Annotated in this window: 226 protein-coding genes, 2 tRNA genes and 3 pseudogenes (2 of these 231 only partly in view); 87 read left to right on the top strand and 144 right to left on the bottom strand. The window is 68.6% G+C overall.

Going from position 1 to position 219,178, the window contains the following annotated elements:
• From ABD927_RS01670 to ABD927_RS01650, 5 genes are all read right to left on the bottom strand, one after another.
• On the bottom strand, positions 1–110 hold the 5' portion of the coding sequence (locus ABD927_RS01670) for a thiolase family protein (protein WP_345245655.1). It extends 1,036 nt beyond the left edge of the window; 110 of the gene's 1,146 nt are visible here — the first part of the coding sequence; it begins with the start codon at positions 108–110; its stop codon lies off the left edge, out of view.
• Complete coding sequence (locus tag ABD927_RS01665; RefSeq protein WP_345245653.1) at positions 107–2,041, bottom strand: CoA-binding protein; 1,935 nt, start codon at positions 2,039–2,041, stop codon at positions 107–109. Before ABD927_RS01665 ends, ABD927_RS01670 begins: the two co-directional genes overlap by 4 nt.
• Positions 2,038–3,063 carry an LLM class flavin-dependent oxidoreductase gene (locus tag ABD927_RS01660; RefSeq protein ID WP_345245651.1) on the bottom strand — a complete coding sequence of 342 codons (1,026 nt, stop codon included), beginning with the start codon at positions 3,061–3,063 and terminating at the stop codon, positions 2,038–2,040. The genes ABD927_RS01665 and ABD927_RS01660 overlap by 4 nt, the downstream gene beginning before the upstream one ends.
• 8 nt (positions 3,064–3,071) lie before the next feature.
• Positions 3,072–4,202: an acyl-CoA dehydrogenase family protein gene (locus ABD927_RS01655; protein ID WP_345245649.1), complete on the bottom strand. Its 1,131-nt coding sequence runs from the start codon at positions 4,200–4,202 to the stop codon at positions 3,072–3,074.
• 85 nt (positions 4,203–4,287) lie between these two features.
• On the bottom strand, positions 4,288–5,283 hold the full coding sequence (locus ABD927_RS01650) for a Bug family tripartite tricarboxylate transporter substrate binding protein (RefSeq protein WP_345245647.1): 996 nt from the start codon (positions 5,281–5,283) through the stop codon (positions 4,288–4,290).
• A 197-nt stretch (positions 5,284–5,480) separates the two neighbouring features.
• Between ABD927_RS01650 and ABD927_RS01645 the strand changes: the two genes are divergently transcribed.
• Entirely contained in the window at positions 5,481–6,422 is a 942-nt protein-coding gene (locus tag ABD927_RS01645) for a LysR family transcriptional regulator (protein ID WP_345245645.1), read from the top strand.
• A gap of 13 nt (positions 6,423–6,435) precedes the next feature.
• On the opposite strand, the gene ABD927_RS01640 is transcribed toward ABD927_RS01645, so the two are convergent.
• The 4 genes from ABD927_RS01640 to ABD927_RS01625 all read right to left on the bottom strand — a co-directional run bounded on the left by ABD927_RS01640 (position 6,436) and on the right by ABD927_RS01625 (position 11,624).
• Entirely contained in the window at positions 6,436–7,890 is a 1,455-nt protein-coding gene (locus ABD927_RS01640) for an extracellular solute-binding protein (RefSeq protein ID WP_345245643.1), read from the bottom strand.
• Positions 7,891–7,927: 37 nt separating this feature from the next.
• Positions 7,928–9,178, bottom strand: a complete 1,251-nt coding sequence (locus tag ABD927_RS01635) for a D-amino acid dehydrogenase (protein ID WP_345245641.1) — start codon at positions 9,176–9,178, stop codon at positions 7,928–7,930.
• A gap of 132 nt (positions 9,179–9,310) precedes the next feature.
• Complete coding sequence (locus ABD927_RS01630; RefSeq protein WP_345245639.1) at positions 9,311–10,498, bottom strand: acetylornithine transaminase; 1,188 nt, start codon at positions 10,496–10,498, stop codon at positions 9,311–9,313.
• Between the two features lie 76 nt (positions 10,499–10,574).
• Positions 10,575–11,624, bottom strand: coding sequence for a CDP-6-deoxy-delta-3,4-glucoseen reductase (locus ABD927_RS01625; RefSeq protein WP_345245637.1), 1,050 nt, complete (start codon positions 11,622–11,624; stop codon positions 10,575–10,577).
• Positions 11,625–11,657: 33 nt separating this feature from the next.
• Between ABD927_RS01625 and ABD927_RS01620 the strand changes: the two genes are divergently transcribed.
• Entirely contained in the window at positions 11,658–12,701 is a 1,044-nt protein-coding gene (locus ABD927_RS01620; RefSeq protein ID WP_345245635.1) for a Rossmann-fold NAD(P)-binding domain-containing protein, read from the top strand.
• Here ABD927_RS01620 and ABD927_RS01615 read toward each other — a convergent pair.
• From ABD927_RS01615 to metC, 7 genes are read right to left on the bottom strand one after another with little or no spacing between them, the layout of a single operon-like run.
• Entirely contained in the window at positions 12,698–14,086 is a 1,389-nt protein-coding gene (locus ABD927_RS01615) for an MmgE/PrpD family protein (protein ID WP_345245633.1), read from the bottom strand. The two genes, ABD927_RS01620 and ABD927_RS01615, sit on opposite strands and share 4 nt — an antisense overlap.
• A gap of 8 nt (positions 14,087–14,094) precedes the next feature.
• A complete protein-coding gene (locus ABD927_RS01610; protein WP_345245631.1) occupies positions 14,095–14,826 on the bottom strand; it encodes a maleate cis-trans isomerase family protein in 732 nt (243 codons plus the stop codon).
• Between the two features lie 30 nt (positions 14,827–14,856).
• Positions 14,857–15,804 (bottom strand): Bug family tripartite tricarboxylate transporter substrate binding protein, encoded by a 948-nt coding sequence (locus tag ABD927_RS01605; protein ID WP_345245629.1) that lies wholly within the window; start codon positions 15,802–15,804, stop codon positions 14,857–14,859.
• A 3-nt stretch (positions 15,805–15,807) separates the two neighbouring features.
• Complete coding sequence (locus tag ABD927_RS01600) at positions 15,808–17,487, bottom strand: hydantoinase B/oxoprolinase family protein (RefSeq protein ID WP_345245627.1); 1,680 nt, start codon at positions 17,485–17,487, stop codon at positions 15,808–15,810.
• Between the two features lies 1 nt (position 17,488).
• Complete coding sequence (locus tag ABD927_RS01595; protein WP_345245625.1) at positions 17,489–19,576, bottom strand: hydantoinase/oxoprolinase family protein; 2,088 nt, start codon at positions 19,574–19,576, stop codon at positions 17,489–17,491.
• Positions 19,577–19,590: 14 nt separating this feature from the next.
• Positions 19,591–19,770 carry a hypothetical protein gene (locus ABD927_RS01590; RefSeq protein WP_345245623.1) on the bottom strand — a complete coding sequence of 60 codons (180 nt, stop codon included), beginning with the start codon at positions 19,768–19,770 and terminating at the stop codon, positions 19,591–19,593.
• A 14-nt stretch (positions 19,771–19,784) separates the two neighbouring features.
• Complete coding sequence (metC, locus tag ABD927_RS01585; RefSeq protein ID WP_345245621.1) at positions 19,785–20,981, bottom strand: cystathionine beta-lyase; 1,197 nt, start codon at positions 20,979–20,981, stop codon at positions 19,785–19,787.
• Between the two features lie 113 nt (positions 20,982–21,094).
• On the opposite strand from metC, the gene ABD927_RS01580 reads away from it, so the two are divergent.
• Positions 21,095–22,024, top strand: a complete 930-nt coding sequence (locus tag ABD927_RS01580) for a LysR substrate-binding domain-containing protein (RefSeq protein ID WP_345245619.1) — start codon at positions 21,095–21,097, stop codon at positions 22,022–22,024.
• Positions 22,025–22,036: 12 nt separating this feature from the next.
• On the opposite strand, the gene ABD927_RS01575 is transcribed toward ABD927_RS01580, so the two are convergent.
• From ABD927_RS01575 to ABD927_RS01540, 8 genes and pseudogenes are all read right to left on the bottom strand, one after another.
• A complete protein-coding gene (locus tag ABD927_RS01575; protein ID WP_345245617.1) occupies positions 22,037–22,657 on the bottom strand; it encodes a LysE family translocator in 621 nt (206 codons plus the stop codon).
• 12 nt (positions 22,658–22,669) lie between these two features.
• A complete protein-coding gene (panD, locus tag ABD927_RS01570; RefSeq protein ID WP_345245615.1) occupies positions 22,670–23,035 on the bottom strand; it encodes an aspartate 1-decarboxylase in 366 nt (121 codons plus the stop codon).
• Positions 23,036–23,158: 123 nt separating this feature from the next.
• Positions 23,159–24,097 (bottom strand): ectoine hydroxylase, encoded by a 939-nt coding sequence (gene thpD / locus ABD927_RS01565; protein WP_345245613.1) that lies wholly within the window; start codon positions 24,095–24,097, stop codon positions 23,159–23,161.
• Positions 24,098–24,227: 130 nt separating this feature from the next.
• Positions 24,228–24,611 carry an ectoine synthase gene (locus tag ABD927_RS01560; protein ID WP_345245611.1) on the bottom strand — a complete coding sequence of 128 codons (384 nt, stop codon included), beginning with the start codon at positions 24,609–24,611 and terminating at the stop codon, positions 24,228–24,230.
• A complete protein-coding gene (gene ectB / locus ABD927_RS01555) occupies positions 24,608–25,927 on the bottom strand; it encodes a diaminobutyrate--2-oxoglutarate transaminase (protein WP_345245609.1) in 1,320 nt (439 codons plus the stop codon). The genes ABD927_RS01560 and ectB overlap by 4 nt, the downstream gene beginning before the upstream one ends.
• A gap of 79 nt (positions 25,928–26,006) precedes the next feature.
• Complete coding sequence (gene ectA / locus ABD927_RS01550) at positions 26,007–26,501, bottom strand: diaminobutyrate acetyltransferase (protein ID WP_345245607.1); 495 nt, start codon at positions 26,499–26,501, stop codon at positions 26,007–26,009.
• A 139-nt stretch (positions 26,502–26,640) separates the two neighbouring features.
• Positions 26,641–27,189, bottom strand: coding sequence for a MarR family winged helix-turn-helix transcriptional regulator (locus tag ABD927_RS01545; RefSeq protein ID WP_345245605.1), 549 nt, complete (start codon positions 27,187–27,189; stop codon positions 26,641–26,643).
• A gap of 586 nt (positions 27,190–27,775) precedes the next feature.
• Positions 27,776–28,819, bottom strand: a pseudogene (locus tag ABD927_RS01540) (AI-2E family transporter); the annotation flags it as partial.
• A gap of 164 nt (positions 28,820–28,983) precedes the next feature.
• On the opposite strand from ABD927_RS01540, the gene ABD927_RS01535 reads away from it, so the two are divergent.
• Both ABD927_RS01535 and ABD927_RS01530 read left to right on the top strand, forming a co-directional pair.
• The gene (locus tag ABD927_RS01535; protein WP_345245603.1) at positions 28,984–29,712 is read left to right on the top strand and encodes a transporter substrate-binding domain-containing protein; all 729 of its coding nucleotides are present in this window, start codon (positions 28,984–28,986) and stop codon (positions 29,710–29,712) included.
• A 232-nt stretch (positions 29,713–29,944) separates the two neighbouring features.
• Complete coding sequence (locus ABD927_RS01530) at positions 29,945–30,127, top strand: lipoprotein (RefSeq protein WP_345245601.1); 183 nt, start codon at positions 29,945–29,947, stop codon at positions 30,125–30,127.
• 57 nt (positions 30,128–30,184) lie between these two features.
• Here the strand turns inward: ABD927_RS01530 and ABD927_RS01525 are convergent, their stop codons facing one another.
• Positions 30,185–31,234 carry a GGDEF domain-containing protein gene (locus ABD927_RS01525; protein ID WP_345245599.1) on the bottom strand — a complete coding sequence of 350 codons (1,050 nt, stop codon included), beginning with the start codon at positions 31,232–31,234 and terminating at the stop codon, positions 30,185–30,187.
• A gap of 230 nt (positions 31,235–31,464) precedes the next feature.
• Between ABD927_RS01525 and ABD927_RS01520 the strand changes: the two genes are divergently transcribed.
• Entirely contained in the window at positions 31,465–32,415 is a 951-nt protein-coding gene (locus tag ABD927_RS01520; RefSeq protein ID WP_345245595.1) for an SDR family oxidoreductase, read from the top strand.
• A 55-nt stretch (positions 32,416–32,470) separates the two neighbouring features.
• Complete coding sequence (locus tag ABD927_RS01515; protein WP_345245593.1) at positions 32,471–32,716, top strand: hypothetical protein; 246 nt, start codon at positions 32,471–32,473, stop codon at positions 32,714–32,716.
• A 125-nt stretch (positions 32,717–32,841) separates the two neighbouring features.
• Here the strand turns inward: ABD927_RS01515 and ABD927_RS01510 are convergent, their stop codons facing one another.
• A complete protein-coding gene (locus tag ABD927_RS01510) occupies positions 32,842–33,447 on the bottom strand; it encodes a flavodoxin family protein (RefSeq protein WP_345245592.1) in 606 nt (201 codons plus the stop codon).
• 153 nt (positions 33,448–33,600) lie between these two features.
• On the opposite strand from ABD927_RS01510, the gene ABD927_RS01505 reads away from it, so the two are divergent.
• Positions 33,601–33,954: a hypothetical protein gene (locus tag ABD927_RS01505; RefSeq protein ID WP_345245590.1), complete on the top strand. Its 354-nt coding sequence runs from the start codon at positions 33,601–33,603 to the stop codon at positions 33,952–33,954.
• Between the two features lies 1 nt (position 33,955).
• Here ABD927_RS01505 and acnA read toward each other — a convergent pair whose 3' ends face one another.
• The 8 genes from acnA to ABD927_RS01465 form a co-directional block, all read right to left on the bottom strand.
• Positions 33,956–36,625: an aconitate hydratase AcnA gene (gene acnA / locus ABD927_RS01500; RefSeq protein ID WP_345245589.1), complete on the bottom strand. Its 2,670-nt coding sequence runs from the start codon at positions 36,623–36,625 to the stop codon at positions 33,956–33,958.
• 105 nt (positions 36,626–36,730) lie between these two features.
• Positions 36,731–37,876, bottom strand: coding sequence for a zinc-binding metallopeptidase family protein (locus ABD927_RS01495; protein ID WP_345245587.1), 1,146 nt, complete (start codon positions 37,874–37,876; stop codon positions 36,731–36,733).
• A 149-nt stretch (positions 37,877–38,025) separates the two neighbouring features.
• The gene (locus ABD927_RS01490; RefSeq protein WP_345245585.1) at positions 38,026–38,958 is read right to left on the bottom strand and encodes a transglutaminase family protein; all 933 of its coding nucleotides are present in this window, start codon (positions 38,956–38,958) and stop codon (positions 38,026–38,028) included.
• Positions 38,958–41,534 carry a circularly permuted type 2 ATP-grasp protein gene (locus tag ABD927_RS01485; protein WP_345245584.1) on the bottom strand — a complete coding sequence of 859 codons (2,577 nt, stop codon included), beginning with the start codon at positions 41,532–41,534 and terminating at the stop codon, positions 38,958–38,960. Before ABD927_RS01485 ends, ABD927_RS01490 begins: the two co-directional genes overlap by 1 nt.
• Positions 41,535–41,559: 25 nt before the next feature.
• Positions 41,560–44,925: a transglutaminase family protein gene (locus ABD927_RS01480; RefSeq protein ID WP_345245582.1), complete on the bottom strand. Its 3,366-nt coding sequence runs from the start codon at positions 44,923–44,925 to the stop codon at positions 41,560–41,562.
• A 254-nt stretch (positions 44,926–45,179) separates the two neighbouring features.
• Positions 45,180–45,455 (bottom strand): hypothetical protein, encoded by a 276-nt coding sequence (locus ABD927_RS01475; protein ID WP_345245580.1) that lies wholly within the window; start codon positions 45,453–45,455, stop codon positions 45,180–45,182.
• Complete coding sequence (locus tag ABD927_RS01470; protein WP_345245578.1) at positions 45,452–45,829, bottom strand: hypothetical protein; 378 nt, start codon at positions 45,827–45,829, stop codon at positions 45,452–45,454. Before ABD927_RS01470 ends, ABD927_RS01475 begins: the two co-directional genes overlap by 4 nt.
• Positions 45,830–45,970: 141 nt before the next feature.
• Positions 45,971–47,020, bottom strand: a complete 1,050-nt coding sequence (locus ABD927_RS01465; protein ID WP_345245576.1) for an aldo/keto reductase — start codon at positions 47,018–47,020, stop codon at positions 45,971–45,973.
• Positions 47,021–47,274: 254 nt separating this feature from the next.
• On the opposite strand from ABD927_RS01465, the gene ABD927_RS01460 reads away from it, so the two are divergent.
• Positions 47,275–48,123: an oxidoreductase gene (locus ABD927_RS01460; protein WP_345245575.1), complete on the top strand. Its 849-nt coding sequence runs from the start codon at positions 47,275–47,277 to the stop codon at positions 48,121–48,123.
• An 18-nt stretch (positions 48,124–48,141) separates the two neighbouring features.
• Here the strand turns inward: ABD927_RS01460 and ABD927_RS01455 are convergent, their stop codons facing one another.
• Positions 48,142–49,008, bottom strand: a complete 867-nt coding sequence (locus ABD927_RS01455; protein WP_345245573.1) for a Bug family tripartite tricarboxylate transporter substrate binding protein — start codon at positions 49,006–49,008, stop codon at positions 48,142–48,144.
• A gap of 320 nt (positions 49,009–49,328) precedes the next feature.
• Here ABD927_RS01455 and ABD927_RS01450 point away from each other — a divergent pair, with 320 nt between their 5' ends.
• Genes ABD927_RS01450 through ABD927_RS01435 form a run of 4 tightly spaced genes read left to right on the top strand, consistent with a single transcriptional unit; the run spans position 49,329 to position 54,908 of the window.
• Positions 49,329–51,398: a hydantoinase/oxoprolinase family protein gene (locus tag ABD927_RS01450; protein WP_345245571.1), complete on the top strand. Its 2,070-nt coding sequence runs from the start codon at positions 49,329–49,331 to the stop codon at positions 51,396–51,398.
• Complete coding sequence (locus ABD927_RS01445; RefSeq protein WP_345245569.1) at positions 51,395–53,080, top strand: hydantoinase B/oxoprolinase family protein; 1,686 nt, start codon at positions 51,395–51,397, stop codon at positions 53,078–53,080. The genes ABD927_RS01450 and ABD927_RS01445 overlap by 4 nt, the downstream gene beginning before the upstream one ends.
• A complete protein-coding gene (locus tag ABD927_RS01440; protein WP_345245567.1) occupies positions 53,077–54,198 on the top strand; it encodes an alanine racemase in 1,122 nt (373 codons plus the stop codon). The genes ABD927_RS01445 and ABD927_RS01440 overlap by 4 nt, the downstream gene beginning before the upstream one ends.
• Positions 54,195–54,908, top strand: a complete 714-nt coding sequence (locus ABD927_RS01435; RefSeq protein WP_345245565.1) for a GntR family transcriptional regulator — start codon at positions 54,195–54,197, stop codon at positions 54,906–54,908. Before ABD927_RS01440 ends, ABD927_RS01435 begins: the two co-directional genes overlap by 4 nt.
• A 13-nt stretch (positions 54,909–54,921) precedes the next feature.
• Here ABD927_RS01435 and ABD927_RS01430 read toward each other — a convergent pair whose 3' ends face one another.
• The 4 genes from ABD927_RS01430 to ABD927_RS01415 all read right to left on the bottom strand — a co-directional run bounded on the left by ABD927_RS01430 (position 54,922) and on the right by ABD927_RS01415 (position 59,093).
• Entirely contained in the window at positions 54,922–55,908 is a 987-nt protein-coding gene (locus ABD927_RS01430) for an NADPH:quinone oxidoreductase family protein (protein ID WP_345245563.1), read from the bottom strand.
• A 4-nt stretch (positions 55,909–55,912) separates the two neighbouring features.
• On the bottom strand, positions 55,913–56,695 hold the full coding sequence (locus ABD927_RS01425; RefSeq protein WP_345245561.1) for an enoyl-CoA hydratase/isomerase family protein: 783 nt from the start codon (positions 56,693–56,695) through the stop codon (positions 55,913–55,915).
• The gene (locus tag ABD927_RS01420; protein WP_345245560.1) at positions 56,692–57,783 is read right to left on the bottom strand and encodes an acyl-CoA dehydrogenase family protein; all 1,092 of its coding nucleotides are present in this window, start codon (positions 57,781–57,783) and stop codon (positions 56,692–56,694) included. The genes ABD927_RS01425 and ABD927_RS01420 overlap by 4 nt, the downstream gene beginning before the upstream one ends.
• 146 nt (positions 57,784–57,929) lie before the next feature.
• Complete coding sequence (locus ABD927_RS01415; RefSeq protein ID WP_345245559.1) at positions 57,930–59,093, bottom strand: acyl-CoA dehydrogenase family protein; 1,164 nt, start codon at positions 59,091–59,093, stop codon at positions 57,930–57,932.
• A 324-nt stretch (positions 59,094–59,417) separates the two neighbouring features.
• Here ABD927_RS01415 and ABD927_RS01410 point away from each other — a divergent pair, with 324 nt between their 5' ends.
• Positions 59,418–60,641, top strand: coding sequence for a CaiB/BaiF CoA transferase family protein (locus ABD927_RS01410; RefSeq protein WP_345245558.1), 1,224 nt, complete (start codon positions 59,418–59,420; stop codon positions 60,639–60,641).
• A gap of 9 nt (positions 60,642–60,650) precedes the next feature.
• Here the strand turns inward: ABD927_RS01410 and ABD927_RS01405 are convergent, their stop codons facing one another.
• Entirely contained in the window at positions 60,651–61,424 is a 774-nt protein-coding gene (locus ABD927_RS01405) for an enoyl-CoA hydratase-related protein (protein ID WP_345245557.1), read from the bottom strand.
• 39 nt (positions 61,425–61,463) lie between these two features.
• Positions 61,464–62,231: an SDR family oxidoreductase gene (locus ABD927_RS01400; protein WP_345245556.1), complete on the bottom strand. Its 768-nt coding sequence runs from the start codon at positions 62,229–62,231 to the stop codon at positions 61,464–61,466.
• A gap of 213 nt (positions 62,232–62,444) precedes the next feature.
• Between ABD927_RS01400 and ABD927_RS01395 the strand changes: the two genes are divergently transcribed.
• The gene (locus ABD927_RS01395; RefSeq protein WP_345245555.1) at positions 62,445–63,230 is read left to right on the top strand and encodes an IclR family transcriptional regulator; all 786 of its coding nucleotides are present in this window, start codon (positions 62,445–62,447) and stop codon (positions 63,228–63,230) included.
• Between the two features lie 100 nt (positions 63,231–63,330).
• Here the strand turns inward: ABD927_RS01395 and ABD927_RS01390 are convergent, their stop codons facing one another.
• The 15 genes and pseudogenes from ABD927_RS01390 to ABD927_RS01320 all read right to left on the bottom strand — a co-directional run bounded on the left by ABD927_RS01390 (position 63,331) and on the right by ABD927_RS01320 (position 80,829).
• Positions 63,331–64,494 (bottom strand): CaiB/BaiF CoA transferase family protein, encoded by a 1,164-nt coding sequence (locus tag ABD927_RS01390; RefSeq protein WP_345245554.1) that lies wholly within the window; start codon positions 64,492–64,494, stop codon positions 63,331–63,333.
• Positions 64,487–64,975, bottom strand: a complete 489-nt coding sequence (locus ABD927_RS01385; RefSeq protein WP_345245552.1) for a MaoC family dehydratase — start codon at positions 64,973–64,975, stop codon at positions 64,487–64,489. Before ABD927_RS01385 ends, ABD927_RS01390 begins: the two co-directional genes overlap by 8 nt.
• Positions 64,976–65,020: 45 nt before the next feature.
• Positions 65,021–66,178: an acyl-CoA dehydrogenase family protein gene (locus ABD927_RS01380; protein ID WP_345245550.1), complete on the bottom strand. Its 1,158-nt coding sequence runs from the start codon at positions 66,176–66,178 to the stop codon at positions 65,021–65,023.
• A gap of 130 nt (positions 66,179–66,308) precedes the next feature.
• Positions 66,309–68,333 (bottom strand): oxidoreductase, encoded by a 2,025-nt coding sequence (locus ABD927_RS01375; protein WP_345245548.1) that lies wholly within the window; start codon positions 68,331–68,333, stop codon positions 66,309–66,311.
• Positions 68,330–69,487, bottom strand: coding sequence for an NADH:flavin oxidoreductase/NADH oxidase (locus ABD927_RS01370; RefSeq protein ID WP_345245546.1), 1,158 nt, complete (start codon positions 69,485–69,487; stop codon positions 68,330–68,332). Before ABD927_RS01370 ends, ABD927_RS01375 begins: the two co-directional genes overlap by 4 nt.
• Positions 69,488–69,507: 20 nt before the next feature.
• On the bottom strand, positions 69,508–70,497 hold the full coding sequence (locus ABD927_RS01365; RefSeq protein ID WP_345245544.1) for a Bug family tripartite tricarboxylate transporter substrate binding protein: 990 nt from the start codon (positions 70,495–70,497) through the stop codon (positions 69,508–69,510).
• Between the two features lie 275 nt (positions 70,498–70,772).
• Positions 70,773–72,470 (bottom strand): ABC transporter permease, encoded by a 1,698-nt coding sequence (locus ABD927_RS01360; RefSeq protein ID WP_345245542.1) that lies wholly within the window; start codon positions 72,468–72,470, stop codon positions 70,773–70,775.
• Between the two features lie 17 nt (positions 72,471–72,487).
• A complete protein-coding gene (locus ABD927_RS01355; RefSeq protein WP_345245540.1) occupies positions 72,488–73,639 on the bottom strand; it encodes an ABC transporter ATP-binding protein in 1,152 nt (383 codons plus the stop codon).
• A 28-nt stretch (positions 73,640–73,667) separates the two neighbouring features.
• Entirely contained in the window at positions 73,668–74,903 is a 1,236-nt protein-coding gene (locus tag ABD927_RS01350) for a CaiB/BaiF CoA transferase family protein (protein WP_345245538.1), read from the bottom strand.
• Positions 74,904–74,926: 23 nt separating this feature from the next.
• Entirely contained in the window at positions 74,927–75,697 is a 771-nt protein-coding gene (locus ABD927_RS01345; RefSeq protein ID WP_345245536.1) for an enoyl-CoA hydratase/isomerase family protein, read from the bottom strand.
• Positions 75,698–75,813: 116 nt separating this feature from the next.
• On the bottom strand, positions 75,814–76,620 hold the full coding sequence (locus ABD927_RS01340) for an enoyl-CoA hydratase/isomerase family protein (RefSeq protein ID WP_345245534.1): 807 nt from the start codon (positions 76,618–76,620) through the stop codon (positions 75,814–75,816).
• A complete protein-coding gene (locus ABD927_RS01335; protein ID WP_345245532.1) occupies positions 76,617–77,633 on the bottom strand; it encodes a helix-turn-helix transcriptional regulator in 1,017 nt (338 codons plus the stop codon). The genes ABD927_RS01340 and ABD927_RS01335 overlap by 4 nt, the downstream gene beginning before the upstream one ends.
• Positions 77,599–78,511, bottom strand: a pseudogene (locus ABD927_RS01330) (LysR substrate-binding domain-containing protein). The gene ABD927_RS01335 and the pseudogene ABD927_RS01330 overlap by 35 nt, the downstream one beginning before the upstream one ends.
• Before the next feature lie 49 nt (positions 78,512–78,560).
• The gene (locus ABD927_RS01325) at positions 78,561–79,745 is read right to left on the bottom strand and encodes a mandelate racemase/muconate lactonizing enzyme family protein (RefSeq protein ID WP_345245530.1); all 1,185 of its coding nucleotides are present in this window, start codon (positions 79,743–79,745) and stop codon (positions 78,561–78,563) included.
• A gap of 25 nt (positions 79,746–79,770) precedes the next feature.
• Positions 79,771–80,829 carry an ABC transporter substrate-binding protein gene (locus tag ABD927_RS01320; RefSeq protein WP_345245528.1) on the bottom strand — a complete coding sequence of 353 codons (1,059 nt, stop codon included), beginning with the start codon at positions 80,827–80,829 and terminating at the stop codon, positions 79,771–79,773.
• Between the two features lie 475 nt (positions 80,830–81,304).
• Between ABD927_RS01320 and ABD927_RS01315 the strand changes: the two genes are divergently transcribed.
• On the top strand, positions 81,305–82,117 hold the full coding sequence (locus ABD927_RS01315) for a Na+/H+ antiporter NhaA (protein ID WP_345245526.1): 813 nt from the start codon (positions 81,305–81,307) through the stop codon (positions 82,115–82,117).
• A gap of 72 nt (positions 82,118–82,189) precedes the next feature.
• Complete coding sequence (ligD, locus tag ABD927_RS01310) at positions 82,190–83,293, top strand: non-homologous end-joining DNA ligase (protein ID WP_345245524.1); 1,104 nt, start codon at positions 82,190–82,192, stop codon at positions 83,291–83,293.
• Here ligD and ABD927_RS01305 read toward each other — a convergent pair.
• The 13 genes and pseudogenes from ABD927_RS01305 to ABD927_RS01245 form a co-directional block, all read right to left on the bottom strand.
• On the bottom strand, positions 83,265–84,242 hold the full coding sequence (locus tag ABD927_RS01305; protein ID WP_345245522.1) for a tripartite tricarboxylate transporter substrate-binding protein: 978 nt from the start codon (positions 84,240–84,242) through the stop codon (positions 83,265–83,267). The two genes, ligD and ABD927_RS01305, sit on opposite strands and share 29 nt — an antisense overlap.
• A gap of 24 nt (positions 84,243–84,266) precedes the next feature.
• A complete protein-coding gene (locus ABD927_RS01300) occupies positions 84,267–85,109 on the bottom strand; it encodes a TauD/TfdA dioxygenase family protein (protein ID WP_345245520.1) in 843 nt (280 codons plus the stop codon).
• A 138-nt stretch (positions 85,110–85,247) separates the two neighbouring features.
• The gene (locus ABD927_RS01295; protein WP_345245518.1) at positions 85,248–86,210 is read right to left on the bottom strand and encodes a LysR family transcriptional regulator; all 963 of its coding nucleotides are present in this window, start codon (positions 86,208–86,210) and stop codon (positions 85,248–85,250) included.
• Complete coding sequence (locus tag ABD927_RS01290) at positions 86,207–86,485, bottom strand: hypothetical protein (RefSeq protein WP_345245517.1); 279 nt, start codon at positions 86,483–86,485, stop codon at positions 86,207–86,209. Before ABD927_RS01290 ends, ABD927_RS01295 begins: the two co-directional genes overlap by 4 nt.
• An 89-nt stretch (positions 86,486–86,574) precedes the next feature.
• Complete coding sequence (locus ABD927_RS01285; protein WP_345245515.1) at positions 86,575–86,748, bottom strand: hypothetical protein; 174 nt, start codon at positions 86,746–86,748, stop codon at positions 86,575–86,577.
• A gap of 32 nt (positions 86,749–86,780) precedes the next feature.
• A complete protein-coding gene (locus tag ABD927_RS01280) occupies positions 86,781–87,752 on the bottom strand; it encodes a tripartite tricarboxylate transporter substrate binding protein (RefSeq protein WP_345245513.1) in 972 nt (323 codons plus the stop codon).
• A 70-nt stretch (positions 87,753–87,822) separates the two neighbouring features.
• Positions 87,823–88,338: a cupin domain-containing protein gene (locus ABD927_RS01275; RefSeq protein ID WP_345245511.1), complete on the bottom strand. Its 516-nt coding sequence runs from the start codon at positions 88,336–88,338 to the stop codon at positions 87,823–87,825.
• Positions 88,335–89,282, bottom strand: coding sequence for an amidohydrolase family protein (locus ABD927_RS01270; RefSeq protein ID WP_345245509.1), 948 nt, complete (start codon positions 89,280–89,282; stop codon positions 88,335–88,337). Before ABD927_RS01270 ends, ABD927_RS01275 begins: the two co-directional genes overlap by 4 nt.
• A gap of 151 nt (positions 89,283–89,433) precedes the next feature.
• Positions 89,434–89,625: a hypothetical protein gene (locus ABD927_RS01265; RefSeq protein WP_345245507.1), complete on the bottom strand. Its 192-nt coding sequence runs from the start codon at positions 89,623–89,625 to the stop codon at positions 89,434–89,436.
• Positions 89,626–89,703: 78 nt separating this feature from the next.
• Positions 89,704–90,126: an ABC transporter permease gene (locus ABD927_RS01260; protein ID WP_345245505.1), complete on the bottom strand. Its 423-nt coding sequence runs from the start codon at positions 90,124–90,126 to the stop codon at positions 89,704–89,706.
• Between the two features lie 82 nt (positions 90,127–90,208).
• Positions 90,209–90,577, bottom strand: a pseudogene (locus ABD927_RS24510) (LysR substrate-binding domain-containing protein); the annotation flags it as partial.
• A gap of 283 nt (positions 90,578–90,860) precedes the next feature.
• A complete protein-coding gene (gene tcuA, locus ABD927_RS01250) occupies positions 90,861–92,348 on the bottom strand; it encodes an FAD-dependent tricarballylate dehydrogenase TcuA (RefSeq protein WP_345245501.1) in 1,488 nt (495 codons plus the stop codon).
• A 31-nt stretch (positions 92,349–92,379) separates the two neighbouring features.
• Positions 92,380–93,627, bottom strand: a complete 1,248-nt coding sequence (locus tag ABD927_RS01245; protein ID WP_345245499.1) for an amidohydrolase family protein — start codon at positions 93,625–93,627, stop codon at positions 92,380–92,382.
• A gap of 222 nt (positions 93,628–93,849) precedes the next feature.
• On the opposite strand from ABD927_RS01245, the gene ABD927_RS01240 reads away from it, so the two are divergent.
• Both ABD927_RS01240 and ABD927_RS01235 read left to right on the top strand, forming a co-directional pair.
• Positions 93,850–95,031: an amidohydrolase family protein gene (locus ABD927_RS01240; protein WP_345245497.1), complete on the top strand. Its 1,182-nt coding sequence runs from the start codon at positions 93,850–93,852 to the stop codon at positions 95,029–95,031.
• A 5-nt stretch (positions 95,032–95,036) separates the two neighbouring features.
• Positions 95,037–96,398 (top strand): MmgE/PrpD family protein, encoded by a 1,362-nt coding sequence (locus ABD927_RS01235; RefSeq protein ID WP_345245495.1) that lies wholly within the window; start codon positions 95,037–95,039, stop codon positions 96,396–96,398.
• Here ABD927_RS01235 and ABD927_RS01230 read toward each other — a convergent pair.
• The 10 genes from ABD927_RS01230 to ABD927_RS01185 form a co-directional block, all read right to left on the bottom strand.
• Positions 96,390–97,154 (bottom strand): IclR family transcriptional regulator, encoded by a 765-nt coding sequence (locus ABD927_RS01230; protein WP_345245493.1) that lies wholly within the window; start codon positions 97,152–97,154, stop codon positions 96,390–96,392. The two genes, ABD927_RS01235 and ABD927_RS01230, sit on opposite strands and share 9 nt — an antisense overlap.
• Positions 97,155–97,224: 70 nt before the next feature.
• Positions 97,225–98,592: an MmgE/PrpD family protein gene (locus ABD927_RS01225; protein WP_345245491.1), complete on the bottom strand. Its 1,368-nt coding sequence runs from the start codon at positions 98,590–98,592 to the stop codon at positions 97,225–97,227.
• Positions 98,589–99,224, bottom strand: coding sequence for a 3-isopropylmalate dehydratase small subunit (gene leuD / locus ABD927_RS01220; RefSeq protein ID WP_345245489.1), 636 nt, complete (start codon positions 99,222–99,224; stop codon positions 98,589–98,591). The genes ABD927_RS01225 and leuD overlap by 4 nt, the downstream gene beginning before the upstream one ends.
• A 16-nt stretch (positions 99,225–99,240) precedes the next feature.
• Positions 99,241–100,668 (bottom strand): 3-isopropylmalate dehydratase large subunit, encoded by a 1,428-nt coding sequence (leuC, locus tag ABD927_RS01215; protein WP_345245487.1) that lies wholly within the window; start codon positions 100,666–100,668, stop codon positions 99,241–99,243.
• Between the two features lie 33 nt (positions 100,669–100,701).
• On the bottom strand, positions 100,702–101,682 hold the full coding sequence (locus ABD927_RS01210; RefSeq protein WP_345245485.1) for a Bug family tripartite tricarboxylate transporter substrate binding protein: 981 nt from the start codon (positions 101,680–101,682) through the stop codon (positions 100,702–100,704).
• Between the two features lie 43 nt (positions 101,683–101,725).
• A complete protein-coding gene (locus tag ABD927_RS01205) occupies positions 101,726–102,535 on the bottom strand; it encodes an SDR family NAD(P)-dependent oxidoreductase (protein ID WP_345245483.1) in 810 nt (269 codons plus the stop codon).
• Positions 102,532–103,518 carry a Bug family tripartite tricarboxylate transporter substrate binding protein gene (locus ABD927_RS01200; protein WP_345245481.1) on the bottom strand — a complete coding sequence of 329 codons (987 nt, stop codon included), beginning with the start codon at positions 103,516–103,518 and terminating at the stop codon, positions 102,532–102,534. The genes ABD927_RS01205 and ABD927_RS01200 overlap by 4 nt, the downstream gene beginning before the upstream one ends.
• On the bottom strand, positions 103,515–104,882 hold the full coding sequence (locus tag ABD927_RS01195) for an MmgE/PrpD family protein (protein WP_345245479.1): 1,368 nt from the start codon (positions 104,880–104,882) through the stop codon (positions 103,515–103,517). Before ABD927_RS01195 ends, ABD927_RS01200 begins: the two co-directional genes overlap by 4 nt.
• Positions 104,883–104,961: 79 nt before the next feature.
• Positions 104,962–106,341 (bottom strand): MmgE/PrpD family protein, encoded by a 1,380-nt coding sequence (locus tag ABD927_RS01190; RefSeq protein WP_345245477.1) that lies wholly within the window; start codon positions 106,339–106,341, stop codon positions 104,962–104,964.
• On the bottom strand, positions 106,338–107,963 hold the full coding sequence (locus ABD927_RS01185; protein WP_345245475.1) for a rhodanese-like domain-containing protein: 1,626 nt from the start codon (positions 107,961–107,963) through the stop codon (positions 106,338–106,340). The genes ABD927_RS01190 and ABD927_RS01185 overlap by 4 nt, the downstream gene beginning before the upstream one ends.
• A 282-nt stretch (positions 107,964–108,245) precedes the next feature.
• Between ABD927_RS01185 and ABD927_RS01180 the strand changes: the two genes are divergently transcribed.
• Entirely contained in the window at positions 108,246–109,217 is a 972-nt protein-coding gene (locus ABD927_RS01180; protein WP_345245473.1) for a tripartite tricarboxylate transporter substrate binding protein, read from the top strand.
• Between the two features lie 21 nt (positions 109,218–109,238).
• Here ABD927_RS01180 and ABD927_RS01175 read toward each other — a convergent pair whose 3' ends face one another.
• From ABD927_RS01175 to ABD927_RS01165, 3 genes are all read right to left on the bottom strand, one after another.
• Complete coding sequence (locus ABD927_RS01175) at positions 109,239–110,039, bottom strand: HpcH/HpaI aldolase family protein (protein ID WP_345245471.1); 801 nt, start codon at positions 110,037–110,039, stop codon at positions 109,239–109,241.
• A 40-nt stretch (positions 110,040–110,079) separates the two neighbouring features.
• Positions 110,080–111,057, bottom strand: coding sequence for a Bug family tripartite tricarboxylate transporter substrate binding protein (locus ABD927_RS01170; RefSeq protein WP_345245469.1), 978 nt, complete (start codon positions 111,055–111,057; stop codon positions 110,080–110,082).
• Between the two features lie 78 nt (positions 111,058–111,135).
• A complete protein-coding gene (locus ABD927_RS01165; RefSeq protein ID WP_345245467.1) occupies positions 111,136–112,332 on the bottom strand; it encodes a Rieske 2Fe-2S domain-containing protein in 1,197 nt (398 codons plus the stop codon).
• A gap of 188 nt (positions 112,333–112,520) precedes the next feature.
• On the opposite strand from ABD927_RS01165, the gene ABD927_RS01160 reads away from it, so the two are divergent.
• Positions 112,521–113,519, top strand: coding sequence for a LysR family transcriptional regulator (locus ABD927_RS01160; protein WP_345245465.1), 999 nt, complete (start codon positions 112,521–112,523; stop codon positions 113,517–113,519).
• On the opposite strand, the gene ABD927_RS01155 is transcribed toward ABD927_RS01160, so the two are convergent.
• The 10 genes from ABD927_RS01155 to ABD927_RS01110 form a co-directional block, all read right to left on the bottom strand.
• The gene (locus tag ABD927_RS01155; RefSeq protein ID WP_345245463.1) at positions 113,434–114,438 is read right to left on the bottom strand and encodes a LysR substrate-binding domain-containing protein; all 1,005 of its coding nucleotides are present in this window, start codon (positions 114,436–114,438) and stop codon (positions 113,434–113,436) included. The genes ABD927_RS01160 and ABD927_RS01155 overlap by 86 nt on opposite strands.
• 106 nt (positions 114,439–114,544) lie before the next feature.
• Entirely contained in the window at positions 114,545–114,994 is a 450-nt protein-coding gene (locus ABD927_RS01150; protein ID WP_345245461.1) for an SRPBCC family protein, read from the bottom strand.
• On the bottom strand, positions 114,991–115,500 hold the full coding sequence (locus tag ABD927_RS01145; RefSeq protein ID WP_345245459.1) for a (2Fe-2S)-binding protein: 510 nt from the start codon (positions 115,498–115,500) through the stop codon (positions 114,991–114,993). The genes ABD927_RS01150 and ABD927_RS01145 overlap by 4 nt, the downstream gene beginning before the upstream one ends.
• Positions 115,497–116,363, bottom strand: a complete 867-nt coding sequence (locus ABD927_RS01140; protein WP_345245457.1) for an FAD binding domain-containing protein — start codon at positions 116,361–116,363, stop codon at positions 115,497–115,499. The genes ABD927_RS01145 and ABD927_RS01140 overlap by 4 nt, the downstream gene beginning before the upstream one ends.
• Positions 116,360–118,759, bottom strand: coding sequence for a xanthine dehydrogenase family protein molybdopterin-binding subunit (locus ABD927_RS01135; protein ID WP_345245455.1), 2,400 nt, complete (start codon positions 118,757–118,759; stop codon positions 116,360–116,362). The genes ABD927_RS01140 and ABD927_RS01135 overlap by 4 nt, the downstream gene beginning before the upstream one ends.
• Before the next feature lie 85 nt (positions 118,760–118,844).
• Complete coding sequence (locus ABD927_RS01130; RefSeq protein ID WP_345245453.1) at positions 118,845–119,900, bottom strand: Bug family tripartite tricarboxylate transporter substrate binding protein; 1,056 nt, start codon at positions 119,898–119,900, stop codon at positions 118,845–118,847.
• A gap of 73 nt (positions 119,901–119,973) precedes the next feature.
• Positions 119,974–120,984 carry a Bug family tripartite tricarboxylate transporter substrate binding protein gene (locus ABD927_RS01125; RefSeq protein ID WP_345245451.1) on the bottom strand — a complete coding sequence of 337 codons (1,011 nt, stop codon included), beginning with the start codon at positions 120,982–120,984 and terminating at the stop codon, positions 119,974–119,976.
• Between the two features lie 118 nt (positions 120,985–121,102).
• Positions 121,103–121,453: a RidA family protein gene (locus ABD927_RS01120; RefSeq protein WP_345245449.1), complete on the bottom strand. Its 351-nt coding sequence runs from the start codon at positions 121,451–121,453 to the stop codon at positions 121,103–121,105.
• Entirely contained in the window at positions 121,450–123,036 is a 1,587-nt protein-coding gene (locus tag ABD927_RS01115) for a hydantoinase B/oxoprolinase family protein (protein ID WP_345245447.1), read from the bottom strand. Before ABD927_RS01115 ends, ABD927_RS01120 begins: the two co-directional genes overlap by 4 nt.
• Positions 123,037–125,151 carry a hydantoinase/oxoprolinase family protein gene (locus ABD927_RS01110; protein WP_345245445.1) on the bottom strand — a complete coding sequence of 705 codons (2,115 nt, stop codon included), beginning with the start codon at positions 125,149–125,151 and terminating at the stop codon, positions 123,037–123,039.
• Between the two features lie 330 nt (positions 125,152–125,481).
• Between ABD927_RS01110 and ABD927_RS01105 the strand changes: the two genes are divergently transcribed.
• The 3 genes from ABD927_RS01105 to ABD927_RS01095 are packed head-to-tail and all read left to right on the top strand — an operon-like array spanning position 125,482 to position 128,412.
• Positions 125,482–126,465, top strand: a complete 984-nt coding sequence (locus ABD927_RS01105; RefSeq protein WP_345245923.1) for a quinone oxidoreductase family protein — start codon at positions 125,482–125,484, stop codon at positions 126,463–126,465.
• Positions 126,462–127,991: a class I adenylate-forming enzyme family protein gene (locus ABD927_RS01100; protein WP_345245443.1), complete on the top strand. Its 1,530-nt coding sequence runs from the start codon at positions 126,462–126,464 to the stop codon at positions 127,989–127,991. The genes ABD927_RS01105 and ABD927_RS01100 overlap by 4 nt, the downstream gene beginning before the upstream one ends.
• 13 nt (positions 127,992–128,004) lie before the next feature.
• The gene (locus tag ABD927_RS01095) at positions 128,005–128,412 is read left to right on the top strand and encodes a PaaI family thioesterase (RefSeq protein WP_345245441.1); all 408 of its coding nucleotides are present in this window, start codon (positions 128,005–128,007) and stop codon (positions 128,410–128,412) included.
• Here ABD927_RS01095 and ABD927_RS01090 read toward each other — a convergent pair.
• Entirely contained in the window at positions 128,382–129,386 is a 1,005-nt protein-coding gene (locus ABD927_RS01090; protein WP_345245439.1) for a LysR family transcriptional regulator, read from the bottom strand. The two genes, ABD927_RS01095 and ABD927_RS01090, sit on opposite strands and share 31 nt — an antisense overlap.
• A 115-nt stretch (positions 129,387–129,501) precedes the next feature.
• On the opposite strand from ABD927_RS01090, the gene ABD927_RS01085 reads away from it, so the two are divergent.
• The 3 genes from ABD927_RS01085 to ABD927_RS01075 all read left to right on the top strand — a co-directional run bounded on the left by ABD927_RS01085 (position 129,502) and on the right by ABD927_RS01075 (position 132,358).
• Entirely contained in the window at positions 129,502–130,398 is an 897-nt protein-coding gene (locus tag ABD927_RS01085; protein WP_345245437.1) for an isocitrate lyase/PEP mutase family protein, read from the top strand.
• A gap of 10 nt (positions 130,399–130,408) precedes the next feature.
• Complete coding sequence (locus ABD927_RS01080) at positions 130,409–131,281, top strand: amidohydrolase family protein (protein WP_345245435.1); 873 nt, start codon at positions 130,409–130,411, stop codon at positions 131,279–131,281.
• A gap of 105 nt (positions 131,282–131,386) precedes the next feature.
• A complete protein-coding gene (locus ABD927_RS01075; protein WP_345245433.1) occupies positions 131,387–132,358 on the top strand; it encodes a Bug family tripartite tricarboxylate transporter substrate binding protein in 972 nt (323 codons plus the stop codon).
• An 8-nt stretch (positions 132,359–132,366) separates the two neighbouring features.
• On the opposite strand, the gene ABD927_RS01070 is transcribed toward ABD927_RS01075, so the two are convergent.
• Positions 132,367–133,119: an IclR family transcriptional regulator gene (locus ABD927_RS01070; RefSeq protein ID WP_345245431.1), complete on the bottom strand. Its 753-nt coding sequence runs from the start codon at positions 133,117–133,119 to the stop codon at positions 132,367–132,369.
• A 176-nt stretch (positions 133,120–133,295) separates the two neighbouring features.
• Between ABD927_RS01070 and ABD927_RS01065 the strand changes: the two genes are divergently transcribed.
• The 4 genes from ABD927_RS01065 to ABD927_RS01050 all read left to right on the top strand — a co-directional run bounded on the left by ABD927_RS01065 (position 133,296) and on the right by ABD927_RS01050 (position 137,979).
• Positions 133,296–134,951 (top strand): FAD-dependent monooxygenase, encoded by a 1,656-nt coding sequence (locus tag ABD927_RS01065; RefSeq protein WP_345245429.1) that lies wholly within the window; start codon positions 133,296–133,298, stop codon positions 134,949–134,951.
• Positions 134,952–134,978: 27 nt separating this feature from the next.
• The gene (locus ABD927_RS01060) at positions 134,979–135,863 is read left to right on the top strand and encodes a fumarylacetoacetate hydrolase family protein (protein WP_345245427.1); all 885 of its coding nucleotides are present in this window, start codon (positions 134,979–134,981) and stop codon (positions 135,861–135,863) included.
• A 92-nt stretch (positions 135,864–135,955) separates the two neighbouring features.
• Positions 135,956–136,918 carry a cupin domain-containing protein gene (locus tag ABD927_RS01055; protein ID WP_345245425.1) on the top strand — a complete coding sequence of 321 codons (963 nt, stop codon included), beginning with the start codon at positions 135,956–135,958 and terminating at the stop codon, positions 136,916–136,918.
• A 50-nt stretch (positions 136,919–136,968) separates the two neighbouring features.
• Positions 136,969–137,979, top strand: coding sequence for a tripartite tricarboxylate transporter substrate binding protein (locus ABD927_RS01050; protein ID WP_345245423.1), 1,011 nt, complete (start codon positions 136,969–136,971; stop codon positions 137,977–137,979).
• A gap of 89 nt (positions 137,980–138,068) precedes the next feature.
• Here the strand turns inward: ABD927_RS01050 and ABD927_RS01045 are convergent, their stop codons facing one another.
• Positions 138,069–138,512 (bottom strand): GNAT family N-acetyltransferase, encoded by a 444-nt coding sequence (locus tag ABD927_RS01045; protein WP_345245421.1) that lies wholly within the window; start codon positions 138,510–138,512, stop codon positions 138,069–138,071.
• Between the two features lie 129 nt (positions 138,513–138,641).
• On the opposite strand from ABD927_RS01045, the gene ABD927_RS01040 reads away from it, so the two are divergent.
• A complete protein-coding gene (locus tag ABD927_RS01040) occupies positions 138,642–139,034 on the top strand; it encodes a DoxX family protein (RefSeq protein WP_345245419.1) in 393 nt (130 codons plus the stop codon).
• A 12-nt stretch (positions 139,035–139,046) separates the two neighbouring features.
• On the opposite strand, the gene ABD927_RS01035 is transcribed toward ABD927_RS01040, so the two are convergent.
• The 13 genes from ABD927_RS01035 to ABD927_RS00975 all read right to left on the bottom strand — a co-directional run bounded on the left by ABD927_RS01035 (position 139,047) and on the right by ABD927_RS00975 (position 152,169).
• Positions 139,047–139,964 carry an SMP-30/gluconolactonase/LRE family protein gene (locus tag ABD927_RS01035; protein ID WP_345245417.1) on the bottom strand — a complete coding sequence of 306 codons (918 nt, stop codon included), beginning with the start codon at positions 139,962–139,964 and terminating at the stop codon, positions 139,047–139,049.
• Positions 139,965–140,057: 93 nt separating this feature from the next.
• Positions 140,058–141,032, bottom strand: a complete 975-nt coding sequence (locus ABD927_RS01030; protein WP_345245415.1) for a PDZ domain-containing protein — start codon at positions 141,030–141,032, stop codon at positions 140,058–140,060.
• A 4-nt stretch (positions 141,033–141,036) separates the two neighbouring features.
• Positions 141,037–141,696, bottom strand: coding sequence for a filamentous haemagglutinin family protein (locus tag ABD927_RS01025; protein ID WP_345245413.1), 660 nt, complete (start codon positions 141,694–141,696; stop codon positions 141,037–141,039).
• Between the two features lie 489 nt (positions 141,697–142,185).
• Positions 142,186–142,800 (bottom strand): DUF937 domain-containing protein, encoded by a 615-nt coding sequence (locus ABD927_RS01020; protein ID WP_345245411.1) that lies wholly within the window; start codon positions 142,798–142,800, stop codon positions 142,186–142,188.
• A gap of 196 nt (positions 142,801–142,996) precedes the next feature.
• Positions 142,997–143,290, bottom strand: coding sequence for a hypothetical protein (locus tag ABD927_RS01015; protein ID WP_345245409.1), 294 nt, complete (start codon positions 143,288–143,290; stop codon positions 142,997–142,999).
• Between the two features lie 77 nt (positions 143,291–143,367).
• On the bottom strand, positions 143,368–143,871 hold the full coding sequence (locus tag ABD927_RS01010) for a YbjN domain-containing protein (protein WP_345245407.1): 504 nt from the start codon (positions 143,869–143,871) through the stop codon (positions 143,368–143,370).
• 21 nt (positions 143,872–143,892) lie between these two features.
• On the bottom strand, positions 143,893–144,831 hold the full coding sequence (locus ABD927_RS01005; RefSeq protein ID WP_345245405.1) for a peptidylprolyl isomerase: 939 nt from the start codon (positions 144,829–144,831) through the stop codon (positions 143,893–143,895).
• A gap of 29 nt (positions 144,832–144,860) precedes the next feature.
• Positions 144,861–145,664 (bottom strand): hypothetical protein, encoded by an 804-nt coding sequence (locus ABD927_RS01000; RefSeq protein ID WP_345245403.1) that lies wholly within the window; start codon positions 145,662–145,664, stop codon positions 144,861–144,863.
• A 10-nt stretch (positions 145,665–145,674) separates the two neighbouring features.
• Complete coding sequence (locus tag ABD927_RS00995) at positions 145,675–147,531, bottom strand: putative porin (protein ID WP_345245401.1); 1,857 nt, start codon at positions 147,529–147,531, stop codon at positions 145,675–145,677.
• Between the two features lie 47 nt (positions 147,532–147,578).
• The gene (locus tag ABD927_RS00990; RefSeq protein ID WP_345245399.1) at positions 147,579–148,211 is read right to left on the bottom strand and encodes an energy transducer TonB family protein; all 633 of its coding nucleotides are present in this window, start codon (positions 148,209–148,211) and stop codon (positions 147,579–147,581) included.
• 79 nt (positions 148,212–148,290) lie between these two features.
• Complete coding sequence (locus ABD927_RS00985) at positions 148,291–148,701, bottom strand: ExbD/TolR family protein (protein WP_345245397.1); 411 nt, start codon at positions 148,699–148,701, stop codon at positions 148,291–148,293.
• 11 nt (positions 148,702–148,712) lie between these two features.
• Entirely contained in the window at positions 148,713–150,482 is a 1,770-nt protein-coding gene (locus ABD927_RS00980) for a DUF2341 domain-containing protein (protein ID WP_345245395.1), read from the bottom strand.
• A gap of 58 nt (positions 150,483–150,540) precedes the next feature.
• Complete coding sequence (locus tag ABD927_RS00975; RefSeq protein ID WP_345245393.1) at positions 150,541–152,169, bottom strand: ShlB/FhaC/HecB family hemolysin secretion/activation protein; 1,629 nt, start codon at positions 152,167–152,169, stop codon at positions 150,541–150,543.
• A 331-nt stretch (positions 152,170–152,500) separates the two neighbouring features.
• Here ABD927_RS00975 and ABD927_RS00970 point away from each other — a divergent pair, with 331 nt between their 5' ends.
• On the top strand, positions 152,501–152,869 hold the full coding sequence (locus tag ABD927_RS00970) for a hypothetical protein (RefSeq protein WP_345245390.1): 369 nt from the start codon (positions 152,501–152,503) through the stop codon (positions 152,867–152,869).
• Positions 152,870–152,925: 56 nt separating this feature from the next.
• On the opposite strand, the gene ABD927_RS00965 is transcribed toward ABD927_RS00970, so the two are convergent.
• Positions 152,926–153,723, bottom strand: coding sequence for a hypothetical protein (locus ABD927_RS00965; RefSeq protein WP_345245389.1), 798 nt, complete (start codon positions 153,721–153,723; stop codon positions 152,926–152,928).
• A gap of 440 nt (positions 153,724–154,163) precedes the next feature.
• On the opposite strand from ABD927_RS00965, the gene ABD927_RS00960 reads away from it, so the two are divergent.
• The gene (locus ABD927_RS00960; RefSeq protein ID WP_345245387.1) at positions 154,164–156,389 is read left to right on the top strand and encodes a phosphocholine-specific phospholipase C; all 2,226 of its coding nucleotides are present in this window, start codon (positions 154,164–154,166) and stop codon (positions 156,387–156,389) included.
• Positions 156,390–156,457: 68 nt separating this feature from the next.
• Here ABD927_RS00960 and ABD927_RS00955 read toward each other — a convergent pair whose 3' ends face one another.
• The gene (locus ABD927_RS00955) at positions 156,458–157,426 is read right to left on the bottom strand and encodes a Bug family tripartite tricarboxylate transporter substrate binding protein (protein ID WP_345245385.1); all 969 of its coding nucleotides are present in this window, start codon (positions 157,424–157,426) and stop codon (positions 156,458–156,460) included.
• A 275-nt stretch (positions 157,427–157,701) separates the two neighbouring features.
• On the opposite strand from ABD927_RS00955, the gene ABD927_RS00950 reads away from it, so the two are divergent.
• Complete coding sequence (locus tag ABD927_RS00950; protein ID WP_345245383.1) at positions 157,702–159,114, top strand: UbiD family decarboxylase; 1,413 nt, start codon at positions 157,702–157,704, stop codon at positions 159,112–159,114.
• Positions 159,115–159,166: 52 nt separating this feature from the next.
• A complete protein-coding gene (locus ABD927_RS00945) occupies positions 159,167–160,156 on the top strand; it encodes a Bug family tripartite tricarboxylate transporter substrate binding protein (RefSeq protein ID WP_345245381.1) in 990 nt (329 codons plus the stop codon).
• Positions 160,157–160,196: 40 nt separating this feature from the next.
• Here the strand turns inward: ABD927_RS00945 and ABD927_RS00940 are convergent, their stop codons facing one another.
• Positions 160,197–161,168: a LysR family transcriptional regulator gene (locus tag ABD927_RS00940; protein ID WP_345245379.1), complete on the bottom strand. Its 972-nt coding sequence runs from the start codon at positions 161,166–161,168 to the stop codon at positions 160,197–160,199.
• Positions 161,169–161,345: 177 nt separating this feature from the next.
• Between ABD927_RS00940 and ABD927_RS00935 the strand changes: the two genes are divergently transcribed.
• Genes ABD927_RS00935 through ABD927_RS00920 form a run of 4 tightly spaced genes read left to right on the top strand, consistent with a single transcriptional unit; the run spans position 161,346 to position 165,063 of the window.
• Entirely contained in the window at positions 161,346–162,311 is a 966-nt protein-coding gene (locus tag ABD927_RS00935) for a Bug family tripartite tricarboxylate transporter substrate binding protein (RefSeq protein ID WP_345245377.1), read from the top strand.
• 28 nt (positions 162,312–162,339) lie between these two features.
• Positions 162,340–163,458 carry a TauD/TfdA family dioxygenase gene (locus ABD927_RS00930; protein ID WP_345245375.1) on the top strand — a complete coding sequence of 373 codons (1,119 nt, stop codon included), beginning with the start codon at positions 162,340–162,342 and terminating at the stop codon, positions 163,456–163,458.
• The gene (locus ABD927_RS00925) at positions 163,455–164,270 is read left to right on the top strand and encodes an aspartate/glutamate racemase family protein (protein ID WP_345245373.1); all 816 of its coding nucleotides are present in this window, start codon (positions 163,455–163,457) and stop codon (positions 164,268–164,270) included. Before ABD927_RS00930 ends, ABD927_RS00925 begins: the two co-directional genes overlap by 4 nt.
• 43 nt (positions 164,271–164,313) lie before the next feature.
• Entirely contained in the window at positions 164,314–165,063 is a 750-nt protein-coding gene (locus ABD927_RS00920) for an SDR family NAD(P)-dependent oxidoreductase (RefSeq protein WP_345245371.1), read from the top strand.
• A gap of 56 nt (positions 165,064–165,119) precedes the next feature.
• Here the strand turns inward: ABD927_RS00920 and ABD927_RS00915 are convergent, their stop codons facing one another.
• The 3 genes from ABD927_RS00915 to ABD927_RS00905 form a co-directional block, all read right to left on the bottom strand.
• On the bottom strand, positions 165,120–166,220 hold the full coding sequence (locus ABD927_RS00915; RefSeq protein ID WP_345245369.1) for an AbrB family transcriptional regulator: 1,101 nt from the start codon (positions 166,218–166,220) through the stop codon (positions 165,120–165,122).
• A gap of 420 nt (positions 166,221–166,640) precedes the next feature.
• Positions 166,641–167,540, bottom strand: coding sequence for a TauD/TfdA dioxygenase family protein (locus ABD927_RS00910; protein ID WP_345245367.1), 900 nt, complete (start codon positions 167,538–167,540; stop codon positions 166,641–166,643).
• A 26-nt stretch (positions 167,541–167,566) separates the two neighbouring features.
• A complete protein-coding gene (locus tag ABD927_RS00905; RefSeq protein ID WP_345245365.1) occupies positions 167,567–168,562 on the bottom strand; it encodes a Bug family tripartite tricarboxylate transporter substrate binding protein in 996 nt (331 codons plus the stop codon).
• Positions 168,563–168,805: 243 nt separating this feature from the next.
• Here ABD927_RS00905 and ABD927_RS00900 point away from each other — a divergent pair, with 243 nt between their 5' ends.
• The 5 genes from ABD927_RS00900 (at position 168,806) to ABD927_RS00880 (ending at position 173,356) form a co-directional block, all read left to right on the top strand.
• Complete coding sequence (locus tag ABD927_RS00900) at positions 168,806–169,783, top strand: LysR substrate-binding domain-containing protein (RefSeq protein ID WP_345245363.1); 978 nt, start codon at positions 168,806–168,808, stop codon at positions 169,781–169,783.
• Positions 169,784–169,845: 62 nt separating this feature from the next.
• Positions 169,846–170,586, top strand: coding sequence for a GntR family transcriptional regulator (locus tag ABD927_RS00895; RefSeq protein WP_345245361.1), 741 nt, complete (start codon positions 169,846–169,848; stop codon positions 170,584–170,586).
• Positions 170,587–170,590: 4 nt separating this feature from the next.
• Positions 170,591–171,481: an amidohydrolase family protein gene (locus ABD927_RS00890; protein WP_345245359.1), complete on the top strand. Its 891-nt coding sequence runs from the start codon at positions 170,591–170,593 to the stop codon at positions 171,479–171,481.
• A gap of 70 nt (positions 171,482–171,551) precedes the next feature.
• A complete protein-coding gene (locus ABD927_RS00885; RefSeq protein WP_345245357.1) occupies positions 171,552–172,529 on the top strand; it encodes a tripartite tricarboxylate transporter substrate binding protein in 978 nt (325 codons plus the stop codon).
• A complete protein-coding gene (locus ABD927_RS00880) occupies positions 172,487–173,356 on the top strand; it encodes an alpha/beta fold hydrolase (protein WP_345245355.1) in 870 nt (289 codons plus the stop codon). Before ABD927_RS00885 ends, ABD927_RS00880 begins: the two co-directional genes overlap by 43 nt.
• A gap of 150 nt (positions 173,357–173,506) precedes the next feature.
• Here ABD927_RS00880 and ABD927_RS00875 read toward each other — a convergent pair whose 3' ends face one another.
• The 22 genes from ABD927_RS00875 to ABD927_RS00770 all read right to left on the bottom strand — a co-directional run bounded on the left by ABD927_RS00875 (position 173,507) and on the right by ABD927_RS00770 (position 183,771).
• Entirely contained in the window at positions 173,507–173,743 is a 237-nt protein-coding gene (locus ABD927_RS00875; protein ID WP_345245353.1) for a helix-turn-helix transcriptional regulator, read from the bottom strand.
• Positions 173,743–173,970 carry a hypothetical protein gene (locus ABD927_RS00870; RefSeq protein WP_345245351.1) on the bottom strand — a complete coding sequence of 76 codons (228 nt, stop codon included), beginning with the start codon at positions 173,968–173,970 and terminating at the stop codon, positions 173,743–173,745. The genes ABD927_RS00875 and ABD927_RS00870 overlap by 1 nt, the downstream gene beginning before the upstream one ends.
• Positions 173,970–174,110: a hypothetical protein gene (locus ABD927_RS00865; RefSeq protein WP_345245349.1), complete on the bottom strand. Its 141-nt coding sequence runs from the start codon at positions 174,108–174,110 to the stop codon at positions 173,970–173,972. The genes ABD927_RS00870 and ABD927_RS00865 overlap by 1 nt, the downstream gene beginning before the upstream one ends.
• A complete protein-coding gene (locus ABD927_RS00860; RefSeq protein WP_345245347.1) occupies positions 174,100–174,774 on the bottom strand; it encodes a hypothetical protein in 675 nt (224 codons plus the stop codon). Before ABD927_RS00860 ends, ABD927_RS00865 begins: the two co-directional genes overlap by 11 nt.
• A 156-nt stretch (positions 174,775–174,930) precedes the next feature.
• Positions 174,931–175,140 carry a hypothetical protein gene (locus ABD927_RS00855; RefSeq protein ID WP_345245345.1) on the bottom strand — a complete coding sequence of 70 codons (210 nt, stop codon included), beginning with the start codon at positions 175,138–175,140 and terminating at the stop codon, positions 174,931–174,933.
• Complete coding sequence (locus ABD927_RS00850) at positions 175,137–175,475, bottom strand: phiTE_015 family protein (RefSeq protein WP_345245343.1); 339 nt, start codon at positions 175,473–175,475, stop codon at positions 175,137–175,139. The genes ABD927_RS00855 and ABD927_RS00850 overlap by 4 nt, the downstream gene beginning before the upstream one ends.
• Positions 175,465–176,055, bottom strand: coding sequence for a hypothetical protein (locus ABD927_RS00845; protein WP_345245341.1), 591 nt, complete (start codon positions 176,053–176,055; stop codon positions 175,465–175,467). Before ABD927_RS00845 ends, ABD927_RS00850 begins: the two co-directional genes overlap by 11 nt.
• Positions 176,045–176,206, bottom strand: coding sequence for a hypothetical protein (locus ABD927_RS00840; protein ID WP_345245339.1), 162 nt, complete (start codon positions 176,204–176,206; stop codon positions 176,045–176,047). The genes ABD927_RS00845 and ABD927_RS00840 overlap by 11 nt, the downstream gene beginning before the upstream one ends.
• Entirely contained in the window at positions 176,199–176,558 is a 360-nt protein-coding gene (locus tag ABD927_RS00835; RefSeq protein ID WP_345245337.1) for a hypothetical protein, read from the bottom strand. Before ABD927_RS00835 ends, ABD927_RS00840 begins: the two co-directional genes overlap by 8 nt.
• Before the next feature lie 59 nt (positions 176,559–176,617).
• Complete coding sequence (locus tag ABD927_RS00830; RefSeq protein ID WP_345245335.1) at positions 176,618–177,325, bottom strand: hypothetical protein; 708 nt, start codon at positions 177,323–177,325, stop codon at positions 176,618–176,620.
• Positions 177,326–177,634: 309 nt separating this feature from the next.
• The gene (locus ABD927_RS00825) at positions 177,635–177,970 is read right to left on the bottom strand and encodes a hypothetical protein (RefSeq protein WP_345245333.1); all 336 of its coding nucleotides are present in this window, start codon (positions 177,968–177,970) and stop codon (positions 177,635–177,637) included.
• Between the two features lie 25 nt (positions 177,971–177,995).
• A complete protein-coding gene (locus tag ABD927_RS00820; RefSeq protein ID WP_345245331.1) occupies positions 177,996–178,499 on the bottom strand; it encodes a siphovirus Gp157 family protein in 504 nt (167 codons plus the stop codon).
• Positions 178,496–178,918 carry a recombination protein NinB gene (locus ABD927_RS00815; RefSeq protein WP_345245329.1) on the bottom strand — a complete coding sequence of 141 codons (423 nt, stop codon included), beginning with the start codon at positions 178,916–178,918 and terminating at the stop codon, positions 178,496–178,498. Before ABD927_RS00815 ends, ABD927_RS00820 begins: the two co-directional genes overlap by 4 nt.
• A gap of 2 nt (positions 178,919–178,920) precedes the next feature.
• Positions 178,921–179,535, bottom strand: a complete 615-nt coding sequence (locus tag ABD927_RS00810) for a hypothetical protein (RefSeq protein WP_345245327.1) — start codon at positions 179,533–179,535, stop codon at positions 178,921–178,923.
• 10 nt (positions 179,536–179,545) lie between these two features.
• A complete protein-coding gene (locus ABD927_RS00805; protein WP_345245325.1) occupies positions 179,546–180,196 on the bottom strand; it encodes a DEAD/DEAH box helicase family protein in 651 nt (216 codons plus the stop codon).
• Between the two features lie 99 nt (positions 180,197–180,295).
• Entirely contained in the window at positions 180,296–180,553 is a 258-nt protein-coding gene (locus tag ABD927_RS00800; RefSeq protein WP_345245323.1) for a hypothetical protein, read from the bottom strand.
• Entirely contained in the window at positions 180,544–180,747 is a 204-nt protein-coding gene (locus ABD927_RS00795; RefSeq protein ID WP_345245321.1) for a hypothetical protein, read from the bottom strand. The genes ABD927_RS00800 and ABD927_RS00795 overlap by 10 nt, the downstream gene beginning before the upstream one ends.
• Positions 180,744–181,184 carry a hypothetical protein gene (locus ABD927_RS00790; RefSeq protein WP_345245319.1) on the bottom strand — a complete coding sequence of 147 codons (441 nt, stop codon included), beginning with the start codon at positions 181,182–181,184 and terminating at the stop codon, positions 180,744–180,746. Before ABD927_RS00790 ends, ABD927_RS00795 begins: the two co-directional genes overlap by 4 nt.
• Positions 181,181–181,423, bottom strand: a complete 243-nt coding sequence (locus ABD927_RS00785; protein WP_345245317.1) for a hypothetical protein — start codon at positions 181,421–181,423, stop codon at positions 181,181–181,183. Before ABD927_RS00785 ends, ABD927_RS00790 begins: the two co-directional genes overlap by 4 nt.
• Before the next feature lie 186 nt (positions 181,424–181,609).
• Positions 181,610–182,047, bottom strand: a complete 438-nt coding sequence (locus ABD927_RS00780; protein ID WP_345245315.1) for a hypothetical protein — start codon at positions 182,045–182,047, stop codon at positions 181,610–181,612.
• Positions 182,048–182,635: 588 nt separating this feature from the next.
• On the bottom strand, positions 182,636–183,295 hold the full coding sequence (locus ABD927_RS00775) for a hypothetical protein (protein ID WP_345245313.1): 660 nt from the start codon (positions 183,293–183,295) through the stop codon (positions 182,636–182,638).
• An 86-nt stretch (positions 183,296–183,381) separates the two neighbouring features.
• Positions 183,382–183,771, bottom strand: a complete 390-nt coding sequence (locus tag ABD927_RS00770) for a helix-turn-helix transcriptional regulator (RefSeq protein WP_345245312.1) — start codon at positions 183,769–183,771, stop codon at positions 183,382–183,384.
• 104 nt (positions 183,772–183,875) lie between these two features.
• On the opposite strand from ABD927_RS00770, the gene ABD927_RS00765 reads away from it, so the two are divergent.
• Entirely contained in the window at positions 183,876–184,130 is a 255-nt protein-coding gene (locus ABD927_RS00765) for a transcriptional regulator (protein ID WP_345245310.1), read from the top strand.
• The gene (locus ABD927_RS00760; RefSeq protein WP_345245308.1) at positions 184,131–184,403 is read left to right on the top strand and encodes a hypothetical protein; all 273 of its coding nucleotides are present in this window, start codon (positions 184,131–184,133) and stop codon (positions 184,401–184,403) included.
• Positions 184,404–184,552: 149 nt separating this feature from the next.
• Here the strand turns inward: ABD927_RS00760 and ABD927_RS00755 are convergent, their stop codons facing one another.
• The gene (locus tag ABD927_RS00755) at positions 184,553–184,855 is read right to left on the bottom strand and encodes a hypothetical protein (RefSeq protein ID WP_345245306.1); all 303 of its coding nucleotides are present in this window, start codon (positions 184,853–184,855) and stop codon (positions 184,553–184,555) included.
• Positions 184,856–184,951: 96 nt separating this feature from the next.
• Here ABD927_RS00755 and ABD927_RS00750 point away from each other — a divergent pair, with 96 nt between their 5' ends.
• Genes ABD927_RS00750 through ABD927_RS00715 form a run of 8 tightly spaced genes read left to right on the top strand, consistent with a single transcriptional unit; the run spans position 184,952 to position 188,148 of the window.
• Complete coding sequence (locus ABD927_RS00750) at positions 184,952–185,080, top strand: hypothetical protein (protein WP_345245304.1); 129 nt, start codon at positions 184,952–184,954, stop codon at positions 185,078–185,080.
• A gap of 5 nt (positions 185,081–185,085) precedes the next feature.
• Entirely contained in the window at positions 185,086–185,403 is a 318-nt protein-coding gene (locus ABD927_RS00745; RefSeq protein ID WP_345245302.1) for a CII family transcriptional regulator, read from the top strand.
• The gene (locus ABD927_RS00740) at positions 185,400–185,609 is read left to right on the top strand and encodes a hypothetical protein (RefSeq protein WP_345245300.1); all 210 of its coding nucleotides are present in this window, start codon (positions 185,400–185,402) and stop codon (positions 185,607–185,609) included. Before ABD927_RS00745 ends, ABD927_RS00740 begins: the two co-directional genes overlap by 4 nt.
• Complete coding sequence (locus ABD927_RS00735; RefSeq protein ID WP_345245298.1) at positions 185,606–185,806, top strand: hypothetical protein; 201 nt, start codon at positions 185,606–185,608, stop codon at positions 185,804–185,806. Before ABD927_RS00740 ends, ABD927_RS00735 begins: the two co-directional genes overlap by 4 nt.
• Positions 185,803–185,964 carry a hypothetical protein gene (locus ABD927_RS00730; RefSeq protein ID WP_345245296.1) on the top strand — a complete coding sequence of 54 codons (162 nt, stop codon included), beginning with the start codon at positions 185,803–185,805 and terminating at the stop codon, positions 185,962–185,964. Before ABD927_RS00735 ends, ABD927_RS00730 begins: the two co-directional genes overlap by 4 nt.
• Positions 185,961–186,755: a YdaU family protein gene (locus tag ABD927_RS00725; RefSeq protein ID WP_345245294.1), complete on the top strand. Its 795-nt coding sequence runs from the start codon at positions 185,961–185,963 to the stop codon at positions 186,753–186,755. The genes ABD927_RS00730 and ABD927_RS00725 overlap by 4 nt, the downstream gene beginning before the upstream one ends.
• Positions 186,752–187,120 (top strand): hypothetical protein, encoded by a 369-nt coding sequence (locus ABD927_RS00720; RefSeq protein ID WP_345245292.1) that lies wholly within the window; start codon positions 186,752–186,754, stop codon positions 187,118–187,120. The genes ABD927_RS00725 and ABD927_RS00720 overlap by 4 nt, the downstream gene beginning before the upstream one ends.
• Positions 187,117–188,148, top strand: coding sequence for an AAA family ATPase (locus ABD927_RS00715; protein WP_345245290.1), 1,032 nt, complete (start codon positions 187,117–187,119; stop codon positions 188,146–188,148). The genes ABD927_RS00720 and ABD927_RS00715 overlap by 4 nt, the downstream gene beginning before the upstream one ends.
• Positions 188,149–188,152: 4 nt before the next feature.
• On the opposite strand, the gene ABD927_RS00710 is transcribed toward ABD927_RS00715, so the two are convergent.
• Together ABD927_RS00710 and ABD927_RS00705 are read right to left on the bottom strand one after the other, a co-directional pair.
• A complete protein-coding gene (locus ABD927_RS00710) occupies positions 188,153–188,374 on the bottom strand; it encodes a helix-turn-helix domain-containing protein (protein WP_345245288.1) in 222 nt (73 codons plus the stop codon).
• Positions 188,361–188,825, bottom strand: coding sequence for an AcrIF11 family anti-CRISPR ADP-ribosyltransferase (locus ABD927_RS00705; RefSeq protein ID WP_345245286.1), 465 nt, complete (start codon positions 188,823–188,825; stop codon positions 188,361–188,363). The genes ABD927_RS00710 and ABD927_RS00705 overlap by 14 nt, the downstream gene beginning before the upstream one ends.
• 251 nt (positions 188,826–189,076) lie before the next feature.
• Here ABD927_RS00705 and ABD927_RS00700 point away from each other — a divergent pair, with 251 nt between their 5' ends.
• The 25 genes from ABD927_RS00700 (at position 189,077) to ABD927_RS00580 (ending at position 208,939) form a co-directional block, all read left to right on the top strand.
• A complete protein-coding gene (locus ABD927_RS00700) occupies positions 189,077–189,463 on the top strand; it encodes a RusA family crossover junction endodeoxyribonuclease (RefSeq protein WP_345245284.1) in 387 nt (128 codons plus the stop codon).
• A gap of 120 nt (positions 189,464–189,583) precedes the next feature.
• Entirely contained in the window at positions 189,584–189,925 is a 342-nt protein-coding gene (locus ABD927_RS00695) for a hypothetical protein (protein WP_345245282.1), read from the top strand.
• 58 nt (positions 189,926–189,983) lie between these two features.
• Positions 189,984–190,154, top strand: a complete 171-nt coding sequence (locus tag ABD927_RS00690) for a hypothetical protein (protein WP_341433573.1) — start codon at positions 189,984–189,986, stop codon at positions 190,152–190,154.
• A gap of 4 nt (positions 190,155–190,158) precedes the next feature.
• A tRNA-Arg gene (locus ABD927_RS00685) sits at positions 190,159–190,233 on the top strand.
• A gap of 36 nt (positions 190,234–190,269) precedes the next feature.
• Positions 190,270–190,458 (top strand): hypothetical protein, encoded by a 189-nt coding sequence (locus ABD927_RS00680; protein ID WP_345245277.1) that lies wholly within the window; start codon positions 190,270–190,272, stop codon positions 190,456–190,458.
• Complete coding sequence (locus ABD927_RS00675; RefSeq protein WP_345245275.1) at positions 190,428–190,874, top strand: terminase small subunit-like protein; 447 nt, start codon at positions 190,428–190,430, stop codon at positions 190,872–190,874. Before ABD927_RS00680 ends, ABD927_RS00675 begins: the two co-directional genes overlap by 31 nt.
• A 22-nt stretch (positions 190,875–190,896) precedes the next feature.
• Positions 190,897–192,183 carry a hypothetical protein gene (locus tag ABD927_RS00670; RefSeq protein ID WP_345245273.1) on the top strand — a complete coding sequence of 429 codons (1,287 nt, stop codon included), beginning with the start codon at positions 190,897–190,899 and terminating at the stop codon, positions 192,181–192,183.
• Positions 192,184–192,189: 6 nt separating this feature from the next.
• Complete coding sequence (locus ABD927_RS00665; RefSeq protein ID WP_345245920.1) at positions 192,190–194,361, top strand: portal protein; 2,172 nt, start codon at positions 192,190–192,192, stop codon at positions 194,359–194,361.
• A gap of 10 nt (positions 194,362–194,371) precedes the next feature.
• Positions 194,372–195,121, top strand: a complete 750-nt coding sequence (locus tag ABD927_RS00660) for a hypothetical protein (protein ID WP_345245271.1) — start codon at positions 194,372–194,374, stop codon at positions 195,119–195,121.
• Positions 195,122–195,342: 221 nt separating this feature from the next.
• Positions 195,343–196,515: a P22 phage major capsid protein family protein gene (locus tag ABD927_RS00655; protein WP_486352025.1), complete on the top strand. Its 1,173-nt coding sequence runs from the start codon at positions 195,343–195,345 to the stop codon at positions 196,513–196,515.
• A 42-nt stretch (positions 196,516–196,557) separates the two neighbouring features.
• Complete coding sequence (locus ABD927_RS00650) at positions 196,558–196,818, top strand: hypothetical protein (protein ID WP_345245269.1); 261 nt, start codon at positions 196,558–196,560, stop codon at positions 196,816–196,818.
• 45 nt (positions 196,819–196,863) lie between these two features.
• A complete protein-coding gene (locus tag ABD927_RS00645) occupies positions 196,864–197,565 on the top strand; it encodes a hypothetical protein (protein ID WP_345245267.1) in 702 nt (233 codons plus the stop codon).
• A gap of 31 nt (positions 197,566–197,596) precedes the next feature.
• A complete protein-coding gene (locus tag ABD927_RS00640) occupies positions 197,597–198,982 on the top strand; it encodes a hypothetical protein (protein ID WP_345245265.1) in 1,386 nt (461 codons plus the stop codon).
• On the top strand, positions 198,982–199,530 hold the full coding sequence (locus tag ABD927_RS00635) for a hypothetical protein (protein WP_345245263.1): 549 nt from the start codon (positions 198,982–198,984) through the stop codon (positions 199,528–199,530). The genes ABD927_RS00640 and ABD927_RS00635 overlap by 1 nt, the downstream gene beginning before the upstream one ends.
• Positions 199,531–199,537: 7 nt before the next feature.
• A complete protein-coding gene (locus ABD927_RS00630; protein ID WP_345245261.1) occupies positions 199,538–199,873 on the top strand; it encodes a hypothetical protein in 336 nt (111 codons plus the stop codon).
• 11 nt (positions 199,874–199,884) lie between these two features.
• Positions 199,885–200,190, top strand: a complete 306-nt coding sequence (locus tag ABD927_RS00625; RefSeq protein WP_345245259.1) for a hypothetical protein — start codon at positions 199,885–199,887, stop codon at positions 200,188–200,190.
• Positions 200,187–200,603: a GNAT family N-acetyltransferase gene (locus ABD927_RS00620; RefSeq protein ID WP_345245257.1), complete on the top strand. Its 417-nt coding sequence runs from the start codon at positions 200,187–200,189 to the stop codon at positions 200,601–200,603. The genes ABD927_RS00625 and ABD927_RS00620 overlap by 4 nt, the downstream gene beginning before the upstream one ends.
• A 121-nt stretch (positions 200,604–200,724) precedes the next feature.
• On the top strand, positions 200,725–201,507 hold the full coding sequence (locus ABD927_RS00615; protein ID WP_345245255.1) for a tail fiber domain-containing protein: 783 nt from the start codon (positions 200,725–200,727) through the stop codon (positions 201,505–201,507).
• Positions 201,507–202,937, top strand: a complete 1,431-nt coding sequence (locus ABD927_RS00610; protein WP_345245253.1) for a hypothetical protein — start codon at positions 201,507–201,509, stop codon at positions 202,935–202,937. The genes ABD927_RS00615 and ABD927_RS00610 overlap by 1 nt, the downstream gene beginning before the upstream one ends.
• Positions 202,937–205,240, top strand: a complete 2,304-nt coding sequence (locus ABD927_RS00605; protein WP_345245251.1) for a phage tail tip lysozyme — start codon at positions 202,937–202,939, stop codon at positions 205,238–205,240. Before ABD927_RS00610 ends, ABD927_RS00605 begins: the two co-directional genes overlap by 1 nt.
• Before the next feature lie 322 nt (positions 205,241–205,562).
• A complete protein-coding gene (locus ABD927_RS00600) occupies positions 205,563–207,074 on the top strand; it encodes a tail fiber domain-containing protein (RefSeq protein ID WP_345245249.1) in 1,512 nt (503 codons plus the stop codon).
• On the top strand, positions 207,071–207,454 hold the full coding sequence (locus ABD927_RS00595; protein ID WP_345245247.1) for a hypothetical protein: 384 nt from the start codon (positions 207,071–207,073) through the stop codon (positions 207,452–207,454). The genes ABD927_RS00600 and ABD927_RS00595 overlap by 4 nt, the downstream gene beginning before the upstream one ends.
• A 23-nt stretch (positions 207,455–207,477) precedes the next feature.
• On the top strand, positions 207,478–207,906 hold the full coding sequence (locus ABD927_RS00590; RefSeq protein ID WP_345245245.1) for a hypothetical protein: 429 nt from the start codon (positions 207,478–207,480) through the stop codon (positions 207,904–207,906).
• Positions 207,903–208,382 carry a hypothetical protein gene (locus ABD927_RS00585; protein ID WP_425570144.1) on the top strand — a complete coding sequence of 160 codons (480 nt, stop codon included), beginning with the start codon at positions 207,903–207,905 and terminating at the stop codon, positions 208,380–208,382. Before ABD927_RS00590 ends, ABD927_RS00585 begins: the two co-directional genes overlap by 4 nt.
• Entirely contained in the window at positions 208,379–208,939 is a 561-nt protein-coding gene (locus tag ABD927_RS00580; protein WP_345245243.1) for a DUF2514 family protein, read from the top strand. The genes ABD927_RS00585 and ABD927_RS00580 overlap by 4 nt, the downstream gene beginning before the upstream one ends.
• Here the strand turns inward: ABD927_RS00580 and ABD927_RS00575 are convergent.
• The 3 genes from ABD927_RS00575 to ABD927_RS00565 all read right to left on the bottom strand — a co-directional run bounded on the left by ABD927_RS00575 (position 208,897) and on the right by ABD927_RS00565 (position 210,566).
• Positions 208,897–209,898 carry a tyrosine-type recombinase/integrase gene (locus ABD927_RS00575; protein ID WP_345245241.1) on the bottom strand — a complete coding sequence of 334 codons (1,002 nt, stop codon included), beginning with the start codon at positions 209,896–209,898 and terminating at the stop codon, positions 208,897–208,899. The two genes, ABD927_RS00580 and ABD927_RS00575, sit on opposite strands and share 43 nt — an antisense overlap.
• Before the next feature lie 156 nt (positions 209,899–210,054).
• A tRNA-Leu gene (locus ABD927_RS00570) sits at positions 210,055–210,139 on the bottom strand.
• A gap of 145 nt (positions 210,140–210,284) precedes the next feature.
• Complete coding sequence (locus tag ABD927_RS00565; protein WP_345245239.1) at positions 210,285–210,566, bottom strand: peptidylprolyl isomerase; 282 nt, start codon at positions 210,564–210,566, stop codon at positions 210,285–210,287.
• A gap of 43 nt (positions 210,567–210,609) precedes the next feature.
• Between ABD927_RS00565 and ABD927_RS00560 the strand changes: the two genes are divergently transcribed.
• The 6 genes from ABD927_RS00560 (at position 210,610) to secF (ending at position 216,532) form a co-directional block, all read left to right on the top strand.
• A complete protein-coding gene (locus tag ABD927_RS00560; protein ID WP_345245237.1) occupies positions 210,610–210,936 on the top strand; it encodes a putative signal transducing protein in 327 nt (108 codons plus the stop codon).
• A gap of 34 nt (positions 210,937–210,970) precedes the next feature.
• Positions 210,971–212,020, top strand: coding sequence for a tRNA preQ1(34) S-adenosylmethionine ribosyltransferase-isomerase QueA (gene queA / locus ABD927_RS00555; protein ID WP_345245235.1), 1,050 nt, complete (start codon positions 210,971–210,973; stop codon positions 212,018–212,020).
• Complete coding sequence (gene tgt, locus ABD927_RS00550; protein WP_345245233.1) at positions 212,017–213,150, top strand: tRNA guanosine(34) transglycosylase Tgt; 1,134 nt, start codon at positions 212,017–212,019, stop codon at positions 213,148–213,150. The genes queA and tgt overlap by 4 nt, the downstream gene beginning before the upstream one ends.
• Before the next feature lie 164 nt (positions 213,151–213,314).
• A complete protein-coding gene (gene yajC / locus ABD927_RS00545) occupies positions 213,315–213,659 on the top strand; it encodes a preprotein translocase subunit YajC (protein ID WP_345245231.1) in 345 nt (114 codons plus the stop codon).
• 36 nt (positions 213,660–213,695) lie between these two features.
• A complete protein-coding gene (secD, locus tag ABD927_RS00540; protein ID WP_345245229.1) occupies positions 213,696–215,567 on the top strand; it encodes a protein translocase subunit SecD in 1,872 nt (623 codons plus the stop codon).
• Between the two features lie 5 nt (positions 215,568–215,572).
• Positions 215,573–216,532 (top strand): protein translocase subunit SecF, encoded by a 960-nt coding sequence (gene secF, locus ABD927_RS00535; protein WP_345245227.1) that lies wholly within the window; start codon positions 215,573–215,575, stop codon positions 216,530–216,532.
• A gap of 89 nt (positions 216,533–216,621) precedes the next feature.
• Here the strand turns inward: secF and ABD927_RS00530 are convergent, their stop codons facing one another.
• Together ABD927_RS00530 and ABD927_RS00525 are read right to left on the bottom strand one after the other, a co-directional pair.
• Positions 216,622–217,836: a CaiB/BaiF CoA transferase family protein gene (locus ABD927_RS00530; RefSeq protein WP_345245225.1), complete on the bottom strand. Its 1,215-nt coding sequence runs from the start codon at positions 217,834–217,836 to the stop codon at positions 216,622–216,624.
• On the bottom strand, positions 217,833–218,819 hold the full coding sequence (locus ABD927_RS00525) for a hydroxymethylglutaryl-CoA lyase (RefSeq protein WP_345245223.1): 987 nt from the start codon (positions 218,817–218,819) through the stop codon (positions 217,833–217,835). The genes ABD927_RS00530 and ABD927_RS00525 overlap by 4 nt, the downstream gene beginning before the upstream one ends.
• A gap of 96 nt (positions 218,820–218,915) precedes the next feature.
• Between ABD927_RS00525 and ABD927_RS00520 the strand changes: the two genes are divergently transcribed.
• Positions 218,916–219,178, top strand: partial view of an IclR family transcriptional regulator gene (locus ABD927_RS00520; RefSeq protein ID WP_345245221.1) — the start only. Its footprint extends 475 nt past the window's final position; 263 of the gene's 738 nt are visible here — the first part of the coding sequence; the start codon lies at positions 218,916–218,918; its stop codon lies beyond the right edge, outside the window.

Raw genomic sequence — 219,178 nt, 5'->3', positions numbered from 1 at the left:
CCGGCATCGGCCAGCGCCACCCGCGCCAGCTCGGCGTGCAGGGCCATCGTGTGCGGCAGCGGGCTGCGGCCCTGGGGCAGCTCGCCGATGCCGGCGATCGCGGCTTTCATGCCAACCCCGCCGGCGGCCCCTTCGCGCGGGCCGCCGCGGCATCGGCTTCAACGTCGTCCGCCGCGCCCGGCTCCACTGCGCCGCCACCGCCGTACACGGCCAATTGCGCCGCCCCGGGAGATATGGCAAACGCCACTTCCAGGCCCGCCAGGTCAGGCGTGCTCCGGTAGGCGTGGACCACGGCGGCGACGGCGCGCCCGGCCTCTTCCGCCGGTACCGGCAGGCCGCCCGCCAGTCCTGCCAGTTCATGCGCCGCATCGCGCAGCACAGCGACACCGGCCGGCAGCGCCCGCACGGCGCGCCGGGAGCGGCCACCTGCGTGCGACAGCGCAGCCACCGCCACGACCGGACCGAAATCCGGATCGACAGCAATCTCGACGCCCAGCGTGGCCGGCCCGGCGCCCTGCTGCCAGCCGGCCTGCGTCAACAGCGCCGCCGCATCCGCGCCCTTCAGGCGCCGCACACCGGTGCTTGCCGGCCCGGCACCCCCTCGCATGCCGGCATCGTCCGGCCCATCGCAGCCAGCCTTGGCGCTGGCACCGGCCTGCGCGTCGCGGCCGGCCTCGTCCTGCGGCCCGCGCGCACGCTCGATCCCGCCCAGCGCATTCATGCAGAGCTGCGGATCCAGCAGCACCGCCACCCCGCCCTGCCGCAGCCGCTCGCGCAGCGGCTCGGCCAGCGGCACGCCGCTGCATGCGATCAGCGGCTTGCCGCTCGTGCGCGTGAACTCGATCAGCACGTCGGCATAGCGGTCGATGATCGGCCGGCCGAACACCATCCAGACGTCGACCTCGTCGCTGTCGGCCAGCACCGCCAGCGTGCCGCTCAGGATCTCGCCGCGCGCGACGACGTCGGCCGACAGGTCCACGGGATTGTGCGAGGCTCCATATTCGGGAATGCAACGGTCGAGCTGGCGCTGCAGCCCCTCCGACAGCAGCGGCAGCTGCAGTCCGGCATCGATCACGTGATCGGCGAACAGCGAGCATGCGCCGCCCGACGCGGCCAGGATGCCGACCCGCGGCCCGACGGCGCCGAAAGCCTGCAGCAGCGTCATCATGTAGCCCAGTTCCGACAGCGACGAGGCCTGGATCACGCCGGATTGGCGGAACAACCCCGTGTAGACGTCGGCCGAGGTGGGCCGCTTGCCGGTATGCGACAGCGTGGACCGCAGCGATTCCGGATGGGCGCCGGCCTTGACCACCACGACGCGCTTGCCCCGGCTGCGAGCCTTGGCGGCGGCGGCCAGGAAGTTGCGGCCGTCGCGCACCCCTTCGATGTAGCAGATGACGGTGTGGATGCCCGGGTCGTCGCTGAAATGGCCGATGAAATCGGCCACCTCCAGCGTGGCCTCGTTGCCCAGGCCGATCCAGTAGTCGACGCCGATGCCGTCGATCTGTAGCGCCGAGAAGATCAGCCCACCCACGCTGCCGCTATGGGTGACGATGGCCACCCCGCCGCGCAGCCCGGTGTCGCGGCCGTACCAGTCCGCGAAGGTGAGCGGCAGGCGCTGGCGGAAGTTGACCATGCCGACCGTGTTGGGGCCGACCACGTGCATGCCGGTCTCGCGGCACAGCGCGTCCAGGCGCCGGCGGCGCGCCTGCCCCTGCTCGCCGCTGCGGCCTTCGCCGAAGCCGCCGGTCATCAGCAGGCAGAACGGCACGCCGCGGCGCGCCGCGCTTTCGATGGCGTCGAACACCACCGCCACCGGGATCACGCACACCACCAGGTCGACCGTCTCGGGCAGCGCGTCCACCGAGGGATAGCATTTGAACTCGCCGATCGTCTCGTAGCGCGGATTGACCGGGTAGACGCGCCCGGCGAAGCCGCTGCGGCGCAGGAACTCGACGATCATGCCGGAGATCTTGGCGGGCTCGGCGGAAGCGCCGACGATGGCCACCGAGCGAGGCTGCAGCAGGCGGTCGAGGTTCATCGCGCGTCGCCTCCGGCGGGTTCGGCCAGCGTGTCGATGGCCAGTTCCACCATGGCATTGGTGCAGGCGCCGGGGAAGAACAGGATGGGCAGGTCGGCGCCAGCCTCGCGCAGCCGGGCCAGCTGCGCGCGGCAGTCGTCCGGCGTGCCGCACAGCGTCATCTCGTCGATCATGGTGTCGCTCACGGCGGCGAACGCGCGTTCGCGTTCCTTGGCGGCCCAGGCCTCGCGGATGGCCTCCACCTCGGCCTCGAAACCGAAGCCGGCCACGAAATTGCGGTAGTGCGGCCCCATCGCACCGAGGTAGAAGCCCAGGTGACGGCGCGCCACGTCGCGCGCCTCGCCGCGGTCGTGCGAGGTGGCCGTGACCACCAGCGGCGCGATGCGCACGGCGTCGGCCGGCCGGCCGGCGGCCTGCGCCGCCTCGCGCAGCGCCCTGGCCTGCGCCGCCACGCCGCGCACCGGCAGCAGGTAGGGCAGCCAGCCGTCGGCGGTTTCGGCCACCACCTTCATGCTGGCCGGCGACAGCGCGGCCAGGTAGATCGGCGGCGGCGCCTGGCGCGGCCGGACGCGCAGCCGGTAGCCGCGCATCGACACCACGCCGCCTTCGCGATGCACCTCGTCGCCGCGCATGGCTTCCTTGACGATCTGCACCGTCTCGCGCATGCGGGTGACCGGCTTGTCGAACGGCATGCCGTGGAAGCCTTCGATGACCGCCTTGGTCGAGCTGCCCAGGCCGAGGATGAAGCGGCCGGGATACAACTCGTTGAGCGAGGTCGCGGCCATCGCCAGCAGCCCGGGCGAGCGGCTGAAGACGTTGACGATGGCCGTGCCCAGCCCGATGCGTTCGGTGTGCGCGCCCAGGTGGCTGAGCAGCACGGTGGCGTCCATGCCCCAGCTCTCGGCCAGCCACACGGAATGGAAACCGCGGCGCTCGGCCGCGCGGGCGTAGTCGGCCAGGCGGCCGAGCGAATGCTCGTCGTACTCGGGACGCAGGCACAAACCGATGGGACTGCTGCTCATGGCGGCTCTCAGGGTGTGGGCGCGGTCGGCTTGCCGAGCCGGTCGCGCGCGATGGCGTTGCGCAGGATCTCGATGGTGCCGCCGGTGATCTGCGATACCTTGGCATCCATCATGTAGCGGGCGAAGGGGTTGTCGGCGAAGCAGCCGTGGCTGCCGGTGACCTGCAGCGCGACGGTGGCGGCTTCCATCGCCGTGGTGCTGGCCAGCAGCTTGGCGCGCGCCGACGCGGCCGTGCTGCGCCCGGTGCGGGTGTATTCGTCGGCGGCGACCTGCAGCAGCGCCCGCGCGCCGTGCACGCGGGTGTCGAGATCGGCGATCTGCCAGCGCAGGCCCTGGAAATCGGTGACCACGTTGCCGCCGATGCGGCGCCGGCGGGCGTAGGCAATCGCGTCGTCCAGCGCGCCGTCGGCGATGCCGACGCATTTGGCGGCATTGCCGATGCGGGTCAGGTCGAAGGACTTGAAGAACACGTCGTAGGCGCCGTTCTCGGCGCCCAGCAGCGCATCGCCCGGCACCCGGCAGCGCTCGAAGGCGACCGCCGCCATCGGCAGGCCGCGCAAGCCCACGATGTCGCGCCGCCCCGTCACCTTGAAACCCGGGTTGCCGGTGTCGACCAGGAAGGCGCCGATGCCGGACGGCGTCTTGGCGAACACCAGGCAGATCTGCACGTGCTCGGGGATGTGCACCTCGGTCTTGCAGCCGTCGATGACCCAGCCGTCGCCGTCGCGCACGGCTCGGGTCTGCATGTCTTCCAGCTTGGAGCCCGAGTCCGATTCGGTGATGCCGGTGATGGAATAGCTGCGGCCGTCGGCCAGCAACGGCAGGTAGCGCGCCTTCTGCGCCTCGGTGGCGAACGACAGGATCGCCATCACGGTCTGCTGCAACAGGTTCAGCGCCGCGCCCAGGCTGGCGTCGACGCGCGAGATGCCCTCCACGATCAGCGCATGCTCCAGGGCGCCGCCGCCCAGCCCGCCGTAGGCGGCCGGTATCACCACGCCGGGCCAGCGGCGCGCGCCGAATTCGCGCCAGAGGCCGGCATCCCAGACCTGGTCGCGGCTGCGCGCCTCGGCGCCCGGGCGCACCCGGGTGGCGGCGAATTCGGCCACTTCCTGCGCCAGGCGCCGCTGTTCTGCAGTCAATCCTGTGTACATAGCGATGTGTTGTCGAGGCGCGCCGGGCGCCGGTGGGTCGGGGCGGCGGAAGCCGGAGGGTTCGCCGCGATGCTCATTCGGTCAGCTTGATGTCGAGTTTGCGCATCAGGCTGCCGAAGCGATCGATCTCGTCGCGCATGAAGGCGGAGGCCTCGGCCGGCGTGGTGGCGCGGGTTTCGCCGCCCAGCGACTTGAAGCGCCGGGCGAGTTCATCGGTTTTCAGCGCGGCCACCGTGGCCTTGTTCAGCCGCTCGACGATGGCCGGCGGCGTGCCGGCGGGCACGAACAGCCCGTACCAGCTGCCGGTCTCGGCCTGCACGCCCTGCTCGATCAGGGTCCGCACCTGCGGCGTGAGCGGCGAACGCGTGCGGCTGGTGACGGCCAGGGCGCGGAAGGTCTTGTTCTCGATGGCGGGAATGGCGGCGGTGGAGCCGGCGATCACGTAGTCCACATGGCCCCCCGCCAGGTCGGTCATGGCCGGCGCCACGCCGCGGTACGGCACGTGCACCGCCCGGATGCCGGCGGCGGCGTTGAACGATTCCAGCGACATATGGGTGGAGGTGCCGATGCCGGTGCTGCCGAACTTCAGCTCGCCCGGATGCGCGCGGCCGTACCTGACCAGGTCGTCCAGCGTCTTGTAGGGACCGTCGACCCGCGACAGCAGGTACTGGGTGCCGGAATACAGCAGCGAGACCGGCTGCAGGTCTTTCATCAGGTCGTAGGGCAGCTTGCGGCCGCTGGCGGTATTGACCGTGGCGGCGTCGCCGCTGACCAGCAGGGTGTAGCCGTCGGGCGGCGCCTTGGCGGCCATGTCGACGCCGATGATGGTGCCGGCGCCGCCCTGGTTGACCACCACCACCGGCTGGCCCAGTTCGTGCAGCAGCGCGTCGGCCACCGCGCGGCCGACGATGTCGGCGGCGCCGCCGGGGGCGAACGGCACGATCATGCGCAGCGGCTTGTTCGGATAGGAAGACTGCGCCGCGGCCGGGCCGGCGAAGACGGCGCCCAGGGCGGCCGCGCACAGCAAGGGGGCGGGCAGCCAGGCCCGCAAGGTCGGAAGCAGCTTCATCGAATGTCTCCTTGTCCGTGGTGGGCCGCTCGCCGGCGGCCTTGTCGGAGAAACGCTCCGGTCCATCACTCTAGGCAAGGCCCCATGCAGCGTCCAATGAAGAATCCGGCGAATCGCATTACGGGGAAGTCATGACGCAGTGCAAGGACCGCCGGTGCTAAGATCGCCCGCACCTCGTCCTCGCCGGGAAGGGCCCGATGGCGCAACTCGACTGGTACATCCGCAACGAACTCAAGCCCAAGCACCTGCGGCTGCTGGTGGCGCTGGACGACCTGCGCAACGTGGGCAAGGTGGCGGTCCACCTCAACGTGACGCAGCCGGCCGTATCGAAGGCGCTGGCCGAGATCGAGAAAGGCCTGGATGCGCGGCTGTTCGAACGCACGCCGCGCGGCATCGTGCCCACCGTCTACGGCGAATCCCTGGTGCGCCACGCGCGCGCGATGCTCAACCAGCTGAACCTGGCCAGCGACGAATTGCGGGGGCTCTTGAGCGGAGCGGCCGGCCGCATCTGCGTGGGCGTGCTGGCCAATGTGATCCCGGCGCTGCTGCCGCAAAGCCTGGCGCTGCTGAAGGCGCGCGCGCCCGGCATCAACGTGCTGCTGCGCGAAGGCACGATGGAACGGCTGCTGCCGCCGTTATTGATGGGCGAGCTCGACCTGCTGGTGGGCCGCCCGGTGGAGCGCCACGCCGCCAGCGAACTGGGCGGCCGCGTCCTGCTGCAGGATCCGCTGGTGGTGATCGCCGGGCCACGCCATCCGCTGGCCGGCCACGAGAAGCTGCGCTGGCGCGACCTGGAACACTATACCTGGGTGCTGCCGGCTGCCGACGGCGTGCTGCGCGGCCCGCTCGAACGGGTGTTCGAGCAGCACGGCATGCCGATGCCGGCGCATTTCGTCGAGGCCCTGTCGGTGCAGTTCGTTACCACCTACCTGCAGCTTACCGACGCGGTCGCCACCATGACGCGCGAGGTCGCGCGCCACTACTGCCGGCTGGGGCAGCTGTGCATCCTGCCGTTCGAATTGCCGCAGCTGGTGCGGCCGCTGGGCATCACGTGGAACCGGCGGCGGCCGATGTCGCCCAGCACCACGCTGCTGATCGAATGCCTGGAAGAGGTGGCGGCGTCGGGCACCCCGGCCTGACGCCGCCCTTGCCTTACTTGCGCGCGGCGGCCGGCGGCGCGATCAGCGCGTTGGCGCGCGCCACGGCGTCGTCCAGCCCCTGCTTGGGCGGCTTGCGGCCGCTCCAGACGTCGTCGAGCTCTTCGTCGAGGATGCGGCTGACGGCATCGTAGTGGCTGAGCCGGAAGCCGCGCGTGAACTTGCCGGGCGGATTGCTCATGGCGCTGATGACGGCCTCGGCGCCGGGCAGGTTCTTGTAGTAGGACACGTCGGAGGCGCGGAACGCGGCTTCGGTCAGCGGCAGGAAGCCCGTCTTCTGGTGCCATTCGGCCGCCACCACCGGGCTGGCCAGGTAGGCGATGAACTGCGCCACGGCCTTCTGCTCGGCCACCGAATGGCCGCCCAGCGCCCAGAACGACGAGCCGCCCACGAAGGGATTGCTGGGCCGGCTTGCCTCTTCGTCGTAGTACGGCAGCGGCGCCACGCCATACGAGAAATGGGCCTTGGCCTGCACCGTGGCCAGCGCGCTGGAACCGGAGGTCAGCACCGCGCAATCGCCGCTGGCGAACTGCAGGTCGGCCTGGTCGCCGGCGCTGCGCACCGGGAACAGGGTGCTGCGCACCCAGCTCATCATCAGCGCCAGGTGGCGCACGTGCAGCAGGTCGTTGGTCATCAGCAGCGCGCCGCTGCCGTCCAGGCCGTTGTTCTTGGTGGCCAGGGCCACGTTGTGGAGCGCGGCGAGGTTCTCGATGTGGATCCAGCTCTGGTCGCTGGTGGCGTAGGGGCAGCTCACGCCGCTCTGCTGCAGCGCGACCAGGTGGGTCTGCATCTCGCGCCAGGTGCGCGGCGGCGCGTCGGGGTTGAGCCCGGCCTTCTGGTACAGGTCGCGGTTGTACAGGTAGATCGGGATCTCGGTCATCCACGGCAGCGCCAGCAGATTGCCCTTGGCGTCGCGCATGCTGGCGGTGGTCTGCGGCAGGAACCAGCGCAGGTCGCGGATCGGATACTTGGCCAGCAGTTCGTACAGCGGCAGGATGGCGCCGTGCTGGGCGATGAATTCCGGCGAGTGGTTATCGGAGATTTCGATCAGGTGGGGCGGGCGCTTGGCGCGCACGGCGGCCAGGCCCTGGCTGATCAGTTCTTGCTGCGACGGCGAGGCCACCACCTTGACGGTGAAGCCATGGCCTTGCTCGTTGAAGCGCTGGACCAGGGAATCGAATTCCCCGGCCTCCTCGGGGTTCAGCGCATGCCAGACCTGGATTTCGAACGGGCCGGAGGGATCCGGCGGCACCGCGGCGGCGCGCTGCGCCGGGGCGGACTTGGCGGACTTGGCGGACTTGGCGGCGGCCGGCTTCTTGGCCGCGGCATGGGATTTCTTGGCGGCTGCCGGCTTGGCCGGCGCGTGCTCGGCTGCCGTCGCGCCGAAAGCCATGGCCATGGCGCTCAGCAGGCCGGCGCCGATCTTTACCCAGCCTTTGATGTACTGCATCGATCAGGTCTCCGAAATGATGGTGACTGTCTAGGAATCAGAGAAACGGGAACTCCACCTGCGGCCGGCGGCCCGAGATCAGGTCGGCCAGCGCGCGCCCCGAACCGCAGCCCATGGTCCATCCCAGCGTGCCGTGCCCCGTGTTCAGGTACAGGTTGGGCAAGCGGGTGCGGCCGATGAGCGGCACGTTCGACGGCGTGACCGGACGCAGCCCCGACCAGTACGACGCCGCATCGAAATCGAGGGCGTCGGGGAACAGGTCGCGGACCAGCCGGGTGAGCATCGCGCAGCGCTCCGGGTCGAGCCGCCGCGAATAGCCGGCGAATTCCGCCGTCCCCGCCACGCGCAGGCGATCGCCCAACCGCGAAATTACCACTTTGTGCTCACTATCGCTAAGGCTCACCATTGGCGCACGTGCCGGATCCGTAACGGGATATGTGGCGGAATAGCCCTTGCCCGGATACACCATGCACGGCACGCCCAGCGGGCGTACCAGTTCCGGCGTGAAGCTGCCCAGCGCCGCAACGAACACGTCGCCGGCCACGTGCCCGTAGCGGCCGTCGGGGCCGATGCATTCGACCGTCTTGACCCAGCCGCCCTCGGCCGCCAGCCGCGTGGCCTGCGTGTTGAAGCGGAACTCCACGCCGGCGGCCTCGGCCCGCTGCGCCAGGGCCTTGGTGAACAGGTAGACATCGCCGCTTTCGTCGTCGGCGGTGAAGTCGCCGCCCACGATGCGATGGCGCTGCGGCGCCAGCGCGGGCTCGATCTCGATCACTTCCTCGGTCGACAGCACGCGGCGCTCGACGCCGGCGTCGCGCATCAGGTCGGCAGCCTTCTGCGAGGCCTCGAACTCTTCGGCGTCGCGGTAGAAGTGCAGGATTCCGCGTTCCAGGTGCTGGTACTCGATGCCCAGTTCGGCCCGCATCGCCTGCAGCGTGCCGCGGCTGTACAGCGCCAGGTTGACCAGCGCGCGCACGTTGCGCGGCAGGCGCCCGGGCAGGCATTCGCGCAGGAAAGCCAGGCCCCAGGCCCATTGCCGCCAGTCGGACTGCGGCCGGAACAGCAGCGGCGCGTCGCGGCGGAACAGCCAGCGCGCCAGTTGCATCGGCGCGTGCGGACTGGCCCACGGCTCGGCATACGAGACCGAAATCTGGCAGCCGTTGGCGAAGCTGGTTTCCTGCGCCGGACCGGGCTGGCGATCGATCACTGTCACGTCGTGGCCGGACTGGCGCAACCACCATGCGGTGGCGGTGCCGATGATCCCGCTACCTAGCACTACGACTTTCATTCGGTGTCCTCGCAACGCCCCTTCCAAGACGCATCACCCCAAGACCCATTCAGGATGCGGCGGATCCGGCTCCGCCGGTCCGCCCGCATCGCCCTCGAGGGGCGCGCGTCAGCGCGTAGGGGTGGGCCCCATTCAGCGCACCTGTTCGATGATGACGTCCAGCCATTCGAGCATCTGTCCGACCTCGCCGGCCGACACGTTCAGGGCCGGCATGAAGCGCAGCAGATTGGGCCGCGGCGCGTTCAGCAGCATGCCTTCCGGCGCGCGCAGGCGGGCCCGCTCGACGATGGCGGGGCCGTCGTCGCGGTCGAGGATCAGCGCCCGCAGCAGGCCCTGGCCGCGCTCGCCCGGCATGCCCCACTTGGCGGCCAGCGCCAGCAGGCCTTCGGACAGCTGCCTGCCGCGCGCCTGCACCTGCTCCATGAAGCCGGGCGCGGCGAGCGCGTCGAACACCGCCACGCCGATGGCGGTCATCAGCGGGTTGCCGTTGTAGGTGCCGCCCTGGTCGCCGTGGCGGAACACCGACACCTCCTCGCGCGCCAGCAGCGCCGCCAGCGGCGCGCCGCCGCCGATGCCCTTGCCCAGCGTCATGATGTCGGGCTCGATGCCGGCCTGCTCGTAGCAGAACATGGTGCCGGTGCGGCCCATGCCGGTCTGCACCTCGTCGACGATCAGCAGCAGGCCGCGCTGGCGGGTCAGCTCGCGCAGCGCCTTCAGGAATTCGGCGGTGGCCGGGATCACGCCGCCCTCGCCCTGGATCGGCTCCAGCATCACGGCCACGGTCTGGTCGTCGATCAGCGCCTCGACCGAGGCCAGGTCGTTCAGGTCGGCCTTCGGAAAGCCGTCGACCTGGGGCGCGAACAGCGTGCTCCAGCCCGGCTTGCCCGAGGCCGACATGGTGGCCAGCGTGCGGCCGTGGAAGGAGTGGTCGAAGGTGATGATCTTGAACGCGCCGTTCTTGTTGAGCTGGCCCCACTTGCGGGCCAGCTTGATCGCGCCTTCGTTGGCCTCGGCGCCGCTGTTGGCGAAGAACACGCGCTGGAAGCACGAGGACTGCACCAGCCGGGTGGCCAGCTCGATCGAGGGCTGGTTGTAGAACGCGGGCGACGGATTCAGCAGCAGCTTGGACTGGACCTCGACCGCGGCGACGATCTCGGGCGGGCAGTGGCCGAGCGCGTTGACGGCCCAGCCCTGGATGAAGTCGAGGTAGCGCTTGCCGGCATGATCCTCCAGCCACGATCCCTGCCCTCGGACGAACACGAGGTCCGGACGCTGCGTGATCTCCATGAGGGCGTTGACGTTGAACTGGCCGAAATCCATGACACGAACTCCTGATGGCCCCCTGTGCGGGCCGCAAAATGGGGTGGGCCGCGCGCGGCGGCGCGGTCGGTGAACCTTACACTGTCGCGCGGGCGCTGTCTGCTTCGGAAGTGAAAGAATCGGCATAGAACTCGTCGGCCGGCAGCCCGCGCTGGCCGACGAAATCGCGGCGTGCCGAATCCACCACGACCGGGGCGCCGCAAGCGTACACCTGATGGCCTGACAGATCGGCGAAATCTTCCAGCACGGCGTGGTGGACGAAGCCGGTGCGGCCGCTCCAGCCGTCTTCGGGCAGCGCGTCGGACACCACCGGCACGTAGCGGAAATCGGGGCGGCTGGCGGCCCAGCCGCGCGCCAGTTCGTCCAGGTACAGATCGCGCGGACGGCGGCCGCCCCAGTACAGCGTGACCGGGCGGCGGATGTCCTTGAACGCCATGTGTTCGACGATCGAGCGGATCGGCGCGAAGCCGGTGCCGCTGGCCACCATCACGATCGGCTTGTCGCTGTCTTCGCGCAGGAAGAAGGAGCCGAACGGGCCTTCGAAGCGCAGGATGTCGCGCTCTTTGAGCGGGGCCGGGCCGGCGCCGAACACCTGGTCGGTGAAGGCGCCGCCGGGCAGGTGGCGTATGTGCAGTTCCAGGCCGTCCTCTTCGTGCGGCGCGTTGGCCAGCGAGTACGAGCGGCGGCGGCCGTCTTTCAGGATGATTTCAATGTACTGGCCGGCGTTGAAGCGCAGCTGCTTTTCGGTGGCGGGCAATTGCAGCCTGACGATCTGCACGTCGGGCGCGGCGCGGGTGAGGCTGCGCACGCGGCACGGCAGCTTCTTGACCGGGATGTCGGCGATGCCGGCCACCTCGCGCGCCTCGATCGTCAGGTCGGTCAGCGGCCGGGCGACGCAGAACAGCGTCAGGCCGCGCCGAGCCTCTTCGGGAGTAAGGGTTTGCGCCTGGTGCGGGCCGAGCTCGACCCGCCCCTCGACCAGCCGGCCCTTGCACGAGGAACAGGCGCCGTTCTTGCAGCTGTAAGGTAGCATGACGCCGGCCTGCAATGCGGCGTCGAGCACGGTGTGGCCGTCTTCGACGGCAAAGCGGTGGCCGCTTGGTAGTACGGTGACCTGATGACTCATCACCCCGGATCCTGTATCGACAATGGAAAATCAATGAACGCCGCAGCCCCTGCCGCGCGCCGGCCCGGCCGGCGCGCGCCGCGCCTCTTGATCGTGGGCTGCGGCGACACCGGCATGCAGGTGCTGCGGCGGCTGGCCGCGCGCATGCGGGTGTTCGCGCTGACTTCGTCGGCCGAACGCCTGCCCGAGCTGCGCGCGGCGGGCGCGCTGCCGCTGTTGGGCGACCTCGACCGGCGAACCGATCTTGCGCGCCTGCGCGGTCTGGCGCCCCGGGTGCTGATGCTGGCGCCGCCGCCGGCAAGCGGCCGCGCCGACACCCGCTCGGCCCACCTGGCCGCGGTGTTGCGCCGGCCGCCGCCGGGCTTTGCCGGGCGCGCCGCGAAAACGCGCGCGCGGACGCATCCGGCGGCTTCCGGGATTGTAGCCAAACGGGCGCAAGGCCGCGCCGGCCCGCCGCCGCGGCGCCTGGTCTACGCCAGCACCACCGGCGTCTACGGCGACGCCGGCGGCGCCCGGCTGCGCGAGACCGACCGCGTGGCGCCCGCCAGCGAGCGGGCGGCGCGGCGGGTGGCGGCCGAACGGCTGTGGCGCGGCATCGCGCCGGCACGGGCGCGGTCGCGCGCGCCGGGGTTGCCCGCCTGGCGCACGACGGTTCTGCGCATCCCGGGCATCTACGGCATCGACCGTCTGCCGCTGGACCGGCTGCGGCGCGGGCTGCCGCGGCTGGCGCCGGACGACGACGTGTTCACCAATCACATCGAAATCGGCGACCTGGCCGCGATCGCCGTGGCCGCGCTGTGGCGCGGGCGGCCGCAGCGGGTGCTGCATGCCTGCGACGGCGAAGACCTGAAAATGGGCGACTATTTCGACGCCGTGGCCGACGCCGCCGGCCTGCCGCGCCCGCCCCGGCTGGGCCGCGACGCGGTGCAAGCCGCGGTCAGCCCGGCCATGTGGTCGTTCATGCGGGAATCGCGGCGACTGGACAACGAGCGCCTGCGGCGCGAACTGCGGGTGCGGCTGCGCTATCCGACGGTGGCGGCGGCGCTGCGGCAGTGGTTCGGGAAGCCGGCGGCCTAGCCGGCCACCTGCGCCGCGATCCACCGCACCCAGGGCTCGGCGGAAGCGTCGCGCCGGCCCAGGGACCAGGTTTCGGCCATGAACCAATCGCGATCGTGCGCCTCGATGCCGGCGCTGGCGAGGCAGTCTTCGGCCTTGTCCATGCGTTCCTGGCGGGTCAGCGGCGCCTCCTCGTGCCCCTTGGCGCGGACGACCGGCTCGCTGGCGGTGACCGAACCGTCGGCGTGGACGATTTCGACGCAATCCGCCCTGGCGAAGCCTTCCATGTCGGGGTCCAGCTCCGTTTCGATGCGTCGTTCGATGCGCGGCATCAGGGCCAGCCGCCGCGGCCGCCGGATCATGTCGCCGGCCAGGTCGCGCAGCCCGACGTTGCCGCCGTCCAGGGCCGAGGCGATGAAGTATTCCAGGCTGAAGCGCGCTTCGGCCGGCGTCGCGGGCCGGCGAAATCGCAGTATGTCGGAATTGCGCTGGCTCAGGCGCGCCACGATGCGCGCAATCCCCCTGGCGCCGCCCCGTTCCTCGACCTGCCGGCGCACCGACAGCGCCGCGTCGATGCAGCGATGGCCCGCGTAGCAGACGGGATAGCGCTTGACGCTGGGAGCATGCCGCTCCAGCATCCAGCCGCCGGACTGGCCGAAGCCCCGCACCGGGCGTTGCAGATCGGGACAGCCAGAAGGGGAATACGCGCGCAGGAAGCCGGCCGCCGCTTCCAGCGCGTCGCGCGCGGCGGTGTAGCCGGCGCGCGCCAGGTAGGCGGACTCCAGCCCCGCCGCGCAGGCGCGCCCGGCGTGCAGCGGCTTGGCCATCGAGCCGAAGTTCGCCATCAGGCCCGCGCTGGCCGAACCGGCCAGGGACAGGGCCGCCGCACATCGTCCGGCGTCCAGCCCGAGCACCGAGGCCGCCGCGGCCGCCGCCGCGAACGGACCCAGCAGGCCGGTGGGATGCAGGCCCCTGGCGTGGTATTTGCGCGGCTCGCGCGAGGCGATCTCGGCCCAGGTCTCGTAGCCCGCCGCGTAGGCGCGCAGCAGCGCCATGCCGTCCCAGCGGCCCTCCAGCAGCGCGGCCACCAGCACGGCCGGCACGATCACGGCGCTCGGATGCCCGCCGAAAGCCACGTCGTCGTAGTCCAGCGCGTGCGCTGCCGTGGCCAGCGCGCTCGCCATGGCCGGCGACGGCGCCGGCGGATTCTCGCCCAGGGCGAGCCGTGTCTGGCGCAGCAGGCGGCTCGCCGGTTCGTTCCGGCCCGCGACCATCACCGACAAGGTATCCAGAAAGGCCGCGCGCGCCAGATCCGGGCACGCTGCCGGCAGCGAAGCCCGGGCGGCCCCCGCGATGTGTTCGCCCAGGGCGCGCGTCAGGCCAAACGGCGTTCGTTCGTCCGCCATCGCGCCGCCTACCCCCGGGCGCCCAGCACGCCCAGGGCGGGCGATGCGTGCCCGATGCCCATGCCGCGCAGCACTGCCCACAGGGAAGCCGTGTTCGAACTCACCACCGGAACGCCCAGAGCCGACTCGAGCGCCGCGATCTTGTCGAAGGTCAGCAGGTTGGTGCAGCTGACGAAGACCGCGTCGGCGCCAGCGATCGCGTCCCGGTGCCCGAGCACCAGGCGCTCGGTGTCGTCGGAATCGACGCCGCCGATCGGGCGCTCGGCGGTGCAGCGGAAGGAATCCCAGCCAGCCACGCCGATCCCGTTCAGTTCTAGGAACTCGACCTCGGACAGGGTGATGTCGTCCGGGTAGGGCGTGACCACGAATACCTTGCGCGCCGACAACGCCTTCAAGGCGTCCAGGACCGCCGTCGACGTGGTGATCGCCGGAATGCCGGTCGCCTCGGCAATGCGCCGCGCCAGCGCGGCCTCGTCGTGCTCCTGGCCGACGAAGCTGCCGCTGGTGCAGGCGTACAGCAGGATTTCGGGCCTGGTCCGCACCAGGTCGCGGGCGGCCTCGATCGCCCGTTCCCCCATGGCGGCCAGCGACTCCCTGGTCAACGCCGGCCAGCCCGGACGCGAGGCCCGCGCGTGGTTGAACGCCACGCCGGGCGGCAGATGACGCGAGAATTCGTATTCCAGCGCCATGTTGCCCGCCGGGCCGATTACGCCGAAGCGCCGCAGATCGCTATGCTTCATGATGAAGATCCCATCGGTGGCGGCGCGCGATCATTGGCCCAGCTTGCCCAGCAGCTCGCCGGAATTCCTCGTGTGCCTGGCGATGAAATCGTCCGCTTCGGCCGGGCTGGTGTACGCCGGGTCCAGCCCCTGCTCCAGCATGCTCTTCCTGACCTCGTCCTGCGACAGGGCCTTCTTGAGCGCCCGGTTCAGCGTCTGGATGACGGCGTCGGGAGTGCCGGCCGGCGCGCTGAGCGCATAGAAGCTCTGGAACGAAGCGCCCGGCAGGCCCTGCTCGATCATGGTCGGCACTTCGGCATTGGCCTGCGAACGCTGGGGCGTCGAGACCGCCAGCGCCTTGAGCTTGCCCGAGCGCACCAGCCCCATCGCGACCGGGTCGACGAAGGCCGCGTCGATCGTGCCGCCCATGACGTCGGTGATCGCGTTGTTCGTGCCCTTGTAGGGAATGAAGGTCAGCTTCAGGTCGCCGGCCTTGCGCAGCATCAGCACGGAAAGCTCCTGCCCGCTGCTGGTGGTGCCGCCGACCGGCACGTCGTGGCTCCTGGCGTATTCCTCGAACGATTTGAAATCGGCGAACCTGCCGCCGGCCTTGACCACCAGGATCTGCGGGATCGTGACCAGCAGCGAGATGCTGCGCAAGTCTTTCTGGGGGTTGTAGGGCAGGCCGGGAATCACGTGCGGGGCGAGCGACAGCGGCCCGGTCCCGCCGACCAGCAGCGTGTAGCCGTCCGGCCTGGAGCGCGCCACGTAGGCCGCGCCGATGGAGCCGCCGGGGCCTGGCCGGTTTTCCACGATGAACGATTGTTTCAGATCGTCGCCCAGATATTTGGCCAGGATGCGCGCGGTGGCATCCACCCCGCCGCCGGGCGAATACGGCACCACCAGGGTCACCGTCCGCTGCGGATAGGTTTCGGCATTCGCCCACGCACACGCCATCAACGTCATGGCGATCGCTATCGATTTGATGATGCCACGCATGTTCTACCCCTTGTCTACGAGTCCATAAGTTTCGACAGCCGCCTCGAGCGAGATGTAGCCCTCGCGCAAGTCGGCCAGCACGGCCTGCCTGTCCCGGGCCTTGGGATCTCCCCACCCTCCTCCTCCCGGCGTTTCGACGATCAGCCTGTCGTTGGCGGGAACGAGCTGCCGCCCCTTGGCTTTCAACTGCTTGCCCGACTTCAGATACAGCCGGCCGGGCGAGCCGTCCTTTCCTTGCTCGACGCCGCGCGGCGCGAACTTCACGCGGTCGAAGGTGGCCGCGATCAGCAGATCGGCCGGCTCCGTGCTTTCCACCTCGACGACCTGCCCCAGGCCGCCGCGATGGCGTCCGGGCCCGCCGGAATCCTGCCGGAACTCCTTGCGCCAGAAGCGTATCGGCGCCATGGTTTCCATGACTTCGATCGAGGTGTTGCGCACGCCGCTCGGGAAGGCCGTCGCCGACAGGCCGTCGCCCTTCGGGCGCGCGCCCATTCCGCCGGTGGTGAAGGTGGTCTGGACGAAAGCCTTTCCCAGCCGCATCTCGCCATCGGGACGCGAATCGTTCTGCGCCACCTGGCCGCCGACCAGCCGGATGTTCCACAGGCTGTCGGCGCTTTCGGCGGGCACCTCGTCGGGCAGCACCTGGCGCAGGCAGCCGAACATGAGGTCGGGCATCATCATGCCGATGGTGGCCCGCGCCGTTACCGCGCTGGGATACTGCGCGTTGAGGATGCAGCCCTTGGGCCCGGTGACGTCGATGACCGACAGCGAACCCGTGTTGTTCGGAATGTCCGGGCCGATGATGCAGCGTATGCCGAAGGTCGCGTAGGCCTGCGCATACGACAGCGGCACGTTCAGCGCCTTCTTGATCGCGGGCGAGGTGCCGTCGAAGTCCACCAGGATGCGGCGGTCCTTGACGGTCAGCGTGGCCTGCAGGCGCACGGGGTGGTCGAAGCCGTCGACCATCATCACATTGCTCCAGCTGCCCTCGGGCACGCGGGCGATGGCGTTTTCCATGCCGCGCCGGGAAGTCTCGAGGATGAAGCGGGATATGTCGGCGAAATCGTCCAGCCCGTACTCGGCCCGCAGGGCGCGGAAACGCCGCGCTGCCACTTCGTTGCACGACACCAGCGCGTGGATGTCGCCCAGCGTCTCGCGCGGGGAACGCACGTTGGCCCGGATGAACTTCGTCACGGATTCGACCAGCCGGCCGGCCTCATACAGCTTGAGGATGGGTATGAACAGCCCTTCGTGGTAGATCTGCGTGGCGTCGGGCCCGACGCCCATGCCGCCGATGTCGGCCACGTGCGTGTTGGAGGCCACCAGGCACAGCAGCCGCCCCCGGTCGAACACCGGCGTGACGATCGTCACGTCGAACAGATGCCCGGTGGCCTTCCACGGGTCGTTGGTGATGTAGACATCGCCCTCGCGCATGGCCGCGGCCGGGAATTCCTCCAGGAAATACCTGATCGAGTTGGCCACCGAGTTCACGTGCCCCGGCGTGCCGGTGACCGCCTGGGCCACCATTTCCCCCTCGACGGAAAACACCGCGGCCGACACGTCGCCGGCCTCGCGGGCGGCGGTGCCGAACGCGGTACGGATGATGGTCTGGGCCTGTTCCTCGACGATGGCGATCAGGCGGTCCCAGACGATCTGCTTGTATACGATGTTGTGGCTGGCCATCTCAGGCCTCCTCGACGATCAGGTGGCGGTGCGGATCGACCGTCGCGCGGAAGCCCGACGGCACCACCGTGGTGGTGTGGCGTTCGCTGACGATGGCCGGGCCGTCGAAGGAAAAACCGGGCTCGAGCGTGTTGCGCTGATAGTCCCTGACCGTCGTCCAGGCCATGGAGCCGGCCTGCTCGGCCAGGAAGACCGCGCGTTCCCGGCTCTGGTTGCGGGCCGACGGGTCGACGTCCGACAGTTCCAGCACGTCTGCCGGCGACGCCCGCGAGCCGGCCGTGACGGCCCAGGTGACGATGTCCACGCCCAGCTCGGGCAGCGTGCGGTGATACAGCGACTCGTATACGCGCTCGAACGCGGCGCGCGCCCGGGCGGGAAAGTCTGCGCCGATTTCCAGCCCGTCCAGATCCACCTTGATCTCGTGGCCCTGGCCCCGATAGCACATGTACGCGCCCAGGCTTGCCGACACGTCGGCCTGCCCGCCGCCGAGCATGCGCCGGACCTCGCCGGCCGCGGCGCGCGACATCGCCTCCAGCGTGCGGCGGACTTCGCCGACATCGATGGATTCGAGCCGCAGCGACACGCTCTTGACCGTGCCGTACTGGATCGGCGCCACCAGGAATCCCACCGCGGAACCCACGCTGGCCTCGGCCGGGATGACGAACTTGCGGATGCCCAGTTTCCTGGCGATGCGGCCGATATGCAGCGGCCCGCCGCCGCCGATGGCCACGGCGGCGCAGCGCCCGATGTCGTGGCCCAGTTCGATGCCGTGCACCCGCGCGGCCGAGGCCATGTTCTCGGTGACCACTTCGCTGATCATGGCCGCGACTTCCTCGGCGCGCGACAGTCCCAGCTCCCGCCCCAGGCGCTCCTGCATCGCGCCGGCGGCCGCCTGCGCATCGAGCCTGATCTTGCCGCCGGCGAAGCGCTCGGGGTCCAGATAGTTCAGCACGCAGTTCGAATCGGTGACGGTCGGCTCGACGCCGCCCCTGGCGAAGCAGACCGGCCCGGGATCGGCCACGACGCTGTGGGGCCCGACGCGCAGCCGGCCCAGTCCGTCCCGGTGGGCCACCGAGCCGCCGCCCGCGCCGATCTCCACCATTTCGATGACCGGCACGCGGATGGGCTGGCCGCTGCCCTTGAGGAAGCGGTAGGCCCGGTCGAATTCGAAATTGCGCGACTCCATCGGCTGGAAGCCCATGACGTAGCTCATCTTCGCCGTGGTGCCGCCCATGTCGAACTCGATCATCCGGTCCAGTCCGCACTGGCGGGCGACGTGCGCGGCGAAGATCGCGCCGCCCGCCGGCCCCGATTCCACCAGCCTGACCGGCTCGCGCTTGCCCACCTCGACCGAGCAGAGCGCGCCGCTGGAAGTCATCAGGAATACCGGGCAGCGCAGCCCGCGGGCCTTGAGCGCCGCCTCCAGCGCGTCGAGCGCGCCGGCGATGATGGGCTGCACGTAGGCATTGGCGCAGACGGTCGAGACCCGTTCGTACTCGCGGATCTCCGGGCAGATCTCCGCCGAGATCGACACCGATAGCGACGGATCGCACTCCAGCAGGATCTCCCGGGCCCGGCGCTCGTGGGCGTCGTTGGCGTAGCTGTGCAGGAAGCACACCGCGACGCTGCGGATCCCTTCGCCGGCCAGGGTGTCGGCCAGCCGGCGGCAGGCCCGCTCGTCCAGGCCGAGCACCGGCCTGCCGCGGTGGTCCATCCGTTCGGGAACGCCGAACCTGAGACGGCGCGGCACCAGCACGGGCGCGCGGCGCATGTTGATGTCGTACTGCGCGTAGCGGTTCTCGCGGGCGAACTCGACGATGTCGGCGAAGCCCTGCGTCGTGACCAGCGCCGTCCTGGCGCCTTTGCGCTCGATCAGCGCGTTGGTCGCCAGCGTGGTGCCGAGGATGAAGCGGTCCACCTCCCCGTAGGAAAGGCCGGACGCCCGGAACGCGTCGTCGATCGCGTTCATGACCCCCTTGTCCGGACTCGCGGTGGTGGTGACCGATTTGGCCGAATACAGCTTGCCGTTCTTCAGAAGCGCTACATCGGTGAACGACCCGCCGATGTCCACCGCCAGATTGATCGTCATTTCCGGCTGTCTCTTCAAATGTCCTGGCCGACGGTGGGGCGCATGAACGTCTTGTTGTAGTGGTAGACGGGGCCCGTGTCCGGGTCGAGGCCGGGCGCGGCATCGCCGGCGATGCGGCGGATGTCCGCCATGGCTTCCCGGACCTGCCGTCGCCTCGTCGCCTTTATGTCCATGATGTGCTCCTTCGTCTGCATTGCTCTATGGGGATTCATGCCTGCCGCAGTCCCGCCGCGGCAAAGGCCTGGTCCAGGTCGGCGATCAGGTCGGCCGGGTCCTCCAGGCCGATGTGCAGGCGGATCGCCGGGCCGTCCGGCCGGTACGCCGTGACGCTGCGCGAGGACTGCGCATTCACCACGTTGACCAGGCTCTCGTATCCGCCCCAGCTGGAGCCGATGCCGAACAGCGTCATGCTGTCGAGCAGCGTCTCCAGCGCCTCGTCCGGCATGGGCTTCAGGCATACCGAGAACAGCGACGCCGCGCCGCGGAAATCGCGCTTCCACAGCGCATGGCCGGGATCGCCCGGCAACGCCGGGTAGGCCACGCGCGCCACGGCCGGCTGTTCGCGCAGCCACTGCGCCACCGCCAGCGCGTTGCGCATCTGCTGCCTGAGCCGCACGCCCAGCGTGCGCAGTCCGCGCAGCGCCTGCCAGCAGTCGTCCGGGCTGACGCTGTAGCCCAGGTCGTCCACCGCGCGATGGACCGCGCCCCAGTGCTTCTCGTTGGCCGTCACGACTCCCAGCATCAGATCGGAATGGCCGCCGATGTACTTCGTGGCGGCATGGATGGACACGTCGATGCCCAGCTCGAACGGCTGGAGGAAGTACGGCGTCGCCCAGGTGTTGTCGGCCAGCACCGGGATGCCCCGCCTGCGGGCCTGCTCGGCGATCGCGGGGATGTCCTGCACCTCGAAGGTCTGCGAGCCCGGCGACTCGCAATACACGGCCACCGTTGCGGGTTTCATGCGGGCGCCCAGGGCCGCGCCTTCGCCGGGGCGGTAGAACTCGACTTCCATGCCCCATTGCGGCAGGCGGCGCTCGCAGAAGCGGCGGGCCGGCGTGTAGACGTTGTCGGGCACCAGCACGTGGCCGCCCGGCCGCGAGAATGCCGCCAAGCTGGCCACGATGGCTGCCAGCCCGTTGGGCACGGCGACCGATTTGTACCCGCCTTCCAGCGCCGCGATGGCCTCCTCGAACGCATAGGTCGTCGGCGTGCCGTGACGGCCGTAGCGCACGAACTTGTCGCCCTGGTCCTTGCGCGCCCGGTACGAGGCCAGCGTCGGGAAGATCACCGTGGAGGTGCGGTACACGGGCGTATTGACCATGCCGCGGTGCGCGGCGGGATCGCGCCCGGCGTGCGCCAGCAGCGTGTCCGTTCGGGCCCGGTCATTCGAATGCGACAAAGCCATTGCATCTCCCTGTTTGCATGGGCGAGGAAGATAGCAAGAGTCGGGCAGTTCGATATTATTTATTTATAATTATCTATATGATTATCAAATAACACCTGCCGGGGAATGCCTAGATGAACATCCAGCAACTGCGTTTCATCGCGGAACTGGCTCACCAGGACCTGCACGTCTCGAAAGTGGCCGACATGCTGCACGTGTCGCAGCCCAGCGTGAGCACCCAGGTCCGGCTGCTGGAGGAAGAACTCGAGCTGACGATCTTCTCGCGCAAGCGCAACCGGCTTGCCGCGGTCACGCCGGTCGGCAACGAGATCATCCGGCGGGCTCGCCGGGTGTTGCTGGAACTGGACGAAATCCGGCAGATGGCCCGCGCCCATTCGAGCGACGACCGGGGCACGCTGACCATCGCCGCCAGCCACGCCCAGGCCCGCTTCCGCCTGCCCCGGGTGCTGCGCCAGTTCGTCGACCGCTACCCGCAGGTGCGGGTCACCATCCGGCCGGAGAACGGGCCGAACATCCTCGACGCGCTGCGCGAGGGCGAAGCCGACATCGGCGTGCTCAGTTCGGCCGGCGACCCGGGCGGCGACCTGATCTCCATCCCCTTCCACGCCTACCGCCGCATCCTGCTGACGGAGCCGGGCCATCCGCTGCTCGACGTGTCCCGCCCCACGCTGGACGATATCTCGCGCTATCCGCTGGTGATGTACGAATCGGCGCAGGCCGGTTCCGAGGCGTTCCGCATCCTGACGGAGCTGAGCGCCCGGGCGCCGTCCGTCCTGCAGGGCACCAACGCCGACGTCGTCAAGGCCTACGTCGAACAGGGGCTGGGCGTGACCATCCTGCCGGAGCTGGTCTTCGACCCCGAACGCGACGCCGGGCTGCGGGCGGTCGACGCCAGCCATCTGGTTCCTCCCAGCACCACTTATGCGGTGCTCAACCGCAAGCATTACCTGCGCGGCTACTCGTACGCCTTCCTCGAGATTCTCTCGCCGAGCATCACGCGCAAGACCGTGGAGGCCCATACCCACGCGGGCCTGCCGGAATGAACCGGCGCCCGCCTACGCCAGCCAGACGATCCGCAGCGCCAGCAGCATGAACACCGCGCCGGCCAGGCCATCCAGCCAGCGGCCCAGCCGCGGCCGGCGCCGCAGCAGGCTGCCGAGCGCGCCGGCGCAGCAGGCGATCAGGCAGAACACCAGCGCAGCCTGCAGCATGAACGCCACGCCCAGCGCGGCCATCTGCCAGTCGGCGTGGCCGGCCCACGGATCGACGAACTGCGGCAGGAACACCACGAAGAACAGCGTGACCTTGGGGTTGAGCATGTTGGCCAGCGCGCTCTGGCGGAAGATGCGCCAGAGCGGCGCGCGCTGCCCGGCGCCCCGGGCCGCCGCGAAGCCGCCCCGGCTGCGCAGCGCCTGCACGCCCAGCCACATCAGGTAGGCAGCGCCGGCCAGCTTGACGGCGTCGAAGGCCATGGGAGAGGCGCGCAGCACGGCGGCGATGCCCAGCACGGCCAGCGCGGTGTGGAACAGGCAGCCCGAGGCGAAGCCGAGCGCGGCGGCGACGCCGGCCGCGCGCCCCTGGCTCAGCGACCGCGCCAGCACCTGGAGATTGTCAGGCCCCGGCGCGACGGTGATGGCCACCGAGGCCGACAGGAACAGCGGCAGGTCGTCGAGCATGGGCGGCCCGCCTCATTCTTTCTCGATCACTTCCTTGATGCGGTTGTTCTCGTCGACCAGCACCACGCGCGGCTTGTGGGTGGCCGCTTCCTGGTCGGTCATCGGGCCGTAGGTGCAGATGATCATCAGGTCGCCGATGTGGGCGCGGCGGGCGGCCGCGCCATTCAGCGAGATCTCGCCGCTGCCGCGCGGCGCCTTGATGATGTAGGTGGAGAAGCGCTCGCCGTTGTTGATGTTGTACAGCTCGATGCGCTCGTACTCCTTCATGCCGGCGGCGTCGAGAAAGTCTTCGTCGATGCCGCACGAGCCTTCGTAGTTCAAGTCCGCCTGGGTCACCGCGACGCGGTGAATCTTGGCCCGTAGCATGATGCGTTGCATAACTCGTGTTTCCTGGAGGGGCGGCGCCGGGAGGCGCCGGCAGCGTGTTTATACCCGAATTGGAACACGAGCCGGGACCGGCCGCCGGGATCGGGGCCCGGCGCAGGGCGGCCGGCGCCGGGCTCAGCCGCGCACCGCGCGCAGGTAGCCCGGATCGACCGGCTGGATGGCGTCGCAATCGGCGCGCGCGGCGATGAATTCCGGCCGCGGCGCCAGGCCGTGGCGCGGCGGCCCGAGGCGGTTTTCGACGCTGTTGTAGACCATGAAGACGTTGGCGCGCGGATAGGGCGAAATATTGCTGTTCGAGCCGTGCATCGTGTTGCAGTCGAAGAACACCACCGAACCCGCCGGGCCAGTCATCGACTCGATGCCGCCCTGGTCCACCAGCATCTGCAGGCTGACCGGATCGGGCACGCCGTACTCCTGCTTCTTCAGCGACTGCTTGTAGTGGTCCTGCGGCGTGGTGCCCACGCACGAGATGAACTGGCGGTGCGAGCCCGGCACCAGCATCAGCGGCCCGTTGCTGTGCAGGTTGTCGGTCAGCAGCACGCTGCAGCTCAGCGCGCGCATGGCCGGCATGCCGTCTTCGATGTGCCAGGTCTCGAAGTCCGAGTGCCAGTAGAACTCCTTGCCCTGGAAGCCGGGCTTGAGGTTGGCGCGCGACTGGTGGATGTAGACCTCGGAGCCGAGGATCTGGCGGGCGATGCCGACCAGCCGGCGGTCTTGCGACAGCCGCGACAACACCTTGCTGAGCCGGTGCACCATGAAGATCGAGCGCACGGCGTCGCTGCCGCGTTCGGTGATGGCTTCTTCGCGGCGGCGCACGGAAGGGTCTTGCGACAGCCGCCGCACTTCCTGCATCAACGCCTCGGTTTCCTGGGCCGAGAAGAAATTCTTCAGGAGGATGAAGCCGTCGCGCTGGTAGCGGTCGAGCTGCTCGCCGTCGAGGCCGGCCGCGGGCGACTGCTCGGGCGTGCCCCAGACGACGGGGTCGCGCCGCTGCACGATGCCGGCGGCGCGATCGGAACGGGACGCGTAGATGTCCCGGGCGGGAGTGATCATGAGGGTCTCCTTGGATTTGAACGCGACAACGCACGAGTCTGCGCCCTTCCATCCAGGGCACCGCGGATCCGGCTTTGCCGGTCCGCCGGCGCCGCCCCTTGAGGGGCGCGCGAAGCGCGTAGGGGTGGGCTCATTCAGCGGGATAGACGCCGTCGGCGTCGTGCACCTCGCGGCCGCTGAGCGGCGGATTGAACACGCAGATCACCCGCAGCGGCTCCTTGCCGCCCCGCAGGTAATGCTCGTCGTGGTCGTTCAGCGCGTAGACGACGCCGGGCCGCAGCGGATAGACCTTGCCGTCGGCCACGGTCTGGATCTCGCCGTCGCCTTCGATGCAGAACACGGCTTCGACGTGGTTCTTGTACCAGATGTGGGTTTCGGTGCCGGGGAAGATGATGGTCTCGTGCAGCGAGAACCCCATTCCGTCTTTCTTCAGCAGCACGCGGCGGCTGGTCCAGGTTTCCGTGGTGACTTCGTCGGCGGTGCCGAGCGTATCCTTGATGTCGCGGACGATCATCGGTTCTTTCCTCCGAATTTGATGACGCGGGCGCCGGCCTGCTGGCGGTCGGCCGGTTCGTCGGCCACCGCCTGCGCCACGCTGCGGTCCAGGATGTCGAGCGCTTCGCGCAGCACGTCTTCCTCGATGGTCAGTGCCGGCAGCAGCTTGAGCACTTCGTCGTGCGCGCCCGAGGTTTCGATCACCACGCCGTTGGCGAAGGCGTGGGCGGCGATACGGTTGGACAGCCCCTGGCGGGCCGAGACCAGGCCCTGGATCAGGCCCCGGCCGCGCACCGACAGCTCGGCCTCGGGATGGTTCTGCACCATGTTCTCGAGCCAGTCGCGCACCAGCGTTTCCTTGTCCTGGATCGAGCGGGTGAAGCTGTCGTCGCTCCAGTAGCTGCGCAGCGCCTGGGCGGCGGTGACGAAGGCCAGGTTGTTGCCGCGGAAGGTGCCGCTGTGCTCGCCGGGCTTCCAGGCGTCGATGTCGGGCCGGATCAGCACCATCGCCATCGGCAGGCCGAAGCCGCTGAGCGATTTGGACAGCGTGACGATGTCGGGCTGGATGCCGGCCGCCTCGAAGCTGAAGAAAGTGCCGGTGCGGCCGCAGCCGACCTGGATGTCGTCGACGATCATCAGCATGTCGAAGCGGCGGCACAGGCGCTGCAGCTCCTGCAGCCAGCGCAGGGTGGCGACGTTGACGCCGCCCTCGCCCTGCACCGTTTCGACGATCACCGCGGCGGGGCGGTCCAGGCCGCTGCTGGGATCTTCCAGCATGCGCTCGAAGTAGGCCATGGTGTCGACGTCGGGGCCGAAATAGCCGTCGTACGGGATGAAGGTGGTATTGCCCAGGCTCACGCCGGCCGCGTCGCGGAACTTGCGGTTGGCGGTGGCCGACAGCGAACCGGCGCTGACGCCGTGGAAGCCGTGCGTGAACGACACCACGTTGGGCCGCCCCTTGACCTTGCGCGCCAGCTTGAGCGCCGCCTCGACCGCGTTGGTGCCGGTCGGGCCGGTGAACTGCAGCACGTACTTCATGCCGCGCGGCTTGAGGATGACCGCCTCGAAAGCCTCCATGAATTCTTTCTTGGCCGAGGTGGCCATGTCCAGGCCGTGGATCACGCCGTCGGACTGCAGGTAATCCATCACGCGCTGCTTGAGCACGGGATTGTTGTGCCCGTAGTTCAGCGTGCCGGCGCCGCTGAACAGGTCGATGTAGCGGCGGCCTTCCTCGTCGAACAGCAGCGAGCCGGTGGCCCGGCGGAACACGACCGGAAACGAGCGGATATACCCGCGCACCTCGGATTCGAGGCGTTCGAAAATCTTCAGGTCCATTTTCCCTCCTGTGTCTGTTTCTGGAAAAACAATGGGGCCGGCCCGGCCCTGCCGGACCGGCCGGGAGAAACCGCGGCGGCTAGAACGCGCCGATCCGCAGCAGGGTTTCTTCTTCGTGGGCGCCGTCGCCGAACAGCGCGGCATCGAACAGGGTTTCTTCTTCGCAGCCGGCGCCGAGTTCCTGCGCCAGCGCCGCGAACATGCGGCGCGACGGCCGGTTCGAGGGCGATACGGTGGTTTCGATCCGGCGCACGCCGGCCGCCCGCGGCCGCGCCAGCAGGTGGCGGATCATGGCCTGGGCCAGGCCGCGGCCGCGGCAGTCGGCAGCCACGGCCACCTGCCATACGAACAGCGTCTGCGGCCGCGGCGGCGGCAGATAGGCCGATACGAAACCGGCCAATGTGCCCTCGTCGCGCCGCGCCACCACGCAGGTATCGGCGAAGTCGCGGCACAGCAGCAGGTAGGCGTAGGTGGAGTTGACGTCGAGCGGCGGCGACTCGCGCACCAGCCGCTGGATGGCCGCGCCGTCTTCGGGCCGCGGCGACTCGAAACGGAAGCCGGCCGGCGCCGCCACGGCTGCGGACGGATGCAGGAACTCCGGCCCTGGCTGCCGCGCTGCGGCATGGGCTTGATGATGACGATGCGAGGTATCCAGGCTTCGTCCTCCTATCGGTGTGCGCCGGCCATGCGGCCGGCGCCGGTTTGCGGCCGGATCAGACGGCCAGACCGGACTCAGGAGAAGATTCGGACGCGTTGATGTCCAGAATCGGCGAAGGGTCGGCCTGACGGGCTTCCATCAGGTCGACGATGCGTTCGAGCGAAAGCGTGATGGTGGCCTGCTCGAGTTCCGGCAGCGCGTTGAGCGCGTCGGCCAGGGTTTTCTGCAGCGGCGACGGCGCGGCGGCGGCCAGTTCGCGGCCGGCCTCGGTGGCCGACACCAGCACGGTGCGGCGGTCGTCGCGGCTGCGTTCGCGCCGGGCCAGCCCCTTTTCTTCCAGCCGGTCGAGGATGCCGACCACGGTGCTTGGGCTGACCGAGATCTCGCGGCTGATGGCGGTGGCGGTAAGCGGGCCTTTTTCGATCACGGCCAGCAGGCAGACGAGCTGGGGCGCCGTGATGTGGCTATAGGCCGCCAGCTGGCGCGAGTGCAGTGCGACATTGCGCGTAATCCGGCGCAGGGCCCGCAGGATGCGCAGGTCGTACCGGAGCTGTGGCGCCGGTTCGGCCGTGGCGGGCTTGAAGTCGTCGGGGGCTGTTTCCATCCGGAAAATCGCTATAGAAATCATTTGAACTCGAATGATTCTAGCGCAAAACGATGCATGAGTCAAAACGGAATTTCCGTCATCTTCATGTAATTCGCTTCGGGAAAGCCCTAACTTACGCGATCCTGACGATATCCCGCCAATTGTTCGCGCAACGCCGCCTAAATTGCCGCGACGCGCCGGCAGCTCAGTCGCCCGGACCGGCGATGTCGATCACCCTGTCCGATGCGAAGGGAATGTCGCGCCGGGTGGTACGCGACGCGCGGTCGGGCGTGTCGCCGGAGGTATTGCGATCGTTCTGGCGTTCGGCAGGATCCGCGGGCGGCAGTTCGTCGCGCCGCGTCGCGCGCGGGGCGCGTTCCGGCACGTCGGCCGACGTATTGCGGTCGTTCTGCGCCTGCGCTTCGGCGGCCGCCGGGGAAGCCCCTGCCGCCACGGGAGCGTGCGCCGGCGCGGGACGGGCCGGCAGCTCGCGGGCCGGTTCCGGCCGGGACGGCAAGCGGCGGGACGGCGCGCCCGCCGACAGGCGGGCGGCCGGCGATTCGTCCGGCGCCCCGCCGCCGGCGGCCTCCAGGCGGTCGCGCGCGTCGTTGTCCACCGTGAACAGGTCCCACGCCGCCATGAACAGCGCGGCCACCAGCGGGCCGATCACGAAGCCGTTGATGCCGAACAGCGCCATGCCGCCCAGCGTGGAAATCAGCACCACGTAATCGGGCATGCGGGTGTCCTTGCCCACCAGGATGGGCCGCAGCACGTTGTCGACCAGGCCGATCACCAGGAAGCCGTAGGCGATCAGCACCAGGCCCTTGACCACCATGCCGGTGAGCAGGAAATAGACGGCCACCGGCCCCCAGATCAGACCGGCGCCGATCGCCGGCAGCAGCGACAGGAAGGCCATCAGCACGGCCCATAGCAAGGCCCCGTGGATGCCGAGGATCCAGAAGATCAGCCCGCCCAGCATGCCCTGGGTGAAGGCCACCGCGATGTTGCCCTTGACGGTGGCGCGCACCACCGCGATGAATTTGCGGAACAGGTGGCGCTTGTGCTCGGCGTCGAGCGGGATGGCCTGGCTGATGCGCGCCGACAGCAGCGCGCCGTCGCGCAGCAGGAAGAACAGCAGGTACAGCATGATGCCGAAGCTGATCACGAACTGAAATGTGTTCTGGCCGATGTTGAGCGCCTGCGCGGCCACGAACTGCCCGGTGCGGGCGGCGCTGGACACCAGCTTTGCCTGCAGGCCGCCCATGTCGTCCAGGCCGAAGCGGCCCAGCGCCTCCTGCACCGAGACCGGCAGCGCGTGCAGCGCGCGATCGAAATAGCCGGCCAGGTCCACCTGGCCCGCGCGCAGCTGTTCGTAGGCCGACGTGCCCTGCTGCACGATGGCGCCGGCGATGAAAGCCACCGGCAGGATCACGATCAGCAGGCATACCAGCAGCGTGGCCAGCGCGGCCAGGTTGCGGCGCTGGCCGGTGCGCGCCAGCAGCCGGCGGTGCAGCGGCGTGAACAGGATGGCCAGGATGGCGCCCCAGAACACCGCGCCATAGAACGGCCACAAGATCCAGCCGAAGGCGATGGTGACCGCGATCAGCAGGAACAAGAAAGTACGGTAGTGCAGGCTGGTATTGCTCATCCGGATCCCCTGGGGCGCCCCGCGTCGACGCGCATGGACATTGCGCGAGCATACCCGAGCCGCCTGGCGCCGCGTGCGCGCCGGCGGCGCCGGATGTGCCTATACTCTGCACACGGCTTCGAATACGGCAGTCCGATCAACCGACAATGGCCCAGGAGACCACCTTGAACGACATCAGCCAGCAAGCACTGCGCGAACTCACCCCCACCGGCAAGCTGCGTGCCGCCATCAACTACGGCAACGCCGTGCTGGCGCAGCGCGATCCGCAGACCGGCGAACTCAGCGGCGTGACCATCGACTTCGCGCACGAGATCGGCCGCCGCCTGGGCGTGGAGGTCGAACTGGTGCCGTTCTCGGGCGCCAAGGGCGTGACCGACTCGGCCGGCGGCAACGTCTGGGACGTCGCCTTCCTGGCGATCGATCCGGTGCGCGGCGCCGGCATCGATTTCACCGAGCCCTATGTCGTCATCGAAGGCACCTATCTGGTGCGGCAGGATTCGCCGCTGACGGCGGTCGAGCAGTTCGACCGTCCCGAGGTGCGTATCGCGCTGGCCGCCGGCAGCGCCTACGACCTGTATCTGTCGCGCGCGCTGAAGCAGGCCCAGCTGGTGCGGTCGGCCACGCTGCAGACCGCGCTGGCCCAGTTCGAGGCCGAAGGGCTCGACGCCGTGGCGGGCGTGCGGCAGCCGCTGGCCGCGCATGCCGCGTCGCAGCCCGGCCTGCGCGTCATCGACGGCCGTTTCACCGAGATCCGGCAGGCCTTCGGCGTGCCCAAGGGGCATGCCGCCGCGCATGCCTACGTGGCCGCCCTGCTGGAAAGCTTCAAGGCCTCGCCCTACATCGCCGAAACCCTGCGGCGCCACGGGCAGGAAGCCACTTTGGTGAGGGGATAGCCCCCTGCGCGCTTCGCGCGCCCCCCAGGGCGGCACTGGCGGACCGGCGGAGCCGGATCCGCTGTGCCCTGGCGCAGAGCGGCGCAGGGAAAAAAGGCAGTTGAAATCGATTGAAGGCGGCTGAAATCGATTGAAAGAGCTGCCTGCCGCCGGCCCGCGACAGATTGGCCGACTCCGAGTGTCCAAGCAGTACGCTGTGCCCGAAGCACGCGATCGATCTCGGAGGATCCAGATGAAACGCTTTCTTCTCCCGCTCTGCGCGGCCGCCGCGCTGTCCGGCTGTGTGGTGGCCCCGGTGGGCCCCGGCCCGGTGGTCTACCGGCCCGCGGTCGTCGCGCCGGCGCGCGTGTACGTTCCGCCGGTGGTGGTACGGCCGGGATACGGATACCATTGCGGCCGCCGCGGCTGCTGGTAGGTGCCGCGCCCGGCGGCCGCGCAGGCCGCCGGCGGGCGGGGCGACCGGGCTCGCCGCTCAGGCCGTCTCCACCCGGTTGCGGCCGTTGACCTTGGCCAGGTAGAGCGCCTTGTCGGCCAGCCGCAGCGAATCTTCCACCGGCACATCGCCGCGCCACAGCGCCACGCCGGCGCTCAGCGTGACCGAGCCCGCCACCGGATGTTCGTACTGTTCCACGAAGGTCCGTATGCGTTCGGCGAGCTGCACCGTGGCGGCCAGGTCCAGGTCGCAGGCCACCACCAGCAGCTCCTCGCCGCCCCAGCGCCCGAGCACATCGGCATCGCGCAGCCGCGAGCCGATCAGGCGCGCCACGGACACCAGCAGTTCGTCGCCGACGAAATGGCCAAAACGGTCGTTGACCGTCTTGAAATTGTCGATGTCGAGCAGGATGAGACCGACCGGCCGGTCGCCGGTGCCGCACAACCGGTCCAGCACGCGCTCGATGCCGCGCCGGTTGGCGATTCCCATCAGGCCGTCGGTTAGCGCGGCATTCTCCATCGAATTGGCCAGTTCGGTCGTGCGTTCGATGTGATCGTGCAGCATGCCGACCAGCGACAGCGAGATCAGCATCATGAGGTGTACCACGTAGGCGTTGGCGAACAGCGCCCCGATGGTCATGTCCCAGTCGTCGGGACGGTCCAGCAGCGCATATACGCCGGGTATGACCGACAGCACGAACACCGTGGCCGACGCCGCCAGCGCCATCCGGCGCCGCAGCAGCACGAAGGCGGCCACATAGATGATGGCCATCCATTGCAGGGTGTTGGCGACCGGGTAGACGCGATTGCCCGACGGCGTCAGCACGAGGCAGAACAGCGCGACGACGAAATAGAACGCGATGCCGAGATAGGCGCAGAGCTCGATCACGCCCCGGTGGGCGGGCGCCACCAGGCACGCGACCAGGCCGCCGAGCAGGATGACGAACAGGAAGGGATAGCCGAAGCTGTCGAATTCCGAGATCAGCCCCGACCCGCTTTCGAACCGCCACAGCGCCACGACGCACGCCGCGCCGATGGCCAGCAGCGTGTTGACGATGAGGCTGCGCCGCGCGCTCAGGATTACGTTCATGGGGGGCTGGGGGTGAGGGCATCATTGTAACCGGCACTCACCATCACGAGTGCCATGCCGCGCATCCCGCCATGCCGTCGCGCGGGCTGCGCACATGAAAAACGGCCTGGACCGTTGTAGTCCTTACAGGCTGCGTGGCGAGGGCCGCCGGCGCGTGCTGCGGGCCGCCGCGCACGGCGCCGGGTATGCCGCTTGCAGGCTCGCGCGATCCCCTCCAAGGAGTGCATGTCATGGTCATGTCATCTGACCCGCGCGCGCCGCGCGGCCGCGATCCCCTGGCCGATGCCGCCAAGGAACCGGAAACCGGCAACGAGGATCCGGGCAGCGAGCTGACCGAGCCGCCGCCGCCCCAGCACCAGCCGCGGCAGCCCGGCCTTCAGTCCGAAATGGATCCCGAGCCGCGCGCGTCGCGGCCGTTCTACCGGCCGGCCGGCAAGCTCGAGCGCCGGGTGGCCATCGTTACCGGCGGCGACAGCGGCATCGGGCGCGCGGTGGCCGTCACCTTCGCCAAGGAAGGCGCCGACGTGCTGATCGCCTATTTGAATGAGCACGGCGACGCCGACGACACGCGCAAGCTGGTCGAGGCCGAGGGCCGCGAATGCCACCTGGTGGCCGGCGACCTGGGCGACGAAGCCCACTGCGCCGACGTGGTCAGGCTGGCGGTGGACCTGTTCGGCCGCATCGACATCCTGGTCAACAATGCCGCCGAACAGCATCCGCAAAAGGCGCTGGAGGCCATCGACGCGGCGCAGCTGGAGCGTACGTTCCGCAGCAATTTCTTCGGCATGTTCAATCTCACCCGCCTGGCGCTGCCGCACATCGGCGAGGGCGGCTGCGTGATCAATACCACCTCGGTCACCGCCTACCGGGGCAGCCCGCACCTGATCGATTATTCGGCCACCAAGGGCGCGATCGTGGCCTTCACCCGCTCGCTGTCTTCGGCCGTGGTCGGGCGCGGCATACGCGTGAACGCGGTCGCGCCGGGACCGATCTGGACGCCGCTGATCCCGTCCACCTTCAGCGCCGACGAAGTGGCCGAATTCGGCGCCAAGGTGCCGATGGGGCGGCCCGGCCAGCCCGAGGAAGTGGCGCCGTGCTACGTGTTCCTGGCTTCGGACGATGCCAGCTACATGACGGGCCAGGTGCTGCACCCCAACGGCGGCGAGGTGGTCAACGGCTAGGCTGCCGGGCATGCTATTTGCGCCAGACGGGTTTTTATTGCTGGTGGAGAATCACATGCCCGGCCCCCGTCCCTCCGTACCTGGCCTGCCGGCCGATACCATGGCCGTCGCGGGCGCCCGCGTGCGCCTCGACCCCGACGCCGACGCGCTGCTGCTGCAGTTCGAGATCAATGACCGCCGTCCCGAAGGCGACGCCACCGCGCTCACCTCGTGGTTCGCGATCCCGCGCGGCCTGCTGCCGGACGTGCTGCAGTTGATCAGCCAGAGCGCCGACGCGACGCGCCCGGCACCGGGCCATTAGAATGAGGCCCACCCCTACGCGCTTCGCGCGCCCCTCGAGGGGCGATGCGGGCGGACCGGCGGAGCAGGATCCGCCGCATCCTGGAGGGGGCGGCGCGAGTTCATGAGGGCGGCCAGGCCGCTCGCTCACTGACCGGGGTATTGGGCGTTCCGCAGCAGGCCGGCCAGGTGCGCGCAGTTGCGCGCCAGCGTGTCGATGGACTTCGCCACCGCCTCGGGGGTGCGCGGCAAATCCTTGTAGTCTTTCTTCTGCATGGCTTCGCCCACCCAGTACGCGCCAACCGACGCCGGCAGCGTGAAGCCGACGTCGCCCAGGGCCTGGAACAGTTCGGCCGTGACGTGGTGGGCGCCGTCCTCGTTGCCCACCACCGCCACCGCCGCCACTCTTCCGTACGGCGCCAGCCTGCCTTCGGCGTCGGTTTCGCCCAGGAAGGCGTCCATGCGCTCGAGTACCCGCTGGCATACGCTCGAGGGATGCCCGAGCCAGATCGGCGTGCCCAGCACCAGTATGTCGGCGGCCAGGATCTTGCGGCGAATTTCCGGCCAGCCGTCGCCCGGCCCTTCGTCGGAGGTCACGCCGGGCCGGATGTCGTGGTCGACGGCGCGCAGCAATTCGCCCGGCGCGCCGCGGCGGGCCAGGGCATCCAGTATCTGGGACAGCATCAGTTCGCAGGACGACGGCTGCGGCGACGGCTTGAGGGTGCAATTGACGGCGAGCGTGGACAGGCTCATGCGCGGCTCCTTGCGCCGGATCGGCCGCCGGCCGGGATGGCGCGCGCGCGCCGCGGCGGACGCCCACCGGGCCAGCAAGCTTGGTGCCGGGCGCGGGCCGCGCGGGCGGCATGCGGCTTGCTGCCGATGGGATACGCATCGAAGGAGAACGCCATGCAAACCGACCAACCGCGAACCGGCACCGGCCGGCGCGACGAAACCGTGATCGAGCAGCGCCCGCGCGATCCCAACTGGCTGGGCGTCGGCGCCGAGTCCGGCGAGGGCCGGCCCGCCGGCGACAGCCGGCCCTCGGAGTCCGGCGACGAACGACCCGGCCGCACCGGCCGCGACCCGCAGTCGCGCGAGGCGCCGCCATCGCGCGACGCGCCGCGCACGCTGGGCAATCATCCCGGCGACCCGAACAGCATCGGCGCCGGCGTCGATTTCCCGCCCGGCGTGGACAGCCGTACCGCCGCCGACCCGGGCAACCAGACGCCCGGCGCCCCCAAGGTCACCAACCGCAGCTGAATCAGAGATTCTCCAGCGTGTAGGGAAGGATGCCGCCGCGCTTTGCGTACTCGACCTCGATCGGGGTGTCGAGCCGCAGCGTGAGCGGAATGCGGCGGGTGTCGGCGCCGTCGCGCTCGATCCGGAGCTCGAGCGGCTGACGGGGCTTGACCTCGCCTTCGAGCCCGACGATGGAGAAACGTTCGCTGCCGTCGAGGCCGAGCGTTTCGAGCCGCATGCCGGCCGGCAATTGGCAGGGCAGCACGCCCATGCCGGCCAAGTTGCTGCGGTGGATGCGCTCGAAGCTTTCGGCGACCACGGCGCGCACGCCCAGCAGGCGGGTGGCCTTGGCGGCCCAGTCGCGCGCGCTGCCGGTGCCGTATTCGGCCCCGCCCAGCACCACCAGCGGCGTGCCTTCGGCGCGATAGCGGACCGAGGCGTCGTAGATCGACATCCGTTGGCCGTCCGGCTGGTGCAGCGTCCACGGCCCCACGGCGCCGGGCGCCATGCGGTTGCGCAAGAGCACGTTGCCGAAGCCGCCGCGCACCATGATCTCGTGGTTCATCCGGCGCGAGCCGTAGCTGCCGAACGCGGCCGGCGCCACGCCGTGCTCGCGCAGGTAGCGGGCGGCGCTGGAATCGGGGGCGATGCTGCCGATCGGGCTGATGTGGTCGGTGGTGACCGAATCGCCCAGGATCGCCAGCGGCCGCGCGCCATGCAGGTCGCGCAGGCTGGAGCCCTGCAGGTCCGGATCGGTGAAGTACGGCGGCTCTTTCAGATGGGTGGAGCCCGCGTCCCACGGATAGAGCTCGCCGCCGATGCCCGGCAGCGCGTCCCACAGCGGATTGCCGCGGCCCAGTTCGTCGCGGTAGACGGCCTGGTACAGCGCCGGGTCGGAGGCCCGCGCCAGCGCCGCGTCCAGTTCGGCCGGCGCCGGCCAGAGCTCGCGCAGGTACACCGGCCGCCCTTGCGCGTCGGTGGCGAGCGGCTCGGCGGCGAAGTCGATGTCGACCGTGCCGGCCAGCGCATAGGCCACCACCAGGGGCGGGCTGGCCAGGTAGGCGGCGCGCGCCGAGGGGTGGATGCGCGCCTCGAAATTGCGGTTGCCCGACAGCACGGCGCAGCACACCGCGCCGCTGTCGGCCACGGCCCGCAGCACCTCGTCCGGCAGCGGGCCCGAATTGCCCACGCAGGTGGTACAGCCGTAGCCCACGACCGCGAACCCGACCGCGTCCAGGTCCTGTTGCAGGCCGTTGGCCTCCAGGTAGTGGCTGACCACGCGCGAGCCGGGCGCCAGCGAGGTCTTGACCCACGGCCGGGGCCTGAGCCTGCGGCGCGCCGCGGCCCGCGCCAGCAGGCCGGCGGCCAGCATGGCCGAAGGGTTGGAGGTGTTGGTGCAGGAAGTGATGGCGGCGATCAGCACGTCGCCGTCGCGCGCCTGGTAGGCGCCCGCCGCGCGCGGCGCGTCGCCGGGCGCCGGGCGGCCGTAGCCGCCGCGGTCGGCCGGCGCGGTCAGCACCTCGCGGAAACGCGGCTTGGACTGCGACAGCGGCACGCCGTCCTGCGGGCGGCGCGGACCGGCCACCAGCGGCTCGACGGTGGACAGGTCGACCTCAAGCCGGCGGCTGTAGTCGATCTCGCCGTCGGCCGGCATGCCGAAGCAGTGCTGCAATTGCAGGTAGCGGCGCCAGTCGTCGATTTCGCCGGCGGTGCGGCCGGTGGTGGCGAAGTAGTCGGCCGCGCGTTCGTCGAACGGGAAGAAGCCGATGGTGGCGCCGTATTCGGGCGCCATGTTCGACACGGTGGCGCGGTCGGGAATCGACAGCCGTGCCGCCCCTTCGCCGAAGAATTCCACGAACTGGCCGATCACGTCGGCCTGGCGCAGCAGCCGCGTCATGTGCAGCACGAGATCGGTGCTGGTGACGCCCTCGCGCAGCGCGCCGGTCAGGTGCACGCCCACCACTTCCGGCGTGGCGAAGCTGACCGGCTGGCCCAGCATCGCGGCCTCGGCCTCGATGCCCCCCACGCCCCAGCCCACGACCCCCAGGCCGGCGATCATGCAAGTGTGCGAATCGGTGCCCACCAGCGTGTCGGGGAAACAGACGCCGTCGGCCTCGAGCAGGCCGCGGGCCAGGAATTCGAGGTTGACCTGGTGCAGGATGCCGAAGCCGGGCGGCACCAGCCGGATGCCGTCGATGGCCTGCATCGCCCATTTGACGAAGCGGAAGCGCTCTTCGTTGCGGCTCATCTCCAGCTGCATATTGCGCAGCGGGGCGTCGGCACTGGCGTTGTAGTCGACCTCGATCGCGTGGTCGATCACCATGTCGACCGGCACGTGCGGCCGCACCAGCGACGGCGGCCGGCCGGCGCGCGCGGCGGCCTCGCGCAGCCCGGCCAGGTCGCCCAGCAGCGGGATGCCGGCCACGTCCTGCAGCACGATGCGGCCCACCACGAAAGGCACTTCGTGGCTGCGGTCGCCTTCCGGCCGCCACGAGGCCAGGCTGCGGACGTGGTATTCCTGGACCCGCTTGCCGTCGCAGTTGCGCAGCAGCGATTCGAGCACGATGCGCAGCGACACGGGCAGCCGGCGGATGCCGGGGTAGCCCTGCGCGGCGAGCGCGTCGAGAGAATAGAAAGACTTGCGGCCGCCCGCCGTTTCGAACGGCTGGCGGCAGGTTTCGCGCAGGGACATGATGCCGACCTCGGGAATGGACGGGCCGGCTGTCTCCTCCGGATCGTCCGATTGTATGACGGCGCAAGTAGACGGTAGCGGCCGGCGGGTGTCAAGCCGGCGCGCTCAGCCGCCGGCGGCCGAGGCCACCACCCGGTGCACGAATTGCAGCTTGCCGACCACCGCGGCCGGCAGCACGAAGGGATAGAAATCGCGCTGCCCCATGCTGCGCGACAGTTCGTTGAGCACGCCGGTCAGCTCCACCCAGACGTTGACCAGTTCCAGAAAGGCGTCGGCCTGCGGATCGTCGGGATCGTACAGCGCGGCGCGCGTGAACGGCTCGTAATCGCGCTGCACCGCCGCCGTGTCGAGCCCGAAGCTGAGCGCAGTGTCGACCGTGTCGACCATGTGCAGGTAGTGGGCCCAGGTCTCGGCCCAGTCCTCCCACGGGTGGCTGGCCGCGTAATTGCTGATGTGGGACAAGGCCCAGTCGGGCGGGCCGCCGCTTTCGTAGTGCCGCTTGAGCGCTTCGGCGTAATCGGCCCGTTCGTCGCCGAACACGGTGCGGAACGGCTCCAGCCACGCGGTGTGCGCCACCAGGCGGTCCCAGTAATAGTGGCCCAGTTCGTGGCGGAAGTGGCCCACCAGCGTGCGGTAGGGCTCGTGCAGGCTGTCGCGCAGGCGGGTGCGGTAGACGTCGTCGGCTTCCTGCACGTTGAGGGTGATCAGGCCATGGGCGTGGCCGGTGAGCGGCGCGGTGCCGTCGGCCGCCGGCGCCAGGAAATCGAAGGCCAGGCCGCCGTCGCCCTCCTGCGTCGTCGGCGCCAGCGGCAGGCCCAGGGTCAGCAGCTGCGCCACCACCCGCCGCTTGGCCGATTCGATGCGGCGCCACAGCTCGCCGTTGCCGGGCACCGACAGGTCGGGAATGGTGCGGTTCAGGCGGCACGAGACGCACAGCGTCTGGCCTTCGTTGGCCGGCAGCAGCCAGTTGCAGGCCGCCGGCAGCGCCAGGTTGGCGCAGCGCAGGTATACCGCCGAATCGGGCTGGTCGGCCAGCACCCAGGTGTCCGGCTCGGGGCCTTCGGCCAGGCTGCGGACCTCGCCCAGGCCGGGCTCGAAGCCGAGCTGGGCGCCGCAGTTCAGGCAGGCCGTGTTGTAGAAGAACACGGCCTGGCCGCAGCGGCAATGGAAAATCTTGCCGGGCGCGTTGCCGCGCTTGCGCTTCCTGGCCTGCGCCACGCGCGCGGCAAGCGATTCGAAAAAAGGGTTCATGACGGGCTCCCCCTTGCTGCGCCACGCCGGCGGCCCGCCTTGCGAAAGGCCGGACGTGCGCCTGCATGCTGCGCGGCGTCCTGGCGCCGAGCAAGTTGCGGTCCCGCCCCGCCGGCAGCCGCCGTGAGGCCCGCTCGGCCTGGCCGGCCTCAGCGCGGCGATCCGGCGTCCGGCTCTACCGTTACGGCCACCTGCAATTCGTGCCCGCCGCCGCCGCGGATCACGCCGCGCAGCGGAGTCACGTCGCCGTAGTCGCGCCCATGCGCCAGCGTGACGTGGGCGGCGCCGGGAATCAGGTCGTTGGTGGGATCGAGATCCAGCCAGCCGCCGCCCGCCTCCAGCCCCGGCACGTACACCGACAGCCAGGCGTGCGAGGCGTCGGCGCCCACCAGCCGCGGCTGGCCCGGCGGCGGCTCGGACAACAGGTAGCCGCTCACGTAGCGCGCCGCCAGCCCCAGCGCGCGCAGGCAGCCGATCGCCACGTGGGCGAAATCCTGGCACACGCCGTGGCGGGCCTCGAAGGCCTCGAGCAGCGGCGTCGACACCGCCGTGCTGTTCGACTCGTAGGTGAAATCGCGGTGGATGCGGTGCATCAGCTCGACCGCCGCGGCGACCAGCCCGCGGCCGGGCGTGAACGACTCCCGCGCGTAGGCGCGCAGCGGGGCGTGCAGCGGCACGTAGGGCGAGGCGAACACGAATTCGGACTCGGGCGCGTACGGCGCGCCCGACACATAGCGCCAGCGTCGCGCCGCCTCTTCCCACGGCGGGCCGCCGGCGCCGTCCAGGCCGGCGAAACGCGGGCTGACGCAGACCCGGCTGACGGCGCGCACGCGCAGGAAGTCGTGCGGCGCCAGCAGCTCGAACAGTGCGCGGGCATTGCCGTACACGTCGGACTCGTCGATGCAGGACGAGGGCCGCGGCTCGATCTGCAGCTCGAAGTCGCGCAGCGTCTGGTACGGCGTTTCCAGCGGCCGCAGATAGGCCACGTGGTGCGCGAGCTCCACCGGCGAGGCGTAGCGGTACGCCGTCTCGTGGGTGACCGACAGGCAGGCGGGCCGGCCGGTCGAAGGAAACGCCGCCATCACGCCGCCAGCGCCTGGTCGAAATCGGTCGCGTGGCTGAAATAGCGGCGGCTGATTTCGTTGGAGAGCAGGCCGGCCAGTTCGCACATGCGGCCGGCCAGGGCCAGCACGGCGTCGTAGCGGCCCTCGGCGCCGCGTTCGCACAGCGCGGCCAGCGAAGCGTCGAGCCCCGAAGGCGGCAGCATCGCCAGCAATTCGGCCGGCCCGCCCACCTCGGGCAGGCGCGCCAGCTCGCTGCGCAGCACGTCCAGCACGCAGGCCAGCGCGCGCGGGTTGGTGGCCTCGAACACCAGCAGGTTCAGCAGCACCGGGATCTCGTGCCGGCTCTGGTACGACGCCCGGTAGGTGATGCTGCTGTCGAACACGTCGAGCAGCAGGCCGAAGCCGGACTCCAGCAGCACGGCATTGTCGGCGAACAGGCAGTGCAGGCCGGAGGCCATCGCCCACAGCCGCTCGATCTGCCGGCCGACGGTCAGGAGCCGCCAGCCGTCGTCGCGCGTCATGCGGTCGGCCTGCGCGCCGGCGATGGCCGCCAGTTGCGTATTCAGCCGCTGCAGCGCGGCCTGCAGCCGCAGCACCGGTGCCTCGGCCTCGGCGCCCGGCTCGCGCGGCAGCACGCCGGCGAACTCCTCGCCGGCGGTCAGGATCAGCCGCCACAGATCGGGCGACAAGCGGTCGCGGATCTGGCCGGCGGCGCGGATCATGGCCTGCAGGTTGTAGCGGATGCCGGATTCGCCGTCGGCCCGCGCCAGCTCGGCCAGCAGCCGGCGCTCGAAGGCCGCCGTGGCCGTGGCGGGCGCCTCGGCCGGCGCCGCGAACAGGCCGTTGCGCTCGCACAGCGCCGCCACCGCGGCCAGGATCGGCGGGCCGTCGTCCTGCTCGTCGCTGAGCCGTTCCAATACCCGCCGCACCAGCCGCGTGTCGTTGTCGGCGCGCTCGGTGTAGCGGCCCATCCAGAACAGGTTCTCGGCCGTGCGGCTGGACACCGGGCGCCGCCGGCGGCGGGAGAGGTCTTCGGGCCGCATCTGTTCCGGCAGCATGGTGAACAGGTCCACCACGCCGGAGGTCGTGACCCAGGTGTCGAGGCTGCTGCCGCCGCGCTGCATCGACACCACCTGCTGGTCGCGCCCGCCGATGCGCGTCATGCCGCCCGGCAGCACGCTCCAGCCGCCGCGGCCGTCGGCGATGGCGAACACGCGCACCATGGCCGCGCGCGGCACGATGCGGCCGCCGGTCCAGGTGGGCACCTGCGACAGCGGCAGGTAGGCCTGCAGGGTGTGGGCGTCGGGATCGGCGGCGATGCGCGCGCGCGCCGCTTCCAGCTCGGCCGCGCTGGTGTAGGCGCCGATCACCGGCTCCAGCGACGATTGCCGGCGGCCGGCGGGATAGGTGGCCTTGATGACCAGGTTGGAAAGATAGGGCAGGATCTGCACCCGGGCGGCCTCTTCGCCGCACCACCAGGTGGCCAGCGACGGCAGCCGCAGCTCCTCGCCCAGCAGCCGGCGCGCCAGCGCCGGCAGGAAACCGTTGATGGCCGGCGACTCCAGGAAACTGGTGCCGAGCGCGTTGGCCACCAGCACGTTGCCGGCCCGTACCGCCTGCAGCAGCCCGGGCACGCCCAGCGTCGAATCGGCGCGCAGCTCCAGCGGGTCGCAGAAATCGTCGTCCAGCCGGCGCAGCACGCCGTGCACGCGCTCCAGGCCGTGCAGCGTCTTCAGGAAAAGCTGGCGGTCGCGCACGGTCAGGTCGCCGCCCTCCACCAGTGTCAGGCCCAGGTAGCGGGCCAGGAAGGTTTGCTCGAAGTACGTTTCGTTGTAGGGCCCCGGGGTGAGCAGCACGATGCGCGGCGATTCGGGCGCCGCGGCCGGGCTCAGGCGGTACAGCATGTCGAGCAGCCGGCGGTACGACGAGGCCAGGTGCAGCACGCGCAGGTCGCGGAAGGCCTCGGGGAACATGTGCGAGATCGTGAGCCGGTTCTCCAGCACGTAGCCCAGCCCGGACGGCGCCTGGGTGCGCTGCGACACCACCCACCAGCTGCCGTCGGGGGCGCGGGCCAGGTCGAACGCCACCAGGTGCAGGTAGATGCCGCCCGGCGGGCGGTAGCCCTGCAGCGGGCGCAGATAGCCCGGGTGGCCCTGCACCAGCGCCGGCGGCACCAGGCCCTCGGCCAGCAGCGACTGCGGGCCGTAGACGTCGGCGGCGATGCGGTTCAGCAGCGCGGCGCGCTGCGCCAGCCCGCTTTCGATCGCGCTCCATTCGGACTCGCCGACGATGAAGGGCAGCAGATCGAGCGACCATGGGCGCGCCGGGCCGTCGGCCTCGGCGTAGATGTTGTAGGTGACGCCGTTTTCGCGGATCTTGCGCGCCACCATGTCGGCGCGGTGGTCCAAGTCGGCCAGGCCGGCGCTGCCCAGCAGATCGAAGAAGCGCTGCCATGGCGCGCGCAGCGCGCCGGCGCCGGCCGGGTCGCGCTCGCGCAGTTCGTCGTAGTGCCCCTCGCGCGCGGGCAGGGCCAGGTGGGCGGCCATGCCGGCCGCGCCCAGCAGGGACTCGGAAGGAAAGAGGGAATCGGACATCGTGCGGCGAGCTTACCCGGAACGCTCAATCATGCCGCAGATCCAGGGTGAACGGGAATTCGCGGCCCGCGACCGCCGGACCGACGTCCATCCGGCCCGGCGTGTGGCCGATCTCGAAAAAGCGGGCGCGGCGGCGGCTTTCCGCCTCGTAGGCGTTGACCGGGAATACCTGCGGGTTGAGCCCGCCGGCATGCTCGACGTGGTACTGGCAGCCGCCGAGCGAGCGCCGCGACCACGTATCGTAGACGTCGAAGGTGAGCGGCACGTGGACGGGGATGGTCGGGTGCAGCGCCGACGGCGGCGACCAGGCCTTGTAGCGCACGCCGGCCACGAATTCGCCGGCGCGGCCGGTGGGCTGCATCGGCAGCGCGCGGCCGTTGGCCGTGATCACGTAGCGGCTGTCGTTCAGCCCGGTCGCCTTGATTTCGACGCGCTCGAGCGACGAATCCACGTAGCGCACGGTGCCGCCGATGGCGCCCTCCTCGCCCAGCACGTGCCACGGTTCGAGCGCGCCGCGCACCGCCAGTTCCACGCCGCGCGCGGCGATCTTGCCGAACAGCGGGAAGCGGAACTCGAAGTGCGGCGCGAACCACTGCGGGTCGAAAGCGAAGCCGGCCTCGTTCAGGTCGCGGATCACGTCTTCGAAATCCATCTGCACGAAGGTGGGCAGCATGAAGCGGTCGTGCAGCTCGGTGCCCCAGCGGGTGAGCCGGGCGGTGTACGGCGTCTTCCAGAAATGCGCCACCAGCGCCCGCATCAGCAGCTGCTGCGCCAGGCTCATGCGCGCGTGCGGCGGCATCTCGAAGGCGCGCAGTTCGAGCAGGCCCAGGCGGCCGGCGGGGCCGTCGGGCGAATACAGCTTGTCGATGCAGAACTCGGCGCGATGGGTATTGCCGGTCACGTCGATCAGGACGTTGCGCAGCGCGCGGTCCACCATCCACGGCGGCGGCGGCTGGCCGGCGTCGAGCCGGGCGCGGATCTCGGCCAGCGCGATCTCCAGCTCGTAAATCTGGTCGTTGCGCGCCTCGTCCACCCGCGGCGCCTGGCTGGTGGGACCGATGAACAGGCCCGAGAACAGATAGGACAGCGAGGGATGGTTGATCCAGTAGGCAACCAGGCTGCCGAGCAGGTCGGGCCGGCGCAGGAAGGGGCTGTCGGCCGGCGTGGCGCCGCCCAGCACGAAATGGTTGCCGCCGCCGGTGCCTGTGTGGCGGCCGTCGAGCATGAATTTCTCGGCCGACAGCCGGGTTTCGAACGCGGCCTGGTACAGGAACTCGGTGTGGTCGACCAGTTCGCGCCAGTTGGCGGCGGGATGGATGTTGACCTCGATCACGCCGGGGTCGGGAGTGACCAGCAGTTGCGTCAGGCGCGGATCGCGCGGCGGCGGGTAGCCTTCCATCACGATGCGGATGCCGAGCGCGGCGGCGGTGTCCTCGATTGCGGCCACCAGTTCGAGGCAGTCTTCCAGCCGGCGCAGCGGCGGCATGAACACGTAGACCGTGCCGCCGCGCGCCTCCACGCACAGCGCGGTGCGCACCACCCACGACGCCGATTCGAAGCGGGCCGGCATGCCGTCGGCATCCGCCATGCCGGCGCCGCCGGGCTGGCCTTCCACGCCCCGCCCCGCCGCTTCTGCGCGGCCCGCGGGCGCGGCGCGGCGGCCGGCGATCTGCGCGCGCCACGGCACGGCGGCCGGCAGCGGCGCGCGCGGCTCGAACGGGTCGCTGTCCAGGAACCAGGCGCGGTCGGTCTCGGATACCCAGGCCAGCGAGTCGAGCGGCAGCCGGTAGCCCATCGGCGAATCGCCCGGCACCAGGTACATGCGCTCGTCGCGGAAGAACCAGGGGCCGGTGATCCAGCGCGGGCCGGGCCGCGACGCGTCTTCGTTGGGCTTGAGCGGCAGCGCGTAGCCCACCACCTCGTCCAGGTGCTGTTCGAACACGCGGCGCAGCCGGGCGCGCTCGAGCTCGTCGTCCAGCCGCGCGTCGAACGGATCGACGTTGACCGGCAGCCGGCGCTCCCGCCACAGATAGTAGTAGACGTCCTCGTAGCCGGGCAGCACGTAGCGGCGGTCTACGGCCAGGCGCTCGGCCAGTGCGTCGATGAAGCGGCGCGCGTCTTCCCCGGTGTGGCCGGCCGGGTGGCGCTCGTCGGCGAACAGCGAAGGGTCCTGCCAGCACGGTTCGCCGTCGGCGCGCCAGTAGATGCCCAGCGCCCAGCGCGGCAGTTGTTCGCCGGGGTACCACTTGCCCTGCCCGAAATGCAGGAAACCGTTGGCGCCGTAGCGCTCGCGCAGCCGGTGGACCAGATCGGTGGCCAGCAGGCGCTTGGTGGGGCCGAGCGCGGCGGTGTTCCACTCGTCGCCGTCGCGGTCGTCGGCCGACACGAAGGTGGGTTCGCCGCCCATCGTCAGCCGCACGTCCATGTCTTGCAGCCGGGCGTCGATCGCGTCGCCCAGCGCCAGCACCGACTGCCACTGTTGTTCCGTATAGGGCTTGGTCACGCGCGGCGTCTCGGCCACGCGCGCCACTTCCATTTCGTGGCTGAATTCCACCTCGGCCTTGTCCACCGAGCCGGCCACGGGCGCCGCGCTGCCGGGCTCCGGCGTAGCCGCCAGCGGAATATGGCCTTCGCCGGCGAACAGGCCCGAGGTCGGGTCCAGCCCGACCCAGCCGGCGCCGGGCAGGTAGACTTCGCACCAGGCGTGCAGGTCGGTGAAGTCGGCCGCCGCGCCGGCCGGGCCGTCGAGCGGCCTGACGTCGGGGGCGAGCTGGATCAGATAGCCCGATACGAAGCGCGCCGCCAGGCCCAGGTGGCGCAGCAGCTGCACCAGCAGCCAGCCCGAGTCGCGGCACGAGCCGGCGCCGCGCTGCAGCGTTTGTTCCGGCGTCTGCACGCCGGGCTCCATCCGGATCAGGTAGGCGACGGCGCGCTGCACCTGGCGGTTGAGCGCGACCAGGAAATCGGTGCTGCGCTGCCTGGAAACGTCCACCTGCGCCAGGAAATCCTTCAGCAACGGGCTGAGCGGCCCTTTGGCCAGGTAGGGCGCCAGTTCATGCCCCAGCTTCTCGTCATAGGCGAAGGGGAAGGTTTCGGCGCTCGGCTCCAGGAAGAAGTCGAAGGGGTTGTAGACCGACATGTCGGCCACCAGGTCGACGGTGACGACGAATTCGGCGGTCTTCTCGGGGAAAGTGAGCCGGGCCAGGTAGTTGGCGAACGGGTCCTGCTGCCAGTTGACGAAGTGGCGGCCGGGCTCGACCGTCATGGAATAGGCGAGGATGGGAGTACGGCAATGCGGCGCCGGGCGCAGCCTGACCACCTGGGGCGCCAGCGTGACGAGACGATCGTAGCGGTACCGGGTGACATGCTTCAGGGCAACGTTGATGGCCACAAGCGGCTCCGTTCGCCGGCGCGCCGGCGCTTGAAGGGTCTGTTCGGGAGTCCCCGTCAAGCAGAAAGCATGCCAATCCGGCCCCCTTTGCGCGGCGGTTCCGGATGGAGTCTTACGAATATTGGTTACGGTTCGACCCATTCGGGTGCGCGCGCCCCGATCGGATCGTGCGGCGGGACGGGGATTCCGGCTCCGGATGCCCAATTCAGGGGAGCCGCGCCCGCCGCCTGGCACCAGAATGGCCCGCGGCGGGCCTAGTCTTCGCGCGTGCGGTGCCTGCCGGCGTCGCGCTTTTCCAGGATCAGGGGCGTGTCGTCCTGCGGGGTGAAGACGCCCGGCTTGTCCTGGCGGGGATCGGGCACGGGCGAACCGTTGTATTCGCCGGAATGGGGCGTCTCGGCCCGCCGGCTGGGGGGCATGTCGCGCGCGCCTTCGCTTTCCGGCAGCGTGGCGAGCTGGTCCTTGTGCTGCTCGGACTCCGGGCGGGTGTAGGCGTGATCTTCGTTCGGCTGCTTGCCTGGCTGTGTCATGGTCGGCTACTCCGTTCAGAAGCGGCGGCGCGCGCCGTGGGCACGGGCTCGCCGCGGGCATCCGAGGCAGCAACCGCCGTTCCCGCGGGCGTGGCGCCGCGCCCCAGCACGCCGGGGGTGCGCAGCACGCCGTCGCGCAGCGCCTGGATCACCCGCTCCAGCGCAAGCCGGAATGCCGCGTCGTCGGAGTTGGCGTCGAACGGAGGAATGGTCAGGCTGTTGCCGACGTAGGCGCTGTCCTCCACCTTGCCTTCGTAGACCTGCGCCCGGCCATCGTAGCGGCCGGTGTCGGGCTGCTGCGCCAGATTGATCCACACGCCGTAGCGCCAGCCGTCCTCGGCCGTATAGTCGAACACCCTCGCCATTCCGCTCATGCCTGCCTCCCAGAGATTGCGCCGCCCTCGGCCAAGAGGGGCCCATGGTAGGGAAGCGCCGGCGCGCGCGCGGGCGCAGTTGTAAGCGGGCGGTGCAAAGGCCGCCCGGGGCGGCCGGCCCGATATGAGCTGCAACCTCTTTTACCTGGCGGGAACACCGGCTTGCGCGAGTTGCCGGCGGCGGGCCTCGCCCTGGCGTTCGATCATCCAGCCGGGGTACTCGGGCGGCAGCGCGCTGGCGGCGTCCAGCGCGGCCAGTTCGGCTTCGTCCAGCGCCACGCCGGTGGCGGCCAGGTTGTCGTCGAGTTGTTCGACCCGCTTGGCGCCGACGATGACGCTGGTGACCGCCGGCTGGTGCAGCAGCCAGGCCAGCGCGATGCGGGCCACCGACACGCCCTTGGCATCGGCGATGCGGCGCATGGCGTCGATGCAGTCGTAGGCGCGTTCCAGCTCGACCGGAGGGAAGTCGAAATGGGTACGGCGGCTGCCGGCCTCGGCCTGGACGCCGCGTCCGTACTTGCCGCTGAGCAGCCCGCCGGCCAGCGGACTCCATACCATCAGGCCGACGCCCTCGCTGCGCAGCAGCGGGACCAGCTCGCGCTCGAGATCGCGGCCGGCGATCGTGTAATAGGCCTGCAGGGACTCGAAGCGCGCCAGGCCCAGCCGCTCGGAAATGCCGAGCGCCTTCATGATCTGCCACGCGGCCCAGTTCGACACGCCCACGTAGCGCACGTGGCCCTGGCGCACCAGGTCGTCCAGCGCGCGCAGCGCCTCCTCGATCGGGGTGGCCGGGTCGAAGCCGTGCAGCTGGTACAGGTCGACGTGGTCGAGTTGCAGCCGGGCCAGGCTGGCCTTGACGCTGGCCATGATGTGATGGCGCGACATGCCGCGCTGGTTGGCGCCCGGTCCCATGTCGCCCACCACCTTGGTGGCGACCACCACGTCGTCGCGCGCCACGCCCAGGTTCTTCAGCGCCTGGCCGGTGATCTGCTCCGAGCGGCCGGCCGAGTAGACGTTGGCGGTGTCGATGAAATTGATGCCGGCATCGAGCGCGCGGCCGATCAGCTTTTCGGCCTCGGCCTGTTGCAGGTCGCCGATGTTGCCCCACATGCCTTCGCCGCCGAAAGTCATGGTGCCGAGACACAATTCCGAAACGAAAAGGCCGGTGCGGCCGAATTTCCTGTAGCGCATGGATGACTCCTCGATGGCCCCGGCCGCCGGCGCGGACCGCGGGGCGGGCAGGCAGTATGGAACGCGCGCGGCGGCCGCCGGTAGATCGATCCTGCCGGATCGTTGCCCGATTCTGCAAGTCGCGTGCCGCGCTCTTCTTCGCCGCGCGTGGCGCGCCGTGCGATCTGCTAGCCTTACGACGAACGCCGGGCTCGCCCGGTCCCGCCGCGCCCGCGCCTTGTCGCCGGGCCCCACCGCGCCAGGAGACTCTCACGATGGCAACCGATTCCGCCTCCCCTGTCTGGTTCATCACCGGCTGCTCCACCGGCTTCGGCCGCGAACTGGCCAGGCTCATCCTCGACCGCGGCTGGCGCGCGGCCGTCTGCGCGCGCAACGCCGACAGCGTGCGCGACCTCGTCTCGGCGCACGGCGACCGCGCCCTGGCCGTCACGCTCGACGTGACCGACGCCGGCCAGATCGCGCAGGCGGTGCGCCAGGCCGAACAGGCCTTCGGCGGCATCGACGTACTGGTGAACAACGCGGGCTACGGCTATATGTCGGCGGTCGAGGAAGGCGAAGACGCCGAAATCCGCGCCATGTTCGAAGCGAACTTCTTCGGCCTGGCCGCGCTCACGCGCGCCGTGCTGCCCGGCATGCGCGCCCGCCGCCGCGGCGCGGTGGTCAACATCGCCTCGGTCGGCGGCCTGGTCGGCTTCCCCGGCTCGGGCTACTACGCCGCGACCAAGTTCGCCGTGGTGGGCCTGTCGGAAGCGCTGGCCAAGGAACTGAAGCCGCTGGGCCTGCGCGTGCTGATCGTCGAGCCGGGGCCTTTCCGCACCGACTGGGCGGGCCGGTCGCTGCGGCAGTCCGGCCTGCACATCGACGACTACGCGCAAACGGCGGGCAAGCGCCGGGGCCAGATCGCCGAACATTCCGGCCACCAGGCCGGCGATCCGGTGCGCGCGGCGCAGGCCATCATCGACGCCGTGCAGTCCGACCGGCCGCCGCTGCACCTGGTGCTGGGCAAGGCCGGGCTCGACAACGTGCGCAAGAAGATAGCCGCGCTGACGGCCGACCTCGATGCCTGGGAAAGCACGACGCTCGGCGCGGATTATCCGGAATGACGCCCGGCGCCGGCGGCCTCAGGGCTGCAGGCCCGCCGCGCGCGTCACCTTGCCCCAGCGCTCGATGTCCTTGCTCACCATCCCGGAAAATTCGGCGGGGCTGTTGACGACGATTTCATTGCCCGCGGCCAGCAGCGCCTCGCGCACCTCCGGCGCCTGCACCGCCTTGTGGATCTCCGCGTTCAGGCGCGCCACGATGCCGGGCGGCGTGCCGGCCGGCGCGAACACGCCTTGCCACACGCTCAGCGCCAGCTCCGGATAGCCTTGCTCGGTCACGGTGGGCAGGTCGGGCAGCGTGGTGGTGCGCCGCGAGCTGAAGGCGGCCAGGCCGATCGCTTTGCCGTTCCTGACATATTGCGCCACGGTGGGTACGTTGATGGCCAGCAGCGGGATCTGGCCGCCCAGCAGGTCGGCCGTGGCCTGCGAGCCGCCGCGGTAGGGAATGTGGGTGAGGTTCAGGTCCAGTGACTGCTTGAGCACTTCCATCGCCAGGTGGCCCACCGTGCCGCTGCCCGACGAACCGTAGGCCAGCGGCGTCTGCCGGCCCTTGGCGACCAGTTCCTTGAGGTTGTGGACGCCCAGCGAAGGATGGGCGACCAGCACCACGGGCGTATCGATGACCTGCGAGACCGCGACGAAATCCTTGGTGGGATAGGAACCGGTGCGGTCCATCAGCCAGACGTTGATCGACATGGCGCCGGCTTCGCCGAACAGCAGGGTGTAGCCGTCGGCCGGCGCCTTGGCGACCGCCTCGGCGCCGATCTTGCCGCTCGCCCCGCCGCGATTCTCCACGATGACCGGCTGGCCCATGTTCTCGCCCAGCTGCTTGGCCAGCGTGCGGGCTGCCATGTCGGTGGAGCCGCCGGCCACGTAGGACACGACCATGCGGATGGGCCGCTCGGGTAGGCGTCGGCCCGCGCCGCCGCGGACGTCAGGGCCAGCACCAGCACGGCGCCCGGGGCCAACAGCGATTTTTTCCTGCACATGACGATCCCCTGCATCGGATTGACGAAAACAATGAACTCGTTAATGCATACAATATGTTCAATACTGATCTCTTGGATTGCTGTCGTCAACTTAAATCCTTATTTATAGCCGTTTAAAGGTCTCCCGCAATCCATCATGTGTTGTCAGGATCACTTCTTCGTTCGAGCATTATCGTATACAATTATGTATGTATACCGGCGACACAGCGAGGAGGCAGGATGCGCATCGGGATAGATATCGGCGGCACTTTTACCGACGCGGTGGCCGTCGCCGACGACGGCACCATCGTCGTGGCGAAGACGCCTTCCACGCCGGAGGATCCGGCCGAGGGCGTGCTGGAGGGGCTCGCGCTGCTGGCCGAACGCTTCGGCATCGCGCCGCGCGAGCTGTATGCGCGGACCGAGCTGCTCATCCACGGCACCACGGTGGCCACCAACAGCCTGGCCGAGCGCAAGGGCGCCCGGGTCGGGATCATCACCACGCAGGGCTTTCGCGACGTGCTCGAACTGCGCGAGGGCACCAAGGCCGACCGCTACGATCTGCACAGCGAGTTCCCGCAGCCGCTCAGCCATCGCCCCAGCCGCCTGGAAGTCCCGGAGCGCGTTCTGTGGAACGGCGAGGTGGCGACGCCGCTGGACGAGACGGCCGCCAGGCACGCCCTCGCCACGCTGCGCGACCAGGGCGTCGAAGCCGTGGTGGCGTGCTTTCTGCATTCGCACGTCAATCCCGCGCACGAGCGGCGCGTGCGCGAGCTGGTGCACGAGATGGGCTGGCCGGTCTACACGGTGCTGTCGCACGAGATCCTGGCCAGCGAAGGCGAGTACGACCGGTTCTCCACGGCCTCGGTCAACGCCTACGTCGGCCCCAGGCTGGAGCGTTACCTGGCCAGCCTGCAGGCGCGGCTGGCCCGGGCGGGGGCGGGGTTTCCGCTGATGATCATGCAATCGACCGGCGGCTTGCTGCCGGTGGCGCAGGCGGGCCGCTACGCGGTGGGCTGCGTCACCAGCGGCCCCGCCGGCGGCGCGATGGCGACCGCGCTGCACGCCCGCCTGGGCAGGCGCCGGCGCGTGGTGGCCTACGACACCGGCGGGACGACGACCGATATCTCGCTGATCGAGGACGGCGCGCCCGCCGAGCGGCGCAAGACCGACCTGGGCGACATCAAGATCGCCATCCCGTCCATCGACATCCAGGTGGTCAGCCTGGGCGGCGGCAGCATCGCGCGCATCGACGCCGGCGGCATCCTGACGCTGGGGCCGGACAGCGCGGGCGCGCGCCCGGGCCCGGCCTGCTACGGGCGCGGCGGCGAGCAGCCCACCCTGACCGATGCCAACCTGGTGCTGGGCTACCTGTCCGGCGACACCTTCCTCGGCGGCCGCATGCCCTTGTCGTCCGACCTGGCCCGCCAGGCGATCGAACGCCACGTCGCCGGGCCGCTAGGCCTGAGCGCCGAACAGGCCAGCCTGGCCATCCACCGGCTGGCCTCCAGCCGCATCGCGGAAGGCCTGCGCGTATCGACCCTGAGGCGCGGGCTGGACCCGCGCGAACTGGCCCTGCTGTCGTTCGGCGGGGCCGGGGGCGTGCATGTCAGCGCGGTCGCGCGCGACCTGTCGATACCCGAGGCCATCGTGCCGCGCGAGGCCTCGGTCTTCTCGGCGCTCGGCTTCCTGTCGGCCGACGTGCGCTTCGACGCGCAGCATCCGTTCGGCCGCGCGCTGGACGATGCCGATGCCGGCGAACTGGCGCGCATTTTCGGCGAACTGGAGGCGCGCATGGGAGAACGGCTGGCCCAATGCGGCTTCGAGCCCGGCCGCCGCCGCATCGCATGCTACCTGGATTGCCGCTACCGCCGGCAGATCTCCACGCTCGAAATCCCGTTGGCCGAAGAGGCGCTGCGCGGCGACGCGCCGCGCGACTGGATCGCGCGGCAGTTCGAGGCACGCTACCGGCAGTATTTCGGCCACGTGCATGCCGGCGAGGCTCCGGTCATCGAGACCTGCCGGGTGGCCGCCTACGGACTGGTGGCGGCGGCTTCGCCGGCGCGCGGTCAGGGCGCCGGCGTGCACGCGCCGCGGCGGCCCGCGGCGTTCACCGGACGGCGCAAGGTGTTCGCCGGCGAGTGGACCGAGGTGCCGGTGTTCTGGTTCGACGAATTGGCCGCCGGCGTCCGCATCCAGGGGCCCGCGCTGGTGGAGTCGCCCACCACCACGGTGCTGCTGCAGGCGGGCGATACCGGCCGGATGGACGAATTCGGAAGTCTGCAACTCACGGGAGGAGCGCACGCATGAATACCCGCATCGGAAGCGACGCGCAGGATGGCGCCGTCGATCCCATTACGCTGTCGGTGGTCCGCTACAAGCTGCTGGCCATCGCCGAAGAGGTGGTCGAGGTCATGACCCAGACCAGCTTTTCGCCGATGCTCAACCAATCGCGCGATTTCTCGGCCGGCCTGCTCGACCGCGACGGCCACCTGGTGGCCCAGGCCGAGCGGGTGCCCATCCACATGGGGGCGCTGTCGGCCGCGGTGCGGAAAATGATCGAGGCCTTCGGCGCCGATCTGCGCGAGGGCGACGTGCTGATCGCCAACGATCCCTATTGGGGCGGCAGCCACCTGCCCGACGTGACGCTGGCCGCGCCGCTGTTCGTCGACGGGCATCCCGTGCTGTGGGTGGCCAACCGCGCCCACCAGTCGGACATCGGCGGCATTTCGCCGGGCGGCTACAGCCCGTCGGCGAAGGAGATCTGGCACGAGGGCATCCGCATTCCGCCGATGAAACTGGTCGAACGCGGCGCCGTGCGGCAGGATCTGCTGCGCATGATCTGCGCCAACTCCCGGTCGCCCGAAGACATGACGGGCGACCTGATGGCGCAGCTCAGTTCGGTCGGCCGCGGCGTGGAGCGCGCGGCCGGCCTGTTCCGGCACTACGGTGCGGCCGACATGGCGCGTTGCCTGGCCGCGATCCTCGATGCCGGCGAACGCGCCATGCGCGCGCAGTTCGCCCGCTGGCGGCCCGGCGCCTACGAGGGCGTGAGCCATCTCGACCCCCATGCCGCCTACGATGCCCCGCTTCCGGTGCGGGTCAGGATCACGCTCACGCCCGAGCGCGCGATCGTCGACTTCCGCGAATGCGGCGACCAGCTGCCTTCCTACATCAACAGCCCGCTGGCCAATACCCGTGCAGCGGTCAACGTGGCCTTCATGTACCTCAGCGAAACGCAGGATGCGCAGAACGACGGCAGCGCGCGCGCCATCGAGGTGCTGACGCGGCCGGGCAGCTTCGTCGACCCGCAGCCGCCGGCGGCCGTCACCGCCTGCACGACCCTGACCGCCAGCGTCATCATCGAGGCGGTCATGAAGGCGCTGGAGCCGGCCGCCCCCGGCCGGGTCGTGGCCGGCTTCGCGCGCCGCTTCAGGCTGGCGATCGGCGGCACCGACCGCAACGGCCGGCGTTTCATCTGGCACACCTTTGCCAACCGCGGCGGGGCCGGCGCCCATGCCGACGCGGACGGCTGGTCCAACCTGGGCGTGATCCACAATCCGGGCGGCAGCCCGTCGCCCAGCGTCGAACGCACCGAGTCCGCCTACCCCTTCCTGATCGAGACGTATGCGCTCAGGCCCGATTCCGGAGGCGCGGGCATGCGGCGCGGCGGGCTGGGCGGGCGATACGTCCTGCGCTACGAGGGCAGCACGCCGGCCTCGATCACGCCGACCGGCGACGGCGCCGACATCGCGCCCTACGGACTGGCCGGCGGCGCCGACGGCGCGCCGCACCTGTTCTTCATCGAACGCGGCGGCGTGCGGTCGAAGCTGGGCGCCAAGGACGCCGGCCTGGTGCTGATGCCGGGCGATCGCGTCGTCTGCCTGTCGGCGGGCGGAGGCGGCTACGGCCCGCCCGCGCGGCGCCCGGAGGAAGCGCGCCGCCGCGACATTGCCTATGGCTACGTCACCAGCCAAGAGGAACGGCAATGATGGCCGGCGAGCTGGCACGGCCCAATGTGTTCGAAATCGACCTGCGCGTGATCGCCGGGTTCACCCGCCAGGTCCGCGCGCTGATCGGGCCGGAGACCTTCTTCTTCGCCACGCTCAAGGCCGACGCCTACGGCTACGGCGTGCTGCCCGTGGCCCGCACGGTGCTGTCCGCCGGCGCCCAGGCCCTGTCGCTGGCCAGCCTGGAGGACGCGGTGCAGCTGCGGCTGGCCGGCATCGAGGTCCCGATCATGGTGTACGCCGGGGTCCTGCCGTCGCCGGCCGCCGTGCGCGCGATCGAGCGGCATGGGCTGATCGCATCGATCTACAGCGAGGAGTCGTTGCGGGCCTATGAGGCGCTGGCCAGCCAGCCGATCCCGGTCGCGGTCAAGGTCGAGATCGGCCCGGAACGCATCGGCGTCGCGGCTGCGCAGGCCGTCGATTTCATCGCCGACCTGGTGCGCCGGCCGGCCTTTTCGCTGCAGGTGCTGAACGCGCACCCCAACGTCCCGGCGCATGCCGGCGTCGATTGCCTGCACTGGCAGTACCGTAATTTCGTCGCGGTGTGCGAAGGGCTCGAGCGCCGGGGCATCCGGGTGCCGTACCGCGTGCTGGCCAGTTCGCGGGTGCTGCGCATGACCGGCACCGGCATGCTGCTGAATGCGGTCGACCCCGGCGACGCCCTGTTCGCGCCGCTGCATCCGGTGCCCGGGGGCGGCCCCACGCCGCTGCGCGCGCTCAGGAGCCGGCTGATCCAGGTGCGTCCCGCCAGCCGCCGCGAATACCTGGCCGAGGCCCCCTTCCCCCTGCGCCCCGGCATGCGCATCGGGATCATTCCCATGGGCTACAGCGACGGCATGAAGCGCCTGCATTGCGGCGCCGTGCTGGTCCGGGGGCGGCGCGCGCCCATCCTCGGCTCGCCGGCGCTGGAATATACGCGCATCGACCTGACCGGCATTGCGCAAGCGGCCGCGGGCGATGAAGTTATGATTATCGGCGAGCAGGATGGAGCGGCCATCAGCGCCCATGAAGTCATGCAGGCGCAGGGCGCCGCGCGCGTCGCCGACCTGGCGATGGAAATCCGTTCCACCACGCAGCGGCATTACGTCGAACATCAATGAAAACAGAGCTTGCAACGACACGCGCCCGCCGCCCGGCGCGCGCCGAAGGCCAGGGCTTGCGCCTGGGCGAGGCCGCCTACCAGGAGATCAAGCGAAAGATCGTCAGCAACGAATTCGCGCCCAACTACCAGCTCACCGAAGGCCGGCTCGCCGAGCTGCTGGGCATGAGCCGCACCCCCGTGCACGAAGCCCTGGTCCGGCTCGAAAAGGAAGGGCTGATCGAGAACATTCCCCGCCACGGGATGCGGGTGCTGCCGATCTCGGCCCACGAGATGTTGGAGATCTACCAGGTATTGACCGCGCTGGAATCGGCGGCGATAGAACTGATCGTGCGGCGGCCCGACGCGGCCGATGCGGTGGCCAGCCTGCGCAAGGAAATCGATGCGATGGACCGGGCTTCCGAGGCGCAGGACATGGCGGCCTGGGCCGCGGCCGATGCGCGCTTCCACCGCAAGTTCTTCGAATTGTGCGGCAATGGCCATCTGATGCAGATCGGCCTCGCTTCCCGCGAACAGGTGGACCGCGCCCGCATGCTGACGCTGCCGATGCGCGACACCACCATCCGCTCCAACCAGGCCCACCGGGAACTGGTCCGCCTGATGGAGCGGGGCGATGCCGAGCTGGCCGCGCTCAGCCACAAGAAGCACCGGGAGCGGGTCACGGTCGAACTCACCGAGATCCTGCGGCGTTTCCAGGGCATCGGGCTCTAGCCCCGCGCCCGCGTCAGGTCACCACCACTACCTTCCCCTGCACCCGCCGCTCGCGGATGTCGCGCAGCGCGAGTTCCGCCCGTTCGAGCGGATACTCGGCGCCGATGGCCGGCACCAGGCGGCCGTCGGCGATCCAGCGGGCCATGTCGGCGACGTTGCGCGCGCCGGCCTCGGGAAAGCGGCGCGAGAAAGTGTCCCACGAGACGCCCACGATCCACGCGCCCTTGAGCAAAGGCAGGTTCAGGGGAATGCGGGGAATCTCGCCGGCGGTGAAGCCGACGACCAGCAGGCGGCCGTCCCAGGCCAGGCTGCGCAAGGCCGCTTCGGAATACGGGCCGCCCACCGGGTCCAGCACCACGTCGACGCCCCGGCCGCCGGTCACGCGCCTGATGGCGCCGCGCAGGTCTTCGGTGCCATAGTCGATCAGTTCGTCGGCACCGTGCGCGCGGCAGGTCTCCAGCTTGGCGGCCGAAGAGGCGCAGGCGATCACGCGCGCGCCCATCAGCTTGCCGATCTGCACGCCGGCCAGGCCGACGCCGCCGGCCGCGCCCAGCACCAGCAAGGTTTCGCCGGGCTGCAGGCGCGCGCGGTCCTTCAGCGCGTGATAGCTGGTGCCGTAGGCCAGCGGGAAGGCTGCCGCGTGCCGCATGTCGATCGGCGCCGGCAGCTTCCAGAAACGGTCGGCCTTGACCGCCGCCTGTTCGGCGAAAGCGCCGCTGCGCGTGATCGCCACGCCCGTGTCGCCGGGCGCGATCCCCGTCACGCCGGCGCCGACGGACTTCACCACGCCGGCGAATTCGTAGCCCGGCACGAAAGGCAGCGTCGGCCGGTGCTGGTACCTGTCGTCCAGCATCAGCAGGTCGGGAAAGTTCGCGGACGCCGCGCGTATCTGCACCACCACCTCGTCGGCGGCGGGCTGCGGCGGGGGGATGTCTTCCAGCGCCAGTTCGGGCGGCCGCGTGCCCGGCACGCCAAAGGCCTTGCAGACGAGCGCGCGCATGGCGTCAGGCCCTCTTGCGGTTGAGGAAGGCCTCGACGCGCTCGCGGTGCTCGGGCGTGTCGCGCAGGATCGAGGTGTGCGAGGACACCATGTCGAGATGGGTCGACAGCGACATCGACATGCCCTGGTAGATGGAACGCTTGTACGCGCGCACCGCCTCGAACGGCTGGCGCGCGATGGCGCGGGCCAGTTCGCGCGCGGACTCCAGCGCCGCGCCGTCGGGCACCACCTTGTTGACCAGGCCGATGCGCTCGGCCTCTTCGGCGCCGACCACCCGGCCCGTCCAGCACAGCTCCAGCGCGCGCGCCGTGCCGATCAGCCGCGGCAGGTACCAGGTGCCGCCGTCGCCGGCGATCAGGCCGACGTTGATGTAGCTTTCGGCCAGCGTGGCCGAGGCCGCCATGATCCGCAGATCGCACATCAGGGCCATGTCGAGGCCGGCGCCGCGCGCCATGCCGTTGATGGCGGCGATCACCGGCTTGTCCATCCGCTCCAGCGTCAGCGCGATGCGGTGCACGTGGCGGAATAGGAAATCCTTGCGTTCGAGCGCGTCGTTGCGCGCCCTATCCTTCTGCGCGCCGACGTCGCCCCCGGTGCAGAAGGCCTTGCCGGCGCCGGTCAGCACCAGCGCCTTGACGGCAGGGTCGTCGGCGGCCTCGGCCAGCAATCCGTGCCAGCGGACGATCATGTCCTTGGTGAAGGCGTTGTATTTCTCCGGGCGGTTCAGGGTCAGGGTGGCGACCCCGTCGGCATCGGTTTCGAACAGGATCTGGTCCGGGTCGCTCATCGCGTCGTATCTCCGTCGTGTTGTGTGCTGTGGGGCGCGGTCAGGAAGCGCCACAGGCCTTCGCCGCCGATGCGGGCGACCTCGGCGCCGATCCAGGCCGACCATTCGTCCTCGCTGCCGAATTCCTCGCGCCAGGACCAGGCGCGGCGGCTGTACCAGTGCAGCGCGTGTTCGTGGGTGAAACCGATGGCGCCGTGGATCTGGTGGGCGATGGCGGTGGCGATGCCGACCGCCTCGCCGGCGCGGGCCTTGGCGGCGGCGGTCTCGAAACGGGCGTCGCCGCGCTCCAGCGCGTCCACCGCGGCCTGCGCGGCGGCGCTGGCCGCGGCCACCTCGCCGGCCAGTTCCGCGGCCTGCTGCTGGACGGCCTGGAACTTGGCGATGGGGCGGCCGAACTGCACGCGGTCCTTGGCGTAGTCGACGGCCATCTGCAGCATGGTTTCGAGCGCGCCGGAAATCGCCGCTGCGCGGCACAGCGCGCCCAGCGAGCGCAGCCGCGCCGCGTCGAAGCCTCGGCCCAGGGCCACGTCGGCCTCGGACACTTCCAGCCCGCCGCAGTCGACGGTGTCGCGCGGCTCGCCGGCCAGGTTGGCGCCATGCGCGGCCACCGGCGGACGGCGCAGGACCACCGTGGCCGGCACGCCGTCGCAGTCGGCCGCCAGCACCACCGCGCCGGCCGCGCGGGCCCATGGAATGCGATGCGCGACCCCATCGAGCCGCCAGCCCGCGCCGGCGCGCGCCAGCGTGATGCGGTCGCCGGCCACCACCGGGCCGACGGTGGCCGGGCCCTTCGCGGGCGGCAGGCCGGCGGCGGCCAGCATCTGTTCGGCCAGCAGGGTCTCGGCCAACGGCAACGGCGCGGCGTAGGCCGCCGCCGTCTTCAGCAGGCCGAAGGCATCGGCCAGTTCGGCGCCCGGGCCGCCGCGCGACTCGGCGGTGGCCGCCTGCGTCAGGCCGGCATCGTCCAGCGCCTGCCACAGCGCAGCGGGCCACTCGCCGCGCTCGGCCGCCTCGCGCACGGCGCGCGTGCAGTGGTCGGCCAGGATGCGCGATGCGGTGTCGACCAGCATGTCGCGGACTTCGCTCATTCTCGTCTCCTTTCAGTTGTCGCCACACCCGCGCGTCCTGTCTCGCATGCCCACGGCGCGGCCAGATCCAGGACGCCGCGGATCCGGCTTTGCCGGTCCGCCAGCGTCGCCCCTTGAGGGGCGCGCGCAAGCGCGCAGGGGCGGGCTCATCTCAAGCCCAGGCCGCGGGCGATGATGCCGCGCAGGATTTCCTGCGTGCCGCCGCGGATGGTGTGCGAGGGCGCATAGCATTGCGCGCGTTCCAGCATGGCGTTGAAGGGATGGCCTTCGCCCAGCCGCGCGCGGGCGGCTTCCGGCATCACGCGGCGCGCGACGGCCGGCACCTCCTGGTCGAAATGGGTGCCCAGGTCCTTGACCAGCGCGGCCTCGACGTCGGGCGCCTCGCCCCGCTGCAGCATGCCGGCAATGGAGAACGACATCCTGTGCAGTGTCCACAGCTGCGCCACCAGGCGGCCCACATGGGCGGCGTCGGCCGCGCCCGGCTGCGGTCCGGCCTGGTCGATCAGCGACACCAGCAGGCCGTAGGCGTTGAGCCAGCGCTCGGAGCCGCTGCGTTCGTGCGCCAGTTCGCCCGTCACCTGGCTCCAGGCGCCGTCGAGCTTGCCGATCACGGCGTCTTCCGGCAGCAGCACGTCGTCGAAGATCACTTCGTTGAAATCGTGGTCGCCGGCCAGGTTGTGGATCGGCCGGATGGTGACGCCCGGCGTCTTCAGGTCGACCAGGAACTGCGTGACGCCCGCGTGGCGGTTCTCTTCGCTGCGCGGCGAGGTGCGGGCGAACAGATTCATCATGTGCGCCATGTGCGCGTAGCTGGTCCAGACCTTGGTGCCCGTCACGCGCCAGCCGCCCTCCACCTTGACGGCGCGGGTGCGGATCGAGGAAAGATCCGAGCCCGAGTCCGGCTCCGACAGGCCCACGCAGAAATAGCATTCGCCGGCGGCGATGCGCGGCAGCCAGGTGCGCTTCTGCGCTTCGGTGCCCACGGCCAGCAGCAGCGGCCCGATCTGCCGGTCGGCCAGCCAGTGCGCGCGCACCGGGGCGCCGGCCGACAGCAATTCCTCGGCCACCACGTAGCGTTCCAGGAAGCTTCTTTCGCGGCCACCGTAGCGGGCCGGCCAGGTCATGCCGATCCAGCCGCGGGCCGCCACCTTGCGCGAGAACGCCGGGTCGTAGCGGTCCCAGCCGGCGGCCGTGCGCGCGTAGCCCCCGGCGGCGCGCTCGGCGGCCAGGAACTCGCGCACTTCCCTGCGCAGCGCGTCCAGCCCGGGCGACAGCGCGGAGACCGGGAGGCTGAAATTGCTCAGTTTCATGTCGGGGAATGTCGTCGATGCGGTGGAAAGGATGCGCGCGGTGGCCGCGCGCGCGATGGCCCGCCCCGGAGAGTCGTCTCGCACGCCGGGCCGTGCCGGTTATTTCTTATTATGAACAACGTTCATATTTATAAATTGAGTGGCGACATCTGTCAACCCGCGCCGGCCACGGCGGCGCGCCGCGGCGAGGCCTTCAAGCGTAGACCAAAGCGCCGGCGATGGGGAGCCCGGCGCGTGCGCCATCTTGAACGGTCTTCCACCGACGTTTATTATAATGTCCATCGTTCGTAAATATAAACTACCTAATCACCGATCGGAACCAGCATGGCCGGAGCCCTTTCACACATCCGCGTCCTCGACCTGACGCGCGTTCTCGCCGGACCATGGGCGACCCAGACGCTCGCCGACCTCGGTGCCGACGTCATCAAGGTCGAGCGCCCCGTCGCCGGCGACGACACCCGCCACTGGGGCCCGCCGTGGGTGGCCGACGGCGAGGGCCGGCCCACTTCGGACTCGGCCTATTTCACGTCGACCAACCGCAACAAGCGCTCCATCACGGTAGACCTGTCGCGGCCCGAGGGCCAGGCGCTGGTGCGCGAACTGGCCGCCGGCGCCGACGTGCTGGTGGAAAACTTCAAGGTCGGCGACCTGGCCCGCCACGGCCTGGGCTACGAGGACCTGCGCGCCCTCAATCCGCGCCTGGTGTACTGCTCGGTCACCGGCTACGGCCAGACCGGGCCCTACGCCAACCGGCCGGGCTACGACTACGTGTTCCAGGGCGAGGGCGGCCTGATGGGCATCACGGGGGAACGCGAAGACCTGCCCGGCGGCGGCCCGATGAAGGTCGGCATCGCCGTCACCGACGTGCTGACCGGGCTGTACGCGGCGATCGGCATCCTGGCCGCGCTGGAGGCGCGCAACGTCACCGGCCTGGGGCAACACATCGACATGGGGCTGCTCGACACCATCGTCGCCTTCGGCTCCAATCAGATCGCCAATTACTTCGCCACCGGCGTGCCGCCCGGGCTGGTGGGCAACGCCCATCCCAACCTGGCGCCGTACCAGCCGTTCCGCACGGCAGACGGCCGCATCATCGTGGCCTGCGCCAACGACGGGCAATACAAGCGCCTGTGCCAGGTGCTGGACCGCGCCGACCTGGCCGACGATCCGCGCTACCAGACCATGGGCGGGCGTTCCCAGAACCGCGCCGCGCTGTGCGCGCAGATCGAGCGCACCATGCGCGAACACCCCACCTCGTACTGGGCCGGCCGCCTGATCGAGGCCGGCATCCCGAGCGGGCCGATCAACAACTACAAGCAGGTGTTCGAGCATCCGCAGGTGATCCACCGCGGCATGAAGGTGGACCTGCCCCATGCCGGCGGGGGCGTCACCTCGGTCGTGGCCAGTCCGCTGCGGCTGTCGGATACGCCGGTGGAGTACCGGCTGGCCCCGCCCACGCTCGGCCAGCACACGGCCGAGATCCTGCAGCAGGTGCTGGGCAAGTCGTCCGAGGAAATCGAGCGGCTGGCGCGCAAGCGGGTGATCTGAACCCGGGGATCAGCGCCGGAAATCCGGCTTGCGCTTTTCGAGGAAGGCGTTCACGCCTTCGCGCGACTCCTCGGTCTGGTAGAACAGGCTCAGCGCCTGCATGCCCAGCGCGCCGATGCCGCGGATCGACTCCGAATCGGCGTTGAACGAACGCTTGGCGATCGCCAGCGCGGTTGGACTCAGCGCCAGCACCTCCTGGCACCAGCGCGCGACCTCGGCGTCCAGTTCGGCGGGCGGCGCCACTGCGTTGACCAGTCCCATGTCCAGCGCCTGCTGCGCCGAATAGCGCCGGCACAGCATCCAGATTTCGCGCGCGCGCTTCTCGCCCACCACGCGCGACAGCAGCGCGGTGCCGAAGCCGGGGTCGACCGAGCCGACCTTGGGGCCGACCTGGCCGAAGATCGCGGTCTCCGAGGCGATGGCCAGGTCGCAGCAGGTGACCAGCACGTTGCCGCCGCCGATCGCGTAGCCGTTGACGCGCGCGATCACCGGCTTGGGGATGTCGCGGATCGCGCTCTGCAATTCCTCGACCGGCAGGCCGATCGTGCCGCGGCCGTCGTAGCCGCCGTCGTGCGCCGACTGGTCGCCGCCGGTGCAGAAGGCCTTGTCGCCGGCGCCGGTCAGCACCACCACGCCGATGGCCTTGTCCCAGCCGGCGCGGTTCAGCGCGTCGATCAGTTCCTCGCAGGTGCGGCCGCGGAAGGCGTTGTACTTTTGCGGCCGGTTGATGGTGATGGTGGCGACGCCGCCGCCGGCGTGGTAGAGGATATCGGTGTAGTCCATCGTCTCGGTCCTGTTCCTTTCCTTGTATGGCGCCCGGCCTCAGCCGTGCATGGTCAACCCGCCCGACACGCTGATCACCTGCCCGGTCATGAAGCGCGCGTCGTCGCTCGCCATGAAGGCGACGATGCCGTGCAGGTCGTCGGGCTCGCCCAGGCGCTTGAGCGGAATGGCGCGCTTCAGGCCTTCGAACAGCTTCTGGCCGTATTCGCCTTCGTCGAAGAAAGCGCGCAGCAGGGGCGTGTCGGTCGGGCCGGGGCACACGGCGTTGAGCCGGATGCCGTCGCGCGCGTACTCGCGCGCCAGCGTCTTGGTGAAGGCGATGATGCCGCCCTTGCATGCCGAGTACACCGACTCGCCGGAGGAGCCCACGCGGCCGGCGTCGGAAGCGATGTTGACCACCGCGCCGCCGCCGGCGGCCGCCATGTGGGGCAGCACGGCGTGGTGCAGGTTGAGCGGCCCGATCAGGTTGACGGCGATCAGTTGCTGCCAAAGATCGGGCTTGGTATCGAGGAACTTGGCCGGCACGTCCCAGCCGGCATTGTTGACCAGCGCGTCGACGCGGCCGCGGGCGTCGACCACGCCCTGCACCGCCCGCGCCACCGCGGCGTGGTCGGCGATGTCGACCACGGTCTGGCTGCAGCCGCCGGCCGCATCGCCCAGGAAGGACCTCAGGCCCGCCAGGTTGTCGGCGCTCTTGTCGAAGGCGGCGACGTGCGCGCCTTCCTCGATGAAGCGGCGGCACAGCGCCCGACCTATGCCGCCGCCGGCACCCGTGATCAGCACGGTCTTGTCTTTCAATCCACGCATCGCGTCTGTCTCCTACTTTTCGTCGGCCGTCTGCCGGCGGCCTCCGTTCATTCATAATATCAAACCATATTCATATTATGGAACATCGATAGGATGGGCGCAAATGCCGCGCAGCTTGCGCCGCAGTTCCCTGCGGCGGGCGGTCTTTCTTGTATCATTCACCATATTGAACGCCAGTCACTACTCAAGCGCCCACCACCCAGGATTCTTCCCATGAAAGCCGCTACCAGCGCCGCCCCCAAGACCGGCGACGGATCGCCGCGCTCGCTGATGCGCATCCTCGGCATCTTCGACACCATCGCCAAGACCGGAGACGGCATGACGCTGGCCCAGCTCAGCGCCGCGCTCGCCTCGCCCAAGAGCAGCCTGCTGCTGCTGCTGCGCCCGCTGGTCGCCAACGAATACCTGCTGCACGAAGGCGGCCTGTACCGCCTCGGCCCGGGCATCTTCCGCCTAGCCTCCAACGTGTTGTCGGGCCGCGAATTCCCCAAGCTGATCCGCCCCTACCTGGAACAGCTGGCCGAGCGCACCGGCGAAAGCGTGTTCCTGGCCGCCATCGACCACAACGCCCAGGTCGCGACCTACGTGGAATGCATCGACAGCCCGCAGGCGGTGCGCTATTCGGTGCCGCCCGGCACCGTGCGGCCGCTCTACACCTCGGCCGCCGGCCGGCTGCTGCTGGCCTTCCAGGATGACGCCTGGCGCGACGCCTACCTGAAGTCGGTCAAGCTCAAGCCGCTGACCAGGATCACCACGGTCGACCGCACGGCGCTGAAGCAGGAACTGCTGGCGATCCGCAAGGCGGGCGTGGCGGTCAGCATCGGCGAGGCGGTCGAGGGCGCGGCCGGCGTGGCGGCCCCGGTGTTCGACCCGGCCGGCACGGTCAGCCACGCGCTGATGGTGGCCGCGCCGGTCGACCGTTTCAAGAGCGCGCTGCCGGCCCTGAAAAAAGCGGTGATCGAGATCGCGCAAAGCGCCTCCAGCGCCCTCGGCCGCTGACAGCCGGCCGGCCCTGGCGCCTCCGGGACACCGCCGATCCGGCTTCGCCGGTCCGCCGGTGCCGCCTCCTGGGGGCGCGCGAAGCGCGTAAAGGGGTTACCTACGCCATCCGCCGCGTCCACATGTCGGCTTCTTCCCTGCCCAGCCAGCGCGCCAGCGCGGCATGCGCGCTCTCCGGCGTGGCAGCCCGCGGCGGCGTCGGCGTGGCCGGGACCGAGCGCGAAAAGCGCGGCGCCGGCGCCGGCTGCGGCACGCCGTCGACGTCGACGAAGGTGGCGCGCGCCTGCAAATGGGGGTGGGCGAAGGCCTCGTCCAGCGACAGCACCGGCGCCACGCAGGCGTCGGCGCCGTCCAGCAGCGCGCACCACTGGTCGCGCGGGCGTTGCCTGAAGGTCCGTTCCAGCAGTGAGCGCATGCGGGGCCATTGGGCGCGGTCTTCCTGCGCGCCCGGCGGTGCGTCGATGCCGAGCCGCCGCAGCAACTCATCGTGGAACTTGCCTTCGAGTGCCGCCACCGACAGCCATTTGCCGTCGGCGCATTGGTAGACGTCGTAGAAGTAGGCGCCGGAATCCAGCAGATTGGCGCCGCGGCCGGGTGCCAGCATGCCGGCCGCGTGCATGCCGAAGAACGAGGTCATCAGGGATGCGGCGCCGTCGACGATGGCCGCGTCGACCACCTGCCCGCGGCCCGAGCGGCCTGCCTCCAGCAGCGCGGCCAGCATGCCCAGCGCCAGGTACAACGCGCCGCCGCCGTAGTCGCCGATCACGTTGAGCGGCACCGCCGGCGGCTGGCCGGCGCGGCCGATCAGGCCCAGCGCGCCGGTCAGGGCGATGTAGTTGAGGTCGTGGCCGGCGGCGCGCGCCAGCGGCCCATCCTGGCCCCAGCCGGTCATGCGGCCATAGACCAGCTTCGGGTTGGCCGCCAGGCAGGCGTCGGGCCCCAGGCCCAGCCGCTCCATCACGCCCGGCCGGAAGCCTTCGATCAGCGCATCGGCGCCGGATACCAGCCGCAGCGCGAGCGCGCGCGCGTCATCGCGCTTGAGATCGAGCGCGATGGCGTCGCGGTTGCGCAGCAGCAGGTTGTAGCGCAGCGGGCGGCGGATGCCCAGCGCCACCGGCTCGGCGCGGTCGATGCGCAGTACGTCGGCGCCCAGGTCGGCCAGCAGCATGGCCGCCATCGGGCCGGGCCCGATGCCGGCGAACTCGACGATGCACAGGCCGGCCAGCGGCCCGGACCGCGCCCGCGTTTCGCCGTCGTCAGCCATGGCGCGCCGCGCCGTCGCGGCACTTGATCATGCGCAGCGGCGTGTAGGTCAGCACCACCTCGCCCTTCTGGTTGAGCACGCGGTTGCGCGTGCGTACCAGGCCGCGGCCCGGACGGCTCTTGCTGAGCCGCGCCTCGATCACCTCGCATTCGACGTGCAGCGTATCGCCGGCGAACGCCGGGCGCTCGATATCGAGTTCCATGTTGAGGAAGGCCAGGCCGGTGTGCTGCATCGTGGCCTGCACCAGCAACCCTTCGGCCATACAGTAGACCAGCGAGCCCGGCGCCACCCTGCCCTTGATGTCCGACGAACTCTTGACGAATTCCATGTCGGTGAACAGCACCTCGGTCATGTGGATCACGTTGATGAACGCGCAGATGTCGGCGTCCTGAATGGTGCGGCCGACGGTCCGGAATTTCCGGCCCAGTGGCAAGTCCTCGAAGTTCAGGCCCAGGCCCAGCAATTCGATCGATTCCGTCACGTTGGCGTCTCCTTGGATGATGTGCGGCCGGGTTCGCGCCCGCGCTCAGGCCGGCGCCCGGCCCAGCAAGCTGTTGGCAATGATGTTGCGCTGGATCTGGTTGGTGCCTTCGATGATCTGCAGCACCTTGGCGTCGCGGAAGTAGCGGTTGATCGGATACTCGGCCGACACGCCCGAGGCGCCGAACAACTGCACCGCATCGGTGGCGACCCGCATCGCGGTGTCGCTGGCGAAGCATTTGGCCATCGCCGAGCAGGCCGCCAGTTCGGCCCCGGTTACGCCCGCGTCGACCAGCGACGCCGCCTTGTAGACCAGGTTGCGCGCGGCCTCGGTCTGCATCTGCATGTCGGCCAGCATCCAGCGGATACCCTGGAAATGGCTGACCTTGCGGCCGAAGGCCTCGCGTTGCTGCACGAAATCGACCGCGTGGTCGATCGCGCCCTGCGCCAGCCCGACGCCGCGCGCGCCGATCAGCGGACGGCTCTGGTTGAAGGCCTCCATCACCACCTTGAAGCCCTGCGGGCTTTCGCCGCCTAGCCTGCCATCGTCGGGCACGAACACATCGTCCAGGAACACCGGGCAGGACGGCACGCCGCGCGCGCCGATCTTCTCTTCCTTGCGGCCGATCTCCAGGCCGGCGGCGCCGCGCGGGACGATGAACAGATTGATGCGCGCGGCCTCGCCTTCTTCGGCGATCTTTGCGGCGACCAGGATGAAGTCGGCAATGTGCGAATTGGTGCACCAGATCTTGGAGCCGGCGATGCGGTAGCCGCCGTCGACGCGACGGGCGCGCGTTTTGATGCGGGCCACGTCGGAGCCGCTTTGCGGCTCGGTGCTGGCGAAGGCGCCGCGCAACTCGCCCGCGGCCAGGCCGGGCAGCAGGCGCTCCTTCTGCTCTTCGGTGCCGCCGGCCAGGATGGCGCCGAACGGAACCCATTGCACCAGCAGCAGGTAGGCGGTGTTGTAGCAGACGCGGCCCAGTTCCTCGATGGCCACGCAAGCCGACAGCATGCTGCCGGCGCCGCCGTAGCGTTCGGGAAAGGGCAGCGTGAACAGGCCCAGTTCTTTCAACAGGTCGAACATGTCTTGCGGGTATTCGGCGTTGCGGTCGATCTCGTCGGCGCGGCGGGCCACGCGTTCGCGCGCGATCCGCCGCACCAGATCCTGGATCTGGGTCTGGTCGGCATTCAGGGGAAATGTCACGGCTCGTCTCCGGCGCCCGCAGGCGTCGCGTTGGTATTCATTATTATGAACTATGTTCATCAAATTAAACCAACGGGAGGCAATGCTGTCAAGGCGGCGGAGACGGCCGGGAATGCGTTGCCGCCTGCCTTCAAAGGCTGGCCGCCAGCCGCGCCGCCTGTTCGATCGCGCGCGCGGCGTCGAGCTCGGCCGCCGCCTGCGCGCCGCCAATGCGATGACAGGCGATGCCGCGCGCGGCCAGTCCGTCGGCCAGCGTGCGTTCGGGTTCCTGGCCGGCGCACACGATCACGCTGTCCACGTCCAGCACCCGCTCCCGGCCGGCCACGCTGCAGTGCAGGCCGGCGTCGTCGATGGCGACGTAGCGCACGTCGTCGAGCATCTGCAGGCCGGCGCGGCGCAGCGCGGCCTTCAGGATCCAGCCGGTCGTCCTGCCCAGCCGGGCGCCGGAGCGTCCCGGCGAACGCTGCAGCAGGAAGACATCGCGCGATGCCGTGGCCGGCGCGCCGCCGGAGACGCCGATCTCCCATGCGCGCAGGAAGCGTTCGGGCGACAGCGATTCGCGCGGGTCCAGCAGCAGGAAGGCGGCCACGTCGAAGCCGATGCCGCCGGCGCCGATGATGGCCACGCGCCTGCCCGCCGGCCGCCGGCCCAGCAGCACGTCGGCGTAGGACAGCACCTTGGAATGGTCGATGCCGGCGATGGCGGGCACACGCGGCACCGCGCCGGTGGCGATGACGATCTCGTCGAACCCGCCGGCCGCCAGCGCGGCGGCATCGACGCGATGGCCGAGCGTCAGCGCGACGCAGGCGTCGTCCAGCGCCTGCCGGAAGTAGCGAAGCATCTCGTCGAATTCGCTCTTGCCTGGCACGGCGCGCGCCAGCCGCAACTGGCCGCCCGGTTCCGCGTCGGCCTCGAACAGATGCACGCGATGGCCGCGGCGCGCGGCGTCGATGGCGCAGCGCATGCCGGCCGGCCCGGCCCCCACCACGGCGATCGACTTGGCCCGCGCCGCGGGCGGCGCATCGAATTCGATCTCGCGGCCTGCCTGCGGATTGACCAGGCAGCTGGCGGACCGCCCGGAAAAGATGCGGTCCAGGCAGGCCTGGTTGCAGGCAATGCAGGAATTGATCCGTCGGGCCTCGCCGCGCCGTGCCTTGCGCGCGAAGGCCGGGTCGGCCAGCAGCGGCCGCGCCAGCGACACCAGGTCGGCGTCGCCGGCGGCCAGCAGCGCCTCGGCGACCTCGGGAGTATTGATGCGGTTAGAGGCGATCACCGGCACATGCACCGCCTGCTTCACGTGACGTGCCGCGAAGGCCCACGCCGCGCGCGGCACGGCGGCGGCGATGGTCGGCACCCGCGATTCGTGCCAGCCGATGCCGGTGTCGATCGCGTGTGCGCCGGCCTCTTCCACCGCGCGCGCCAGCCGCGCGGTCTCGCTTGCGGTCATGCCGCCCGGCACCAGGTCGATCGCCGAGATCCGGTAGATGAGCAGGAAATCGGCGCCCGCCGCGCGCCGTATCGCGCGCACGATGTCCACCGCCAGGCGGATCCTGTTATCGAAGCCGCCGCCGTATTCGTCGGCGCGGTCGTTGGTGCATGGCGCGGCGAACTGGTTGATCAGATAGCCTTCGGAGCCCATGACCTCGACGCCGTCGTAGCCGGCCTCGCGCGCCAGCGCCGCGCAGCGCGCGTAGTCGGCCACCGTTGCGCGCACCTGCGCGGTATCGAGCGGACGCGGCGCGAAGGGCGTGATGGGCGACCGCCGCGCCGACGGGCCCACGCACAGCGCATGGCGCGCGTAGCGGCCCGCATGCAAGATCTGCAGCGCGATACGGCCGTCTTCGGCGTGGACGGCGGCGGTCACCGCCCTGTGCGCGGCCAGCGGTGCCCTGTCGGCGAGTACTGGCGCGCCCTCTTCCATCCGGCCCTCGGCATTGGGCGCCACGCCGCCGGTCAGGATCAGCGCCGTTTCGCCGCGCGCGCGTTCGCGGTAGAAGGCCGCCAGCCGTTCGACCGGGCGGTCCAGCAACTCGATCCGGGTATGCATCGCGCCCATCACGATGCGATTGCGCAGCGTGAGCGGGCCGACGGCGAGCGGCGAAACCAGCAGCGGATAGGCAGACGGATCGCCCTCCCCGGGGCAGGCCCCGCTCATCTGCCCTCTTCCTCCTCCGCCACCGGCGGCCAGCCGGTCTTGACGCGCCGGTCCAGCCACCAGCCATACTGCGTCGGCATCATCGCGAAGCCCGGATCCGCGCCCAGTTCCTGCGCCGCGTGCGCGGGCCAGAACGGGTCGTACAACAGTTCGCGCCCGATGGCCACCAGGTCGGCGCGGCCGTCGGCCAGGATGGCCTCGGCCTGGCGGGCGTGCAAGATCAGGCCGACCGCCGCGGTGGCGATGCCGGCATCGCGCCGCACCCGCTCCGCGTAAGGCACCTGAAAGCCCAGCCGGCTCACGCGCCGCGACGAGGTGGGCGAGCGGATCGCGATACCGCTGGCCGAGCAATCGACCAGGTCGACGCCGCGCGTCTTCAGTTCGCGCGCCAGCGCCACCGTGTCGTCCAGCGTCCAGCCGCCCTCGTCGACCGCCGACACCCGGAAGAACAGGGGCTTGTCGTCCGGCCATGCCGCGCGCACGGCCTCGGTGACCTCCAGCGCGAACCGCATGCGGTTGGCGAGACTGCCGCCGTAGCGGTCGCCGCGCCGGTTGGAAGCGGGCGACAGGAACTGGTGGATCAGGTAGCCGTGCGCGCCGTGAATCTCGACCACGTCGAAGCCGGCCGCCAGCGCGCGCCGGGCCGCCGCCGCCCACGCCTCGATCACGGTATCGATGTCGGCCTGGGTCATCTCGCGCGGCAGCGGCCAGCCGGGCAGGTATTCCACCGCGCTGGGGGCGATGACTTCCCAGTGCGCCTGGCCTTCGACCGGCACGCTGCGGTCCAGCGGGCCGAAGCCATGCCAGGGCTTGAGCGTGCCGGCCTTGCGGCCGGCGTGGTTGAGCTGGATCGCGGGCACCGAACCGTGCGCGCGCAGGAAATCGGTGATGCGGCGCAGCGGGGCCACGTGCTCGTCGCTCCAGATGCCCATGTCGCCCACCGTGCCGAGGCCGCGGCGCTCGGGCTTGGTGGCCTCGGTGAACACCAGGCCGGCGCCGCCCATCGCGAACTTGGCGAAATGCGCGAAGTGCCAGTCGGTCACCATGCCGCCGACCGCGCTGTACTGCGCCATCGGCGAGACCATCACGCGGTTCGGCAGGGTGACGCTGCGTATCGTCAGCGGCGAGAACAGCAGGGGGGAAGATCGCTCCATATCCTCGTCTCGGCCGGCCATCAGTCGATGCGAATGCCCGTGGCCTTGATGACGGGCTCGAAGCGCGTGGACTCCTCGCGCAGGAAGGCGGTGGCCTTGTCGCCGCTGGAATCGGCCACCGGCTCGATGCCGATGTCCTGCAGCTCTTTCTGGAAGGCCTTGTCGCCCATGATCTTGCGGTAGGCCGTGGCCAGCGTGTCGAGCACCGGCTGCGGCAGGCCGGCGGGGCCGAACACCATGTTGTAGGTGTACGAAACCATGCCCGGCAGCCCGGCCTCGATCGCGGTCGGGATGTCGGGCGCGGCGCTCACGCGCTGCTCGGTGGTGACGGCCAGGATCCGCACGCGGCCCGAGCGATGGTAGTTCTGCACCGACGACAGCGTGGCCATCAGCGTCGGCACCTGGCCGCCCAGCAGGTCCTGCACGCTCTGGCCGCTGCCCTTGTACGGGATGTGGACGTAGTCGAGCCCGCCGGCGCGCATCTTGAACAGCTCGCCCGTCAGGTGGTTGATGCTGCCCATCCCGGCCGAGCCGAACGAGTACTTGCCGGGGTTCTTGCGGATCAGGTCGATCAATTCCTTCAGGTTCTTCGCCGGCACGTTCGGATTGACCACGATGCACATCGGGATCACGCCCAGCACCGCGACGGCGGTGAAGTCCTTGACTGGATCGTAGGGCTGCTTGTCCATCGCCAGCGGGCTGATGGAATGCGTGGACGATGTGCCCACCAGCAGCGTGTAGCCGTCCGGCCGGGAACGCGCGACGTCGCTGCTGCCGATGGTGCCGCCGGCGCCGCTCTTGTTGTCGGGCACCACGGGCTGGCCGAGCTCGGCTTCCAGCTTCTGCGCGAAGCGGCGGCCGAGGATGTCGGTCTGGCCGCCCGGCGCGAACGGGATCACCAGCCGGATGGGATGGTCGGGATAGCGGCTTTGCGCCGCCGCCGCCAGCGGCCAGCCAGCCAGTCCGGCGGCGCCGGCAGCGGCCGCGCCGAGGACGTCTCTTCTGTTCATGGGTGTCTCCCCTCTGTTCGGTTCGATCGACGATGGTTTGTTATTTTGCACGACGTTCATAAATATCAACACATTCAAAATTGCGTGTCAACGGCGCCGAGGCACCGGCGAACGACGGCGCGCGGCGCGGCGCGGCGCTGGACGAGGAAGTGGATGAAAACGAGGGAGAAGGGGGACGGCGGCCGACGACGGCGCGCAGAAGGAAGACGGGGAGGAAGCGAAAGGAGAAAAGCGCTCGCCGGACCGCCGCGGCGGCGGTCCGGCGCCAGGCGCGCCTAGCGCAGGCGCGCGTTGCCGCGGCCGATCACGGTCGCGAACAGCACGACGACGACGTTCATGATGGCGAACCCGCCGGCCAGCGCGGCCAGGTTGCCCCAGGTGCCGGATTCCCATGCCGACAGGATCACGAAGCCGATGACAGGCCGGCCCAGGCCGGACAACAGCGCCGAAGCCGTGACTTCGCCCGCGATCAGCACGAACAGCAGGGCCCAGCCGGCCACGATGCCAGGCAGAATCAGCGGCAGCGCGATGGTGCGGAAGGCGCGGGCGTCGGAAGCGCCGGCCACTGCCGCGGCCTCGCTCAGCTCACGCCCGACTTGCGCCACGGCCGAGGTGGCCGTGATCGAAGCCTGCGGCAGGTGGATGACCACGTAGACCAGCAGCAGCAGCGTAACGGTGCCGCCCAGGCTGAACGGCGGCCCGGCCAGGGCCAGCAGGAAGCCGACCGCCAGCGCCAGATGGCTGAAAGCCGCCGGGAGCTTCATCACGCCGTCGACGAAACGTCCGAAGACATTGTCGTGGCGGACCGCGAACAGCGCGATCATCGAGGCCGCCAGCATCGCGATCATGCCGCCGAATATGCCGTACAGCATGCTGCTCATGAAGGCCGCCCGCGTCAGCTGGTCGGCCACGTAGACCTCATGGAAATTGATCAGCGACAGTTCGCCGAACACGATGGAGCCCGTCCAGAACGGCTGCAGCGCCACCACGATCAGCGCTCCCAGCGGCAGCACCGCCGCGCACATGAAATAGGCGAACAGCGCCGCCCACGCGAGCCATCGCCACGGCCCCAGCCGCACCGGCGTCCAGCGCGCGCCCTTGCCGGCGATGGCGGAAAAGCGCCCGCCCGCCACCAGCCGCCGCTGGAACGACCACATGATGGCGATCGCCACCAGCACGAACACCGTCATGACCGCCGCCTGGTCCAGGCGCGGCGGGATCTCGGCATTGAGCATGCGGAAGATGCGCACCGAGATGACGCCTATGCCGGCGCGCTCGGCCACGATCACCGGGATCGAATAATTCGCGAAGCCGGTGATCAGCGCCAGCAGCGCGCCGCTCACCAGGGCCGGCGCGATGGCCGGCAGGCTGATCTTCCACAGCGTGGTCCAGGCGCTGGCGCCGGAAGTTCGCGAGGCTTCTTCGATCGAACTGTCGACATTCCTCAGCGCGGCCGCCACCACCAGGTACACGTAGGGTACGGAATGGATGGTGTAGAGGAAGATCACGCCGGTCCAGCCGGCTATCTGCACGCCGGCGTCGATCCCCAGCCGTCCCAGCGTGGCCGCCAGCGCGCCGTTGATGAAGCCGGTGCCGGGCGCGCCCAGAAACACCCAGCCAATGGCGAACGCGATCGACGGCACCAGCAGCGGCACGATAGGCAGGATGTCGCCAATCAGTCCGAGGCGGGCGTCGGTACGCTCGTTGAGCCAGGCGATGCCGCCGCCGAACACCAGCGCCAGCACCGAGCTGGTGCCGACGATGACCACGGTATTGAACACGGTCTGCGCCAGCCACGGCGCGCCGAACACCTGGGACACGGCGGCCAGGCTGGGCGTGCCGGCCGGCGCCACCGCCACCCATAGCATCCGCAGCAGCGGATAGACCACCAGCAGCATGACGGCGACGGCCAGCAGCACGGTCAATACGTCGAAGGCGGATGCCTGGCGCAGCGCGCGGGCGTTCAGACGCATGATGTCTACCCCGCCCGTCATTGCCCGGCGGCCGCGCGGCCGTCGGACAGCAGCACCAGATTCTTCGGGTCGATGCCGATCCAGGCGGATTCTTCCGACGCCGCGATGTCGGAGCGAGGCACCGCGGCGCGGATCCGCTCCTTGCCTACCAGCAGCGTGAATTCGACATTGGCGCCGAGAAAGGCCTTGGACTCGATCACGCCGGCGAAGCCGTTGACGGCGGACGGTGCCTCGCGGCCGATGGCGATCACCTCCGGCCGCGCCATGACGGTGACCGGCGCGTCGGGCGCCACCTGCGGCCAGCCCGCCGGCAGCACCGCCGGCACGCCGACCTGCACGTCGCCGAACGACGTGCGCACCGTTACCCGTTCGCGATCGCAGGCGGCTACCCGGCCCGGCCACAGGTTCGCGCTGCCGATGAAGCTGCCCACGTAGGGCGACACCGGATGATGGTAGATTTCCTCCGGCGCGCCGATCTGTTCGATGCGGCCGTCGTCGATCAGCGCCACCCGGTCGGCGATCGCCATCGCCTCCACCTGGTCGTGCGTCACGTACAGCCCCGAAAAGCCCAGGGCGCGCTGCATGCGCGAAATCTCGGCGCGCAGCTGTTCGCGCACCTTGGCATCGACGTTCGACAAAGGCTCGTCGAACAACACCACGCCGGTGCGCGGCACGACCGCGCGCGCCAGCGCCACGCGCTGTTGCTGGCCGCCAGAGATCTGGCCCGGATACTGCCGCGCCAGCGCGGCCAGCCCGACCATGGACAAGGCCTCCATGACTGACGCTTCGATTCTGCCGCGGTCGGCGCCGCGGCAACGCAACGGGTAGGCCACGTTATCGAACACCGTCATGTGCGGCCATAGGGCGTAGGTCTGGAACACCATGCTGATCGGCCGCCTGTTCGGCGGCACGAAGATGCCGCGGCGCGAGGAGAACACCACCTGCCCGTTGATCGAGATCTCGCCCTCGTCGGGCCGCTCCAGGCCGGCGATGCAGCGCAGTAGCGTGGTCTTGCCGCAGCCGCTCGGGCCCAGCAGCACGACCATTTCGGCGCTGCCGACGGTGAAGCTGGTGTCGTTGACCGGTACGACCGGCTTGCCGCCGCCGCGCCGCAGGTAGCGCTTGGTCAGCCCGGCGACCTCGATGCGCGCGTCCGTTGCGTTGTCCATGAGCTTGCCTTTTTCCTCCATGCGCCGTTCAGTGGGCCACGCCGCGCCGGCGCAGGCCTTCCAGCACGGCGGGATCGATACCGAGCTCGTCCACCAGCACCGCGTCGGTCGACTCGCCCAGATGCTCGCCGGTCCAGCGGATCGCGCCCGGCGTTTCGGAAAAGCGGAACATCACGTCGGGCATCCGCATGCGGCCGAAATCCTTGTCCTCGATCTCCCGGATGAAACCGGCGGTCTTGATGTGCGGATCCTCGAAGATCTCGTCGACCTCGAGGATGGGGCCGATGGTCACGTCCTGTTCCTCGGCGATCCGCAGGATCTCGTCGCGGGTGTGGCGCGCCATCCATTCCTCCATCGGCGGCTCCAGCAGATGGGCATGCTGCAGGCGGCCCACGCCCGTCTGGAACCAGGGCTCCCGCTCGAAGTCGGGACGCTCGACCATGCGCATCATGTCGCGCGCCGCCTTGAAAGTGGCTGCCGCCACGCTGACCCACTTGCCGTCCTTGGTGCGGAACGAACGGCGCGGCGCCGAGCCGTTGGAGCGGTTGCCGGTGCGGGTCTCCTTGTAGCCGACCTGGTCGTAGGTCACCAGCGGCCGCATCATTACCGTCAGCAAGGGCGCCAGGATGGAGGCTTCCACCACCTGCCCGCCGCCGCCGCGCGCGTCGCGGTGGTACAGCGCCATCAGGATGGCCGAGGTCAGGCACATGCCGGCGATGATGTCGCCGATGGCGAACATGGTCAGCAGCGGCGGGCCGTCGGGTTCGCCCGTCAGCGACGGGAAGCCGGCCAGCGATTCGAGGTTGGAGCCGAACGCCGGCCGGTGCGAATACGGGCCGCGCGGACCGTAGCCGCTCAGCCGCGTCAGGATGATGGCGGGATTGACCGCCCGCAGGCGCTCGTAGCCGAGGTCCCATTTCTCCAGCGTGCCGACGCGGAAGCCGTCGACCACCACGTCGGCGGTCCTGACCAGTTCGAGGAATACCTCGCGCGCCTGCGGGTCGCCCAGGTACAGGCCGACGCTGCGCTTGTTGCGGCCCAGCGCCTTCCATCCCACGCCCATGCCCTGCTTCTTCTGCCCCAGGTCGCGGAAGCCGTCGCCCTTGTCCGGATGTTCGATCTTGATCACCTCGGCGCCGTAGTCGCCCAGGATGGCACAGGCCGTCGGGCCGGCAATGATGTTGCACAGTTCGACGATGCGCACGCCTGCCAGCGGTCCGGCCGGCGCTGCGCCGGGCTCGGGGGCGGATGATTGCGTCTGCATGGAATGCTCCGGAAAGGGCCGGCCTAGCGGCCGGTGAAGTTCGGCGCGCGTTTCTCCAGGAAGGCGCGACGCGCCTCCTGGAGGTCTTCGCTCTGTTCCTGCGGCCACACGTAGTCGAGGTATTCGTGCTCGTCGTCGTGCGCCTTGGTGCGCGCCGCCGCATAGTGGCCGCGCTTGACGGCGCGCACGTACAGCGGCGGGATCTGCTTGAGCAGTCCGGCCCAGCGCAGCGCCTCGGCATGCAGCTCGGCATCGGGTACCACCGCGTTGACCAGTCCCAGTTCGTAGGCGCGGCGAGCGCCCACCAGGCGCCCGCCCTGCCAGCCGAGCAGCGCGAACTCCAGGCTGGCCTTGAACGGCATGAAGGGCTTGTATTCCAGCGGCTTGATCGCCACGCCGGCCTTGGCCTCCGGAAAGCCCAGCACCGCGCTTTCGGCCGCGATGCTGATGTCGCAATGCCGGATGCCCAGCACGTAGCCGGCACCCAGCGCATAGCCGTGGATCGCCGCCACGATGGGCTTGAAGACCTTGACGCCGTTCTCGGGCAATGCCTGGTGGGTCTGGAATGGCACCGCGGGATCGACCGCGCCGGGCGAAATGTCGCGCCCCGCGCAAAACGCCTTGCCGGCGCCGCTCAGGATGCCGACCCGCACCTGAGGATCGCGCTCGAATTCCTTCCACATGTCGCGCAGCGCGTCGGCCATGCCGCCGTTCATCGCGTTCAGCTTCTCGGGCCGGTTCAGCGTGATGTGCGCGATTCCGTCCCGTACTTCGTACAGCAAGGGCTCGGCCATGGCTGGGCTCCACAGGCTGTTGGCATCCCGGGCATGGTAGGACCCGCGCGCCTGCCGGCGCTTATCGTGGGATCGCCGCATTTACCGGGGAGTCTTTTTTTTGGCGGGCTCGGCCGTTAGCGGCCCTTGCCGGCGCGGTCCAGGAACGCTTGCACCGAGGCGCGGTGGTCGCCTGTGCCATAGCAGATCGCCTGCGCCTGGGCCGACGCCGCGAGCGACTGTTCCAATGTGGTTTCGAAGCTCGCGTCGAGGAGGGATTTGGCCAGGCCGATGGCCGCCGGCGGCCGCCCGGCCAGTTCGCCGGCCCAGCGCCGGGCGTCGTCGAGCAGCGCGCCGGATGGGGCCACGCGATCGGCCAGGCCGATGCGCAGCGCCTCGTGCGCGTCGACCATGTCGCCGGAAAACACCAGGGCCTTGGCGCGCGCCAGTCCCACCCTGCGCGGCAGGAAATACATGCCGCCGCCATCGGGCACCAGCGCGCGGTGGACGAAGCTCATGCCGAAACGCGCGGCTTCGCCGGCTACGATGAAATCGCAGGCCAGCGCGATGTCGCAGCCAAGGCCGGCGGCCGCGCCATTGACCGCCGCCAAGGTCGGGATCGGCAATCCGTGCAGTCGCAGGATGGACTGCTGGCTGACGCGCAGCCGCCGCCAGCCGTCGACGCCGATCGCGCCGGGCGGCACCGCCAGCCGGGCCGGCATCTCACCCACGTCGGCGCCGGCGCAAAAAGCCCGCCCGGCGCCGGTCAGCACCAGCGCGCGGATGCCGCGGTCGCGCTCGATCGCGGCCAGCGCATCGGCGAAGCGCTGGCGCAGCTCGGCATCGAAGGCGTTGAGCGAAGCCGGTCGGTTGAAAGTCAGCACGGCCACGCCGTCGTCGCCACATTCGAGCGCGAGCGGGCCGGTTGCGTCGGGCATGCTCATCGCGCCGCCCTCCAGTCCGCGCCTGCCGGCACATGCGCCACCGGTGCCCGCTGGGCCGCGGCGACGTCGCACGCCGGCAGCCTTTCGACCGCCTGGCGGTACTGGCTGGGCGATACGCCGCAATGCTCCCTGAAGAACCGGCTGAAGTGGCTTTGCGCGTTGAAACCCAGATCATCGGAAAGCTGCCGCAGCGCCCTGCCGCCCGCGCCCAGGCCGGCAATCGCGGCGTCGATGCGCAAGGCATTGACGTACAACGCCGGGGTCAGATGCATGGACTGGCGAAACAGCTTGAAGAAATGCGCGCGCGACAGGCAGGCTTCGGCCGCCACGGTATCCATGTCGAGTTCGGCGCCGACGTGGCTGCGCAGATAATCGATGGCCTTGCGGATGCGCGCATCGCAGGCGCGACGGACCACGCCGAAGCCGGCATGCCCTTGCGGCAGCGGCTGGTGGGCCAGCAGCGTCTCGAGCAGCACGGCCAGCCCGGCTTGCAGTGCGGCCTCGTCCATTCCTTCATGCTGCGCCATCAGCGTGGCCAGCCGCTCGGCCAGCACGCGCAGGCCCGGCGGCAACGCGACGCACGCGCGGCCCCAGCGCACGGCCGGCGGAAGGCCGGCGGCGGCCAGCCAGCCGGGCTCGGCATACAAAGCCAGCAACAGCTGTCTTTGCTGGCCGGCGGGCGGCCGGTAGGCGTGAGGTTCCCACGCGTTCATCAGCACGGCCTGCCCGGGCGCCAGGGGATATCGCTGGCCGCGGACATCGACCGCCCCGCCGGCGCCCGCCACCGGCAACAACAGATGCAATTGACCGCGCGCGTGCAGCGCCAGCGCCGTATCCATCGACAACAACTCGAGGCGGCCGAACCGCCCCTGCACAATCCGTATCGCTGTGGACATCGTGTCTCCGTTATCGAATCCGGCCGGCGCCTCGCAGGCGTCCGGCTCATGCCCGGCATGCGGGATACCGCACGCCGGGAGGTCATGCCAGCGTTCCGGGCAGCGCCTCCCCGTCACCGTCCAGCGAAGCCAGCACTGTGCGCACTTCCTGGAAAAACACCCGCGCCAGCGCAGCGTGCGGACCGCGCTCGCGCCAGATCACGCCGATGCGCCGCACCGGCACCGCGCCCGGCAGAGCGATCGTCGCGATCGACATGCCATGCGGCCACAGGCACGACCAGTCCGGCACCAGCGCGATGCCCAGGCCCTGATCGACCAGCGCCGCGATGGTGGCCAGGTTGTCGACCTCCAGCCGCTGGTGCGGCCGGATACCCTGCGCCTGCAGATAGCGCTCCGCCAGCCGCCAGACGCCGGCCGAGGGGTCGTAGCGGATGAACGGTTCGGTGCGCAACAGTTCGTGCGGATCGCGGCCCCGCCAGCGAACGATGGGCAGCCACCACGAACCGCCGCTCCATCAGCGGCTGCCAATGGCAGTTCTTGTCCATGCTGAACTGCGGCTCGACTACGATGGCGGCGTCGAGATCGCCGGCGCCGACTCGCCGGCACAGGTCGACCGAAAAGCCGGGCGCGATGTGTACCGACAGCAACGGGTAGGCCCGGCACAGGGCGTTGAGCACGGGCGGCACCACGCGGGTCAGCACCGAGGAAAAGGCGCCGATCCGCAGTTCGCCCAGCGGCGTCGAATCCATCGCCACGGTCCGCAGCGCGCGAGCGTCCTGCAGCAGATCGCGCGCACTCTGCAGGATCCGCATGCCGGCCTCCGTGGCGGTGACCGACCGCCCGGAGCGCCGCACCAGCAGCACGCCCAACTCCTGCTCCAGCGTGCGCACGCGGGCCGCCACCGCAGCCGCCGTCACGTTGAGCCGTCGCGCCGCCTCGGCCAGCGAGCCGCACTCCACGACCAGAACGAAATTCTGCAAGCGCTGTAGATCCATGGGTTCGCCATACGAAAACGCATCGGTACGCAATCGTATGCCAGCGCCGCTAGCGGGCCGGGTGCGCGCGCGCCACGTCCTCGTTGATCTCCGTACCCCAGCCCGGCCGGCGCGACAGCACGAACTCGCCGTTCTCGATGGTGTAGGGATGCGTCAGCAGGTCGGGCAGCCAGGGGACGTGGTCGACGTCGATCTCGAGGATCCGGAAATTCGGAATCAGGGCGCAGAACTGGGAGCTGACGACGTTCGACAGCGGCCCGCTGGAGTTGTGGGAAGCGACATTGACGTCGTATGTCTCGGCCAGCGCGGCCATCTTGAAGGCCTCGGCGAAGCCGTTCCATTGCACGTCCATGATGGCGACGTCGACCGACTGGTGTTCCAGGTAGGGCAGCAGCGCCTTGCGCCCGAGCACCGCCTCGAGCGAACCGATCGGCGTGGTAGTGCCGTTGCGGACCGCCGCCAGCGCCGCCGGATTGTACAGGTCGGCTTCCATCCACCCCATGTTGTACGGCTCCAGCGCATGGGCGATGCGCCGCAGTCCAGCCGGCCTGAAGTTGAAGTTCAGGTCGAGCATCAGCTCGGTCTTCTCGCCGGCCCCCTCGGTGAACGCGCCGAACAGGTCCTTGATGCCGTCCAGCACGGCGCCGTCCAGGTTCAGCTGCGGATGGCCCGGCCCGGTGCCGAAGCCCGCGCGGTGGACGCGCGCCGTGCCGGGGTCGAACAGGATGATGTTGGTCTTGAGCGCCCGGTAGCCCTTGGCGGCCACTTCGCGGCCGAGTTGGCGGACGTCGTCGAGGCTGCGGAGCGCCGGCTTGCCGATCACTTTCTCGAACAGGTCGGGATGCGACGCGCGATAGGTGCCGCAGTGCGACCAGTAGACCGGCAGCCGGTCGCGCACGGCGCCGCCGAACAGATCGTAGACCGGCACGCCGAGCGCCTTGGCCTTGATGTCGAGGCAGGCGTTGACGATGGCGGCGATGGCATGCGCCTGCAGCCCGCCGGCGGTCGGCCGGGTGGTGGCGTACAGCAAGGCCTCGATCCGGCCGACGTCGCGCGGATCCTGGCCGGCCAGCGTCTGGCCCAGGCTGCGGATCAGGTCGGACAAGCCGCGGCGGCCCTTGGACTCGTTGAACTCGGCCCAGCCGGACAACCCTTCGTCGCAGCCGATCTTCAGGAACGATAGCGACTGCCAGCCGCCGTCCACGTGGAAATCTTCGATATGGGTGATGCGCATGGCGGATGCTCCTGGTTGTCCGGCGTCACTGCAGGCCCAGCAAACCCAGCAGGTGCGCCTTGCGGTCGGCCGGGAACGGCGCGTCGACCGGTTGCACCGCCGTCGTGATCGCCGGCAGGCATTTGCCGCGATTCTGGTCGTTCAATAGCAACGATGAGTTGGCCCCCTCCACGCAATTGGCCTGCTGGCCCTCGGGTGTGATGAGCCAGGCCAGGAACACGCGCGCGGCAGCCGGGTGCGGCGCCTTCTCGGTGATCGCCCAATGGCCGTAATTGGCCAGGGCCGGCATGCCCGAGTTGGTAAAGATGTCGCGCACCGTCACCAGTGGCGCGCCGCGCGCGATCACCGGTGCCGAGTGGGTGGTGAACAGGTTGGTGATGAAGGCCGGGCCCGCGCCGCCGGCGGCCACCTCCTGCGCGCCCTGCGAGCCGCCGGCCACCATGCGGTATTGCTGCGCCTTGAGCTTGACCAGGAAGTCGTCGCCGTAGGTCTTGGCCCAGACATCCAGCAGGTACATGAAATTGTCGGTATTGCGTGGGTCTGCCAGCAGCCCGCGCCCCTTCAGCTTGGGATTGAGCACGTCCTTCCAGGCGCGCGGAACCTCGTCGCCCTTGAGCGAATTCTTGTTGTAGGCGAAGGTCATCGGCGTTTCCGTGGTCGTGAAGTAGCGCTCCTTGACGTACTTCTGCGGAATCGTCGGCAACGTGGGCACCAGTTCGGCCGTCATCGGCTTGTACAGCGCCGGCATGTCGCTATAGATCTGCGTGATGTTGGCCTGGATGATGTCGGCCTGGTGCACCCCCGCATTGGTTTCCTGCATGAAGCGCGCCAGCAGCACGCCCGAGCCGCCAGGCCGCAGCGATCTGACACTGATCCCGGGATAGGCCTTGTGGAAGGCCTCCAGCGTCTTCTTGGTGGCAGCCGGATCCTGGGTGGTGTAGAGGTTGACCGTGCCTTCCTTGTTGGCCGCGGCCAGCAGCGCAGGATCCAGGTTGGACACCTGCGCGTGGGCGGCCTGCGCAGCCAGAACGGCGCCGGTCAGCAATGAGCAGCCGAGCGACAGCAACCGGGTCGAATCGAACATTGTCTCCTCCTGTTGTGAATGGCGATAGCACGCCGGGCAACGCTGCCCCGGGCCGGCCCCGCAAGACTGCGGCGAGTCCTGCCGCCGGGGTTGGCCGACGGGCAAGGCCGGTAAACAGAATTTTTTTGCTTGTATCGGAAAAGAAAGCCGTTTCTACCTGCGGCCGCTGGTTGCGTGCCGGCGCCGTGCGGATGCCCGGCAGCCTCGCCTATTCCGAGGCCGGCCCCGCCGGAGGTCTTTGTCCGAGAGAAGGTATCCCCTGGACGACAAAAAGTTTGCCGTAAATACCTTTGGTCAAAGCAAAAAAAACTTTTTGTTTGATGCACGGATCCTTATGCGATTCCACATTCCCGGTCCGCTAGAATTTTTTGCTTTTTATCTCCGCCATGTAGAATGGGCGCCGGGTGTCAGCTGCGCTTTTGCGGCGAGACAGGTTCATGCGCCGGTCGGGCCGCCGCGCGGAGTTTTCGCGGCCATGAACCACCTCCCCCCACGGCAGGATCTGCCGCGCGCCCGGCTGTTGGCCGAGCGCGCCTTCGCCACCATCGAACGCTTCCTCCATATCGAAGCCGTCGGCGGCATCGTGCTGCTGATCGCGGCGGCGCTTGCCCTGGTCTGGGCCAATTCCCCGGCGGCCCATGGCTACCACGCGCTCTGGCACATGCCGCTGTCGGCCGGGCTCGGCAGTTTCGTGTTCTCCCAGCCCCTGCACTTCTGGATCAACGATGCGCTGATGACGGTCTTCTTCCTGGTCGTCGGCATGGAGATCCGCCGCGAGGCCCACGAAGGTGCGCTCAGCGATCCGAGGCAGGCCGCATTGCCCATGGCAGCCGCCATGGGGGGCGTGGCCGTGCCGGCATTGATCTACCTTGCCCTGAACGGCGAACCGGCACGGCAACACGGCTGGGCCGTGCCCACCGCCACCGATATCGCGTTCGCCGTAGGGGTGCTGGCGCTGCTGGGCCGGTCGATCCCCGGCACTGTCCGCGTCTTTCTGCTGGCCCTGGTGGCCGGCAAGCCGCTGGGTGCCATCGGCGTGAGCTGGCTCGTGGTGCGACTTGGCTGGTGCCGGTTGGCGCCCGGTTTGTCCTGGGGCGGCATCTGCCTGGTCGGTCTGTTGGCCGGCGTCGGTTTCACCATGTCCATCTTCATTGCGATGCTCGCCTTTTCCGACGAGAATCTGCTGGGCGCGGCAAAACTCGGTGTACTGCTGGGTTCCCTGGGAGCGGCCTTGCTGGGCCTTGGCTGGGGCCTGGTGTACGCCAAGCGGCTACGCGAACAAGCCTGATGCGTTCGAACGGGGCCGTAGCGGGCACGCCGCTTGCTGGAAACCGCGCCGTTCCCCGGAGGAAATCCGCCGATGGCGACCGCCGCCAAACGTCGAAGCTCACCACGCGGCCGCACCGCAACGCAAGAGGCCGCGCTGCCGCCGCAGGCCGTACCGGCGCCGCTGCCGGCTACCCTGCAGCCGCAACTTGCCACGCTGGTCGACGCGCCGCCGGCCGACGGCGGCGATTGGTTCTACGAAGTCAAGTTCGACGGCTACCGCCTGCTGGCCCGCATCGAAGATGGCCAGGTGCGGCTGGTGACGCGCAACGGCAACGACTGGACCGCCCGCATGCCCGACCTGGCCGCGGCGCTGGCGCAGGCTGGCTGGCCCGACGGCTGGTACGACGGCGAAATCGCCGTGCCCGACGAAAACGGCATTCCCGATTTCCAGGCCCTGCAGAATGCGTTCGATTCCACGCGCACGCAACGCATCGTGTACTACGTGTTCGACGTGCCGTTCTGCAACGGCTACGACTTGCGTGGCGTACCGCTGAGCGAGCGGCGGCGGCTGGTGGAGGCGCTGTTCCGGCACGAGGTGCCGGCCGCGATCCGGCTCAGCGGCATCATCTCGGCCGACGCCGCCAGCGTGGTGCGCTCGGCCTGCCAGATGGGGTTGGAGGGCGTGATCGGCAAGCGCAAGTCATCCATCTACACGGCGCGGCGCTCGGCGGACTGGATCAAGCTGAAATGCTCGCAGCGCCAGGAGTTCATCATCGGCGGCTACACCGATCCGCAAGGCGCGCGCAAGGCATTCGGCTCGCTGCTGCTGGGCGTGCACGACGAACACGGCGCGCTGCGCTACGTGGGCAACGTCGGCACCGGCTTCAGCGAACGCAGCCTGGAAGAACTCAGGCACAAGCTGGCGGCGTACGTCACCGAGGAATGCCCGTTCGCCAACCGGCGCGGCATCCTCAAGCGGGCGCATTGGGTCGAGCCCGTGCTGCTGGCCGAGGTGTCGTTCGGCTCGTGGACGGATAACGGCCATATCCGCCATTCGGTCTTCCACGGGCTGCGGGCCGACAAGCCCCCGCGCGCCATCGTGCGCGAAGCGCCGGCGCATGCGCGCGGCCCGGCGGCCGCGCGCGGCAAGGCGGGCAGCGGCGGGCCTAGTCGACCGTCACGCCGGCGGCCCTGATGACTTTTTCCCAGCGGCTGTAGTCGCGCTGCAGATAGGCGGCGAATTCCTGCGGCGAGCTGCCCATCGGGATGCCGCCCATGCCTTCGATGCGGGTGCGGACCTGGGGCTTGGCCAGCGCGGCGGCCACCGCCGCGTTGAGCCTGCCGACGATGGCCGGCGGCGTGCCGGCCGGGGCCAGCATGCCGATCCACGGCGCGGTTTCCTCGAAGCCGGGCAGGCCCACCTCGGCCATGGTCGGCACGTCCGGGAACTGCGGCAGGCGCTGCGCGGTGGCCGCCGCCAGCACCTTCAGCTTCCTGGCCTGGCGGGCCTCCGCCACGCCGACGATGGGATAGAACATGAAGTCGACCCGCCCCGCCATCACGTCCAGCAGCGCGGCGCTGGTGCCGCGGAACGGCACGTGCAGCATCTTCTGGTGCAGCGTGGTGGCCAGCAGTTCGCCCGCCAGGTGGCCCGAACCGCCGGTGCCCGACGAACCGAAGGTCACGCCCTGCGGCTTGCTGCGGATCAACTTGACCAGATCGCCCATGGTTTGCACAGGCGCATCGTAGGCCGTCACCACGATCAGCGGCGTGGTGGCAACGCTGGCGATCGGCGCGAAGTCCTTCTGCGGGTCGTAGCCGGCGCGCTCGCGCTGCAGGATGGGATTGACGTTGTGTCCCACCGCCGCGAACAGCAGGCTGTAGCCGTCGGGCGCGGCCGCGCGGATCTCGCGCGCGGCGACCATCGAGCTGGCGGCGCCCTGGTTCTCCACGTATACCGTCTGCCCCAGCGTGGCCGACATGTCCTGCGCCAGCACGCGGGCGATCACGTCGGTCGGTCCGCCCGACGCATAGGCGACCAACAGCCGGATCGGCCGCGCCGGATAGCCGTCCTGGGCCGCGGCGGGAGCGGCGCAAGCACCGGCCAGCGCCAGCGCGGCGAACTTTCGGAAGAAGTTCTTCATGGTGTCTCTCTCCTTTGCGGCGTGTCAGAAAGGCCGGTCTCCGTTGATCTGGATGCGGCGCATCACGCGCCGGAACGATCCGGTGTCGTTGATGGCCAAGTGCTGGGTGCAACGGTTGTCCCAGAACGCCACTGCCCCCGGCGTCCAGCGGAAGCGGCACGAAAACTCGGGCCGCGAGCCCTGCTCGAACAGATACTTCAGGAGCGGCGCGCTCTCCTCTTCGGTCATGTGCTCGAACGACACGGTGGTCGCGCGGTTCACGTACAGCGCCTTGCGGCCGGTCTCCGGGTGGGTGCGCACGACCGGATGATGATTGGCCGTCTCGCTCCACTTTTCTTCGATGCGGATCTTGGTGGCGCGGGCTGCGTTGAGCTGCTGCGCCGGGCCGGACACGAGGCGGTCGGTATGCAGCGCGCGCCGGCCCTCCAGCATGCTCTTGAATCCCGCGGACAGCGATTCGTAGGCCAGGTACTGGTTCGAGAACAACGTGTCGCCGCCGTAGGGCGGCACTTCCACGGCGTACAGCACCGAGCCCATCGGCGGCTCGGGCACGTGGGGGGTGTCCGAATGCCAGTATTCGCCCACCACGCGGCGATCGCCGGGTTCGCGGACGATGTCGATGACGGCGGGATCGGCCCTGGAGCCGGCGAAGTACGGGTGCAGGAACAGCTCGCCGAAGCGGCGCGCGAAGGCCTTGTGGCGCTCGGGGTCCAGGCTCTGGCCCCGAAAGAAGATCACGCAGTGGTCCAGCAATGCCTGGCGGATGGCGGCCACGGTCCCGTCGTCCAGATCGCGGGAGAGGTCCACGCCCTCGATCTCGGCGCCCAGGGCGGTGGCAACGGGTTTTATCGTCAACGGGCTGTTCACGGTCGGTCCTGTATCGCGTTGCGGTATCGCCTTGCATGCGGCGGCGCATGGCGCGGCGTGGCTGGCGAGTTTAGGAGCCGGCGCGGGACGGGCCAAGACGCGTGGCGCCAAACCAGGTTTGACGGGAACGCAAGCCTTCTAGGCGCCGCCCGGCGCGTGCCCCGGCCGGCGCTGCGCGGTGAGGTCTTCGATCAGGCGGCGGGCGCTGCGGGCGGCCTCGCGCACGGCCATCGTGGCGGGCCGCTGCGAGGTCATGCCCAGGGCGATGGTTCGGTCGATGCTGGGGCCGACGATGCGCGAGGCGCTCAGCAGGCCGCCGCGGATGCCGTCGGCGGCCGGGTAGCCGGCCGCCACGGTATAGCCGCAGCCCTGCGCCACCGCGTCGAGCTGCACGTGGACGGAATTGGCCTCCAGCACGATGTCGAGCGCCACGCGCTCCTTGCGCGCGGTCTGCTCGATGATCGTCAACAGGCCGTTGGGCGCGCTGGCCAGCACCAGCGGCAGTCCGTCGAGGGCGGCGAACGGCACCGTCGGCTCGCGCGTGACCGGGTCGCCGGCCGGCCCCACCAGATAGCTGGCCACCACGGCCAGTTCCTCTTCTCCGCAGTCCTCGCGCGTGCCGTAGCGGAAAGCGACGGCCAGGTCGACATAGCCGCCCTGCAGCCATTCGTCGAGCTGGCCGCTGGAGCCTTCGAAAACCTTGAGCCGGATGCCGGCATGGCGCGTCCGCAGGTCGCGCGCCAGCGGCGCGACGACGGCCCGCGACAGCGAGGCTTGCACCCCGAGCCGGACGTCGCCCCGGATCACGCCGGCGTTGCAGCGCGCCGCTTCGTGGAGTTGTTCGGCCTGCAGCAGCAGCGCGCGCACGCCGGGCAGCATGCGGGCCCCCAGTTCGGTGAGTTCCAGCCCGCGGCCGGTCCGGTGGAACAGCAGGCCGTCCCACTCGCGTTCCAGCGCGGCAATCTGCCGGCTGATGGCCGATGGCTCCAGCTCCGTGGCAGCGGCCGCCTTGGTCAGGCTGCCGAGTTCGGCTACCTGGGCGAACAGGCGCAGCTTGTTCAGGTCCGGCGGCGCGCCGCGCGCGATGCCGGCCGGCCTCACGCAGGATCCTGCGCCGCGCTGCTCTTGATGGTGAACAGCGGCCGCTCCGCGTCGGCATCGGGCCAGGCGCCGTCGACCTGCACCCGGCCGATGGCCAGTTCCTGTTCGATCAGGCGGCTTTCGGTGACCACGGCGGCTTCGTACAGCGGTTCGGCGCGGATGATCCAGGTGGCTTCGCCGCTTGGGTCCGGCTCCCAGCTTACCGGCGGCGCGCCGGTGGCGGCCAGCCGCTGGTTCAAAAGGGTGATGAATTCCGAGAACGTGATCTGTTGCATCCGATCCTCCGCGACGGACGGGTTCCCGGCCGCGAACGGCGCCGGTGCCGGCATCTTAGAACGGCAGGACGCCTGCCGCCACCGCGCCGCTACCTGAACATCGCCATCAACACCTGTCCCGCCAGCGGCGCCAGGAGGAAGAGCAGCAGATACACCCACCACCGGCGCTGTCCGGACTTGCGCATGATGACGGCGAATAGCGTGACGGCGATCACGAAGACGATGCCGACGATGACCAGGTGGGTGATCTGTTGTGCGGGCATGGGGCGATCTCGTTTGGAAGGTCGAGCGGATATTACCCTTCTTTCTTCACCTTGCCCTGGGCGATCATCCGCTGGATGAAATCGCTTTCGGCCTGCACCAGCTTCTCGAACTGGCCGTCCTCGCCCACGTAGACGGCGCCGCCCGACTTGGCGAAGCGTTCGTTCAGGCCCGGATCCTGCAGCGCCTGGCGCATGGCCTTCTTCAACACCGCGACGGCCGGCCCGGGGGTGCCGCGCGGAGCCAGCACGCCGATATAGGTGGTGGCGTCGAACGGCTGCGCGCCGATGCTGGCGATGGTCGGGACCGACGGCAGCGAGGGCTCGGGATGCAGGCCCAGCACGGCCAGCGGCCTCAGTTCGCCGGCCTCGATGTGCGATTTGGAGGTCGTGAGCTGGTCCACGCCGACGTCGATCTGGCCGCCCAGCAGGTCCAGCAGCATCGGCGCCGCGCCCTTGTAGGCGACCGAATTGAACGAGGTTCCGGTGGCGAGCTCGAACTGCAATTGCGCCACGTGGTTGTCGGAGCCGATCGCGCCGATGCCGGCCGACAGGGCGCCCGGCTTTTCCTTGGCCTTGGCGACCAGGTCGGCCAGCGATTTGATCGGGCTGTTCTTGCGCACCTCGAGCACCATCGGCGTCTCGCTGACGAAGCTCACCGGCATGAAGTCGTCGATGGTGTAGTTCACCTTGACGATGTTGGGCGTGATCGAGAACACGCCCTTGGCGGCCACGATGAGGGTGTAGCCGTCGGCCTTCGCGTTGGCGACGTAGGACGCGCCGATCGCGCCGCCGCCGCCCGCCCGGTTCTCGACCACGATCGGCTGCTTGAGCACGCGGGCCAGCGATTCGCCGAACGCCCGCGCGGTGTAGTCGCCGTTGCCGCCGGCCGCATAGGGCACGATCAGCGTGATGGGCCGTTCCGGGAACCCGGCGGCCCGGCTTTCGAAGGCCGCGGCCTGCGCGCCCATGGCCGCCATGGCCGTCATGAATGTCCGCCGCTTCATCGATGTCTCCTTGTGGTAAAGCGCTTGTCTTCGTTGTTTCTTCGCGCAGCGGTCCGCGGCGATGCGCGCCTCACTCGAACCAGCGGTCGGCGTCCAGCACCAGCGGCACTTCCTTGTTGGCCTCGGAATAGCCGTCCAGCGGCTGGCCGTCGGCGCCCACGCGCGCCATCACGTCGGTCTCGTCCTCGCTGGCCGCGCCGACACGCAGCATGACCAGCGGCTCTCCCTCGATCGCATGGAACCAGTACAGCGAGCCCTTCGGCAGCAGCACACAGTCGTTCTTGCCGACCTCGCGTTCCTCGCCGTTGGGGCCGTAGAACTTGGCCCGGCCCTGCAGGATGCAGAAGAAGTGGTCTTCGTTGATATGGGCGTGCAGTTCGTTCTCGCCGCCTTCGGCGTAGGTCTTGAGCACCACGCTCATCATCTTGGTGGCCCCCAGCACCTGGTTGGTCCGGCCGGCCTTGGGCAGCTGGCAGCTCAGATGGAAGAAGCTCGGCGTGGTGCGCCGGGCCAGGCGCTCCATTTCGGACAGCCATTCGGCGGTGTTCTTGACGATGGGCGCTGCGGATTTGGTGCTTGTGCTCATGGGGCTATCTCCTGTCTGTGCTCGTAGTGCTCGAACCCGTACAGCCGTTCGGGATTCGAAACCATGATCTGGCGGAACACGGCATCGTCGGCCACGCTGCGCCGCAGCGCGGCCAGCGCCGCGCGGTCGTCCACCCGGTGCGGCGGACACGGCTGGTGGGCCGGAACGCCCGCGCCCGGGTTGGGGTGCGGCCAGTCGCTGCCCCACACCATGCGGTCGGCGCGGGCGTCGACCAAGGCGCGCACCAGCGGCTGCAAGGGCGAGAAGTCATCGTTCCGGATCGCGCACAGGTGCCCCGCCGACAATTTCACGTAGACCGCGCCGCTGCGCACGGCCGCCAGCAGGCGGACGAAATCGGGATGCGCCGGCGAGGTGGACGCGCGGGTGCCGCCGAAATGGTCCAGCACCACCGGCACGCCCAGCGTGGGCATGGCGTCGGCCAGACCGGCGATCAGCGCCAGCCTCGCGTGGATCTGCACATGCCAGCCGCGGCCGCCGACGCGCCGGGCGGCGGCCTCCAGCAAGCGCCGCCCTTCTTCGGCCGAGGCGATGCCGTCGGTTTCCAGGTTCAGGCGAATGCCGCGCATGCCGCCGGCGTGCAGGCGGTCCAGTTCGGCGTCCGTGACACGCTCGACGTCGATGCCCGCCACGCCGCGGGCCGACGCGCGGCCCAGCGTTTCGATCGCGTGCAACGTGGCGCCGTTGTCCAGCCCGTAGACGCTGGGCTGCACCACCACCACGCGGCCCAGGCCGAGCGCGCGCAGATGCGCGGCCAGCTGCGCCGCTTCGGCCGTCTGCGGCGTGTAGCTGCGAGTGGGCGCAAAGGGAAAGTCGCCGGGATCGGCGAAAACGTGGGTATGGCAGTCGCACCCGCCGGCCAGTGCGGCGGGATCGGCCGCCAGGCCCGTCTCCTCGGGAATGGCGCTAAGGCTTGTCTGCTTCATCGGCGTATCCGCTGCGGATGGCGGTCGTCCCGGCCTTGCGGCGCGGATCTATGATAGCGTTAACTTACGACAAGCTTAGTCTCGACTGACATACCTGTCAATCGACGGGGAAACGCGTGCCGGCGCCGCCTGGCCGGCGCCGGTGGCCTGCTTACGGTAGCGAGGATCTGCGCCTTCCCGGCCAGAACGCGATGCCCAATCCGGCGGCGATGACGATGGCCATCGCTTCCCAGACCAGTTCCTGGGCCAGCGACGACCAGTGCCCCACGTGGCCCGGGAGGGCTTCCATCACCAGGGCGGCGACGAGCGCGGTGGCGATACCTGCGATGCGGCGGATTTCCATTTCCTGTCCTCCACGACATGCCGTAATGCCACGTTACGCAAGGCGGTGGGGCTTGTAAAGCTGCCCAACGGCATCCGTTCAGGCCCCGTTGACGCGGCCGCTCATGTCGACCCAGAACACCACCCGCTTCTGGATCCAGCTCACGATGGCGTGGCCGACGCCGGCCGCCGACAGCACGATGAGGATCGCGAAGGTGGCAGGCATGTCGAAGTTGAAGTTTTTCTGCAGGATCAGGTAGCCGAGCCCGGCGCGGGCGCCGACGAATCCGAATTCGCCGACGATGGCGCCTATCACCGAGAGCACCGCCGCCACATTCAGCCCCACGAACACATAGGGCAGGGCTTCGGGCAGCCGCATCATGCGGAACACCTGCCATCGCGAGGCGGTGTAGGCCACCGTCATGTTGATGTGCTCCGGCGAGGCGGTGCGCAGACCGATGGTGGTGTTGGCCAGCAGCGGAAAGAAGGCAACGGTGGCGGTGATGACGATCTTGGACGCCATGCCTTGCCGAAGCTGATGACCAGGATAGCTTGCGTTCCAGCCGGACGATCAACGAGAAGCGCAGGCGCGGGATGTTAGGGTCATCCAGCGGCCGGTAGGCCAGCAGCCCGGCGCGCGCGTCGCTTTCGGCCGAGATCGCGGACAGGATGGCCATGCCCAGGCCTTCCATCGCAAAGCGCTTCATCGCCGCGATGGAGTTGGTCTCGATGGCCGGCGACAGGCTCACGCTCGTGCCGAGATTGATGCGGTCGAGCAGTTGGCGGATCGCCGAGCCGCGCGCCGGGAAGATCGCCGGATACGGCACGCAGTCCGCCACACCGATCTTTTTTTGCGCCAGGGAATGCGTGGGCTGCGCAGTTCGCCGATGAGATCGCCCACCAGCGGCATCGCCAGCAGGGTGCCGATGGTCACGTGGCCGCGCCGCGGCCCGCAGTTCCTCCACGCGCGACATGGCGACCTGTGTGTCCTGCTGGAAATGGCGAATCGAGCCCTCCCTGCCACTTCATCCAGGTAGTGCATCAGACCGAGCTGAGTTGCGTCTTCATCGGCGGACGGGGACGGTTCCCGAACTAAGGGGTATGCCCCCCTCCTGCGGGCTGCGGGGTGGCCGCCGGGGCGCCGATGTACGACAAGCGTGCGCCTGCGCCGCTCATGGCGCGGCGGGAAAGCGCCCGGGGCGGCCGGGCAGTCCTGGTCCGCCGTCCGCGGCGGACATGCCGCGCCGGCGGTCGGGATCACCTGCCCTGCACGAACTCCGCCGCCGACGTGCCGGCCACGCGCCCGAACACCGCCCCCGAGATGAGCCCGCTGCCGCCGGGATAGTTGGAATAGAACAGCCCGCCCACCATCTCGCCGGCGGTGTACAACCCGGGAATGACGCGCGAGTCGACGTCCTGCACCTCGGCCCGCGGGTTCACCTTCAGCCCGCCGAAGGTGAAGGTGATGCCGGCCGTGACGGGGTAGGCCTCGAACGGTCCTTCGTCGATGGTGTTGGCCCAGTTGGACTTGTTCACGGCCAGCCCGACGGTGCGGCGGCCGTCCTTGCTGTTGGGATCGAACGGCGTGCCGGCCTGCACCGCGGCGTTGTATTCGCGGATCGTGGCCAGGAACTGGTCGCCGTTGACGCCCTCCAGCTTGCGCGCCAGTTCCTCCAGCGTGTCGGCGCGCACCTTGGTCACGCTGCGCAGCCGGTATTCGTCGCGCAGCAGGTGCAGCACCTTGTTGTCGAACACCTGGTAGGCCAGCTGCTTGGGCTGGCGCGCCAGCGCCAGGCCGCATTCGACGTAGGTGTACATCCGGAAGTCGGAGCCTTCGTCGAAGTAGCGGCGGCCTTCGGCGTTGATCAGCACGCCGAAGGGGTAGCTGTGCTTCTGGAAGGCGTCGCCGAATTTCAGGTCGCCGTAATTGGGCGCGTTGAGGTCGCCGGCCACCACGTGGCAGCCCGACCAGTTGCCGAACGGCAGCGCGCCGGCATCGATCGCCATGCGCAGGCCGTCGCCGGTGTTGAAGCGCGAGCCGCGCACCTTGGCCAGGTCCCAGCCCGGGCCGAGGTAGCGGGCGCGCCATTCGGCGTTGGCCTCGAAGCCGCCGCAGGCGAGAACGACGGCGCCGGCCTGCACGTCTTGCGTCTTGCCGCCGATGCGGGCGCGCACGCCATGCACGCCGCCGTCGTCGGCGATCAGGGACAGCGCGCGGGCATCGTAGCGGACGTCAATGCCGCGGTCGGCGGCCAGCTTGTACAGCGAGTCGACCAGGCCGGCGCCGCCGCCGACCACTTCCACGATGACGCCGCCGGAGAACTTGAACTTGCCGCCCACCTTGTAGGCCTGCTTGCCGTACTTGGGCACGTAGCGCAGGCCCAGCGAGCGCAGCCAGCAGACGGTGTCGAAGCTGCGCCGCACCAGCACCTCGGCCAGGTCGGGATCGCTGCGGTAGTCGGTGACGCGGTACAGGTCGTCGAAGAATTCGTCTTCGGGGTAGCTGCCGAAATCGGTGTTCTGCCTTTCGTCTTCGGTCAGGTCGGGCACCACCTCGAGCAGGTCGTCCAGGCCGTTGAACGCGAAGCGCATCGAGCCCTCGGTGAAGCGGCTGTTGCCGCCCCGCTCGTCTTCCGGCGCCCGTTCCAGCACCGTTACCGAAACGCCCTGCGCGCGGGCCGCCAGCGCGGCGCACAGCGCGGCGTTACCGCCGCCGACGACCAGCACGTCAGTCTTGATGGTCATGTCTTTCTCGCTTCCCTTTCGGTTTTTAAGCTCACGACCCAGGATGCGACGGATCCGGCTCCGCCGGTCCGTTCGCACCGCCCCCTGGGGGGCGCGCGAAGCGCGTAGGGGGGGACAACATGCTTAGCGCCGAACCGCTGCGGATGATGTCTTTGTCGGCTTCGGAAATGCCGGGGTGGTCGCGCAGCAGCTGGACGTCCTTGTATTTCATGCGGCCGCCCGGGTCGTCGTGCGGGTAGTCGGTGGCAAACAGGAATTGCGAGGCGCCGAGCAGCGCGATGGAGTCGGGCAGCTCCGGTTCCTCGGTCTCGATCGTGAAGAACAGGTTCTTGCGGAAATAGTGGCTGACGGGTTCCCGGTTGCGGCTTTCGTAGCGCTCGATCGACGTGATGCGCTTGCCGGCCGACAGGCGCTCTCCGCCGGGCTTGACGCGCCGGTGGAAACGCGCCTGGGCGTCTTCGTCTTCGTAGTTGAGGGGCGGCTTCACGTAGGCCGCGTCGAAGCGTTCGATCAGCGGCTTGATGAAGGCCGAGCCGGCCTCGGTGAAGACCACCTTCAGGCCGGGACAGTCGTCGAACAGGCCGCTGGTGCACAGCGAAACCAGGCTGAGCTGGCCTTCGGCCGGCGCCACGATGTCGAGCCCGTCGTGCTGGAAGATGCCGAGGTTGCTGATGCGGTGGCCGTGCTGGATGTTGTGCAGCACGATCGGCATGCCCAGCGCTTCGGCCCGCTTGAAGAACGGCCACAGCTCGCGCCGGCTGCCCAGCGTTTCCGAGAACTGGTGCTCCCGCACCGGATAGACCTTGTCGACCGCCACCGACTGGAAGCCGTTGTTGCGCGCCCATTCCATCTCGGCGATGGCGCCGTCCACGTCCTGCAGCGCGACCAGCGCCGAGCCGATCAGCCGGCCAGGGTACTTCTGCAGCAGGTCGAGGATGCTGAGGTTGTACGAGTGCGCCATCTGCGACGCCAGCTCGGGCTCCAGCGTGTAGTTGAAGTAGATGGCGGAGAACTGGGGCAGCAGGAGCTGTTTCTCGATGCCGAGCTTGTCGTACTCCTCCAGGCGGTGCTCCATGTCCGTCAGGCCCGGGTGCCGGCCGCCGGCGCCGGGCGGCGGCAGCGGGGTCGTGCCCGGCACCACGTGGTTGCCGGGGAAGCTCCAGTTCACGAGGACTCCCGAGCCGTCGAACTCGAAGCGCGGGCGCAGGTCGGCGGTCTTGCCGCTGACGTGGTCGTAGATGTCGCGCGGGAGGATGTGGGTATCCATGTCGATGATCATGAGCGGACCCGCAGGATGAGAGGTTGGAACGGCGCCGCCGCGGACGCGGCGGCGGACCTTGCAGGCTGCGTAATTTACGGACAAGCCCCGGCGATGTCAATTTTTTTGGAAAATGGTTCTAATATTCAGAACATATGATTGCGACTGCCGGCGCTCCGGAGTAGGCTATTCCGGATACTCCAATATTCGAAACCCCGTATCGCACGACCGGACGAGACAGCCATGATCATCGACGCCGATACCCATTTCCTGCCGCCCGATGTCTACGACTACGTCGGGGCGGAATTCGAGGCGCTGCGGCCGCGCTTCACCTGGGACGCCTCGGGGCTGCTGACCGACGTCAGCTTTCCCGGCGAACCGCCGCGCGTGCCCGGGGCCACGCCGCTGCCGCCGCCGGGCACCGGCTCGCGCTACCGGGGCACCTACTACATCGAGGAACGCCTGGCCGATTACGACAGGCTCGGCATCGAAAAGCAGTTCCTGTTCCCCCAGCTCACCTCGACCATGTTCTCCTACCTGGTCGAGCCGCGGCTGGCCACCGCCATGGCGCATTCCTGGAACCTGTCGATCCTGAACCTGATCCGGCGCTATCCCGACCGCCTGATCGGCGGCGCGCTGGTCGCGCTGCAGGACGTGGACGGCGCCATCGCCGAGATGGAATGGGCCTGTGCCAACGGCTTCCGGGCGGTCATCCTCGACAAGGTGTTCCCCGTGCGCGAACACTGCTTTTCCGATCCGCTCGGCAACCACCGCGAGCTGTGGCCGTTCTTCAGGCGGGCCGAGGCGCTGCACATGCCGCTGTTCCTGCACAACATCCAGCACGGCCACCGCATCACCAACCTGCTCAACTACCAGTACAACGGGCTCGACGCGCTGGCGCCGCAGGAGGGCCAGATGAGCCTGGTATCGCTGGTCACCAGCGGCCTGCTCGACGACTTCCCGGCCCTCAATTTCGTCTTCACCGAGGCCGGCGTCAGCTTCATCAAGCCGCTGGTGGCGCACCTGGATTCGGTATTCAACAACGAAGTGGTCGACTACGAATCCGAAGACGCCGCGCCGCGCTTCAACTACCGCAAGCTGGAAGGCGGCAAGCGCATCGTCTCGGCCGAAGACTACAAGGCCAAGAACAAACGCGCGCCCAGCCACTACTTCAAGACCAATCTGCATTTCACGATCGAGACCGAGGAGCCGGAACTGGCCGAGGCGGTCGGGCTGTTCGGCGCCTCGCAATTCCTGTTCGCCACCGACTACCCGCACGACGACCCAGGCGGCCGCATGAAATACAAGGATGTCCAGCTGTTCTCGGCCAACCCGCATATTCCGGACGCCGACAAGGCGCTGATCTGGTCCGGCAACGCCGAGCGGATCCTGACGCCGGACCAGCCGCCGCGGCAGGCGGCGTAGCGGCCGTGGCGCCCGCCACCATTTCGGCCAGGCTGGCCGCCCACGTGGCCGGGACGGCCTGGGCCGACCTGCCCTCGGCCGCCGTCGCCGCGGCCAGGCGCATGGCGCTCGATACGCTGGCCGTGGCCTGGGCCGGCACCTCGGCGCCCGGCATCCCGCAGGTGCGCGCCGAAATCGTGGAAGAAGGCGGCCAGCCCCAGGCCAGCGTATGGGCGGCCGGCGCGAAAGTGCCCGCGCGTTCGGCGGCCTTTCTCAACAGCGCCGCGGCGGCGGCGCTGGATTTCGACGGCGTTCGGGCCACCGAGCGCGGCAGCGTGCACGCCGACAGCGTGGTGCTGCCGGCGGCGCTGGCGGTGGCCGAGCGCTGCGGCGCCACCGGCCGCGAACTGGCCGCCGCGCTGGTGCTGGGCAACGACGTGGTCACGCGCATCGGCGCGGCCTCCTCGCTGCCGCACAAGGGCTGGTACCACACGGCGATCTACGGCATCATGGGCGCGGCGGCGGCAGCCGCCCGCCTGCTCAAGCTGGACGCCGATCAGACCATGCATGCCTTCGGCATCGCGGTGAACCAGGCCTGCGCCACGCAGCTGCCGAACATCGAGCGCAGCCTGGTCAAGCGCTATTCGTCGGCGTTCGCGGCCCAGGCCGGCGTGCTCTCGGCGCAACTGGCGGCGCGCGGCATCACCGCGGCGCGCGAGGCCTTCGAAGGCCGCTTCGGCTTCTACGATCTGTACCAGCCCGGCGAACCCGCGCTGCTGTTCGACGGCCTGGGCGCCCATTACCCGCACGTGGAAACCGGCATCAAGCGCTTTCCCAGTTGCGCCTGCAATCACACGGCGATCGAAGCCGCGCTGCGGCTGGCGCGCGAAGGCCCGGTCGACACGGCCGGGCTGGCCGTCGAGGTCACCATCTCGCCCTACGTCGACCGGCTGGTCGGGGCGCCTTTCGATCCGTCGACGGATCCGCAGGTGGCGGCGCAATTCAGCGTGCAGTATTCGGTGGCGGCGGCATTGATGCGGGGGCGTTTCGGCGTGGCCGACATCGAGCCGCAGGCCGTGCTCGATCCGGCCGTGGGCCGGTTCGCGCGCGCGATCGGGGTCAGGGTCGATCCGGCCTGGGGCAACCGCCGCGCGGCCACCGTCGCGCTGCGGGCGTCCGACGGCAGCCGGCGGGAACGGCACGTAGAGCATATTCCCGGCTCGCCGGAATCGCCGCTGGACGACGCCGATCTCGCCGCCAAGGCGCTCGACTGCCTGCAGGCCGGCGCCCGGCCGCTTGCGCCGGCGCAGGCGAGGAAGCTGATGGAACGGGTGGCGCGGCTGGACGAACTGGCCGACGCCCGCGAACTGCTGGCAGGCCTAGCCTGAAGCCTGCTGCAGCGAAGGCCGGTAGCCCAGCTCGCGCGAGATGCGCTCCGAGGCCTGGGCCACTTCTTCCGCGAAGCGGTTGAGCTTGGCGCGCGGGGTTCTTTCCTTCAGCGCCGAAATGCCGATGGCGGCGACGCCTTCGCGGAAAGCCGTATGGATCGGCGCCGCCGCGCCGCATACGCCGTCGTGCCATTCGCCATCGTTGATGGCGAAGCCCTTCCTGCGGATGTCGTCGAGCAGCTTGCGGGCCTCGGTGATGCGCGTGACCGTGCGCCCGGTGAACTTCTTCAACGGCGCGGCCAGATATTCGTCGGCGAAGGCGGGGTTGTACGCCAGCAGCACCTTGCCGGAGGCGGTGCAGTGCAGCGGCGCGGTGCTGCCGATCGACGCATAGGTACGGATGGGATGCTTGCTGGCGAATACGTCGAGATAGACGACGGCGCCGCTGCTCATGGAGGCAAGGTAGACCTGCTCGCCGGTGGCGTCGTTGAGCCGCTTCAGGTGCGGCTTGGCGATCTGGACGAAATCGAGCCGGCTGAGCAGCATGCTGCCCAGCTCCCACACCTTGAGCGTGGGAAAGTACTCGCCGTTTTCCAGCTGCTGCACATAGCCCGTCCCGACCAGGGTGCCGAGAATGCGATGCGCGTTGCTCTTGGTGATTTCCAGCTTGGCGGCGAGCGCGCTCACACCGATGGGTTTTTCGATGCGGCACATGTGCTCGAATGCGCGCAGTGCCTTGGCAGCCGTCTTGTCCAAAATCTATACAACGTAGAGAGTCGGTTTTTATCGACTATATCACAGCGATACATATGAAAAGAACGGCATTTCATATCTTGGGAAACAGCTCGGCCACCGAAGCGCGGTGTTCGAGCTCGCGCAGCGCGTCGAACAATGCCTTCGCGTCGAGCGCGATGCCGGACCAGGCCACGCAGTCCTCGAACTTGGCCCACAATTGCGTGGGCGTCAGCGGAGCCTGCGGATCGCCGCGGGCATGGCGTACATGTTCGCTTTCGAGTATGGCGCCGCCCGCCAGCTGCACGCGCACCAGGTCGTAGGGCGCGTAGCCCGATGTCCCGGCCTGCTCTTGCGGCTCGATCTCGATGCGCACCCGCGGGATCAGGCGCTGGACGTCGGGGCTGGCCACGAAAGCGTCGTCCAGGTCGCGCAGGCCCACGCGCCGGCGCAGCAGCGCGCAGGCCAGCGCGAACTCGATGCTGAACTTGGCGTCGATCGCCGTCAACGGCCGATGGTTCTTCAGGATCACCGAGTGCGACTGGCTGAAGCGCACCGTGACCGATTCCACGTCGGCCGCGCCGATGCCGTGCTCGCGCACCAGCCCCAGCATGGCGTCGATCGCGCGGTGGGCGCGGTAGCAGACGGGGTATTGCTTGATCGCCAGGCCCTGTTCGCGCAGGCGCCAGCGCGCCGGCGGCAGCGCAGGGGGCCGCCGCAGGTCGACCTCGCCCTGCGGCGACAACGCGTGCAGATAGCCCTGCGGATGCTCGATCGCATCGGGCGCCGCGCTCACGCCGCAGGCGGCGAAGCGGGCCGCCAGCAGTCCGCAGGCGGCGGCCTTGCCGGCGTGGGTGGGCTTGGCCATGAAGCCGAGATTGGCCATCACGCCGCTGGCATGCGAGGCGGCGATGCCAAGCGCGCGCGAGGCCTGTCCGGGCGTGGCGCCGCGCAGCGCGGCGCAGGCGGCGGCCGCGCCCACCGCGCCGAACACGCCGGTCGGATGCCAGCCCTTGCGCTGGTAATTGCCCGCGTCGCGCGCGATCAGCTCGCCCCAGGTTTCGAAGCCGGCCACGTAGGCGCGCAGCACGTCGGCGCCGCTCGCCCCCAGCGCTTCGGCCTCGGCCAGGATCGCCGGCACCAGCACCGCGCTCGGATGGCTGCCCTTGAGCGCCACGTCGTCGTAGTCCAGCACGTGCGCGGCCGTGCCGTTGATCCAGGCGGCGACGTGCGCCGGCGCGCGCCGGGCGCCGAAGCAGACCGACGATGCGCCGCCGCCGGTGTCGGCCTCGAAGGCCTGCCGCACGGCGTCGACCGCGGGCTCGATCGAGCCGGCCAGCATCACGCCCACGCAATCGACGATGCCCTGCCTGGCGATCGCCAGGACGTCGCCGGGAATGTCGCGGTAGCGCAGGCCGGCGACATACTCGCCCAGCGCGGCGGTGAGCGGCGCCGCCGTCACGGCACCAGTTCCTGCAGCTGGCGCCCGGCCAGCCAGGGCGTCTCGGCGTCCAGCCGGCGTTCGAGCGCGTCGCGCTCGGCGGCGAATTTCTCGGTGGCGGCGATATCGTCGATGCCTTCGAGCATGCGCTCCTTGCGCGCCGGCTCGATCTCGAAGCGGTACTGCCGGCCGGCCGGGTCGGTCACGGTCTGCGTCGGCAGGTCGATGGTCAGTTCGGCGCCGGGCGCCGCCTGCAGCTGGTCGAGCAGCGCGCGCACCGACGCTTCCGGCAGCACCACCGGCAGCAGGCCGTTCTGGTAGGCGTTGGTGGCGTAGAACGGACCGAAGCTGGGCGCGATGACCGCGCGGATGCCGAAGTCGACCACGGCGTAGACCGCGCCCTCGCGCGTGGAGCCGCAGCCGAAGTTCGGGCCCGATACGATGATGCGGGTGCGGGTGTAGGGCTCGCGATCCAGCACGAAATCGCCCTTGAGCCGGCCGTCGGCGTCGAAGCGGTCGTTGTAGAACAGGAAGTTGCGGTAGCCCACCGTCAGCGGCTTGCGCAGGAAGCGCTGCGGGATGAGCATGTCGGTGTCGACGTCGGCGCGGTCCAGCGGCGCGGCGATCGCGGTCAGTCGGGTGAACGGTTCCATGCGGTGCGCTCCAGGTTCAGGTGAGGGTGCGGACGTCGGTCAGCCGGCCGGTCACGGCGGCGGCCGCCGCCATCGCCGGGCTGGCCAGATGGGTGCGCACGCCGCGGCCCTGCCGGTTCTCGTAGTTGCGCGGCGAGGTCGACACGCAGCGCTCGCCGGGCTGCGGGAAATCGCCATTCGAGCCGACGCACATCGAACACGCCGAGTCGCGCCATTCGAAGCCGGCCGCCTTGAAGATCAGGTCCAGGCCCGCCGCTTCGGCCCGCCGCTTGACGTCGCTCGAGCCGGGCGAAACCATGGCCGGCACCACCGCGCGCCGGCCCTTCAGCACCTCGGCGGCCGCGGCCAGGTCTTCGAAGCGCGCGTTGGTGCAGGAGCCGATGAACACGCGGTCGACGGTGACCTCGGTCAGCGGCATTCCCGGTTCGAGCTTCATATAGGCCAGCGCGCGCTCGAAGTGGGCCCGCTGCTTGGCGTCGACGGCGTCGTCCGGATGCGGCACGCGCGCAGTGATCGGCAGCGCGTGCTCGGGCAGGTTGCCCCAGGTCACCATCGGCTCGATCGCCGCGGCGTCCACCGCCACCTCCTTGTCGAATTGCGCGCCGGGATCGGAAGGCAGCGTACGCCAGAACGCCACCGCCTGTTCCCAATGGGCAGCGGACGGCGCGTACTGGCGGCCCTCGAGATAGGCATAGGTAGTGTCGTCGGGGGCCACCATGCCGGCGCGCGCGCCCATCTCGATCGACATATTGCACATCGTCATGCGCTGCTCCATCGTCATCGCGCGCACGGCCGGGCCGGCGTATTCGATGACGTGGCCGGTGCCGCCCGCCAGCCCGACCTTGCCGACGATGGCCAGGATCACGTCCTTGGCCGTGACGCCGCGCGGCAGCGCGCCCTCGACCGTGACCCGCAGCGTCCTGGGGCGGCGGAACCACAGCGACTGGGTGGCGAGGATGTGCTTGATCTCGGAGGCGCCGACGCCGAAGGCGAGCGTGCCGAAGGCGCCGATGCTGGTGGTGTGCGAATCGGCCGCGGTGGTGATCATGCCGGGCTGCGCCATCGCCAGTTCGGCCGCCACCACGTGCATGATGCCCTGGCGCGGATCGTTCATGGCGATCAGCGGCATGCCGAAGTCGCGGGCATTGCGCTCCAGTTGCTCGACCATGCGCCGGATGTCGGGATCGGCGATCTGCACCACGCCGGCCGGGCGGTCCTTGGAAGGAACGTAGTGGTCGGCGATCGCGAACTGCCGCAGCGGCCGGTGGATCTTGCGGTTTTCCAGCCGCAGGCCGTCGAAGGCGTAGAACGGGCCCTCGTGGACGAAATTGCGGTCGATGTAGATGAGCGACTCGCCGCCCTCGCGCTCGGCGATGACGTGACGCGCCCAGATCTTCTCGAACATGGTGCGGGGACGCTGCGCGCCGCCCTGGGTTTCAGCCATGGAATGCTCCTTCTGCTGTATCGATGGGGCGCCTCAGTCGCCCCGGATTCCTGCCTGGCGGATGATCTTTCCCCACTTGTCGGTCTCGCTGGCGACGAAGCGGCGGAATTCCTCGGCCGGCATCACCGACGGCTCGGCGCCCGCGGTCTTGAGCTGCTGGACGAAGGCGTCGGACTTGCCGACCGCGACGAAGGCGCGTTCCAGCGTGTCGCGGATGTCGGGCGGCGTATTGGCCGGCAGCATGAAGCCGTACCAGGAGCCGGCGTCGTAGCCGGGCACGCCGGCCTCGGAAATGGTGGGCAGGTCGGGCAGCATGGGCGTGCGCCTGGAGCCGCTGGTGGCCAGCGCGCGCAGCTTGGTGGCGTCCGTGCCGATGAACGGCAGCAGCGCCGGGATCGGGCCGATGGTCATGTCGACCTGCCCCGAACTGAGATCGGCGATCGACGGCGCGTTGCCCTTGTACGGGATGTGCAGGATGTCGGTGCCGGTCATGCTCTTGAACAACTCGGTCGACAAGTGGGTGGAGCCGCCCGCCCCGCCCGACGCATAGCTCAGCTTGCCGGGCCTGGACTTGGCCAGCGCCACCAGCTCCTTGACGTTGTGGACCGGCAGGCCGGCGTTGACCACCAGCACGTTCTGCGTCGTCGCCAGCAGCGCCACCGGCATGAAATCCCTGACGGTGTCGAACTTGAGCTTCGAATACATCGTCGGCAGGTAGGCGAACGAAGAGTTCACCAGCAGCAGCATGTAGCCGTCGGGCGGCGCGTTGGCGACCGTCTCGTTGGCGATCAGCCCGCCGGCGCCGGGGCGGTTTTCCACCACCACCTGCTGGCCCAGCTTGGCGGCCAGGCCCTCGGCCGCGACGCGGGCGACCAGGTCGGCGGCGCCGCCCGGCTGGTAGCCGACCAGGATGCGTATCGGCCGGTTGGGGAAATTCTGCGCCGCGCCGGCGCTGCCGGCGGCCACGCACAGACAGGCGGCCGTTGCGATGGCGATGGGTTCGATGATCCTCATGTCTCCTCCTTGCGCGCATGGGCCGCGCGCTTTTTCACCTTCTTCACACGGTGGCGGTCCCGCCGCCGTCCACCGGCAGCGTGATGCCCGAGATGAACGCCGCCGACGGCCCCGCCAGGAACAGGACGGCATCGGCGATGTCCTGCGGCGCGCCGAGCCGGCCCACCGGAGGCAGGCGCCTGGAGGCGGCGGACTTGAGCTGGGCGTTGCTGTCGGCGATCTCGTGGTGGCGCGGGGTGTCGATCGGGCCCGGCGCGATGGCGTTGATGCGGATGCCGTACGGCGCGTAGGCGTCGGCCAGGCCCTTGGTCAGCACGTTGACCGCCGCGTTGGCGCAGCTGCCGGGCAGGTGCGCCGGCGTGGGCTGGCGGCCGCCGCGGCCGCTGATGTTGACGATGGCGCCGGCGCGACGCTCGGCCATCCCCGGCAGCACCGCCCGCATGGTGCGCATATAGCCCAGCAGCTTGGCCTGCAGCACGGCGTCCCATTGCTCGTCGGTGAGCGCGAGGAAGTCGCCGAAGATCGGCGCCGCGCTGCAATTGACCAGCAGGTCGATGCGGCCGCAGCGCTCCTCGATCTCGCGCGCGGCGCGGTTCACCCGCGCACCGGCGGACAGGTCCAGCTCGAGCGCGCTGTGCGGCCAGGCGCCCTGCCCTTCGCGCGCGGCCCAGCGGTTGCCCGCGTGGCGCGACGACACGACGACCCGGGCGCCGGCGGCGGCCAGCGCGTCGGCGACGGCGCGGCCCAGCGAACCCGAGCCGCCCACCACCCAGGCCACGGCGTCGCGCATGGGCCGGGGGTTGCCCTCTTCGCGCAGGGCGGGCGGCGTGCCCGCTGCCGCGCCGGCGCTCATTCGGCCTCCAGCCCGGCGGTCTTGATCACCTTGCCCCACTTGACGGCGTCGGCGCGGATCAGCGCGGCGAACTCGTCGGGCGTGTCGGGGGCGGCGTCCAGGCCCAGTTCGGCCAGCCGCCTCTGCGTGCCGGGCTCCTGCAGGATCTGCAGCAGCGCATCGTGCAGCCTGTCGATCACGCCGCGCGGCGTGCCGGCCGGCACGAGCATCCCGTACCAGGTATTGATCTCGAAGCCGGGCAGGCCGGATTCGCTGGCGGTGGGCAGGTCGGGGAACAGCGGATGCCGCGACTCCGAACAGACCGCCAGCGCCCGCAGCCGGCCCGACTGGATGTACGGCACCGCCGCCGGAATGGTCTGGAACACCAGCTGGGTCTCGCCGGCCAGCACCGAGTTCAGCGCCTGGCCGCCGCTCTTGTAGGGCACGTGCGTCATCTTGACGCCGGCCATCATCTCGAACAGCACGGCCGAGATGTGGTTGAAGCTGCCGATGCCGGCGCTGGCGTAGTTGATCTGGCCGGGCCGCGCCTTCAGGTATTCGATCAGTTCCTTGACCGAGCCGGCCTTGATCGACGAATGCACCACCAGCAGGTTGGCGCTGTTGACCAGCCGCGTGACCGGCGCGAAGTCCTTGATCGGGTCGAAGGTCAGCTTGGAGTAAATGCTGCCGTTCATCGACTGCGTGCCCATCGAACCGAGGAACAGCGTGTAGCCGTCGGGATCGGCCCGCGCCACCAGCGCAGCGGCGATATTGCCGCCGGCCCCCGGCCGGTTGTCGATCACCACCGGCTGGCCCAGTTTCGCGGCCAGGCTCTCGCCCAGCACGCGCCCCAGGATGTCGACCGTGCCGCCGGGCGCGAACGGGATCACGATGCGGATGGGCTTGGACGGATAGCCGTCGGCGGACCGTGCCGCGCCGGGCGCCGCCAGCGCCGACACCGCGCACAGCGCGGCCGCCAGGATGCCTTGCACGCTTCGTTTCATGTCGTCTCCTCCTTCTGTGTGGTCAACAGCGGCCAGAGGCCGTCCAGCGATGCCTGTTCATCCAGGCGCCACAGGAAGCGCAGCGCCTGCGCCAGCCGGTCCCCGTCCAGGCGGCGGCCGGCCAGGCCGCGGAACTTGTCCTCGATCTCGTCGTCCGTCATCGGGTTGCCGGCATGGCCGCGCGGATAGTCGACGGTGGCGGTGCGGCGCTCGCCGGCGCGGGTCTCGATTTCCAGCCGGCACGGTACGAAGGCGGGGAAACGCGCGCTCAGTTCCGGGTCTTCCACCACCGACAGCCGCGCCGACAGCGCATGGATGCGTTCGTCCGCCAGCCGGCGCGGCTCGAAGATCTCGTCGCTGAAGCGGCCGTCGATGAGGGTGGCGGCCAGCATGTAGGGCAGGCTGTGGTCGGCCGTCTCGCGCGACGTGGGCCGCCATTTCTCCGGTTCGCTGCCGACCTCGCTCCAGGCGAAGTGGTAGGTATGCAGCGTGATGCGCTCGATCTCGCGCGCGTCGACCGCGGCGGCCAGTTCGAGCGCGGCGGTGATCGGCGATTGCGCGTGGAACTCGGCCAGGAAGCGCTTGAAGTGGGCGCGGGTGATCCTGAAGCCGGCGCCGGGCGCCGGCAGCGGCGGGATCTCGAAATCGCCCACCAGTTCGCGCAGGCCGTGCGCGCCTTCGACCGCGCGTGCCGGCCCGGTCAGGCCCTCGCGCGCGAGCAGCGCGGCGAACAGGCCGTTGCGCGCGGCGTTGGCCGCGGCGCAGCCTTTCCATTCCGACAGCGCGCCGCGGCGGGTGGCTTCCAGCGCGATGTTTGGCGTGACGGCCAGCGCGATCGCGTTCGCCATCGCCGCGCGGTCCAGCCCCAGCACGCAGCCCGTGCCGGCGGCGCTGCCCACCGCCGTGTAGAACACGTGGTCGAGCCCGCGCTCGCGCAGGTTCACGGCCTGGAACAGCGCCGCGTAGACCTCGTAGGCGGCCACGATGGCGGCGATGGCCTGCCGGCCGCCGGCGCCGGCGCACTGCGCCGCGGCGAACACGGCGGCGATCGTATCGCTCGGATGGCCGCCCCCGCCCGGCAAGGTATCGTTGCCGTCCAGGTAGCGCACCATGACGCCGTTGGCGAACGCCGCCAGTTCCGGCAGCGTGCGGTGCGCGGTGCCGAGCACGCAGGCGCCGCCCGGCACCTCGACGCGCCCGGCCAGCTTGCGCGCGATGCGGGCGGGCGGCGCGTCGAACGCGGCCAGGCCACAGCCCAGCGCGTCGATGACGCGGCGCTTGCAGTCGTGAACCGTGCCGGCATCGATGTCTTCGAAACGCAGGGCGGAAGCGAAGTCCGCGAGTCTGGCGATGCTGGGATCCATGGCGGCCGCGCGATGAGGAAGGGGATGGGAAACGCCGTGGGACGATGCGCGCGGTGTGGCTCGCGTCGCCCGCCGGCGGTCAGAGCACGTCCGCGAAAAAGCGGGACATGTCGTCGACCGCCTCGATGCCGCGCACGCGGTCGATCAGGATCTTGCGCGCGCCGGGCGCGAGCGGCGCCGGGCCGTAGCCGAAACAGGCGTCGGCCTTGCGCGCCAGTTCGTCCGGGGTCGGCGGCGCCTCGGCGCTCCACGGAAACGCGCTCGCGGTACGCGACAGCCGGCCGTGGCGGGTCTGCATGACGACCGTGGCCGGCGCCCGCGAACTGGTATTGGCTTCGTCGACCGTGACATCGATGCGCTGCGTGAACGCACGCACGGCCGGGTCGAGCACGGCGTCTTCCTGGATGTCGTCCAGGTCGACGTGTCCCCGCAGCAGCGCGCTGGCCAGCGCATAGCGCACGCTGAACTGGGCCGCCACCTGGGGATTGGACGAGGGATCGAAAGGAGCGCCGACCAGCCGGTGCATCAGCGGCGAATGGATGACCTCGACCGCGGTCACGTCGCCCGCCGTCAGGCCGTACTCGCGGATCAGCGAGAACGCGGCGTCGAGCGCGGCGTGGCTGCACGCGCAGATCGGGTACTTTTTGAAATTGGTCTGGGCCAGCGCGAAACGCTCGCCCAGGCCCTCGAATACCTTGCCGGGATCGCCTTCCTGGTACAGCTGGAACAGTCCGAATCTGCCCTCGAACGCTTCGCGCGGCGCGCTTACGCCGCGCCCGGCCAGCAAGGCCGAGAACGCGCCCGCGCGCGCGGCGAAGGCGGATTGCAGGCGCTTGGTGAGCGCCTGTTCGATATTGGCCTGCTGCGTGCCCGAAGCCTGGCTCAGCGCGATGCCGAAGGCATGCGCGGTGGCGGCGGCGTCGAGCCCGAGCAGGCGGGCGCAGGCCGCCGCAGCGCCGAAGACACCGTAGATGGATGTCGTGAACCAGCCTTTGTGGCGGCCGGTGAGCGCGCCGCCCAGCCGCGCGGCCAGGTCGGCGCCGGCCACGTAGGCGGCGAGAAAGGCCTTGCCGTCCACGCGCTGGCGCTCGGCGATGGCCAGCGCCGCCGGCAGCACGCAGACGTCGGCGTGCACGGTGTTGACGGCGTCGTAGTCGAGCGCCGCGCCGAACAGGCTGTTCAGGAAGGCGGCCGACGAGGCCGGCAGCCTGCCGCCGTAGCCCCATACCGTGCTTTCGGCCTTGCCGCCGTCGGCCGCCAGCAGGCCATGGGCTTCGGGCGCGCCGGGCGCGTCGCGGCCGGCCCAGGCCACGGCCAGCGTATCCAGCATCAGCGCCTTGGCCCGCTCGACGACCGCGGCCGGCAACGCGTCGTAGTCCAGCCCGGCGATATGGGCGGCGATCCGTTCGGAAACGGAGCGCGCGCCGGCCTGCGCGGCATTGGCGGCGGTGGTGTTCATGCTGTCTCCTTCGTCGTCGGGCCTTGCTGCGCGGCGGGGAAGCGGCGGAAGCGCGCGTCGTCGTCGCGGCCGATCTGGGTCAGCAGGTCGACTTCCCAGCTCAGGTAGTCCTTCATGGCCTGGTCGCGGTTGCCGGCGCGGTCGTGCACCTTGACCCAGACGTCGTCGGTGTCGTCGGTCAGCCGCGTTTCGCCTTGTTCGAGCGGCAGCCCGGCGGCGCGCCAGGCCTGCGTGCCTCCTTCCAGCGCATAGGCCGCGATGCCGGTCAGGGCCTCGATCTCCGGCACGGCCAGCCGGGCCAGCACGCCGTCGGCGGAGGTCGCGACGATCGGCCTGCCCGCCGGCAGCCGGCCCAGGTTGGCGGCCAGGTTGGCGCGGATGCCGTGCCAGGCGCCCGGAATGTGGCCGGCCTTGTAGCGCGGCTTGGCGTCGAGGTCGAGCACGCTGACCTCGTCGCCCCTGGCCTGCAGCGCCTGCGGCGGCAGCGTGCGGCAATGGATGGCGTCCAGGCCGAGCACGGCGGCCTGCTGCGGCCCCGCCACCCATTCGCCGTACCGCAGCGCGTCGCGCAGGACATACACCTCGTCCCAGCCCATCTGCAGCAGCCACGACGCCGTCATCGTGGCCCGCACGCCGTGGTCGTCGATCAAGACCAGGCGCGCGTTGCGCACCGCCGCGTAGGCATCGGTGGACTGCACCAGTTGCCCGCCCGGCGCGCTGACGCTGCCGCGCAGATGGCTTTGCGCGTATTCCTCGGGGCTGCGCACGTCGAGCAGGTAAAGGGTGCGCGCATCGGCTTCACGGCGGAAGGCGTCGAGCCCGGCCGCGTCGAGATACCGCACGCCGAAGCGCCGCGCGACGCGCGCCGCCGCTTGCAGCGCCTTGGCCAGGCCGTCCGCGGTGGGCGGCGGCGCGGTACGCTCCTTGCCGTGGTCGACCGGGAAGCCGGCCAGGTGCCATCCCATCGTGCCGTTCTTGAGCGCGACCACGGGGTTGGGAATGCCGGCGTTGCGCAGCGATTGCGCGCCGATGATGCTGCGCGTGCGGCCGCCGCAATTGACCACCACCAGCGTGTCGCCGGACCGCACCAGGTCGTGCACCCGATAGGCCAGCTCGGCGCCCGGACAATCGATCGCGCCGGGGATGCTGACGCTGCGGTATTCGTCCAGCGGGCGGCTGTCGAGGATGACCAGGTCGTCGCCCCGATCCACCATGGCCTTGACCTCGGCCGGGTCCACGCGTGGCGTCTGGTCATGGTGCTCGACATACTCGCCGAATGCCTTGCTCGGCACGTTGACGCCGGTATAGATCTCGTAGCCCGCGTCGATCCACGCCTGCAGGCCGCGCTGCAGCACCGCGACGTCGGTGTAGCCGTGCCGGACCAGCACGGTGGCGGCGCGTTCGGCCAGGCCCTCGCCGGCGTCCATCAGCACCACGCGCGCCGACCGCCGCGGCACCAGCAGCGGCGCCCGGATCTCCAGCTGCGACAGCGGCGCCGGCGCCGCCAGCAACAGGTGCCCTTTCGCGAACACGCCCTCTTCGCGCACGTCGAGCAGCGCGATCTCGCCGCCGTCATGGAGCATGCGCTTCAAACCCGCCGCGTCGACGACGCCGTGCCTCATGGAACGCTCCTCCTGGTGGACGGGGGTTTTCCCTCAGCGCAGGCCCTCCGGCCGGCGGCCTGGAGCACCTCCGAGGCTGCGTACTTTACGGTTCGACTCGAACGGCTGTCAAATATTTTTGGAAATACGTTCTAATATTCGAAACGTATAAGGGACCTTCCCATCGGCCGTCCGGTGCGGTCCGCCATACGCATTGCGCCGTCGCCGGCCACGGAGTAGCCTACCGTGGCTGCGTATCAGAATTCGATACGAAGTATCAAAAAATACAGGACGGAGACAACCATGATGAGAGCGATCGCAGTCGTGCTGGCCGTGCTGGGATGGGCCGCCGCGGCCCACACCGCCTGTGCGGCGGGCTATCCCGAACGGCCCATCCGGATGCTGGTCGGCTTCGCGCCGGGCGGCGGCGTCGACGTCACTGCCCGCCTGCTGGCCACCCGGCTTTCGGAACAGCTGGGCCAGTCTGTCGTGGTCGAGAACCGTCCCGGCTCCGGCGGCATGATCGCGACGGCGGCGGTCGCGCACGCGCAGGCCGACGGCTACACCGTGCTGATGGCCTCCGCCGCCGACGCCGCGCAGCATTTGCTCCATAGCGATCTTTCCTACGACCTGCTGAAGGATTTCGCGCCGGTGTCGCTGGTGGTGACCGTGCCGTTCGCGCTGGTCACCAGGCCGTCGCTGCCCGTGGCCAACGTGGCCGACCTGGTGCGGCTGGCCCGCGCCCACCCGGGCGAGCTGCGCTACGCTTCGTCCGGCATCGCCAGCGCCGCGCATCTGTCGAACGAGCTGTTCAACTCGATGGCCAAGGTGCAGATCATGCACATTCCGTACAAGGGCGTGTCGGAAGGGGTGACCGCGGTCGCGGCCGGCCAGATCGACATGGTGTTCGCCAGTTTTCCCTCGGTCATGGCGCTGGCCGACGCCGGCAAGGTGAAGCTGCTGGCCGTCAGCACGCCTTATCGCAGCGCCGTGATGCCGGCGCTGCCCACCGTGGCCGAGTCGGGGCTGCCGGGGTACGAACGCTATGGCTGGTATGGGGTGCTGGCGCCAAAAGGCGTCCCGCCCGCGATCGTCGACCGCCTGAACGCGGCGATCGTGGCGGTGGTCGGCAAGCCCGAAATGCGCGAGGCGATGGTCAAGCAGGGGCTGGAGCCGAAAACCACCACGCGGGAAGCATTCGGGCGCTTCCTGGCCGACGAGGTGGCACAGTCGGCCGAGCTGGCGCGGGCCTCGGGGCTTGCGGCCAGCCGCTGAGACGCGCGGCCGGCACCGCCCTCAATAGGCTGTATTGCGCGATGCGGCGGGCGGTGCGGCGCATGCCCGCCGCCAGCCATCCTGCGCGGCCCTGGCCTGTCCCAGCAGCAGCCCGAGGTCGGATCCGAGCACGACGAAGTCCGCGCCCTCGCGCGCCAGTTCGATCGCGGCTTCCACGTTGGCGGCCAACGTGCCTGCCGGCGTGCCGATGCGGCGGCAGCGCGCGAGGGCGTCGGCCACGGCGGCCCGGACCTCGGCATGCGAAGCATCGCCATGGTGTCCCATGCTGCCGGCCAGGTCGGTAGGACCGACGAACACCGCGTCCACGCCGGGCACCGCGGCGATATCTTCCAGGCACGCCATCGCCGCCGGGGTCTCGATCTGGACGATGAGGCCGATATTCTCGTTGGCGCGGCGGAAATGGTCCGGCACGCTGCCGAAGCGCGACGCCCGGCTCAACCCGGCCATGCCGCGGATGCCCTCGGGCGGATAGCGCGTGGCCGCCACCGCGCGGCGGGCTTCGGCGGCATCCTGCACGAAGGGCAGCAGCAGCGTGGCGGCGCCGGCATCCAGCAGGCGCTTGATCGCGACCGGCTCGTTCCAGGGTGCGCGCACGACGGGCTGCATCGGCGTATTGCCGATCGCCTGCAGCATGTGCGTGACATCGGCCACGTCCACCGGCGAATGCTCGGCATCGACGATCGCCCACTCGAAGCCGTTGCAGCCGATGGCCTCGGCCACGATCGGGCTGCCCGACATCAGGAAGGTGCCCAGCGGGGGCGGCGCGCGCCGTTCGCGCAGGCGCTCGATGAATCGGTTCATGGCAGTTTCCGTTGCAGGCGGCCGGCCGCGGCGACGGCGCTCATTCGGGGTGGATTCCGGCGCGCGCGGCCACCGACGACCAGCGCTCCAGATCCTGCCGGATGGAGGCGGCGTATTCCTGGGCGGTGCTGCCCACCGGCTCGACGCCGATCTGCAGGAAGCGCTGCCGCACCTCGGGCTTGCGGACCATCCTGACCAGCACGTCCTGCAGCCTGGCGACGATCTCCGGCGGCATGCCGGCCGGGCCGATCAGGCCCACCAGCGTCGCCACCTCGGTGTCGGGCAGTCCCGCCTCGGCCACGGTGGGCACGTCGGGAAAGGTTTCGCTGCGCGTGGCGTTGGTATAGGCCAGCGCGCGCACCTTGCCGGCCTTGATGAGCGGCGTCAGCGGCGGCAGGTCGGCGATGGCCATCGTGACCTGGCCGCCCACCAGCGCGGTGGTGGATTCGCCGCTGCTCTTGTAGGGAATGGCCAGGAACCGGGTGCCGGTCTTCTGCTTGAACAGCTCGGTGGCCAGCTGGAACAGCGAGGCGCTCGACGCGTAGCTGACCTTGTCGGGATTGGCCTTGGCGTAGGCGACCAGGTCGGCCACCGAACGCACCGGCATCTCGGCGTTCACGGCGATCAGCAAGGGCAGCCGGCCGACGATGGAGATGGGCGTGAAGTCTTTTTCGGGCGAGTACGGCAGGGACTTCATCAGCACCGGGTTCATGACCAGCGGGCCCGAGGGCGCCATCATCAGCGTATAGCCGTCGGCCGGCGCCCGCGCCACGTGCTCCATCGCCGCGATGCCCTGCGCGCTGGGCCGGTTCTCCACGACCACCGGCTGGCCCAGCGCGTCGGAAATCTCCTTGCCCGTCATCCGCGCCAGCACGTCGGTGCCGCCGCCGACCGCGTAGGGAACGAGGAGCCGGATGGGCTTGGACGGATAGGCCTGGGGCGGCTCGCCGGCGGCCGCCGGCAACAGGTGCAATGCCAGCGCCACAGCCAGCGCGGCGCGCATCCAACAGGACTTCATGGTTGTCTCCTTCGGTGGGGCATGGATCGTTATGGTTATGTCGCCGCCGCGCGATCGTGCGCGGACCGCGCGGCGCGTCTATGGGGTGCAGGCCTCCTTCGGCCGCCCCGGCTGCGTGGGCAGCGCCAGCGGCTCGGCCCGCTTGCGCCACGCCTTGGTGGGCCGGCCGTTGCGCAGCGCGTCGAGCTCGCGCCAGAACACGCGCCGCAGCGTGACCACGCCCAGGTCGGAGCGGCCCAGCATCTCCTGGCTGCGGTCGGCAATGGTGCCCTGCCCCTTTTGGGCGATGTAGTCCTGGGCGGAAATCAGCCCCGCCAGGAAGTCTTCCTCGGGCGGCCCCTTGCGCTGGAAGAAAAGCTCGTCGTGGTGCTCGTCGGCGTTGTAGCCGCCGAACCGGCGGAAATAGGCGCGGAACCGTTCGTTGGCCTCGTCGCTGCCGGGCGCCATCGCGTAGATCGTGAAGCGCGTGCTGTGCTCGTCGTCCTGCGGCACCATCCAGATGCCGAAGTCGATCCAGGGATCGCCCTGCTGCAGGCCGGGCACCAGCACGTGGTTGTTGTTGGGGAAGGTCCAGTCGCTCTTGCGCACGTTGTCCTGCGAGCGGACGGCGGTCTGTTCGATGCCGGCTTCGTTCTCCGTATAGGAAAGGTCGGGCATCATCGTGGTGACGGCGTCGCCGAAGGGCCCCACGCGCAGGGCCTGGTGCACGAAGCTCACGTGCACGGCATCGAGCGAATTCTCGATCTGCTGGAACCAGTTGATGTTCCAGGTCTCCTTGGTGACGGCCAGCAGCACGCCCGGCACCTCGAACACGTCCTTGCGCGGCAGTTCGAACGGCGGCGGCTCGCCCTGGCCAAGATAGGCGAAGACCATGCCGCAGTACTCCTGCACGGCGTAGCCCGGTATCCGACAGCCGGCAGGCACGCTGGCCTCTTTTTCCGCCGGCCGCTGCACGCACCGGCCGCTGCCGTCGAACTGCCAGCCGTGATATATGCAACGGATGCGCTCGCCCTGGACCCAGCCGGTGTGCAGCAGGGTCTGGCGATGCCGGCAGCGGCCGCCCACCAGGTACGGCGTTCCGCTGGCGCCGCGGTACAGCGTCAATTCTTCGCCCAGCGCCTTGACCGGCATGGCTTGCCCGGGCGCGACGTCGGCCGACAGCGCGACCGGATGCCAGAACAGGCGCAGCAGCCGGCCCATCTCGGTATCGGGTCCGGTCTGCGTCAGCAGCCTGAGTTGTTCCATGCGGCCTGGCGCCGCCGCGGGGTGGTTCATGGTGCCTCCATCGTGGATGCGTGCGCGTTCGGCCGGCGCACTGGATAGCGCCATGTTGAGCGCGGACATTGATCCAGTCCAATTGAATTTTCGGCTCAGTTGATACACGATGGGAATCAACCAGTCCGCCGGCCCGCCAGAGCAACGCGCAGGAGCCGGCGCCGATGCACGCCACCGGACGTCCCGCCATGGAAATACGCCAACTCAGGTACTTCGTCGTGCTGGCCGAGGAACTGCATTTCCGCCGCGCCGCCCGGCGGCTGTCGATTTCGCAGCCCCCGCTGAGCAGCGCCATCAAGCAGATGGAGGCAGAGCTCGAAACCCCGCTGTTCGAGCGCAATACCAAGATGGTGGCGCTGACCGCGGCCGGCCGCGCCCTCTATCCGGAGGCCGTCCGCACGCTGGCGCAGTTCGGACTGGCCTGTGCTATCACGCGGCGTACCGGCTCCGGCGGGCTGGGGCAGCTAAGGCTGGGCTATACGGGCGGCATGCTGCTGCGCGGCGTGCCGCAGATGGTGCGCGCCTTCGAGGCCGGCCAGCCGGGCGTGGAAGTCTCGCTGCGCGAAATGGCGTCGGCCGAGCAGGCCTATGCCATCGCCCACCGGCAATTGTCGGGAGGCTTCCTGCATGCGGCGGTGCTTCCGCCGGACCTGGAGGCCGTCACGGTCCAGCGCGAACCGTTCGTATGCTGCCTGCCGGCGTCGCATCCTCTTGCCGGACAGCGGCGCATCAGCCTGAAGAAGCTGGAATCGGAATCGTGGATCCTGTTCGGGCGCGAAATCTCGCCCAGCTATTTCGACGCGGTGATCGCGCTGGCCACGGCGGCCGGCTTTTCTCCCCACATCAAGCATGAAGTCACCCACTGGCTGAGCGCGGTGATCCTGGCCAGCATGGGCGCCGGGGTGGCGCTCGTGCCGCGATCGTTCGCGACGTCCGGCATCGGCAACGTGCGCTATCTGGCCATCAGCGAAACCGCCGGCCAGTCGCTGGCGCACTTCGCGTGGCGCAAGGACGACGACGATCCGGCCCTGCTGCGCTTCATACGCCACGCCCGCAGCTGGACGCCGCCGCCAGAGCCCGCAGGCGACCCGCCGGCGCCGCTCAGGACTCGACCAGCTGCGACACGTCGAAGCGACAGTCCGCCGGCGCCTCGGTCTCGTCGCCGCTCCACTGCTCGTTCAGAATGACCTCGGCGCCATTGAGATCGATCTCTTTCAGCGTGGCCATCAGCACGCTGAGGATGCGCTGGGTATTGACCGAGAACGACCGCAGATGGCGAGTGATCAGACAGATCTCGCGCGACAGCCGGGGCGCCGACAGTTCGCGGAACCTGAATTCGGCCAGCGGCGCGGCGCGGGCCGCCAGCGCGGGCAGCACCGAAACCTTGCCGCCCAGCCCCAGCATGGCATATAGCGCCGTGGTGCTGGAGGCATGGTCGTGCAGTTCGAGGCCGTCGCGCAGGCCCAGCTCGGGATAGGAATCGAGCAGCGCGCCGATGCCGGTGTCCTTGGTCAGCACGATGCATTCGTAGGACTTCAGTTCCGACCACGCCACCGGCCCGGCGGTACGCGCCAGCGGATGGTCGCGCGGAAAGACGACGCCGAACGGATCGGTCAGCATCGGCACGTAGTCGAGCTCGCTGTAGTTGTTCAGGCGGCTGGAAATGCCGAAATCGACCTCGCCGTCGAGCACCGAGCGTTCGATCTTGTCGGAGCCGCCGTCGCGCACCGAGATGGTGATCTGCGGATAGGCGCGGCGGAAGCGCGCCAGCGCCGGCGCCAGCACGTGCACGATCATCGACGGCGCCGCCGCGATGCGCACATGCCCGCGCTGGCTTTGCGCCACGGCGCGCAGGTCGCCGATGGCGTTGTCGAAATCGCGCAGGATGCGTTCGGCCACCACCTTGAACCGTTCGGCGTCGTCGGTCAGCATGACCCGCCGCGTGGTGCGGTCGAACAGCTTCATGCCGATCGCCTCCTCGAACTGCTGGATGGTGGCGGTCAGCGACGATTGGGTATGGAACAGCCGGGCGGCGGCCAGCGTGAACGAGCCGGTTTCGGCGATCGCCAGGAAACACCGCAGATGCCGCAGGGAAATCTTTCTCATCAGCGCCAGTCCTCTCAAGACAGGCCTGTTGCAAGCATAAGCCGCACCAGCCCGCGTCCCGGCCGCGGCATCCGGCCGGGAACGCCAGCGCTACCGCGCTTGCGGGTCAGGCGGCTCCTGCCGCGACAGTCTCCTCGAACCGGTCGAAGAATTCGCCGGCCAGTTTTTTTGCCACACTATCGATCAGCCGCGCACCAACCTGGGCCAGCTTGCCCGCGATCTGGGTGTCGGCTTCGTACGCCAGGCGCGTGCCGGCTTCGGCCTCGGCCAGGCTGACGTCGACGCTGCCCTTGGCGAACCCCACCGCGCCGCCCGAACCTTCGAATACCAGGCGGCAGCGGACGGGCGCTTCGGCGTCATGAATCTGCAATTTACCCGCAAAGCGGGCGCGCAGGGGGCCGATCGCCATCGCCACCACGGCCTTGTAGAGCGCGTCGCCTTCTTTTTCCACCGATTCGCAGCCCGGTATGCAGCGCTTCAGGGTCTCGGGATCGAACAGCTTGTCCCACACGCGCTGGACCGGCACGGCCAGCACCCGCTCTCCGGTAATTTTCATGAAGACGCGTCCATCGTCGAAAAGGTGATCGTAGCTTCGCCGGCCGCCAGCCGGTCGCGCGCCAGCTCGGCGGCGTGCACGATGCCGCCGTAGCCGGTGCAGCGGCAGATGTTGCCGGCCAGCTGGCTGCGGATGGCGTCGGGCGATTCGCAACAGCCGCGGCGCAGGGCGTCGCGCACCATGATGACCATGCCCGGCGTGCAGTAGCCGCACTGCAGGCCATGGGCTTCCGAGAAGGCTTCGCGGATGACCTCGGCGGCGGGGTCGTCGTCCAGGCCTTCGATGGTGGTGATTTCGCAGCCTTCGGCGGCGGCGGCCAGCGTGATGCAGGCGCGCACCGGCTCGCCGTCGACCAGCACGGTGCAGGCGCCGCACACGCCGTGCTCGCAGCCCAGATGGGTGCCGGTCAGGTCGAGCCGGTCGCGCAGGAGATCGGCCAGGGTGAGGCGGTCCTCGGCCTCGATCGTGGCCGGGCGGCCGTTCACGGTCAGGGAAATGGTGGTCATGGCTGACAGGCCTCCTCGGCGGCGCGCCGGACCAGCGTCCGGTGCAGGTGCTGGTCGTAGGGATCGGGCTCGGGCCCGAGGATGGCGGCGAGGTCGCGCTCGATCGCGTCGGTCAGGGCGGCACCGATGGTCCCTGCCCCGGCGGTGGCGGTGGCGCCGCCGGCGGCAGCGGCCAGGGCGGCCGACGTATGCTGCAGCCGCTGCGGCCGGTCGGACGCCGCGCCGAGCACGGCGTTGGCCATGCCGCGCGCCGGATCGAGCACCACCGCGGCGATGGAATGGGCGAACTCGCCCGACTTGCGGCAGAACTTGCGGTAGCTCCAGCGCGCCTGCGCCGACAGCACCGGCAGCACCACGCCCAGCAGGATCTCGCCCGGCTGCAGGCTGGTTTCCATCAGCCCGAGCTGGAATTCGGCCAGCGGCGCCCGGCGCTCGCCCCCGGCGCCGCGGATCACCGCCACCGCATCGAGCGCGCGCAGCGCGGTGGGCCAGTCGGCGGCCGGATCCGCATGCGCCAGGCTGCCGCCGACGGTGCCGCGATTGCGCACCGAACGGTAGGCGATGCCGCCGGCCACGTGGCGCAGGTAGCCGCGCGCCGGATCTTCGACCCGGCCGTCCTCGATCATCGCGTGGGTCACGCCCGCGCCAATGAACAGGCCGTCGCCGTCAGGGCAGCAGCGGCGCAGCTCGGGCAGGCGCGAGATGTCGATCATGGCGTCGACCATCGCCAGGCGCAGGTTCATCATCGGCATCAGCGACTGGCCGCCGGCCATGAACTTGGGCGCCTCGAACGCGCCGCCGGCCAGTTCAGCGGCCTGCGCCAGGCTCTGCGCCCGGCGGTAGGCGAAGGCAGTGGATTTCATGGCAGCACCTCGTCGGCGGCCGGCGCCGGCACCGGCGCCGCTTCCCCGGCCCGCTGCTGCGCGGCCGCCACGGCGGCGCGGACGCGGCGCGGCGTCATCGGGGTTTCGTTGAGTTCGGCGCCCAGCTTCAGCAGCGCGTCGCGCACCGCGTTGGCGATGGCGGCCGGCGGCGGGATGGCCCCGCCCTCGCCCATGCCTTTCATGCCGTACTCGGTGTGCGGCGTGGGCGTGTGCATGTGGCCGAGCTTGATCGCGGGGATCTCGGGCGCGCCCGGCAGCAGGTAGTCGGCCAGCGTGGTGGCCAGCGGCTGGCCGTTCTCGTCGAACGGGATCTCTTCGTACAGCGCGGTGCCGATGCCCTGCGCGATGCCGCCGATGACCTGGCCGTCGACGATCATCGGGTTGATCATGGTGCCGCAATCCTCCACGCAGGCGTAGTCGAGCACGTCGACCTTGCCGGTGTCGGGATCGACGGCCACCACCGCCGCGTGCGTGGCGTAGGTGAACACGCCGGTGTCGACCGCGGGCTCGTAGGTGGTGGTGAAATCCAGCAGCGGCTCCACGCCCGGCGGCAGGGCCTCCTGCCGCAGGTGGGCGATGCGGCCGATCTCGTCGAAGCCCATCGAGCCCGAGGGGCCGTGCACGCGGCCGTCGCGGAACTCGAGGCTGGCGGGATCGGCGCGCATGGCGTGCGCCGCGATCAGCCGCATCTTGTCGCGCAGCCCGCGGCAGGCGCGCGCCACGGCGCCGCCCGACATGACCATGCTGCGCGAGGCGAAGGTACCCATGCCGAACGGCGACACCTGGGTATCGCCGTGGCGCACCGCCACGCGGGCCGGGTCGATGCCGAGCTCCTGGTGCGCGATCTGCGACAGCGTGGTCTCCAGCCCCTGGCCGTGCGAGACGATGCCCACCATCAGGATCAGCGAACCGTCGGCCAGCATGCGCGCGGTGGCCGACTCGTAGCCCGGGATCACCGGCGTGCCGCGCGACACCCATTCGCCGCAGCCGTGCGCCGTCTGCTCGGTGAAGGCGCCGAAGCCGACGCCGATCAGGCGGCCGTCGGGCTCGGCGCGGCGCTGCCGGCGGCGCACCTCGTCGAAGCCCACCAGTTCGGCGGCGCGGCGCACCGATTCGGCGTAGTTGCCGCAGTCGAACACCAGGCCTGTGATGCTGCGGTGGGGCATGGCCGATTCGGGCACCATGTTTTCCATCCGCACCTGATACGGTTCGCGGCCCACCGCGTGCGCCACTTCGTCGATGGTGCGTTCGATGGTGAAACAGGCGGCCGGACGGGCCACGCCGCGATAGGCGCCGATGGGCGACTTGTTGGTGGCCACGGTATAGCTGTGGCAGCGGTAGGCGCCGATCAGGTACGGCCCCGGGATGTTCTTGACCGCCATCCCGGTTTCCATGAAGGGGCTGTTGGGCCAGTGCGAGTACGCGCCGCCGTCCACGTATACCTGAACGTCCAGCCCCAGTATGCGGCCGCGGGCGTCGGCATAGGCGGTCACCTTGTGGCAGTGCTCGCGGCAGTGGATCGCGCTCAGCAAATGTTCGCGCTTGTCGTCCAGCCAGCGCACCGGGCGCTTGAGCTTGAGCGCCAGCGCCGCCACCATCAGCTCCTCGGGGTACAGCACGCGCTTGGCGCCGAAGCCGCCGCCCATGTCGGGCGTGATCAGGCGCAGCTTGCGCTCGTCGATGCCCAGCACGTGGGCCATGCCGACCCGCGTCTGGTGCGGCGACTGGCTGCCGGTATAGACGCACAGCTCTTCCAGCCGTTCGTCCCACACCGCCAGGATGGCGCGGCCTTCCAGCGGCACCGCCGACTGGCGGTTCATCCGGTATTCTCGGGTCACGGTCACGGCCGCGGCGCGGCGCGCGGCGTCGAGGTCGCCGAACTCGGCGCGCCGCTCGACGTAGAGGTTGTCGCCCCATTCGTCGCGGATCAGCGGCGCACCGGGCAGCGTGGCCGCCACCGTGTCGACCACCGCCGGCAGTTCCTCGATGTCGGCGTACACCGCGTCGGCGATGTCTTCGGCGATCGCGCGCGTGGCGCCCACCGCCATCGCCACCGGCTCGCCGGCGAAGCGGACGCGGTCGGTGGCCAGCGCCGGATGTTCCGAATACTTGAAACCGTCGATCTTGGGCACCGCCACGATCGGCTTGAGGTCGGGGAAATCCCGGGCGGTATAGACCTGGCCGCGGTATTCGTCGGGCACGACGATGTCGCGCACGATGCCGTGCGCGACCGAAGCCCGCACGAACGCCACGTCCAGCATGCCTGGCATGCGGATGTCGGACACGAACTGCCCGCGTCCGCGCAAATGCCGGCGGTCTTCCTTGCGGCGCACGCTGGCGCCGACGCCCTTGCCTGTGCTTGTCTCTGCTGTCATAGGTGTGTGTCTCTCCGCTTGGTGGTTGGGCCGGGCCCGGTGCCGGCGGGCGGCGGCGTGCGCGGCCGGCCGGCGCGGGATGGCGTCAATCGGCCCCCAGGCCCAGGGAGCGCGCCAGCTTGCCCAGCGACTCGGCATCCTGGCGCCGCATGGCGGCGAACTCCTGCGGCGACGTCGCGTAGAGCTCGGCGCCCACCGTGGATAGCTGCTTCTTCAGCTCGGGCGATTCGAGCGCCTTGCGGATGGCCGCATTGAGCTTGTCGACGATGCCCTGCGGAATGCGCGCCGGGCCTTCGATGCCCATCCAGAAGTTCATCGTGGCCGCCGGATAGCCGGCCTCGATGGCAGTGGGCACCTCGGGCAGCACCGACGAGCGCTCCTTCGACATTACCACCACCGGCCGCACCTTGCCCGCGCGCACATGGCCGATGGTCGATGGCAACGAGTCGAACACCATCGAGACCCGGCCGGAGATCACGTCGGGAAAGGCCTGGCCGGACGACTTGTACGGCACGTGGGTCATCTCGATATGCATCGCGTTCTGCAGGATCTGGCCTGACAGGTGGCCGGTGCTGCCCGGTCCGGCCGACGCGAAGCTGAGCCGGCCGCCTTGGCGTGCGTAGTCGGCCAGGTCGGACAAGGTCTTGACCGGCAGGTCGTTGTTGACCACCAGAATGTTGGGCGTGGTGACCGCGGTGCCAATCGCCGTAAAGCTTGCGATCGGATCGTAGGGCAGGCTCTTGAGCGTGACCGGCGCCACCGCCACCATCGGCGGGCTGGTCAGCAGCAGCGTATAGCCGTCGGGCGGGGCCTCGGCTACGACCGCCGCGCCGATCGTGCCGCCGCCGCCGCCGCGGTTCTCCGCCACCACGCTCTGGCCGAGCGCATCGCCCATCGCCTTGGCCATCACGCGGCCGATGGTGTCGGACACGCCGCCCGTGGCGTAGGGAATCACCAGCCGGATCGGCTTGACGGGATAGTCGGAAACCTCGTCGGCCGCGGCCGGCGCGGCGTGCATGGCCAGCGCGGCCATCGTGGCCGCGCCCAGCACCGCCAGACAGCTGCGGAAACACCCGGCCCGCGGGCTGCCGGTCCGTACTACGGGAAAAAGGGCCGCCCGGCCCGAGTTGCTATCGATCATCTCAGCCTCGCCAAATCAAGAAGGGTGAAGTGCGAATCGCCCCGCCCCCCGGGACGGGACGGCCCGGTGAAACTCAATCCGCCGTCAACTTCATTTCCTGCACCAGCTTGCCGAGCCGCTCCGCATCGCGGCGGCGCAGATCGGCGAATTCTTGCGGCGTCGAGAAGAAAGGCTCGGCACCCACCGTGGCGAGCTGCTTCTTCATTTCCTCGGTCATCATGGCTTTCTTGACGGCCGCGTTCAGCTTCTCGACGATGGCCGGCGGAATGCCGGCCGGGCCTTCGAGCCCCATCCAGAAATCCAGCGTGGCGGCCGGATAGCCGGCCTCGATCGCGGTCTGCACGTCGGGCAGCACGGGCGACCGCGTGCGCGACATGACCACCACCGGCCGCAACTGGCCCGAGCGCACCTGGCCGATGGTGGACGGCACCGAATCGAACACCATCGACACGCGGCCGGAAATCACGTCGGGAAAGGCCGCCCCGGACGACTTGTAGGGCACGTGGGTCATCTCGATGTGCATCGCGTTCTGCAGGATCTGGCCCGACAGATGCCCGGTGCTGCCGGGGCCGGCCGACGCGAAGCTGAGCTGGCCGTCGCCATGCGCCTTGACATAGGCGGGGATGTCGGCCAGCGTCTTGATCGGCAGGTCTTTGTTGACCGCCAGGATGTTGGGCGTGGTAACCACGGTGGCGATCGGCGTGAAGGCGTTGACCGGGTCGTAGGTCAGGCCTTTGACCAGCCGCGGCGCCACCGAGATCATGGTGGGGTTGCTCTGCAGCAGGGTGTAGCCGTCGGGCACGGCCGCCGCCACGTAGGCGGCGCCGATGGTGCCGCCCCCGCCGCTGCGGCTTTCGACCACCACCGGCTGGCCCAGCACGTCGGACAGCCCCTTGCCCAGCACGCGGAAGATCGCGTCCGACACGCCTCCCGTGGCGAACGGGATCACGATCTTGATCGGGCGGTTGGGATAGGTGTCGGCCTCGCCGGCGGCCGCCGCCGACGGCGCGTACGCCCCGAGCTGCGCAAGCAGCACGGCGCCCGCGACCGCGCCGAAAACCTGCCTGCCGCGACCGCCGGGCACCGGCGCGCCGCGGTCCTCCCTACGACAATCGACCAACCGCCGGATCGGATTCCTAACGCTCATTTCAGCCTCGCAAAGTGGATGTGGGAAAGATGCCGTCTCCCCTCGCCCGCCATCCTCACAGTGCGGCAGTCATGACGATCTCCACGCGGCAGCGCGGGTCGTTGAGCTCCACTTTTCCGCAGCAGCGCGTGGGCGTCCGGCCGGGCGTCACCCAGGCGTCCCACACCGCGTTCATCGCGGCGAAATCGTCCATCGTCCGCAGCCAGATCTGCGCGCTGAGGACCCTGGATTTGTCGGTGCCTGCCTCTTTCAGCAACTCATCCACTTTGGCCAGCACCTGCCGGGTCTGGTCGGCGACATCGGTCGACTTGTCGTCGGGCACCTGCCCCGACAGGTAGACGATGCCGTTATGGATCAGGGCGCGGCTGCGCCGCGCGCTCTGGTCGATGCGCTCTATGTCGCTCATTTCGTGCTCTCCCCGATTGCGCCGTAAGCCCCGCCGCCGGCGGTTTCCATCAAGATCCGGTCGCCTGCCCTGAGCACCCGCGGCTCGGTGGGATCGACCGGCTGTCCGTTGATCAGCAGCCGGCCCGGCTGCCCCCCGCCGCCGCCGGCCAGGCCGGCCGGCGACGATTTCAGCTGCGTCATCAGGAACGACGCGGTCACGTCGGGCGCGTCGTCCAGGATCTCGTACTCGAAGCTGATGCCGCAGCCCCCCGGCTGCCGCCCCGCCCCGCCGCTGCCGCGCCGGATCTCGCGCCGCAGTACCCTGATCGGCGCCAGCGATTCCATCGCCTCGACCGGCGTGTTGCCCAGGTTGGCCGGGAAGCTCAGCGCCGAGAAGCCCGGCCGCCGGGCCGTGGCCCCTTGCCCCGCGTTGAGGAAATTGACCACCGCGTAGCGCTTGCCGCGGTACTCGCCCGACATCGTCATCGACGAGTTGGGCGAACCCGAGGCCCACACCTTGTCGGGCAGCACCTCGGCCAGCGCCTTGAACACGGCGCCCGGCAGCAGGTGGCCGATGGCGCTGCGCCCGCCGGAGGCGGCCGGATAGGTGGGGTTGAGCAAGGAGCCCGGCGGCGCGGTGGTGGTGATGGGCAGGAAGCTGCCCTCGTTGTTGGGAATGTCGGGGCACAGCAGGGCCTTGAGCCCGTACACCGTGTACGCGAACACGTAGATCGGCACCACGTTCAGCGCGCGCGGCAGCTGCGGGCTGGTGCCGGCGTAGTCGATGTCGATGCGGTCGCCCGACACCGTGAGCTTGCAGCGGATACGGATCGGCTCGTCGAAGCCGTCGTGCTGCACCTCCGAATGGTAGACGCCGTCGGGCAGCGCGCGGATCGCGTCGCGCATCGCGCGTTCGGAGCGCTCACGCACCGCGGCGCCCAGCGCTTCGAGGTCGACGGTTTCGAGCGGGCCCTGCAGGCGCTCGGCCATCATGCGGCAGGCCGCCACCTGCGCCCAGATGTCGCCCATGCCCTGTTCCGGCACCCGGATGTTCTGCGTGATCATTTCGATCAGCACCTGGTTGGGCTCGCCGGCGTCGAGCAGCTTCATCAGCGGGATCTGCAGGCCTTCTTCGTAGATCTCGCGGCTGCTGTTGCTGCGCAGCTTGCCGCCGATGTCGGGCAGGTGCGACACCACCGCCGCGAAGGCCACCAGCGTGCCGCGGTGGAAGATCGGGGTGACGGTGGTCACGTCGTGCACGTGGCCCGAACCCTTCCACGGGTCGTTGGTGATGTAGACGTCGCCCGGCTTCATCGTATCGGGCGGGTATTTGTCCAGGAAGTGGCGCACCGTGGCCGGCAGGCAGCCGATGAAGCCCGGCAGGCTCATCGCCGACTGGGCCAGCGAGCGGCCCTGGGCGTCGGTCAGCACGATGGCGAAGTCGTTGCCGTCGCGCACCAGCGTCGAAAAGCAGGTGCGCACGAATGCCGCGGCGGCTTCGTCGACGACGCTGATCAGCCGCTTCCACAGGATTTCCAGCTCGACGGCGTCGAACCGGGTCTGCAGGGCCGGCGTGGAGGAATGGCCAGTCGCCTTGTCCATTTACTCGAATTCCTTGATCGTGACGGAAACGGTGAGGTCGGGCAGGATCTCCACCTCGGCGCCGACGGCGACGACGATGGTCGATTCGCGCTCCTCGAGAATCAGCGGGCCCTGCAGCCTGGTGCCGGCCGGCTGCGCGTAGCGGTCGTAGACGCCGACCTCGCCGTAGTCGCCGGTCAGCGGCAGGTAGATCGGGCGCCGCCCGCCCGGGCCCTTGGCCGGCCGGACGCGCTCGTCGCCCCACTCGAAGCGCTGGCCTTCGGTGCGCGCGCGGCCGGTCAGGCGCCAGGTGGTGACCTGCGGCTTGGCGTTGGGCACCAGGCGGCCGTACAGCTTGGCGTACTGCTCTTCGAACGCCGCCAGCACGCGGGCCTGGGTGTCCGGGCCGACTTCCTCGTACGGAATCGACACCGGCACCTCGGCGCCCTGGCCGTAGTAGCGCATCTCGGCGCCGATGCGCCATTCGACGTCGCGCGCGCCGACCGTCGCCAGCTCAGCCTCGCCTTCCTGCTTGAGCTGGGCCAGCGCGGCCGCGACCTGGCCCCAGTCGATGTCGGCCAGCAGCTGCGGGTTGGACCACGCGCGGTCGACCCGCGCCGGCGCCGCCAGCATGCCGAGGCAGGAGCCCGCGCCGGCCGCGATCGGGATCAGCACCCGCGGGATACGCAACTTCCGGGCCACTTCCACCGCGTGCACCGGGCCGGCGCCGCCGGTCGCGACCATGGTCAGGTCGCGCGGGTCGTGGCCGTTCTCGGCGATGTGGATGCGGGCCGCGCTCGACATGTTCTCGTTGACCATGTTGTAGATGCCCCAGGCCACGCCGGCCGCGGTCATGCCCAGCTGCTCGGCCAGGCGCGCCATGGCGCGCTGCGCCAGGCCGGTGTCGAGCGCCATCTCGCCGCCCAGGAAATTGGTGGGGCTGAGAAAGCCCAGCAGCAGGTCGGCGTCGGTGACCGTGGGCTGCTCGCCGCCGCGGCCGTAGCAGGCCGGGCCGGGCACCGAGCCGGAGGATTCGGGCCCGACGTTGAGCAGGCCGAGCCGGTTGCAATAGGCGATCGAGCCGCCGCCGGCGCCGATCTCGATCAGTTCGATGCTGGGGATCAGGATGGGCAGGCCCGAGCCGCGCTTGAAGCGCTCCACGCGCGCGCACTCGAAGCTGTGCGCCACCGGCGGTTCGCCGTCGATCGCCACGCAGGCCTTGGCGGTGGTGCCGCCCATGTCGAAGGCCAGCACTTTGTTGACGGCGTTCTGGCCGGCCGTGTTCAGCGCCGACAGCACGCCGGCCGCCGGCCCCGACTCCAGCAGCAGGATCGGCGACTCGGCGCCGGCCACGGCCGAGGTGAAGCCGCCGCTCGACACCATCACGCGCAGCGGGATGTCGCGCCGGATGTCGGCGATGCGCTTGCCGAGCTGGCGCAGGTAATCGGCCACCACCGGCTTCACATAGGCGTTGGCGGTGGTGGTGGAGGTGCGTTCGAATTCGCCGATCTCGCGCGCCAGGGAGGCCGACACCGATACCGCCAGGCCGGGCATCGCCTCTTTCAGGCGGGCCTCGACCAGGCGTTCGTGCCTGTCGTCCAGATAGGCGTGCAACAGCGAGACCGCCACCGAATCGACGCCGAGCCGGCGCAGGCTTTCGACCATTTCGTCCAGCGCGGGCGCCTCCAGCGGCTGCAGCACGCGGCCGTCGGCCGCCAGCCGCTCGTCGATCTCGACCCGGTTCTCGGGCGCCACCAGCGGCTGCGGCAGCACGATGTCGAGGTCGTACGGGTCATAGCGCCACTCGCGGCCGATGTCGAGCGCGTCGCGCATGCCGCGGGTGGTGACCAGCGCGGTCTTCACGCCCTTGCGTTCGATCAGCGTGTTGGTGACCAGCGTGGTGCCGTGCAGAACCTCGGCCAGCGGCGGCGCCGAGGTCCCCAGGGAGCCGGCCACCTGGCGCAGCAGGTCCAGCACCACGGTGGACACGGCCTCGCCGGGATCGGCGGGCGTGGTGGGCGTCTTGCCGACCCAGATGCGGCCGGCCGGGGCCAGGGCCGCCACGCCGTCGGTGAAGGTGCCGCCGATATCCACCGCCACGCGCAGGATATCGGTCGTTGCAGAAGGGTTTCTCACTGTCGATTTTTTCCAGAATCGGTTGCAGAGGGTCGGGCGCCGCGGCAGCTCCGACGAGGCCATCCTAAAGGGGGTGGTTTCATCAGAACAAACAATTCGTTTTTGTCCATTCTTCACTTTTGCCGATAGATGGTCCGGTGCACCAAGGCAGCGGCAAGCATGCCCCCGAACCGTGCAGGAGCGCCCCGCAATGCAGCATCCGGCCGCATCTATCGCCACGACCGAACAATCGAGAAAAACTAGTAATTTGTGCCGATCAAAGCCCGCCGCTTAGGATTGCCTACACCCTCAATGCGGCCGGAAACCGGCAAGATATCTATGACGACGACGATGAGAGTGGTCGCCCTGCGCGAACACGGCGGTCCGGAGCAGCTCAAGCTCGAACACTGGCCGGTGCCGCAGGCCGGCCCCGGCCAGGCGCTGGTCGAGGTCAAGGCATGCGGCCTCAACTATATGGACGTGTTCGTGACCCATGGCATGCCCGACCTGCACACCGAGATGCCGCGCATCCCGGGCGGCGACGTGGCCGGCATCGTGCGCGAGGTGGGCGACGGCGTGGCGCGCGACTGGATCGGCAAGCGGGTGGCGCTGTTTCCGCGCTTTCCGGAAGGCGGCGTGCTGGGCGAGCACGGCAACGGCGGCCTGTGCGAATACATCGCGGTCGACCAGCGCCAGCTGATCGAGATCCCGGAAGGCGTGAGCTTCGACCAGGCTGCCGCGCTGCCCATCGCCTACGGCACCTCGCACCGCATGCTGTTCACGCGCGGCCGCATCAAGGCCGGCGAGAAGGTGCTGGTGCTGGGCGCCAGCGGCGGCGTGGGCGTGTCGTGCGTGCAGTTCGCCAAGATGGTGGGCGCCGAGGTGATCGCCTGCACCAGCAGCGAAAGCAAGGCGCGCCGGCTCAAGGAGCTGGGCGCCGACCACATCGTCAACTATGCCGAGCAGCCCGACTTCTCCAAGGCCGTGTGGGCCGCCAGCGGCAAGAAGGGCGTGGACGTGGCGATCAACTTCACCGGCGGCGACACCTGGATCCCGACGCAGCGCTGCATGGCCGTCAACGGCCGCATCCTGACCTGCGGCTCCACCGCCGGTCACCTGTGCCAGATCGACGTGCGCTATGTGTGGCACCGCGAGATCGACATCATCGGCTCGCGCGCCTACGTGCCGGACGACATCAAGGCCTGCCTCGGCTACGTGGCCGACGGCCGGCTCGAGCCCGTGATCGACACCGCGCTGCCCCTGGAGCGCGCCGCCGACGGCGTCGCCCTGCTGGACGGCCGCCGCATCTTTGGAAAGGTCATCGTCAATCCATGAACACCGCCACCTACCCGAACCTGGGCACCATCGGCTCCGAATACCGCAACGCCGGACAGCCGGCCGTCATCGACCTGTGGGATCCCGAACACCCGCGCGAAGTCGACTACCCCACCTTCCACGCCTCCTGCGACGCCATCGCGCGCGGCCTGACCGCGCGCGGCATCCGGCCGCAGGAACGCATCGGCATCCTCTGTTCCAACCGGCTCGAGTTCCTGGAGATCTTCTTCGGCGCCATGCGGGCCGGCATCATCCCGGTGCCGATCGGCATCCTGATGCCCAAGGCCACGGTGGAATGGATCGTGCGCGACGCCAACATCAGGCTGGTGTTCTGCGACGGCGCGCTGCGCGGCAACCTGCCGGCCGACGCGCCGTGCATCGACATCGACGCCGACGGCCAGCGCCACTACGAAGCGGTCAAGGACCCGGGGCCGTTCGAGCCCTTCGTGCCGGGCCACGACGACGTCGCCTTCCAGCCCTATACCTCGGGCTCGACCGGCCGGCCCAAGGGCGCGCTGCTGTCGCACCGCGCGCACAGCTGGGTCGCGCGCAGCATCTCCACCGACCGCGGCTTCAACCCGAAGGACCGCATGATCGTGGCGGCGCCGCTCTACCACAAGCACGCGATGAACTCGATCAAGTGCGTGCTGGTGGGCGGCTCGGCCGTGATCCTGATGCGCAAGTTCGAGCCGCGCGCCTACATCGAGGCGGTCAACAAGCACCGTGCGACCGTGCTGTCGGGCGTGCCCACCATCTTCGCCATGCTGCTGCAGCAGCGCGACCTGATCGGCGGCCACGACTACGACTTCGTGCGCCTGTGCACGATGGGCGGCGCGCCGGCCTCCGACGTGCTGATCGATTCGGTGGCGGCCACCTTCCCGCGCGCCGAGATCGTCACCATCTACGGCACCACCGAGACCAGCGCCGCGCTGTTCGGCCCGCATCCGCAGCGCAAGCCGCGGCCGCGGCATTCGGTGGGCTGGCCGGTGGCGGGCAACGAGTTCCGGCTGGTGGGCGAGGACGGCGACGGCGATTTCGGCACGCTGTACGTGAAGGGCCCCGGCATGATGAACGGCTACTACAACAACCCGACAGAAATGGCGCGCCGGTACAAGGACGGCTGGTTCGACACCGGCGACGTGCTGCGGCGCGACTCCGAGGGCTGGTACTACTTCGTGGGCCGCTCCGACGACATGTTCGTGTGCAGCGGCAACAACATCTACCCGGGCGAAGTGGAACTCATGCTCGAGCGCCACGACGATATCGACCAGGCCATCGTGGTGCCCGTGCCCGACGAGATCAAGCACCGCATTCCCTATGCCTTCATCGTCAAGCGCGCCGGCTCGGCGCTGGGCGAGGCCGAGGTCAAGAAATACGCGCTGGAAAACGCCCCGCCCTACCAGTATCCGCGGCGCGTGATCTTCGTCGACGCGCTGCCGTTGAACGGCGTCGGCAAGATCGACCGCAAGGCGCTGGAGGCCCGCGCGCTGGCGATCAGCGAATCGCGCGACGCGGTCGGCGCCTGACCGGAGGCCATCGATGACGCTGGAAGAAATGCAGGCGCTGGTCGACCGCGGCCCCTACCTCCACTGGCTGGGGCTGCGCGTGCTGGCGCTGGGAGAAGATTCGATCGAGGCAAGCGCCACGTGGCGCGAGGAGTGGGTGGCCAGCACGCGGCTGATGCAGACGCATGGCGGCATCCTGGCCAGCCTGATCGACTTCGCCGCCGACTTCGCGCTGGTCTCGCGCATCGGCCACGGCGTGCCGACCATCGACCTGCGGATCGACTACCACCGCCTGGCCAAGGCCGGCGACCTGATCGTCAAGGGCCAGGTCATCAAGCACGGCCGGCAGTTCTCGACCTGCGAGGCGCAGATCCACCAGGAAGGCAAGCTGATCGCCAGCGGACGCGGAACCTACATCACCACGCCGGCGCCCTCGGCCTGAGGAGCGCTCCCCTGCCGGCGGGCCGGGCTGCCGCCCCGCCGGCCGCGGATCGCCTCGCGCAGCAACGCGATCCGCGGATGCGAGGCCGACGCGGCCCGGTACACCACGCCCAGCACGGCGGCCGGCGGCGGCGGCAGCACGCGGACCCGCCGCACCATTCCCTCGCGTTCGGCTTCCAGCATGGTGCTGCCTGGCACGATGCTCAATCCGCTTCCCGCCGCCACCAGGCGCGCGTTGGTGACCGGGCTGTCGGTTTCGCAGACCGGCGGCGGCGGCCTCAGGCCGCGCCGCAGGAAACAGTCTTCGATGAAGATGCGCGCCATCGAGGGCTTGCGCGTCAGCACCCAGGGCGCGTCGGCCAGGGCCTCCCAGCTCACCTTGCGCGAGCGGGCGAACGGGTGGCCGGCGGGCGCGATGACCGCGTAGTTCTCTTCCGACAGGCGTTCGAAGCACAGCTCCTTGTCGACCGCCGACGCCAGCACGTCGGGGTTGTAGACGGTGACCAGCGCGTCCAGCTCGCCGGCCGCCAGCGCTTCGAACAGTCGCGGGACGTTGGCCTCCATCAGGCTCACGGCCAGCGGCGGGGTGCGGGTGGTCAGGCGGGAGACGATCTGCGGCAGCATGCTGACCGCCAGGTAGGCCGGCGCACCGAGCCGCAGCACGGCCGCCAGCCGGCCTTCGGGGCCGGCGGCGACGGCCTCGTCGCGCATGTGGCGCAATTCCTCCATCAGCAGCCGCGCGCCTTCGACCACCACCGCGCCCTGGGCCGTCTTCTCCAGCCCGTGGGCGCTGCGCACGAAAAGCGCGAAGCCCAGCATGTCTTCCACTTCTTTCAAGGCCTTGCTGAGCGCCGGCTGGGTCAGGCTGAGCGCGGCGGACGCCTTGTTGAGGCTGCCGGTACGGTCGATCTCGGCGATCAGCTGCAGGTGGCGAAAGCGCATGCGGGCGAGCAGGCTTTCCATGTGGGTGCGCATGAGGGGTATCGCCCATGGTAATGACTGTATGAAAATATATCACTGCTTGGCATAACCGCCCGGCTCCTAGAATGGTCCGCTCCAATTCCAAGTTCTTTCCGCCAAAGGAGCCGCCATGCAACGCCAGACCACCCAGCTTCGGAACCTGCTCAAATCCAAGACCTTTCTGCACATGCCCTCGGTATACGACCCGCTCGGCGGCCGGCTGGTGCAATCGGTGGGATTCGAGGCCGCGTATATCGGCGGCTACGTCACCGGCGGCTCGCTGGCCGTGACCGAGCCGCTGCTGACCATGACAGAACAGGTGCGGCTGGCGGGAGACATCGCCCAGAGCATTTCCATTCCGCTGGTCGCCGACGCCGGCGCCGGCTTCGGCGAGCCGCTCCACACCATGCGCACCGTGCGCGAGTTCATCCGCAACGGCGTGGCCGGCATCCATATCGAAGACCAGCTCTATCCCAAGCGCGCCCACTACCACAAGTACGTCGTGCACGGCATCCCGGTCGAGGAATTCGTCGAAAAGATCCAGTACGCGATCCGCCAGCGCGACCAGAGCGATCCCGACTTCGTCATCATCGCCCGCACCGACACCTGCCGCGCGCTCGGGCTGGAAGAGGCCAGCATGCGGCTGAACCGCGCCGCCGACGTCGGCGCCGACCTGGGGCTGCTCTTTCCCCGCACGCCGGAGGAGGCGGAGCAGGCGCCCCGCAAGTGCCGCCTGCCGCTGGTGTACGTGCAAAGCCGCGGCAATCGCGACGGACGCCCGCTGTTCTCGCGCCAGGAACTCGAACAGATGGGATACGTCGCCTGCATCGAGGCCCAGCTCATGCTGTGCAGCGCGCTGCACTACCAGAAGAAGGTGCTGCAGGACGTCCGCCGCACGGGCGACTTCAAGGGCATGACCCAGCAGGAATGGGTGGCCGCCCGGCAGGAAGTGGAAGACCTCATCGACCTGACCGAGTACTACGAGATCGAGGCCAACACGGTCGAAGCGCGCCAGGCGCAGCCCTGAGGACGCGGCCATGCGCATTCCCGACATTCCCCCGCCGGTCGCGCGCGCCAAGGCGCCCGAGGCCGCATTTCCGCCGCTGGCGACCGACTGCCACGCGCACATCTTCGGCCCGCAGGACCGCTACCCGCTGCTGCCGGCAACGCACTTCGTTCCCCACGAAAACCCGCTGCCCGACTATGCCGCGATGCTGCGGCGCATCGGCTGCGAACGCGCGGTGCTGGTCCAGCCCAGCGTGTATGCGACCGACAACCGGCTGATCGAAGAAGCGCTGCGGCAACCGCCCGAAGGCATCGCGCTGCGCGGCGTGGCGGTGGTGGCGGCCGACATCGACGACCGCGAGATCGAGCGGCTGCACGCGCTGGGCTTTCGCGGCATCCGCATCAATACCGCATCGGCCACGCGCGGCCTGGCGCTGGCCGACGCGCGATCGCTGGCGCAGCGTATCAAGGGCCTGGGCTGGCACCTGCAATTCTTCGTCAACCTGCGCGAACAGCCGCAGATCGAAGAGGCGCTGGCGCAATTGCCCTGCCCCGTCGTGATCGACCATTTCGCCAAGATCCGGACTTCGGAGGGGTTGTCGTCGCCCGCGTTCCAGGCATTGCTGCGGCTGCTCCGGCGCGACAACTGCTATGCCAAGCTGATGGGGCCGTACTTCATTTCCGACCGCGCGCCCGGCTACCCGGACATCGTTCCGTTCGCGCGCGCCATGGTGGAGGCGGCGCCGGACCGCGTGCTGTGGGGAACGGACTGGCCGCACCCGAGCGCCCGCGAACAGATGCCCGACGACGGCGTGCTGGCCGACCTGCTGCTGGAATGGGCCGGCAGCCGGGCGCAGCGCGACAGGATGCTGGTCGACAACCCGCAACGCCTCTACGGCTTCTAGACGCGGGCGATGCCGGGTCGCGGGGCGGCGCGCGCCGCGCCGCATTCCCGGCCACATACAACACAGCGAGCCGCCTTCCCGGCGGCATCGACAAGGAGACGCGATATGAGAACGTTCAAATGGTGCATCGGCGCGGCCATCGCGCTGGCAACGGCCTCGGCTCATGCACAGACGCAGGAGTATCCCAACCGGGTGGTCCGCTTCATCGTCGGTTTCGCGCCCGGCGGCGGCACCGACATCGTCGCGCGCCTGCTGGCGCAGAAACTGTCGGAATCGCTCGGCCAGCAATTCGTCGTCGAGAACCGGCCCGGCGCGACCGGCATGGTCGGCGCCAACGCGGTGGCCAAGGCGGCGCCGGACGGCTATACGCTGCTGATGGCCCACGTCAATTCGAACGCGATCGCCCCCACCATCGCCAAGAAGCCGCTCTACGACCCCGTCAGGGACTTCGCCCTCATTTCCTACGTGGGCTACGTGCCGAACATCCTGGTGATCAATGCCCAACGCCCGTTCAAGAGCGTGGCGGACCTGGTCGCGGCGGCCAAGTCCAGCCCCAAGGGGCTGACCTTCGCGTCGCCCGGCGTCGGCAGCACCAACCACCTGGCGGGCGAAATGCTGGCGATGGGCGCCGGCGTCAAGCTCGTCCACGTGCCGTACAAGGGCAGCAGCCCGGCCATCGTCGACCTGCTGGGCGGGCAGATCGACATGAACTTCGACGCGCTGTCGTCGGTCGTGCCCTATCTGAAGGACGGCCGGATGCGCGCGCTGGCGGTCACCACGCCCCAGCGCGACCCCGAGTACCCGGACGTGCCGACGATGACGGAATCGGGCTTCAAGCAATTCGAGGTCACCAACTGGTATGGGGTGGCGGCCCCGGCCGGCACGCCGCCCGCCATCGTGGATCGGCTCAACAAGGAGATCAACCGCATCGTGCAGGAACCCGAAGTGGTCAAGAAACTGGACGAACTCGGCGTGCGGCGCAATCCGATGACGCCCGCGCAGTTCCAGCAGTTCGTCGAGGCGGAGATCGCCAAGTACCGCACCGTGGCGCAAGCCACGGGCATAAGTACTGACTGACTCTTACTCTATGCGGCAGGCACCGCCTGCTGAGCCCGGTGCACCGCGGCCTCCAGGACCTCGGTGCGGCCGCCGAAATCGCGGCTCAGCGCCAGGGCGGCGCGCAGCAGGGGCAGGCGCATCGATTCGACCTTGTCGTCGGAAAAGCGGAACGCCGGTCCGGTGATGGCCAGCACCCCTTCCAGCACGCCGCCGGCGGCGAAGACGGGCGCGGCGATGGCTGCGGTGTCGGGCTCGATCTCGCCCTTGGTGAAGCAGAAGCAGTCGGCGCGCAGTCCGTTCCACGCCGGGTCGTCGCGTTCCTGGCCGAAGGCCAGCAGCACCTTGCCGGCGGCGCCGCGCCGCAGCGGCAGCAGGTCGCCCACGCGGACGTGGTCGCGGATCTTGTGCGGGGAATCGACGCGGTACACGCATACGCGCAGGTCGCCTTCCTGCACGTTGAATGACGAGCTTTCGCCGGTTTCTTCGACCAGGGCGCGCAAGGCCGGATTGATCAGCTCGGCCGGCTTGATCCAGCGCTGGTACAGGCTGCCCAGGTGCAGGGCGGCGACGCCGATGTGATAGCTGCCGTCGTCCTGCTGCCCGATATAGCCGAACTTCTCCAGCGTGCCGAGCAGCCGCAGCAGCGTGCTCTTGTACAGGCCGGTACGCCGCGAGAGGTCTGCCAGGGACTGGCTGGGACTGATTTCGAACGTTCCTAGAATTGCGAGCGCCCGCTCCAGGGTCGCCACGCTTCGATCTTCCTTGTCTTCGGCTGCCATGCTCATCCCCTTGCCGCATTCTATCAAGCGCCATAACGGAACGCTGTTCTCAATTGACAGCATTCCGTTCCGATATTAGCATTCCGGACATACAGAACATTGTTCTACATCAAGAAAACAATGTTTCGAATCTTCGGGCCCGGCCCGGAAACCTCGCAGCAAAGACAGGAAGAAGCATGGAGAAAGTAGAAACGCCGGTGCTGATCGTCGGCGGCGGGCCGACCGGCCTGGCGCTGGCGGCCGACCTGACCTCCAAGGGCGTGCCCTCGCTGGTGGTGGAGACCCGCACCGAACCCACGGCGCACCCGCGGGCCACGCTGCTGGGCTCGCGCTCGATGGAGTACTACCGCCGCCTGGGGCTGGACGACGAAATCGTCCGCACCAGCCTGCCGCGCGAGCACGGCTACCGCATCGTGTTCGCCACGCGGCTGTCGGGCAAGCTGCTGCACGCGCACGGCAGCCCCTCCCCCAACGAATACATGGCCGCGCACCGTGAAATGCGCACCGACGTGCCCGAGTCGGCATGGACCCCTTACTACAAGGTGCAGATCGGCCAGCACGCCCTGGAGCCCATCGTCAAGCGCTGGATACTGGACAAGGGCGTGGCAGACGTGCGCTACGGCACGGAATTCGTGTCCTTCCGGCAGGACGACGACGGCGTCACCTCGGTGCTCCGCGACCTGGCCACCGGCCGCGAAACCGAGGTGCGTTCGCGCTTCCTGGTGGCCTGCGACGGCGGCCGCAGCGCGGTCAAGGCGACGCTCGGCATCCCGTACACCGGCCGCGGCGCGATGCGGCGCAACGTCAGCTATCTGTTCCGCAGCAAGGCCTTCCTGGAACACGCCACCGCCGCCGGCTGGGCCAATCTGTACTTCATCTTCCGCCCCGGCGCCTTCGGCGTGTTCACCAACATCAACGGCGGCGAGATCTGGAACTACCAGAACTACGTGCTGGAAGGCGAACCAGAAGGTAGCGAGCGCGATCCGGCCGAACAGATCCGCGACGCGATGGGTTCGGACTTCCCGTTCGAGATCCTGCAGGTCATGCACTGGTCGCACCACCAATCGGTGGCGGACCGCTTCCGCGCCGGCAACGTGTTCCTGGCGGGCGACGCCGCGCACCTGTTCTGCCCCACCGGCGGCATCGGCATGAATACCGGCATCGCCGACGCCTTCGACCTCGGCTGGAAGCTGGCGGCCGCGCTGCGCGGCTGGGCGGGCCCGCACCTGCTCGACAGCTACGAGTGGGAACGGCGCGCCACCGCCGTCCGCAACACCATCGCCGCGGCCTCGAACGCCGACCGCATCGACGCGATGATGAAGGTGACCCCCGAAGGCCTCGAAGACGATACCCCGGCCGCCGACGAATTGCGCAGGCAGTTCGGCCGGCGCCTGCGGCAGACGTCCAAGCAGTTCAACACCGCCGGCCTGCACCTGGGATACCGCTATGCGGACTCCTTCGTGATCGTGCCCGACGGCACGCCCGAGCCGCCGGACGATCCGCGCATCGTCACGCAGTCGACCTGGCCCGGTTGCCGCGCGCCGCACGTGTGGCTGGAACCGGGCAAGTCCACGCTCGACCTGTTCGACGGCACCTGCTACGTGCTGGTGGCGCTGCCCGGCGCGCCGGACAGCGCGGCCTTCGAACGCGCCGCCGCCGAACGCGGCATCCCGGTCAAGCGCGCCGATGTCAACGAACGGGCGCGCGCCTTGTACGAAAAGCCGCTGGTCCTGGTCCGCCCCGATGGCACGGTCTGCTGGCGCGGCGATACCGCGCCGGCAGACGCCAATGCCGTCTGGGACGTGGTCGCCGGCTTCCGCGCTCCCGCCTGACCCGTTCGCCCAGACAGGAACTCTTCCATGAAAATCATCCGTTTCAACGGCGGGCGCGTCGGCATCGTGCGGGATGGCCGCGTATTCGACGTGACCGATGCCGCCGGCGTGGACCCGCAGGCCTGGCCGCCCGCCGGCATCTGCCGCGTGATCCGCGATTTCGAGGCATTGCGTCCGGCCATCGCGCAGCGCATGGCCGCCGGCCCGTCGGTGCCGCTCGACTCGGTGCGCCTGGAAACGCCGGTGCCCTGGCCCAACAAGCTGATGGCCTATCCGGTGAACTACCACGACCACGCGAAGGAAATGGCCTCGCGCGGGCTGGCCAACGTGCAGGGTTATTTCCTCAAATCGAATTCCTCGCTGTCCGGCCCGGCCGACCCGATCGAGCTGCCCGCGCTGCCCGGCCGCGAGATCCACCACGAATGCGAAATCGCGCTGGTGATCGGCAAGGGCGGCCGGCAGATTCCCACCGAACGCGCGCTGGAGCACGTGTTCGGCTATGCCTGCCTGCTCGACATGACCGTGCGCGGCAAGGAAGAGCGCGTGTTCCGCAAGTCGTACGACAGCTTCACCCCGGTGGGGCCGTGGATCGTGACGGCCGACGAGGTGCCCGATCCGGCCGACATCGGCATGAAGCTGTGGGTCAACGACGAACTGCGCCAGCAGGCCAACACGCGCGACCTGATCGTGAACATCCCGCAGATGGTGTCGATCGCCTCGTCGGCCTCCACCCTGTACCCGGGCGACCTGATAGCCACCGGCACCCCGGCCGGCGTCGGACCGGTGCGCGACGGCGACGTGGTCACGATCGAGGTCGAGCACGTGGGCCGCATGTCGATTCCCGTGGTGCAGGGAAAGCTCGGCGCCAACGTGGTGTTCGAAAAGCCGTACGAATTCGTGCGCGCTGGGTGAGGTGCCCCACCCCCGCGCGGCCTGCGGCCGCCCCCCTCAAGGGGGCGATGCGACGCAATTGATATGTCATGGATGACTGAATGGAGACGCGAATGTCCGACGACAGCCAAGCATCGGTCGATGTTATCGGTGGCCTGGATCAGCTCTATCCCGTGCTGAACCGCGAGCGCTACACGGCCGGCTGGCACAAGGCCCGCCCGTCGCTGTGGAAGGAACCGCGCACGCCTTTCACGCCGCGCCACTGGCAGTACGCGCAGGCCCGCCGCTACATCGACCTGGCCGCGCAGTGGATCGGCACCGACCAGGCCGAGCGGCGCAACCTGCTGATGTTCAACCCGGTGGACGACAACGACTATGCGTCGCTGCCCAATCTGGTGGCCGCCTACCAGATGCTGCGGCCGGGCGAGCACGCGCGCGCCCACCGCCATACGCCCAATGCGCTGCGGCTGGTGCTGGACGCGCAGGAAGAGGTCTACACGGTGGTGGACGGCGTGCAGCTGCCGATGGTGCCGGGCGACGTGCTGTTGACGCCGGGCTGGACCTGGCACAGCCACTTCGACCACGGCAGGCACGATGCGTACTGGATCGACTTCCTGGACGTGCCGCTGGTGCACCGGCTCGAATCGATGTTCTTCGAGCCGCATCCGGAGCATTACCAGCCGGTCGAACAGGCGCCCGCCGAATCGCCGCTGCGGATCAGCGCCGCCGACCAGGACCGGCTGCTGGCCGCGGCGCCGGAGCGCGACGGCGTCCGTTCGGCCAGGCTGGACACGCCGTCGATGCGCACCATCGGCCTGACGGTGCACCGGCTCGGCGCCGGGGCCCGCACGCATCGGCACCGCGACGCGGCTTCGCGCCTGTTCGCGATCATCGAAGGCAGCTGCCGGATCGAGGTCGGCGACCAGGCCTTCGACTGCGAGCGCGGCGATCTGGTTGCGGTGCCGATCTGGCATCCCTACGCCATCGCCGCCGGCAGCGACGCCAGGCTGCTGGAAGTTTCCGACGACTCCGTCCAGCAGTTGCTGGGCTTTTACCGGAAAGAGAGCGGCGCCTGAGCTTTCCCCGCATTGCGCATTTCCCAATCAATCACCGCAGGAGACAATCGATGCACCACCCCACCGCCCCCCGCCCCCTCGCCCGTGCCGGCCGGCGCCATGCGCTGCTGCTGCTCGCGGCGCTGGCGGCGGCGCCGGCCGCCCCCGCGCTGGCGGCCGGCCCCTATCCCGACAAGCCCGTGCGCGTCGTCGTGCCGTTCCCGGCCGGCGGCGGCACCGATATCGTCGCGCGGCTGATCGGGCCGTACCTGTCGGCCGAGCTGAAGCAGCCCATCGTGTTCGACAACCGGGCCGGCGCCGCCACCGTGATCGGCACCGAACAGGTGGCCAGCGCCCCGGCCGACGGCTATACGCTGCTGTTCACCTCCAGCGCCTTCACCGCCAACGCCTCGCTGATGAAGAAGCTGCCGTACGACCCGCTGCGCGACTTCGCGCCGATCGGCCAGGCGGCCCTGCATCCCTTCGTGCTGGTCGCGCATCCCTCCATCCCGGCCAACGACCTGAAGGGCCTGCTGGCCTACGCCAAGCAGAATCCCGGCAAGCTCAGCTACGCCTCGGTCGGCCCCGGCAGCTCGCAGCACCTGGGCATGGAACTGCTCAAGCGGATGGCCGGCGTCGACATCGTCCACATTCCCTACCGCGGCAGCGCGCCGGCCATGGCCGACCTGCTGGGCGGCCAGGTGGACCTGATGTTCAACGGCATCTCGCCCACGCTGCAGCACATCCGCAGCGGCAAGCTCAAGGTGCTGGCCACCGATTCGGACCGCCGCGTTCCGCTGCTGCCCGACGTGCCCACCGTGGCCGAGGCGGCCGGACTGCCGGGCTACAAGATCACGACGTGGTCGGGCCTGCTGGCGCCCGCCGGCATCCCGGACGACGTCAAGACGCGGCTGGAAGCGGCATGGGCCAAGGTCATGGGCAATGCCGACCTGAAGAAGGAGCTGACCGAACGCGGGCTGGTGCCGAACTACGTGGCGGCCGGTCCGTTCGGCCAGATGCTGAAGGACGACAAGGAAGAATGGGCCAGGCTGACGCGCGACGCGAAAGTCCAGCCGGAGTGATGGGCCTTCGCCTGTGAACCCGGGCCCGGCGACGCCGGGCCTTTTTGCGATTCCCGGCGGCCGGCACGCGGCTGTCGGGAATCGCCGCCTCAGGTGTTTTCCCCCGCGCCCCGGTTCATCGACAACCGATAGATGTCTTCGCGCAATTCCCATCCGCCGTCCAGCCAGTAGCGCAGCCCTTCCCCGTTGCTCTTCAGCACATCGATGTGGGTCTTGCGGATGCCTTGCGCTTCCAGCCCGCGCAGGCAGCGCTCGACCAGCGCGCGGCCGAGTCCGCGGCGGCGCCAGCCGGGCGCCACGATCACGTGCTGCAGGTAGCCGCGCCGGCCGTCGTGGCCGCACAACGCGCAGCCGACCAGGCGGCCGCGGTCGAACGCGGCGAAGCTGAGGCCGGGGTTGCGGACGAGGTAGCGTTCGGTGGCATCGCGGGAATCGGCGTCGCGCACCGTGACGCCGGGCGTGGTTTGCAGCAATTCGTAGAACGCGTCGTAATCGGCCGCCTGCATGGGGCGGATGGCGGGATTCTCGGTCATGGGCCGATTATTCCATTGTTGCAAAGGAAGTTTGTCTCGGGCGATATTTACCTTTGTTCCTTGCAACCCTATCCTCTCACGCCATCCGGGGGTCTCCCCCGCCCTGACCACTTGCCACCGAGGATCGCCATGTCGTCTCCCCGCTTCCTTCCCTTCGCCGGACGCCTGCTGATCGGCGTGCCGTTCATCGTGAGCGGCTTCGGCAAGCTCACCAATTATTCCGGCACGGTGGGCTACATCGCCTCGGTCGGGCTGCCGCTGCCCGCGGTGGGCTGGCTGATCGCCGTACTGGTCGAAGTGGTATGCGCCGCGCTGCTGATACTGGGCTACCGCACGCGGCTGGTCGGCCTGGCGATGGCGGTATTCACGCTGGCGGCGGCGGCCTTCTTCCACAACAACCTGGGCGACCAGGGCCAGATGATCAATTTCATGAAGAACATCATGATCGCCGGCGGGCTGCTGCAGATCGTCTACTTCGGCGCCGGCGCCTTCAGCGTGGACGCGGCCCGCGGCCGCGCGTAGAGGGCGTTCCCTTCAGGCGTTGAAGTTGAGTTCGAGGCCCGGCACCGGCCATTGCATGGCCGCCAGTTCGCCGCGTTCGGCGAAGGTCATGTAGGCGGTGCGGCGGCCGGGGCCGCCGAAGCAGATGTTGGTGACGTGCGTGTCGGGCACCTTCACCTGCCGCAGCACGGCGCCGTCGGGCGCGACCACCGTGATGGCGCCGGTGGTGAGCGTGGCCACGCAGATGTTGCCTTCCGAATCCACCGCCATGCTGTCGAAGCCCTGGTAGCCCGGCAGGCCGCACACCAGCCGGCCGCCGTGCGGCGCCGGGCCTTTCTGCCTGGCGATCTGGCCGGGGCCGGCAACGTCGAAGGCCCACAGGCGGGCGGTATCGGTCTCCGACACGTACACCACCTTGCCGTCGGGCGACAGCGCCACGCCGTTGGGCTGCTGCAGGTGGTAGGTGAGCTGGCGGATCGACGAGCCGTCGGGCAGCGCGTAGTACAGCGCGCCATGCACCCGGTGCGTGGCCATCTTCTTGCCCATGTCGGTGAAGTAGAAGCCGCCGTGGCGGTCGAACACCAAATCGTTGGGGGCCGACAGGCGGGTGCCGTCGCAGCCTTCGTAGAGGGTGCGGACGTCGCCGGTGGCCAGGTCCACGCGCTGGATGTAGCCGCCGGTGTAGTCGGCCGCCGGGCCGGAGGACAGCACCTGGCCGGGCTTGTAGCTGGCGCCGCCGTTGTTGCAGACATAGAGCGCGCCGTCGGGGCCGATGGCGGCGCCGTTGGGTCCGCCGCCGCAGTCGGCCGCCAGCGAGGCGCTGCCGTCGGGCGCGATGCGCCGCACGGTGCCGCCGCGGATCTCGACCACCAGCACCGAGCCGTCGCGCATGGCGACGGGCCCTTCGGGAAACTGGAGGCCTGTTGCTATTACCTTGATGTCTTCGCTCATCGTGTGCGTCTCGCTCTAGGCTATGTTAGCGTTATCATAGCGCGACTATAGGTTCGAGGGGTATGCGCATCAATAAGGGGGAACACCTACGCTTCAGCGCGGCGCGGCCTGCTGCGGCTGGGACGGGGCCTGCCCTTGCGGCGGCGAGGTCTCGATCGGGATGAACAGCCGGATGCCGTTGCGCAGCACCAGCAGCGCCGCGGCGCCATCGGCCGCGCCGACCGCCTCCGCCAGTTCCTCCACCGTGGCCACCGGCTGGCCATTCACGGCCAGGATCACGTCGGCGGGCTTGACGCCGGCGCGCGCCGCGGCATCGTTGACCCGCTGCACCAGCAGCCCGCCGCCGATGCGCAGCGCCTGGCGCTCCTGCGGCAGCAGGGGCCGCGCCACCACGCCCAGCGGCGTGGGCGGCGCGGCGGGCGGCGCCGAGGGGGCCCTGGGCGCGTCGAAGCGGTCCACCACCACGTCGACCGACAGCGGCGCGCGGTCGCGCCATATCGACAGCGGCACGCTATCGCCCGGCGCGGCGTCGGCGATGGCGATCAGCGCGTCGGCCGACTGCACCACCTTGCGTCCGCCCACCCGCAGGATCACGTCGCCCGGCCGCAGCCCGGCCTGGTCGGCGGCGCCGCCCGGCGCCACGTAGCTGACCAGCGCGCCCGAGGGCTCGGGCAGGTGGAAGGAATCGGCCAGCGCCTGGGTGATTTCCTGCACCACCACGCCGATGCGGCCGCGCACGACCGTGCCGCGCGTCTGCAGCTGTTCCTTGATGCGCATCGCGACGTCGATCGGGATCGCGAACGACAGTCCCTGGTAGCCGCCGCTATTGCTGTAGATGCGCGAATTGATGCCGATCACCTCGCCCCGCAGGTTGAACAGCGGCCCGCCCGAATTGCCGGCTTCGGGATTGGCCACCGGCCGCGCGGACCGCTGGCTGGCCAGGCGCAGCCAGGCATCCTGCAGGCTGTCGCCGGCCAGGTCGGGGCAGCCCAGGTGGCGGGTCAGGCGGCGCTTGAGCTCGTCGTAGTGCGCCGCCAGGAAGGCCTCGGCGGCTTCGATGGTGTACATGGGCTTACCGGCCCCGCAGGCCGCGGCGTTCGCGTTCGGTCAGGCGGGCGGTCTGCGCGGGCGTGAGCTCGCCGTGGCCGATGAACTGAAAGGCGCTGCCGGGATCGTAGTAAGCCTGGTCGGCCGGCTTGCGAGGCGGCGCGGCCGGGGGCGGCGCCTCCGACGCGGGCCCGAAGCCCAGCACGCGCACGGTGAAGACCGACGGCAGGGCCTGCCGCGCCGCCGCCCGCTCCTGGCGCACCACGTCCTGCGCCGCCACCGTTGCCTGCGCCGCCGCCGCGCTGGCATTGGTCAGCGCGCCCACGTTGACCACCGCCAGCGGCGGCAGCCCGGTCGCCTTGCCCTTCACGTCGATGTTGGCGGCATTGACCACGTTCTGCGCGAAGATGTTCAGGTTGCCCGACACCCGGATGCCCGCTTCGCCGGCGTCGATCGTGTCCAGCGGCGCCACCAGGTCGACGTCGCCCGGCGGCACTTCCGGGATCGGCGCCAGCGTGGCGATGCCGGCGCCGGTGCTCGGCACCTGCGGCGACAGCTTCACGTTGCCCACCGGGTCGTACACCCGCTTGGGCGACGTGTACACCAGCGTGGTCTTCGACCCCCGGCCGGCGTTGATGTCGCCTTCGGCCGACCATGCCAGGATGCCGCCGCCGAAGGTCGTCATGACGCGCGACAGGCCCAGCAGGATGCTGTCGCGGCTGTAGAGCTCGATGTCGCCGGCAAAGACGGGCCATGCTATTCAGGCAATGTGAAGCTGGCGTGACAGATGTGACGTCTGTGTGAACGCGTGCGGGCGCCTGGGCGGCGCCGCTCGTCGGGCGTGAGCGGGTCAGTTGCGCGGCGCCCAGGCGGCCGCGGCCCAGGACCTAGGCGGGGCTGGCCGGGTTGTACGCGGACGGGTCGGCGGACGGCCTGTTCGGCAACGGCGCCAGTGTGCGCAGCGCCGGACGCGGTTGCGGCGGCAGAAGCGGCAACGGGCCAGGCATGGCACGCCGCGCACCATGCCAGCGCCATGCAGGCGAACTCTGCGATCGGCCGGCCGAATGTCATCGCGCCCATTTACCATCGGCGCATGACGGCATCCGCCGGCAAATCGAATCCCGAATGACCGGCCGTGCTCGCGGCCCGGCCGCCGCGTCGCGCCGGAATTTCTTCAGCGCCGGCCGCCGAGCAGGCTGCCGCCTATCTTGACCAGATCGTCCAGCCCCACCTGTCCGTCGCCGTCCTGGTCGAGCACGGAGCCCAGCAGGCCGCCGCCCAGGCCGCCCTGCTGGCGCGCGGCGTCGTGTTCCCGGCCCAGCGTCCGGCCCAGGTCGTTGGCGTCCAGGCCGCCCGACTGCACGCGCTGCGCCAGGAACGACATGACGATGGGCGCCAGCATCTTGAGCAGATTGGACGCATTGCCGCCGCCGATGCCGGTGGCGTTGCCCAGGCCGGTTTCGGCGCGCTGCTGACTGCCGCCGAAGATATGGCCCAGGATGGCGCCGGCATCGGTCGATGCGGCCGGGTTGCCGCCGCCCAGCAGCGAACCCAGCATCGATTCGAGGCCGCCGCCGGCGTAGTCCCGCTGCAGCGCGCCGAACAGCGATTGCGCGCCCTCCGGCCGGGCCGCGTTGCGGCCCATCGCGCCCAGCAGCAGCGGCAGCGCCGCGCCCACCGCCTGATGCGTCTGCGCGGCGTCCATGCCCAATTGCTGCGACAGCTGCTGCAGCGGCGCGCCCTGCAATTGGGACATCAATTCATTCGATAAAGAAGTAGAGGCATTCATGACGTTCCCCGTCGGAATCGCCGGCTTTCCGCGCCGGCAAAGCGGCGACGGCAAGCATGCCGCATGCAGGAGCCGGGCTGCCGTAACAAACCGATACTGCCGAGGCGGCGGCGGCCCGGCGAACCCGCGAAAGCCGTCCGACCACGCACCCGCCATGCCGCCTTCGACGGCATGCTTCGGCCCACGAGGATCAAGGCTAATGCTGGTCGTGGCCGTCGTCGCTGCCGTCCTGCAGGCCGAGCGCGTCGTCCAGCTCGAAGGCCGACGAACGGCCGCGCCGGCCGGGCTCGCCGACCAAGCGCCGCGCCGCCATGACCTCGCTGCGCGAGATATCGAACTCGGCCATCGCCTCGGCGATCAGGTGCAGCAGCGTGGCGCGCTGCCGCAGGCGGACGTCCTCGGTGCGGCGCAGCCTCACGATCTGCCGGTCGACATCGGCCAGCCTGCGCTGCGAATAGGTGACATCATGGCATTTGGCATCGGTTGACATGTCGATGGACTCCCGTAGATGGAGATCGGCGGCCCGGACGCGGCGGTCCCGATGAATCCTCCGGCCGGTTGCCGATCTCACGCAGACGCCGCCTGCGCCGCCTCGGAGGCTTGCCCGCCGCTCGCCGCTTCGGGCTTGAAGTTGCGCAGGAACAGGAAGAACTGCCCCATCATCTGCGTCCACAGCTGCGCCGCCACCGTCAGGTAGGCCGGCGCCACGCCGCCGGCGACGACGACGTCCATTTCCAGCACGACGAAGTCGCCGTGCTGCGCAACGCGCGCGAAGCGCTTGCTGCGATGCCACTCGGCCAGCAGGCCATCGGGCAGCTGGCCGCCCTGCACGCGCAGCGGGCAGCTCAGCGTGAAGTCGGCGAATCGCCCCGCCGCCGGCCCGTTGCCCCACAGTACCTGGAAGCCCACGCCGTGGCTGGCGCTGTGCAGCCGGACCACGCCGTCCTGTTCGACGGCGCTCACGGCACAGCCCGCGTTCCTGATCGCCTCGGCCACCTGTTCGGGCGACACCGCGGTCAGGATCGGGCTGTCGGCTTGCGGCACGGCAGAGGTCGTTGCGTTGTCGGTCATGATCGTGTCGTCCTCCGCTCGTCAATTCACTTTCTTCAAGGCCGCATCCAGCGCGGCCGCATCGACCACCTGGCTGTTGGGCGGCACCAGGCCGTCCATGAAGGCCTGCGCCAGCTGGCGCTGGCGTTGCTGGCGCAGCGCCGCCTGCAGCTGCGGCTTGACTTCGTCCAGCGTGGCGGTGCGCGACGGATGCGTTTCCAGCAGCTTGAGCACGTGGAAGCCGGCGCTGGACTGCACCGGATCGCTGACCTCGCCCACCTTCAGCTTGGCCACCGTATCGCGTACCTCGGGCAGCATCTGCGACAGCGGCAGGGTGCCGACCTCGCCGCCCTGCTTGGCGCTGCGCTCGTCCTTGGACTGCGCGGTCGCGATGGCGGCGAAGTCGCCCTTGCGCGCCTGTTGCGCCAGCGCCTTGGCTTCGGCGCGGGTCTTCTCCACCGCGGCCGCGTCGCCGGCGGCCGCCGGCAGGTAGATTTGCGCGATGCGGTAGGTGGCCGGCACCACCAGGTCGGATTTGCCCTGCTCGTACGCCGCGGCCACTTCCGCATCGGACGGATAGCCAGCCGGCACCTGGCTGACGGAGTCGAGATAGGTGGTGGAGACGATGCGGGCGGTGATCTCCTGCACCGCCGCGGCCAGGCGCGCCTTGATTTCCGGGCGGTCGGCCCAGCCCTTGGCCTGCGCGTCCTTCAGCAGCGCCTCGGCCGACAGCCGCTGGCGAAGCCAGTTCTCGATGCCCGCGCGGTCGTTCTTGGCGGCCGCGCGTTCCGTGTCCGGCATGGCCTGCAGCAGGCGGGTCACCTCGTCCTGGCTGATCGCGACCGAACCGGCGCGCGCCACGGCGGCGCCGCCGGCCCCGGCCGCGGGAGCCTGCGCGAAGGCCATGCCGAAACCGGCCGACAACACGGCCCCGGCGGCGATGCGGAGGAAGGGAAGAAGGGACTGGGATTGCGATTTCATGGAATTACCTCGTTGTGCTGCGTGCAGCGCTAGTTCGCCTTCGGCGGCGTGCCGGCGCCCGAACCCCCCGAACCGCCCGAACCGCCCGCGCCGCCCTGGGCGGCCGGCGCGGCGGCGGGCTGGGCGGCCGTCTGGGCCGCCTGGCGCTCGTCGAAACGACCGCCGTACAGCTGGTCGCCGAACTTCTGCGCGATCTCGTCGTACTTGACGCGGGCCCGCGCGGCGAACGGCTGGCGCGCGGCCATCACGGTGCCGACGTCCATCGTTTCGTAGGCGTGCAGGATCTGCTGGCCGACCTCGTACAGCTGCGCGTTCTTCGCTTCGCACTGCGTGATCGCGGTGCGCTGCGTGGTGGTCTCGGCGGCCAGGCGCTGGCGCTCGGCCTCCGACGCACGGGCCATTTTCAGCAGTTCGTCGTAGGCGTTGCGGTACTGCGCGAGCTGGGCGTTGGCCTTGTCGACCAGCGCCTGGGCCTGCTGGCGCAGATCCTGGTTGCTGGCCTCGGCCTGGCTGCGCGCCGCGCGTTCCTGCGCCGCCCGGGCCTCGGCCCGCGCCAGGTCCTTTTTCAGCGATTCGAGCTCGGCCGGCGGCGCGGCGGGCGCCTGCGGCTGGGCGGCCTTGGCGCGCAGCACGGCCAGCTCGTTCTGCGCCTGCTGCAGCTGGGCGGTCACGTTGCGCAGCTGGTTGCGCAGGCGGTCTTCCATGCTGTCGCCCTGGGCCTGGGCATGGGCCGCGCCGGCCAGGGCCAGCATGACGGCCAGCGCCGCCGGCCGCCACGACCGGGCATCGCGGCGCGGCCGCGCTGCGGTGCGGGCGAGGATTGAATTCGACATGGCGGACTCCTTAGAAGCGCGCATTGAATTCGACCTGCAGCGTGTCGATCGACACGGGCGGGCCATAGACTTCCTTGGTGCCGAGCCAGCGGCCGGTGAACCACGCGTTCTTGTCGACCGCGTACGAAGCGCCCAGGAAGTAGCCGCGCGCGTTCGTGCCGCCGCCATGGAACGACGAATCGTTGTAGGCGTCGGGCAGCGCATCGGGTTCGATGCGCTTGTAGCCGGCCAGCAGGTTCCAGTCGCCGCGCGCCGACGGCGTCGGGTTGCCGAAGGTCGCCTGGATCATGTAGGCGTTGGGACCGCTGCGGAAGTCGGCGCGGGTCGGGTTGCTGGCGGTCTTGCCGTAGTTGTTGACGATGCCGTCGGCCAGGCCGGCGCGCCGGAACATCTCGTCCTCGTCGTAGGCCAGGTTGCGCGCGTAGTTCAGGTCCAGGCGCAGGCCGTACTTGCCCATCACCTTGGTATCCCAGCGCAAGTTCAGGTCCAGCACCTGGAACTTGGAAGCCAGGCCCACGTACTGCGGCATCGGCGTGTTGGCCGGGTCGAGCGGATTGAGCGCGATATTGCGCAGCATCATCAGCGTGTTGCCGCGCTGCATGAAGGCGGGCCGCGTCCAGTCGGTGTTGCAGGAGGTGGCGCCGGAGTACAGCGAGCAGGGGTCCGACAGGCGGCCGCTGATGTTGCTGTAGTCGTAGAAGGCGGCCGCGCCGATCACGCGGTTGCCGTCGTCGATCTTCCAGTTGGCGCCGACCTGCGCGCCCAGCAGCCATTTGTCGTGGCTCGGTTCCTTGTTCTGCTCCTGGCTGGGGAAGCTGTCCGACAGGTATTCGAGCGGAATGAAGCCCAGGGTGCCGAACACCGACACGCCGGTGCCTTCCAGCGGCCTGTCGACGCGGGCGGCGACGCCGTCGAAGTTCAGGTCGCCGGAGAACACCATGTCGGTCGACATGAAGGGATTGCCGAAGCGGCCGCCGATGACCTTGAGCCAGTCGTTGAAACGGTAGGAGGCGTAGACCTGGTCGAGCCAGAGGTTCTTCTTGTCGAGGCCGCCGCCCAGGGTCTGGGTGGTGGAGACCGGGCTGTCGTCGCTGCCGGAGGCCAGGCGCACGCCGACCTGCGTGTTTTCCGACAGGTCGGCCAGCACGCCCAGGCGGGCCCGCACGCGCAGCAGGTTGCGGCGGTCCTGGCGGGTGTTGATCAGCGGCGGCAATTGCAGATTGGTGTTCTGGTTGACGTCGTAGCCGCTGCCCTTGTTGATGGCGCCCCAGTCGACTTCGATGTTGGAGTTGCCGGGCATGGTGCCGTCCGGGTTCAGCGTGGTGCCGCCGTCGAAGAAGCGCGACTCGCTGCGCACGCGCACGTCGCCTTCGATGTGGATGCGCTTGGTCCACTCCGGCGCCTCGTTCGGCGCGGCCCAGCCCTCGGCCTTGGCCTGGGCCAGCACTTCGCCCTTGAGTTCGTTGCGGATCTCGTCGCGCACGGTCTGCGAGATGTAGGGCACGCGCACGTCGCCCGGCTGGGGCGCCGTTGCCGGCGCTTGCGCCGGAGCCGCGGCGGGCGCCGTGGCCTGGTGCTCCAGCTTCTGCAGCGCCATCGCCTCGGTCTGGGCCTGGGCCAGCAGGGCCTCGCCCACGTCCTTGCTGAGCGCGCCGCTCTGGATCAGGCCGCGGATCAGCCGGACCATCGCGCTTTCCTGCGGCGCGGCGGGCGGCGTCTGGGCGGCGGCCGACGCGGTCATCAGTGCCAGGACCGAGGCAACGGCGATCGCGTGGAGCCGACGGTTCAGCGGGGGAGTCGACGCCGCGCGCGGCGCGCGGCGCGACAGCGCGCCCGGCGCGCATTGGTGGAAGACAGAGCGATTCATCGGTTCGTTCACGAAAGTTGAGGATTGGGAAACAGCGTTGGCGTTCGTCACGGCCGGCGCCCCCTGACGGTCATGTGCAGCGGAAACGGCATGCCCGGGGGCGGCCGCTCGTCGCAGCGGAACTCCTGCACCATGGCCAGCACGGCGGCATCGATTTCCTTGCGTCCCGTACCCTTGACCAGTTCGGCGCGGGTCGTCCTGCCCTCGGAGTCCAGCCACACGTCGAGGCGGATGTCGTCGAAGGCCAGCGTCTTGGTGCGGTCGTCCCGCGCCAGCTCGCGCTGCAGCGAACTCGAAACGTAGGCGCCGTAGGAGCCATTGCCGGGACCGCCGCGCGGCATCCCGGTGCCGTTGGCGCCGCCGCCGTCGCCGGACAGCGCGCCGTAGGCGTCCGTGCCGGCCTGGGCGTCGCCGGCGATGGTCACCGGGTTCATGTCCTGCGAAGGATTCGGCGGCGCCTCTTCCTTGGTCTGCTCCAGCGGCTTTTCCGGCGTCGGCTTGGGCTCGGGCTCCTCGGGCTGCACCTTCTCCGGTTCGGGCTCGGGCGGTTTCTCGGGCGGCGGGGGCGGCGGCAGCATCAGCATCGGCGTGGCGGCCACCTCGCGCCGCTTGACGGCGGTATCCGTCAGCAGGTGCCAGAGCAGCGCCCCGACCGCCGCGACCGCAACCACGGCGATCACGGGGCCTTGCCAGCGGCGCCGGGACCGGCCCGGGCGCTCGTCGGGAAGAGTTGGGTCGCGACGGTTCACGCTTCCTCCCTCAGGCCGGTTTGCCCGTTACGAGACCGATCTGGGTGAGTTCGATGCGCCGCAACAGATCCAGCACCTCCACCACCTTCGCGTACTGCACCGACGCGTCGCCGCGCACGATCACCGGGAAATCCGGCGTCAGGGCCTTTTGCGTGCGCAGGCGCTCCTCGAGCTCCGGCAGCGTGACCGGATAGGCGTCGAGGAAGACCTGGCCCGCGTTGTCGATCGTGATTGCCTTGGTCTTGGGCTTCTCCAGCGCGACGGTGGAGCTTGCCTTCGGCAGGTCGACCCGGATGCCCGGGATGCTGGCGTTGCTGGTGAGGATGAAGATGACCAGCACGACCAGCAGCACATCGACGAACGGCGTTACGTTGATGCCGTTGACGCGCTTCTTGGCGCCGAACTTGGCTGCGTTTGCCATGATCCGGGTCCTCAGGCCCGCTGCAGGGAGCGGACCTGGCGGCCCTCGCCCTGCTCTTCGGCGAGACGGGTCGAGAATTCATCGATGAACACCGCCATGTCGGCACCGATGGCTTCCGAACGGGAGGCCAGCCAGTTGTAGCCGAACAGGGCGGGGATCGCGACGGCCAGGCCGGCGGCGGTACACAGCAGCGCGGCGGCCATGCCGGGCGCCACCGAGTTGATGTCCACGGCCCCGGCCATCGCCGCCACCACGAACACCAGCATGATGCCGAGCACCGTGCCCAGCAGGCCCACGTAGGGCGCGCCTTCGATGGTGGTCGACAGCCAGCTCATGCGCTTGCCCATGTTCTCGGATTCGCGCACGGCCACGCCGTCCATCGCGGCGCGGATCGCGCTGATGGTGGCGTTCGACACGGCGTTCAGGTCGTAGCCGCGTTCCTGGCGGCGGCGCATTTCGGCGATGGCGACCTCGTACAGGCGCCACAGCGTCGAGTCCTGCCGGATGTCCTGCGGCACGCGGTTGCCGCTGGCCAGCTCGTCGAGCGGCGCGCCGGCGGCCTTGCGGAAATGCGCCATGAAGTCGGCGTTGGCGCGGGCGATCGCGCCGTAGCTGCGGCCCTTGGCGATCATGATGACCCACGAGATGACCATCAGCACGCCCAGCACCGCCACCACCACCCAGGCGTCGACCGGCATCGCCGACAGGATGAAGCCGAAGTAGCTCTTGCCGGCCTGCTGCTCGTCGGCGCCCATCACCACCAGGCGCGAATCGGCGCCCTGGGCGATGGCGTCGGCCAGGATCAGCGCGTCGGGACGCGCGACCTTCGACAGGCGCACTTCGTCGATGGCGCCGGTGAAGGCGGCCAGCGGGGTGGCGGCATCCGGCACGTCGCCGCCCACGGCCGGGGCCGAGCTCAGCGCCGGCAGGCTGGCGGCCAGCGACACGGTGGGACGGCCGCCCACGTACAGCGCGGCGTTCTGGCCGTCGACCTTGACCGCCAGGTGCGACCACTGGCCGGCCTGGATCGGCTGGCCGGGCGCGCTGCGCTGGCCGTTGATCTCGACGAAGGGCACGCCCTGGTCGAGGCCGATCAGCAGCTCGTTGGCGCCGTCGCGGCGGGCGAAGATGGCTTGCTGCGGGCCCAGCTGCTCGGGACGGACCCAGGCCGAGAAGGTGAACGACGAACCGGCGGCGGTGGCCAGCGACGGCGAGGCGGGCAGCATCAACGGCTGCTGGCCCATCTGGGCGCCCTTGCCGATCACGGTGCCGTCGATGCCGATCACCGGGGTCTGCGCGTGGTTGCCGTAGGCGGTGGTGTCGCGGGGCGGCACGCCGCTCTCGGCGAAGTGGTAGACCAGGGTGTAGTTCGGATCGAAGGTCAGCTGGCCGTTGCCGCCGGCCGGCGCTTTCGGATTGCCGTAGTACATGTAGATCTGCTGCGGCGCGCCGGCCGACACGTTCGGCACGTCGACCCAGATCAGCGCGATGCCCAGCAGCGGGTCGAACTGTTCGATCTGGTGGTTCAGCACCGTCTTGTCGTCGCCGGCGACGAAGCGCAGGTCGGCGCCGCTGTCGCTGACGCCCTGGAAACTGAAGTTGCCGGTGTGCAGGCGCACCAGGACCGGCGTGCGGCCGGCGTCGCCGCCGAGCGCGCCGCCCTGGGGACCGGCGTCGATGGTGATGGGCTTGCGGTAGGCCCAGTCGGGCTGCCACCAGGCATTGGCCAGGCCCGGCAGGAGCGTGCTCAGCAGCGTGAGCAGGAACAGAATGCGTCGCATGACAGAAGATCTCCGAAGGCGCGAATACGAAAAATGGGTGGATCCGGGTGAGGGGCCGTCAATAGCTGGCGTTGATGCTGAAGTTCAGGCGGGCGTCGTGGCGCTCCGTGCGCGGCCCGGCCTTGAGCGGGTAGCCCAGGTCGAGCCGGCCCGACAGGCGCTCGCCGACACGAAAGCTGGTGCCCAGCCCCACGGACGCCAGCGTGAAGCTGTCCTGCTGCTCTTCCAGCGCCTCGCGCAGCCGCAGGCGGGCCGCGTCGGCGAAGACGTAGGCGCGCCAGTTCTGGATGTTCGAGCCGAGGAAGGTCAGGGGCGGCGAGCGCAGCTCGACCGAGCCGACCGCGCCGTAGTCGCCGACCGCCTCGACCGCGAGATAGCCACGCACCGAGTTCATGCCGCCGCCGGCCAGCTGCTCGGCCGACACCAGCGGCGAATCGGTCATCTGGCCCGCCAGGCGGACGAAAAGCTGGATATCGTCGGCGAAGCTGTAGGTGGCGTTGCCGTCGCCCTTGAGCGCCAGGAAGTAGCCCGGCGACTTGTAGCGCTTGTTGTCGAACTCGCGCCAGTTGCTGCCGTAGCCGAACAGGCTGCGCGTGCCGCTGACCAGCGACAGGTCGAGGCCGTACTGGCCGCGCTCGGTCTGCAGGAAGCCCTGGTATTCGAGGGTGATCGGCGCGTACTTCAGCGGCACGCTGTCGGCGGTCGCGCCCAGGCTCAGCGCTTCGTCGCTCTGCTTGAAGTCGAGTCCGATGCCGAACGAATGCCACCAGTTGCCGGTGTCGGGCACCGTGTAGTTGGCCTTGAGCCCGATCGAATGGCCCTTGCCCAGCACGTTGGTGCCGCCCAGCGTGGCGATGTTGCTGTCCGACTTGTAGGCGTCGACCTCCAGGCTCCAGTCCGAGCCGCGCAGCGGCGCCACGTACGAGCCGGAAAACACCTTGCTCTGGCTCATGTCCTGCGGCGCGCCGACGAAACTCAGCGACAGGCTATGGCCGAGCTGCCACAGGTTGTCGTTGCCGATGGTGGCGTTGAAGCGCAGCGGCTTGGTGTCGGGGCTGTAGTCGTTGTTCAGGCCCACGCTGGCGCGCCATGGCGTGCTGTCGTCGACCTTCAGGTCGACGTCCATGGTGCCCGGCAGCTGGCCCTGCCTGACCAGCGGCATCACCTGCCGCTTGGGGCTGCGGTTGAGCGCGGTCAGCTCGGATTGCGCCTGGTTGAAGTCGGGTACCTCGCCCTCCTTCAGCGCCGGCACCTGCTCGCGGATCTCGCTGGGCGAGTTGTACTGCGCGCCGACCACGCGCACCCGGCCGACCTTGGTTTCGCTCACCTGCAGCAGCACCACGCCGTTGGTCACCTGCTGCTCGGGCAGGTCGACGTAGACCGATTGATAGCCCTTGGCCTGATAGGCCGCCAGCAGGGCGTCGCGCGCGCCCTCGATGTCCTTCATGGTTTTCTGCGGGCCGAGGAACGGCGTCACCGCCGTCTCGATCGCGCGCGCGTCGAGCACGGTATTGCCGCGCACGACGTATTCATTGATATCGACCGGCCGCGACGCCTCGGCCGGCGCCGGCATCCCGGCCGGGGCGGCCGTCTGCGCCAGGGCGGCGCCCTGTATTCCCAACCCCAGCACTGCCAAGCTCACCGCCTTCAGGTAACGCGGCGCATCGTTCTTCGTCAGGTCACGCATGTGTTGAACCCAGTTCTCATGATCAAACCGCTGTCGTGGTCTGCGCCTACCCGCGACACGCGGACGGGACCGAATCCACCGGGGGCGCCGCCATGGTTACGATTGGTCATGTCGACGCCGCGCACGAATGCCTAGACGGTTCGCGCGAGCCGTGACTGCCGTTTGTCACAAAAACTTCATGAAGGGGCGCGGACGGCCGCCGGACGGGGGGTGTCCGGGGTTTGGCAACGGGGCGCGTCTGTCATCATGGGGAGGGCGCGGGGCCTCTACACTTCCAGCCATGAGCCGCTCGCGCAGCCACCCCTCGCGCAAGACTCGAAAGGAGAACACCATGCGCATCCGCCACGTCATCGCCTGCGCCCTGTTGCTGGGCGGCGGCGCCGTCGCCGCCGTGGCGTCCGAATCCGCCGGCGCGCCGCGGGCCGGTCCGAGCTGCTTCGACGTCGAAGTCAACGGGCAGCGCGCGCAATCCTACGAATGTCTGACGCAGAAGATGATGCCGGCGCCGCAGCCGCAGGGCGACGCCCAGGCCACGATGCGGTCCGAACAGATCGCGCAGCGTCCGGCCAACCAGCTCGGCCTGGCCAATCGCGCGGCCACCGCGGTCCGCATGGGCAATACCTTCGGCAAGTCGGTCTATCCGCAGCGCCCGCCCAACGCGGTGCAGCACGCGCCCATCATCCCGGGCCGCCAGCCCTGAGGCGGCAGGCCTTATAGGCCTTATAGGCCTTATAGGCGTTACAGGCGTTACAGGCGTTACAGGCGGCCGGCCGACACGCCGGCCAGCCAATCGCGAACGGTATCCAGCACCTGCGGCTCGATGCCGGCGAAGCCGTGCGGCGCGCCGCCGCCGCATTCCTTGCCGTCCGACCGCGCGCTCGACACGGCGCGGAAATCGAAGCCATTGCGGCGCGCCATGCCGCGCGCCGCCGCGAACGGCGATACGCTGCAGCCATCGTTCTCGTTCGCCAGCACCAGCACCTGCGCCAGCCCGCCGCGCCAATGCATGCCCGACAGGCCCGGCTGGCTCCTGGTGGCCACCGTGACCGGCGACGTCATGACATAGGCGTCGGCCAGCGCCGGGTCGCGCGCCAGCACATTGCCCACCGTCACGGTGCCGCGGCTGGTTCCCATCAGCGCGATGCGCGCCGCCGGATAGCGCGCGCGCAGCAGCGCCACCGCGGCGGCGACGTCCTGCCTCGCGGCATCGCTCAGCCGGAACGTGTCGGGCATGCCGGCGGCATGGTCCGCCGGCGCATCGAACAGCGCCGCCGCCATGCCGGCGCCGGCCCAATACCCCTGCGTGCGCACCAGGAAGTTGCCGCGCAGCCGGCGCGGCCCCGCTTCGTCCAGATCGAGCGCGCCGTCGTGGCCGGCGAACAGCACGACCGCCCAGGCCGGCGACGGCGCCCCGTCCACGAACAAGGGTTCGGCGATGCCGCGCGGACTAGCCGCCTCGATCCGTTCGCCGCCGCGGGCGGAACCGCAGCACAAGGACAGCAGCACCGCCGCGGCGGCAAGATGTTTCGCGGAGTAAGGGAGGAGTCCGGTCATGACTGGGCCAGCGGCGGGGAAAGGGCGGGCCGCCACCCTGGCCGCGGCGCCGCGAGCCAGCAACGGCGGGGGCGCAGGGAAGGCGGGGCAGCGCCATTGTCCGCCATCGGTGCCGTGCCGGCCATGCGCTGCAAGATTGCTGACAAACAGCTGTCAACGCGGCGTCAACTGCGCTTCATACGATTCGCCGCGACCCGGTTCCGGGATCGCCCCTCCTTCATTCGACGCTCAAGCCATGGCCCTCCTGCACCCCACCACCCGCTACGCCGTGACCGTGCTGCTCGCCGCCTGTCTTTCCGCCTGCGGCGGCGACGACTCCCCGCCCTCCGACACGCCGCCGCCGACGGGCTCGGACCCGGGGTCCGGCGACGGCCCCGGCACGCCTGCTCCCTCGATGCGCTGCGCGCCCTGATCCCTTTCACCTTCGACGCCACCCGACCATGACCTCCCGCCGCCAATTCCTCCGGGCCGCCGCCGGCACGGGCTTCGCCGCCGCCGCCCTGGCCGCCTTCCCGCCCAGCATCCGCCGCGCGCTGGCCATCCCCGCCAACAACCGCACCGGCACCATCCAGGACGTCGAACACGTCGTCATCCTGATGCAGGAGAACCGCTCCTTCGACCACTACTTCGGCACGCTCAAGGGCGTGCGCGGCTTCGGCGACCGCATCACCATCCCGCTGCCCAAGGGCCGCAAAGTATGGGAGCAGGAACGCTCCGACGGCAGCGTGCTGACGCCCTATCACCTGGACGGCACCAGCAACAACGCGCAGCGCGTATCGGGCACGCCGCACAGCTGGTCCGACAGCCAGGCCGCCTGGGACAACGGCCGCATGGCCCGCTGGCCGGTCGCCAAGACCAACACCTCGATGGGCTACTACAAGGAACGCGAGATCCCGTTCCAGTTCGCGCTGGCCAATGCCTTCACGCTGTGCGACGCCTACCACTGCGCGATGCACACCGGCACCGACGCCAACCGCTCGTTCTTCCTGACCGGCACCAACGGCCCGGCAGCCGGCGCGGCCTTCGTCAACAACGAATGGGACTGGATCGACGGCCAGGCCGCCACCGCCGACCGCGGCTACACCTGGAAGACCTATGCCGAGCGCCTGGAACAGGCGGGCGTCAGCTGGATCAGCTACCAGAACATGCCCGACGAATGGGGCGACAACATGCTGGGCGCGTTCCGCTCCTTCCGGCATGCCAACATCGCCTCCGGCTATCCGGTGTCCAGCGGCGGCGAACCCGGCGTGCCGTACGCGTCGACCGGCCAGGCGCTGCCCTACCACGCCTACGACCCCGCCACCGACAACGCGGGCAACCCGCTCTACAAGGGCATCGCCAACACCCTGCCCGGCAGCCGGCCGGAAGAGTACCTGGACGCCTTTCGCCGCGACGTGCGCGAAGGCCGCCTGCCTCAGGTATCGTGGATCAACGCGCCATCGATCTACTGCGAGCACCCCGGCCCGTCCAGCCCGGTGCAGGGCGCCTGGTTCATCCAGGAAGTGCTGGACGCGCTCACGGCCGTGCCCGAGGTCTGGAGCAAGACCGTCCTGTTGATCAACTTCGACGAGAACGACGGCTACTTCGACCATGTGCCCTCGCCCTCGGCGCCCGCCCGCCTGCCCGGCGGCGCGCTGGCCGGCAAGACCACGCTGGCCGCCGACGCCATGCAATTCGAATATTTCGACCACCCTGCCCCGCCGGGCAGCAGCGGCCAGCCCGCGCCGGACGGCGGCGTCTACGGCCCCGGCCCGCGCGTGCCGCTGTTCGTCGTCTCGCCATGGAGCCGCGGCGGCTGGGTCGACTCGCAGGTGTTCGACCACACCTCCATCCTGCGCTTCCTGGAAGCCCGCTTCGGCGTGGCCGAGCCCAACATTAGCCCTTACCGCCGCGCGGTGTGCGGCGACCTCACCAGCGCCTTCAACTTCGAAACGCCCAACGACGAAGCCCTGCCCACGCTGGGCGGCCGCAGCACGCGCGATGCCGCCGACAAGTTGCGGGCCGACCAGCAGGCGCTGCCGGCGATGCCGCTGCCCGCCGATCCGCAACTGCCGATCCAGGCCAGCGGCACCCGCCCCTCGCGCGCCCTGCCCTACGAGCTGCACGCCAGCGCGCGCTGCGGCGCCGACGGCAAGGTGAAGCTGCTGTTCGCCAATACCGGCTCGCAGGCGGCCGTGTTCCACGTGTACGACGGCCACCACCTGGACCACGTGCCGCGCCGCTACGCGGTCGAGGCCGGCAAGACGCTCGACGATACCTGGGATGCGGCAACCGACAACGTCGGCCTGTACGATCTATGGGTGCTGGGGCCCAACGGCTTCCATCGCCACTTCAAGGGCGACGTCAACCGCATCGCCGGCGCCGGTCCTTCGCCCGAGATCCGCGTCTGCTACGACATCGCCAATGGGCATGTGTATGCCGAGCTGATGAACCTGGGCCAGGGCAGCTGTCGGTTCACGATCAAGCCGGTGGCATACCGCCAGGACGGCCCGTGGACGGCCGCCGTCGCCGCCGGGGAGACGGCCTCGCAGCATTGGGAGCTGGACGACAGCGGAAGGTGGTACGACTTCGAGGTGACCTGCGACAGCGATCCGCGGTTCTACCGGCGGTTCGCCGGACGGGTGGAGACCGGGGAACATTCGGTCAGCGACCCGGCGATGGGGTAAGGCACATCGCCGGCGGCGGCCGGCCCCCCCCCCCCGGGGCCATCCGGCCGCCCGCCGGGCCGCGCGCCTTATTGCGGCTCTACGCCGGCATCCTTGACGATCTGCCCATAGCGCTCGGTTTCCTTGCGCAAGAACTCCGCGAACGCCTCCGGCGGCCGGCCGTCGGGCTCGAAGCCGCCTTTCACCAACACGCTCTGCACATCGGGCGCCTTCACCGCCTTGGCGACCTCGGCGGCGATCTTGTTCACGATCTCCGGCGGCGTGCCGGCGGGGGCGAACCAGCCCGCCCACGTACCCATCACGACGAAATCGTCGATCCCGGCTTCCTTCATCGTCGGCACGTCGGGGAACTCCTTGGACCGCTCTTCCCCCGTGAAGGCGAGCAGCCGGATCTTGCCCGCCTGCAGGTAGGCCGGCACCGTGGGCGGCGACAGCATCATGGCGTCGACCTGGCCGGCCGCGATGGCGTTCAGCGCGCCGGCGCTGCCCTTGAAGGGAACGTGCAGCATGTCGATGTGCGCCTTCTTGGCGAAGCCGGCGGCGGCCAGGTGCAAGGCGTTGCCGATGCCGGGCGAGCCGTAGGTCAGCTCCTTGGTGCGCGCCAGCTTGATCAGTTCGTCGACGCTGTTGACGGGCAGGCCCTGCCTGACCACCAGCAGATAGCCGGTTCCCACGGCCACGTTGGTGATCGGCACGAAACTCTTGAAGATGTCGTACGGGATCTTCTTGTGGATGAAGTTGTTGATGACGTAAGACGGCGAGGTGTGCAGGATGGTGTAGCCGTCGGGCGCCGCCTTGGCCGCGTCGGCGGTGCCGATCAGGGCGTTGGCGCCGGCCTTGTTGTCGACCACCACGCCCCATTCGGACTGCTTGTCGATCTGGGCGGCCACCACGCGCGCCAGCGTGTCGATGGTGCCGCCGGCCTCGTAGGGCACGACGAGCCGGATCGGCCGGGTCGGATAGTCGGCCGCGTGGGTCGCCGTGCCGAGCAGCGCCAGCGCGCCCGCCATCAGTAATCTGTGAATCGCCACAGGCATTTTCGTTGTCTCCGTTCGTTCTGGATTTGTGTGCGGGCCGCGGCCACGCCGGCTCTTCCCGCGCGTGCGACGTGAGCCAGCCGGCAATATAGGCAGACTCGTTCCGGGGGACCCTACCCTCGAGTGCGACCCCCTACCCGTGCGTCGGATTTTTGCCGGCGGCCCGCACCGGCGCCGACAAAAGCCGACTCTGGGGTAGGCCATGCGACTGGGCGGTAGGGCGCCGCCGCGCGCCGCTGACTATCATTGCGGGTCCTTCCCCGGAGCACGACACAATGGCAAGCATTTCCACGGAACCGGGCCGCAAGCCCGTCACCACCCTGCGCGAGTGGCTGGACCGCCTGGCCGCCGCCGACCGGCTGGCGCTCATCCAGCCCGGCAAGTCGCTGCAATACGAACTCGCTGCCATCGCCTCGAAGCTGGACGGCCGGCAGGCCACGTTCTTTCCCGCGCCCGGCGGCCACCGCATTCCCGTGCTGTCCGGCATCGTATCGCGGCGCGAATGGATCGCCGACGCGATGGGCGTCCCCTCCAGCCGCCTGCTGCAGCGCTACCAGGAAGCGGTGGCCCAGCCCGTGCCGTGCCGGGAAGTCGGCGAAGCGCCGGTGCAGGAAGTCGTGCACCGCGACGACATCGACATCGGCGCGCTGCTGCCCGCGCCGGTGCACAACGAACACGACGGCGGTCCCTACCTCACGGCGGGACTGCTGATCAGCGCCAACCCCAACACCGGCCGCCAGAACGTATCGATCAACCGCTGCCACCTCAAGGGCGGCAACCGCATGGGCGTATCGGTTTCGTCGCGCGACACCGGCACCTTCCTCAGCCTGTGCGAAAAGGCCGGCAAGCCGCTGCCCATCGCGATCGCCATCGGCGTGGACCCGCTCACGCTGATGGCGTCTCAGGCCCTGGTGGCGATGGACCAGGACGAGCTCGAAGTCGCCGGTGCCCTGCGCGGCGAGCCGGTGCGCGTCGTCAAGTGCCTGACCAATTCGCTGCGCGTGCCGGCCGATGCCGAGATCGTGCTGGAAGGCCGCATCCTGCCCAACGTGCGCGAGCCCGAAGGCCCCTTCGGCGAATTCACCCAGTACTACGGGCCGCGCGGCGACCGCTTCGTGATCGAGATCGACGCCATCACCCATCGCAGCGACGCGATCTTCCACACCATCATCGGCGGCGGCACGGAACACGTCCTGCTCGGCGCGGTGGCGCGCGAGGCCAGCTTCCTCACTTCCATGCAGCGCGTCTTCCCCAACGTCACCAACCTGCACCTGGCGCCGGGCGGGGTCGGCCGCTACCACCTCTACGTGCAGATGAGAAAAACGCACGAAGGCAGCGCCAAGAACGTGATCTTCAGCGCGTTCTCGATGCACCACGACGTCAAGCAGGTGATCGTGGTCGACGAAGACATCGACATCTTCGACCCGCAGGAAGTCGAATGGGCCGTCGCCACCCGCTTCCAGGCCGACCGCGACCTGATCGTGGCCGCCAACTGCCGGTCTTCCAGGCTGGATCCGACCTCGCGCGGCGGCGTGGGCTCCAAGCTCGGCCTGGACGCCACCAAGCCGGTGGATGCGCCGCCGGAACAGTTCCTGCGCATCGGCGTGCCGGGGCGCGATACGGTGGACGTCGACGCGGCCCGGTCGGCGACCGCGCCGGGCGCTTGGCGGCAAACCTATTCGGCGTAACGCCTCCAGGAAACTGCCCCCCGCACGCAACAACTAACACAAGGAGACTCACATGAAGGCATTCCGCCACTGGAAGCTCTGGGGCTGCTGCGCACTGCTGCTGAGCGCCATGGCGGCGCCGGCCGGCGCCGCAGAACCGGCCTGGCCCAGCCGTCCCATCCGCCTGCTGGTGCCCTACGCCGCGGGCGGCTCCACCGACATCGCCAGCCGCCTGATCGCCCAGAAGCTGTCCGAGAAGCTCGGCCAGCCGGTCGTGGTGGAGAACCGGGCCGGCGCCGCGGGCTCGGTGGGCGCGGCCTATTTCGCCAAGGCGGCGCCCGACGATCACTACTTCATGATGATCACGCCGTCGCAGCTGTCGATCAATCCCTACCTGTACAAGACCGACCTGGGCTACGACGCCGAGAAGGATTTCGTCGCCATCGGCCTGGCCACGCAAACGCCGAACGTGATCGTGACCGCGCCGTCGCTGAACGTGCATACGCTGGGCGAGCTGATCGCCTACGGCAAGGCGCACCCCGGCAAGCTGGCCTATTCCAGCGCCGGCATCGGCAGCACCGGCCATCTGCTCAATGAACTGATCAAGACGCAGACCAAGACCCAGATGCTGCACGTGCCCTACCGCGGCAACGGCCCCGCGATGCAGGCGCTGCTGGCCGGCGAGGTGCAGTTCAACACCGACAACATGCCGCAGCTGCTGCCGCAGATCCAGGCCGGCAAGGTGCGCCCGATCGCGGTCACGTCCACCAAGCGCTGGTTCCAGCTGCCCGACGTGCCCACCGTGGGCGAGGCCGGCTACCCAGGCCTGGTCACCAGCGTCTGGTTCGGCATGGTCGGCCAGGCCAGCCTGCCGCCGTCCGTCGTCGCCAGCATGAACAAGGCGCTCAACGCGGTGCTGACCGATCCCGCCTTCGCGGAAAAGCTGAAGGAATACAGCCTGGAAGCCAATCCCAGCACGCCGGAACAGATGACCGCCCATATCCGCGAAGAAGCCAAGCGGTGGTCGAAAATCATCAAGGACTCCGGCGCCACGGCAGAGTAAGGCGCATGGAGCGCCGGGCGGCAAGGCCTGCCCCGCGCGCTCAAGCCCGCCGCCTGCGGGCCTTCGCCACCGGGGCCGCGGGGGCTTCGAAAACGGCGGCCAATTCGCCGATGCTCCTCGGCACTTCGGCAAGCAGCATCTCGATCAGGGCGCGCACGCGAGGCAGCTGAAAGCGGCGCTCCCCATACAGCAGCCATACCGACGGCCCCGCCACCCGGTATTGGCGCAGCACCGGACGCAGCTTGCCGCCGCGCACGGCATCGGAAGCGATGTAATCGGGCACCAGCGCAATGCCGGCGCCGTCGATCGCCGCCAGCAGCAATGCCCGCCCATTGTTGACGTTCAGTCTTCCGGAACGATTCCACACCACCGTCTGCCCCTTGGCCGACGTGAACTGCCACGGCCGGTAGCGATCGGTCTGCGGCACGTAGTAGGCCATGCAGTGGTGCCCCGCCAAGTCGTCGGGCGTGGCCGGCTCGCCGTGGCGCTTCAGGTAGGCGGGCGAGGCCACCGCGACGTGCCGGGAGTCGCACAGCTTCCTGGCGATGAGCCGGGAATCGCTGGGCGGACGCAGCCGTATCGCGGCGTCGAGCCCTTCCTCGGCCGGGTCGGCCGAACGGTCGTTCAATTCGACGTCGACCGACAGCTCCGGCATTTCATTCGTGAGCCGGGTCAGCAACGGCATCACGACCACCTGCCCGAAGCTCACCGGCGCCTGCAGGCGCAGGCGCCCGCTGGGCTTGGCCAGGCTGCTGCTGAGGACGACCTGGGCCTGCTCCACGTCGTCGAGGATCTGGCGGAACTGGCCCAGCAGCGCCCTCCCCTCGTCGGTCAGGTGCAGGCTGCGGGTGGTCCGGTTGACCAGCCGGCATCCCAGCCTGGACTCCAGCCGGATCAGCGACTTGCTGATGCCCGACGTCGACATGCCCAGCCGCGCCGCCGCCTCGGTAAAGCTGCCGCATTCGGCCACTCGCACGAACACTGCGATGGCGTGGAGAGAGTCGAGAGTCATTGTGGACAGGAATTCCAAAGTGTTGTGAGGAACTGCCGCTTTTTTGGACCAAGTTGCAACGCTTAGCATAGTGTCCATCGGCCGGACGAAGCGCAACAAAAGCGCACGGCCGGCGCCGCCGTCACAGCGCGGCGCCCGGCCCACTACACGTACCGGCATCTCCAAAGGAGGAGGCAAATGAGGAAGCTCGTTCAGCAGCTGCTATTGATCGCGTCCGCCGCGCTGCCGCAGGCGGTGCCGGCCCAGGATTTCCCCAGCAAGCCCATCCGGCTCCTGGTCGGCTTCACGCCCGGCGGCGCCACCGACCTCATCACACGCACGCTGGCCCAGGGGCTGACGGAAGTCATGGGCCAGCCGATCGTCGTGGAAAACATTCCGGGCGCGTCCGCCACGCTGGCCACCCGGAAGGTCGCCGAAGCCGAGCCGGACGGCTACACGCTGCTGATGATGACGTCGAACGATCCGGTGCAGTCGGCGTTGCACCCCGGCCTGCCCTACAAGCTGGAAACCGACATCACGCCCATCTCGCAGGTGGCCATCGGCGCCTACATCCTGACCACCAATCCATCGGTGAAGGCGGGCAACATCGCCGAGCTGATCGCCTTCGCCCGCGCCCATCCCGGCAAGCTCACCTACGCCTCGCCCGGCGTGGGCTCGGCCCAGCACCTGGCCGGCGAACTGTTCAAGTCCATGGCCAAGGTCGACATCCTGCACATTCCCTACAAGGGCGGCGGCGAAGTGATGAACGCGCTGGCGGCCGGGCAGGTCGACATGACCTTCGGCGCCCTGCCGCCCAGCCTGCCGTTCATCCGGGCCAACAAGGTGAAGGCGCTGGCGGTGACCACCGAGCACCCGATATCGAGCCTGCCCGGCGTGCCCACCCTCAACGACTCGGGGCTGGCCGGCTACGACCGCGCCGGCTGGTTCGCGCTGACCGCGCCCAAGGGCCTGCCGCGCGACCTGGCGCTGAAGATCAATCACGCCGTGGCCCAGGCCCTGCGCATGCAGACGGTCAAGGACGCGCTCGGCAGGCAAGGCCTGGAGCCGCAGCCCAGCACCCCCGAACAACTGGCCGCCTTCATCCGGCGCGAGCTCAAGCAGGCGTCGACGCTGATCGAACTGGCCGGCGTGAAGATCGACTAGCGGCGCGCAAGACCTGGAGCGACATGCAATGACAGACCACATCAAGCCGCTCGAAGGCCCGTCGGTATGGCACGGCGCCGACCTGCTGCGGCGGACCGACTGGATCGAAACCCTGGCGCAGCACGAGATCGACGAAATCCTGGCCGCGGCGCAGGCCGCCGCCGACACGGGGCTGGACCTGTTCGACATCCGCAAGGAACACTTTCCGCTGCCGCGGCTGGCCGAACGGCTCGCCGCCATCACGCGCAAGCTCGAAGACGGCCCCGGGCTGCTCGTCATCAGGGGCCTGCCGGCGGCATCCATGACCGCCGCCCAGATCCGCTACGCCTATTGGGGCATCGGCCTGCACATGGGCATCCCCGTATCGCAAAGCGGCAAGGGCGAGCTCATGGCGCAGGTCAGCGACATCGGCGTGCGCTTCGGCGCGCCGGGCGCGCGCGGCTTTCGCTCCAACCAGGCGCTGCCTTTCCATACCGACCGCTGCGACTACGTCGGGCTGCTCTGCGTGCGCAACGCCCTGTCGGGCGGCTGGAGCCGCATCGTCAGTTCTCCCGCCGTGCACAACGAGATGCTGCGGCGCCGGCCGGACCTGGCCGAAGCCCTCTACCAGCAGTTCTACATGAGCTGGCAAGGCGACGAAGCGCCCGGCAGCAAGCCGTACTACGCGGCGCCGATCTTCGGCATCCGCGACGGCCTGTTCTCGCTGCAGCTAGGGCCGTCGTACATCCGCGTCGCGCAGGAAAAATGGCCCGAGCTGCCGCGCCTGACCGCCAGCCAGATCGAAGCGATGACCATGCTGCAGGAGATCGCCGCCGAACTCGAACTGACGGCGCCGTTCGCCATCGGCGACATCCAGTTCCTCAACAACCACGTCACGATGCACGGCCGCACCGCGTTCGAAGACGACGAAGATCCCGCCAAGCGACGCATGCTGCTACGCTTATGGCTGTCCTCGCCGATCGGGCGGCCCCTGCCGCGCGAAGCAGAAACGCTGTGGGGGGCGGTCGAGCCGGGCCAGCCGCGCGGCGGCGTGCCGGCCAAAGACGGCTGGTGGCGCAACGTGCTGGCGCGCGACCGGACCGGGCGGGACGGCACGCTCCATCTAACCGGTGAACACGATCAACGCGGCGAGGCGGCGACATCATGAAACTGTGGTACCAGGCAATGGTGGGCGAGGAGCTGTGGGGCGAATACCCGGCGGCGCTGCGCGCCATCATCGACAGCGTGAAGGATCCCGGCACCACCGTGGAAGTGCACGGCATCCGCAAGGCGGGCGGCGCGGGCACGCAGTACCGCTATCTCGAATACATACAGACCGGCGAGATCCTGGAAAATCTCCACCAGGCCATGCGGCAGGGCTTCGACGGCTTCCTGATCGGCAACATCGCCGACCCGGGCGTGCGCGAAGCCCGCGAGATCGCCGGCTTCCCGGTGCTCGGCCTGTGCGAAACCTCGATGTACGCCGCCTGCATGATGGGCGCCACCTTCTCCTTCGTGTCGATCAACGAGAAGTTCAATCCGCGGCTGCGCGAGAACGTCGTCCGGGCCGGGCTGGAAAGCCGGCTGGCCGGGATCCATCCGATGCGCATCGATCGCACGCTGGACATGGACAAGGGCTTCTCCGACCCGGCGGTCCGGCAACGGATCGTCGACCGCTTCCTCGAAGCGGCCAATACGGCCGTGGGCCAGGGCGCGGAAGTCCTCATCCCGGCGGGCGGCGTCCCGATGGCCGTGCTGGCGCAGGCCGGCGTCCACGCCGCCTCCCGCTCGGCGGCCGTGCTCAACGGCATCGTCGCGCTGGTCAAGATGGGCGAGGCGGCCGTCAAGATGGACAAGATCATGGGCGGCCACTTCATCAGCAAATCGCTCAGCTACGCCCCGCCGGGCCGCGGCCAGATCAAGGAATTCCGCCGTCTCTACGGCCACGTATATCCCACCGTCGAGGAGGACGACGCATGACCCATCCCGGCCGCCACGGCAGCTCGTACGAAAGGAAGGGCCGATGAACAGGGAGCTCGAAGGCCAGGTCGCGCTCGTCACCGGCGCGGCGATCAATATCGGCCGCGCCATCGCGCTGTCGCTGGCCGACGCCGGCGCCAGCGTCGCGGTCAACACGCGCCAGTCGCGCGAACCGGCGCAGGCAGTGGTGGACGAGATCCGGGCGGCGGGCGGCAGAGCCGGCCTGTTCATGGCCGACATTACCGATGCCGGGGCCGTCAAGGCCATGGTCGACGATGTGGTCGGCACGTTCGGCAGGCTGGACATCCTGGTGCTCAACGCCTCGGTCCGCCGCGAAGTGCCCTTCGTCGACATGGACTTCGACGAATGGCGGCGGACGATGTCGACCACGCTCGACGGCTCGTTCCACTGCCTGAAGGCGTCGATCCCCCACCTCATCGCCGCCGGTGGCGGCAACATCGTCACCCTTGGCGGCGACACCACCCTCGACGGCGCCGTCAGGAAAGCCCACAACTCGGCCGCCAAGGCCGGCCTGGCAGGCCTCGGGCGCAGCCTGGCGAAGGAACTCGCGCAGTTCGGGATCCGCGTGAACATGGTGTCGCCCGGCGACATCAAGACCACCCGCCCCGCGCACCGCACACCCCGGCCGGAAGTGCCGCCGCACATCCCGCTCGGCCGCTACGGCGAACCCGACGAAATCGCGGCGACCGTGCGCTTCCTGTGCGGAGCGGGCGGGGCGTTCATCACCGGCCAGGTCATTCACGTGAATGGCGGCACGCTGCTGGGGAATTGACCGGGCGCGGGCGTCGGCGGCCTCGCCCGCCGGATCGGTGCCCCGCCCGCCGCCGGCTACGTACCGGCGGCCGGCCTTGGGGCGCCGATGCGGACGGCGATGAATTTCGCCATTGCCGGACCGATCAGCATCACGACGCCGAAGCGCATCATCTGCATCGTCATGACGAAGGGCGCGTCCACGTGGGTGGAGGCCGAGATGATGGCGACCGAATCCGCGCCGCCGGGGCTGGTGGCCAGGTAGGCCGTGAGCGGATCGACGCCGGCCGCCAGCACGAACACCGCCGCCAGCGCGCCGCAGGCCGCGATCAGCGCCAGCGTGCTGACGATGATGGCCGGCAGCGCGCCCAGCGCGTACACCAGCAGCGGCCGCGTGAAGCGCAGGCCGATGCGCCAGCCGATGAAGGCATAGGCGGCCGCCAGCAGCCAGTGCGGCAATTCGATCGTCATCACGCCGTGGGCAGTCAGCAGCATGCCGAAGATCACCGGCACCAGCAGCGCCGCCGATGGCATGTTCAGCCGGCGGGCGACGAACGGCCCGGCCGCGGCCAGCGCCAGCGTCTGCGCGAAAGGCAGCCATGCGATGGCCGGGAACCACTCCACCGCATGGGCCGCGTGCAGCGCGGCCGCCCCCGTGAACTTGGCGATGGCCGAGGCGATCCCGGCCACCAGGATCACGCGCGTGTATTGCATCAGCGCGACGATCTGCGCATCGGCACCGAAACTGTCGGCCATCAGGATCATGACGGAAGCCGCGCCCGGGCTCAGCCCCCACACCACGGTGGTGCCCGGCAGCACGCGCAGGCGGGTCATCAGCCAGCCCAGCGCGCCGCAGGCCGCGATCACGGTCAGCACGCCGGCCGCCAGCAGCGGCCAGTCGCCGGCCGTCCATGAGGATATCGGCAAGGCGGTCGCGATCATGCAGCCCAGCACGCCCTGAGCCGCGGCGAAGGCCTGCCGGGGCACCTGGATGCGGGCGCCGAAGAAGGCGACCGCGATGCCGCCCAGCATCGGCCCGAGCAGCAAGGCGGCCGGCATATCGGCCCAGGCCAGGACGGCGGAGAAAACGGCCGAGACGGCGATCAGGAGGACCCACTGCGCGGGCGCGGCGAGCTTGGCCGCCTCGGGCGGCGGCAGGTGGACGTCCGGCTTGGTCATGGCGCGACGCTCGGCGCACAGGCTGGCGAATGGCCGTTTCCCGGGCGCAGGCACGGTGGAGAGAGGTTGCGCATAGATGCTCTTCGGGGGGTGAAACCGGACGGGCGGCCAAGCCTGGTCGGGGTCGGCGCGTCGTCAGTATACTGGTTTACCCCAGGTCCGGGCTACGGCATTCCCCGCTACGGAACGAAACGGCCCGCCGCGCGGGCCGGCGCCTGGGCACCACATGGCCAGTCCCGTCAGGTACAGCGCCGGCAGCGCCAGCCCCGCGAGAAACATCGCCGCCTGCCCGGCGCCGCCAACAGGAAGACAGGCAGCCATTTCCCGCGGCGCGCCGCCCGCGCGCCCACGACTGCGTAGCCGCCCTGCGCCACGTTGCCGCTGGCCATGGCAGCCAGGGCGGCCGTGGGCAGATGCCCGTCAGGCCGCGATTCCCTGCGCGGCGGAGGCCGGGCTCAGGATGGTGGTGCGGTGCATGCGGCGGCGCTGGCCGGCGCCGAAGTCGGCGATGGCCAGGTGGATCGACGAGCAGTTGTCCCAGATCACCAGGTCGCCCTCGCACCACCGGTGGCGGTACACGAACTCCGGCTTGACCATGTGCGCGAGCAGTTCGCCGATCAGTTCCTGCGACGCCTCCCGGCTCCAGCCCTCGATCTCGATCGACATGCCCTGGCTGAGGTACAGGCACTTGCGGCCCGTGAACGGGTGGACGCGCACCAGCGGATGCAGCACGTCCGGGAATTTCGCCTGGACCTTGAGCCGCTCTTCCTGCGACATCTGGCTGTGGTCGCGCTGCAGCTTCCGCTTGCGCTCCACGCTGGCCGCGTAGCTGTTGCGCACCCGCAGGCCGTCGATGGTCTTCTTCATTTCCGGCGACAGGGCATCGTAGGCCGCCTGCGTGCTGCCGAAGCAGGTGTCGCCCAGCGGCTCGCCGTTCTCGTCGCGTGGCACCTCCAGCGCGTAGAGCAGCGAGCAGCGCGGCGGATTGGGCACGTAGCACATGTCGCTGTGCCAGGCCCGGCCGGCGTCCGCCATGCCGATCGGCTTGCCGTTCTCGACCACGTTCGAAACCACGAAGATCTCGGGATAGCCGGGCAGCAGATAGGTCGCGATGCCGTAGCGCTCGGTCGGGCCGAAGCGGCGGCTGAACGCCACGTGCTGCTCGGGCGTGAGCTTCTGGTTGCGCAGGACGATCACGCCGTACCTGTTGAAGGCGTCCTCGATCGCCTTGAACTGCTCGTCGGACACGCCGGCGGCGATATCCACGCCCATGACCTGGTGGCCGAGCGGCGCGGACGAAAACGCAATGGGCAGGTTCATCTCAACATCTTCCTCAAGAAATTCGATCAATCGATCTGCGCCCCGGATATCTTGATCACGCGCGCATAGCGGGTGGTTTCGGACTGGATGTAGCGGGCGAACTCTTCCGGCGTGTCGCTGGCCGGCTCGACCCCCATCTTCTTCAGCCTTTCCACGATGTCGGGCATCTGCATGACGGCATGCAATTCCTGGCTCATGCGGTCGATCGCCTCCGGCGGCGAATTCGCCGGCGCCAGCACGCCGTTCCACGAGCTGGCGACCACGCCTGGGTAGCCCAGTTCGGTCGTCGACGGCAGGTCAGGCAACAGCGTGGTGCGTTTCACGCTCGCCACGCACAGCGCCTTCAGCTTTCCGGAATTCACATAGGGCAGCGCCGGCGGAATCGTGGTGAACATGAATTGCACGCGGCCGGCCAGCAGGTCCACCAGCGCGGGGGAGGCGCCCTGGTAGGGCACGTGCGTCATGTCGAGCTTGGCCTCGATCTTCAGCATCTCGCCGGCCAACTGGATCGAGCTGCCGTTGCCGGTGGAGCCGAAATTGATCTTGCCGGGCCTCGCCCGGATGTACTCGACCAGTTCTTCCAGCGAGTTCGCGGGCACCGAAGGGTTCATGACCAGGATCAGCGGCAGGTCGGCCACCAGGCTGATCGGGGAAAAATCCTTCACCGGGTCGTAGGGCAGGTTTTTCACCAGCGACGCATTGATCGCGTGCGTGGTGGCGGTCCCGAACAGGAAGGTATAGCCGTCCGGCCTGGCGTTGGCCACGAATTGCGCGCCGATCACCGTGCCGCCGCCGGCCTTGTTGTCCACCACCACGCCCTGGCCCAGGCGGGGCGCCAGTCGCTCGGCGATCAGGCGCGCCACGATATCGGCCCCGCCGCCGGGCGGCAGCGGCACCACCAGGCGGATCGGGCGCGTGGGCCAGGCGTCGGCGGCGAATGCCGCCCGCGTGAGACAGGCGGATCCGCCCATGGAAAGCAATGCCCCAGCGACAAAGCCCCGGCGCGATAGATTGACCGTCATCTCGTTTCCTCCTTTCGGCGGCCGGGCGGTCTCCCGGATGTTCCTCCGGGTAACGCCGCGCGGCCGGTTGTTGTGCATGTCGTCGATGATCCCTTCCGCATGGCCTCGCGCGGAAACCCGGGGCACACCTCCTTCTTGCGATGCCTGACGCACCGCTGTTGCGCACTATAAGGAGATTGAAACATGCAAACAAATGCCTTTATCCTAGCCATCCATACGTTCAAGCTATGACCAAGGCGTGGCATGACACTGCAGCAGATGCGTTATTTCCTGGAGGTGGTCCGGCTGGGCTGCAACATCACGCGGGCCGCGCAGGCGCTGTCGATCGCCCAGCCCAGCCTGTCGCGGCAGATGCAGTCGCTGGAGCGCGAAATCGGCGTCGACCTGTTCGTGCGCGAGAACAAGCGGCTCATCGGGCTATCCGAGCCCGGCGAACAAGTCCATCGCATCGCGTTGCGGATGGTTCTCGACGCCGAACGCGCACGCAGCGTGGGCGCCGAGTTCCGCCAGGAACACACCGGCATGCTCACCATCGCCACCACGCACACGCAGGCGCGCTACGCCCTGCCCGCGGTGGTGCGCGCCTTCTCCGCCCGGTATCCGAACATCGCGCTGCGGCTGCGGCAGGGCACGCCCACCGAGGCCGCGCAGATGGTAGTCGACGGCACGGCCGACCTGTCGATCGCGACGGCCCCGCCCGACCCCCATCCAGACCTCGTATTCCTGCCCTGCTATACGCTGCCGCGCATCATCCTCACGCCGGTCGGCCACCCCTTGATGCGCTACCGTCCGCTGACGCTCAAGCGGCTGGCCGGCTTCCCCCTGATTACCTACGACTACTCCTTCAGCACCCACTCCAAGATTCTAGAAACCTTCGCGCGCGAGAATCTCGCCCCGTCGGTCATCATCAACGCGATCGACGCGGACGTCATCAAGACCTATGTAGAGCTGGGAATGGGCGTGGCGATCGTGCCGTCCCTGGCCTTCGACAGGCAGCGCGACAAAGGCCTGCGGGCGCGCGACGCGAGCATGCTGTTCCAGCCCAGCACCATCCAGATCGGCCTGCGGCGCGACGGCTACCTGCGCAGCTACACGGCGTCGTTCATCGAATTGTTCGCGCCGCACCTGGAAAAATCCATCCTGCCGCGGGCGCTGCTGGATCCGCAGTCGATCCCGATGCCGGGCACGCTGCGGGCGTTCAAGCCGCTGCCCAAGCGCTAGGCTTTCTTGCATTGACAAGACAGCCATGGCCTTTATAGAGTTACTCCTATAGAGGACTGAATGTGACTGCCAAGATTTCCCCGATCCCCGCCGAGACCGCCGGCCTCGCCCGCTACGCGGCGCTCGCCAATGCGCTGCAAAGCCGCCTCGTGCAGGGCGAGTGGCCCGCCGGCTGCGCGCTGCCGTCGGAACAGACGCTCGCCAGCGAACACCAGGTGGCCCTCGGCACCATGCGCCGGGCCCTGCAATTGCTCGAAGAAAGAGGCCTGGTCGACCGCATCCACGGCAAGGGCACCTTCGTCCGCCACGGCCTGGCCGGCGCCACGATGCTGCGGTTTTTCCGCTTCGGCCAGAACCACGGGGAAGTGCCCGCCTCCACCATCCTGTCGCGCAAGACGACCACGGCAAACGCCGAGGTGGCCGCCGCGCTCCAGATCCCGGTCAAGAGCGACGTGCTGGCCATCCAGCGGCTGCGCGCCTACGACGGCGAGCCCTGCCTGCTCGAGGAAATATGGCTGCCGCTGGACCGGTTCGAAGCGCTGCGCGACCTCGATCCGTCCCAATGGGCGGTCCTCCTGTACCCCTTCTATTACGAAACGGCCGGCATCCAGGTCATGCGCGCCGTCGACCAGATCTCGTTCGCGGCCCTCACCGCCCAGCAGGCGCGCCGCCTGAACCTGCCCGCCGGCCACCCTTGCGCCGTGGTGCGCCGCGTGGCCACCGACATCCAGGGCAGCATCGTGGAGTTCCGCATCTCGCGCGGCGATGCCTACGCGTTCACCTACTCGGCCACCATCACCTGACCCCATGACGAACGCGCTCGAGCCCTCTTCGCAATACGCCGCAGCCGATGCGGCCTCGCAAGCCGATCGGACCGCGCCCGGTCAGGCGCCGGCGCCTTGGCAGCATGCGCCGGTCTGGGATTGCCACGTGCACGTATTCGACGCCGCCGAGCCGGTCCTCCCCGGGCACTACGGGGTCACGACGAACAGCATCCAGACGCTGCAGGCCATCGCCGGCCGACACCATGTCGGGCATCTCGTACTGGTACAGCCCAGCGTGTACGGCGGCAACCATCGGCTGCTGCTCGATGCGCTGGAGCAATCCGGCGGCCGCCACCGCGGCGTCATCGTTGCCGCGCCCGGCCTGTCGGCCGGAACGTTGGACCACATGCACGAACTGGGCGTGCGCGGCGTGCGCGTGAACCTCGTCTCGCCGGTTGGCAACGAATGGCGTCCGGTCGAATCCATGCTGCCCCATCTGCGGCGGCTGGGCTGGCATGTGGAGTGGTATGCGAAGCCCGAACACCTTCCCACCGTCATCCGCCTCCACGACGCGTGGCAGGTGCCTTGCGTGCTGGCTCATCTGGCCGGCCTGACCGCCCGCGACTGCGCCGACGCGCCGCTGTGGCGGCACATGGACGCGCTCGCCGCGCTGGGGGCCTGGATCAAGATATCGGCCATGTACCGCCTGGACGCCGAACCGCCCTACCGCGAACTGGACCCCTTGCTGCGGCGGCTGGGCGCCTTGTTCGAGGGCAGGCTGGTATGGGGATCGGACTGGCCGCACACCAGCCTGCCCGGCGATCGCAAGCCTCCGTATGCCGATCTCTGGACCGCGGTGCAGAGAGTATTGCCCGACCAGTTGCAAGCGATTCTTGCCGTGAACCCCCTGCGTTTGTACTGCGCCGGCGCATAGCCGGACGGCGCCGGGAAGCCCGCGTCCGCGCGGCCGCCTTTCGATCAGACAACGAGATAAAGAGACAACCATGCAAAGACGCCAATTCATCGCCCTCCCGGCCCTGGCAGGATCGGCCGTCGCTCCCAATGCCCGGGCGCTCGACAGCGGCAAGTACCCGTCCAGGGCGATCCGGGTGGTGGTGCCCTTTCCCGCCGGCGGCGGCACCGATGCGCTCGCGCGCGCCGTGGGCCAGCGCCTGTCCTCGGAAATCGGCCAGCCCGTCGTGATCGACAACAAGCCCGGGGCCAACGGCATCATCGGCACCGACCTCGTCGCCAAGTCCGCGCCCGACGGCTACACCCTGCTGCTGACCATCGCCTCGCATACGATCGCGCCGGCCATCTACAAGAAGCTGCCCTACGACACCGACAAGGACTTCGCGCCGATCTCGCTGCTGGCCAAGTACCCCTACCTGATCACGGTGCCCATCGACCTGCCGGTGAATACCTTTGCCGAATTCATCCGCTATGCCAAGGCCAATCCCGGCAAGGTGAGCTACGCCTCGTCGGGCACCGGCAGCGGCCCGCATCTGGGCATGGAATTGCTGAGCTCGATGGCCGGCATCGAGATGGTCCACGTGCCCTACAAGGGCGCGGCGCCGGCCAACAACGATCTGGCGGGCGGCCAGGTGCAGTGCATGCTGAACAACCTGCTGGCGGCGGCCGCCATGCTGCGGGCAAAGAAGATCAAGGTTCTGGCCGTGACCACCTCGACCCGCTCGCCGGCCTTGCCCGACGTGCCGACGGTGGCCGAATCGGGCTACCCCGGCTACGAGGTGGTCGGCTGGTACGGACTGTTCGCCCCGGCCGGCACGCCCGCCGCCACGCTGTCCTTCCTTCACGCGTCCGCCACCAAGGCGATCAACGTGCCCGAAGTGACCGACAGGCTGAGCGGCGACGGCGCCATCCTGGTGGCCAGCACCCCCAAGGAATTCGCCGACTTCGTCGCCGCCGACAAGGCCAAGTGGGCCGCGGTGGCCAAGAAAGCCAACATCAGCGTGGATTGAACATGCCCTACTTTCCCGTTTCGCCGGAACTGCGCATCCACTACCGGGTGGACGACTTCACCGACCCCTGGCTGGATCGCCCTTACCTGATCCTGCAGCACGGCAACGGGCGCAGCGGCAATTTCTGGTATCGCTGGATACCCCGGCTGGCGACGCACTTCAAGGTCGTCCGCCCCGACATGCGCGGCGTCGGCCGCTCCGATCCGGTCGATGACCCCGAAAGCCAGATTTCGATCGAAGCCTGCGTGGCCGACCTGGCCGGGCTGATCGACAGCCTGACCGACCGGCCCGTGTACTTCTGCGGCGAATCCATGGGCGGGATCCTGGGCATACTGATGGCCTCGCTGCACCCGGAAAAGATCCGCGCGCTGGCGCTGGTGGCCACGCCGGCCTTCATCAACGATTCGATGAAGACACGCTATGCGCTGGGCCATGGCTCTCGGCTCGACGCCATGCGAAAGATGGGAATCCGGCAATGGGTACGCGAAACCAGCATCCTGACGCGGTTTCCGCCCGACAGCGATCCGCGCCTGCTCGACTGGTACGTGGACGAATTCGCGAAGGGAACGCCGGAGGTGCTGGTCAGATATTCCGACCTTGTCAGTTCCGCCAGCGCGGTCGATCATTTGGGCGGGATCCGTTGCCCGGTGCTGTCGCTATTTCCGAAGAACGGGCAAATCACCGACGATGCGCAGGTGCGCCTTTTCCGCGAGCATGTTCCCCATGCGGACGTTCGGTATGTGGATAGCGAATATCACATGATCCATCTGACGCATGCCCAGGAATGCGCGGGGGCGGTGCGGGATTTTTTTCTGGCCGCCGGCTAGGCGCGACGCGGTCCTAGCCGCCGCGAAGGATGTCGACCAGCAACTGCAGGAATTGCAGCACCGCATTCCAGGGATTTTCCATAGCGGCCGTGCCGAGAAATCCGTATCAGCGCCAATGGTGCCCGAGGCCGGACACCCAAGGCCGAGCGTTCATGCGCCCTGCGGGCTGGCGTGGCGTAATTTCGGCGTGCGGCGTCCGTCCGGGGCTTGCCGCTGGGCCTCGATCCACTCGGCCACCTCGGGGCGGTCGAAGAGGATGCGGTTGCCAATGCGGAAGGGGCGCGGGAAGTCCGGCCGGCGCACTACCCTATCTCTCACGTGGTCAGGATTCAAGCCGCCCAGCATGTCCGCGACGGCGCGGATGTCGATCAGGTCTCGTTGGGACATCACTTCCCTCCCTCTTGCTGCTGGCGGGTAGCCGGCGGTGCTGGCAGAGGCATCCAATGCGTTGCCCGCCCGTGACGCCAGCCGCCGCGATCGCTACCGGCATAGTTGGCCTCGATTTTCCATTCGCCGGACCACTCATCCCACCAGGCCAGCAGGACAGGCGTATCGAGCGGACAATCGACCTCGGCGTCTTCCTCGATGGGCATCCATTGGTTGGTATCGGCCATCACCCCTCCCGCCCGGCGTTGGACTGCTGGTCTCTGGGCGGAACCTCGTATGCTTCACACGCCGCCACCCAGCCGGCGATGAAGCCGATGCCGCCAGCCAGAACGAGAGCCAGAATCAACCAAAATAGATCAAGCTGCATGGTCGCTCCCGGTGTTGGACTGCATGGCGGCGTCGATGGCGGCGTCGATGCGATCCGGATTTTGGTGCCACAGGTCCAGCCACTCGGGAATTTCCCGATCCCGCAGCCACCGATACCGCGCCGCATCCAGCGCATCTCCATCGGCGGCCGGTACCTGGGCGGCATATCCGACATCCACCCACTCATTGCGCTCCCGCCGCAACTCGTCGATGGCCTCGATGATCGGCACCGCGCCGCCCTCGTTGGGGTCGATGCCCAGGTGTTCTGCAATCGCCGCGAGGTCGAGTATGGCCGCCTTGAGAATCGCCTTGTCGATCTGATCGTTCGTCGGCTCTTCCTGCGGTGCCTGGGTAGCGCGTTCTTTCAGCAGCGCCACTCGCACGTTCCGCGCCATCCCGAGCGCGGTATCGAGGTCCGCTTTTTCCGGGTGGTCGCTCTCCAGCACCCGGCAGATGAATGCCATCTCGTAGTGCGGAAAATCGGGTGATGCGGCCGGTGCCTGCCCGCTGGCCGGCGCTGGCGGGGTGGGAGCGGCGGCGAGCACGTCCTCGATGATGTGCCCTATGGTGCCCACACGAACGCCGTCCTGCCGTTCTATGGCGGCTACCCACTCAGGAGTGGGGCTGGTCGGCACCAGCCGCCATTCCTTTCCGTTAATCAGCATGTGATACGGCTCCCATAGATTTCAATCGTGTAACCGCACACTGGACAAACATGGCGGTAGCCTTTGCCCGGAGGGATGTAGATGTGCGTGGGCGGCGCATGGAACGGACTGTTGCAGGTTTGCCTAAACGGGAGATCGAAAAACCCTGGTTGCTTTTCATTCGGTTTCATGGCTCGCTCCCGACTCTAGAGAAAGCGGTAGATCATCCCACGTCGAATATCCGGCTGATTTCCTCCATTGACCCTCTTTGAGGCCGTCCAAGAAAAGTTTCACCGCTCGCTCCTTGTAATAAATAGGTGGTTGGCTGTGTCCGTGAAATCCGGCCTGAATGCCCTTGCGAAAGGGCGACATCCAAAGCTTTCTCATGGCTGGCTCTCTCCTTGGGTGGTGAGGGCGCGCCGGGCGACAAGCTCATAGTCGCCTTCGGGCAGGTCAACGTGCGACGTGTCCAGGTCCACGCTGGCGCGGCCTTTGCCCTTGACGGTGACGCGGCCGATTACAACCGGGCGCGGCCGCGCATCGTCTCCAGCCTGCGGCGCGGCAGGGGCTGCCAGTGCGGCGCGGGCACACCAGACCTTCCACCAGTCGTAGAGCGTCCAGTCGGTGTAAAACCCGTACTTATCGCGAGTAGTTGGGAGGCTGCTGCTGGAACTGACCCACGCCTCGAACGCCTCCCGCTCTTGGTTCAGGTCATTCGCCATGGCTGTTCCCCTTGAGAGCGCGGATGCCCTCAGCAATATCGTTGGCTATCCATGTCGAATTGACGCGCGCGGCCTTGTCGTCCGCGATTTTGGCTGCTTCCTCCAGCGCCGCATCGCGGATCGCCTGGGTGTCTACGGTTCCAGGGCAGGCATCACCGCTATTGCGCCACCATAGGCATTTCTCGTGGGGGATCGCCTGGGCGTCGACCGGCATCGCTGCACCTGTCGGCGTAACACGCAGCGCATCAAGCTCCCGCTCCGCCTGCGCCAGCGACGCTTTCAACAACGCGACGTGCGCGCGCAGGCCTTCGATTTCGTCGGACGGCGGAGCGGCAGCCTGGCCGCGCAGCGCAGCGATTGCAGCATCGAGCGCATCCAGCTTCTGCAGCCCGTCGTCGAGGTGATGCCGGTCCATATCGACGCCGAGGCGCAGATCTCGCAGTGCCGCGATGTGCTGCTGCACGCCATCAACCGAGGCGGCACTCTGCCCGCCGGGCGGCTTCCCCGCCTGCCGGCACAACATCTCATCCATCTCCTGCTCCTCCCTGAACGTCACGAGAATGTCGGGTTCACGTTGCATGTTCTATCTCCTGCGCGGCCAGCTTCACGGCCGCGCGCCATTGGCTCATCGACCACCGCTGCGCCAGCAACTGCGACACGGTGGGGTCTTGGGCCTGCAGCACGCGGCGGGCGTCGGCCAGGCAGGCGGTGGGGATGTAGGTTTCAGGCATGGGCCTCCGCCCTCTTCATCGCCTTCAACACCTGCATCGACGCATACAGCCGCGTCACATCGAGCTTGCCGATCAGACCGTCGATGGCGTTCACGCCGGCGCGGATCCGCTCCAACAGGTCGGACGCAGGCACCTGGCCCGCCTCGACGGCCGCCTGCGACGCGATCAGCGCGCTAGCACCGCCTGAGATAACCGCCGCCACATCCGACCGCCGCGCATCGTTGCGCAGGTCCACCTGCAGCAGGTTAAATACCTCGGCCAGAGCGTCGAACGCCTCAATGCTGGGCGCCGTCTCCAGGCCACACAGGGCAACGTGAGCGACCATGCCGAACTCGTCGCGCAACTTGGCCATCACGGGCAGCCGGCCGACTGGCCTGGTGCGGTGGGGGATGTGGGGCGGGCGGGGCATGATCAGGCCGGCTCCAGCGCTTCGTCCGCCTCGCCATCCGCACCACGCGCAAGATCGCTGCCGGCGAAGGGGTCATCATCGACCGGCGGCGGGTCGGACGGGTCGGCCGGCGCCGCACCGTTTTGCGGGAACGGCCATTGCGCATCCGCCTCGGCCTTCGTCTTGCCCTTGCGGGCGCGCTTTTTCGGCTGGCCGCTCTCGTCCAGCAGTTGGCCCTGGGCCGGCTCCGGGCAATGCGTCGAGATCGCAGTTTCATGACCTAGGGTGAGCGCAAGGCTTCCGATCTGCGGGCCAGTGAATTTGCCCCACACACGGAAACCCACGAGCACGGTGCCGCCTTCCTGCGGATCGAGCGTGAACTTGTCGATCTGCGTGTCTTCGGACACCGGTTCGGTGCTCACGCCGTTGCTCTCGCCCACGCCGTAGTGCAGCGTGAAGTGCGCGCCGGTGACCTTCTTGCTGACATGTTGCTTGCCCAGCTCGGGAAAGCGAAGGCTGTCGCCGTCGTCGCTGCCGTCGATGTCTTGCTGCGCGCCGCTCTTGTAGAGGAACGTGCGCAGCTCGGGCGAGATCATGGCGAGCGCGGCCGCACTCATGCGGCACAGAAACGACAGGTACACGTCTGGCAAACCGCGTTCGTCCTTCAGCTCTTCGCGCAGCTTGATGCCGACCAGCTGAGCTGGTTGGTGATCGAGGTTGAATGCCTGCATGGTTGCTCCATGATGGTTGATGGTCCTGGCCTTTCTCTTCGCCAGGGCGGAAGTGACAGCAGATGGCTACGAAATTTTCCGGCTTACGCTTTCGGCCTTCGACTTAGCCCAGCACGGCCAGCGCCAGGGACCAATGCACCATCAAGGGAGGCGCCTTCCCGAGCAGTCCCGGTCATATACGTTTCCCGGCTTGCTTGATCGACGCTAAGGCGCCTCCCTTGATGGCCCCGGCATTGCCCGGCCAGGACGGGTATGGGTGGGCACGCCGCTGGTGATGCCTCCATGGTTGCGCGGCGTGCCCGGGGGAGATCAATTCAGCAGCGCGTCGAAGATCTTCCGGCGCTCGTAGCTGCGCTCCATCTTCTCGGTCACCGACGCCACCAGCGATTCGCCGAGCGCCTTTGCAATGCCCTGAGCGATGCTCGGGACAGCAGACAAGATGCCAGCCTTCGACTCGGTCAGCGTGGCCATGATGTCGGGGACAAGGTTTTCGTTGATCCAGTCTGTGACAGCCTTTTGGACGGACGCATGCACGGCTACCTTGGCCTGATAAACGGCCTGCTCGGCAATTTCCTTGCGCAGGCCGGCCAGCACATCGGGCATGGCATCTTGTACGGCCCGGTCAATCTGTTCTTTCGTGAACATCGTTGGCTCCTGTGGTGGGAAAGGGTCAGCGAACGGCCAGCCGCACGCCCTGGCGCAATTTCGCGCCAGGCACGTCGTAGCCATCTTTGAGGGCCTGCAGAATCAGCTTCTTGTCGATCTGCGGAGGCGGAGGCGGCGGGCTGGTGAAGTAGTCTTTCGGCACCATTCGCTCATCCTCGATTTCGACCGCGGGCGGGTTCTTGGCGATGCTCAACACGAACCATGGGCATTCGATCTTCTGGATGCGGTTGTCCTGCATGGCCTGCAGCACGTAGGCCTTGATGCGTTCGGCACGCGCCTCCACGGCCTTGCGGCGCTTGGCCATCTCGGCCTCCGCTTCCTTGATCGACTCGGCCAGCTTTTCCAGATGCCGGCTGAACGCCACGACGTTCTGCGCCTTCACCTCCAGTTCGCCGCCCAGGCTCTCCAGCGTGTCGGCGATCACGTCATCCGGCAGGTCCAGCTCGGCTAGCTTTTCCAGGTCGCCGCGGTACTCCGCGGCCAGGGCGTACAGGCTGATATTGCTCATGACAATTCAATCCCCAGTTCGGAGGCGGCATACGCCTCGATGTTGGTTAGGTATTGCGCGAACTCGCCAACGTTCAGGTCGCCGGTCGACATAACCAAGCGCCGAGAGCCATCGGGCAAGATCGCCCACTTCTTCGTGCCGGTCGCCGTTTCGTCGGGCAGCAGCCGTTCCTTGAAATACTCGTGCCACGCTTCGGCGCCGTACTGCCGGCCACCCACCCACGCCTGTTCGGCGATCTGGCCCAGGCGCACCCACATCAGCGCGTTCTGCTCGGTGCGCCGCCTCTCCCGGTGCTCGTAGACACGCACCGCTAAGGGCTTGCCGTCGGCAGCCATGGCGCGCCAGTTCGCCTTGAGCAAGCTGTACAGGGCCTGAGCTTGAGTATCGGTGCGGAGGATGAAGAGGCGCGCCAGGGTCATGGTCAGAACGGGATGTCGTCGTCCACGTCGGCGAAGCCGCTTTGGCCGCTGCTGGCGGCCCGGGCCGGAGCGGACTCTCCGCCGGTATATGGCCGGTCCCGCAGCGCCAGCACCATCTGCGCGAGCTTGGCCGGCGTTCCCCTTCGCTCCAGAATTTCGGACGCGACCAGCTCGGTATCGGCGTTGAAAGCGCCCGCCATGTTGGGGCGCCACTTGCCGGGCTTGTACTCTTCCATCGAGAAAAGCAGCCCGATAGGCTTGCCCAGCAGCTCGGGGAACTGCGGAACATGGGTGTCGACTTCCTTGCCGGCGTCGTAGTCGTAGACCTTGGCGGGGACCGTCTTCGGGTCCGCCAGCTCGCGCAGGCTTAAGCACGTCATGATGGCCATCAACTGCTTGTAGCCGTAGATCTGCTTGCCGTCGGCCTTGAGCGTATAGATCGAAAACCGCGCGCGCTGGCCGGAAGTGGCCACGAAGTCGAATTCGATACCCTGCGTGCCGCTCTCGGCCACGATGTGCTGTGCCCGGGTGAACTTGCCCTTGTACTTCCCCTTCTCGGCGATGCGGCCGCCGGTAGATTCAGCGCCGCGCGCGGCTTCGGTGTCGAGCTTGTACATGTGATAGTCCTCAGGCGGATTCGGTGAGCGCGTAGTAGTTGAAAATCGCCGCATCGACTGCGGCCAGGTCGTTATCAATGAAGTCGGCGTCGAAGAGACCCATCGGCGTCTTCGTGGTATCGGAGCCGTTGTTGCGCGTGGCGAACAGATACTGCCCATCGGTGACGGTGGTGCGCAGCACGATGGTTACCATGCCCTCGAGAGTGATCTTCTCGTCGAGCATCTTTCCGATGGTCTTGATCTTGGTGCGCCCGCTGTCGCTGGTTTCGGTGTGCGAGAGGATGTAGACGCGCACGTCATCCGGCAGTCGCGCCGCCTCGGTGAGAATGTCCCAGGCGTTCTTGCCGATCTCGGTGAACTTTTCGAATCCCTTCTCGGCACTGCGGCGCATGAATTCGTTTGCCATCACGTACTGGAAGTCGTCCAGCACGATGATCTTGCGCTGGGTCTTCTTCATGGCGCCGACGATGACGGCCGCCTGATCACGCACGAGAATGCTGCCGCCAGGGTTATCCTTCGTCGCCATCTTCCAGCCGGGCGCTTTGAACGGCAGCGGCTTCTTGATCGCTTGAATCAACAGCGTGTGCTCGGGGTCCAGGTTGCGCAGGCTCGTGGACTTGCCGGTCCCGGACTCGCCCAAAATCATCGTCACAATGCTCATCGGTTGCTCCTGATCGCTGAATGGTTGCTTCGGTACGCCCGCGCGCTCCGCGCAGGCAGGGATCGGGGAAATTGGGCAGGTAGTAGTCTTCGGGGCGCATCACATCGCCCCTACCGGAGAGTCGAAGACGGGCAGCACCAGCGCCGACCCGTCGGGATTGACGCGCACGCACCACAGCGCACCATCGTGGTCCTTGGCGACCAGTGCGCGGCGGCCGCACTGGATGACGGCGACCTTCTCGGCGCGGGCCTCGTCGGCCACCAGCAGCAGGACATCGCGCCGGCCGACGTATTGGCCCCAGGCAAAGATTCCGGCGCAGATCGCAGCGGGCAGGAGGATGGTGGCGATCAGGCGCATACGGGCACCTCGATCTTCTGGCCGGTCATCAGCCGCACGGCCTCGTCGACTTCCTCCGGCGTCCACTCGACGTCGGCCGGGCAGCCGCTGGCGGACACGTAAGCGATCGGCGCACGCCGGCCGTCTTCGGTCTCGGCGACGATGTCGTAGCCGTAGACCGGATCGTTGATGCAGCGTTGGGCGGTGAGCTTCATGCCGCGTCTCCATCGCTACGTACTTCGAACCGCTTCGGCACGTTGCACTCGGACTCCAGCGCATCGACATTGATTTGCGCGGCCATCTCGATTGCGTGTTGCACCATCTGGCGAGCCACGTCAGCGATCACGGCATCCGAAGCGCGGCCGGCCACCAGGCGGAACAGCTGCGCGAGCGCAATGGCCGCCGGCGTATCCTCGCGGCCGGTCACAACGTCTTCCATGAGGGCGCCGGCGGCACCGTGGTCGTAGCCGCTGGGGGACAGCGCGCGGCCGTCTTCGGCTTGCAGAGCGCGGCAGATGCGCACCCGTTCACGCGCCAGGTAGAAGCGGCGCGTGGCCGCCGCGATCTCGGCTCGGTCAGCAAGCTGCATGACGGTGGGCTCGGGCGTGCGCGGGTACAGATCGGCGATGGCGATGTGGTCGGGGGCGTTCATGCGGCCTCCATCGGCGCGGAAACGCGATGAACAGTCAGGTCACCGTGCGGCAGACCGGCGCGTTCCATCGCGTCGATGTATTCGGCCTGCGCGGCGTCGCGGTCGGCGGCGTGGATGGTGGCCTGGCGGAAGAAGTCGCGGCCGGTGTCGGTGATGCGGTAGGTGCGCTTGAGCGCGGTGGCGCGGCGCTGGGCTGCCAGCGCGTCCATCTGGATCTTCAACTCATCCGGGTAATCCACGATTCGCTCTCCCCCGCCCGTCTCCCCAACCGCGGCGCGGTGGGTGGGCGTTGGGATAGATTTTCTATACTTCAATGGCACATGTCAAGCAAATCTATACGTAGAGGTCAGAGATCCTATACTTGCCCCGGATGCAGCCCAACAAAAAGCCCTCCGAAGAGGGCTGGTGGTGAGCGATGCGGTCTACTACTTGGGTGCGGTCTGCGAAGGCGCTGCGGGAGCTGGCGACGCGCCGGCCGCCGGCTGCGGCACCTGGATGATGATGGGCGCAGGTTGCGCGGCAGCTGGTTGGGCCGGGGTCTGCGCGGCCGTATCGCGGCCGCTATCGAACGACGAGACCATCAGCGCCAAGGCGGCGAAGATCGAGCCCACAATGACAGCCGTAGCGCCCCACACAGTCGTCTTGATGCTGCCCAGACGTCTGAATTCTCCATGCACGTTCTGGAACTCGCCAGCTATCTGAGCCTGGAAGGCCTTGATATCACCACGCAGTTCGGTGTTCTCATGGCGAATTCCTGCGACAGCATCGCCAATGGTCTTCTCGAACGCAATGAAGCGCGCATCAGCGCGCGCCTCGGATGCGGCGATGCGGGCCTCGAACTCTTCGCGGGTTGGGGTGCTCATAGGATCATCATCATAGCGCATGGTCGTGGACGCAAGGGGGCTCGCCCCTCCGGCACGCGACTCGTAATGAGCAACATTTTCCACCTGAATTAAGTGCAGCGCTGGACGCCCAGCGCCGATGTATTCCGCGGAGCCCATGGCTATGCCTTTGCCGGCTTATTTCTTTTCCAGATCGCTAAGGCATTCGCAGCATGGGATCTGATGTAGCCGCAATGACTGCATACCACAGATATTAATGGTGCCAGCGGCGGCGGCATACTAAATGAATTATTCTTGTTTAAGCCAATGAGCCCGAAGACATAATCTGGTGCCATAGCCACTTCCCATTTATTAGTGCCACAGGCTGGACACGGATGATTTTTTACGCGCTCTGTAAGGAATTGAACTATCTCATCCTGTGTAATACCGGCAATTTCTTCAAGAGTGGGTGGCGATACATTTTCTGGCATCTGAGTTCCAAAATTTAATCAACATAAGCGCGCTTGCGCTACCACTTCGAAGCTCTCTTTCCCCGCCGCCACGCCCACGGCGCCACGGGCTGGGGGCGGCTCCAGATGGCGGTGTGCATGGCCACCGCGTAGCGGCCTGTCAACGGGTTGTGCAGGTGGTATAACCGCCGAACGATGGGCCACATGTTGTCGTTCTCACCGCCGGCGTCGGAATGATGTACGGCTGAACTGGCTGAAATACCGGCGCGGGCGCGGGCATCGGTGTAGGAGGCCGAGCAGCCAACCCCTGCAAGACGGCATTTCGACGGGCCTCATCGGCCGCCTGGGCACGCTGCCGCGCCTCTTGGGCGAGCGCATTGGCCTGGGTCTTCATATCGCTATAAAGGGATGCTCTTTGGGTGTTGAACGAGCCGAACGTAATTCTCCCCGCCCACAGTTCAGCCATTGCCGCCTTAGTTTTTTGTACATATTCGTCGTAGAGCGTAGCCGCCTGATCGCCATAATATTTTCCAATCAGCGTCTGCTGCATCATTCGGCACCGCATTTGGGCACTATTAAGAGCGGATAAAGCGCGTTGCTGCGCTTCATCTGGAGTGCGGGTATCTGAAAGCTGCTCGAGCGACGATTGATCAGCCTGAATAGGAATAAAGCCAACCAAGGGTTGAACGGCAGGAAGCCGAACGACGGCTTCGCATTCTGCTGCAACAGCATCGCTATCCTGGCGGAATTGCTCGGCTAGCTTTTGGCGCTGCATGTCCGCGCATCCGGGCAGCAGCAAGATCGCAGCAACCAGAAACATCCAACGCATTTCGTTACCTCCCCGGTTTTTTTAAGGGGAACGCTCCAAAAATCACGTTCCCCTGTCGATATGTCGTCCGCCGCGGATTACTGGGCGCCGGCGGCGGCCGCCCCCTTTTTCAGCACGTCGAATCCGTTGAAGCCGGCCGCGGCGATGAATCCGCCCTCGAGCCTCTGGAGATCTCCCGGATTCTTGGCTACCGCTCTGATCTTCGCTTCGTCGATGTTGGGGAACGGCCACGGTTCGGCGTTAACCGCGCTGTTGCCCGTCTTCGTGTCCACCCCACCCAGCCCTGGTAGCGGCACGCTCCACCGCGACAACTCGGCCATCTTGAGCATCTGCGAATAGCTCGGCTCGTGGCGGCCATTCTCCCAACCCGACACATTGCCCTTGGTGACACCCAACTCTTCCCCCAGCCGGGTTTGCGTCATCCCGGCGGCCTCTCGCGCGGCCTTCACCCACTCTTTCAGATCCATGCACCGAGTGTAAAGAGGGCCTAAACACGCCGGGTGCATATTTTCTTGACCTCCTTTGTACAGAAATTCTATACTTCGCCGCATTGGGATCTCCGGGCGAAGACATGGAGCAAGAACATCCGATTGATCGTGCGGCCGGCATCGTAGGTTCGGCCGTAGCGCTGGCCACGATCTTGGGCGTCAGCAAGGCCGCGTTGAGCCAGTGGAAACTCCCTGGACGCAAGGTGCCAGCCGAGCATTGCCCGGCTATCGAGCGGGCGACCGCGCGCGCCGTGCAATGCGAAGAGCTCCGTCCCGATATTGACTGGGCCTATCTGCGCTTGCATGTCGCCCCCACCGCGGAGCAGGAGGTGGCGTAGATGGCCTACGACTTCTCGGGCCTGACGCCCACGCAACAGGCACTGCTGACGTTCGGCGGCTGGGACCTCACCAGTTCTCGGCCGCAACCCAGCCGCCGCAGCGTAGCCAAGCTGATCGAGCGCGGCCTGGTCGTCGAGACCGAGGCCCAGCAGCGCGTGCACAACGACCGGTTCACCTTGACCGTGCGCACCTACGTCGTGCCCCTCGATGTCCACATCGCTTGGTGCGAGCGATGCAGCCGGCGCAAACAAGAGGAGCCGAGCCATGCGTGACCTCATCCCCGGATATCCCGGCATGGACGAGTCGCCGCACCTGGCCGAAGAACTGGCCAAGTACGGGCGCCATCTGGAGCACACGAGCTGCTGCGCGGTCCACAACGCCCCGGCGTACATGCCGGGGCCGTGCGACTGCGGCGCGGAGGCTAAAGCTGCGCGTAGATCTGCTGCATGGCCGGGTCGCGTCGCTTGTAGCCTGGCCGCGGCCCTGGGAAGGTGGATCCGGTTTCGTGCGAAAGCTGGATGCCCTGACGCTGCATCAGCTTCCAGCCCGTCGGCTGTCCATGCGCGCTGCCGCCAGACACCTGCCAGCAGCGAAGAATCGGCTCGCCAGCGGTTGACTGGCCGTATGCGTGAGGCTCGATGCGACGCACATAGCCGTCGTACCGGACGTCCAGGACAAGGCGGTCGCGTATGGCCCTGAGCAATTGTTCGTGCGAAATGATCATTGGGGGCTCCCTCCACAAGGGCTACGGGTTGGTTTCTGGCGATCCCAATCGTAGTCCCGGGGCGGAGCCTCCGCCATATTCCCAGGAGGCTCCGCGATGAATCCCTATGACGAATCGGCCGGTGACGGCTTCGGCATCGCGCTGGCGTGCGCGGCTGGGCTGCTCGGGATGGTGGCGCTGGCCGTGGGCATTCTCGTGGGCGCCGCGGCGCTCTTTGGTGGGTAGAGGTCATGGAAGAAGTATCCCAACAGAGCCACGCAAGCACCCGCACAACCGGTGAACGCATGCGGACCGAAGTCGGGGACCGCGTTGCAGCCGTCACCCAGGTGCGTGCAGCCGAATTGCTCGGCGTTTCACCCAGCACCGTGAGCCGCATCGTCTCGGATGACCTTGGGGGAGTGTGCAATCTGCTGGCGGCGCTGGGCTACCAACTCGCGCCAGCCGACGCCGTGGTGACCAGTCAGGAAGAGTTGCTCATGTACAAGAAGATGACGGTCAAGTACCTCATGGCCGACATCGAGTATCACCAGAGGGAGATGCGGCGATGAACAACACACTCTCGCGCCTCGCTGGCCAACTGTGCGCGCAGCCGGCATTCCAGCGCTGGCTGGGCGCCACGACGTCAGAGCAGGCCGCCGAGGCCGTGCGCGCCCGCTGCGGCATCCAGAGCCGGCGCGAGCTTGATACTAATCCCGATGCGGCGCGCAGGTTTCATGCGATTCGGCGGGGGTTTGCGTATGGGGAAGGGGAATGACCTGCACCCGCTGCACCCCGTCCACCTTTGACCTGGCCTGCGTCGACTGCGGCGTGCGGCTCATCCAGTCCGCGCGGTCGGCGGGCGATCCCAAGACCGCCAGGCGGCAGCAGGAGGCGCATTTGGCGCACATCGAGCACCTGGCCGGGCGCGAGGTCCGCGATGCAGTCGTGGCGCGGCTGAGGGAGGGGGCGTGAGCACGAAGACCACCCCTGCCCAGCGGCAGGCTCGCAACATCCTCTGGCAGGCCGCTGGCCGCCAGGCACAACAGGTCGCGCAGCTGCGGCATCCGGGCGCTAAACGGCTCCAGGTGCGGCTGCTGCTGGCGACGATTAGGGAGGCGATGCGGCGGTGAACTACTACAAGCGCCATCTGGGCGACTATGCCGCCGCGACCCGCCACCTCTCGATGATCGAGCACGGCGCCTATACGCTATTGCTTGACGTCTACTACGTGCAGGAGAGGCCACTCCCCGCCGACGAGCGCGCTATCTGGCGCCTTGTCGCCGCACGCAGCAAGGACGAACGCGAGGCCGTCAGCGTGGTGCTGCAGGAATTCTTCGTCCTGGCCGAGGACGGCTGGCATCAGCCCCGGTGTGATGAAGAGATCAGCAAGAAGCAGGTCAAGGCGGAACAAAACAGGGAAATTGGAAAGCGCGGCGGGCGCCCGAAAAAAGAAACCCAAGCGGAGGCAGGAAAAAACCCAAACGGTTTCCATGAAGAAACCGAAACGGTTTCAGAAAAAAACCCAAGCCATAAGCCATTAGCCAATAACCAAGAAAACATCTCTCCCCAAACCCCTCCCGCAGGTTCGGAACACCCGGACTCCGGCCCAGACCCAGCGCGAGTCGATCCGCCTGCGGCGCTGCCGTCGGGAACGCCCTACGGCGCGATGTCGGGGGCATTGCGCAAGGTCGGGGTGACCGTCACCGGCAGCAACCCGATTTTGCAGGCCTGGGTGGCAGACGGCTACCTGCCTGCCGACCTGCTGGAGGCGGTGGAGATCGCCAGGGTGCACAAGCCGGCGCCGGAGCCGATCGCCGCGGGCTACGTCGACAAGGTGCTGCGCGGCCAAGCCAACGGCAAGCCCTCGGCGCGCGGCAAGCCCGCCAAGGGCGATGTCGACGAGTACGGGATTCCGCTGTGAACGGCCACCGCTCCCTGCTCGCGATGCGCCAGCGCGGCTACAAGCCCGTCCACGTCTTCGCCAACGTGCTGGACCACCCTGCCGAACACGGCCGATGGATGAACGCCGAACTCGCGCTGGAATTCGGCGGCCATGGCGACCTCGACATCGAGCCCGAGGACGACATCCCGAACCTCGACCTGCGCTGCGTGCTGGGCACCATCGTCCACGTTACCGGCAACGACTATGCCCGCTGCCTCGACCTGCTGGACCACCTCACCGAGTTCGAGCCGGCGCAGATCGTTTGCTGCCGTCCTCACCCACCCAAGGCCATCCTGCGCTGGACACCCGCCGCTGGCCTCGAAGAACTGGAGATCCCCGCATGAGCGCCAACCCTGCCAACCCTGCCAACGTCGTGCCGATGATCGTGCCCGATGACGTCGACTTCAAGCGCTACATGCGCGAGTCCGAGCATCGCGCGAAGGTCCGGCCGGCGGCCAACTGGCGCAGCGCCCTGGAGCGCCTGTGCGACGAGCCGCACCGCGTCACTGGCGCCAAGCTGCCCTGGTCCTGCACCCACGACAACGTGCGATTCCGCCCGGGCGAGGTAACCCTGTGGGCCGGCGAAAACGGCTCCGGCAAAAGCCAGCTGCTGGGCTTCGTCACGCTCGCCCTGGCCGCGCAGAACGAGCGCACCTGCATCGCCTCGTTCGAAATGGCCCCGATTGCCACCCTGTCGCGCATGCTGCGCCAGGCGGCCACCACCGACAAGCCGTCGCGGGAATTCGCCGGCCGCTTCGCCAGCTGGACCACCGGCCGGCTCTGGATCTACGACCACCGCGGCCGCGTGCTGCCGCAGCAGCTCTACGCCGTGCTGCGGTACTGCGCCGACCAGTTGCAGATGCGCCACGTCATCATCGACAGCCTGATGAAATGCGTGGGCGGCGAGGACGACTACAACGGCCAGAAGGATTTCGTGCACGCCCTGACCGTGCTGGCGGCCGACCTGCAGATGCACATCCATCTCGTGCACCACGTGCGCAAGGGCGACGATGACCGCGAGGACAAGCCCCGCGGCAAGAACGCGATCAAGGGCTCGGGCTCGATCGTCGATCAGGTCGACCAGGCCATCATCGTCTGGCGCAACCGGCCCAAGGAACGCGCCGTGCAGCAGGCCCTGCACCGCGGCAAGGATGTCGATGTCGAGACGGCCAAGAAACCCGATACGCTACTGCTGGTCGAGAAGAACCGGCATGGCGAGTGGGAAGGTCGGGTGCCGCTCTGGTACCTGCCGGAGAGCCTGCAGTACGTCGCGGCGCCGTTCGGGCGGCCCATCGAGCTGGTGGGGATGCTGGATGCGCCGGAACCGTCGGTGGGCGAGCTGATCGCCGGGGATGACGAGGTGGAGGCGTGATGCCCTATTCGGCCGCCACGCGCTCGATGAGCTGCAACTCCGCTTGCCCGGTCTTGAGCAGGAAAAGCTCCCACATCGCCGGGTGCATCGCGCGCGTGCCCCATTCCCAGCGCTGCCATGACGTGAGGGTGGCATGCACGAGGGCGCCGGCCTGCGTCTGCGTGAGCCCGGCCTGCGTGCGGGCCGTCAGCACTTGCTCGGGGCTCGGAGTTTCAACCTTGCTCATCGGCCATCCTGATCGCCGCGCCCGGCAGCACAAGGTACGTCGTGCCGTGCTCGTCCGACATTTCGACCGCGGCATAGCCCAGCGCGCGCGCCACCACACCGCGCAGCCGCTGCGCTTCCCAGCCTGCTTCGCCGGCATCGTCCACGCGCAGGATCCGGGCATCGTCGCCATCGGCCTGCGCGTCTTCGATGACCAGTTCCCAAGCCCGGTCCAGGTCATCGGCGTCGACCCAGTGCGCGGCATTACGCAGGGCAGCCAGCACCGTGTCGTAGTCGAGCTCGTAGCTCAACGCGTGCTGCGTCAGCACCCGGGCATCGTCGATCTCCATCACGTGCAGCACGTCGCCGTGAGAAAGCGCGGCTTTCCGGCTCGGCGTGGCGAACAAACCGCCGAACACGCCATCGGCCCGGATTTCAGTGATCGGTGCGGAACTGCCGTGGAAGACGTTCATGTCATGGGCCGGTGCGTTGACGTTGATGAAATGATGCCATCGGTTTCATTGAACGTCAATACCAATGGTTTTATCGGAAACCCGGAAACGGAGGCAACTGCGTGATGGACCGAACTGGACTGACGCAACAATCCGCGCGCGCAGAGGCCCAAAATCGGCCCGTGGTTGAACGATCGGAATGCGATGAATGCCGAGGCAGCGACACGACCGGAAAATCGCCTGTAGGGGCTGTAAATCGGTCAGCGGTTCTTGTGCTCCCCTATCCCCCCTCCGTCAACGGCTATTGGCGCACGCCCCGCTCTGGCCCCATCGCTGGCCGCACGCTGATCTCCGAGGCCGGCCGCAAGTACCGGGCCGAGATCGGCGCCCTGATCGCCGCTACACGCTCGGCATTCGGCCTGACCGGCCGCCTGCGCGTCGAGATCGCGATGCACGCGCCGGATAAGCGACAGCGCGACCTGGACAACATCACGAAATCGCTGCTGGATGCGCTGACGCATGCCGGGGTGTGGGTGGATGACAGCCAGATCGATGATCTGCGCCTGCGGCGCGAGCGCATCATCCGCGGCGGCCAAGTGGTGGTGTCGATCGAAGAGATTGCGCCGGCTGTGGCGCAGGGGAGCCTCTTATCATGCTGACCGCCGATCAACTGCGCAATGAGATGCGCCATGACCCTGCAACTGGATAGTTCCAGAGAAGGGGGCGCGACGGCAGCGGGGCAACCCTGGAATTCATCGCACGACAAGTAGGAGGTAGCCATGACCGTTGCCACAGCAATCAATCCTGGAATGACCTGGGCCGAACGCCGCAGGTGCGGCCAAGTGCGTACCGCGGCCGCTGCCAAGCTGCGCCGGCGTGGGCTGGCTGTCCCGTGCAATGTGACCATGGACCGGCTGGTAGCTCTGGTGGAAGAAGTCACCGGCCAGCCGCCTGGGCGAGACCCTGTGCAATACCTGCTCGACTATTCTAACCGTCCAGAAGGGGCCGCACCTCGCGTCCTGAACCTGATTGGACGACCCGAATGGAACCCGCTGGCCGATCCCGCATGGCGCCGCATGCTCGAACGCCTCTCTGAGCCGCTCACGCTTGCAAAGCGCTAGGTTCGATACCTACATTCGCCCGTGTCAACCCTCCCCTCACGTGAAACAGGAGCAGACCATGTCCAGCAAGGAACTGAAAGGCGGCAGCGCGTCCACCGGTGCCGGCTATGCCGAGCGTTGCCGCACCGCCCCGGCCAAGAGCATGAAGATGACGCCGCCTCCCGGGCCGAAGGCCGAGCCGGTGCGCCTGAACGGCGTGCCCCGCGTGGGCGGTAACGGCATCAAGTGACCCACGGCGGCGTAGCGCAGCCTGGTAGCGCGCCTGCCCCCTAAGCAGGAGGTCGTTGGTTCGAATCCAGCCGCCGCAACCCTATGAAGGTCCGTACGATATCCACTCAAATCCCATGACCTATGCCGACACCGTGAAGCGCCGCGCTGAGCTGCGCGACAAGTTGGGCAATGAGCGCCTGACCGACTTGCTTGCCCGCGAGGTCGAGCGACGCCGGCTCGAGGTGGCCTGCAACCAAATCCAGATGCGGGCGCGGAGGATGAGGGCTACCCCATGGCTGCTCGTAAACGGCCGGCGAATCTGAAGGAAGGCTCCGGCAACGGCGCCTTCGACTATCCCGGCGCCCTGGACGAGATTTGCGACCGGATCGAGGGCGGCGAGACGATGGCTGCCATCGCCGCCAGCAAGGGAGTGCATCGCTCCCAGCTGACGCGGTGGGCTGCTGCCAACCCCGATCGCAAAGCCCGAATCGACATGGCCCGCACTGCATCCGCCGATGCGCTAGCCGAAGCGGCCGATGAGGACATCCGAAACGCGAAGGACCAATTCCAGTTGCGCAAGGCCGAAGCTCGCGCCCACCACCTTCGATGGTTGGCCAAGGCACGCGACCCGAAGCGATTCAGCGATCGTATGGTCCAAGAACATACCGGCGAAGGGGGCGGCCCCCTGCAGGTCAACATCGTGAGGTTCGGTCAGGGCAGCGATCAATCTTCCGAATAACTGGACGCCGCGTGCGTACCAAATGCCTGCGTGGACCTACCTGGAGAACGGGGGAAGGCACGCCGAGTTGGTATGGCATCGTCGCTCTGGCAAAGATGACCTGGGCCTGCACTGGACCGCCGTGGCGGCGTTCGAGCGCGTCGGCACCTACTGGTACATGCTCCCCCTGGCGGCCCAGGCCAAGAAGGCGATATGGAACGCCGTCAACCCGCGCACTGGCTTGAAGCGGATCGATGAGGCGTTCCCCGCCAGCATCCGCAGGCGCAAGAACGATCAGGAAATGTACATCGAGTTCGCAAGCGGTTCGACGTTCCAGGTCGTGGGCTCGGACAATTTCAACTCGCTGGTGGGCTCGCCGCCGGTGGGCCTCGTCTATTCGGAGTGGGCACTGTCGAACCCTGCCGCCAAGGCGTACCTGCGGCCGATTCTGGCTGAAAACGGCGGCTGGCAGATCTTCAACACCACGCCGCGCGGCAAGAACCACGCATATCGCACCCTGCAGGCGGCCAAGGAAGATCCCCGAGCGTTTGCGCAGGTCCTGACGGCACGCGATACCGGCATCTTGAGTGATGAGCAACTAGACGGGCTGCTAGCCGACTACATCAAGGACTACGGGGAGGCGCTGGGCACTGCCTATTTCGAACAGGAGTTCATGTGCTCGTTCGAGACGCCCGTCATGGGCGCGGTGTATGCCAAGGAGCTGCGTGAAGCGGCTCAGCGCATTCGAGCAGTCCCCTACGACCCGTCCAAACCCGTGCACTTGTTCTGGGACCTGGGGCGCGCTGACAAGACGGCCGTCTGGTTTGCCCAACTCGCCCCCTTCGAATATCGGGTTATCGACTACCTGGAAGGCGTCGGGAAGCACATCGGTGAATACATCGTCGAACTGCAGGCCAAACGGTACGTGTATGGCGATTGCTGGCTTCCCCATGATGCCAACAACGAACTGCTGGCGGCCGAGCGCACTGTGGCCCAGCAATTGCGTGCTGCGGGGTTCAAGACGCGCACAGTCACCAAGACCTCGGTGGACACCAGGATCGAGGCCGCCCGGCTCATGTTGCCGCTCGTATGGTTCGATGAACGCCGGTGCGAAACAGGCCTGGATGCCCTCAGGAACTACCGCTATTCCGTCGACGAGGACACCAAGCAATTCAGCAAGGAACCGCTGCACGACTGGGCCTCCCACGCCGCCGATGCATTCGGCTACATGGCTATTGCCCTCAAAGAACCCAAGCAGCGTTCGGAAGTAAAGCCCGCGCGCCGCGTCGTTGCTCCTGCCTCGCGCAGCGCCGGCGGATACTGGATGTAGGAGAGAATCAGGCCCCGCCAAACAAAAGCAGATCAGGACGTCGTCGCGCGCGCCCATCGCAACTTCGACAAGGCCGTCGCGTGGGAGCGCACCGCACGACAGCTCTACACCGACGACATGAAATTCCTGTTCGCCGACAGCGATAACCAGGAGCAGTGGTTGCCCGCGGTGCGAGCGCGGCGTCAGTTGGAAGGCCAGCCCATGCTGACCGTCAACAAGACGCACACGCACTGGCTACACGTGGTCAACCAGGCCAAGGCGAACCGCCCGGGGCTGCACGTCCACCCGACGGGCTCCGAGGCGACGTACGAGGCCGCCATGGTGTTCGAGAACATCATCCGGCACATCGAGTATGCCTCCGACGCGCAAACGGCCTACATGAACGCCTGCGAGTGCCAGGTGGGCGGCGGTATAGGCTACTGGCGCATCGTCACGGACTACGCCGACGACAACGGGTTCGACCAGGAGATATTCATCCGGCCGGTGCCGGACCCGCTGGCGGTCTACATGTCGCCGGTCAAGCGCAAGGACGGGTCGGACGCGACGTTCTGCATCATCTACGACGACATGCCACGCGCGCAGTTCGAGGCGAAATACCCCAACGTCGCGCCCTCGCTGGTCGGCATGAACGTGACCGAGTCCGGCTGGCTGACCAAGGATTCGGTGCGCATCGCCGAATACTACGAGGTCGAGGAAGGCAAGGAATGGATGTACGCCATTCCGAACGAGGGCGGCGGGTTTGCGTTCAAACGCGAGTCTGAGCTGTCCCCGCTGGAACGTGACCTACTCAAGGAACTGGCCACCAGCGGCGAAGAGGTGCGCCGGCGCCGCGTTGACAAGCGCACTATCCGCTGGTACCTGATCGCGGGCAACCAGGTCCTGGAGCGCAATACCTGGGCCGGCAAATGGATCCCCGTCATCCGCGTGGTGGGCGAAGAGGTCATCATCGATGGCAAGATGGATCGCAAGGGACTCGTGCGATACCTGAAGGATCCCCAGCGCATGTACAACTACAACACGTCGGCCCAGGTGGAGTTCGGCGCGTTGCAGACCAAGACGCCGTGGGTGGGGCCGCTGGAGGCGTTCGAGGGGCTGGAGAACTACTGGACCACCGCGAACCGCGAGAACCATGCCTATCTGGCCTACAACGGGATGGACGAGAACGGCAACCCCATCCCGAAGCCCGAGCGTCCGCAGCCTCCCCAGGCGGCCGAGGCGTTCACTGCGGGCATGCAAGCTGCCGCCATCGAGATGATGATGGCCAGCGGTCAGTACGAGGCCACGTTCGGCAAGCAGACGCAAGAGTTGTCCGGCGTGGCGCTGGACAACCGCAAGGACCAGGGCGAGCGCGCGACGTTCCACTACCTCGACAATCTAGCCAACGCGCTGCGGTTCACCGGCAAGCAGCTCATCGACCTGATTCCCAAGATCTACGACACGCGGCGCATCATCCGGATCATGGGCGAGGATGGCCAAGAATCGCAGATCCAGGTGGACCCGCAGGCTCGTGTAGCTCTCCAGCAAGAGCGCGACGCCGAGAACAACGTCATTCGCTCGATCTTCAATCCGGCCGTGGGCACCTATGACGTGGTGGCCAAGGCCGGCCCGAATTTCGACACGCGTCGCGAAGAGGCATTCCAGGCGATGAAGGAGCTGATCACCGGGGTGCCGCAGCTCGCGCAGGTCATCGGCGACCTGTTCGCCAAGATGGGCGATTTCCCGATGTCCGATGCCATCGCCGAGCGCATCCGCAACTGGATCCCGCCCGAGGTGCGCGGCGATGGCGCCACCGCGTCCGAGAAGCAGTTGATGGGCCAGCTCGAACAGGCGGCCCAGATCATTCAGCAACTGCAACAGGCGCTTCAGGACCGAACCGAGGAACTGAAGATCGCCAAGCAGCAGGTCGATACCGACGCGCTGAATCATCTGGCGCTGCGGATGGAGAACGAGCGCAAATCCACCATCGAGGCGTTCAAGGCCGAAACCGACCGGATGGCCAAATTGATCGCTGCCATTCCGCCCGAACTGCTGGCGGCCGTGGGAGTGCAAAGCACAAGCGACGCCCTGGATATGCCATCCCTTGCCGATGGCGAGAACGTTCCGGGCCTGTCCGGCGCCGAGGCATACGCAACCGGCCTGGTCGTCACCGACCTGGGCAAACCAGTAGGCCAACCCTGAAGAGGAACACATGAGCGAAACTGCCGTGGAACAACCGGCTGCAACTCAGCAGCAACCTGGCGCCGAGGGCGCGACCACGCCCACCGAAACGTCTACGCCGCCCGAAAAGCCCCGTGCCGATCCACCGGAATGGGCGATCCGCCGCTTTGGCGAACTGACGGCGGCGAAGAAGGCGGCCGACGAGCGAGCCGCAGCGGCCGAACGTCGCGCCGCAGAACTTGAGCAGCGGCTTTCGGTGCCTCCCCAGCAACAGCAGGACGGCCAAACGCAGCCCCAGCAGCAGCTTCACCCCAATGTGGTGGAACTGGCGCGCACGATGGCCCTTCAGGAGGCTCAGGCACTCGTCAAGCAGCAATCCATGGCCCAGCGGGTCACCTCCATCGAAGAAGCGGGCCGCAAGGAGTTCGGCGACGAGTTCGACCGCTCCGTGCAGAACCTGCAGATCGCTGGAATCGGCTCGCCCGAGTTCCTGGAGGCGCTGACGAGCATGCCCAATCCCGAAAAGGTGGTTCGGTTCCTGGGCGACGCCGCCAACATTGAGGAAGCCATGCGCATTTCCGGGCTGCCTCCGGTGCAGATGGCGATCGAGATGGCCAAATTGGCCCCCAAAGCGGTTCAGGCCTACACCAAAGCGATCTCCTCGGCGCCGGCCCCCATTGCCCCGATCGACGGCAACGGCCGCGCGGAGGGCGCGGAGCCCGACCCGAAGGACACCAAGGCCTGGATGGCCTGGCGCAATCAGACCGCGCGGCGTAGGTAGTTGCAAAACCTCGGGTTTGAGACCTACATTTGCCGCACGTGCCGCAAGGCATGGGTAGTGACCCGCAAGGGGTGGCGTAGGGTTTAGGCGAGCCCGGCAGTAAAAATCGTCGGTTGGCCCGGAATCAGTCTCCCGAGGGCAGAGACAGCAAGCGCAATCCCGCGCTTTCTCTCCTTTGCTCAACGGAGGCTATCAGGGCCAATTCGCTCCTCACCATCGACATGATCACCAACGAGGCAGTTCGTCTGTTCACGCAGACCAACGCCTTCCTGCGGACCGTGTCGCGTCAATACGACGACCAATTCGCACGCACCGGCGCCAAGATCGGCAATACGCTGCGCATCCGCCTGCCCAACGACTACCTGGTCGGCACCGGCCCGGCGATCACGCCCCAGGGCACGAACGAGCAGAACACCACGCTCACCGTGGCCACCCAGAAGCACGTTCCCGTGTCGTTCGGCACCGCCGAGAAAACCATGAGCTTGGACGACTTCTCCGAGCGCATCCTGGCTCCGGCGGTCAATCGTCTGGCGGCCGCGGTGGCCGGGGACCTGATGACGCTGGCCGACTCGTCCGCCACGCTGGTCATGAACACGGCCGGGGGCAACCTGGCAAGTCCGATTCCGCAGACGTGGCTGCGCGCCGGTGCGTATCTGGACCAGAACCTGGCTCCCCGCATGGATCGCCAGATCATCCTGGATCCCATCACCCAGGCGAACACCGTCGGCACGCTGGCCGGCCTGTTCAACCCGCAGCAGAAAATCAGCGGTCAGTACGAGACCGGCCTGATCACCAAGGACACCCTGGGTTTCGACTGGATGTACGACCAGACGACCAAGATCCACACGGTGGGCACCTTCTCCGCCGGTACGGTCAACGGTGCCGGGCAGACGGGTAACACCTTGGTGGTCAATGCCATCACCGGCACCCTGAACAAGGGCGACATCATCACGATCGCCGGCGTGAACGCCATCAACCGCCTGACCGGCCAGACCCAGGGCGAACTGCGGCAGTTCGTCGTGACGGCCAACGTAGCATCCGGGGCGACCTCCATCCCGATCTACCCCGCCATCGTGCCCGCCCCCGCGGCGTACAACACCGTCACGGCGTCGCCGGCGAACTCGGCCGCGATCTCTCTCGTGGCGACCGCCGGCTCCAGCTACCGGCAGAACCTCGCGTTCTATCCGGAAGCGTTCACGCTGGCGACCGCTGACCTGGAAATGCCAACGGCAGGTGTCGTACAGGCCGCGCGCGCCGAGTTCGACGGTGTCAGCCTGCGCATGATCGAGGCCTACGACGTCATGAACGACGCCCTGATCACCCGTATGGACATCCTGTACGGCTTCGCGGCAATCCGACCGGAATGGGCCTGCGTCGTCGCCGACGTGGTGTAAGTCAACAGGGAGGGCTTCGGCCCTCCCGTCCCGGGAGATCCCATGAACAATCGAGATTTCACCGCGCCGTACGTATTCCAGGAGTTCCCCAAGTGGGTAACGCTGGCCGACGGCTCACAGATCCTGGTCGAGAACGCCGAGGAAGAGGCGGTCGTGACCGAGGGCAAGAAGGAGGACGGCGATCCGGCTGCGGACGCCGAACGGGAAGCTCTGCTGGCGCAGGCCAAGGAACTGGGCCTGAAGGTGCATCCGGCCACCGGTCTGGACAAGCTGCGCGAGAAAATCGCCGCGGCGCAGGGGTAAGCCAGGTCTGTCCCGCTGCCTACCACCCCGAGCGACATCATCGAGTTGGCCCTGAAAACGGCCAACGTGCTGGGTGTCGGCCAGACGGCTGACGCCGAGGACATGAACGACTCGTTCAACCTCCTGAACATGATGATGGCGCAATGGCAGCGGCGCCGATACATGGTGTACGAGCTCGTGACGGCATCGAAGGTGGCCACGGGGCAGATTTCGTACACGGTTGGCCCTGGCGGCGACTTCGACATCCCCCGGCCTTCCAAGCTCGAATCGGCGTTCTTCCGCCAGCAGTTCAATCAGCAATTACCGGTGGACTACCCGTTCACGATCCTGCGTGCACGTGAGGACTACAACCGCATCGGCCTGAAAACGCTCAACGCATTCCCCCAGTTCATCTTCTACGATGCGGGTAACCCCGTGGGCAACCTCTACCCGTGGCCGGTCCCGAACAATCAGTACGAGATTCACATCACGGTCATGCAGCAGTTGCAGCAGTTCGCCAGCATGGACGAAGAGATCACGCTGCCGCCGGAGTACAAGGCGGCGCTGATGTGGAATCTGACGCTCGAGCTGTACCCCTTCTATGGGCTGCCGGTAAACGAGATCGTGGCGAAGAAGGCGGAGGCCTCCATGCGCATCATCGAAGAGGCCAACGCGCAGATACCTCGCCTGCAGATGCCTGGCAGCCTCCAGGGGCGCGGCGGCTCGTACAACATCTACGGCGACTACTACATCGGGAGCGCAGGCTAGGGCTAAGGTCGCGCTCACCACCGGCGCGTACATGGCGAAGAGCATCATCGCCAGCGCGCAGCGGTGCGTGAACCTCTACATGGAGCTGAATCCGAAGGATTCGACGTTCCCCACTACGCACTACCCGACCCCGGGCCTAGTGCGGCTGGCGCAATCCGCGCGCGCAGGGTGGCGATGCCTGTATGCCGCCTCGAACGGTAAGCTGTACGGCGTTTGCGGTACAGGCGTGTACGTCATCGCGAGTGATTGGACCCTAACTGAGCTCGGCACCATCGCATCGTCGTCCGGTCCGTGCTCGATGGTCGATAACGGCAACTCCATCGTGCTCGTGGACAACACGTCGGCGGGCTACACCATCCGCCTGGACGACAATCTGTTCGCGCCCATCACGCAGGATTCCTTCTACGGCGGCAACACGGTTCAGTACTCAGACGGGTTCTTCGTTCTGCCGCGCCCGGGAACCACGCAGTTCTACATCTCGCTGGCGTTCCAGACCGATTTCGATGCCACCGATTTCGCAAGCAAGATCGGTTTCAGCGACAAACTCGTCACCGTAGCGATCACCAAGCGGTACTTGTTTCTGTTGGGAACGTTGACCACCGAGGTTTGGTACAACGCCGGCGGAGACCTCTTCCCGTATGCTCGCATGCCGGGCGCCTTCATCCAGCACGGCTGTATTGCCCCCTTCTCGGTGGCCCAGATGGATGGCGCGGTGTACTGGTTGTCGCAGTCGCCGCAGGGCAAGTGCATCATCGTGCGCACGGAGGATTACGCGGCTGCCCGGATCTCGACTCACGCGATCGAGAACGAAATCCAGAGCTATCCCCGCGTGGACGACGCCCAAGCGTTCACGATGCAGATCGACGGCCACTTCTGGTACGTGCTGACGTTCCCGACCGCCAACAAGACGTGGGTGTTCGACCTGAGCACGAGCCAATGGCACGAGTGGCTGTGGCTGGACCAGGAAGGTGCGTTCAACCGTCACCGCGCCGCCTGCTTCGCATTCGCATATGGGCAGCCCATCGTCGGCGACTGGGAAAATGGCAACCTGTACCGCCTGGATCCGCTGGCCATGACTGACGACGGCGGACCGGTGGCTCGCATCCGGTCATTCCCGCACATGGTGGATGATGATTCCAGCCGGGTGATGTACCGGGAGTTCATCGCGGCATTTCAGGTCGGGACCGGCGCGGAGAATCAGGAAGTGCCGGTATTCCTACGCTGGTCCGACACCGCGGGGCGCACGTGGGGAAATCCGATCCGCGCGTCCTTTGGCGCCGAGGGCGACTACCTGAAATCGATCCAGTTCCAACGCCTGGGCATGGCTCGCGATCGCGTTTTCGAGTTGTCATGGTCCGCGCCCGTCAACACCGCACTGAACGGCGCGTTCGTGCAATACAAATCGGCGAACCAGTAATGGACACCCGGAGCGATATTCCTCTTCCTCAATCGGCTGTCCTAGCACCTGGCGGCCGTTTCGCCGAGGTCTGGTGGCGGTTTTTCCTGACCCTATGGAACCGGACCGGCGGCGCGGATGGAGAGGACGCCGACGCGCTGCGCAGATTGATTCTTGACCTGCAGGCGGCCGTCGAGGGGCAGCAGTACGGAAATGCCCTCGCGCAGATTCAGGCGGCACTCGATGAAGGCCAGATGCCTGCCGATGTCGCGCAGGCTGCCGCCATGGGCGTCATCGGCTGCATGGCGGCCGAGGCATTGCAGCGGTGCGAGTCGCTGGTGCCGATTCGGATCCAAGTGCCCGGTGGCGGACCTGTCAACGAATCGTCAGCGCGCGCTCGTGGAGATTTTCTTCCGCCCGAGCCCTACGCGCGCCAATCGCCGCCCATATTGCCGCCTGAAGTCTGGGCACACGGCATTCACGAAGCCCCGGAATTGCACGCCGTCGCCACCCCCACGTCCGCCGGCTTCATGAGCGCTGCGGATAAAGCCAAACTTGACGGACTATGAGGAAATCATGGCAACCAACTGGAAAGAACTCGTCAAGGGCGCCACGCTGACCGGAACCGCGGCTAGCGTTTACACGACGCCGGTGGCAACCCAAACCACCATTCAGGCGGCCAGCGCCACCAACGCCACGGGGGCGCCCATCACTGTCGCGATCTACGTCGTGCCCTCTGGCGAGGCGTTTGACGCGAAGTACCGCGTTGCACTGTGCAACGTCCCCGCCGGCGGCGTCTCGACGCCCTGGCAGGCGATCAACCACAAGCTGGAGCCTGGCGCGCAGATCTATGCCGACGGCAACGGCGCGAATCTGACCATCAGCGGCGCAGAGTACCTGCCCAATACCTAAAGGAGGCCAACATGGCACTCAACGGCAATGAACAGCTTTACATCAGCCATGGCGGCAGCGGGCAGGCAACCACGCCGGTCAAAGAAGTTGCGGCGTACGCGAGCACCAACGCATCACCGGCCACCACGAGCACGGCCGGCGTCGTAAAGAAAGCCGCCAGTGTGCCGAACCTGACGGACAACAGTGGCGGAACCTCGGGCGGCAACACGATTGCCGCTGTCACTGATAACGCCACGGCAGCCAATGCGATTGCGACGCTGGCCGCCAAGGTCAACGCTCTGCAAACCGCCCTGCGCAATGCGGGAATCCTGACGTGATGCTGGTCCAGGCGAGCCCCGAATTCGTCACTCACATCATGCGCGATCCTCGCGTGTGGCGCTGGGTGGCGGAGGACGGGGTGAGTCCGGGCGACGTGCGGTACCAACCTACCGCCACGTATTTTCAGTTTCAGGACAAGGGGTTTGTCATGTTCCGAAGGGTGACCCAGCGCATGAGGGAAATCCATGTTGCTACGAGACGCGGCGATGCAACCCTTGTCTCTTTTATCCACGAATGCCTTGATGAAATGCGACACCGCGGCGCGGCCAAGTTCATTGCCCCGATTGGTGATTGGAATGTAGCCGCGCTGCGCTTGGCGCGTCGCTGCGGTTTTGTCGAAGAGGGGCGCATCACGGGTGCCTACGTGCGCGATGGCGAACCTCGCGCATTGATCATGATGGGAGGCTGCTAGGAGCTTCATTACCGACGCTGTAGGCGACATCCTAGGAACAGGGGGGCAGGCCGATGCCGCCCTGGAAGCGGGCAATCTCTCTGCCGAGGCCACGCGGTATGGCATCGACAAGCAGATGGAGATGTTCCAGCAACTCCAGGAACGGCTCAAACCGTTCGTGGACGCTGGAGCCGGGACTGGGCTTCAGGGACTGCTCGGCATGTTGGGCGTAGGCCCGGGCGTCGGCAACTCGAATGCCATGTCGTCCTACCTGACCACGCCCTTCCAGTTCGATGCCTCGAAGCTCGACCAGACTCCGGGCTACCAGTTCACCCTCCAGCAGGGTCTCAAGGCGCTGAATAACCAGGCATCGGCCCAGGGCATGGGACTCTCGGGTGCCCAAAGCAAGGGGCTGCTGAACTTCGCCACCGGCCTGGCCAATCAGACCTACGGCGACCAATACAACCGCGCGCTGCAGCAGTTCCAGGCGAACTATGGGCTGGCCTCGGACCAGTTCAACCGCTTCTCCGGGCTCGCGGGTCTCGGCCAGAACGCCGCCGCGGGCGTGGGCAATGCCGGCATGCAGACGGCCTCCAATATCGGCAATCTGGCCCAGCAAGGCGCGGCCGCGCAGGGCTCGGGCCTCATTGGCGCCGCGAACGCGAACGCGAGCACGCTGGGGAATCTGGGGAATCTCGGCATGTCGGCCGCAGGCATCTACGCGCTGCTTTCCGACATGCGAACCAAGGAAGACATCGAACCCATCGGCCGCACGAAGAAGGGCCATACGCTCTACCGGTACCGCTACAAGGGCGATCCCACACTTCAGATCGGCGTCATGGCGCAGGAGGTTGAACAGGCCGATCCTGACGCCGTCATCGAGATCAACGGCGTGAAATACGTCGATTACTCGAAGGTGCACTGATGGTCGATTACGCATCCCAGATCCGCTTGCCGGACTACTCGCGCCTCGCTAGTGGGGTGCAGGGCCTGATTGGCTTGCAGGGCAACCTGCTGCAACAGCGCGCGCTGACCCAGCAGATGGAGGCCAACAAGGCCGCGTCCGAGGCCGCGAAACTTTCGACCGATCCTGTTACGGGACAGATCGACCAAGCCAAGTTCACGCAATTGCTCTCGCAGGGTGCTGGCGCCTACAACATCCCCGAGTACCTGGGCAAGTTCCAGCAGCTATCCAACGCTCAACTGGAGGCGAAGGCCAAGCAGCTTGATATCGCGCAAAAGCAACTCAGCTTCTTCGGCAGCCAGCTTGGCTCGCTGGTGAACATGGGCGAGCGCGCCACGCCCCAGGACGTGATCCGCACGCTGGCGAACGGCGTCCAACTTGGGATGATGACCCCCGAGCAGGCGCAGCAATACGCAACGCAGATTCCTTCCGATCCCAAAGAGCTGCAGTCCTGGCTGCGTCAACACTGGATTGGTCTCCAACGGACGCAGGAGCAAATCGGGTTGCTACCCCAGGGCGGCGCTGTCGATACCGGGGGCGCGCAACTGCTGACGAATCGAGACCCCATCACGGGCCAGATCTCGACCGCAGCAGTTGTACCCAAGACCCTTTCACCGGGCGAAGCGGCAACGCGCGTCCCCGTGTTCGTCGATGGCCAGCAAGGCACCGTACCGCTTGGCGCAACCGTGGGAGGGGCCGGCGCGCCTGCTGGTGGTCAGGGGCAACCCGGGGGCGCTCCTAATGGATTCCTCCCCACAGCGCCAGTGCTGGGGCAGGAGAAGATCGCCGCCGCCGCGGCGGATCGGTATAACTCGCTGGTCGAGTCTGCCAACAATGCGCCCACGGCGATCAACGGCTACGACCGTGCCCTGGAGGCGCTGGCCGGCGCTGGCACTTCGGGCGTGGCGGCAAATGCTAAGCTGATTTTGCCGACCATTCTGCAATCGCTCGGCCTCCAGGACGAGGGTGGTGCAGTTCAGAATTTCCAGTCCCTCAAGAAGTATCTGGCCAATGCTGGCGCGCAGGCCGCCTCGGCCGCCGGATATTCGGGCTCGGACGCACGCCTGTCCACGTTCACGCAAGGCCAGCCCGACCCGCAAAACATGAACCCGGGCGCCTTGCGAGACGCCATCCAGTACGTCAAGGCCCTCCAGACCGGCGTCATCGCCAAGAACAACGCGGCGCAAGCCTGGGTGGAGCAACACGGCGGCAACATGGCCAAGCTGCCCGAGTTCGAGCGCCGCTGGTCGAACGCCTTCAACCCTGACGTCATGGAACTGCGCAACCTGCCGCCCGAGCAGCAGCGGTCCTATATCGCCTCGCTCAAGCCAGAGAAACGCAAGGCCTTGATGGAGTCGTACCGCAAGATGTCGGAAGTGGGGGCGTTCTGATGGCCCAGTTCGAAGCGCTCGCGCCCCAGGTCGCATCACGCCTGTCCCAGGACCTGGGTATCACTCCCCAGCAGGCCGCCGGCATCATCGGCGCCCTGGGGTACGAGAGCGCGGGACTGCAGGCCATCAACGAGCACCAGCCGGTTGTTCCCGGATCGCGCGGCGGCTTCGGCTGGGCGCAATGGACCGGACCACGCCGCCAACAATTCGAGGCGTTCGCCAAACACGTCGGGTTGGATGTGAAGGATCCCGAGGCGAACTACCAGTTCCTGGTGCACGAATTGACCAACACGCCGGAAGGCGCTGTGTTGGACGCCATTCGCGGAACCGACGACCCGAAAGCGGCCGGGCGCCTGTTCACTGAGCAATTCCTGCGTCCCGGCGTCCCAGCCATGGCCAAGCGTGATTCTTGGGTGGAGCGCGCGGCTGCCGCCATCTTTCCTTCTGCCGAGGCTGCGCCCATGACCGACAAACTGGCGTCCGACCCGCTTTGGCAGATGCTGAACGATCAACCGACCGCCGGTGGTGGGCGTGAGGTGTCCGAGCGGCTTGCGGCAGACCCCGTATGGCAGATGCTGAACCAACCCGGCGGGACCACCCAATCGCGCGCGGAAGACGGCGCGCTGGTACTGGAGATGGGCGGCACGACGCCGGCACCGGAGAAGAACCCAGCAATTGCCGCGATCGAGGGGCTTGGGCGTGCGACGAAGAACTTTGTGCGTGGTGCCTATCAGGGCTTGACCGACCTGGCGGCCGGCATAGGACAGGAGTCTGTTCACACCGGCGCCAAAATCCTGACTGATCTGGGATACGACAAGAGTGCTCTGGCTTCAATCCTGGGCTCCAGAGACGCCGAAATCGCGCGGCGGGAGTCTGAGTACCAGGCCGCCACGCCGGGCTCTGCTGCGGCCGGCATTGGCCGTTTGGCTGGATCCGTCGCGCCGCTCATGGTCGCCGGACCGGCTGCTGCCGCGCCCATCGTTCGCGGCGCAGCGCTAGGCGAGCAGCTTCTGGCCCGCTCGCCGGCGTTGGGGCGCCTGCTCGGGTCGATGGCCGGAGGCGCATTGCAGGGCGCCGGCTTTGGCGCTGTGACCCCGGTCACCAGCGGCGACTACGATGCAGCGCAGCGCAGCAATATCAGCGGTGGCGCGGCAATCGGCGGCGCGTTGCCTGCGGCTGGTGCCGGGCTGCGCGCACTGGGCCGCGGCATAAGCAATTCGGTGGGTGGGAATGTCTCGCCCGAAGTGGGCGCGCTGGCGCAAGCAGCCAAACAGCGCGGCATAGATATCCGTCCCGATCAGTTGATCAACAGCAAGCCGGTGAACGCCGTGTCCGCGACGCTCGACTATGTTCCGTTCTCGGGCAAGGGAAGCGCGCTGACCAAGCAGCAAAAGCAGTTCAACACCGCTATCTCGCGCACCATCGGCGAGAACACCGACAACGTGATGCAGGCGATCAAGGACGCAGAAAAGCGGCTCGGTAACGAGTTTGATCGAGTGCTGAAAAGCAATGCCGTCAACGCTGACCAAACATTTCTGAACGACCTGGGCCGCATTCTCACAAACGCCCGCAACGAAATGACCGACCCGCAGTATGGGGTCGTGGTGCGCCAGGTGGACAACATCTTGGGCAAGGTCAAGCCGGGCGACATCATCGACGCCGATGCGGCCTACAACATTAAGATGGGGCTCGACCGCCTCGGCAAGAGCAATGATTCGACGCTCGCCTACTACGCCAGGGAAATGAGAACCTCGCTCATGGATGCGCTAAATCGGTCATTGCCCGATCGCGGCGCGTCCTTTGCAAAAACCCGCCAGCAGTGGGGCAACCTGATGGAGTTACAAAAGCTGGCCCCCCGTGGCGCCGAAGGGGACATCTCTGCCGCGCGACTGGCAAATGCTCGCGGGATCAAATCAGCGGATCTCGGCGAACTGGCAGATATTGCGGCGCAGTTTTTGAAGGGACGTATGGGAGATTCGGGTACCGCTCAGCGTCTGCAAACGCTGGCCGGCATGAGTTCTCTGGTGCCGGGGGCAGCCGTTGCGCCGCTGACAACGGCAGGAACAGTCGTTGGTGGGAGGCTGGCTAACTCAATGCTGGGCAACACCGGACTGGCGAGTCTTATTGCGTCGCGTGCGGTAAACCGCGGGCAAGTCGCGGCTCTCCAGGGTGCAGCCGGTGGTCCGCTCCCATTCACGCAAGTCACTCCGCTGCAGAGGCTCTTGTACCCATCCCTCGCTTACGAAGGGACTGGCGGACTGGCGCGGCTGGGGGTCTCCAAAGATAAGCCCGCTCGGCCGTAGCCCATGAAAGCCTTCCCACAACCCGTAGACGAAGTGGGCCACGCAATAGATGCCCACGAAAACCCAGAAAGTCGCCGTGAATTCCATGCCGCGCGCTCAGTAGGAGATTGACAGGAGCACTTTACTACCAAACGGAGTCCAGTACTTCTGGGACAACAATGGGCGCCCCATCGTCGGCGGGAAGGTCTACTTCTACATCCCGAACACGACGACGCCGAAGGATACCTATCAGGATGCCGAGCAGACGATCCTGAACCCCAACCCCGTAGTTCTCAATGCGCGGGGGGGCGCCACGATTTGGGGCACTGGCGCGTATCGCCAAGTGGTCTACGATCAGTACGGCAATCTGGTGTGGGATAGGTACATCACCGACACAGCCTATGCTGCCACGCAAGATGTCGCCGACCTCGCGGAAGAGGTAGCGCAGGTACAGGCGAGCGTGGCCCAGGTTAGCGATGATCTGTCAGAGCTTGAAAGCAATCTGTCAATTGAGGTTACATCGAAGCGCTTTGAGGGCACAGCTTCTGACGATGCCGGCACCCCAGATGCCGTATTCCGGGTTACCCGAACGGTTGGCGGAACGGCATCGCCGCACGCCTTTCGCGACCAGACAGCATTCAAGCCTACGGGCGCCAATCAGGCTGCGTGCAGCTTCGACGCGGCGATGACATCGAGCAGTTCGCAGAACATCGACCATACGGTCGGTTTCCAGTCACGCAGCACGCACAACGGGCCCGGATCTGTCCGTATTGTTTATGGCTCGGAATCGTCCAACGTCATTAATGCTGCCATCACGTCGGCCATTTCGTTCTTCAGCCAGGATCGGATTAACGCTCCCACTACGAATGTGTGGGCGTGCCAGTACCGTCCAGCGATCTACGCTGCAGTGACGAACGCATACGGCTATGTCTTCAACCCGGCCGTGAACGACGGCGCATCCATTACCAACAGCATAGGGTTGCGCATCGAGGGCGTGCAGGGCGCCGGCAGCGGGTCGGTAACGAACGAGTACGGCGTCTACATCAAGAACCAGACGCTAGGAGCAAATCGGTACCCGATCTATATCGAGGACACGACGGCCCGGAACTACATCGGCGCCCTGACCCAGATCAACCAGACGCTGCAGGTCGGCGGCGGTTCGCGGTTGTCGTTGGGCGGCGCGAACTCCGGCGACTATCCGGCGATTACCTGGAACTACGATCCGCGCGCCAACACCTACATAGCTGCGCTTGCCGCATCTGGGTTCCAGTGGAGCGCCAATAATTTCCTCTTTCGGGCCGCGCCGCCGGGATCGGCTGGCGCCACGCCAACGTTCGAGACGCTGCTCAATATTCACACGACGAACGATGCCAACTACGGCGCCGTGTTCCCAGGCCTGGCGGGCGCACAAAAACTCGGTATCTCGTCGTCGCGCTGGAGCGAGGTCTTCGCGGTCAACGGGGCCATCAATACGTCCGACGCGCGCGAAAAGACGGCGGTCCGTCCGCTGACAGCTGCGGAAATCAATGCCGCAAAGCAGCTCGCGCGCGAAATCGGTGGTTTCAAGTGGCTGGCCGCGGTGGCGGCCAAGGGCGAGGCCGCGCGCACGCATATCGGCATGACTGTGCAGCGCGCCGTCGAGATCATGCAGGCCAACAGCCTGGATCCATTCGCCTACGGCTTCATCTGCTACGACCAGTGGCCAGAGGAAAGGGACGACAAGGGCAACATCACGATCCCGGCCGGCGACGCGTACAGCTTTCGCAAGGACGAGTTGCACGCGTTCATCCTCGCCGGCTTTGAAGCGCGGATTTCGGCGCTGGAAGCGAGTTCCGGTGAGGGTGTGGCGTCATGAAAACCATCCGCAGTTGGATCGCGCGATTTTATGTCTCGGCCTCGATCCTCGTGACCGTCGGCATCGCGATGGTGGACCCGTACAGTCAGCACGCCGACGCCATGAGCACGGATGGGACGGGCGGCGTGTTCGCGATCCTGCTTCTGGGCGGCGTGGCGCTCGCTGGCCTGGTCGACGTGGCGGTCAATGACTGGTCCCCGGAGCACATCCACCTGCCGCTGACGCATCGATACCGACACGTGGTGTTCATGCTGATGGCGATCGGTCAAGTCGCCCTTACGTCGGTCATTCTTCAATCCGGCGACATCCGGCCCGTCATCGCGCGCTACCTGCTCGACGCGCTCGTATCGGTCATCATCGCCGCCACCGGCGTCCGTTAACACTACTTCGAAAAGGTGATCGCGTGCCGCCGCTTCAGCTGATTGCGCGGACGCGCACCATCCTATTGCTCCTTTGGCCCGTTACCGTCCACGCCGCGGCGATGACGTTCGGCGAGGCCATGGAGCAGGTGACGGGGTTCGAATGGGTCGCCGTGGCCGTGCTGTCGACGTTGGCCGGCGCGACGGCGCTGCTCATCAAGATTTCTGGCATGGCCAACGAAGATCCGCCGGTGTCCGTGCATAACATGCCGCTGCTCATTGGCGCGCACATGTGCGGCAGCTGGCTGGCCGGCCTGATGACCTTTTTCGCTGCCAAGCATCTCGAATGGGGGCCCATGCTGGTGGCGCTGTCCATTCCGGCCGTGGCGTTCGGCGGAGCCCGAGGCTGCGAGTTTTTTTACAACCTGATAATCGCCGGCAAGCTGCGGGTGAGGCTTGAGGACACGAAATGATGGAACCGGAAGACGTCCTCGCGCAGATCGTCGAGCCAACGCTGGCGCTGCTGCCGCTCAAGATGACCTCGGACGAGGCGAGGGTCATGCTGCTGGCCATCGGCCTGCAGGAAAGCAGATTCGAGCACCGGCGGCAAGTCGGCGGCCCTGCCCGCGGCTTCTGGCAGTTCGAACAGGGCGGTGGCGTGCATGGCGTGCTGACGCATGCAGCCAGCCGGCCCGACGCGCTGCGCATCTGCGCACTGCGCGGCGTCACGCCCACCGAGCGCGATGTGTACCAGCGCTTGGCGGTCGACGACATACTGGCCTGCGCGTTCGCCCGACTGCTGCTGTGGACGGACCCGGGCCCACTGCCTGCCGCCCACGATCCGTCCGCGGCATGGGCGCTCTACCTCTGGACCTGGCGACCCGGCAAGCCGCACCCGGAGACATGGGACGCGCTGCATGCGCGCGCAGTAGCGGCGGTGACGGCATGAACATCCTATCCACCCTGGCCGGCTGGCGTGGATACGCGGCCGTGGCGGCGATTTCCGGCGTCGTCGCGGGCGCTGGGGTGGGCGTGGTCCAGAAATGGCGCTACGGGGCTGAAATTTCGACCTTGCAAGCCGCCCGTGCCCAAGAACTACAGGCGGCGAGCGACGCCGCTTACCAGGCGTCCGAGAAATATCGAGAGCTGGAGCAATCTACCCAGGAGGCAGCCGATGCTGCACGCACGCAATTCGAAACCCAGCGCGCCGCGGCGGATGTGGCCGCTGCTGGCGCTGCTGCTGAGCTTGGCCGGCTGCGCCAGCAGCTCGATGCCCTTGCCGCCCGTGGTGGTGGCCCCGCCGCAGATCCCGGCGCCGGATCCGGCACTGATGGTGCCACCGACGGCGCCGCCGTGCTGCGGTACGTGGTCGGCAGCTGCGCAAGCCGATATGTCGACGTGGCGGCAGAAGCTGACCGGCTCGGCGCCCAGGTGATGGGGTTGCAGGGATACGTGCGGGCTATTCAGTCCAGCCGTGAAGCGATGTCCGCCGCCGATGCCCGGTAATAGACCAACAGGCTGCGCGGGTCGCGGTGCCCGACCATCCGGGCCAGCTCCAGCAGATCCAGCTTCTTGGCCAGCCGTGTGATGGCGGTGGCGCGCGCGTCGTGGAACGTCGGGCCTTCGATGCCGGCCAGGGCGCGCCCCTGCCTGAAATACACATCCAGCAATGCGGACGACAGCGTGAACACCCGTTCCTCGTCCACCCCCTGCATGGCCTCCAGCAACTCAACCGCGCAGCGGGACAGCGGCACATCCCGGGGATCGCCATTCTTGGTGGCCGGCAGGTGCGCCACGCGGCGATCCAGGTGCACATATTCCCAGCGCAGGGCCAGCAGCTCGCCGGCCCGCATGGCCGTCTCCAGGGCCAGCAGCAGCGCCACGGCGGCCTGCTGGCGTTTATCGGCCGGCGTCCCGCCCTCGTAGCCTAGCGCCTCCACGATCCGCTCGGCCTGGCCCGGCTGGAATGTCGTGGTCCGCGCGCGGCTGTCGGCCGGCTTCTCCACGTCCGGCCAGGGGTCGTGGTCAACGAAGCGCCACTCCCCCATCCGTGCCCGCCGCCAGATCGCGCGCAGCAGCGCGATGTCGCGCAGCACGGTGGCGCCCTTGACCGCCGGGGTATCGGCCGTTCCCGCCAACCGGCGATCCCGCCATGCGGCCAGGTCGGCCGGCCCGATGTCCTGCATGGTCATCTCGGCCAGAGGGTCGCGGCTGATGGCGGCGATCCGGGTGCGCTCCCAGCGTTCACCGGCTTTGCCCGGGCTGACCTCCTCGGCGTACTTCTGCATGACCTCGGCCAGCGTTCTGCGGATGACCTTGCCGCCGCGCACGGCTGCCAGCTCGGCTTCCCGCCGCGTCGCCCACTCCTGCGCCTCGCGCTTGGTCGGGAACGTGGCGCTCTCTCGGCGGCCGTGGCGCATGATCTCCGCGCGCCACGTGTCGCCGCGCTTGCGGTAGGAGGGCATTGGCGTAATCCCTGGCGGGCAAATGGCGTAACAGAATAGCCAAAATTGCCGGCGAATGTGGGATCGTGTTGGAATGCCGGGGCCGGCAGGCACCATAAACACCATAGAATAGTTGGCGAATGTTGGCGTAAGTGGTGCGATGTGCCGATATATCCGTGGTGCCCGAGGCCGGAATCGAACCGGCACGCCTTGCGGCGGGGGATTTTGAGTCCCCTGCGTCTACCAATTTCACCACTCGGGCCTGTCCGCCGCCACGGCCGCGCGGCCGGGGGCGGAAAGCGTTGCATTATACGCATTCTTGCGCCGCCCCTGCGCCGACGCAACCCGGCCTGCAGCGGGCGGCGCGGCCTGCGAACGGAGGCCTTCCGGAGGGCAGATACCCCGGTTCAATCCCCCCGGCTGGTCACTTCCACCAGGTGATACCCGAACTGCGTCTTCACCGGCCCCTGCACCACATTGACCGGCGCGCTGAATACCACCTGGTCGAATTCCGGCACCATCTGGCCGCGCCCGAAGGTGCCCAGGTTGCCGCCGTCGCGCTTGGACGGGCAGCTGGAATGCTCGCGCGCGACCTGCGCGAAATCGGCGCCGCCCTCGATGGCGGCTTTCAGTTCATTGCACTTGGCCTCGGTGGAAACGAGGATGTGGCGGGCGGAGGCTTGAGCCATGATCGGTACTCCTTGTGAAGAATCGGACAGATTACCCCATCAGATGATCAGACTGCTGCGCGCCCCCGACCTGCTGACCGGCCAGCACTGGGTCAACCTGCTCCGCCAGGCCCGCATCGCCTGCTCCCTCCAGCATGTCTACCTGCAAGGCGCCCTGGGCGAGATCCCGCCCGACCAGTGCGGCTCGGAAGTCTGGCTGGAGAACCCGGAAGACCGCGACGCCGCGCTGCGGCTGATCGAGCAAAGCCGCAACCCGCCGCCCGCAGCGCGCCCGCACTGGTATTGCGAGACCTGCCAGGAGTGGCTGGAGCCCCAGTTCTCCGTGTGCTGGCAGTGCGGCGCGGACAGGGAAGACCAAGCCCGGTTATGATGGCGGGTTGGCCCCTTTCCTGAGTTTTCCCGCAGTGCCAGACCTCACCGTCGACGATTTCGACTACGCCCTCCCCCCCGAGCTGATCGCCCAGACGCCGGCCGCCGAGCGCAGCGCCAGCCGCCTGCTGCACCTGGACGCCGGCGGCGCGCTGCACGACCGCCGCTTCGCCGACCTGGCCGAGCTGCTGCGCCCGGCCGACCTGCTGGTCTTCAACGACACGCGGGTCATCAAGGCCCGCCTGTACGGAGAAAAATCCACCGGCGGCAAGGTCGAGGTGCTGGTCGAGCGGATCACCGAGCCCGACCGCGCGCTGGCGCATCTGCGCGCCAGCAAGTCGCCCAAGGCGGGCGCCGTGATCCGGCTGGCCGACGCCTTCGACGTGACCGTGCTGGGCCGCGAGGACGACCTGTTCGACCTGCGCTTTCCGGCGCCGGTGCTGGATCTGCTGGATGCCCACGGCAGCACGCCGCTGCCGCCGTACATCACGCACGCCCCCGACGCCGGCGACGACGCCCGCTACCAGACGGTCTACGCGCGCGAGCCGGGCGCGGTGGCTGCGCCCACCGCCGGCCTGCATTTCGACACCCCGACGCTGGAAGCGCTGCGGGCGCGCGGCGTCGATACCGCCTTCGTCACGCTGCACGTGGGCGCCGGCACCTTCCTGCCGGTGCGCGTGCAGCGCCTGGCCGAGCACGTCATGCACAGCGAGTGGTACACCGTGCCGCAAGCCACGGCCGACGCCGTCGCCCGCGCCCGGGCGCGCGGCGGGCGGGTGGTGGCAGTGGGCACGACCAGCGTGCGGGCACTGGAGTCGGCCGCGGCCTGCGGCAACGGCCCGCTGGCGGCAGCCACCGGCGACACGCGGCTGTTCATCACGCCCGGCTACGCCTACCGCGTGGTCGACGCGCTGGTCACCAATTTCCACCTGCCCAAGTCGACGCTGATGATGCTGGTGAGCGCGCTGGCCGGCATCGAGCCGATCCGCCGCGCCTACGCCCATGCGGTGGCCCGGCGCTACCGTTTCTTCAGCTACGGCGACGCGATGTTCATCGAACGCCCGGCAACGGCCCAGACACCATGAACGGACTTTCCTTCGAACTGCTGGCCACCGACGGCCAGGCGCGCCGCGGGCGCATGACGCTGAACCACGGCACGGTGGAAACGCCGATCTTCATGCCGGTCGGCACCTACGGCACGGTCAAGGCGATGGCGCCCGACGAACTGGAAGACATCGGCGCCCAGATCATCCTCGGCAATACCTTCCACCTGTGGCTGCGGCCCGGCGTGGACGTGATGCAGGCGCATCACGGCCTGCACGGCTTCATGCAGTGGAAGAAGCCGATCCTGACCGATTCCGGCGGCTTCCAGGTATTCAGCCTGGAAGGGTTGCGCAAGATCACCGAAGAAGGCGTGCGGTTCGCCTCGCCCATCGACGGCACGCGGCTGATGCTGACGCCGGAGGAATCGATGCGGATCCAGCTGGCGCTGAATTCCGACATCGCGATGGTGTTCGACGAGTGCACGCCGTACGCGATCGACGGCCGGCCGGCCACGGCCGAGGAGGCGGCGCAGTCGATGCGGATGTCGCTGCGCTGGGCGCGGCGCTCGCGCGACGAGTTCGACCGCCTGGGCAACCCGAACGCGCTGTTCGGCATCGTGCAGGGCGGCATGTTCGAGCCGCTGCGCGACGAGTCGCTGGCCGGGCTGGCCGGGATCGGCTTCCACGGCTACGCGATCGGCGGGCTGTCGGTGGGCGAGCCCAAGGAAGACATGCTGCGGATCCTGAATCACGTCGGGCCGCGGCTGCCGGCGCAGGCGCCGCGCTACCTGATGGGCGTGGGCACGCCGGAAGACCTGGTGGAGGGCGTGGCGCGCGGCATCGACATGTTCGACTGCGTGATGCCGACCCGCAACGCGCGCAATGGCTGGCTGTTCACCCGCTACGGCGACGTCAAGATCCGCAACGCGCGCTATCGCGACGATACCGCCCCGCTGGATGAAACCTGCGGCTGTTATACGTGTCGTAATTTCTCGCGGGCCTATCTGCACCACCTGTTCCGCTCCAACGAGATCCTCGGGGCGCGGCTGAACACGATCCACAATCTCTATTACTACCTGCAGCTGATGCGGCAGATGCGGGAGGCGATCGAGGGCGGCCGCTTCGCGGCGTGGCGCGCGGTGTTCGCGGCCGAACGCGCCCGTGGTGTATAAGGCCCACCAAGGCCCATCCCTGGCGGCCTTCGGCCGTTCCCCCCGGGGGGCGGCACCGGCGGACCGGCAAAGCCGGATCCGCGGTGCCCTGGATATGTTAAAGCGGGGCGCTGGGCTACAATGCCGCGACGTTTTTTACGCAAGTCCTTGATTCTGGAGAAGAAATGCTGACACCGAACGCTCTCGCCGACGTCCTGGCGCAAACCCCTGCCGGCGGCGAAGGCGCCTTGATGGGCTTCCTGCCTCTGGCCCTGATGTTCGTGATCCTCTATTTCCTGATGATCCGGCCTCAGATGAAGCGGCAGAAGGAACACAAGAACCTGGTGGCCGCGCTGTCCAAGGGCGACGAGGTCGTCACCGTGGGCGGGATCCTCGGCAAGGTCGCCAAGGTCAACGAAACCTATATCTCGCTCGAAGTCGCGCGCGAGGGCGAGCGTCCGGTCGAAGTGCTGGTCCAGAAGGTCGCGGTGCAGACCGTGCTGCCCAAGGGCACCATCAAGGCGCTCTGACCCCCGTCCACGACACATGAACCGCTTCGCGCCACAATGAATCGCTATCCTCTCTGGAAGTACGTCATGGTCGCGCTGGCGATCGTGATCGGCTTCATCTACACGCTGCCGAATTTCTTCGGCGAATCGCCGGCGGTGCAGGTGTCCAGCGCCAAGGCCACGGTCAAGGTCGACAATTCGCTCGCCGGCCGGGTCGAGCAGATCCTGACCTCGGCCGGCATCGCCAACACCGGCCTGTATTTCGAGCAGAACGGCCCGGTGGGCACGGTGCGCGTCCGGCTGGAAACCAACGACGCCCAGCTGCGCGCGCGCGACCTGATCGACAAGACGCTGAACCCGGACCAGTCCGATCCTTCCTACGTGGTGGCGCTGAACCTGCTGTCGGCCTCGCCTTCGTGGCTGACGGCGCTGCACGCGCTGCCGATGTACCTGGGCCTGGACCTGCGCGGCGGCGTGCACTTCCTGCTGCAGGTCGACATGAAGGGCGCGCTGACCAAGCGCTACGACTCGATGGCGGGCGACGTGCGCACCCTGCTGCGCGACAAGAACGTGCGCCACAACGGCATCGACCGCGTCGGCGACACGATCGAAATCAAGCTGCGCGACGCCGCCACCCGCGACCGCGCGCGCGACGTGCTGCGCGACAGCCTGCCCGACCTGCAGCTGACCGACCAGGACGCCGGCGCCGACCTCAAGCTGGTCGCCACGCTCAGCCCGCAGGCCGTCAAGACCGCGCAAGACAACGCGCTGCGCCAGAACATCACCACCCTGCACAACCGGATCAACGAACTGGGCGTGGCCGAGCCCGTCATCCAGCAGCAGGGCACCGACCGCATCGTGGTCCAGCTGCCCGGCGTGCAAGACGTGGCCAAGGCCAAGGACATCCTGGGCCGCACCGCCACGCTGGAGGTGCGCCTGGTGGACGACTCCCCCGAGGCGATGAGCGCGCTGGCCGGCGGTACCGTGCCGTTCGGGCTGGAACGCTACACCGACCGCGACGGCCGCCCGGTGCTGGTGCGCCGCCAGGTGATCCTGACCGGCGAGAACCTGCAGGACGCGCAGGCCGGCTTCGATAGCCAGACCCAGCAGCCGGCGGTGCACCTCACCCTCGACGCCAAGGGCGCGCGCATCTTCCGCGACGTGACCCGCGACAACGTCGGCAAGCGCATGGCCATCCTGCTGTTCGAGAAGGGCAAGGGCGAAGTCGTGACGGCGCCCGTGATCCGCACCGAGATCGCCGGCGGCCGGGTGCAGATCTCGGGCAGCATGACCACGGTGGAAGCCAACGACACCGCGCTGCTGCTGCGCGCCGGCTCGCTGGCCGCGCCGATGGAAATCATCGAGGAACGCACCATCGGCCCCAGCCTGGGCGCCGACAACATCGCCAAGGGCTTCCACGCCGTCACCTGGGGCTTCGTCGCCATCGCCGTGTTCATCGCGCTGTACTACGGCCTGTTCGGCGTGTTCTCGGTGATCGCGCTGGCGGTCAACCTGCTGCTGCTGATAGCGCTGCTGTCGATGCTGCAGGCCACCCTCACCCTGCCCGGCATCGCCGCCATCGCGCTGGCGCTGGGCATGGCGATCGACTCCAACGTGCTGATCAACGAGCGCATCCGCGAAGAACTGCGCAACGGCGCCACGCCGCAGCAGGCGATCCACCTCGGCTTCGAGCGTGCCTGGGGCACCATCCTCGACTCCAACGTCACCACGCTCATCGCCGCCATCGCGCTGCTGGCCTTCGGCTCCGGCCCGGTGCGCGGCTTCGCCATCGTCCATACGCTGGGCATTCTGACCTCGATGTTCTCTTCCGTGATCGGCGCCCGCGCGCTGGCCAACCTCTGGTACGGCCGCCGCAAGAAGCTGCAGAAGATCTCGATCGGCCAGGTCTGGAAACCCAAAGAGGTCTGACCGCCATGGAATTCTTCCGCATCCGCAAGACCATTCCCTTCATGCGCCATGCGCTGATCCTGAACGCGATCAGCCTGGTGACCTTCCTGGCGGCGGTATTCTTCATCGCCACCAAGGGCTTCCACCTGTCGATCGAGTTCACCGGCGGCACGGTGATGGAGGTCAACTACCAGCAGGCGGCCGAGCTCGACAAGGTGCGCGAGCAGGTGGGCACGCTGGGCTATTCCGACTTCCAGGTGCAGAACTTCGGCACCTCGCGCGACGTGATGATCCGGCTGCCCAACGTGGCCGGCAAGACCTCCACCGAGCAGAGCAACGAGGTGATCGGCGCGCTGAAGGCGGCCGATCCCACCGTGGAGCTGCGGCGGGTGGAATACGTCGGCCCGCAGGTGGGCAAGGAGCTGGCGCACGACGGCCTGCTGGCGCTGCTGTTCGTGGTGGTCGGCATCGTGATCTACCTGGGCTTCCGCTTCGAGTGGAAGTTCGCTGTGGCCGGCGTGATCGCCAACCTGCACGACGTGGTCATCATCCTCGGCTTCTTCGCCTTCTTCCAATGGGAGTTCTCGCTGCCGGTGCTGGCGGCGGTGCTGGCCGTGCTGGGCTATTCGGTGAACGAGTCGGTGGTCATCATGGACCGGATCCGCGAGAACTTCCGCAAGCAGCGCAAGGCCACGGTGCGCGAGGTGATCGACAGCGCCATCACCGCCACCATCTCGCGCACCATCATCACCCACGGCTCGACGCAGATGATGGTGATCTCGATGCTGCTGTTCGGCGGCCCCACGCTGCACTACTTCGCGCTGGCGCTGACGATCGGGATCTGGTTCGGGATCTATTCGTCGGTATTCGTGGCGGCGGCGCTGGCGATGTGGCTGGGGGTCAAGCGCGAGGACCTGGTCAAGGGGCCGCGCAAGGACAGCGACGTGCTGCCGGCGGCCACGGCCACCTCGCGCCGCCGCGGATAGCGTCCGGCGTTTGAGTCCGAGCCGCGCAAAACGGCGGTCCGGTGAAAGCCGGACCGCCGTTTTTTGCGCTGCGAAGAGGCGCCGATGCGTCAGTCCGAAGTTGCCTGGGCAGCTTCATCGGCCACCCTGCGATTTCGGCACAATTCGTCGATCTCGTCCGCCGCATAGCCCAACTCGGCCAGCAACCCCCGCGTATGCTCCCCCAGCCGCGGCGGGCCATGCCGCACGCCGGGCCGGGCGCCGTCCAGGGCCAGCGGCAGCAGCGGCACGGTCGTGGACCGGCCATCGGGCAATTGCATCGGCGCCAGGCCGCCGGTCTGCTTCAGGTGCGGATCGTCGAACAGATCGTGCGGGCGGGCGATCGGCGCGAACGGCAGGCCCTTCTGCTCGAAGGTGGCGCTGATGTCCCGCACGTCCATCGCCCCCAGCCGCTCGCGCAGGATCGGCATCAGCCATTCGCGGGCGGTCACGCGCAGGTTGTTGGTGGCCAGGCGTGGATCGTTCTTCAGGTCGTCCAGGCCGAATGCGTCGCAGAACAGCGCCCACTGCGTATCGCTGACCACGGCCAGGAAGACCTGCTCGCCGCCGGCCACCGTGAACACGTCGTAGATGCCCCAGGCCGAAATGCGGCTGGGCATGGGGCTGGCCGGCTTGCCCGTGACCGCGTACTGCATCATGTGCTGGGCGACCAGGAACACGTTGTTCTCGAACAGCGCCGACTGCACCTCCATGCCGCGGCCGGTGCGCTCGCGCTGCATCAGCGCGGCCATGGCGCCGATGGCGCCGAACATGCCGCCCATGATGTCGTTGACGCTGGTGCCGGCGCGCAGCGGGTCGCCGGGGCGGCCGGTCATGTAGGCCAGGCCGCCCATCATCTGCACCACCTCGTCCAGCGCGGTGCGGTGCGCGTAGGGCCCGGGCAGAAAGCCCTTGTGGCTGACGTACACCAGCCGTTCGTTGAAGCGCTTCAGGCTGTCGTAGTCCAGGCCCAGCTTCTTCATCGCGCCGGCCTTGAAGTTCTCGCTGACGACGTCGGCGGTTGCGATCAGGCGGTGCGCGATGCCGATGCCTTCGGGCGATTGCAGGTCGATCGCGATGCTTTTCTTGTTGCGATTGAAGATGGGGAAAAAGCCCGCGCCCGAGCCCAGCAGCCGGCGGGTACTGTCGCCCCCCACCGGTTCGACCTTGATGACCTCGGCGCCCAGGTCGGCCAGTACCAGGCCGCAGGTGGGCCCCATCACCATATGGGTGAATTCGACGACGCGTATGCCGGCCAGCGGCAGTTCGGATGGCTGACCGCTCATCTCGGCTCCTGGGTGGTGGCGGGCGCGAAGCCCTTGGGCAGGCCGGCCGGCGGCGTCATGCCGTACAGCGGTTCGCCCGGCAGGCCCTCGGCCAGCGCCGTGCGGGCGGCGGCCAGGCGTTCGTAGTCGATGCCGGTGGCCACGCCCATGGCTTCGAACATGAAGACCAGGTCTTCGGTCACGACATTGCCCGAGGCGCCCGGCGCGTAGGGGCAGCCGCCGAGCCCGCCCTGCGAGGCGTCGAAGGTGCGCACGCCTTCGTCGAAGGCGGCCAGGCAGTTGGCCAGGCCCAGGCCGCGCGTGTTGTGCATGTGGGCGGCGCCGGTACGGGCGCCGATCTCGCCGCGCACGCGGCGGAACAGGCGCCGCACCTGGGCCGGGTTGGCGTAGCCGGTGGTGTCGGACAACCCGACCTCGTCGACGCCGGCCTCGGCGCACTGGACGGCCAGCCGCAGCACGTCGTCTTCCTCCACCCTGCCCTGCAGCGTGCAGCCGAAAGCGGTCGACAGGCCGACCTCGACGCCGACGCCCGGCGCCCGCTCGTCGCGCAGGCTCACGACGGCGCGCACTTGTTCCAGCATCGCGGCCGGCGTCTTGCGCACATTGGCCAGCGAATGTGCGGCGCTGGCCGACAGCGGCAGCGTGATCTTGTGCACGCCGGCCGCCAGCGCGGCCTCGGCGCCGCGCAGATTGGGCACCAGCGCCATCACGGTCAGGCCCGGCAGCCGGCGCGCGTGGGCCACGACCTCGGCGGTGTCGGCCAGTTGCGGCAGCAGCCGGGCCGGCACGAAGGAGCCCACTTCGATCTCGCGCAGGCCGGCCTGGTATAGCGCGTCGATCCAGCGCAGCTTGGACGCGGTCGGCATGACGGCCGACACGCTTTGCAGGCCGTCGCGCGGGCCGACCTCGCTGATCAGCACCGCGGCCGCGCCGGGGCCGCCGTGGCCGTTGGCCGCCGCTTCGACGGGTTTGCTTGCCAGCATATGTTCTATCTTATAGAATATAGTTTTCTAAGATAGAATTATGCGGACGTGCGCAGCCGGCTGTCAACCGCGGCCGGCCGCATGCCGCCCTTCGCCATGCCACGCAAAGCACAAACCGCCTCGCTTGCCGACGACCATGCCGCTCCCGGCGGCGTGGCGGCGGTGGACCGCGCCCTGTCGCTGCTGGCCGCGTTCGGCCAGGACGACAAGGCGCTCACCCTGACCGAACTGGCGCAGCGCACCCGCCTGTACAAAAGCACGGTGCTGCGGCTGCTGGCTTCGCTGGAGCACGCGGGCCTGGTGCGCAGGATGGACGACGGCCCCAGCCAGGGCAGTTGGGCGCTGGGCAGCGAAGTGGC

The sequence above is a fragment of the Pigmentiphaga soli genome (genome assembly GCF_039541095.1).
Classification (GTDB): domain Bacteria; phylum Pseudomonadota; class Gammaproteobacteria; order Burkholderiales; family Burkholderiaceae_B; genus Pigmentiphaga; species Pigmentiphaga soli.
This window is presented reverse-complemented; position numbering and strand designations above follow the sequence as displayed.

Excerpts from the sequence above, each read along its gene's own strand:
- ABD927_RS01665 (WP_345245653.1), bottom strand. The coding sequence starts at position 2,041 with ATGAACCTCGACCGCCTGCTGCAGCCTCGCTCGGTGGCCATCGTCGGC.
- ABD927_RS01660 (WP_345245651.1), bottom strand. The coding sequence starts at position 3,063 with ATGAGCAGCAGTCCCATCGGTTTGTGCCTGCGTCCCGAGTACGACGAG.
- ABD927_RS01650 (WP_345245647.1), bottom strand. The coding sequence starts at position 5,283 with ATGAAGCTGCTTCCGACCTTGCGGGCCTGGCTGCCCGCCCCCTTGCTG.
- ABD927_RS01645 (WP_345245645.1), top strand. The coding sequence starts at position 5,481 with ATGGCGCAACTCGACTGGTACATCCGCAACGAACTCAAGCCCAAGCAC.
- ABD927_RS01640 (WP_345245643.1), bottom strand. The coding sequence starts at position 7,890 with ATGCAGTACATCAAAGGCTGGGTAAAGATCGGCGCCGGCCTGCTGAGC.
- ABD927_RS01635 (WP_345245641.1), bottom strand. The coding sequence starts at position 9,178 with ATGAAAGTCGTAGTGCTAGGTAGCGGGATCATCGGCACCGCCACCGCA.
- ABD927_RS01630 (WP_345245639.1), bottom strand. The coding sequence starts at position 10,498 with ATGGATTTCGGCCAGTTCAACGTCAACGCCCTCATGGAGATCACGCAG.
- ABD927_RS01625 (WP_345245637.1), bottom strand. The coding sequence starts at position 11,624 with ATGAGTCATCAGGTCACCGTACTACCAAGCGGCCACCGCTTTGCCGTC.
- ABD927_RS01620 (WP_345245635.1), top strand. The coding sequence starts at position 11,658 with ATGAACGCCGCAGCCCCTGCCGCGCGCCGGCCCGGCCGGCGCGCGCCG.
- ABD927_RS01615 (WP_345245633.1), bottom strand. The coding sequence starts at position 14,086 with ATGGCGGACGAACGAACGCCGTTTGGCCTGACGCGCGCCCTGGGCGAA.
- ABD927_RS01610 (WP_345245631.1), bottom strand. The coding sequence starts at position 14,826 with ATGAAGCATAGCGATCTGCGGCGCTTCGGCGTAATCGGCCCGGCGGGC.
- ABD927_RS01605 (WP_345245629.1), bottom strand. The coding sequence starts at position 15,804 with ATGCGTGGCATCATCAAATCGATAGCGATCGCCATGACGTTGATGGCG.
- ABD927_RS01600 (WP_345245627.1), bottom strand. The coding sequence starts at position 17,487 with ATGGCCAGCCACAACATCGTATACAAGCAGATCGTCTGGGACCGCCTG.
- ABD927_RS01595 (WP_345245625.1), bottom strand. The coding sequence starts at position 19,576 with ATGACGATCAATCTGGCGGTGGACATCGGCGGGTCGTTCACCGATGTA.
- ABD927_RS01590 (WP_345245623.1), bottom strand. The coding sequence starts at position 19,770 with ATGCAGACGAAGGAGCACATCATGGACATAAAGGCGACGAGGCGACGG.
- metC (WP_345245621.1), bottom strand. The coding sequence starts at position 20,981 with ATGGCTTTGTCGCATTCGAATGACCGGGCCCGAACGGACACGCTGCTG.
- ABD927_RS01580 (WP_345245619.1), top strand. The coding sequence starts at position 21,095 with ATGAACATCCAGCAACTGCGTTTCATCGCGGAACTGGCTCACCAGGAC.
- ABD927_RS01575 (WP_345245617.1), bottom strand. The coding sequence starts at position 22,657 with ATGCTCGACGACCTGCCGCTGTTCCTGTCGGCCTCGGTGGCCATCACC.
- panD (WP_345245615.1), bottom strand. The coding sequence starts at position 23,035 with ATGCAACGCATCATGCTACGGGCCAAGATTCACCGCGTCGCGGTGACC.
- thpD (WP_345245613.1), bottom strand. The coding sequence starts at position 24,097 with ATGATCACTCCCGCCCGGGACATCTACGCGTCCCGTTCCGATCGCGCC.
- ABD927_RS01560 (WP_345245611.1), bottom strand. The coding sequence starts at position 24,611 with ATGATCGTCCGCGACATCAAGGATACGCTCGGCACCGCCGACGAAGTC.
- ectB (WP_345245609.1), bottom strand. The coding sequence starts at position 25,927 with ATGGACCTGAAGATTTTCGAACGCCTCGAATCCGAGGTGCGCGGGTAT.
- ABD927_RS01545 (WP_345245605.1), bottom strand. The coding sequence starts at position 27,189 with ATGGAAACAGCCCCCGACGACTTCAAGCCCGCCACGGCCGAACCGGCG.
- ABD927_RS01530 (WP_345245601.1), top strand. The coding sequence starts at position 29,945 with ATGAAACGCTTTCTTCTCCCGCTCTGCGCGGCCGCCGCGCTGTCCGGC.
- ABD927_RS01525 (WP_345245599.1), bottom strand. The coding sequence starts at position 31,234 with ATGAACGTAATCCTGAGCGCGCGGCGCAGCCTCATCGTCAACACGCTG.
- ABD927_RS01520 (WP_345245595.1), top strand. The coding sequence starts at position 31,465 with ATGGTCATGTCATCTGACCCGCGCGCGCCGCGCGGCCGCGATCCCCTG.
- ABD927_RS01515 (WP_345245593.1), top strand. The coding sequence starts at position 32,471 with ATGCCCGGCCCCCGTCCCTCCGTACCTGGCCTGCCGGCCGATACCATG.
- ABD927_RS01510 (WP_345245592.1), bottom strand. The coding sequence starts at position 33,447 with ATGAGCCTGTCCACGCTCGCCGTCAATTGCACCCTCAAGCCGTCGCCG.
- ABD927_RS01505 (WP_345245590.1), top strand. The coding sequence starts at position 33,601 with ATGCAAACCGACCAACCGCGAACCGGCACCGGCCGGCGCGACGAAACC.
- acnA (WP_345245589.1), bottom strand. The coding sequence starts at position 36,625 with ATGTCCCTGCGCGAAACCTGCCGCCAGCCGTTCGAAACGGCGGGCGGC.
- ABD927_RS01495 (WP_345245587.1), bottom strand. The coding sequence starts at position 37,876 with ATGAACCCTTTTTTCGAATCGCTTGCCGCGCGCGTGGCGCAGGCCAGG.
- ABD927_RS01490 (WP_345245585.1), bottom strand. The coding sequence starts at position 38,958 with ATGGCGGCGTTTCCTTCGACCGGCCGGCCCGCCTGCCTGTCGGTCACC.
- ABD927_RS01485 (WP_345245584.1), bottom strand. The coding sequence starts at position 41,534 with ATGTCCGATTCCCTCTTTCCTTCCGAGTCCCTGCTGGGCGCGGCCGGC.
- ABD927_RS01475 (WP_345245580.1), bottom strand. The coding sequence starts at position 45,455 with ATGACACAGCCAGGCAAGCAGCCGAACGAAGATCACGCCTACACCCGC.
- ABD927_RS01470 (WP_345245578.1), bottom strand. The coding sequence starts at position 45,829 with ATGAGCGGAATGGCGAGGGTGTTCGACTATACGGCCGAGGACGGCTGG.
- ABD927_RS01465 (WP_345245576.1), bottom strand. The coding sequence starts at position 47,020 with ATGCGCTACAGGAAATTCGGCCGCACCGGCCTTTTCGTTTCGGAATTG.
- ABD927_RS01460 (WP_345245575.1), top strand. The coding sequence starts at position 47,275 with ATGGCAACCGATTCCGCCTCCCCTGTCTGGTTCATCACCGGCTGCTCC.
- ABD927_RS01455 (WP_345245573.1), bottom strand. The coding sequence starts at position 49,008 with ATGGTCGTGTCCTACGTGGCCGGCGGCTCCACCGACATGGCAGCCCGC.
- ABD927_RS01450 (WP_345245571.1), top strand. The coding sequence starts at position 49,329 with ATGCGCATCGGGATAGATATCGGCGGCACTTTTACCGACGCGGTGGCC.
- ABD927_RS01445 (WP_345245569.1), top strand. The coding sequence starts at position 51,395 with ATGAATACCCGCATCGGAAGCGACGCGCAGGATGGCGCCGTCGATCCC.
- ABD927_RS01440 (WP_345245567.1), top strand. The coding sequence starts at position 53,077 with ATGATGGCCGGCGAGCTGGCACGGCCCAATGTGTTCGAAATCGACCTG.
- ABD927_RS01435 (WP_345245565.1), top strand. The coding sequence starts at position 54,195 with ATGAAAACAGAGCTTGCAACGACACGCGCCCGCCGCCCGGCGCGCGCC.
- ABD927_RS01430 (WP_345245563.1), bottom strand. The coding sequence starts at position 55,908 with ATGCGCGCGCTCGTCTGCAAGGCCTTTGGCGTGCCGGGCACGCGGCCG.
- ABD927_RS01425 (WP_345245561.1), bottom strand. The coding sequence starts at position 56,695 with ATGAGCGACCCGGACCAGATCCTGTTCGAAACCGATGCCGACGGGGTC.
- ABD927_RS01420 (WP_345245560.1), bottom strand. The coding sequence starts at position 57,783 with ATGAGCGAAGTCCGCGACATGCTGGTCGACACCGCATCGCGCATCCTG.
- ABD927_RS01415 (WP_345245559.1), bottom strand. The coding sequence starts at position 59,093 with ATGAAACTGAGCAATTTCAGCCTCCCGGTCTCCGCGCTGTCGCCCGGG.
- ABD927_RS01410 (WP_345245558.1), top strand. The coding sequence starts at position 59,418 with ATGGCCGGAGCCCTTTCACACATCCGCGTCCTCGACCTGACGCGCGTT.
- ABD927_RS01405 (WP_345245557.1), bottom strand. The coding sequence starts at position 61,424 with ATGGACTACACCGATATCCTCTACCACGCCGGCGGCGGCGTCGCCACC.
- ABD927_RS01400 (WP_345245556.1), bottom strand. The coding sequence starts at position 62,231 with ATGCGTGGATTGAAAGACAAGACCGTGCTGATCACGGGTGCCGGCGGC.
- ABD927_RS01395 (WP_345245555.1), top strand. The coding sequence starts at position 62,445 with ATGAAAGCCGCTACCAGCGCCGCCCCCAAGACCGGCGACGGATCGCCG.
- ABD927_RS01390 (WP_345245554.1), bottom strand. The coding sequence starts at position 64,494 with ATGGCTGACGACGGCGAAACGCGGGCGCGGTCCGGGCCGCTGGCCGGC.
- ABD927_RS01375 (WP_345245548.1), bottom strand. The coding sequence starts at position 68,333 with ATGAGCGGGGCCTGCCCCGGGGAGGGCGATCCGTCTGCCTATCCGCTG.
- ABD927_RS01370 (WP_345245546.1), bottom strand. The coding sequence starts at position 69,487 with ATGGAGCGATCTTCCCCCCTGCTGTTCTCGCCGCTGACGATACGCAGC.
- ABD927_RS01365 (WP_345245544.1), bottom strand. The coding sequence starts at position 70,497 with ATGAACAGAAGAGACGTCCTCGGCGCGGCCGCTGCCGGCGCCGCCGGA.
- ABD927_RS01360 (WP_345245542.1), bottom strand. The coding sequence starts at position 72,470 with ATGCGTCTGAACGCCCGCGCGCTGCGCCAGGCATCCGCCTTCGACGTA.
- ABD927_RS01355 (WP_345245540.1), bottom strand. The coding sequence starts at position 73,639 with ATGGACAACGCAACGGACGCGCGCATCGAGGTCGCCGGGCTGACCAAG.
- ABD927_RS01350 (WP_345245538.1), bottom strand. The coding sequence starts at position 74,903 with ATGCAGACGCAATCATCCGCCCCCGAGCCCGGCGCAGCGCCGGCCGGA.
- ABD927_RS01345 (WP_345245536.1), bottom strand. The coding sequence starts at position 75,697 with ATGGCCGAGCCCTTGCTGTACGAAGTACGGGACGGAATCGCGCACATC.
- ABD927_RS01340 (WP_345245534.1), bottom strand. The coding sequence starts at position 76,620 with ATGAGCATGCCCGACGCAACCGGCCCGCTCGCGCTCGAATGTGGCGAC.
- ABD927_RS01325 (WP_345245530.1), bottom strand. The coding sequence starts at position 79,745 with ATGCGCATCACCCATATCGAAGATTTCCACGTGGACGGCGGCTGGCAG.
- ABD927_RS01320 (WP_345245528.1), bottom strand. The coding sequence starts at position 80,829 with ATGTTCGATTCGACCCGGTTGCTGTCGCTCGGCTGCTCATTGCTGACC.
- ABD927_RS01315 (WP_345245526.1), top strand. The coding sequence starts at position 81,305 with ATGAACCACCTCCCCCCACGGCAGGATCTGCCGCGCGCCCGGCTGTTG.
- ligD (WP_345245524.1), top strand. The coding sequence starts at position 82,190 with ATGGCGACCGCCGCCAAACGTCGAAGCTCACCACGCGGCCGCACCGCA.
- ABD927_RS01305 (WP_345245522.1), bottom strand. The coding sequence starts at position 84,242 with ATGAAGAACTTCTTCCGAAAGTTCGCCGCGCTGGCGCTGGCCGGTGCT.
- ABD927_RS01290 (WP_345245517.1), bottom strand. The coding sequence starts at position 86,485 with ATGCAACAGATCACGTTCTCGGAATTCATCACCCTTTTGAACCAGCGG.
- ABD927_RS01285 (WP_345245515.1), bottom strand. The coding sequence starts at position 86,748 with ATGCCCGCACAACAGATCACCCACCTGGTCATCGTCGGCATCGTCTTC.
- ABD927_RS01280 (WP_345245513.1), bottom strand. The coding sequence starts at position 87,752 with ATGAAGCGGCGGACATTCATGACGGCCATGGCGGCCATGGGCGCGCAG.
- ABD927_RS01275 (WP_345245511.1), bottom strand. The coding sequence starts at position 88,338 with ATGAGCACAAGCACCAAATCCGCAGCGCCCATCGTCAAGAACACCGCC.
- ABD927_RS01270 (WP_345245509.1), bottom strand. The coding sequence starts at position 89,282 with ATGAAGCAGACAAGCCTTAGCGCCATTCCCGAGGAGACGGGCCTGGCG.
- ABD927_RS01265 (WP_345245507.1), bottom strand. The coding sequence starts at position 89,625 with ATGGAAATCCGCCGCATCGCAGGTATCGCCACCGCGCTCGTCGCCGCC.
- ABD927_RS01260 (WP_345245505.1), bottom strand. The coding sequence starts at position 90,126 with ATGGCGTCCAAGATCGTCATCACCGCCACCGTTGCCTTCTTTCCGCTG.
- tcuA (WP_345245501.1), bottom strand. The coding sequence starts at position 92,348 with ATGACCATCAAGACTGACGTGCTGGTCGTCGGCGGCGGTAACGCCGCG.
- ABD927_RS01245 (WP_345245499.1), bottom strand. The coding sequence starts at position 93,627 with ATGATCATCGACATGGATACCCACATCCTCCCGCGCGACATCTACGAC.
- ABD927_RS01240 (WP_345245497.1), top strand. The coding sequence starts at position 93,850 with ATGATCATCGACGCCGATACCCATTTCCTGCCGCCCGATGTCTACGAC.
- leuD (WP_345245489.1), bottom strand. The coding sequence starts at position 99,224 with ATGGAACCGTTCACCCGACTGACCGCGATCGCCGCGCCGCTGGACCGC.
- leuC (WP_345245487.1), bottom strand. The coding sequence starts at position 100,668 with ATGGCTGAAACCCAGGGCGGCGCGCAGCGTCCCCGCACCATGTTCGAG.
- ABD927_RS01210 (WP_345245485.1), bottom strand. The coding sequence starts at position 101,682 with ATGAGGATCATCGAACCCATCGCCATCGCAACGGCCGCCTGTCTGTGC.
- ABD927_RS01205 (WP_345245483.1), bottom strand. The coding sequence starts at position 102,535 with ATGAGCGCCGGCGCGGCAGCGGGCACGCCGCCCGCCCTGCGCGAAGAG.
- ABD927_RS01200 (WP_345245481.1), bottom strand. The coding sequence starts at position 103,518 with ATGAAACGAAGCGTGCAAGGCATCCTGGCGGCCGCGCTGTGCGCGGTG.
- ABD927_RS01195 (WP_345245479.1), bottom strand. The coding sequence starts at position 104,882 with ATGGATCCCAGCATCGCCAGACTCGCGGACTTCGCTTCCGCCCTGCGT.
- ABD927_RS01190 (WP_345245477.1), bottom strand. The coding sequence starts at position 106,341 with ATGAACACCACCGCCGCCAATGCCGCGCAGGCCGGCGCGCGCTCCGTT.
- ABD927_RS01185 (WP_345245475.1), bottom strand. The coding sequence starts at position 107,963 with ATGAGGCACGGCGTCGTCGACGCGGCGGGTTTGAAGCGCATGCTCCAT.
- ABD927_RS01180 (WP_345245473.1), top strand. The coding sequence starts at position 108,246 with ATGATGAGAGCGATCGCAGTCGTGCTGGCCGTGCTGGGATGGGCCGCC.
- ABD927_RS01175 (WP_345245471.1), bottom strand. The coding sequence starts at position 110,039 with ATGAACCGATTCATCGAGCGCCTGCGCGAACGGCGCGCGCCGCCCCCG.
- ABD927_RS01170 (WP_345245469.1), bottom strand. The coding sequence starts at position 111,057 with ATGAAGTCCTGTTGGATGCGCGCCGCGCTGGCTGTGGCGCTGGCATTG.
- ABD927_RS01165 (WP_345245467.1), bottom strand. The coding sequence starts at position 112,332 with ATGAACCACCCCGCGGCGGCGCCAGGCCGCATGGAACAACTCAGGCTG.
- ABD927_RS01160 (WP_345245465.1), top strand. The coding sequence starts at position 112,521 with ATGGAAATACGCCAACTCAGGTACTTCGTCGTGCTGGCCGAGGAACTG.
- ABD927_RS01155 (WP_345245463.1), bottom strand. The coding sequence starts at position 114,438 with ATGAGAAAGATTTCCCTGCGGCATCTGCGGTGTTTCCTGGCGATCGCC.
- ABD927_RS01150 (WP_345245461.1), bottom strand. The coding sequence starts at position 114,994 with ATGAAAATTACCGGAGAGCGGGTGCTGGCCGTGCCGGTCCAGCGCGTG.
- ABD927_RS01145 (WP_345245459.1), bottom strand. The coding sequence starts at position 115,500 with ATGACCACCATTTCCCTGACCGTGAACGGCCGCCCGGCCACGATCGAG.
- ABD927_RS01140 (WP_345245457.1), bottom strand. The coding sequence starts at position 116,363 with ATGAAATCCACTGCCTTCGCCTACCGCCGGGCGCAGAGCCTGGCGCAG.
- ABD927_RS01135 (WP_345245455.1), bottom strand. The coding sequence starts at position 118,759 with ATGACAGCAGAGACAAGCACAGGCAAGGGCGTCGGCGCCAGCGTGCGC.
- ABD927_RS01130 (WP_345245453.1), bottom strand. The coding sequence starts at position 119,900 with ATGATCGATAGCAACTCGGGCCGGGCGGCCCTTTTTCCCGTAGTACGG.
- ABD927_RS01120 (WP_345245449.1), bottom strand. The coding sequence starts at position 121,453 with ATGAGCGACATAGAGCGCATCGACCAGAGCGCGCGGCGCAGCCGCGCC.
- ABD927_RS01115 (WP_345245447.1), bottom strand. The coding sequence starts at position 123,036 with ATGGACAAGGCGACTGGCCATTCCTCCACGCCGGCCCTGCAGACCCGG.
- ABD927_RS01105 (WP_345245923.1), top strand. The coding sequence starts at position 125,482 with ATGAGAGTGGTCGCCCTGCGCGAACACGGCGGTCCGGAGCAGCTCAAG.
- ABD927_RS01100 (WP_345245443.1), top strand. The coding sequence starts at position 126,462 with ATGAACACCGCCACCTACCCGAACCTGGGCACCATCGGCTCCGAATAC.
- ABD927_RS01095 (WP_345245441.1), top strand. The coding sequence starts at position 128,005 with ATGACGCTGGAAGAAATGCAGGCGCTGGTCGACCGCGGCCCCTACCTC.
- ABD927_RS01090 (WP_345245439.1), bottom strand. The coding sequence starts at position 129,386 with ATGCGCACCCACATGGAAAGCCTGCTCGCCCGCATGCGCTTTCGCCAC.
- ABD927_RS01085 (WP_345245437.1), top strand. The coding sequence starts at position 129,502 with ATGCAACGCCAGACCACCCAGCTTCGGAACCTGCTCAAATCCAAGACC.
- ABD927_RS01080 (WP_345245435.1), top strand. The coding sequence starts at position 130,409 with ATGCGCATTCCCGACATTCCCCCGCCGGTCGCGCGCGCCAAGGCGCCC.
- ABD927_RS01075 (WP_345245433.1), top strand. The coding sequence starts at position 131,387 with ATGAGAACGTTCAAATGGTGCATCGGCGCGGCCATCGCGCTGGCAACG.
- ABD927_RS01070 (WP_345245431.1), bottom strand. The coding sequence starts at position 133,119 with ATGGCAGCCGAAGACAAGGAAGATCGAAGCGTGGCGACCCTGGAGCGG.
- ABD927_RS01065 (WP_345245429.1), top strand. The coding sequence starts at position 133,296 with ATGGAGAAAGTAGAAACGCCGGTGCTGATCGTCGGCGGCGGGCCGACC.
- ABD927_RS01060 (WP_345245427.1), top strand. The coding sequence starts at position 134,979 with ATGAAAATCATCCGTTTCAACGGCGGGCGCGTCGGCATCGTGCGGGAT.
- ABD927_RS01055 (WP_345245425.1), top strand. The coding sequence starts at position 135,956 with ATGTCCGACGACAGCCAAGCATCGGTCGATGTTATCGGTGGCCTGGAT.
- ABD927_RS01050 (WP_345245423.1), top strand. The coding sequence starts at position 136,969 with ATGCACCACCCCACCGCCCCCCGCCCCCTCGCCCGTGCCGGCCGGCGC.
- ABD927_RS01045 (WP_345245421.1), bottom strand. The coding sequence starts at position 138,512 with ATGACCGAGAATCCCGCCATCCGCCCCATGCAGGCGGCCGATTACGAC.
- ABD927_RS01040 (WP_345245419.1), top strand. The coding sequence starts at position 138,642 with ATGTCGTCTCCCCGCTTCCTTCCCTTCGCCGGACGCCTGCTGATCGGC.
- ABD927_RS01035 (WP_345245417.1), bottom strand. The coding sequence starts at position 139,964 with ATGAGCGAAGACATCAAGGTAATAGCAACAGGCCTCCAGTTTCCCGAA.
- ABD927_RS01030 (WP_345245415.1), bottom strand. The coding sequence starts at position 141,032 with ATGTACACCATCGAAGCCGCCGAGGCCTTCCTGGCGGCGCACTACGAC.
- ABD927_RS01025 (WP_345245413.1), bottom strand. The coding sequence starts at position 141,696 with ATGACGACCTTCGGCGGCGGCATCCTGGCATGGTCGGCCGAAGGCGAC.
- ABD927_RS01020 (WP_345245411.1), bottom strand. The coding sequence starts at position 142,800 with ATGAATGCCTCTACTTCTTTATCGAATGAATTGATGTCCCAATTGCAG.
- ABD927_RS01015 (WP_345245409.1), bottom strand. The coding sequence starts at position 143,290 with ATGTCAACCGATGCCAAATGCCATGATGTCACCTATTCGCAGCGCAGG.
- ABD927_RS01010 (WP_345245407.1), bottom strand. The coding sequence starts at position 143,871 with ATGACCGACAACGCAACGACCTCTGCCGTGCCGCAAGCCGACAGCCCG.
- ABD927_RS01005 (WP_345245405.1), bottom strand. The coding sequence starts at position 144,831 with ATGAAATCGCAATCCCAGTCCCTTCTTCCCTTCCTCCGCATCGCCGCC.
- ABD927_RS01000 (WP_345245403.1), bottom strand. The coding sequence starts at position 145,664 with ATGTCGAATTCAATCCTCGCCCGCACCGCAGCGCGGCCGCGCCGCGAT.
- ABD927_RS00995 (WP_345245401.1), bottom strand. The coding sequence starts at position 147,531 with ATGAATCGCTCTGTCTTCCACCAATGCGCGCCGGGCGCGCTGTCGCGC.
- ABD927_RS00985 (WP_345245397.1), bottom strand. The coding sequence starts at position 148,701 with ATGGCAAACGCAGCCAAGTTCGGCGCCAAGAAGCGCGTCAACGGCATC.
- ABD927_RS00980 (WP_345245395.1), bottom strand. The coding sequence starts at position 150,482 with ATGCGACGCATTCTGTTCCTGCTCACGCTGCTGAGCACGCTCCTGCCG.
- ABD927_RS00975 (WP_345245393.1), bottom strand. The coding sequence starts at position 152,169 with ATGCGTGACCTGACGAAGAACGATGCGCCGCGTTACCTGAAGGCGGTG.
- ABD927_RS00970 (WP_345245390.1), top strand. The coding sequence starts at position 152,501 with ATGCGCATCCGCCACGTCATCGCCTGCGCCCTGTTGCTGGGCGGCGGC.
- ABD927_RS00965 (WP_345245389.1), bottom strand. The coding sequence starts at position 153,723 with ATGACCGGACTCCTCCCTTACTCCGCGAAACATCTTGCCGCCGCGGCG.
- ABD927_RS00960 (WP_345245387.1), top strand. The coding sequence starts at position 154,164 with ATGACCTCCCGCCGCCAATTCCTCCGGGCCGCCGCCGGCACGGGCTTC.
- ABD927_RS00955 (WP_345245385.1), bottom strand. The coding sequence starts at position 157,426 with ATGCCTGTGGCGATTCACAGATTACTGATGGCGGGCGCGCTGGCGCTG.
- ABD927_RS00950 (WP_345245383.1), top strand. The coding sequence starts at position 157,702 with ATGGCAAGCATTTCCACGGAACCGGGCCGCAAGCCCGTCACCACCCTG.
- ABD927_RS00945 (WP_345245381.1), top strand. The coding sequence starts at position 159,167 with ATGAAGGCATTCCGCCACTGGAAGCTCTGGGGCTGCTGCGCACTGCTG.
- ABD927_RS00940 (WP_345245379.1), bottom strand. The coding sequence starts at position 161,168 with ATGACTCTCGACTCTCTCCACGCCATCGCAGTGTTCGTGCGAGTGGCC.
- ABD927_RS00935 (WP_345245377.1), top strand. The coding sequence starts at position 161,346 with ATGAGGAAGCTCGTTCAGCAGCTGCTATTGATCGCGTCCGCCGCGCTG.
- ABD927_RS00930 (WP_345245375.1), top strand. The coding sequence starts at position 162,340 with ATGACAGACCACATCAAGCCGCTCGAAGGCCCGTCGGTATGGCACGGC.
- ABD927_RS00925 (WP_345245373.1), top strand. The coding sequence starts at position 163,455 with ATGAAACTGTGGTACCAGGCAATGGTGGGCGAGGAGCTGTGGGGCGAA.
- ABD927_RS00920 (WP_345245371.1), top strand. The coding sequence starts at position 164,314 with ATGAACAGGGAGCTCGAAGGCCAGGTCGCGCTCGTCACCGGCGCGGCG.
- ABD927_RS00915 (WP_345245369.1), bottom strand. The coding sequence starts at position 166,220 with ATGACCAAGCCGGACGTCCACCTGCCGCCGCCCGAGGCGGCCAAGCTC.
- ABD927_RS00910 (WP_345245367.1), bottom strand. The coding sequence starts at position 167,540 with ATGAACCTGCCCATTGCGTTTTCGTCCGCGCCGCTCGGCCACCAGGTC.
- ABD927_RS00905 (WP_345245365.1), bottom strand. The coding sequence starts at position 168,562 with ATGACGGTCAATCTATCGCGCCGGGGCTTTGTCGCTGGGGCATTGCTT.
- ABD927_RS00900 (WP_345245363.1), top strand. The coding sequence starts at position 168,806 with ATGACACTGCAGCAGATGCGTTATTTCCTGGAGGTGGTCCGGCTGGGC.
- ABD927_RS00890 (WP_345245359.1), top strand. The coding sequence starts at position 170,591 with ATGACGAACGCGCTCGAGCCCTCTTCGCAATACGCCGCAGCCGATGCG.
- ABD927_RS00885 (WP_345245357.1), top strand. The coding sequence starts at position 171,552 with ATGCAAAGACGCCAATTCATCGCCCTCCCGGCCCTGGCAGGATCGGCC.
- ABD927_RS00875 (WP_345245353.1), bottom strand. The coding sequence starts at position 173,743 with ATGTCCCAACGAGACCTGATCGACATCCGCGCCGTCGCGGACATGCTG.
- ABD927_RS00870 (WP_345245351.1), bottom strand. The coding sequence starts at position 173,970 with ATGGCCGATACCAACCAATGGATGCCCATCGAGGAAGACGCCGAGGTC.
- ABD927_RS00865 (WP_345245349.1), bottom strand. The coding sequence starts at position 174,110 with ATGCAGCTTGATCTATTTTGGTTGATTCTGGCTCTCGTTCTGGCTGGC.
- ABD927_RS00860 (WP_345245347.1), bottom strand. The coding sequence starts at position 174,774 with ATGCTGATTAACGGAAAGGAATGGCGGCTGGTGCCGACCAGCCCCACT.
- ABD927_RS00855 (WP_345245345.1), bottom strand. The coding sequence starts at position 175,140 with ATGAGAAAGCTTTGGATGTCGCCCTTTCGCAAGGGCATTCAGGCCGGA.
- ABD927_RS00850 (WP_345245343.1), bottom strand. The coding sequence starts at position 175,475 with ATGGCGAATGACCTGAACCAAGAGCGGGAGGCGTTCGAGGCGTGGGTC.
- ABD927_RS00845 (WP_345245341.1), bottom strand. The coding sequence starts at position 176,055 with ATGCAACGTGAACCCGACATTCTCGTGACGTTCAGGGAGGAGCAGGAG.
- ABD927_RS00840 (WP_345245339.1), bottom strand. The coding sequence starts at position 176,206 with ATGCCTGAAACCTACATCCCCACCGCCTGCCTGGCCGACGCCCGCCGC.
- ABD927_RS00835 (WP_345245337.1), bottom strand. The coding sequence starts at position 176,558 with ATGGCCAAGTTGCGCGACGAGTTCGGCATGGTCGCTCACGTTGCCCTG.
- ABD927_RS00830 (WP_345245335.1), bottom strand. The coding sequence starts at position 177,325 with ATGCAGGCATTCAACCTCGATCACCAACCAGCTCAGCTGGTCGGCATC.
- ABD927_RS00825 (WP_345245333.1), bottom strand. The coding sequence starts at position 177,970 with ATGTTCACGAAAGAACAGATTGACCGGGCCGTACAAGATGCCATGCCC.
- ABD927_RS00820 (WP_345245331.1), bottom strand. The coding sequence starts at position 178,499 with ATGAGCAATATCAGCCTGTACGCCCTGGCCGCGGAGTACCGCGGCGAC.
- ABD927_RS00815 (WP_345245329.1), bottom strand. The coding sequence starts at position 178,918 with ATGACCCTGGCGCGCCTCTTCATCCTCCGCACCGATACTCAAGCTCAG.
- ABD927_RS00810 (WP_345245327.1), bottom strand. The coding sequence starts at position 179,535 with ATGTACAAGCTCGACACCGAAGCCGCGCGCGGCGCTGAATCTACCGGC.
- ABD927_RS00805 (WP_345245325.1), bottom strand. The coding sequence starts at position 180,196 with ATGAGCATTGTGACGATGATTTTGGGCGAGTCCGGGACCGGCAAGTCC.
- ABD927_RS00800 (WP_345245323.1), bottom strand. The coding sequence starts at position 180,553 with ATGCGCCTGATCGCCACCATCCTCCTGCCCGCTGCGATCTGCGCCGGA.
- ABD927_RS00795 (WP_345245321.1), bottom strand. The coding sequence starts at position 180,747 with ATGAAGCTCACCGCCCAACGCTGCATCAACGATCCGGTCTACGGCTAC.
- ABD927_RS00790 (WP_345245319.1), bottom strand. The coding sequence starts at position 181,184 with ATGAACGCCCCCGACCACATCGCCATCGCCGATCTGTACCCGCGCACG.
- ABD927_RS00780 (WP_345245315.1), bottom strand. The coding sequence starts at position 182,047 with ATGAGCACCCCAACCCGCGAAGAGTTCGAGGCCCGCATCGCCGCATCC.
- ABD927_RS00775 (WP_345245313.1), bottom strand. The coding sequence starts at position 183,295 with ATGTTTCTGGTTGCTGCGATCTTGCTGCTGCCCGGATGCGCGGACATG.
- ABD927_RS00770 (WP_345245312.1), bottom strand. The coding sequence starts at position 183,771 with ATGGATCTGAAAGAGTGGGTGAAGGCCGCGCGAGAGGCCGCCGGGATG.
- ABD927_RS00765 (WP_345245310.1), top strand. The coding sequence starts at position 183,876 with ATGGAGCAAGAACATCCGATTGATCGTGCGGCCGGCATCGTAGGTTCG.
- ABD927_RS00760 (WP_345245308.1), top strand. The coding sequence starts at position 184,131 with ATGGCCTACGACTTCTCGGGCCTGACGCCCACGCAACAGGCACTGCTG.
- ABD927_RS00755 (WP_345245306.1), bottom strand. The coding sequence starts at position 184,855 with ATGATCATTTCGCACGAACAATTGCTCAGGGCCATACGCGACCGCCTT.
- ABD927_RS00750 (WP_345245304.1), top strand. The coding sequence starts at position 184,952 with ATGAATCCCTATGACGAATCGGCCGGTGACGGCTTCGGCATCGCGCTG.
- ABD927_RS00745 (WP_345245302.1), top strand. The coding sequence starts at position 185,086 with ATGGAAGAAGTATCCCAACAGAGCCACGCAAGCACCCGCACAACCGGT.
- ABD927_RS00740 (WP_345245300.1), top strand. The coding sequence starts at position 185,400 with ATGAACAACACACTCTCGCGCCTCGCTGGCCAACTGTGCGCGCAGCCG.
- ABD927_RS00735 (WP_345245298.1), top strand. The coding sequence starts at position 185,606 with ATGACCTGCACCCGCTGCACCCCGTCCACCTTTGACCTGGCCTGCGTC.
- ABD927_RS00715 (WP_345245290.1), top strand. The coding sequence starts at position 187,117 with ATGAGCGCCAACCCTGCCAACCCTGCCAACGTCGTGCCGATGATCGTG.
- ABD927_RS00710 (WP_345245288.1), bottom strand. The coding sequence starts at position 188,374 with ATGAGCAAGGTTGAAACTCCGAGCCCCGAGCAAGTGCTGACGGCCCGC.
- ABD927_RS00705 (WP_345245286.1), bottom strand. The coding sequence starts at position 188,825 with ATGAACGTCTTCCACGGCAGTTCCGCACCGATCACTGAAATCCGGGCC.
- ABD927_RS00695 (WP_345245282.1), top strand. The coding sequence starts at position 189,584 with ATGACCGTTGCCACAGCAATCAATCCTGGAATGACCTGGGCCGAACGC.
- ABD927_RS00690 (WP_341433573.1), top strand. The coding sequence starts at position 189,984 with ATGTCCAGCAAGGAACTGAAAGGCGGCAGCGCGTCCACCGGTGCCGGC.
- ABD927_RS00680 (WP_345245277.1), top strand. The coding sequence starts at position 190,270 with ATGACCTATGCCGACACCGTGAAGCGCCGCGCTGAGCTGCGCGACAAG.
- ABD927_RS00675 (WP_345245275.1), top strand. The coding sequence starts at position 190,428 with ATGGCTGCTCGTAAACGGCCGGCGAATCTGAAGGAAGGCTCCGGCAAC.
- ABD927_RS00670 (WP_345245273.1), top strand. The coding sequence starts at position 190,897 with ATGCCTGCGTGGACCTACCTGGAGAACGGGGGAAGGCACGCCGAGTTG.
- ABD927_RS00660 (WP_345245271.1), top strand. The coding sequence starts at position 194,372 with ATGAGCGAAACTGCCGTGGAACAACCGGCTGCAACTCAGCAGCAACCT.
- ABD927_RS00655 (WP_486352025.1), top strand. The coding sequence starts at position 195,343 with ATGATCACCAACGAGGCAGTTCGTCTGTTCACGCAGACCAACGCCTTC.
- ABD927_RS00650 (WP_345245269.1), top strand. The coding sequence starts at position 196,558 with ATGAACAATCGAGATTTCACCGCGCCGTACGTATTCCAGGAGTTCCCC.
- ABD927_RS00640 (WP_345245265.1), top strand. The coding sequence starts at position 197,597 with ATGGCGAAGAGCATCATCGCCAGCGCGCAGCGGTGCGTGAACCTCTAC.
- ABD927_RS00635 (WP_345245263.1), top strand. The coding sequence starts at position 198,982 with ATGGACACCCGGAGCGATATTCCTCTTCCTCAATCGGCTGTCCTAGCA.
- ABD927_RS00630 (WP_345245261.1), top strand. The coding sequence starts at position 199,538 with ATGGCAACCAACTGGAAAGAACTCGTCAAGGGCGCCACGCTGACCGGA.
- ABD927_RS00625 (WP_345245259.1), top strand. The coding sequence starts at position 199,885 with ATGGCACTCAACGGCAATGAACAGCTTTACATCAGCCATGGCGGCAGC.
- ABD927_RS00615 (WP_345245255.1), top strand. The coding sequence starts at position 200,725 with ATGTTCCAGCAACTCCAGGAACGGCTCAAACCGTTCGTGGACGCTGGA.
- ABD927_RS00610 (WP_345245253.1), top strand. The coding sequence starts at position 201,507 with ATGGTCGATTACGCATCCCAGATCCGCTTGCCGGACTACTCGCGCCTC.
- ABD927_RS00605 (WP_345245251.1), top strand. The coding sequence starts at position 202,937 with ATGGCCCAGTTCGAAGCGCTCGCGCCCCAGGTCGCATCACGCCTGTCC.
- ABD927_RS00595 (WP_345245247.1), top strand. The coding sequence starts at position 207,071 with ATGAAAACCATCCGCAGTTGGATCGCGCGATTTTATGTCTCGGCCTCG.
- ABD927_RS00585 (WP_425570144.1), top strand. The coding sequence starts at position 207,903 with ATGATGGAACCGGAAGACGTCCTCGCGCAGATCGTCGAGCCAACGCTG.
- ABD927_RS00580 (WP_345245243.1), top strand. The coding sequence starts at position 208,379 with ATGAACATCCTATCCACCCTGGCCGGCTGGCGTGGATACGCGGCCGTG.
- ABD927_RS00575 (WP_345245241.1), bottom strand. The coding sequence starts at position 209,898 with ATGCCCTCCTACCGCAAGCGCGGCGACACGTGGCGCGCGGAGATCATG.
- ABD927_RS00565 (WP_345245239.1), bottom strand. The coding sequence starts at position 210,566 with ATGGCTCAAGCCTCCGCCCGCCACATCCTCGTTTCCACCGAGGCCAAG.
- ABD927_RS00560 (WP_345245237.1), top strand. The coding sequence starts at position 210,610 with ATGATCAGACTGCTGCGCGCCCCCGACCTGCTGACCGGCCAGCACTGG.
- tgt (WP_345245233.1), top strand. The coding sequence starts at position 212,017 with ATGAACGGACTTTCCTTCGAACTGCTGGCCACCGACGGCCAGGCGCGC.
- yajC (WP_345245231.1), top strand. The coding sequence starts at position 213,315 with ATGCTGACACCGAACGCTCTCGCCGACGTCCTGGCGCAAACCCCTGCC.
- secD (WP_345245229.1), top strand. The coding sequence starts at position 213,696 with ATGAATCGCTATCCTCTCTGGAAGTACGTCATGGTCGCGCTGGCGATC.
- secF (WP_345245227.1), top strand. The coding sequence starts at position 215,573 with ATGGAATTCTTCCGCATCCGCAAGACCATTCCCTTCATGCGCCATGCG.
- ABD927_RS00530 (WP_345245225.1), bottom strand. The coding sequence starts at position 217,836 with ATGAGCGGTCAGCCATCCGAACTGCCGCTGGCCGGCATACGCGTCGTC.
- ABD927_RS00525 (WP_345245223.1), bottom strand. The coding sequence starts at position 218,819 with ATGCTGGCAAGCAAACCCGTCGAAGCGGCGGCCAACGGCCACGGCGGC.